At 63.7% G+C, this 228,022-nt stretch carries 214 protein-coding genes, 7 tRNA genes, 1 other RNA gene and 2 pseudogenes (2 of these 224 cut by a window edge); 81 read left to right on the top strand and 143 right to left on the bottom strand.

The genetic code is table 11. The features are described from left to right. A protein-coding gene (locus tag AC3IR3_RS09240) for a fumarate hydratase (protein ID WP_489196584.1) crosses the window boundary here: on the bottom strand, positions 1–555 show its beginning. 963 nt of this gene lie to the left of the window's left edge; only the first 555 of its 1,518 coding nucleotides appear in the window; it begins with the start codon at positions 553–555; its stop codon lies off the left edge, out of view. Positions 556–687: 132 nt separating this feature from the next. On the opposite strand from AC3IR3_RS09240, the gene AC3IR3_RS09235 reads away from it, so the two are divergent. From AC3IR3_RS09235 to AC3IR3_RS09215, 5 genes are all read left to right on the top strand, one after another. Beyond that, entirely contained in the window at positions 688–1,653 is a 966-nt protein-coding gene (locus AC3IR3_RS09235; protein ID WP_489196583.1) for a thioredoxin family protein, read from the top strand. A gap of 134 nt (positions 1,654–1,787) precedes the next feature. After that, positions 1,788–2,405, top strand: a complete 618-nt coding sequence (locus tag AC3IR3_RS09230; protein WP_132141636.1) for a PadR family transcriptional regulator — start codon at positions 1,788–1,790, stop codon at positions 2,403–2,405. Further along, complete coding sequence (locus tag AC3IR3_RS09225; protein ID WP_489196582.1) at positions 2,398–3,189, top strand: siderophore-interacting protein; 792 nt, start codon at positions 2,398–2,400, stop codon at positions 3,187–3,189. The genes AC3IR3_RS09230 and AC3IR3_RS09225 overlap by 8 nt, the downstream gene beginning before the upstream one ends. Positions 3,190–3,303: 114 nt before the next feature. Beyond that, the gene (locus AC3IR3_RS09220) at positions 3,304–5,460 is read left to right on the top strand and encodes an AsmA family protein (RefSeq protein WP_489196581.1); all 2,157 of its coding nucleotides are present in this window, start codon (positions 3,304–3,306) and stop codon (positions 5,458–5,460) included. Between the two features lie 296 nt (positions 5,461–5,756). Further along, positions 5,757–6,677, top strand: coding sequence for a DMT family transporter (locus AC3IR3_RS09215; RefSeq protein ID WP_489196580.1), 921 nt, complete (start codon positions 5,757–5,759; stop codon positions 6,675–6,677). A gap of 153 nt (positions 6,678–6,830) precedes the next feature. Here the strand turns inward: AC3IR3_RS09215 and AC3IR3_RS09210 are convergent, their stop codons facing one another. From AC3IR3_RS09210 to orn, 4 genes are all read right to left on the bottom strand, one after another. Then, positions 6,831–7,766, bottom strand: a complete 936-nt coding sequence (locus AC3IR3_RS09210) for an isopenicillin N synthase family dioxygenase (protein ID WP_489196579.1) — start codon at positions 7,764–7,766, stop codon at positions 6,831–6,833. A gap of 57 nt (positions 7,767–7,823) precedes the next feature. Then, complete coding sequence (glmM, locus tag AC3IR3_RS09205) at positions 7,824–9,182, bottom strand: phosphoglucosamine mutase (protein WP_489196578.1); 1,359 nt, start codon at positions 9,180–9,182, stop codon at positions 7,824–7,826. 62 nt (positions 9,183–9,244) lie between these two features. Continuing rightward, positions 9,245–10,150 carry a dihydropteroate synthase gene (gene folP, locus AC3IR3_RS09200; RefSeq protein ID WP_489196577.1) on the bottom strand — a complete coding sequence of 302 codons (906 nt, stop codon included), beginning with the start codon at positions 10,148–10,150 and terminating at the stop codon, positions 9,245–9,247. Positions 10,151–10,160: 10 nt separating this feature from the next. Further along, a complete protein-coding gene (gene orn, locus AC3IR3_RS09195; RefSeq protein ID WP_489196576.1) occupies positions 10,161–10,730 on the bottom strand; it encodes an oligoribonuclease in 570 nt (189 codons plus the stop codon). Positions 10,731–10,813: 83 nt separating this feature from the next. On the opposite strand from orn, the gene sbcB reads away from it, so the two are divergent. Further along, on the top strand, positions 10,814–12,238 hold the full coding sequence (gene sbcB, locus AC3IR3_RS09190; RefSeq protein ID WP_489196575.1) for an exodeoxyribonuclease I: 1,425 nt from the start codon (positions 10,814–10,816) through the stop codon (positions 12,236–12,238). A 17-nt stretch (positions 12,239–12,255) separates the two neighbouring features. Continuing rightward, a complete protein-coding gene (locus AC3IR3_RS09185) occupies positions 12,256–12,942 on the top strand; it encodes a DUF2461 domain-containing protein (RefSeq protein WP_489196574.1) in 687 nt (228 codons plus the stop codon). Between the two features lie 114 nt (positions 12,943–13,056). Here AC3IR3_RS09185 and AC3IR3_RS09180 read toward each other — a convergent pair whose 3' ends face one another. The 3 genes from AC3IR3_RS09180 to ligA all read right to left on the bottom strand — a co-directional run bounded on the left by AC3IR3_RS09180 (position 13,057) and on the right by ligA (position 17,897). Further along, entirely contained in the window at positions 13,057–14,364 is a 1,308-nt protein-coding gene (locus AC3IR3_RS09180; protein WP_489196573.1) for an MFS transporter, read from the bottom strand. A gap of 192 nt (positions 14,365–14,556) precedes the next feature. Then, entirely contained in the window at positions 14,557–15,507 is a 951-nt protein-coding gene (gene epmA / locus AC3IR3_RS09175; protein WP_489196572.1) for an EF-P lysine aminoacylase EpmA, read from the bottom strand. Then, complete coding sequence (ligA, locus tag AC3IR3_RS09170; protein WP_489196571.1) at positions 15,504–17,897, bottom strand: NAD-dependent DNA ligase LigA; 2,394 nt, start codon at positions 17,895–17,897, stop codon at positions 15,504–15,506. The genes epmA and ligA overlap by 4 nt, the downstream gene beginning before the upstream one ends. Positions 17,898–18,004: 107 nt before the next feature. Here ligA and AC3IR3_RS09165 point away from each other — a divergent pair, with 107 nt between their 5' ends. Further along, the gene (locus AC3IR3_RS09165; protein ID WP_132141625.1) at positions 18,005–19,444 is read left to right on the top strand and encodes an MFS transporter; all 1,440 of its coding nucleotides are present in this window, start codon (positions 18,005–18,007) and stop codon (positions 19,442–19,444) included. A gap of 56 nt (positions 19,445–19,500) precedes the next feature. Beyond that, a complete protein-coding gene (locus tag AC3IR3_RS09160; RefSeq protein WP_132141624.1) occupies positions 19,501–20,673 on the top strand; it encodes a cation:proton antiporter in 1,173 nt (390 codons plus the stop codon). Here AC3IR3_RS09160 and AC3IR3_RS09155 read toward each other — a convergent pair. Further along, a complete protein-coding gene (locus AC3IR3_RS09155; protein ID WP_489196570.1) occupies positions 20,670–22,076 on the bottom strand; it encodes a cryptochrome/photolyase family protein in 1,407 nt (468 codons plus the stop codon). The two genes, AC3IR3_RS09160 and AC3IR3_RS09155, sit on opposite strands and share 4 nt — an antisense overlap. A 117-nt stretch (positions 22,077–22,193) precedes the next feature. Between AC3IR3_RS09155 and AC3IR3_RS09150 the strand changes: the two genes are divergently transcribed. Further along, the gene (locus AC3IR3_RS09150; protein WP_489196569.1) at positions 22,194–22,643 is read left to right on the top strand and encodes a glycine zipper 2TM domain-containing protein; all 450 of its coding nucleotides are present in this window, start codon (positions 22,194–22,196) and stop codon (positions 22,641–22,643) included. Positions 22,644–23,333: 690 nt separating this feature from the next. Here the strand turns inward: AC3IR3_RS09150 and lpxK are convergent. From lpxK to AC3IR3_RS09075, 15 genes are all read right to left on the bottom strand, one after another. Then, positions 23,334–24,305 (bottom strand): tetraacyldisaccharide 4'-kinase, encoded by a 972-nt coding sequence (gene lpxK / locus AC3IR3_RS09145; RefSeq protein WP_489196568.1) that lies wholly within the window; start codon positions 24,303–24,305, stop codon positions 23,334–23,336. A 7-nt stretch (positions 24,306–24,312) separates the two neighbouring features. Next, positions 24,313–26,091 (bottom strand): lipid A export permease/ATP-binding protein MsbA, encoded by a 1,779-nt coding sequence (gene msbA / locus AC3IR3_RS09140; protein ID WP_489196567.1) that lies wholly within the window; start codon positions 26,089–26,091, stop codon positions 24,313–24,315. Continuing rightward, a complete protein-coding gene (locus tag AC3IR3_RS09135) occupies positions 26,088–26,516 on the bottom strand; it encodes an ExbD/TolR family protein (RefSeq protein WP_132141619.1) in 429 nt (142 codons plus the stop codon). The genes msbA and AC3IR3_RS09135 overlap by 4 nt, the downstream gene beginning before the upstream one ends. A gap of 4 nt (positions 26,517–26,520) precedes the next feature. Then, the gene (locus AC3IR3_RS09130) at positions 26,521–27,159 is read right to left on the bottom strand and encodes a MotA/TolQ/ExbB proton channel family protein (protein ID WP_132141880.1); all 639 of its coding nucleotides are present in this window, start codon (positions 27,157–27,159) and stop codon (positions 26,521–26,523) included. Positions 27,160–27,309: 150 nt separating this feature from the next. Next, positions 27,310–30,702, bottom strand: a complete 3,393-nt coding sequence (locus tag AC3IR3_RS09125) for a GH92 family glycosyl hydrolase (RefSeq protein WP_489196566.1) — start codon at positions 30,700–30,702, stop codon at positions 27,310–27,312. 82 nt (positions 30,703–30,784) lie between these two features. Next, complete coding sequence (locus AC3IR3_RS09120; protein ID WP_489196565.1) at positions 30,785–33,106, bottom strand: DNA internalization-related competence protein ComEC/Rec2; 2,322 nt, start codon at positions 33,104–33,106, stop codon at positions 30,785–30,787. A gap of 80 nt (positions 33,107–33,186) precedes the next feature. Further along, positions 33,187–33,894, bottom strand: coding sequence for a lipoprotein-releasing ABC transporter ATP-binding protein LolD (gene lolD, locus AC3IR3_RS09115; protein ID WP_489196564.1), 708 nt, complete (start codon positions 33,892–33,894; stop codon positions 33,187–33,189). Continuing rightward, on the bottom strand, positions 33,887–35,128 hold the full coding sequence (locus AC3IR3_RS09110; RefSeq protein WP_489196563.1) for a lipoprotein-releasing ABC transporter permease subunit: 1,242 nt from the start codon (positions 35,126–35,128) through the stop codon (positions 33,887–33,889). Before AC3IR3_RS09110 ends, lolD begins: the two co-directional genes overlap by 8 nt. A gap of 179 nt (positions 35,129–35,307) precedes the next feature. After that, positions 35,308–35,637, bottom strand: a complete 330-nt coding sequence (locus AC3IR3_RS09105; protein ID WP_489196562.1) for a hypothetical protein — start codon at positions 35,635–35,637, stop codon at positions 35,308–35,310. A 55-nt stretch (positions 35,638–35,692) separates the two neighbouring features. Beyond that, a complete protein-coding gene (locus tag AC3IR3_RS09100; protein WP_489196561.1) occupies positions 35,693–35,941 on the bottom strand; it encodes an FAD assembly factor SdhE in 249 nt (82 codons plus the stop codon). A gap of 92 nt (positions 35,942–36,033) precedes the next feature. Continuing rightward, positions 36,034–36,819, bottom strand: coding sequence for a succinate dehydrogenase iron-sulfur subunit (locus tag AC3IR3_RS09095; protein WP_132141613.1), 786 nt, complete (start codon positions 36,817–36,819; stop codon positions 36,034–36,036). A 21-nt stretch (positions 36,820–36,840) separates the two neighbouring features. After that, on the bottom strand, positions 36,841–38,628 hold the full coding sequence (gene sdhA, locus AC3IR3_RS09090) for a succinate dehydrogenase flavoprotein subunit (RefSeq protein WP_132141612.1): 1,788 nt from the start codon (positions 38,626–38,628) through the stop codon (positions 36,841–36,843). A gap of 3 nt (positions 38,629–38,631) precedes the next feature. Further along, the gene (sdhD, locus tag AC3IR3_RS09085; RefSeq protein ID WP_132141611.1) at positions 38,632–39,018 is read right to left on the bottom strand and encodes a succinate dehydrogenase, hydrophobic membrane anchor protein; all 387 of its coding nucleotides are present in this window, start codon (positions 39,016–39,018) and stop codon (positions 38,632–38,634) included. Beyond that, entirely contained in the window at positions 39,015–39,407 is a 393-nt protein-coding gene (sdhC, locus tag AC3IR3_RS09080; RefSeq protein WP_489196560.1) for a succinate dehydrogenase, cytochrome b556 subunit, read from the bottom strand. Before sdhC ends, sdhD begins: the two co-directional genes overlap by 4 nt. A gap of 79 nt (positions 39,408–39,486) precedes the next feature. After that, positions 39,487–39,654, bottom strand: coding sequence for a DUF1674 domain-containing protein (locus AC3IR3_RS09075; RefSeq protein WP_489196559.1), 168 nt, complete (start codon positions 39,652–39,654; stop codon positions 39,487–39,489). Positions 39,655–39,778: 124 nt separating this feature from the next. Here AC3IR3_RS09075 and ygfZ point away from each other — a divergent pair, with 124 nt between their 5' ends. Both ygfZ and AC3IR3_RS09065 read left to right on the top strand, forming a co-directional pair. After that, a complete protein-coding gene (gene ygfZ / locus AC3IR3_RS09070) occupies positions 39,779–40,573 on the top strand; it encodes a CAF17-like 4Fe-4S cluster assembly/insertion protein YgfZ (protein WP_489196558.1) in 795 nt (264 codons plus the stop codon). A gap of 456 nt (positions 40,574–41,029) precedes the next feature. Further along, a complete protein-coding gene (locus tag AC3IR3_RS09065) occupies positions 41,030–41,464 on the top strand; it encodes a cell wall hydrolase (protein WP_243649109.1) in 435 nt (144 codons plus the stop codon). Positions 41,465–41,553: 89 nt separating this feature from the next. Here AC3IR3_RS09065 and AC3IR3_RS09060 read toward each other — a convergent pair whose 3' ends face one another. Then, a complete protein-coding gene (locus AC3IR3_RS09060) occupies positions 41,554–42,033 on the bottom strand; it encodes an outer membrane lipoprotein (protein ID WP_489196557.1) in 480 nt (159 codons plus the stop codon). A 21-nt stretch (positions 42,034–42,054) separates the two neighbouring features. Next, on the bottom strand, positions 42,055–42,645 hold the full coding sequence (locus AC3IR3_RS09055) for a glycine zipper 2TM domain-containing protein (protein ID WP_132141606.1): 591 nt from the start codon (positions 42,643–42,645) through the stop codon (positions 42,055–42,057). Between the two features lie 135 nt (positions 42,646–42,780). Between AC3IR3_RS09055 and AC3IR3_RS09050 the strand changes: the two genes are divergently transcribed. The 19 genes from AC3IR3_RS09050 to AC3IR3_RS08960 all read left to right on the top strand — a co-directional run bounded on the left by AC3IR3_RS09050 (position 42,781) and on the right by AC3IR3_RS08960 (position 59,378). Then, a complete protein-coding gene (locus tag AC3IR3_RS09050) occupies positions 42,781–43,545 on the top strand; it encodes a TatD family hydrolase (RefSeq protein ID WP_489196556.1) in 765 nt (254 codons plus the stop codon). Between the two features lie 223 nt (positions 43,546–43,768). Then, positions 43,769–44,293: a MarR family winged helix-turn-helix transcriptional regulator gene (locus AC3IR3_RS09045; RefSeq protein ID WP_489196555.1), complete on the top strand. Its 525-nt coding sequence runs from the start codon at positions 43,769–43,771 to the stop codon at positions 44,291–44,293. Continuing rightward, positions 44,290–45,750: an efflux transporter outer membrane subunit gene (locus tag AC3IR3_RS09040; RefSeq protein WP_489196554.1), complete on the top strand. Its 1,461-nt coding sequence runs from the start codon at positions 44,290–44,292 to the stop codon at positions 45,748–45,750. The genes AC3IR3_RS09045 and AC3IR3_RS09040 overlap by 4 nt, the downstream gene beginning before the upstream one ends. Then, positions 45,747–46,943 carry an EmrA/EmrK family multidrug efflux transporter periplasmic adaptor subunit gene (locus tag AC3IR3_RS09035; protein WP_489196553.1) on the top strand — a complete coding sequence of 399 codons (1,197 nt, stop codon included), beginning with the start codon at positions 45,747–45,749 and terminating at the stop codon, positions 46,941–46,943. Before AC3IR3_RS09040 ends, AC3IR3_RS09035 begins: the two co-directional genes overlap by 4 nt. 48 nt (positions 46,944–46,991) lie before the next feature. Continuing rightward, positions 46,992–48,533, top strand: coding sequence for a DHA2 family efflux MFS transporter permease subunit (locus AC3IR3_RS09030; RefSeq protein WP_489196552.1), 1,542 nt, complete (start codon positions 46,992–46,994; stop codon positions 48,531–48,533). A gap of 156 nt (positions 48,534–48,689) precedes the next feature. Next, positions 48,690–49,199 (top strand): polyhydroxyalkanoate synthesis repressor PhaR, encoded by a 510-nt coding sequence (gene phaR, locus AC3IR3_RS09025; protein WP_132141600.1) that lies wholly within the window; start codon positions 48,690–48,692, stop codon positions 49,197–49,199. A 96-nt stretch (positions 49,200–49,295) separates the two neighbouring features. After that, a complete protein-coding gene (locus AC3IR3_RS09020) occupies positions 49,296–50,663 on the top strand; it encodes an FAD-dependent oxidoreductase (protein WP_489196551.1) in 1,368 nt (455 codons plus the stop codon). A 58-nt stretch (positions 50,664–50,721) separates the two neighbouring features. Next, a complete protein-coding gene (ccmA, locus tag AC3IR3_RS09015) occupies positions 50,722–51,357 on the top strand; it encodes a cytochrome c biogenesis heme-transporting ATPase CcmA (RefSeq protein ID WP_489196550.1) in 636 nt (211 codons plus the stop codon). Continuing rightward, positions 51,354–52,040, top strand: coding sequence for a heme exporter protein CcmB (ccmB, locus tag AC3IR3_RS09010; RefSeq protein ID WP_132141597.1), 687 nt, complete (start codon positions 51,354–51,356; stop codon positions 52,038–52,040). Before ccmA ends, ccmB begins: the two co-directional genes overlap by 4 nt. Positions 52,041–52,103: 63 nt before the next feature. Beyond that, a complete protein-coding gene (locus tag AC3IR3_RS09005; RefSeq protein ID WP_489196549.1) occupies positions 52,104–52,868 on the top strand; it encodes a heme ABC transporter permease in 765 nt (254 codons plus the stop codon). Further along, entirely contained in the window at positions 52,865–53,047 is a 183-nt protein-coding gene (gene ccmD, locus AC3IR3_RS09000; protein WP_132141595.1) for a heme exporter protein CcmD, read from the top strand. Before AC3IR3_RS09005 ends, ccmD begins: the two co-directional genes overlap by 4 nt. Beyond that, positions 53,044–53,511, top strand: a complete 468-nt coding sequence (gene ccmE, locus AC3IR3_RS08995) for a cytochrome c maturation protein CcmE (protein WP_132141594.1) — start codon at positions 53,044–53,046, stop codon at positions 53,509–53,511. The genes ccmD and ccmE overlap by 4 nt, the downstream gene beginning before the upstream one ends. Continuing rightward, on the top strand, positions 53,508–55,490 hold the full coding sequence (locus AC3IR3_RS08990) for a heme lyase CcmF/NrfE family subunit (RefSeq protein ID WP_489196548.1): 1,983 nt from the start codon (positions 53,508–53,510) through the stop codon (positions 55,488–55,490). The genes ccmE and AC3IR3_RS08990 overlap by 4 nt, the downstream gene beginning before the upstream one ends. Continuing rightward, positions 55,487–56,029 carry a DsbE family thiol:disulfide interchange protein gene (locus AC3IR3_RS08985; RefSeq protein ID WP_489196547.1) on the top strand — a complete coding sequence of 181 codons (543 nt, stop codon included), beginning with the start codon at positions 55,487–55,489 and terminating at the stop codon, positions 56,027–56,029. Before AC3IR3_RS08990 ends, AC3IR3_RS08985 begins: the two co-directional genes overlap by 4 nt. Continuing rightward, positions 56,029–56,472, top strand: a complete 444-nt coding sequence (locus tag AC3IR3_RS08980; RefSeq protein ID WP_489196546.1) for a cytochrome c-type biogenesis protein — start codon at positions 56,029–56,031, stop codon at positions 56,470–56,472. Before AC3IR3_RS08985 ends, AC3IR3_RS08980 begins: the two co-directional genes overlap by 1 nt. After that, on the top strand, positions 56,469–57,500 hold the full coding sequence (locus tag AC3IR3_RS08975; protein WP_489196545.1) for a tetratricopeptide repeat protein: 1,032 nt from the start codon (positions 56,469–56,471) through the stop codon (positions 57,498–57,500). Before AC3IR3_RS08980 ends, AC3IR3_RS08975 begins: the two co-directional genes overlap by 4 nt. Positions 57,501–57,508: 8 nt before the next feature. After that, positions 57,509–58,618, top strand: a complete 1,110-nt coding sequence (gene metX, locus AC3IR3_RS08970; protein WP_489196544.1) for a homoserine O-acetyltransferase MetX — start codon at positions 57,509–57,511, stop codon at positions 58,616–58,618. Between the two features lie 71 nt (positions 58,619–58,689). Continuing rightward, positions 58,690–59,268 (top strand): cysteine dioxygenase family protein, encoded by a 579-nt coding sequence (locus AC3IR3_RS08965; protein ID WP_489196543.1) that lies wholly within the window; start codon positions 58,690–58,692, stop codon positions 59,266–59,268. 23 nt (positions 59,269–59,291) lie between these two features. After that, positions 59,292–59,378 (top strand) — tRNA-Leu (locus tag AC3IR3_RS08960). 105 nt (positions 59,379–59,483) lie between these two features. On the opposite strand, the gene AC3IR3_RS08955 is transcribed toward AC3IR3_RS08960, so the two are convergent. The 4 genes from AC3IR3_RS08955 to AC3IR3_RS08940 all read right to left on the bottom strand — a co-directional run bounded on the left by AC3IR3_RS08955 (position 59,484) and on the right by AC3IR3_RS08940 (position 61,810). Next, the gene (locus AC3IR3_RS08955; protein ID WP_489196542.1) at positions 59,484–60,503 is read right to left on the bottom strand and encodes a hypothetical protein; all 1,020 of its coding nucleotides are present in this window, start codon (positions 60,501–60,503) and stop codon (positions 59,484–59,486) included. A 40-nt stretch (positions 60,504–60,543) separates the two neighbouring features. Next, positions 60,544–60,882: a hypothetical protein gene (locus tag AC3IR3_RS08950; RefSeq protein WP_489196541.1), complete on the bottom strand. Its 339-nt coding sequence runs from the start codon at positions 60,880–60,882 to the stop codon at positions 60,544–60,546. Between the two features lie 354 nt (positions 60,883–61,236). Further along, entirely contained in the window at positions 61,237–61,542 is a 306-nt protein-coding gene (locus AC3IR3_RS08945) for an addiction module antidote protein (protein WP_489196540.1), read from the bottom strand. A 34-nt stretch (positions 61,543–61,576) separates the two neighbouring features. After that, positions 61,577–61,810, bottom strand: a complete 234-nt coding sequence (locus AC3IR3_RS08940) for a type II toxin-antitoxin system RelE/ParE family toxin (RefSeq protein WP_489196539.1) — start codon at positions 61,808–61,810, stop codon at positions 61,577–61,579. Positions 61,811–61,978: 168 nt separating this feature from the next. On the opposite strand from AC3IR3_RS08940, the gene AC3IR3_RS08935 reads away from it, so the two are divergent. After that, positions 61,979–62,236, top strand: a complete 258-nt coding sequence (locus tag AC3IR3_RS08935; RefSeq protein ID WP_489196538.1) for a ubiquitin family protein — start codon at positions 61,979–61,981, stop codon at positions 62,234–62,236. Between the two features lie 18 nt (positions 62,237–62,254). Here the strand turns inward: AC3IR3_RS08935 and sorB are convergent, their stop codons facing one another. From sorB to AC3IR3_RS08920, 3 genes are all read right to left on the bottom strand, one after another. Further along, positions 62,255–62,629 (bottom strand): SorB family sulfite dehydrogenase c-type cytochrome subunit, encoded by a 375-nt coding sequence (gene sorB / locus AC3IR3_RS08930; protein ID WP_489196537.1) that lies wholly within the window; start codon positions 62,627–62,629, stop codon positions 62,255–62,257. Positions 62,630–62,638: 9 nt separating this feature from the next. Further along, positions 62,639–63,886 carry a SorA family sulfite dehydrogenase catalytic subunit gene (gene sorA / locus AC3IR3_RS08925; protein WP_489196536.1) on the bottom strand — a complete coding sequence of 416 codons (1,248 nt, stop codon included), beginning with the start codon at positions 63,884–63,886 and terminating at the stop codon, positions 62,639–62,641. A 90-nt stretch (positions 63,887–63,976) separates the two neighbouring features. Next, entirely contained in the window at positions 63,977–65,929 is a 1,953-nt protein-coding gene (locus AC3IR3_RS08920) for a formylglycine-generating enzyme family protein (protein ID WP_489196535.1), read from the bottom strand. A gap of 124 nt (positions 65,930–66,053) precedes the next feature. Between AC3IR3_RS08920 and AC3IR3_RS08915 the strand changes: the two genes are divergently transcribed. The 5 genes from AC3IR3_RS08915 to AC3IR3_RS08895 all read left to right on the top strand — a co-directional run bounded on the left by AC3IR3_RS08915 (position 66,054) and on the right by AC3IR3_RS08895 (position 70,273). Continuing rightward, positions 66,054–67,172, top strand: coding sequence for a ribonuclease D (locus AC3IR3_RS08915; RefSeq protein WP_489196534.1), 1,119 nt, complete (start codon positions 66,054–66,056; stop codon positions 67,170–67,172). 71 nt (positions 67,173–67,243) lie between these two features. After that, positions 67,244–67,319, top strand: a tRNA-Ala gene (locus tag AC3IR3_RS08910). A 186-nt stretch (positions 67,320–67,505) separates the two neighbouring features. Continuing rightward, entirely contained in the window at positions 67,506–68,372 is an 867-nt protein-coding gene (locus tag AC3IR3_RS08905) for a DUF2306 domain-containing protein (RefSeq protein ID WP_489196533.1), read from the top strand. A gap of 39 nt (positions 68,373–68,411) precedes the next feature. After that, on the top strand, positions 68,412–69,491 hold the full coding sequence (locus tag AC3IR3_RS08900) for a sensor histidine kinase (RefSeq protein ID WP_489196532.1): 1,080 nt from the start codon (positions 68,412–68,414) through the stop codon (positions 69,489–69,491). Further along, positions 69,491–70,273 carry a LytR/AlgR family response regulator transcription factor gene (locus AC3IR3_RS08895; RefSeq protein WP_489196531.1) on the top strand — a complete coding sequence of 261 codons (783 nt, stop codon included), beginning with the start codon at positions 69,491–69,493 and terminating at the stop codon, positions 70,271–70,273. The genes AC3IR3_RS08900 and AC3IR3_RS08895 overlap by 1 nt, the downstream gene beginning before the upstream one ends. 21 nt (positions 70,274–70,294) lie before the next feature. Here the strand turns inward: AC3IR3_RS08895 and AC3IR3_RS08890 are convergent, their stop codons facing one another. Then, positions 70,295–70,681, bottom strand: coding sequence for a nuclear transport factor 2 family protein (locus tag AC3IR3_RS08890; protein WP_489196530.1), 387 nt, complete (start codon positions 70,679–70,681; stop codon positions 70,295–70,297). 235 nt (positions 70,682–70,916) lie between these two features. On the opposite strand from AC3IR3_RS08890, the gene AC3IR3_RS08885 reads away from it, so the two are divergent. From AC3IR3_RS08885 to AC3IR3_RS08870, 4 genes are all read left to right on the top strand, one after another. After that, complete coding sequence (locus AC3IR3_RS08885) at positions 70,917–72,413, top strand: GGDEF domain-containing protein (RefSeq protein WP_489196529.1); 1,497 nt, start codon at positions 70,917–70,919, stop codon at positions 72,411–72,413. A 3-nt stretch (positions 72,414–72,416) separates the two neighbouring features. Continuing rightward, complete coding sequence (locus tag AC3IR3_RS08880; protein ID WP_489196528.1) at positions 72,417–73,013, top strand: IMPACT family protein; 597 nt, start codon at positions 72,417–72,419, stop codon at positions 73,011–73,013. A gap of 55 nt (positions 73,014–73,068) precedes the next feature. Continuing rightward, positions 73,069–74,847, top strand: coding sequence for an ABC transporter transmembrane domain-containing protein (locus AC3IR3_RS08875; protein WP_489196527.1), 1,779 nt, complete (start codon positions 73,069–73,071; stop codon positions 74,845–74,847). 290 nt (positions 74,848–75,137) lie between these two features. Beyond that, positions 75,138–77,732, top strand: a complete 2,595-nt coding sequence (locus tag AC3IR3_RS08870) for a S8 family serine peptidase (RefSeq protein WP_489196526.1) — start codon at positions 75,138–75,140, stop codon at positions 77,730–77,732. On the opposite strand, the gene AC3IR3_RS08865 is transcribed toward AC3IR3_RS08870, so the two are convergent. From AC3IR3_RS08865 to AC3IR3_RS08800, 14 genes are all read right to left on the bottom strand, one after another. After that, positions 77,720–78,466 (bottom strand): copper homeostasis protein CutC, encoded by a 747-nt coding sequence (locus AC3IR3_RS08865; protein WP_489196525.1) that lies wholly within the window; start codon positions 78,464–78,466, stop codon positions 77,720–77,722. The two genes, AC3IR3_RS08870 and AC3IR3_RS08865, sit on opposite strands and share 13 nt — an antisense overlap. Continuing rightward, positions 78,466–79,494: a glycosylasparaginase gene (locus AC3IR3_RS08860; protein ID WP_489196524.1), complete on the bottom strand. Its 1,029-nt coding sequence runs from the start codon at positions 79,492–79,494 to the stop codon at positions 78,466–78,468. The genes AC3IR3_RS08865 and AC3IR3_RS08860 overlap by 1 nt, the downstream gene beginning before the upstream one ends. 79 nt (positions 79,495–79,573) lie before the next feature. Further along, a complete protein-coding gene (locus AC3IR3_RS08855) occupies positions 79,574–80,008 on the bottom strand; it encodes a type IV pilin protein (protein WP_489196523.1) in 435 nt (144 codons plus the stop codon). Beyond that, complete coding sequence (locus AC3IR3_RS08850; RefSeq protein ID WP_489196522.1) at positions 80,005–80,184, bottom strand: hypothetical protein; 180 nt, start codon at positions 80,182–80,184, stop codon at positions 80,005–80,007. Before AC3IR3_RS08850 ends, AC3IR3_RS08855 begins: the two co-directional genes overlap by 4 nt. Continuing rightward, positions 80,181–80,825: a PilW family protein gene (locus AC3IR3_RS08845; RefSeq protein WP_489196521.1), complete on the bottom strand. Its 645-nt coding sequence runs from the start codon at positions 80,823–80,825 to the stop codon at positions 80,181–80,183. Before AC3IR3_RS08845 ends, AC3IR3_RS08850 begins: the two co-directional genes overlap by 4 nt. Then, on the bottom strand, positions 80,822–81,274 hold the full coding sequence (pilV, locus tag AC3IR3_RS08840; protein ID WP_489196520.1) for a type IV pilus modification protein PilV: 453 nt from the start codon (positions 81,272–81,274) through the stop codon (positions 80,822–80,824). The genes AC3IR3_RS08845 and pilV overlap by 4 nt, the downstream gene beginning before the upstream one ends. A 191-nt stretch (positions 81,275–81,465) precedes the next feature. Beyond that, positions 81,466–81,672 (bottom strand): cold-shock protein, encoded by a 207-nt coding sequence (locus tag AC3IR3_RS08835; protein WP_072320702.1) that lies wholly within the window; start codon positions 81,670–81,672, stop codon positions 81,466–81,468. Positions 81,673–81,801: 129 nt separating this feature from the next. Further along, complete coding sequence (locus AC3IR3_RS08830; RefSeq protein WP_489196519.1) at positions 81,802–82,548, bottom strand: S-methyl-5'-thioinosine phosphorylase; 747 nt, start codon at positions 82,546–82,548, stop codon at positions 81,802–81,804. 13 nt (positions 82,549–82,561) lie between these two features. Beyond that, positions 82,562–83,110: a hypoxanthine-guanine phosphoribosyltransferase gene (locus AC3IR3_RS08825; protein ID WP_489196518.1), complete on the bottom strand. Its 549-nt coding sequence runs from the start codon at positions 83,108–83,110 to the stop codon at positions 82,562–82,564. Between the two features lie 14 nt (positions 83,111–83,124). Then, positions 83,125–84,126 carry a beta-N-acetylhexosaminidase gene (nagZ, locus tag AC3IR3_RS08820; RefSeq protein ID WP_489196517.1) on the bottom strand — a complete coding sequence of 334 codons (1,002 nt, stop codon included), beginning with the start codon at positions 84,124–84,126 and terminating at the stop codon, positions 83,125–83,127. Next, positions 84,120–84,620 (bottom strand): CYTH domain-containing protein, encoded by a 501-nt coding sequence (locus tag AC3IR3_RS08815; RefSeq protein ID WP_489196516.1) that lies wholly within the window; start codon positions 84,618–84,620, stop codon positions 84,120–84,122. Before AC3IR3_RS08815 ends, nagZ begins: the two co-directional genes overlap by 7 nt. A 15-nt stretch (positions 84,621–84,635) precedes the next feature. Further along, positions 84,636–85,937, bottom strand: a complete 1,302-nt coding sequence (gene rlmD / locus AC3IR3_RS08810; protein ID WP_489196515.1) for a 23S rRNA (uracil(1939)-C(5))-methyltransferase RlmD — start codon at positions 85,935–85,937, stop codon at positions 84,636–84,638. A 253-nt stretch (positions 85,938–86,190) separates the two neighbouring features. Next, positions 86,191–86,808, bottom strand: a complete 618-nt coding sequence (locus AC3IR3_RS08805) for a YdbL family probable chaperone protein (protein WP_489196514.1) — start codon at positions 86,806–86,808, stop codon at positions 86,191–86,193. 39 nt (positions 86,809–86,847) lie between these two features. Then, the gene (locus AC3IR3_RS08800; RefSeq protein ID WP_489196513.1) at positions 86,848–88,878 is read right to left on the bottom strand and encodes a hypothetical protein; all 2,031 of its coding nucleotides are present in this window, start codon (positions 88,876–88,878) and stop codon (positions 86,848–86,850) included. A 44-nt stretch (positions 88,879–88,922) separates the two neighbouring features. Here AC3IR3_RS08800 and AC3IR3_RS08795 point away from each other — a divergent pair, with 44 nt between their 5' ends. Then, positions 88,923–89,678 (top strand): response regulator, encoded by a 756-nt coding sequence (locus AC3IR3_RS08795; RefSeq protein ID WP_489196512.1) that lies wholly within the window; start codon positions 88,923–88,925, stop codon positions 89,676–89,678. Positions 89,679–89,681: 3 nt separating this feature from the next. Here the strand turns inward: AC3IR3_RS08795 and recO are convergent, their stop codons facing one another. The 11 genes from recO to AC3IR3_RS08740 form a co-directional block, all read right to left on the bottom strand. Then, complete coding sequence (gene recO / locus AC3IR3_RS08790) at positions 89,682–90,392, bottom strand: DNA repair protein RecO (RefSeq protein WP_489196511.1); 711 nt, start codon at positions 90,390–90,392, stop codon at positions 89,682–89,684. Positions 90,393–90,476: 84 nt separating this feature from the next. Continuing rightward, on the bottom strand, positions 90,477–91,403 hold the full coding sequence (era, locus tag AC3IR3_RS08785; RefSeq protein ID WP_489196510.1) for a GTPase Era: 927 nt from the start codon (positions 91,401–91,403) through the stop codon (positions 90,477–90,479). Then, a complete protein-coding gene (gene rnc / locus AC3IR3_RS08780) occupies positions 91,400–92,053 on the bottom strand; it encodes a ribonuclease III (RefSeq protein WP_489196509.1) in 654 nt (217 codons plus the stop codon). Before rnc ends, era begins: the two co-directional genes overlap by 4 nt. A gap of 6 nt (positions 92,054–92,059) precedes the next feature. After that, positions 92,060–92,437, bottom strand: coding sequence for a DUF4845 domain-containing protein (locus AC3IR3_RS08775; RefSeq protein WP_489196508.1), 378 nt, complete (start codon positions 92,435–92,437; stop codon positions 92,060–92,062). A gap of 135 nt (positions 92,438–92,572) precedes the next feature. After that, positions 92,573–93,472: a signal peptidase I gene (gene lepB / locus AC3IR3_RS08770; protein ID WP_489196507.1), complete on the bottom strand. Its 900-nt coding sequence runs from the start codon at positions 93,470–93,472 to the stop codon at positions 92,573–92,575. 96 nt (positions 93,473–93,568) lie between these two features. Continuing rightward, positions 93,569–95,359, bottom strand: a complete 1,791-nt coding sequence (gene lepA / locus AC3IR3_RS08765; RefSeq protein ID WP_489196506.1) for a translation elongation factor 4 — start codon at positions 95,357–95,359, stop codon at positions 93,569–93,571. Between the two features lie 155 nt (positions 95,360–95,514). Then, complete coding sequence (locus AC3IR3_RS08760) at positions 95,515–96,930, bottom strand: Do family serine endopeptidase (protein WP_489196505.1); 1,416 nt, start codon at positions 96,928–96,930, stop codon at positions 95,515–95,517. A gap of 114 nt (positions 96,931–97,044) precedes the next feature. Next, positions 97,045–97,734 (bottom strand): sigma-E factor negative regulatory protein, encoded by a 690-nt coding sequence (locus AC3IR3_RS08755; protein WP_489196504.1) that lies wholly within the window; start codon positions 97,732–97,734, stop codon positions 97,045–97,047. Then, entirely contained in the window at positions 97,731–98,327 is a 597-nt protein-coding gene (gene rpoE / locus AC3IR3_RS08750) for an RNA polymerase sigma factor RpoE (protein WP_132141555.1), read from the bottom strand. Before rpoE ends, AC3IR3_RS08755 begins: the two co-directional genes overlap by 4 nt. Before the next feature lie 170 nt (positions 98,328–98,497). Next, a complete protein-coding gene (locus AC3IR3_RS08745; protein WP_489196503.1) occupies positions 98,498–101,095 on the bottom strand; it encodes a putative bifunctional diguanylate cyclase/phosphodiesterase in 2,598 nt (865 codons plus the stop codon). Further along, positions 101,092–101,574 (bottom strand): hypothetical protein, encoded by a 483-nt coding sequence (locus tag AC3IR3_RS08740; RefSeq protein WP_489196502.1) that lies wholly within the window; start codon positions 101,572–101,574, stop codon positions 101,092–101,094. Before AC3IR3_RS08740 ends, AC3IR3_RS08745 begins: the two co-directional genes overlap by 4 nt. Before the next feature lie 144 nt (positions 101,575–101,718). Between AC3IR3_RS08740 and AC3IR3_RS08735 the strand changes: the two genes are divergently transcribed. Continuing rightward, positions 101,719–103,776, top strand: coding sequence for a 3-hydroxyacyl-CoA dehydrogenase NAD-binding domain-containing protein (locus tag AC3IR3_RS08735; protein WP_489196501.1), 2,058 nt, complete (start codon positions 101,719–101,721; stop codon positions 103,774–103,776). Between the two features lie 517 nt (positions 103,777–104,293). On the opposite strand, the gene AC3IR3_RS08730 is transcribed toward AC3IR3_RS08735, so the two are convergent. The 5 genes from AC3IR3_RS08730 to AC3IR3_RS08710 all read right to left on the bottom strand — a co-directional run bounded on the left by AC3IR3_RS08730 (position 104,294) and on the right by AC3IR3_RS08710 (position 109,503). Further along, on the bottom strand, positions 104,294–104,947 hold the full coding sequence (locus tag AC3IR3_RS08730; RefSeq protein WP_489196500.1) for a DUF2058 family protein: 654 nt from the start codon (positions 104,945–104,947) through the stop codon (positions 104,294–104,296). A 16-nt stretch (positions 104,948–104,963) separates the two neighbouring features. Beyond that, positions 104,964–105,179 carry a SlyX family protein gene (locus AC3IR3_RS08725; protein WP_132141550.1) on the bottom strand — a complete coding sequence of 72 codons (216 nt, stop codon included), beginning with the start codon at positions 105,177–105,179 and terminating at the stop codon, positions 104,964–104,966. Then, on the bottom strand, positions 105,176–106,519 hold the full coding sequence (locus AC3IR3_RS08720) for a UDP-glucose dehydrogenase family protein (protein WP_489196499.1): 1,344 nt from the start codon (positions 106,517–106,519) through the stop codon (positions 105,176–105,178). The genes AC3IR3_RS08725 and AC3IR3_RS08720 overlap by 4 nt, the downstream gene beginning before the upstream one ends. A gap of 301 nt (positions 106,520–106,820) precedes the next feature. Next, on the bottom strand, positions 106,821–107,594 hold the full coding sequence (locus AC3IR3_RS08715; RefSeq protein WP_489196498.1) for an FKBP-type peptidyl-prolyl cis-trans isomerase: 774 nt from the start codon (positions 107,592–107,594) through the stop codon (positions 106,821–106,823). Positions 107,595–107,739: 145 nt separating this feature from the next. Beyond that, complete coding sequence (locus tag AC3IR3_RS08710; RefSeq protein WP_132141547.1) at positions 107,740–109,503, bottom strand: cation:proton antiporter; 1,764 nt, start codon at positions 109,501–109,503, stop codon at positions 107,740–107,742. A gap of 228 nt (positions 109,504–109,731) precedes the next feature. On the opposite strand from AC3IR3_RS08710, the gene AC3IR3_RS08705 reads away from it, so the two are divergent. From AC3IR3_RS08705 to AC3IR3_RS08695, 3 genes are all read left to right on the top strand, one after another. Then, positions 109,732–109,807: transfer RNA gene (locus AC3IR3_RS08705), tRNA-Ala, on the top strand. 9 nt (positions 109,808–109,816) lie between these two features. Further along, positions 109,817–109,892: transfer RNA gene (locus tag AC3IR3_RS08700), tRNA-Glu, on the top strand. Positions 109,893–109,961: 69 nt separating this feature from the next. After that, positions 109,962–110,038, top strand: a tRNA-Asp gene (locus AC3IR3_RS08695). Positions 110,039–110,128: 90 nt separating this feature from the next. On the opposite strand, the gene AC3IR3_RS08690 is transcribed toward AC3IR3_RS08695, so the two are convergent. Together AC3IR3_RS08690 and ppsR are read right to left on the bottom strand one after the other, a co-directional pair. Continuing rightward, positions 110,129–110,536 carry a DUF1249 domain-containing protein gene (locus tag AC3IR3_RS08690; protein WP_489196899.1) on the bottom strand — a complete coding sequence of 136 codons (408 nt, stop codon included), beginning with the start codon at positions 110,534–110,536 and terminating at the stop codon, positions 110,129–110,131. 82 nt (positions 110,537–110,618) lie between these two features. Further along, positions 110,619–111,434, bottom strand: a complete 816-nt coding sequence (gene ppsR / locus AC3IR3_RS08685) for a posphoenolpyruvate synthetase regulatory kinase/phosphorylase PpsR (RefSeq protein ID WP_132141546.1) — start codon at positions 111,432–111,434, stop codon at positions 110,619–110,621. 191 nt (positions 111,435–111,625) lie between these two features. Here ppsR and ppsA point away from each other — a divergent pair, with 191 nt between their 5' ends. Next, the gene (ppsA, locus tag AC3IR3_RS08680; RefSeq protein WP_489196497.1) at positions 111,626–113,998 is read left to right on the top strand and encodes a phosphoenolpyruvate synthase; all 2,373 of its coding nucleotides are present in this window, start codon (positions 111,626–111,628) and stop codon (positions 113,996–113,998) included. 310 nt (positions 113,999–114,308) lie between these two features. On the opposite strand, the gene AC3IR3_RS08675 is transcribed toward ppsA, so the two are convergent. The 3 genes from AC3IR3_RS08675 to AC3IR3_RS08665 are packed head-to-tail and all read right to left on the bottom strand — an operon-like array spanning position 114,309 to position 116,843. Next, a complete protein-coding gene (locus AC3IR3_RS08675) occupies positions 114,309–115,082 on the bottom strand; it encodes a DeoR/GlpR family DNA-binding transcription regulator (protein WP_489196496.1) in 774 nt (257 codons plus the stop codon). Continuing rightward, positions 115,079–115,705, bottom strand: a complete 627-nt coding sequence (locus tag AC3IR3_RS08670; protein ID WP_489196495.1) for an HAD family hydrolase — start codon at positions 115,703–115,705, stop codon at positions 115,079–115,081. Before AC3IR3_RS08670 ends, AC3IR3_RS08675 begins: the two co-directional genes overlap by 4 nt. Before the next feature lie 10 nt (positions 115,706–115,715). Next, complete coding sequence (locus AC3IR3_RS08665) at positions 115,716–116,843, bottom strand: MFS transporter (protein ID WP_489196494.1); 1,128 nt, start codon at positions 116,841–116,843, stop codon at positions 115,716–115,718. 119 nt (positions 116,844–116,962) lie between these two features. Here AC3IR3_RS08665 and lexA point away from each other — a divergent pair, with 119 nt between their 5' ends. The 5 genes from lexA (at position 116,963) to AC3IR3_RS08640 (ending at position 123,320) form a co-directional block, all read left to right on the top strand. Continuing rightward, complete coding sequence (lexA, locus tag AC3IR3_RS08660; RefSeq protein WP_489196493.1) at positions 116,963–117,586, top strand: transcriptional repressor LexA; 624 nt, start codon at positions 116,963–116,965, stop codon at positions 117,584–117,586. A gap of 2 nt (positions 117,587–117,588) precedes the next feature. After that, entirely contained in the window at positions 117,589–118,218 is a 630-nt protein-coding gene (gene imuA / locus AC3IR3_RS08655; RefSeq protein ID WP_489196492.1) for a translesion DNA synthesis-associated protein ImuA, read from the top strand. Between the two features lie 73 nt (positions 118,219–118,291). Next, the gene (locus tag AC3IR3_RS08650) at positions 118,292–119,701 is read left to right on the top strand and encodes a Y-family DNA polymerase (RefSeq protein ID WP_489196491.1); all 1,410 of its coding nucleotides are present in this window, start codon (positions 118,292–118,294) and stop codon (positions 119,699–119,701) included. Beyond that, positions 119,674–122,847, top strand: a complete 3,174-nt coding sequence (locus AC3IR3_RS08645; RefSeq protein ID WP_489196490.1) for an error-prone DNA polymerase — start codon at positions 119,674–119,676, stop codon at positions 122,845–122,847. The genes AC3IR3_RS08650 and AC3IR3_RS08645 overlap by 28 nt, the downstream gene beginning before the upstream one ends. A 191-nt stretch (positions 122,848–123,038) precedes the next feature. Further along, a complete protein-coding gene (locus AC3IR3_RS08640; protein ID WP_489196489.1) occupies positions 123,039–123,320 on the top strand; it encodes a hypothetical protein in 282 nt (93 codons plus the stop codon). Between the two features lie 98 nt (positions 123,321–123,418). On the opposite strand, the gene AC3IR3_RS08635 is transcribed toward AC3IR3_RS08640, so the two are convergent. Both AC3IR3_RS08635 and AC3IR3_RS08630 read right to left on the bottom strand, forming a co-directional pair. Beyond that, on the bottom strand, positions 123,419–123,643 hold the full coding sequence (locus AC3IR3_RS08635; protein ID WP_489196488.1) for an RNA-binding S4 domain-containing protein: 225 nt from the start codon (positions 123,641–123,643) through the stop codon (positions 123,419–123,421). Positions 123,644–123,693: 50 nt separating this feature from the next. Further along, the gene (locus AC3IR3_RS08630; protein WP_489196487.1) at positions 123,694–124,695 is read right to left on the bottom strand and encodes an MBL fold metallo-hydrolase; all 1,002 of its coding nucleotides are present in this window, start codon (positions 124,693–124,695) and stop codon (positions 123,694–123,696) included. Between the two features lie 135 nt (positions 124,696–124,830). On the opposite strand from AC3IR3_RS08630, the gene AC3IR3_RS08625 reads away from it, so the two are divergent. Beyond that, positions 124,831–125,517, top strand: a complete 687-nt coding sequence (locus AC3IR3_RS08625) for a glutathione S-transferase N-terminal domain-containing protein (RefSeq protein WP_489196486.1) — start codon at positions 124,831–124,833, stop codon at positions 125,515–125,517. 82 nt (positions 125,518–125,599) lie between these two features. Here the strand turns inward: AC3IR3_RS08625 and AC3IR3_RS08620 are convergent, their stop codons facing one another. Next, positions 125,600–126,016, bottom strand: a complete 417-nt coding sequence (locus AC3IR3_RS08620) for a ketosteroid isomerase-related protein (RefSeq protein ID WP_489196485.1) — start codon at positions 126,014–126,016, stop codon at positions 125,600–125,602. Between the two features lie 8 nt (positions 126,017–126,024). Continuing rightward, positions 126,025–127,137: an S-(hydroxymethyl)glutathione dehydrogenase/class III alcohol dehydrogenase gene (locus tag AC3IR3_RS08615; RefSeq protein ID WP_489196484.1), complete on the bottom strand. Its 1,113-nt coding sequence runs from the start codon at positions 127,135–127,137 to the stop codon at positions 126,025–126,027. 132 nt (positions 127,138–127,269) lie between these two features. Here AC3IR3_RS08615 and AC3IR3_RS08610 point away from each other — a divergent pair, with 132 nt between their 5' ends. The 3 genes from AC3IR3_RS08610 (at position 127,270) to AC3IR3_RS08600 (ending at position 129,444) form a co-directional block, all read left to right on the top strand. After that, positions 127,270–128,175 carry a LysR substrate-binding domain-containing protein gene (locus tag AC3IR3_RS08610; RefSeq protein ID WP_489196483.1) on the top strand — a complete coding sequence of 302 codons (906 nt, stop codon included), beginning with the start codon at positions 127,270–127,272 and terminating at the stop codon, positions 128,173–128,175. Positions 128,176–128,544: 369 nt separating this feature from the next. Beyond that, positions 128,545–128,718: a hypothetical protein gene (locus AC3IR3_RS08605; RefSeq protein ID WP_489196482.1), complete on the top strand. Its 174-nt coding sequence runs from the start codon at positions 128,545–128,547 to the stop codon at positions 128,716–128,718. Between the two features lie 63 nt (positions 128,719–128,781). Continuing rightward, positions 128,782–129,444, top strand: coding sequence for a sulfite oxidase-like oxidoreductase (locus tag AC3IR3_RS08600; RefSeq protein WP_489196481.1), 663 nt, complete (start codon positions 128,782–128,784; stop codon positions 129,442–129,444). Between the two features lie 26 nt (positions 129,445–129,470). On the opposite strand, the gene AC3IR3_RS08595 is transcribed toward AC3IR3_RS08600, so the two are convergent. The 5 genes from AC3IR3_RS08595 to AC3IR3_RS08575 form a co-directional block, all read right to left on the bottom strand. After that, positions 129,471–132,455 carry a glycoside hydrolase domain-containing protein gene (locus AC3IR3_RS08595; RefSeq protein ID WP_489196480.1) on the bottom strand — a complete coding sequence of 995 codons (2,985 nt, stop codon included), beginning with the start codon at positions 132,453–132,455 and terminating at the stop codon, positions 129,471–129,473. 130 nt (positions 132,456–132,585) lie between these two features. Beyond that, positions 132,586–135,588 (bottom strand): TonB-dependent receptor, encoded by a 3,003-nt coding sequence (locus tag AC3IR3_RS08590; protein WP_489196479.1) that lies wholly within the window; start codon positions 135,586–135,588, stop codon positions 132,586–132,588. Positions 135,589–135,672: 84 nt separating this feature from the next. After that, entirely contained in the window at positions 135,673–136,629 is a 957-nt protein-coding gene (locus AC3IR3_RS08585) for a 1-phosphofructokinase family hexose kinase (RefSeq protein ID WP_489196478.1), read from the bottom strand. After that, a complete protein-coding gene (locus tag AC3IR3_RS08580; RefSeq protein WP_489196477.1) occupies positions 136,626–137,549 on the bottom strand; it encodes a carbohydrate kinase family protein in 924 nt (307 codons plus the stop codon). Before AC3IR3_RS08580 ends, AC3IR3_RS08585 begins: the two co-directional genes overlap by 4 nt. Next, positions 137,546–138,727, bottom strand: coding sequence for an SIS domain-containing protein (locus AC3IR3_RS08575; RefSeq protein WP_489196476.1), 1,182 nt, complete (start codon positions 138,725–138,727; stop codon positions 137,546–137,548). The genes AC3IR3_RS08580 and AC3IR3_RS08575 overlap by 4 nt, the downstream gene beginning before the upstream one ends. Positions 138,728–138,790: 63 nt before the next feature. Between AC3IR3_RS08575 and AC3IR3_RS08570 the strand changes: the two genes are divergently transcribed. The 3 genes from AC3IR3_RS08570 (at position 138,791) to agaR (ending at position 141,783) form a co-directional block, all read left to right on the top strand. After that, complete coding sequence (locus AC3IR3_RS08570) at positions 138,791–139,708, top strand: class I fructose-bisphosphate aldolase (RefSeq protein ID WP_489196475.1); 918 nt, start codon at positions 138,791–138,793, stop codon at positions 139,706–139,708. A 96-nt stretch (positions 139,709–139,804) separates the two neighbouring features. Next, positions 139,805–140,986, top strand: a complete 1,182-nt coding sequence (locus AC3IR3_RS08565) for an amidohydrolase family protein (protein WP_489196474.1) — start codon at positions 139,805–139,807, stop codon at positions 140,984–140,986. Next, the gene (agaR, locus tag AC3IR3_RS08560) at positions 140,983–141,783 is read left to right on the top strand and encodes a transcriptional repressor AgaR (RefSeq protein WP_489196473.1); all 801 of its coding nucleotides are present in this window, start codon (positions 140,983–140,985) and stop codon (positions 141,781–141,783) included. The genes AC3IR3_RS08565 and agaR overlap by 4 nt, the downstream gene beginning before the upstream one ends. Positions 141,784–141,957: 174 nt before the next feature. Here agaR and cysK read toward each other — a convergent pair whose 3' ends face one another. After that, a complete protein-coding gene (gene cysK, locus AC3IR3_RS08555) occupies positions 141,958–142,899 on the bottom strand; it encodes a cysteine synthase A (RefSeq protein ID WP_489196472.1) in 942 nt (313 codons plus the stop codon). Between the two features lie 87 nt (positions 142,900–142,986). On the opposite strand from cysK, the gene AC3IR3_RS08550 reads away from it, so the two are divergent. The 8 genes from AC3IR3_RS08550 (at position 142,987) to pilH (ending at position 152,707) form a co-directional block, all read left to right on the top strand. Next, on the top strand, positions 142,987–144,180 hold the full coding sequence (locus AC3IR3_RS08550; RefSeq protein ID WP_489196471.1) for a JmjC domain-containing protein: 1,194 nt from the start codon (positions 142,987–142,989) through the stop codon (positions 144,178–144,180). Next, complete coding sequence (locus tag AC3IR3_RS08545; protein ID WP_489196470.1) at positions 144,177–144,671, top strand: DUF7931 domain-containing protein; 495 nt, start codon at positions 144,177–144,179, stop codon at positions 144,669–144,671. Before AC3IR3_RS08550 ends, AC3IR3_RS08545 begins: the two co-directional genes overlap by 4 nt. A gap of 118 nt (positions 144,672–144,789) precedes the next feature. Continuing rightward, on the top strand, positions 144,790–147,636 hold the full coding sequence (locus AC3IR3_RS08540) for a 2-oxoglutarate dehydrogenase E1 component (RefSeq protein WP_489196469.1): 2,847 nt from the start codon (positions 144,790–144,792) through the stop codon (positions 147,634–147,636). Positions 147,637–147,643: 7 nt separating this feature from the next. Beyond that, positions 147,644–148,849 (top strand): 2-oxoglutarate dehydrogenase complex dihydrolipoyllysine-residue succinyltransferase, encoded by a 1,206-nt coding sequence (gene odhB / locus AC3IR3_RS08535; protein ID WP_489196468.1) that lies wholly within the window; start codon positions 147,644–147,646, stop codon positions 148,847–148,849. 105 nt (positions 148,850–148,954) lie between these two features. After that, positions 148,955–150,394 (top strand): dihydrolipoyl dehydrogenase, encoded by a 1,440-nt coding sequence (gene lpdA, locus AC3IR3_RS08530; protein ID WP_489196467.1) that lies wholly within the window; start codon positions 148,955–148,957, stop codon positions 150,392–150,394. A gap of 70 nt (positions 150,395–150,464) precedes the next feature. After that, positions 150,465–151,061 carry an LOG family protein gene (locus AC3IR3_RS08525; protein ID WP_489196466.1) on the top strand — a complete coding sequence of 199 codons (597 nt, stop codon included), beginning with the start codon at positions 150,465–150,467 and terminating at the stop codon, positions 151,059–151,061. A 93-nt stretch (positions 151,062–151,154) separates the two neighbouring features. Then, a complete protein-coding gene (locus AC3IR3_RS08520) occupies positions 151,155–152,147 on the top strand; it encodes a YhdH/YhfP family quinone oxidoreductase (RefSeq protein WP_489196465.1) in 993 nt (330 codons plus the stop codon). A 194-nt stretch (positions 152,148–152,341) separates the two neighbouring features. Beyond that, positions 152,342–152,707, top strand: coding sequence for a twitching motility response regulator PilH (gene pilH / locus AC3IR3_RS08515; protein ID WP_132141516.1), 366 nt, complete (start codon positions 152,342–152,344; stop codon positions 152,705–152,707). A 49-nt stretch (positions 152,708–152,756) separates the two neighbouring features. Here the strand turns inward: pilH and AC3IR3_RS08510 are convergent, their stop codons facing one another. Further along, positions 152,757–153,680: a DnaJ C-terminal domain-containing protein gene (locus AC3IR3_RS08510; RefSeq protein ID WP_132141515.1), complete on the bottom strand. Its 924-nt coding sequence runs from the start codon at positions 153,678–153,680 to the stop codon at positions 152,757–152,759. A 93-nt stretch (positions 153,681–153,773) separates the two neighbouring features. Then, entirely contained in the window at positions 153,774–154,226 is a 453-nt protein-coding gene (locus AC3IR3_RS08505; protein WP_489196464.1) for an Hsp20/alpha crystallin family protein, read from the bottom strand. 167 nt (positions 154,227–154,393) lie between these two features. On the opposite strand from AC3IR3_RS08505, the gene AC3IR3_RS08500 reads away from it, so the two are divergent. Further along, positions 154,394–154,876: a peroxiredoxin gene (locus AC3IR3_RS08500; protein ID WP_489196463.1), complete on the top strand. Its 483-nt coding sequence runs from the start codon at positions 154,394–154,396 to the stop codon at positions 154,874–154,876. A gap of 231 nt (positions 154,877–155,107) precedes the next feature. Here the strand turns inward: AC3IR3_RS08500 and gyrA are convergent, their stop codons facing one another. The 14 genes and pseudogenes from gyrA to AC3IR3_RS08430 all read right to left on the bottom strand — a co-directional run bounded on the left by gyrA (position 155,108) and on the right by AC3IR3_RS08430 (position 171,288). Further along, positions 155,108–157,720, bottom strand: a complete 2,613-nt coding sequence (gyrA, locus tag AC3IR3_RS08495) for a DNA gyrase subunit A (RefSeq protein WP_489196462.1) — start codon at positions 157,718–157,720, stop codon at positions 155,108–155,110. 139 nt (positions 157,721–157,859) lie between these two features. Beyond that, positions 157,860–158,270, bottom strand: a complete 411-nt coding sequence (locus tag AC3IR3_RS08490) for a GtrA family protein (protein WP_489196461.1) — start codon at positions 158,268–158,270, stop codon at positions 157,860–157,862. Further along, complete coding sequence (mtnA, locus tag AC3IR3_RS08485; protein ID WP_489196460.1) at positions 158,270–159,283, bottom strand: S-methyl-5-thioribose-1-phosphate isomerase; 1,014 nt, start codon at positions 159,281–159,283, stop codon at positions 158,270–158,272. Before mtnA ends, AC3IR3_RS08490 begins: the two co-directional genes overlap by 1 nt. 101 nt (positions 159,284–159,384) lie before the next feature. Beyond that, complete coding sequence (locus AC3IR3_RS08480) at positions 159,385–160,452, bottom strand: class III poly(R)-hydroxyalkanoic acid synthase subunit PhaC (RefSeq protein ID WP_489196459.1); 1,068 nt, start codon at positions 160,450–160,452, stop codon at positions 159,385–159,387. Continuing rightward, a complete protein-coding gene (locus AC3IR3_RS08475) occupies positions 160,449–161,342 on the bottom strand; it encodes a poly(R)-hydroxyalkanoic acid synthase subunit PhaE (protein WP_489196458.1) in 894 nt (297 codons plus the stop codon). Before AC3IR3_RS08475 ends, AC3IR3_RS08480 begins: the two co-directional genes overlap by 4 nt. Positions 161,343–161,478: 136 nt before the next feature. Beyond that, a complete protein-coding gene (pnp, locus tag AC3IR3_RS08470) occupies positions 161,479–163,584 on the bottom strand; it encodes a polyribonucleotide nucleotidyltransferase (RefSeq protein ID WP_489196457.1) in 2,106 nt (701 codons plus the stop codon). 24 nt (positions 163,585–163,608) lie between these two features. After that, on the bottom strand, positions 163,609–163,878 hold the full coding sequence (rpsO, locus tag AC3IR3_RS08465) for a 30S ribosomal protein S15 (RefSeq protein WP_489196456.1): 270 nt from the start codon (positions 163,876–163,878) through the stop codon (positions 163,609–163,611). A 163-nt stretch (positions 163,879–164,041) separates the two neighbouring features. Beyond that, positions 164,042–164,998 carry a tRNA pseudouridine(55) synthase TruB gene (gene truB, locus AC3IR3_RS08460; RefSeq protein WP_489196455.1) on the bottom strand — a complete coding sequence of 319 codons (957 nt, stop codon included), beginning with the start codon at positions 164,996–164,998 and terminating at the stop codon, positions 164,042–164,044. A gap of 176 nt (positions 164,999–165,174) precedes the next feature. Continuing rightward, complete coding sequence (rbfA, locus tag AC3IR3_RS08455) at positions 165,175–165,549, bottom strand: 30S ribosome-binding factor RbfA (RefSeq protein WP_132141506.1); 375 nt, start codon at positions 165,547–165,549, stop codon at positions 165,175–165,177. 53 nt (positions 165,550–165,602) lie between these two features. Beyond that, positions 165,603–167,807: pseudogene (gene infB, locus AC3IR3_RS08450) on the bottom strand (translation initiation factor IF-2); the annotation flags it as partial. Positions 167,808–168,242: 435 nt separating this feature from the next. Next, positions 168,243–168,434, bottom strand: a pseudogene (locus AC3IR3_RS08445) (translation initiation factor IF-2 associated domain-containing protein); the annotation flags it as partial. Positions 168,435–168,651: 217 nt separating this feature from the next. Continuing rightward, complete coding sequence (gene nusA / locus AC3IR3_RS08440; protein ID WP_132141504.1) at positions 168,652–170,175, bottom strand: transcription termination factor NusA; 1,524 nt, start codon at positions 170,173–170,175, stop codon at positions 168,652–168,654. Between the two features lie 38 nt (positions 170,176–170,213). Further along, on the bottom strand, positions 170,214–170,723 hold the full coding sequence (rimP, locus tag AC3IR3_RS08435) for a ribosome maturation factor RimP (RefSeq protein WP_489196454.1): 510 nt from the start codon (positions 170,721–170,723) through the stop codon (positions 170,214–170,216). A gap of 313 nt (positions 170,724–171,036) precedes the next feature. Continuing rightward, positions 171,037–171,288, bottom strand: a complete 252-nt coding sequence (locus AC3IR3_RS08430; protein ID WP_489196453.1) for a hypothetical protein — start codon at positions 171,286–171,288, stop codon at positions 171,037–171,039. Here AC3IR3_RS08430 and AC3IR3_RS08425 point away from each other — a divergent pair. After that, positions 171,287–172,237, top strand: coding sequence for an AraC family transcriptional regulator (locus AC3IR3_RS08425; protein WP_489196452.1), 951 nt, complete (start codon positions 171,287–171,289; stop codon positions 172,235–172,237). The genes AC3IR3_RS08430 and AC3IR3_RS08425 overlap by 2 nt on opposite strands. On the opposite strand, the gene AC3IR3_RS08420 is transcribed toward AC3IR3_RS08425, so the two are convergent. Next, complete coding sequence (locus AC3IR3_RS08420; RefSeq protein WP_489196451.1) at positions 172,176–172,523, bottom strand: antibiotic biosynthesis monooxygenase family protein; 348 nt, start codon at positions 172,521–172,523, stop codon at positions 172,176–172,178. The genes AC3IR3_RS08425 and AC3IR3_RS08420 overlap by 62 nt on opposite strands. A 171-nt stretch (positions 172,524–172,694) precedes the next feature. On the opposite strand from AC3IR3_RS08420, the gene AC3IR3_RS08415 reads away from it, so the two are divergent. After that, complete coding sequence (locus AC3IR3_RS08415) at positions 172,695–172,889, top strand: hypothetical protein (RefSeq protein WP_489196450.1); 195 nt, start codon at positions 172,695–172,697, stop codon at positions 172,887–172,889. Next, entirely contained in the window at positions 172,876–173,760 is an 885-nt protein-coding gene (locus tag AC3IR3_RS08410; RefSeq protein WP_489196449.1) for a serine hydrolase domain-containing protein, read from the top strand. The genes AC3IR3_RS08415 and AC3IR3_RS08410 overlap by 14 nt, the downstream gene beginning before the upstream one ends. A 22-nt stretch (positions 173,761–173,782) precedes the next feature. On the opposite strand, the gene AC3IR3_RS08405 is transcribed toward AC3IR3_RS08410, so the two are convergent. From AC3IR3_RS08405 to AC3IR3_RS08395, 3 genes are all read right to left on the bottom strand, one after another. Then, complete coding sequence (locus AC3IR3_RS08405) at positions 173,783–175,219, bottom strand: serine hydrolase (RefSeq protein ID WP_489196448.1); 1,437 nt, start codon at positions 175,217–175,219, stop codon at positions 173,783–173,785. 205 nt (positions 175,220–175,424) lie between these two features. Next, positions 175,425–177,059: an NAD(P)/FAD-dependent oxidoreductase gene (locus AC3IR3_RS08400; RefSeq protein ID WP_489196447.1), complete on the bottom strand. Its 1,635-nt coding sequence runs from the start codon at positions 177,057–177,059 to the stop codon at positions 175,425–175,427. A 111-nt stretch (positions 177,060–177,170) separates the two neighbouring features. Then, entirely contained in the window at positions 177,171–177,605 is a 435-nt protein-coding gene (locus AC3IR3_RS08395; protein ID WP_489196446.1) for an antibiotic biosynthesis monooxygenase family protein, read from the bottom strand. Between the two features lie 252 nt (positions 177,606–177,857). Between AC3IR3_RS08395 and AC3IR3_RS08390 the strand changes: the two genes are divergently transcribed. Next, on the top strand, positions 177,858–178,844 hold the full coding sequence (locus AC3IR3_RS08390; protein WP_489196445.1) for a DUF2268 domain-containing putative Zn-dependent protease: 987 nt from the start codon (positions 177,858–177,860) through the stop codon (positions 178,842–178,844). A gap of 152 nt (positions 178,845–178,996) precedes the next feature. On the opposite strand, the gene AC3IR3_RS08385 is transcribed toward AC3IR3_RS08390, so the two are convergent. The 31 genes from AC3IR3_RS08385 to AC3IR3_RS08235 form a co-directional block, all read right to left on the bottom strand. Next, positions 178,997–179,587: a class I SAM-dependent methyltransferase gene (locus AC3IR3_RS08385; RefSeq protein WP_489196444.1), complete on the bottom strand. Its 591-nt coding sequence runs from the start codon at positions 179,585–179,587 to the stop codon at positions 178,997–178,999. Positions 179,588–179,639: 52 nt separating this feature from the next. After that, a complete protein-coding gene (locus AC3IR3_RS08380; RefSeq protein WP_489196443.1) occupies positions 179,640–179,972 on the bottom strand; it encodes a hypothetical protein in 333 nt (110 codons plus the stop codon). 419 nt (positions 179,973–180,391) lie between these two features. Further along, a tRNA-Met gene (locus AC3IR3_RS08375) sits at positions 180,392–180,468 on the bottom strand. Between the two features lie 145 nt (positions 180,469–180,613). After that, positions 180,614–182,077 carry an NADH-quinone oxidoreductase subunit NuoN gene (gene nuoN / locus AC3IR3_RS08370; RefSeq protein ID WP_489196442.1) on the bottom strand — a complete coding sequence of 488 codons (1,464 nt, stop codon included), beginning with the start codon at positions 182,075–182,077 and terminating at the stop codon, positions 180,614–180,616. Positions 182,078–182,090: 13 nt separating this feature from the next. Next, positions 182,091–183,599, bottom strand: a complete 1,509-nt coding sequence (locus AC3IR3_RS08365) for an NADH-quinone oxidoreductase subunit M (protein ID WP_489196441.1) — start codon at positions 183,597–183,599, stop codon at positions 182,091–182,093. Between the two features lie 14 nt (positions 183,600–183,613). Further along, the gene (gene nuoL / locus AC3IR3_RS08360; protein ID WP_132141489.1) at positions 183,614–185,647 is read right to left on the bottom strand and encodes an NADH-quinone oxidoreductase subunit L; all 2,034 of its coding nucleotides are present in this window, start codon (positions 185,645–185,647) and stop codon (positions 183,614–183,616) included. 4 nt (positions 185,648–185,651) lie between these two features. After that, positions 185,652–185,957 (bottom strand): NADH-quinone oxidoreductase subunit NuoK, encoded by a 306-nt coding sequence (gene nuoK / locus AC3IR3_RS08355; RefSeq protein ID WP_132141488.1) that lies wholly within the window; start codon positions 185,955–185,957, stop codon positions 185,652–185,654. Further along, entirely contained in the window at positions 185,954–186,607 is a 654-nt protein-coding gene (locus AC3IR3_RS08350; RefSeq protein ID WP_489196440.1) for an NADH-quinone oxidoreductase subunit J, read from the bottom strand. The genes nuoK and AC3IR3_RS08350 overlap by 4 nt, the downstream gene beginning before the upstream one ends. Positions 186,608–186,626: 19 nt before the next feature. Next, the gene (nuoI, locus tag AC3IR3_RS08345) at positions 186,627–187,118 is read right to left on the bottom strand and encodes an NADH-quinone oxidoreductase subunit NuoI (RefSeq protein WP_132141486.1); all 492 of its coding nucleotides are present in this window, start codon (positions 187,116–187,118) and stop codon (positions 186,627–186,629) included. Between the two features lie 7 nt (positions 187,119–187,125). Next, positions 187,126–188,154, bottom strand: coding sequence for an NADH-quinone oxidoreductase subunit NuoH (gene nuoH / locus AC3IR3_RS08340; protein ID WP_489196439.1), 1,029 nt, complete (start codon positions 188,152–188,154; stop codon positions 187,126–187,128). A 3-nt stretch (positions 188,155–188,157) separates the two neighbouring features. After that, on the bottom strand, positions 188,158–190,479 hold the full coding sequence (gene nuoG, locus AC3IR3_RS08335) for an NADH-quinone oxidoreductase subunit NuoG (protein ID WP_489196438.1): 2,322 nt from the start codon (positions 190,477–190,479) through the stop codon (positions 188,158–188,160). Continuing rightward, on the bottom strand, positions 190,476–191,816 hold the full coding sequence (gene nuoF / locus AC3IR3_RS08330) for an NADH-quinone oxidoreductase subunit NuoF (protein WP_489196437.1): 1,341 nt from the start codon (positions 191,814–191,816) through the stop codon (positions 190,476–190,478). The genes nuoG and nuoF overlap by 4 nt, the downstream gene beginning before the upstream one ends. Positions 191,817–191,826: 10 nt before the next feature. Continuing rightward, positions 191,827–192,354 carry an NADH-quinone oxidoreductase subunit NuoE gene (nuoE, locus tag AC3IR3_RS08325; protein WP_489196436.1) on the bottom strand — a complete coding sequence of 176 codons (528 nt, stop codon included), beginning with the start codon at positions 192,352–192,354 and terminating at the stop codon, positions 191,827–191,829. A gap of 19 nt (positions 192,355–192,373) precedes the next feature. Then, positions 192,374–193,603: an NADH-quinone oxidoreductase subunit D gene (locus AC3IR3_RS08320; RefSeq protein ID WP_489196898.1), complete on the bottom strand. Its 1,230-nt coding sequence runs from the start codon at positions 193,601–193,603 to the stop codon at positions 192,374–192,376. Between the two features lie 27 nt (positions 193,604–193,630). After that, positions 193,631–194,359, bottom strand: coding sequence for an NADH-quinone oxidoreductase subunit C (locus AC3IR3_RS08315; RefSeq protein ID WP_489196435.1), 729 nt, complete (start codon positions 194,357–194,359; stop codon positions 193,631–193,633). A 9-nt stretch (positions 194,360–194,368) separates the two neighbouring features. Then, complete coding sequence (locus AC3IR3_RS08310) at positions 194,369–194,923, bottom strand: NuoB/complex I 20 kDa subunit family protein (RefSeq protein WP_132141479.1); 555 nt, start codon at positions 194,921–194,923, stop codon at positions 194,369–194,371. Beyond that, positions 194,914–195,270 carry an NADH-quinone oxidoreductase subunit A gene (locus AC3IR3_RS08305; protein WP_132141478.1) on the bottom strand — a complete coding sequence of 119 codons (357 nt, stop codon included), beginning with the start codon at positions 195,268–195,270 and terminating at the stop codon, positions 194,914–194,916. The genes AC3IR3_RS08310 and AC3IR3_RS08305 overlap by 10 nt, the downstream gene beginning before the upstream one ends. 323 nt (positions 195,271–195,593) lie before the next feature. Then, positions 195,594–195,953, bottom strand: a complete 360-nt coding sequence (locus AC3IR3_RS08300) for a PilZ domain-containing protein (protein WP_132141477.1) — start codon at positions 195,951–195,953, stop codon at positions 195,594–195,596. Between the two features lie 235 nt (positions 195,954–196,188). Then, positions 196,189–197,106 (bottom strand): PIG-L deacetylase family protein, encoded by a 918-nt coding sequence (locus tag AC3IR3_RS08295; RefSeq protein ID WP_489196434.1) that lies wholly within the window; start codon positions 197,104–197,106, stop codon positions 196,189–196,191. A gap of 69 nt (positions 197,107–197,175) precedes the next feature. Continuing rightward, a complete protein-coding gene (gene holB / locus AC3IR3_RS08290) occupies positions 197,176–198,111 on the bottom strand; it encodes a DNA polymerase III subunit delta' (protein WP_489196433.1) in 936 nt (311 codons plus the stop codon). Continuing rightward, positions 198,108–198,749, bottom strand: a complete 642-nt coding sequence (gene tmk, locus AC3IR3_RS08285; RefSeq protein ID WP_489196432.1) for a dTMP kinase — start codon at positions 198,747–198,749, stop codon at positions 198,108–198,110. Before tmk ends, holB begins: the two co-directional genes overlap by 4 nt. An 8-nt stretch (positions 198,750–198,757) precedes the next feature. Beyond that, positions 198,758–199,786 carry an endolytic transglycosylase MltG gene (gene mltG, locus AC3IR3_RS08280; RefSeq protein WP_489196431.1) on the bottom strand — a complete coding sequence of 343 codons (1,029 nt, stop codon included), beginning with the start codon at positions 199,784–199,786 and terminating at the stop codon, positions 198,758–198,760. After that, positions 199,783–200,631 (bottom strand): aminodeoxychorismate lyase, encoded by an 849-nt coding sequence (gene pabC, locus AC3IR3_RS08275; protein WP_489196430.1) that lies wholly within the window; start codon positions 200,629–200,631, stop codon positions 199,783–199,785. Before pabC ends, mltG begins: the two co-directional genes overlap by 4 nt. Continuing rightward, entirely contained in the window at positions 200,628–201,977 is a 1,350-nt protein-coding gene (locus AC3IR3_RS08270; RefSeq protein ID WP_489196429.1) for an aminodeoxychorismate synthase component I, read from the bottom strand. The genes pabC and AC3IR3_RS08270 overlap by 4 nt, the downstream gene beginning before the upstream one ends. A gap of 7 nt (positions 201,978–201,984) precedes the next feature. After that, positions 201,985–203,274, bottom strand: coding sequence for a beta-ketoacyl-ACP synthase II (gene fabF / locus AC3IR3_RS08265; RefSeq protein WP_489196428.1), 1,290 nt, complete (start codon positions 203,272–203,274; stop codon positions 201,985–201,987). Positions 203,275–203,425: 151 nt separating this feature from the next. Continuing rightward, positions 203,426–203,665, bottom strand: a complete 240-nt coding sequence (acpP, locus tag AC3IR3_RS08260) for an acyl carrier protein (RefSeq protein ID WP_489196427.1) — start codon at positions 203,663–203,665, stop codon at positions 203,426–203,428. 207 nt (positions 203,666–203,872) lie between these two features. Further along, complete coding sequence (fabG, locus tag AC3IR3_RS08255) at positions 203,873–204,613, bottom strand: 3-oxoacyl-ACP reductase FabG (protein WP_489196426.1); 741 nt, start codon at positions 204,611–204,613, stop codon at positions 203,873–203,875. 31 nt (positions 204,614–204,644) lie between these two features. Next, entirely contained in the window at positions 204,645–205,595 is a 951-nt protein-coding gene (fabD, locus tag AC3IR3_RS08250) for an ACP S-malonyltransferase (RefSeq protein ID WP_489196425.1), read from the bottom strand. A gap of 212 nt (positions 205,596–205,807) precedes the next feature. Further along, entirely contained in the window at positions 205,808–206,776 is a 969-nt protein-coding gene (locus AC3IR3_RS08245) for a beta-ketoacyl-ACP synthase III (RefSeq protein WP_132141466.1), read from the bottom strand. A 140-nt stretch (positions 206,777–206,916) separates the two neighbouring features. Next, positions 206,917–207,111 (bottom strand): 50S ribosomal protein L32, encoded by a 195-nt coding sequence (rpmF, locus tag AC3IR3_RS08240; protein ID WP_132141465.1) that lies wholly within the window; start codon positions 207,109–207,111, stop codon positions 206,917–206,919. Between the two features lie 20 nt (positions 207,112–207,131). After that, complete coding sequence (locus AC3IR3_RS08235) at positions 207,132–207,650, bottom strand: YceD family protein (RefSeq protein ID WP_489196424.1); 519 nt, start codon at positions 207,648–207,650, stop codon at positions 207,132–207,134. A gap of 157 nt (positions 207,651–207,807) precedes the next feature. Between AC3IR3_RS08235 and AC3IR3_RS08230 the strand changes: the two genes are divergently transcribed. Both AC3IR3_RS08230 and AC3IR3_RS08225 read left to right on the top strand, forming a co-directional pair. Next, the gene (locus tag AC3IR3_RS08230; RefSeq protein WP_489196423.1) at positions 207,808–208,254 is read left to right on the top strand and encodes a hypothetical protein; all 447 of its coding nucleotides are present in this window, start codon (positions 207,808–207,810) and stop codon (positions 208,252–208,254) included. A 1-nt stretch (position 208,255) separates the two neighbouring features. After that, complete coding sequence (locus tag AC3IR3_RS08225) at positions 208,256–208,840, top strand: Maf family protein (RefSeq protein WP_489196422.1); 585 nt, start codon at positions 208,256–208,258, stop codon at positions 208,838–208,840. A 197-nt stretch (positions 208,841–209,037) separates the two neighbouring features. Here the strand turns inward: AC3IR3_RS08225 and AC3IR3_RS08220 are convergent, their stop codons facing one another. Continuing rightward, a complete protein-coding gene (locus AC3IR3_RS08220) occupies positions 209,038–210,630 on the bottom strand; it encodes an ArnT family glycosyltransferase (protein WP_489196421.1) in 1,593 nt (530 codons plus the stop codon). Between the two features lie 35 nt (positions 210,631–210,665). Between AC3IR3_RS08220 and AC3IR3_RS08215 the strand changes: the two genes are divergently transcribed. Genes AC3IR3_RS08215 through AC3IR3_RS08200 form a run of 4 tightly spaced genes read left to right on the top strand, consistent with a single transcriptional unit; the run spans position 210,666 to position 215,204 of the window. After that, positions 210,666–211,607, top strand: coding sequence for an AAA family ATPase (locus AC3IR3_RS08215; RefSeq protein ID WP_489196420.1), 942 nt, complete (start codon positions 210,666–210,668; stop codon positions 211,605–211,607). Further along, positions 211,607–212,569 (top strand): DUF58 domain-containing protein, encoded by a 963-nt coding sequence (locus tag AC3IR3_RS08210; protein WP_489196419.1) that lies wholly within the window; start codon positions 211,607–211,609, stop codon positions 212,567–212,569. Before AC3IR3_RS08215 ends, AC3IR3_RS08210 begins: the two co-directional genes overlap by 1 nt. Continuing rightward, positions 212,566–214,557: a transglutaminase TgpA family protein gene (locus tag AC3IR3_RS08205; RefSeq protein ID WP_489196418.1), complete on the top strand. Its 1,992-nt coding sequence runs from the start codon at positions 212,566–212,568 to the stop codon at positions 214,555–214,557. Before AC3IR3_RS08210 ends, AC3IR3_RS08205 begins: the two co-directional genes overlap by 4 nt. Before the next feature lie 47 nt (positions 214,558–214,604). After that, entirely contained in the window at positions 214,605–215,204 is a 600-nt protein-coding gene (locus AC3IR3_RS08200; RefSeq protein ID WP_132141459.1) for a Slp family lipoprotein, read from the top strand. 38 nt (positions 215,205–215,242) lie between these two features. Here AC3IR3_RS08200 and AC3IR3_RS08195 read toward each other — a convergent pair whose 3' ends face one another. The 8 genes from AC3IR3_RS08195 to AC3IR3_RS08160 form a co-directional block, all read right to left on the bottom strand. After that, positions 215,243–215,587: a histidine triad nucleotide-binding protein gene (locus AC3IR3_RS08195; protein ID WP_489196417.1), complete on the bottom strand. Its 345-nt coding sequence runs from the start codon at positions 215,585–215,587 to the stop codon at positions 215,243–215,245. Positions 215,588–215,608: 21 nt separating this feature from the next. Further along, a complete protein-coding gene (gene recR, locus AC3IR3_RS08190; protein ID WP_489196416.1) occupies positions 215,609–216,211 on the bottom strand; it encodes a recombination mediator RecR in 603 nt (200 codons plus the stop codon). A 7-nt stretch (positions 216,212–216,218) separates the two neighbouring features. Beyond that, positions 216,219–216,542, bottom strand: coding sequence for a YbaB/EbfC family nucleoid-associated protein (locus AC3IR3_RS08185; RefSeq protein ID WP_489196415.1), 324 nt, complete (start codon positions 216,540–216,542; stop codon positions 216,219–216,221). Further along, positions 216,539–218,233 (bottom strand): DNA polymerase III subunit gamma/tau, encoded by a 1,695-nt coding sequence (gene dnaX / locus AC3IR3_RS08180; protein WP_489196414.1) that lies wholly within the window; start codon positions 218,231–218,233, stop codon positions 216,539–216,541. The genes AC3IR3_RS08185 and dnaX overlap by 4 nt, the downstream gene beginning before the upstream one ends. A 112-nt stretch (positions 218,234–218,345) precedes the next feature. Beyond that, an RNA gene (gene ffs, locus AC3IR3_RS08175) (signal recognition particle sRNA small type) lies at positions 218,346–218,442 on the bottom strand. A gap of 80 nt (positions 218,443–218,522) precedes the next feature. Then, positions 218,523–218,612 (bottom strand) — tRNA-Ser (locus tag AC3IR3_RS08170). An 89-nt stretch (positions 218,613–218,701) separates the two neighbouring features. Further along, complete coding sequence (locus AC3IR3_RS08165; RefSeq protein WP_489196413.1) at positions 218,702–219,460, bottom strand: MBL fold metallo-hydrolase; 759 nt, start codon at positions 219,458–219,460, stop codon at positions 218,702–218,704. Then, a complete protein-coding gene (locus AC3IR3_RS08160) occupies positions 219,457–220,179 on the bottom strand; it encodes a 3-deoxy-D-manno-octulosonic acid kinase (RefSeq protein ID WP_489196412.1) in 723 nt (240 codons plus the stop codon). Before AC3IR3_RS08160 ends, AC3IR3_RS08165 begins: the two co-directional genes overlap by 4 nt. A 48-nt stretch (positions 220,180–220,227) precedes the next feature. Between AC3IR3_RS08160 and AC3IR3_RS08155 the strand changes: the two genes are divergently transcribed. Then, a complete protein-coding gene (locus tag AC3IR3_RS08155) occupies positions 220,228–221,307 on the top strand; it encodes a glycosyltransferase family 9 protein (protein WP_489196411.1) in 1,080 nt (359 codons plus the stop codon). Here AC3IR3_RS08155 and AC3IR3_RS08150 read toward each other — a convergent pair. Beyond that, positions 221,304–221,720 carry a DUF6165 family protein gene (locus AC3IR3_RS08150; RefSeq protein ID WP_489196410.1) on the bottom strand — a complete coding sequence of 139 codons (417 nt, stop codon included), beginning with the start codon at positions 221,718–221,720 and terminating at the stop codon, positions 221,304–221,306. The two genes, AC3IR3_RS08155 and AC3IR3_RS08150, sit on opposite strands and share 4 nt — an antisense overlap. A gap of 134 nt (positions 221,721–221,854) precedes the next feature. On the opposite strand from AC3IR3_RS08150, the gene AC3IR3_RS08145 reads away from it, so the two are divergent. Both AC3IR3_RS08145 and AC3IR3_RS08140 read left to right on the top strand, forming a co-directional pair. Beyond that, complete coding sequence (locus tag AC3IR3_RS08145) at positions 221,855–222,964, top strand: FAD-dependent oxidoreductase (RefSeq protein WP_489196409.1); 1,110 nt, start codon at positions 221,855–221,857, stop codon at positions 222,962–222,964. A gap of 39 nt (positions 222,965–223,003) precedes the next feature. Continuing rightward, positions 223,004–223,699 carry a pentapeptide repeat-containing protein gene (locus AC3IR3_RS08140; protein ID WP_489196408.1) on the top strand — a complete coding sequence of 232 codons (696 nt, stop codon included), beginning with the start codon at positions 223,004–223,006 and terminating at the stop codon, positions 223,697–223,699. A gap of 66 nt (positions 223,700–223,765) precedes the next feature. Here AC3IR3_RS08140 and AC3IR3_RS08135 read toward each other — a convergent pair whose 3' ends face one another. The 3 genes from AC3IR3_RS08135 to AC3IR3_RS08125 form a co-directional block, all read right to left on the bottom strand. Continuing rightward, complete coding sequence (locus AC3IR3_RS08135) at positions 223,766–225,685, bottom strand: DUF3300 domain-containing protein (RefSeq protein WP_489196407.1); 1,920 nt, start codon at positions 225,683–225,685, stop codon at positions 223,766–223,768. Between the two features lie 289 nt (positions 225,686–225,974). Beyond that, complete coding sequence (locus tag AC3IR3_RS08130; protein ID WP_489196406.1) at positions 225,975–227,003, bottom strand: alginate lyase family protein; 1,029 nt, start codon at positions 227,001–227,003, stop codon at positions 225,975–225,977. Next, positions 227,000–228,022: the 3' portion of a DUF2867 domain-containing protein gene (locus AC3IR3_RS08125; protein ID WP_489196405.1), read on the bottom strand. The gene runs 396 nt beyond the window's last position; only the last 1,023 of its 1,419 coding nucleotides appear in the window; its start codon lies off the right edge, out of view; it ends in the stop codon at positions 227,000–227,002. Before AC3IR3_RS08125 ends, AC3IR3_RS08130 begins: the two co-directional genes overlap by 4 nt.

The raw sequence follows: 228,022 nt of genomic DNA, 5'->3' as shown, positions 1-228,022 counted from the left end.
GCACCAGCCCGCGCCCATCGTCGGCACGGTCTTCAGTACCCAGTCGACGATGGAGTCGGACGGATTGAGCATCGCGAATTTCGACTTGGCTTCCGAACCGCCGCCCTTCGCCGCAACGATGACGTCGAGCTTGTCGCCCGGCACCACGGTGATGTTGACCACGGCAGGCGTGTTGTCGCGCGTGTTCGTGCGCTTGCCGGCCGGATCGGCCAGCACGGATGCGCGCAGCTTGTTGTCCGGATCGTTATAGGCGCGACGCACGCCTTCGTTCACCATGTCCTCGACACCCATCGTGGCGTCGTCCCAGCGCACGTTCATGCCGATCTTCAGGAACACGGTCACGATGCCGGTGTCCTGGCAGATCGGCCGGTGGCCCTCGGCGCACATGCGCGAATTGATGAGGATCTGCGCGATGGCGTCCTTTGCCGCTTCGGATTCTTCCCGCTCGTATGCTGCGGCGAGGCTCTTGATGTAGTCGACCGGGTGGTAATACGAGATGTACTGAAGAGCGTCGGCCACGCTCTGGATAAGGTCGTCCTGCTTGATCGAGGTCATGGCGCTTGGCTGGCTCGTGGGGCTGGCAAAGTGTCGATTTTAGCGCAGGCCGCCCCTTGTCGTCCGGGCCGCCTGTAATGTCCTAGCCCGACGCCCGGTCCACTGGGCAGGACACACGCTGACGGAGTACCCATGCGCCACTTTCTCAAGGCCTCTTTTTTCGCCCTCGCCCTGCTCGCCGCCGCCGTGGGCGCCCGCCCGGCGGCCGCCGCGCAGCAGGCGCCGGAATTCACCGGCATCGACACCTGGCTCAATGCCAAACCGCTGACCATGCAGGGCCTGCGCGGCAAGGTGGTACTGATCGATTTCTGGACCTATTCCTGCATCAACTGCCTGCGCACCCTGCCCCACGTCACCCGCTGGTACGACACGTATAAAGACAAGGGGCTGGTAGTGATCGGCGTGCACTCGCCGGAATTTCCGTTCGAACAGCAGACCGCCAACGTGAAGGACGCCATCGCGCGTTTCGGCATCCACTACCCCGTGGCGCAGGACAACGACCTGGCGACCTGGGATGCCTGGAGCAATCGTTTCTGGCCGGCCGAATATCTCGTGGACCAGCGCGGCAACGTCGTCGCGCACCACTACGGCGAAGGCAACTACGCGGAAATGGAAAATGCCATCCGTACGCTGTTGGGACTGCCTCGCCTGAAGGAAGCCACCGAAATGGACAAGGACGCTCCCGATTTTTCCGCGATCGGCTCGCAGGAAATGTACTTCGGCAGCGATCGCAGCGAGTTCAACGCCAGTCCCGAAGGCAGCAAGGCCGGTACCCGCGATTACACCGCGCCGTCGCAGCTGGAACCGAACAAGTTCGCGCTCGTGGGGCGTTGGGAGATCGGCCGACAGAACGCCAACCTGGTCAGCGGCACCGGCGAAATCCGTCTGCATTTCAAGGCGGCGAAAGTGCACATGGTCGCCAGCGCGATCGATGCGACGACGCTGGAAATCCTGGTGGACGGCAAACCGCAGCCGCCGGTCACCGTGCAGAAGAGCATGCTTTATACGCTGTTCGACAGTAAGGATTACCGCGAGCACGTGCTGACGATCCGCGTGCCGAAGGCGAACTTCCATGCGTTTACGTTTACGTTTGGCTAGGCATCCGGCAACGCGGCGCGGCGGGAGGCAGGAGCCCGCAAGCGGGCTCCTGCAGGGGATGGTTCGGCCTATTGCGCGATACACTCTCACGATATATCGTACGATCACTACGTACGATATATCGGAGTAATTCCATGCATCGATTTTTCCACAATTTCAACGGCTTCCGCGAACGTTTTGAAGCACTTCATACCATCGGTCGCGGCGGTCGCTTCGGCGGCGGTGCTCCCTTTGGCTTCGACGAACGCGACGGCATGCGCGGCGGCCGCGGTGGCGGACGGTTCGGCGGGCGCATGTTCGGCCACGGCGATCTGCGCCTGCTGCTGCTGGCCCTGATCGAAGAACAGCCCCGCCATGGTTACGAACTGATCCGTACCATCGAAGAGATGTTCGACGGGCAGTACAGCCCCAGCCCCGGCGCGATCTATCCCACCCTGACCATGCTCGAAGAACTCGGGTACGCACGGGTCGAAGCCGAGACCGGCGGCAAAAAACTCTATGCGATCACGGACGAGGGCAAACGCTTCCTCGACGAAAATCGCGACACGCTCGATGCACTGACCGAACGGCTGCAGGTCATGGCCCGCTCCATGAACCGCCTGTCGGTGCCGACGAAAATACGCGAGGCCATGCATACGCTGAAGCACCAGTTGGTAAGCCACCACCGCGCATGGGACGACGCCGAAACCGTTCGCGTCGCCGCGATTCTCGAAGCCGCCGCCAGAGCCGTTGCGGAGCGTCCCCATGGCTGAAGAGTCCGTCGCACTCCACGCATCGACCCGCGTTCGCCACGCCATCTGCATGCGCCGCCTCACGGTAAAACGGGTGACGCGGCTCACGCCGCATATGCTGCGCATTACGCTCGAAGGCGCCGATCTTGCCGGCTTCGTTTCCGCTGCACCGGACGATCACGTCAAACTGTTCTTCCCGGTGGCCGACGGTTCGCTCAACCCACCCGCCTTCACCCCGGGCGGCCCGGTGTATCCGGAAGGCGTCGAGCCATCGCCCTCACGCGACTACACACCTCGCCGTTATCACGAAGCAGCCGGGGAACTCGATATCGACTTCGTGTTGCACGGCGAAGGTCCCGCGTCGTCCTGGGCCGAACAGGCGAAGCCCGGCGATCCGCTCGGCGTCGGTGGCCCGCGCGGTTCGTTGATCGTCGCTTCCGACTTCGACACCTATGTCATGGTGGGCGACGAAACCGCTCTGCCCGCCATCGGCCGCTGGCTGGAGGAGTTGCCGGCATCGGCCCATGCCATCGTGCTTGCGGAAATCGCCGATGCCTCCGAACGTCAAACGTTTACATCGGCCGCCAACGTGGAAACGATGTGGATCGACCGCAGCGGTGCGGGCGCATCGATCGAGGCAGCGTTGCACGCATTGCCGACACCCGCCGGGGATACGTTCTGGTGGGTCGCTACGGAATCGAAACGTACCCGCGCGCTGCGACAGCATCTGGTTGAAGAGCGTGGCGTCGATAAGGAGTGGGTAAAGGCGACGGGCTACTGGCAGCTGGATAGCAGCGAAGATTGATCGCCGCAATGGCCACGCGTGAACGCATCTTAAGCCGCGGCACCGCGTGAACACATAATCTTTGCGGCTTTCACGTTACCTCTGTCCCCCGGAGATAGGGACGGAGGCAGGACGATGATGAAGCGCGGCAGCAAGATTCTGGCCTGGATAATCGGGATCGTCCTCGCGATGATCGTCATTGCGATTCTGATCGTCGCGTTCTTCGACTGGAACCGGCTGAAGCCCACGATCAACGACAAGGTATCCCAGGCCATCGGCCGGCCCTTCTCCATCAACGGCGATATCAGCGCGCAGTGGTCGCGCGAGCCCAGCGAAACGGGGCTGCGCAGCCTGATGCCCTGGCCGCATTTCGTCGCGAAGGACATTGTCGTCGCCAACCCCGACTGGGCGAAAACGAAACAGTTCGCGACGCTGGACGCTCTGGAATTCCGCCTTTCGCCGTTGCCTCTTATCGCCAGGCGCATCGTCATTCCGGACGTGCAGTTGCGCGCGCCGAAGATCGACCTCGAGCGCGTGGGCGATGGACGCGACAACTGGACGTTCAAGCTGCCGGAAAGCGCGGGTCCTTCGGAATGGACGCTGGAACTCAATGCCATCGGCTTCGACAAGGGCCATATCGATCTTTCCGACGCGGCAAGCAAGGTCGACCTCGGCGTGGACATCACGCCGCTGGAAAAAGCGATCCCCTTCGGCGAGATCATGGCGGGCCAGGAACGCGACTCGCGCGAGCAGGCCGGCAAGACGACCGGGGCCAGTACGAAGTCGATGAGTCGCGGCGATGCCGATGAAAAAGACCGCTCCGACCAGACCAAACAGAAACAGACTTATGCGTTCGCGTGGGTCGCGAAGGGGTCGTACAAAGGAACGACCATCGACGGCAAGGGCCACACGGGCGGCGTACTCGCGTTACGCGATGCCGCGCGCCCCTTTCCCGTGCAGGCGGACGTGCGCGTGGGCGAAACGCATGTCGCACTGGTCGGCACGCTGACCGATCCGGTGAATCTCGGCGCGCTGGATGTACGCCTGTGGTTCTCGGGCAAGAGCATGGCCAATCTCTACGCGATTACCGGAGTAACGCTGCCCGACACGCCGCCGTTCGCGACGGAAGGTCACCTGATCGCCACGCTGAAGAAAGATGCCAGCGTCTTCCGGTACGACAATTTCACCGGCCGCGTCGGCGGCAGCGATCTCGGCGGTACGCTTACCTACGATGCCGGTGGCGTGCGGCCGAGTCTCGTCGGCGCGCTGAAATCCAATGTGTTGCAGTTCAGCGATCTGGCGCCGCTTATCGGAGCCGACTCGAACGCACAGAAAAAGGATCGCGGCGACGGTACGGCGCAGCCCAACGACAAGGTGCTGCCGGTCGAACCGTTTCGTACCGAACGATGGAAGGCCATGGATGCCGATGTGCAGTTCACCGGCGCGAAGATCAGCCACGGCGAGAAGCTGCCCATCGACAAACTGTCGACCCATCTGATCATGAAGGAAGGCGTGCTTACGCTCGACCCGCTTAACTTCGGCGTGGCGGGCGGCACGATAGGCAGCAATATCCGCCTCGACGGATCGACCGCGCCGATGCGGGGCCGGATCAATCTGGGCGCGCGCCATCTTCAGCTGAAGCAGTTGTTTCCCGGCTTCGAGCCTATGAAGACCAGCTTCGGCGAAGTGAATGGCGATGCCGCGCTGTCGGCGACCGGCAACTCCGTCGCCGCCTTGCTCGGCACGTCCAATGGCGAGATCAAACTGCTGGTCAACGATGGCGCGATCAGCAAGACGCTGCTTGAAACCGCTGGACTCAACGTCGGCAATATCATCATTGGCCGTCTGTTCGGCGATAAGACGGTGAAGATCAACTGCGCGGCGGCCGACCTCGATGCGACCAATGGCCTGGTCGAGACGCGGCTGTTCGCCTTCGATACGGAAGACGCACTGATCAATATCGAAGGTACCGTCGACTTCAAGACGGAGAAGCTCGATCTGGACGTGAAACCGCATACGAAAGGTTTCCGCGTACTGTCGCTGCGTTCGCCGCTTTACGTGAAGGGCACGATGAAGAACCCCTCCGTCGGCGTGCAGCCGGGACCGCTGATCCTGCGCGGCGGCGGCGCGGTGGCGCTGGCGGTGTTCGCGGCGCCCGCCGCCGCTCTTGCCGCGCTGGTGGTGCCAACCAGTGGAAAGGGCGAGGACAACACCTGCCGTCCGTTGCTTGAAGAGCTGAAGAAGCATCCGGCGCAAGCGCCGGGCGTGCCGCGCAAGTCGACGAAATCGTGACATCGCCGAACCCTTGCAGATGCGCGTTAGAGCGCGATGGGTGCTCGCCGCAGTCATAAGTATGGCGACCGGGTGGGAGCGGACGTTGTCCGCGAAAACCAGATCGTCTCATGGCCGGGATCGCAAACCTGCTTTCGCGGACAAAGTCCGCTCCCACCATACTCCGCGAGAATGAGGTGCTGCCGCGCACGTCCATCGCGTTCAAGCGCTCGCCTACACGAGCTCTGCAAGAACCGGGGCTTTCGTCCCGGCGCCGAAACCTGCACTCTGTGCCGCTCCCCACCCCAAGCGTCCTCATGCAGCCCGTCACCAAAGCCCGCCTGCAGATTCACTTCTGCGTCATCCTGTGGGGATTCACCGCGATCCTCGGCAAGCTGATTACCCTGCCCGCGCTTCCGCTGGTGTGGTGGCGCATGCTGCTGGTCGTGGCGGCGCTGTTGCTGATGCCGCCAGTGTGGCGCGGACTGCGGGCTTTGCCGCGACGTCTGCTGTTTGGCTATGCGGGCATCGGCGTACTGGTTTCCCTGCACTGGTTGACCTTCTACGCGGCGATCAAACTGGCCAATGCCTCGGTGGCTGCCACGTGCATCGCGATGGGACCGGTTTTTCTTTCGGTGATCGAACCCCTGGTGGCCCGTCGCCGGTTCGAGCTTCGCGAGCTGTTGCTGGGAGCCGCCGTCGTGCCGGGTGTCGCGCTGGTGGCGGGAGGCGTACCGGCGAGCATGCATGCGGGTATTGCCGTGGGTATCGTGTCGGCGTTGCTGGTGGCCCTGTTCGGATCGTTCAATAAGCGCCTCGTCGATCACGCCGATCCCCTGACGGTGACCTGCGTCGAACTCGGCACAGGCACGCTCTTTCTGACGCTGCTGGCGCCCTTGCTCGCGGGAACGGCCCCGGCCTTCGTTCTTCCCGACTGGCACGACACCTGGCTGATGCTGGTGCTGTCCTTCGGCTGCACGCTGTTACCGTTCGCGCTGGCTCTCGTCGCACTGCGCCACATGACGGCGTTCGGCACCCAGATGGTGACGAATCTGGAACCGATCTACGCGATCGTGCTCGCTGTCCCGCTGCTGGGCGAGCAACACGAACTGGGGTGGACGTTCTATCTCGGCGTCGCGGTAATTCTGGCGGCGGTATTCGCCCATCCGCTGCTCCATCGCAGCCCGAAGGCGGCGGCAATCGAGCAGATGGGGACGAGTGAGGCGCATAACCAGTAAGAGCGGGGGTGGGAAGTGGGAAGTGGGGGCGCGTTTCCGGCGAGCGTCTCAGGGAGCTGGTATCGCCCGGCGGAAGCAACGTCCGCCGGGCGTTTGTCGTTCCCTCGAGCGTTCGCCGGAAACGCGCCCCCACTTCCCACCCCCCATCCCCGCTCAGATCAATTTGATCTCGCGCAGACGCTGCTGCAGGTACTCGTGCGCGGTGATCGGCTCGGCGTAACGACTGGGATTTTCGGCGCCGACGCACGAAGGCAGCACGTCCAGCACGACGTCGGGATTCGGATGCAGGAAGAACGGCACCGAATAGCGCGGCTTGCGGGCGTTGTCGTTCTGCGGATTGGTCACGCGGTGCGTCGTCGACGGATACACGTGATTGGTCAGGCGCTGCAACATGTCGCCGATGTTCACGACGATGGCATCGCCTTCCGTCGTGATGGGCAGCCATTCGCCCTCGCGCGTCAGCACTTCCAGGCCTTCGGCGCTGGCGCCGACCAGGAGCGTGATGAAGTTGATGTCTTCGTGCGCGCCGGCGCGGACGTTCGGAATGTTTTCCTGGGTCAGCGGCGGGTAGTGGATGGGACGCAGGATGGAATTGCCCACGTCCGTCTTGTCGTCGAAGAAATGCTCGGGCTCGCCGATATGCAGGGCCAGTGCGCGCAGCACGCGCGTGCCGAGCTGGTCCAGCGCTTCGTACAGGCCGTAACCGAATGCCTGGAAATCGGGAACCTCGGCGGGCCACACGTTCGGCGCCATCACGTCGGCGAACTTCGAATCGCGCGGAATCTCCCGGCCGACATGCCAGAACTCCTTGAGATCCGGATGCTGGCTGTCCTTGGCGGTTTCCACCTTGAACGGGGTGTAGCCGCGCGCACCGCCGCCACCGGGAACGTGATACTTCATCTTCGCTTCGGTCGGCAGGGCGAAGAAACGCAGGAAGGCGTCGTACGCGCCGTCGATGCGTTCGCGCGGAATGCCGTGACCGCTGATGCAGCAGAAACCGAACTCACGATAAGCGGCACCGAGTTCGGCGACGAAGGCGTCGCGGTCGGTGTCGTAACGGCGGATGTCGAGCGTGGGGACCTTTTTCATGGATGGCCTGCGGGCAAGAGCACGCCTGGTTCCCGAAGCAGACGTCGGGATAGGAAATCAGGCAATCGCTCTGGCTGCCGATTTTACGACGTCCGCAAGCCGTGTGGCTAACCGGTCGACTTCATCCGCGTCGACGGCCTCGATCGTGACCCGCACCAGCGGCTCCGTACCCGATGCCCGAAGGACCACCCGGCCACGGCCCTCCAGCTCGCTTTCCACCTGGGCCAACGCGCCGCGGACGGCGTCCGTGGCCAGCACCTCGCGTGCGCGGCCCTCGATCCGTACGTTCACCATCGTCTGGGGAAGCTTACTGAGGCCAGCGCGGGCCTCGGCGAAGGTTTCCCCCGCCTGGACCAGGGCTTCTAGCAGGGCCAGGGCCGCGACGATGCCGTCGCCGGTGGTGAAGCGGTCGAGGCAGAGGATATGGCCGGACGTCTCGCCACCGAGTACGCCGCCGTGTTCTTTCAGCTGCTGAAGCACGAAGCGATCGCCGACGTTCGCCCTGATCAATGGGATATCCATGTTCCGCAGCGCGCGCTGAAGGCCATAATTGCTCATCAGGGTACCGACCACCGGACCGCGCAGCATGCCGCGCGAGGCCCAGTTACGGGCCAGCACATACATCATGTCGTCGCCGTCCGTGACGCTGCCGTCGCGGTCGACAATGCGTACGCGATCGCCGTCGCCGTCGAAGGCGATACCGAGATCGGCGCCGCGTTCGACAACCGCTTTGGCCAGCGGTTCGGGATGCGTCGAACCCACGCCGCGGTTGATGTTGAGACCGTCGGGTTCCGCGCCGATGGCGAACACGTCGGCACCCAGTTCGGCGAACACTTTCGGGGCCACCTGGTAGGTGGCGCCATGCGCGCAGTCCAGGACCAGCTTCATGCCGCGCAGGCTGAATTCCTGCGGCACGGTCGCTTTGCAGAATTCCGCATACCGGGCCACGGCATCGCCGACGCGAGTGGCCTTGCCGAGGCTTTCCGATGCCACGGTCGCGAACGGTGCGTCCACTTCTTCTTCGATGGCGGCTTCCAGCTCGTCGGAGAGCTTTTCGCCCTGCGCCGAGAAGAACTTGATGCCGTTGTCGTAATGGGGATTGTGCGACGCGCTGATGACGATGCCGGCATCGGCGCGAAGCGATCGGGTGAGGAAGGCGACGGCGGGGGTGGGCATGGGGCCGAGCAGCCGGACATCGGCGCCCGCGGCGACCAGACCGGCTTCCAGGGCCGATTCGAACATGTAGCCGGAAACCCGGGTGTCCTTGCCGATCACCACGGTGACGCGGCGTCCCCGCTGACGGGCCAGTACGGCGCCAAGAGCACGGCCGAGCCGGAGGATGAAATCGGCGCTGATGGGCGACTGGCCTACCTGGCCGCGGATGCCGTCCGTCCCGAAATATTTGCGCTGGGTCATGGTGTTCGTCCTTTCATGACCGTGAATCATACCGCCGACGACCGGCTTCGGTCGCCAGTCTTTCAGTCGTCGTCGGGCCAGCGGGGCATCGCGGGGCGGTCCTCGCGGGGCGCGCGGTCGCCGGCCTTCACGGCCTGCCATACGGCCAGGGCGTCGACGGTGACGGCCACATCGTGAACGCGGACCAGGATGGCGCCGCGCTGGGCGGCGATGAGTGCCGCGGCCGCCGATCCGGAGGCGCGCGCCAGCGGGTCCTGGCGTCCGGTGATCGTCCCGATCATCGACTTGCGGGAGAGCCCGACATAGGCGCCGGCGCCCAGTTGCGCGAAACGCTCCATGGCGCGTAGCAGGTCCAGGTTGTTTTCCAGCGATTTGCCGAAGCCGAAGCCCGGATCGACCAGGACTTTTTTCCGGGGAATGCCTGCCAGTTCGCAGGCGAACAACCGGTCGGTGAGGAAACGGTGGACTTCGCCCACCACGTCGTCGTAGCCGGGAGCGTCCTGCATCGAACGCGGCTCGCCCTGCATGTGCATCAGGCAAACGGCCACGCCGAGTTCGGCGGCGGCGTCCAGCGCGCCTTCGCGGCGTAACGCATAGACGTCGTTGATCATGCCCGCGCCGGCGGCTACGGCCGCGCGCATCACCTCGGGCTTCGAGGTATCGATGGACAGCGGGACGGTGGTCGCGGCCACCAGACGCTCGATCAGCGGAACCACGCGACGGATTTCCTCGTCGGCGGGGACGTCCGAAGCACCGGGGCGCGTGGACTCGCCGCCGATGTCGAGCATGTCCGCCCCTTCCTCCACCAGCCGGAGCGCATGCTCGAAAGCCGCGTCCAGGGTGTCGTGGGCACCGCCATCGGAGAAGGAATCGGGCGTGACGTTGACGATGCCGACCACCCGCGGGCGGTCCAGCACCAGCGCCCTGCCCGCGCAATCGAGGATCGTGGCGAACGGATCGGTCGTCATGGGTGCCCCTTCAGGCGACGGGTTGCTGGCCGCCGAGGGCGCCCATGAAACGACGGTAGTAGCGCAGTTCGTCGATCGAGTCGCGGATGTCCGACAGCGCCGTATGCGCCGAATCCTTCGCGAATCCGCGGGAGATCTCGGGCGACCAGCGCCGCGACAGTTCCTTCAGCGTGGAGACGTCCAGGTTGCGGTAATGGAAATAGCGTTCCAGCCCCGGCATCTGGCGGTGCAGGAAACGCCGGTCCTGGCAGATGGAATTACCGCACATCGGCGACTTCCCCGTCGGCACCCATTCGCGCAGGAAGGCGATGGTCGCTTTCTCGGCCTCGCCGTGCGTGGCGTTCGAATCCACCACCTGCCCCCACAGACCCGACCGGGTGTGCTGGTTGCGGTTCCAGGCGTCCATTTCCTGCAGGCGGGATTCGTTGTGCGCGATCGCGAACACGGGACCTTCGGCCAGTACGTTCAGACCTTTGTCCGTGACGATGGTCGCGATCTCGAGAATGGAATCGTTATCCGTATCCAGACCCGTCATTTCGAGGTCGATCCAGATAAGGTTGTCTTCGTGTGCTGGCGTCATGCTTTCCTCCGGTGCGCGCAGTCTAGCGGTTCGTGCCGTGCATAGGAGGTCGAGCAGGTGCCGGGCATGCGATCATCGCCCGCATGGCCCAACCGACCTTCCTCTGGCACGACTACGAAACCTTCGGCGCCGACCCCCGGCGCGACCGCCCTTCCCAGTTCGCGGCGATCCGCACGACGGCCGATCTCGAACCCGTCGGCGAGCCGACGATGATCTACTGCAAGCCGCCGCGCGATATGCCGCCGCAGCCAGTCGCCTGCCTGATCACCGGCATCGAGCCGCAGCTGACCGAGCGCGAAGGTCTGAACGAAGCGTCCTTCGCAGCGGCCATCCACGAACAGATGGCCACACCGGGCACCTGCACGGTGGGCTACAACTCGCTGCGCTTCGACGACGAGTTCACCCGGCACCTTCTTTACCGGAACTTCTACGAGCCGTATGCGCGCGAATGGGAGAACGGCAACTCGCGCTGGGACCTGATCGACCTGGTGCGCATGTGCCAGGCGCTGCGGCCCGAAGGCATCGAATGGCCGCTGCGCGAGGACGGTACGCCGAGTTTCAAGCTTGAACACCTGGCCACGGCCAATCGCCTCAAGCAGGAGCGAGCGCATGACGCGCTGTCGGATGTCGAGGCGCTGATCGCGCTCGCCCGCCTGATCCGTGTCCGTCAACCCAAGCTCTGGGACTGGTACTTCGCCCTGCGGCGCAAGCAACGCGTGTTCGAGCTGCTGGACGTCGCGGCGATGACGCCGGTCGTCCACGTATCGTCGCGCTATCCGGCCAGCCGCCATTGCCTGACCGTCATTGCGCCGATCACGGCCCACCCGTCGCGGCCCGGCGAAATCATCGTCTATGACCTCACCGCCGACCCGACCGACCTGCTCTCGCTGGACGACGGCGACATCGCCGATCGCGTTTTCACGTCGCGGGCCGACTTGCCCGAAGGCGTCGAGCGCATCGCGCTGCGCACCGTGCGTGCGAACCATGCACCGGCTCTTGCGCCGATGTCGGTGCTGAAAGGGGCCGATCTTGGACGGCTCGGCCTGGACCTGGATAAGGTCAATGCGAACCGGGAGGCGCTGCTGGCCGCGCCGGATCTGGCCGAAAAGCTTCGCCGGGTCTATGGCCATGCCGCCGCGCTACCGCCTGCCGACGATCCCGAGCTGGCTCTGTACGGCGCCTTCCTTCCCGATGCGGACCGCAAACTGCTCGCGGACGTCCGGGCGACGCCGCCAGCACAGCTTGCGCTAAGGAACTTCCCCTTCCGCGACCCGCGTTATCCGGAGCTGCTTTTCCGTTATCGCGCCCGCAACTGGCCGGAAACGCTCAACGCCGAAGAAGCTGCCCGCTGGGAGGCTTTCCGTGTCGACCGGCTCACGCGCCGCAGTCCGCTGACCACGCTGACACTCGACGAATACCGCGCCGAACTCGCCGCGCTACGCGCGTTACCCGATACTCCGCATGCTTTCCTCGACAGACTGGAAGCATGGGGCCGCGAACTCATCTAGCCAGACATCCTTAAGCCATGTCCCACGCCTATTTCTCGCCCGCCACGTTCCGTTTCCTGAAGGCGCTCGTGCGCAATAATCGTCGCGAGTGGTTTCACGAACATAAAGACGATTACGAGCGCCACGTGCGCGATCCGTTCCTGCAACTGATTACCGACCTGCAGGCGCCACTGGCGAAGATCAGCGGGCACTATCGCGCCGATCCACGCAAAGCGGGCGGATCGCTGTTCCGCATTCATCGCGATACGCGCTTCGCGAACGATAAACAGCCGTACAAAGGCTGGGCCAGCGCGCGGTTCTTCCACGAACGACGCCACGAAATCCAGGCGCCCGCGTTCTATCTGCATATCCAGCCGGGCGAGTGTTTCGCGGGCGGCGGCCTATGGCATCCGGAGCCGGTGGCGCTGAAACAGATCCGTGCATTTCTTGCCGACAACCCCGAAGCGTGGAAGCGCGCGACGCGATCGAAGGCATTCGCGGATCGCTTCAGCTTCTGGGGCGAAAGCCTTACCCGTCCGCCGCGCGGCTTCGATCCGACGCACGAGCTGATCGACGATCTGAAGCGGAAGAATTTCGCGGCGGGCGAGAATTTCGATGAAGCGCTGGCTTGCTCCACCGAACTCCTTCCGCACGTGGTGTCGACGTTCAAGCGTCTGGCGCCGATGGTCGACTATTTGTGTGCGGCGCAGGAGCTGGAGTTTTAGGTTTCGTCGCTTCGCAGGCTATCGCGCGCGCACCGTTCCCACAGAGAGCGGTGCGTGGTGCTTTTGATTTCTGTGGGAGCGCGCCTGCGCGCGATAGCCTGCGAAGCGGCGGCACTACCGCTCGTAAAACGCCCGCCGCGTACGAACCAGATACGCACCCACTCCGATGCCGCACACGGCAGCCACGCCGACGTAATGCGCCGGCGCCATGCCACCCAATCGCTCAGCCATATACGACACCAGCGGTGGCGTTGCCGCCCCAAATACGGCGTATGCAAGATTGTACGAGAACGAAATTCCCGAGAACCGCACGGCCGGGGGGAACGCCGCGACCATCACGGCCGGCACGACGCCGACAACGCCGGCGCATAGTGCCGCCAGCGCGTACAGCGGAATGAAATGCACGGCACCGGACGCGAGGTCGACGTAAAGCGCATACGTCGTCGCCACCAACGCCACCGAGCCCAGCAGCAACGACCACGCGCGACCGATCCGGTCGACCAGTACGCCGGCGATGAGACACCCCACGGTCAGCGCCAGCGCCGCCGCGCTGCTTCCGGTGAACGCCCTCTCGCGGTCGACGTGAAAAACCGACTGCGCGAGCGTCGGCGTCATGAGGATGACCACGACAATCGCGGCGGTCAGCAACCAGGTCACCACCACCGAAAGGAAGACGCCCGGCAGGTGATCGCGAACCACGCGCTTAACGGGCAGTTCGTCCGCCAGTTCGCGGCGCTCGCGCATCTGTGCGAATACCGGCGTTTCGCGCAGCCAGCGACGCAGGTATACGGCGAGGAAACCGAATACGCCGCCCAGCAGGAACGGAATGCGCCACGCGTAATCGAGAATAGTCGACGCCGGATAGTGCGCATTGAGTCCGGCGGCGACCAGAGAGCCGATGAGGATGCCGGCGGTCAGACCCGAGGTAAGACTCGCGCAGGCGAACCCCACGCGATTCGTCGGCACGTGTTCGGCGACGAATACCCAGGCGCCGGGAATCTCGCCGCCGATGGCGATGCCCTGCACCACGCGCATCAGCAACAGCAGCAGCGGCGCCAGTACACCCACTTGCGCATAAACCGGCAGCAGGCCGATGCACAGTGTCGGCAGCGCCATCAGGAATACGCTGAGGGTAAACATGCGTTTGCGGCCGACTTTGTCGCCGAAATGAGCCATGACGATGCCACCCAGCGGCCGGGCGAGATAGCCCGCGGCGAAGATGCCGAAGACCTGTACCTGGGCCAGCCATTCGGGCATATGGGCGGGGAAGAACAATTGCCCCAGCACCTTCGTGAAGAAGACGAAGATGACGAAGTCGTAGAACTCAAGCGCCCCGCCCAGTGCCGATAGCACGAGCGTGCGGATGTCCTGGCGGTCGAGGCGGCGTTCGGTGGGGGGAAGTGCGCTGGATTCGTAGGGCATGGGGTTTGGGGTCGCTGGGATTCCGGAGTATGCCTTGAAGCGGGGGATGGGGGATGGGAAGTGGGGGCGCAGTCCCGGCGATCGCCTGAGGGAACGACAAGCACCACGCGGACGTTGCTTCCGCCGGAAGATGTCAGTTCCCTCAGGCGATCGCCGGAAGCGCGCCCCCACTTCCCATCCCCCATCCCCCCTTCACGCCTTCGCGAACGGAAACGCGAGTACGTCGGCGATAGCGTCGGTATCGCCCAGACACATCAGCAGGCGTTCGATGCCCATGGCCACGCCGGCGCAATCGGGCAGCGCGGCGAGTGCATCGAGCAGGTGCTCGTCGATCGGCAATGCCTCGTCGCCGCGCTCCAGACGACGTGCGTTGTCGCGCTCGAAGCGCTCGCGCTGCTCGACCGGATCGTTCAGCTCGTGGTACCCGTTGGCCAGTTCGTAAACGCCCAAATACACCTCGAAGCGTTCGGCCACCGGCGGGTCGCCCGCTCGGATGCGCGCCAGCGCGCACTGGCTGGCGGGGTAATCGTGGATGACGGTGATCTGGTCGCGATGGAAGCGCGGCTGGATGAGATGGGTCATCAGGAGATCGAGCCAGTCGTCCCGGCGCAGTCCGTCCGGATGGATTCCGAACATGGCCAGCGGCGCACGCAGGACGGATTCGTCGGCGGTCAACGGGTCGATCGACAAGGCGTACTGGAAGACATCGCGGTACGTCGTTTCCAGCACGTCGAGCTTGCGTCCCGCCTCTACGCCAAGACGCTCGATCAGGTCGACGACTTCCTTCGCCAGACGGCGATGATCGAAACCGGTCCGATACCATTCGAGCATAGTGAATTCGGGATTGTGCCGACCGCCGGCCTCGCCATTGCGGAATACGCGGCCCAGCTCGTAGCAGTCGCCGATGCCCGCGGCGAGCAGGCGTTTCAGTGGAAATTCCGGCGACGTGCGCAGCCAGCGCTCGCGCGGACCGGCATCCACGTGCCCGGAGAACCGCGTGGAAAAACTCTCGATATTCGGGTCGGTGTTGGCTGCCGCCGAAAGGATGGGCGTCTCTACCTCCAGCACATGGCGTTCGGCGAAGAACGCGCGGATCTGGTGGTAGACGGCGGCACGACGGCGATGTGCGCCGAAGTCGTTCACTGGCCCATTCCGTGTTCAGCCAGCAGCGCAAGAAGTTGTGCCTCGTCCCATACCGGCACGTCGAGCTCCTTTGCCTTGTCGAGCTTGGAGCCGGCCGCCTCGCCAGCGACGACGACACTGGTTTTCTTGGACACCGAGCCGGATACCTTGGCGCCCAGTGCTTCGAGCCGGTCTTTGGCTTCGTCGCGACCGAGCGATTCCATGCTGCCGGTGAGGACGAAGGTCTGGCCGTCCAGCGGAAGGATCGTGGTCTGGGCTTTAGTCGGAAGCGCATCGAGAATGTCGCGCATCGCTTTTTCGGCGCGACGCAGTTCGGCCATCTGGCGCGGATCGGCAAGGTAAAGCTGCAGATTCGTCGCCGCCGCCTGCGGCAGGCCCGCCACGATCCACTGCGCCTGTCCGGCGCGGATCAGGACATCGAGATCGCCATACAGTCCCGCGAGCAGTTTCGTACTCTTCGGGCCGAGCTTGGAGACCTTGGCCATATCCAGCAGAACGTCAAGACCGAGCTTGTCGCGCAGCTTCGCCGAAGGCGTCGTTTCATCGTCGAACACGATGCCTGCGGCCAACAGTTCGTCGACCACGCGCTGGTTGCCTTCCTGCTCGAAGAACGCCGCGATGGATGTCGCGACTTCATCTCCGATATCGGGCAGTACGCGCAGGACGGCGGCGGGCGTTTCGCGTACGAAGCGCAGCGAGCCCAGCCATATCGCAAGCGTTTTCGCCGTGCTTTCGCCGATATGCATGATGCCGAGTCCGAACAGGAAACGCGGCAGCGTGGATGCCTTGCTTGCAGCGATAGCCTCAACGAGGTTCTCGGCCCAGCGCGTGGCGACCTTGCCCTGTTTCACGGTTTCGGGCGTCGTGCCGTCGCGCTCGTCGGCGCGGCGCTTCATGTCGACGAAAGCGTCGACGGTAAGGTGGTAAAGATCGGCGGGTGTGTGCACCATGTCGAATTCGACCAGTGCGTCGACGAAGCGATCGCCCAGGCCGTCGATGTCCATGGCGCGTCGCGAGGCGAAGTGGATCAGGGCTTCCTTGCGCTGTGCCGCGCAGATAAGTCCGCCCGAACAGCGCCATGCCGCGGCGCCCTCTTCCCTCACCAGTTCCGAGCCGCAGACGGGACACGTCGCGGGCATGCTCCAGGGATGCGTATGCGCGGGACGCCGTTCGTCGACCACGCGCGCGACTTCGGGAATGACATCGCCCGCGCGGCGGACGATGACGGTGTCGCCAACGCGAACGTCGAGGCGCGCGACCTGGTCCGCGTTGTGCAGCGTGGCATTGGTGACGATCACGCCACCGACCTGCACCGGCGCCAGGCGCGCCACGGGCGTCGCGGCACCGGTGCGGCCGATCTGGATTTCGATGGCCTCGACCGTCGTCATCTGTTCCTGTGCGGGATATTTGTGCGCGATAGCCCAGCGCGGCGCGCGCGACACGAAGCCCATCTCGCGCTGGCCTTCGTAGTCGTCGAGCTTGTACACCACGCCGTCGATGTCGTACGGCAGGCTGTCGCGCTTCTCGCCGATGCGGCGGTAGTACGCGATCAGTCCATCGAAACCGCGCGCGGTGGACACTTCCGGCGACACCGGAAAGCCCCATGCACGAAGCTGTTGCAGCGTGGCCGAATGGGTGGAGGGAAGCTCGCCATCCTCGACATCGCCGACGGCATAGGCAAAGAAAGCGAGCGGCCGCTTCGCCGTGATCGCCGGATCGAGCTGACGCAACGAACCGGCCGCGCCGTTGCGCGGATTGGCCAGCGGCTTGTCGCCGGCGGCGCGCGCCCGTTCGTTGAAGGCTTCGAAGGCGGCGCGCGGCATGATGACTTCGCCGCGCACTTCCAGTACATGCGGCCAGCCTTCGCCGCGCAGCTTCAGCGGAATGGCCTTGACCGTACGCAGGTTCGCGGTGACGTCTTCGCCAGTCGCGCCGTCGCCGCGCGTGGCGCCCTGTACGAAGACGCCATCGACGTAGCGCAGGCTGATGGCCAGTCCGTCGAGTTTCGGTTCGACGGAGAACACCGGCTCGCGCCGGTGCAGGGTCTGCTCGATGCGCCGTTCGAAGTCCGCGACCTCGCGATAGCGTTCCCGATCGTTGTCGCCCTCGTCTTCGAAGGCATTACCGAGCGACAGCATGGGCACGACGTGCTTCACCTCGGCGAAACCGCCCTGGGCACGCGCGCCCACGCGGCGCGTGGGCGAATCGCCGGTGGCCAGATCGGGGTACTCGGCCTCCAGTGCTTCCAGCTCACGCATGAGGCGATCGTATTCGGCGTCGCTGATCGAGGGATCGTCGAGCACGTGATAGCGGTAATTGGCATCTTCGATGCTCGCGCGCAGGTCTTCAGCGCGCTTGCTGGCCTCGGCGGGAACGGTGGGTTGCGACATAGGACGGGTCCGTGGGGGCCGGGGGGTGCCAGACGATATGAAATCACGATAACTTTCGGTCCATTGCCCATGATTTGCAAGGAGATCGTTCGCTATAATGCGAGGCCATGCCACACGACGTCACCGTTCACCCCACCGTAGCCGACGTCCAGGCCTCGTCCCACGAGGCCACTTCCTCCCGAGAGCAGTTCCGTGGCCTGATCTGGCTGGTTTCCGCCGCTTTCTTCATGCAGGCACTGGATTCCACCATCGTGAACACGGCGGTGCCGGGCATCGCCAACGCGCTCGACGTGACGCCGCTCAGCATGCGCACGGCGCTGACGAGTTACGTCCTTACGCTGGCCATCTTCATCCCCACCAGCCCCTGGCTCTGCGACCGCTTCGGCACGCGACGCGTGTTCGGCGGCGCGATCGTCGTGTTCGCACTGGGATCGCTGCTATGCGGCATCGCGCAATCGCTGCCGCAACTGGTCGCCGCACGCGTCATGCAGGGGCTTGGCGGCGCCGCGCTGATGCCGGTGGGCCGTTACGTCCTGGTCCGGAGCATCGACCGTCGCGAATTCGTCAGCGCCATGACGACCGTCGCGACCTTCGGCCTGATGGGCTCGGTGCTCGGGCCGCTGCTGGGCGGCGCGCTGGTCGAATACACGTCGTGGCGCGTGATCTTCCTGATCAACGTCCCGGTCAGCATCCTCGGCGTCTGGCTCAACAGTCGCGAGATGCCCGTGTACCGGCTCGACCGCGCGCATCCTTTCGATATCTTCGGCTTCATATTATTCGGCGGAGCTTCCGCGCTGTATCTGATGGCTGCGGAAACCGCCGGCGACGGTCACTGGAAAAACGTATTCGGCTACGTCGCGATGGCGACCACGCTGGGATTGATTTACGTCTGGCACAGCCGCCGCACCGAACATCCGGTCAGCGACCTGAAACTGCTGCGCGTCCGCAGCGTCTGGGTATCGCTGGCGGGGAACCTGTTCACGCGCCTGGGTGTGTCGGGCATGTTCCTGTTGCTGGTGCTGTTCCTGCAGATCGGCTGCGGCTGGTCGCCGTTGTGGGCCGGCCTGATGATGGTGCCGCAGGCCATCGGCTCGATCTGTATCAAACCCTTCGTCCACCGTCTGCTGGCGTACTTCGGCTATCGCCGGCTGCTACTGGTCAACACGATCGCGATTTCAGTGGTGCTGTGCTGCTTTGCTTTCCTGTCGCCGTCGACGCCCATGTGGGCGATCGGTCTGTTCGTATTCGTCTACGGCTCGTTCATGTCGCTGCAATACACATCGATGAATACGCTGGCCTATGTCGATCTCGACGTAAGCCATGCCTCGATGGCGTCCTCGATGGCCTCGACCGCGCAATACCTCTCGATGAGTTTCGGCATTGCGCTCGCGTCGCTGCTGATGGCCGCTTTCATCGGCGACCGCACGCCTGAGCGATACATCTGGGCGTTCCGGTATTCCGTCGTTATCCTCGGCATGGTGACGCTGGCCGCCAGCTGGGTTTTCTCGCGTCTGCGGGAAACACGTCCGCACGAGACCGGGCGCTAACGGGTATAAAGGACACCGCGCCTTCCTCCGCGGCTTCGATCAAGGTCGATCAAACCATGCACGACGCAAGCGACATCCTGCTCACCCTCTTCATCATTTTCGTCGCCGCGCAAATCGGCGGCGAAATCGCCCAGCGCCTGCGCCTGCCCGCCGTGGTCGGCGAAATCGCCGCCGGCTGCGCCATCGGTCCTTCCGCGCTCGGCTGGCTGCATATTGATCAGATCGCCTCGGGCACACCAATCGACGTACTCGCGGAAATCGGCGTCATCCTGCTGCTGTTCTCGGTCGGTCTGGAAACGCGGCTGGACGATCTGAAAAAAGTCGGCCGCAGTGCGTTCATGGTCGGCGTTCTCGGCGTTGTGATTCCGTTCCTGATGGGGTCGCTCTGGGCCCACGGATCAGGTTTCGACTGGGTCAAGTCCATGTTCGTGGCCGCGGCCTTCGTCGCGACATCGGCGGGTATTACGGCGCGCGTGCTACAGGAACTGGGCGTGCTTCAGCGGCAGGAAGCCCGCATCATCCTGGGCGCCGCCGTGATCGACGATATCCTCGCCATGCTGCTGCTGGGCGTCGTGTCCTCGTTGCAGGACGGCGGCGCGCTGGACGTCAAATCCCTCGCATTTACCCTGCTTGGCGCGGTGGGCTTCATCGCCGTCATCGGCTGGGGCGGTACGAAGGTCATGCGTCGCGGCTCTGGGTGGCTCGACAAGCCCAGCAACCCGATGTCGCCGCTGGCGATCGTTCTCGCGCTGTGCCTCGGCCTTGCCTTCCTGTCCACCCGGTTCGGTCTGGCGGCGATCATCGGCGCGTTCCTGGCCGGCATGATCGCTTCGGAATCCCGCCAGCGCGACGACCTGGAGCATCAGACCGCGCCGCTGCTGGCCTTCCTGACACCCTTCTTCTTCGTGGTCACGGGCGCCAAGGTGAATCTCGAAGAGCTGGCCGACGGCAAGGCGTTACTGATGCTGCTGGTGGTGACCGTGATCGCCATCGTGTCGAAGCTGGCCGGCGGTTTCCTCGGCGCCCTGTCGCTGGGACGCCGCGGCGCCGCCATCGTGGGTTTCGGCATGGTGCCCCGTGGCGAGGTGGGCGTGGTCATTGCCTCACTCGGCCTGGCGGCCGGTGTGTTCAACGAGCAGATCTACGCGATCATCGTCGCGATGTCGCTGCTTACCGCGATGGTGACCCCACCGATTCTTTCGCTGCTATTGCGCAAAGACAAAGACTAGGCCTTCGTGCGCCGATACGCCGCCAGCGCGTCCTCGCGGGACGATTTCAGATCGACGAGCGGCGCCGGATAGCCCGTGCGCCGCAGGATGGTGGGATCTTCCCAGGGTGCATGGATGCTGCTGGCGGGTACGTCCGCAAGCTCCGGTATCCATCGGCGGATATAGGTGCCGTCGGGATCGAACTTCTCCGATTGCGTCACCGGATTGAAGATGCGGAAATACGGCGCCGCGTCCGCACCGCTTCCGGCCACCCACTGCCAGCCAAGCGAATTGTTCGCCAGATCGGCGTCGAGCAGCGTGTCCCAGAACCAGCGCGCGCCATGGCTCCAGTGTTGCCGGAGGTTCTTGGTCAGCAGGCTGGCAACCAGCATGCGTACACGGTTATGCATCCAGCCCGTGGCCCATAGCTCGCGCATCCCCGCGTCGACGATGGGGATACCGGTACGCCCTCGTTGCCAGCGTTTCAGGATGGCAGCGTCGCCGTCTTTCCAGCGAAACCCGTCGAAGCGCGGATTGAAATTTTCCGTGGGCGTTTTCGGAAAGTGGTAAAGCAGGTGATGCCCGAACTCGCGCCATCCGAGCTGGCGCAGATACGGTTCGATATCGACGTGACGCCGGGAGTCCGCGACCTGTGCGCGCAGACCCGCGGCTACCTGGCGCGGCGTCATCTCACCCCAGTGCAGATGTGGCGAAAGCCGGGACGTACCATGCCGCGCCGGCAGGTCGCGCGCTTCCGTATAGGCCGACACGGCATCGTCGCCGAAGAGTTCCAGCATCTCGGCCGCACCCGCTTCGCCGGGCGCCCACCCGGAGAACCCGGCTGCCCATTCGATACCGGGCAACAGGTCGAGGTCGCCCACGGAAAGGCCATCGGCCATCTGGACGCAACGCAACGACGACGGCACCGGAAGCGGCGCCGCGTCGTCGAGTTGCACGCGCAGGGAACGCCAGAAAGGGGTAAACACTTTGTACGGCTGATCCTGTCGGGTCATGACCTCCCAGGGCTCACGCCATAGCGACCCACGATGGACAGCCACGTCGATGCCCTCGGCGGTCAGCGCGCGCTCGATCGCGGCATCGCGGCGCAGCGCCTCCGGCTCGTAGAGGCGGCTCCAGTACACGGCGGACGCTCCCGTCGCGGCCACCATGTCCCGCAGGACCTCGAGGCTGGCGCCCCGCCGGATATGCAACCGGCCATGGAAACGCCCGAGTGCCCCGTCGAGTGCGGCCAGCGAATGGTGCAGCCACCACCGGGCCGCCGCACCGGGCGCCCATTCGCCTTCCTCTTCGGGGGCATCGATATACAGGGGTACGATGCGGTCGTAATCTTTGACCGCGGCCGTCAGGGCGGCATGATCCGCAAGACGGAGGTCGCGGCGAAACCATACGATGGCGGTGGTCATTGCCGGATTATCGTATGAATACTCTGAACTCCGTCGCGATTGGTTCAGGCGGAATGCTTAGACTGTGGGCTGAGTCGGCCCGCCCCGTAGCTATGGCCATCCACAAGGAGAGAGATCATGAAGCTGAAGTACGCATTAGGTATCGAGATGGCCGCCCTGCTCGCCCTCGCCGTAAGCGTTCCTGCCACTGCCGCCACGCTTACGCGTAGCGACGGCATCTACGTGCGTTGCGACCAGTGTGGCGTGGTCCAGAGCATCGAATTCAACCAGACCGCGGGCCGCGATCACGGCACCGCTGGCGCGGTCATCGGCGCCATCGCCGGTGGCGTCCTCGGCAACCAGGTCGGCCGTGGCAACGGTCGTACGCTTGCCACGGTCGCCGGCGCGGCGGGCGGCGGTTTCGCCGGTAACGCCATCGGCAAGGGCGGCGGCAGCCAGAGCTACACCCTGCGCATGAAGATGGGTAACGGCCAGATCGCCAACGTCACGGTCAAGGACGCCTCGGCCATCCGTCAGGGCGACATCGTCGTCGTCGACGATCAGGGCAACGTTTCGCGCGTGCAGTAACGCGCGGCGTTTCGTGACAAAAAACCGGCCTCAGGGCCGGTTTTTTTTTGTTCTTCATGTACTGCGGGGGCCGCCTCACGCTCGTGCGTTTGGGAAGCCGTGGCCGGGTTGGCCCTTGGGGCCTTCGGCGCCGTCCCTGCGGGAGCGGGCCGTAGCGCCGCTTTCGCTCCGTCAGTGGGGTATCGCGGCCCTCGGCTAAGGCGGCCCCAAGGGCCAACCCGGCCACGGCACCGTCGACTGCGGTTTGCTGGAGTAAGAGCACGAGCTAAGCAGGTGATCGGACCGGACCGGCGTGCGGTCACGTCTAGCCATGCGTCACGCGCTGCTTTCCCCCACGCGACCGCAGCATCCGGACGAGCCGTCGGCCACCTCCCTCGACGCGACTTGCGCAACCGAGCGCGGCGGGCGGAAAAGGCCCGCAGGGGGCGGACCCGGACGGTCCGCCGTTTTCGCTGAGGCATGGAGGCCGAATCGAAAACCCCCGCCCGCCGCGCGGGCGCGACGGGGCGCAGCCATAGAACACCAGCCGCGCAGCGGCTCTCACTTCCCGAGCGACGGTGGAGACGGAGCGTCGAGGGGGGTGGCCGACGGCTCTTCGCGAAGCATCCCAGCGCTACGGCAATAGCGATGGCAAGGCCGAACCTTCTCTCAGCAGTGCGCAAAGAACCAAAAGGGCGACGCAAAACTGAGCTATCGCAGACGTGCGGCCAAAGCGTCGTAAAAGCTTTCGGGCAACTCCGCCGCTACCGGCACGCGCCACCAGTTCGGCTGGGCGAACGGCAGGCACTTCACCGCATCCTTGTCGGTCATCAGCACCGGGCAACCATCCTCGAAGAGGAGGTCGCTCGCCGAAAACGCATGGTGATCCGCGAATGCATGGTCGCGTGAGTCGATGCCCTGCTCCCGCAGGCTACGGAAGAAACGCATGGGGTTTCCGATGCCCGCCACCGCGTGTACCGGACGGCCGACGAACTCCGACAGGGGCGCAACCTGGGAGGGGTCGGCCACATTGACGGCGAAGCCGCCGTGCAAGGTCATCGGAATTTCCAGGTCCGACACCCGGCCGCCGTTGTTGACGACGAAGTCCACGCGTTCGAGCCGCGCCAATGCTTCGCGCAAGGGGCCAGCGGGCAGCAGGTGCCCGTTGCCGAAGCGGCGCTCGCCGTCGATGACGCAGATCTCGATATCGCGCGCCAGACGGTAGTGCTGGAGGCCGTCGTCGGCCAGAACCACGTCGCAACCGGCGTCGACCAGCAACCGCGCCGCCTCGGGACGTTGACGGCCGATGGCTACCGGCACGCCGCTCTGGCGAATCAGGCAGGGCTCGTCGCCCACGCGCGCCGGGTCGGGCCGGTCGTCCAGCAACAGGGGGCCGCGTTCGGAACCGCCATAGCCGCGACTGACTACGCCGGGCTTACGGCCGCGTGCCCGCAGGGCTTCGGCCAGCGCAATGATGAGCGGTGTTTTTCCCGTGCCGCCGACGGTGATGTTGCCAACGACGACCACCGGCACGGGCAGGCGAACAGCGGCGCCGGGATCGCGCTCGTAGCGTTCGGCATTGCGGCGCACGGCACGGCGATACAACGCCTCCAGCGGCAGCGTCCACACGGGTGGCTTGCTACCGTCGTACCAGCGCCGTTGCAAGGCGTCGGCGATACTCACGGCGCGATCAGTCCGCCACGACCTGATCGTGGAACTGCATGCGATGCAGCGCGGCGTACTGGCCGCCCTGATCGATCAGGCCGCGATGCGTGCCGAGTTCGACGATGCGTCCCTGATCCATCACGGCGATCTGATCGGCGTGTTCGATGGTCGACAGCCGATGGGCGATGACCAGCGTCGTGCGATCGCGCATCAACCGCTGCAACGCATCCTGGATCAGGCGTTCGGATTCGGTATCCAGCGCACTGGTCGCTTCGTCGAGCACGAGGATCGGCGAGTTCTTCAGGATCGCCCGCGCAATGGCGATGCGCTGACGCTGACCGCCGGAAAGCGAATTGCCGCCCTGCCCGATCTGCGTCTGCAAGCCTTCAGGCATGCGTTCGATGAATTCCAGCGCGTTCGCGGCACGCGCAGCGGCGACAATGTCTTCTTCGGAAGCGCCCGCGAGTTCGCCGTAGGCGATGTTGGCGGCCACCGTGTCGTCGAACAGCACGACGTTCTGGCCTACCCACGCGATCTGCCGGCGCAGCGACGCGAGCGTGTATTCCTCGTAGTTCGCGCCGTCGAGCAGGATGCGTCCGCTCGTCGGCTCGTAGAATCGCGGCAGCAGGCTGACCAGACTGCTCTTGCCGCTACCGGAGCGGCCGACCAGCGCCGTGACGGTGCCGGGGCGGCAATGCAGGTCGACGCCGCGCAGCGCCACGTGATTGTTCTTCGGATAAACCAGATGGATGCCTTCGAAGCGGATATCGCCCTCGACCCTGGCGACCTCACGCGTACCGACATCGCGCTCGGGCGGCTCGTCGATGATGGCGAACAGGTCCTGGCATGCGGCCAGACCGCGCTGAAGGCTGGACTGCACGCTGGTCAGACGCTTCAGCGACGGCAGCATCGCACCCATGGCGGTCAGCACGGCGAAGAACACGCCGGGCGTGATGTGCTCCAGCGCACGCGGACGCGTGCCGAGATACACGAGCAACGCGAGGGCGAACGCACCGGTGGTCTGGATCGTCGCGCTGGACAGCGCGCTGGTCGATGAAATCTTGAGGTTCAGCGAACGTGCGCGATCGGCGACATCGTCGAAACGGCCCGCTTCGCGCGCCTGTCCGCCGTAAATACGTACTTCGCGATTGGCGCCGACCACTTCTTCGACGACGCTGGTCACCGAGCCCATATTGCCCTGCAAACGCTTGCTGATCTGACGATAGCGACGGCTGACCACCGTCACGATCAGCACCACGCAAGGCACCAGCACGAGCAGCGCCAGCGTGAGGTAGGCGCTTTGATAGAGCATGACTGTCAACATGCCGACGACCGTGAGGCCTTCGGTGACCGCCACCTTCAGGGCATCGGTCGACGCCTGCGCGACCTGCTCGCTGGTATAGGTGATGCGGGAAATCTGCTGACCGCTGGGCTCGCGACCGAAGAAGGTGGCGGGTAACCGCAGATAAGACGCGAAGACATCCTTGCGGATCGACTGCACGACGCCGCGGCCGATATAGGCGATGCCATAGTCGGTGGCGTACGACGACACGCCACGCACCAGGAAGATCGCCATGATCCAGATCGGCATCCAGAAAATCGTGTACGGATCTTTCAGCGTGAACAGGTCGTCGATCAGCGGCCGGATGAGATTGGTGAACAGCGACAGACACGCCGGATCGATGATCATGCCGATGATGGCGATGGTGCCGATCGACCAGTACCGGCGCGTGTAACCCAGCAGTCGCTTATAGGACTGCCAGCTCTCCGCGTCCCAGACGCTGCTTGCCTTGCCGGCACTCACTTGTCGGCCGCCGCCTCGGTCGGCGTGGTGGCGATCGACAGGTGGGTGAAGCCAAGCTGGCCGAGCGCGTCCATGGCGCGCACCACGTTCTGGTGCGCGGTAAGCGCGTCGGCGCGGATGACGACGAGGCGTTCGCGGTCGGTACCGGCCACGCGCTCGATGGACGTCTTCAGCGGGCCGATGCCCTCGCCGAGGACTTCGTCGCTACCGACCGAGTAGTGGCCGTCGCGGTCGATCACCACGGTCAGCGCCTGCGCCGTGGCGTCATGCGCCTCGGCGCCAGCCTTCGGCAGGTTGACCTGCATGCGCGAGTGCTCGATGAACGTCGTGCTGAGCACGAAGAACATCAGCAGCGTAAGCAACACGTCGATCAACGAGATCACGTTGATCTCGAAGTCGTCTTCTCTTCGTGAACCGATGCGCATGGGATCAGCCGGCGGTGGACACGCTGTCGGCCGCCGTGCGGCGACGCGCGACCGGACGCGGTGCGGACAGATCGTCCAGCAGCGCCGTGGCTTCTTTCTCCATCTCGACGACGTAGCCGCCGACCTTCGAACGGAAATAGCGATGCAGAACGTAGGCGGGAATCGAAACGACCAGACCGAAGGCCGTGCAGATCAATGCCTCGCCGATGCCGCCGGCCATCTTCATCGGATCGCCGATGCCGCCCATCATGACGCTGAGGAACATGCGGATCAGACCAATGACCGTGCCAAGCAGACCCAGCAACGGACCGATGAGCGCGATGGTGCCGAGCGTGTTGAGGTAACGCTCCATGCGATGGACGACGTGACGACCGGTATCTTCGATGCGTTCCTTGATGAGTTCGCGCGGACGGTCGCGGACGGCGAGCGCGCCGGCCAGCAGTTCGCCCAGCGGGGAGCCTTTTTCCAGCGCGGACAGATGCGCGGCGTCGAGGGTATTGGAGCGAGCCCACTGACGCACTTCCGCGCCCAGGCCCGGCGGCAGCACCGACGAGCGGCGCAGCGCCCAGAAACGTTCGAGGACGATCGCCAGCGCCAGCGCGGAACAGATCAGGATCGGCAGCAGGGCCCAGCCGCCTGCCATCAGGATATCGAGCACGTTAACCCCACCGGAAAGCCGGAAAGACAAGCGCGCATCATAGCAGGCCGCCCCGGACGATCTGAGGTGCCGGTAGCATTTGCCGCCAACACCCCGCAGCCCCTGTGTAGGAGCCCGCTTGCGGGCTCCTACCTCTTATGGCTGCGGCTGTCCTGAGAACTCGATCTCGGCCAGGCCGACACCCGCCTTTTTGTCAGCGGCATCGAGCCGGACCCGATACCACGCGTACGCCTTCGGGCTGGCCGCCACGAACGCACGCGTCTGCCGGCGCCAGGGGAACGTTTCGCCACGACGCGAATCGACCGTATCCCAATGCTTGCCGTCCACCGAGCCTTCCAGTCGCCAGCTCTTCGCGTCCGCCGCGACGGATGCCGAGGTCAGCGTATACATCGAGACCGTCACCGGGCGGTCGAAATGCCAGCCGATATCGGCTTTCGCGCCGGGTATCGTGGTTTCGGTATCGGAACGATTGTCGAACAGGCGAGCCAGACCGGCGGCATCCGCCGAGCCGAACGGACTGCCCGACGTGCCGCCGGTCAGGTCGACGAGCGGCGACGGCGCCGAACCTTCCGCCGTGATCGATGCCGGCACCGCATCGGTGCCCGTACCCCAGTGCGAGGGTTCCGGCCCCATCTCGAAATCGAGCGTGGCGCCCTTCGCCAGCAGAGCATGCGGCAGGCTGAGCCGCGTCCACGGCTGTCCGTTGACTTTCAGGCCCTGCACATAGCGATTGCGATCGCTGACGCCCGGCGCACGAATATCGACGGCCGCGCCGTTTTCCAGACGAATCGTCATATGCGGAAAATACGGCGCGCCGATGACGTACTCAGGCGAGCCCATGCGAAGCGGATAAAAACCCGCCGCGCCGAAGAGCCACCATGCCGACATCTCGCCGTTGTCCTCGTCGCCCGGATAACCCTGGCCGATATCGCTGCCGGCATACAGACGCGACATGGCATCGCGCAACTTGTCCTGGGTTTTCCACGGCTGCCCGGCCACGTCGTACATCCAGATGATGTGATGCGACGGCTGGTTGCTGTGTCCGTACTGGCCCATGCGCACGTCGCGCGCTTCCAGCATTTCGTGGATCACTTCCCCATAGCCGCCCACATTAAACGTGCCCGGCGTCGTGAAGAAAGCATCCAGTTTGTTCGCCAACGCGTCGCGTCCGCCGTAGAGCGAGGCGAGACCCGCGCCGTCCTGCGGTGCATGGAACGCCATATTCCATGCATTGGTTTCCGTGTAATCGTCGCCCCACCGCGTGGGATCGAATGCCGCGGTTTCATAGCGCCACTTGCCGTCCGCCGCACGACCGACGAAGAAACCGGCCGGCTTGTCGAACAGGTGTACGTAGCCCAGTGCACGCGAGCGGTAGTACGTCGCATCGTCGGTGTAGTGCTTGCGGTAGGGATCGCTGGCGGGTGCTTCGCCTGCGAGCGCGGTGGCGAGATTGCCGATAGCGAAATCGTTGATGTAACCGTCCATCGACCAGGACAGTCCCTCTTCGACGCCCGTGTCGGTATAGCCGTTGAACAGCGAACGCTCGATACCCTTGCGTCCGGCGCCGGGCACATCGCTGACCACCGACGCGTTCTTGATCGCGGACTGGTAGAAGCTGGCGACATCGAAGTTGCGCACGCCTTTCAGCCACGCATCGGCAAACGCGACATCGGAACTGGTGCCGACCATCAGATCGGCATAACCGGGCGAGGACCAGCGCGCGATCCAGCCACCGTCGCGGTACTGCTGGACGAAGCCGTCGATCATCTGTCCGGCTTCGGTCGGCGTCAGCAATACATACGCGGGCCACGCCGTGCGGTAGGTATCCCAGAAACCGTTGTTGACATAGATCTTGCCGTCCACGATGCGCGCGCCGGTCGCGGTCGGCGTGTCGGTGCCCGTCGCAGCCGAGAACGGGCTGGCGTAGCGATAAACCGGCTTTTCGGGCGTCCCCGTGTTCTCGTAGGCCTCGTTCGGGTAGAGGAACAGGCGATAGAGATTGGAGTAGAGGGTCGTCAGTTCGTTCTGGCTGGCGCCTTCCACGTGGACGATGTCGAGCTTATCGTCCCACGCACGGCGCGCGCGTTCGCGGACGGACTCGAAAGTATCGTTCGCGGCAATTTCCTGTGCGAGGTTTTTCTTCGCCTGATCCACGCCGATCAGCGACGTGGCGATGCGCATGGTGACCGCGCGTGCCGCCGCATCGCGCGTATCGAAACCGAACCAGGCGGCGACGTGGTCCCTGCCCTCGCCCGTCAGCTGTCCGCTTTCGGTCACGGGACGATCGAACGTGGCGTAGAAGAACAACCGGGTCGCACCGGTGGACAGGCGGCTCTTCACGTCCGACCAGCCCTGGATGGCGCCGTTCGCCGCGTCGAGCGACACGCCGCCGGTGTCCTCGCGGTTGTCGAACACCAGCTGCGAACGATTGCCCGCGAAGGTGAAGCGGAACATCGCCGCATGATCCGTCGGAGCGATTTCGGTGACGATGCCGTTGTCGAAGCGCACCCGGTAGTAGTCCGGCTGCGCGGTTTCCGCGTCGTGCCCGAACGAAAGCGCCCGCGTTTCGCGATGCAGCGGCGGCGCGCCCGTCGCGACAGCGGTGGGCATGATCTGGAAGGTCTGGCGATCGCCCATCCACGGACTGGGTTCGTGCGATAGCGAGAACGCCTCGATGCGCGGCCGGTTATCCGCGCCATTGCGCTCCTGGTACTGGTATATCCAGCTGGAACCGGCGTTGGTCGTCGGCGTCCAGAAGTTGAAACCATGCGGCACCGCGACCGCCGGGAAATTATTGCCGCGCGAGAACCGGCTGTTGGCGTTGGAGCCCCGGCGCGTGTCGACGTATTCCGAAGGATGGCTGTGCGTGGCGACATCCGCGCGCGCGATACGTACGTCGTCCAGCCAGCCTTCGTACGCTTTCCCCACAGGTGCATCGGTGCGGACGACGATCCGGCGCACATGCCGTCCTTTCGCCACGTCGCCCAGCGCGATGCGTACATTGTTCCACTGGTCGGGATGAGCCACGCGGCCATCGCCCTGACCTTTTGCCGTCGCCGGGACGCGGTACTGGTCGATCGCGCCCGATCCCGAAAGCGTGGAACCGTCGTCGAATTCCAGATCGACCGCCATGAAGTTCGCCGGGTTCGACAGGTCGCCGTCGACGGAGCGCGGGAAGAAGACGTAGGAGAGGACCATGCCTGGCGCGACGGCCACGTTCACGTCGAAGATCCGCGCCGAGACGGTCTTGCCCGTGCCGGTGCCGGCATAGCGCAGCGAATGGGTGCCGGTGAATCCGACATCGGCCCTGGCCGTCAGGGCCGCCTTCGCGGGCGGACCGCCGGCGACACCGACCGTGAGGTCGTTGCGGTTCGATGCTTTCGGGGGAGTTTCGCCCTTCTCGAAGGAACGTACGAAAACGTCATGAGTATCGGGAGCGATGCTCGCCGCCGCGCCTGTCGATACGCAGAGCAACGGCAACGCCGCGCTCAAGGTTGCCCTGCCCCACCACCGCTTCGCTGCTGTCACGCGCCTAACCCCCTTGGACCGGAATCCTCGATTTAAATCGTTCTAAATCGATGCTGTCAAACTGCGGCGCAGCATTTTTGGACTATTCGCGCCAATAGCGACGGCTCGATTGCCGCCACCGACGAGCCATACGTGGCGCAGCGTCCCTGGGAAACGTCAGCTCGATGGCGCCGTCGACCGCCGTCGAATGGAATGCCGACCCGACATCGCGATATCGCGCCACGATGGCGGCGTGCGGATGTCCGAAACGGTTACGCCAGCCCGCGGACGCAATCGCGATGACCGGGCTTACCGTGTCCACGAAACCTGCCGTCGACGAGTAACGGCTACCGTGGTGTGGCACGGTCAGGATGGTCGGACGGTCGGTCGCGAGTACATTGCGCAGGCTTCTCTCGACGCCGGCGCTTATGTCGCCGGTCAACAGCAACCGGCCGCCATGGCCCTCGATGGAAAGCACGCAGGAGCGATCGTTGCCTTTGCCCGCGTCATCGCCCGGGCCGGGATGGATAAAGCGAAACCTCACGCCATCCCATTCCCATGCGTGCCCGGCCACGCATGCCGCACCCTCGACGGCACTGCGCAATGGCTCGCCGAGATAACGCACGGCATCGGGATAGCGCGATGCGACGGAGGCAGCCCCACCGGCGTGATCGCTGTCGCCGTGGCTCACCACCAGCGCATCGACGTCGTGCGCGCCAAGCGCATCCAGCGACGGCAGCACGACGCCCATACCCAGGTCGAAGCCAGATGCGAACGATGCCCCGGTGTCGTAAACGAGGGTATGCCCGGCCGTGCGAACGACCACCGCGAGACCTTGCCCCACATCGAGAACCCAGGCCCGGAACGCGCCCGATTCGGGCACGTCGCGTGCGGGCAGTGCCAGCGGCAGGAAAGCGAATGCGCCAAACGCCCGCAGCGGCAGACCCTGTGGCGCGAACAGCCATGCGGCGCCCGCCGTGGCGAGCATCACGCGCCACACGCCGCTACCGGGTACCGATATCCGCGTGCCCGGCCACGTCGCCATATGCTCCAGCATCCACCACTGGGCGTTCATCGCGCTGGCGGCAAGCGCGAGCAAGGGCCCCGCCAGCGGTGCGGCGATCGCCATGCACAGGCAACCGGCCAACGTCAGCGGAACGACGATGAAGCTCACCAGCGGAGCCGCCACCAGATTGGCAAGCAGCCCGACCAGCGAGGCTGTTCCGAAGAACCAGAGCGATATCGGCAGCAACGCCACCGTCATCAACAGCTGTGCGCGCAAGAGTTCCGTCAGCCACGCGCGCACGCCGCGACCCGCGCGCGGCAGACAGAGCATCAGCAATCCCACACCCGAGAAGGACAGCCAGAATCCCGCCGAAAGCACGGACAGCGGATCGACGACGAGGACCGCAAGCAGCGCAAGAGCGAGCGCGGATGCACCGCCCGCCGGCCTTCGCGCGCAGGTCGCCAGAACGACGACGGCGATCATCAGCAGCGTGCGCACCGTGGGAAGACCCAGGCCCGCCAGCACACTGTATGCACCTGCGACGGCGAGTCCCGCGATCGCCTGTACCGGTCGCCGCGCGGACCGTAGGGCCAGGGCAGGAAACAGAGCGTATAGCGCCGCTACGAAGCCTGTGCCTGCGACGGCCGCCACGCCAACGTGGAAGCCCGAAATCGCGATCAGATGCGATACGCCATTGGCCCGCGCGATGTCCCAGTCGTCGAGCGTCAACCCGCGCACGTCGCCAACCGCCAGCGCCTTCAGGAGCCGCGCATCGTCCAGACCGACAAGCCGTTCGATGTGTCCGGCGATACGTTCGCGCCAGCGCGCCGCGCATGCGCCGGCGTGTCCGGCCATTTCGTTGCGCGGCCCCTCGCGGACGTAACCTGTCGCGACGATGCCTCGCTGCAATGCCACGCGTTCGGCATCGCTGCCTCCGGGATTGACCATGCCGCGCGGACGCCGCAGGCGCAGCGCTAGCCGCCAGCGCTCGCAGGCCCCCGGGACCACCGGTGCGCGGAACCACGAAAGGCGGATGTCTCCGTCGAGGTCGACCGTTTCGTCGCCGAGCCATGCCCTGCCCGGACGCAGAACGAAACTGGCGTCGGCTCCGCGCACTACCGGCAGGTCGACGATGCGGCCTTCCACCATGACGTCGACACCTTCCAGCGCGACCGGAAGACGCCGCTCCATGCCGACCGCTCCATGGATGGCGGCCCAGCACGCCGCTACGACGAAGATCGCCGCCAGACGCCAGGACGCGCGGCGCAGAAACATCGAACCGGCGGTTGCCGCAACGAGAAGCGCCGCGGACAGGCCGACGGATGGCAGCGTGGGCAAGTACTGCACCGACACCGTGCCGGCGAGGAAAACCCCGGCAAGGCGTGACAGCGACGGCCATCGGGCCGGCTCGGCATCCATGCGGGAATCACCTGCGCGTAGCGGGGACTCCCGAGGTTACCCGCGCCGCGCGAAGCACACGGCGCGTCGTGACGTGGGCGTCAGGCGCTTTCGCGCGTCCGCTCGTGCAGTTCGCCCGCCGAAAGTTCCAGCGTGCGATCCATGCGACCCGCCAGGCGCGAATCGTGCGTCACCAGCACGAAGCTGGTGCCGATTTCGCGGTTGAGTTCGAGCATCAGTTCGTACACGTGCGCGGCGTTGGCTTCGTCGAGATTGCCGGTGGGCTCGTCGCCGAGGACACAGGCCGGCCGCGTCACCAGGGCACGCGCGACGGCGCAGCGCTGGCGTTCGCCGCCGGACATTTCGGCCGGACGATGACGCAGGCGCGCGCCGAGGCCGACCCGCTCCAGCAAGGCTTTCGCTTCGCGCTCCGCCTGGGCGATGCCGGTGCCGCGAATCAGCAGCGGCATGCACACGTTCTCCAGCGCCGTGAACTCGGGCAGCAGGTGATGGAACTGATAGATGAAACCCAGCGAACGGTTACGTACGCGACCGCGCTCCGCATCGGAAAGATCGGACAGCACGCGACCATCGACTTCGACCTTGCCGGCCGAGAGCGTATCGAGGCCGCCGATGAGGTGCAGCAGCGTGCTCTTGCCCGAACCCGATGCGCCGACGATGGCCATGGTTTCGCCGCGGCGCAGTTCGAAGTTGACGTTGGACAGCACGTCCGTGCGCAGATCGCCCTCCTGGTAGATCTTCGCGACGCCGGTGGCGCGAAGGACGATCTCTTGCGTTGGATTATTCATAGCGGAGTGCCTGGGCCGGCTGCGTCCGTGAGGCGCGCCACGCGGGATAAAGCGTCGCGAGCAGTGCGAACAGGAACGTGACGACGACCACCCAGCCCACGTCGCTCCACATGAGCTGGCTGGGCAGTTCGCTGATGTAATAGACGTCGGGCGAGAGGAAGCTCTTGCCCGTGACCTGCTCGATACCCTTCACGATAACCGGCAGGTTGATCGACAGCACCGCACCGAGCAGCACGCCGAAGGCAATGCCCACGATCCCGACAAGCACGCCCTGCACCATGAACATGCCCATGATGCTGCGCGGCGTGGAACCCAAGGTTCGCAGGATGGCGATATCGGCCTGTTTGTCCGTAACCAGCATCATCAGCATCGAAATAAGATTGATCACCGCCACGAGGATGATCAGCGAGAGGATGATGAACATCACCCGCTTCTCCATCTCGATAGCGCTGAAGAAGTTCGAATGCGTGTCCATCCAGGTTTCGACGCGATACGCCTGGCCCAGCTGGTTGACGAGTGCGCGCGCGACAGGGAAAGCAAGACGCATATCGTCCAGCTTGAGGCGGATACCCGTCGGACCGTCGAGACCGTTCAGCCGCTGAGCGTCCTCCATCGACACCAATGCCAGATTGGCGTCGTATTCCTGCATGCCCAGTTCGAACACGCCGCTGACCGTGAAGCTGCGCAGCTTCGGCACGGCACCCATCGGCGTTGCCGTGAACTGCGGCACGACGACCGTCACCTTGTCGCCGACATCGACGCCCAGCGTAAGCGCAAGCTCGCGACCGAGCACGATCTTCCAGCTACGGTCGGTGAGGTCGGTCAGCTTGCCGGAGACCATATGCTTGTCGATGTCCGACACTTTCGGTTCCAGCGACGGCACGATGCCGCGGATCACCGCGCCGCTGGGGCGCCGGGCCTGCAGGAAGGCCTGCGTTTCGACGTAAGGCGCGGCACCCAGTACGTGACCGGTGCCTTCGGCGACTTTTACCGCGCGCGGCCAGTCCTGCACGGTTTCGCCAATGCCGGACACGGTGACGTGGGCAATGGCGCCGAGAATGCGCGTACGCAGTTCGCTGTCAAAACCATTCATCACCGACATCACGGTAATCAGCGCCGTGACGCTGATCGCGATGCAGACGATGGAGACGGTGGAAATGAAGGAGATGAACTGGTTGCGACGCTTGGCGCGCGTGTAGCGCAATCCGATGAAGAGCTCTAGGGGTCTGAACATACCTGTCGATCGCAGCTTTAGGGGGGCGGTGCCGAAAGGCATGCGCCGCGCCCGGCAGAGTGCCCGAACGGCGAGGCGGCGGCAAGCCGCCGCACAGCGGCGGCCACACGGACGTTCAGCCGCGCCGGATACCTACGAAGCATAATGCCGCGCTCCCACAGAGAGCGAAAGCCGCATCGTTAAAGCGAACCAGCCGTTGCCAGACGGATCCGCAGCGTGCGGCGCAGGTCGTCGTCCGCGTTGTCTTTGTAGAGGAGAACATGGCCCCGACCGGTGGCCCAGCGAAGCTCGAAAGCCAGCAGCTGGCCTGACGCCCTGCCCTTACCCAGTATGGCGGGCAGTTCGTCGGCACCGATCCGAACGGTCCAGTCGCCTTCGGACGACCACGCCACGCCCTCGATACACGGCGCCCGGAATTGCCGCATACGTGCATATCCGGACACGGCGATACCGACCACGAGAACGACCTTGATCCATGGAGAGAGTGCCGCGACGGCCACGGAAAACACGGCCAGAACCAGAACGCATGCCAATATCCGGGCTACGAACCCCGACGGACGGTATTCAAAGGCGATTCCTCGCGCGGATGTCATCGATGATGGCCTGCCAGTCGCCACGGGTCGGATGGGCGTAACCCATCACCCAGTCCCAGAGATCGGGATCCTGCGCTTCGAGCAGTTCGTCGAAAGCCATCCGGGTCGCCTCATCGGCGTCGGCGTAACACGTGTCGAGCCATCCGCCAAACAGCTTATCGAGCTCGCGCGTACCGCGACGGGCACGCCAGCGCAGGCGTTTCAGGCGAGAATCTTCCATCGGGATGGCGACCTGCTTTCTTGGCTCGGGATGGCTCGGCCATAGGCGACGGGGCCATCTTCGCCCTGTCGCCTATGGCCGGCTCCCACACGTCAGGCCGAACGGCGCTGGACGATGAGTTTCTTGATCTCGGCGATCGCCTTGGCGGGATTGAGTCCCTTCGGGCAGGTGCGCGCGCAGTTCATGATCGTGTGGCAACGGTAGAGCTTGAACGGATCTTCCAGGTCGTCCAGACGCGCACCAGTGTCCTCGTCGCGGCTGTCCACGATCCAGCGATAGGCCTGGAGCAGGATGGCCGGGCCGAGGTAACGATCGCCGTTCCACCAGTAGCTGGGGCAGGACGTCGAACAGCAGGCGCACAGGATGCACTCGTACAGACCATCGAGCTTCTTGCGGTCTTCCGGCGACTGCAGGCGCTCCTTGTCGGCCGGCGCCGGGCTCTGCGTACGCAGCCAGGGCTTGATCGACGCGAACTGGGCGTAGAAATGCGTCAGGTCGGGAACCAGGTCCTTGACCACCGGCATGTGCGGCAACGGATAGATGTTGACCGTGCCGCCGCCGCAGTCGGAAATCGCCTTCGTGCAGGCCAGCGTGTTCGTGCCATCGATATTCATGGCGCACGAACCGCAGATGCCTTCGCGGCAGGAACGACGCAGCGAAAGCGTCGGATCGATTTCGTTCTTGATCTTCAGCAGGGCGTCCAGAACCATCGGACCGCACGCGGCCAGATCGACCTCGTAGGTGTCCGTACGCGGGTTCTGACCGTCGTCGGGGGTCCAGCGATAGACCTTGAAGGTGCGCGACTTCTTCGCGTCCTTCGCCGGAAAATGCTTTCCGGTCTGGATCTTGGAATTTTTGGGTAGCGTGAACTCTGCCACGATTGCCTCTCCGGTCCGGTATCAGTAAACGCGCTTTTTCGGCGGCACAACCTCGACGTCATCCGTCAGGGTATACATGTGCACCGGGCGGAAATCGAAGCTGGATTTACCCTTTTCGTCGACCCACACGAGGGTGTGCTTCTGCCACTCGTGATCGTCGCGGTCCGGGAAATCCTCTCGGGCGTGGGCACCGCGGCTTTCGGGACGCTGTTCGGCCGAATGCATGGTCGCCACGGCCTGGGCCAACAGATTGGAAAGCTCCAGCGTCTCGATGAGGTCGGAGTTCCAGACCATCGAGCGGTCGCTGACCTTGACGTCCTTGAACGAGTCGTAGACGTCGGAGATTTTCGCCACGCCTTCCTTCAGCGTCTCGCCCGTGCGGAACACGGCGGCGTCGGACTGCATGGTCGTCTGCATCGAGGCGCGGATCTGCGCCGTCGGCGTGCCGCCGTCGGCATGGCGCAGGGCGTCGAAACGGCCCAGGGCCTTGTCGAGCGCGGTGGGAGCCAGATCCTTGTGCGGCGTGTCCGGCTTGATCAGCTCGGCGCAGCGATGCGACACGGCACGACCGAACACCACCAGGTCGAGCAGCGAGTTCGAACCCAGGCGGTTGGCGCCATGGACCGATACGCACGCCGCTTCGCCGATGGCGAACAGGCCCGGCACGATCGAATCCGGGTTGTCGTCACGCTTGGTGACCACTTCGCCGTGATAGTTCGTGGGGATGCCACCCATGTTGTAGTGGACGGTCGGCAGAACCGGAATCGGCTCCTTGGTAACGTCGACACCCGCGAAAATACGCGCGGACTCGGCGATACCCGGCAGACGTTCGTGGATCACTTCCGAACCCAGATGCATCAGGTTCAGGTGGATGTGATCCTTGTTCGGACCGACGCCGCGACCCTCGCGGATTTCGATCGTCATGGCGCGGCTGACCACATCGCGCGAAGCGAGATCCTTCGCGTTCGGCGCGTAGCGCTCCATGAAGCGTTCGCCGTTGGAGTTGGTGAGGAAGCCACCTTCGCCACGCACGCCTTCGGTGATGAGGCAACCCGCGCCGTAGATACCGGTCGGGTGGAACTGCACGAACTCCATGTCCTGCAGCGGCAGCCCGGCGCGCAGCACCATGCCGCCGCCGTCGCCCGTGCAGGTATGCGCCGAGGTGGCGCTGAAGTAGGCGCGGCCGTAACCGCCCGTCGCCATCACGACCGCGTGACCGCGGAAAACATGCAGCGTGCCTTCGTTCATGTCGAGCGCGAGCACGCCGCGGCAGACGCCTTCTTCGTCGAAGATGAGGTCGATGGCGAAGTATTCGATGAAGAACGTCGCGTCGTGCGCCAGCGCCTGCTGGTACAGCGTGTGCAGGATGGCGTGACCCGTACGATCGGCCGCGGCGCAGGTGCGTTGCGCGGTGCCCTTGCCGTAATGGGTGGTCATGCCGCCGAACGGACGCTGGTAGATCTTGCCTTCTTCGGTGCGCGAGAACGGCACGCCGTAGTGTTCGAGTTCGATGATGGCCGGAATGGCTTCGCGGCACATGTACTCGATCGCATCCTGGTCGCCGAGCCAGTCGGAACCCTTGATCGTGTCGTAGAAGTGGAAGCGCCAGTCGTCTTCGCCCATGTTGCCGAGCGCCGCGGAAATACCGCCCTGCGCCGCCACGGTGTGCGAACGGGTCGGGAAGACCTTGGTGATGCACGCGGCCTTGAGGCCCTTCTCGGCCAGACCGAACGTGGCACGCAGACCGGCGCCGCCGGCGCCGACCACGATCACGTCGTACTTGTGTTGTTGAACCTTGTAGGCTTCCATCGATCAGCTTCCCAGCGCAACGCGCAGCACGGCCAGCACGCCCGCGAGCGCGCCGAGTACGGCGAGGAACTTGATGAGTACCAGCGAGAGAAGCTCAAGCCAGCGGGTATGTACGTAGTCTTCGATCACGACCTGCAGGCCAAGTACGGCGTGCCAGAACATCGAGACGATGAGGGCGATCAGCAGCACCGCGTTCCAGGGCTTGCCCACCGTGGCGCGTGCCGTGGCGAAGTCCGCATGGACCAGGCCGAGCACCGTCACCAGGAAGTAAACCGTGAGGAACACCAGGGCCAGGGCCGTGATGCGCTGCGTCCACCAGTGGCCGACGCCATCTTTCGCCGAACCGAGGCCGCGTGCGCGGGCAAGCGGATTGCGCAGGTCCTGCTTCATGCCGCACCTCCCGTGAACAGGTACGCCCAGACGACCACGGTCAGCACGATGCTGAGGATGATCGAGGCCCAGCTCGTACGGACGAACTGCTGAATGGCGTAACCGGCACCGGTGTCCTGCACCAGATGACGAATGCCATTGCAGAGGTGGAAGAAGAAAGCCCAGGTCCAGCCGATCAGGACGATCAGGCCGAGGGCGCTACCGGCGCAGGCGCGGAAGCTGTCGAACGCGTCCTGGCCGGATGCCAGCGCGACGAGACCCCACAGGATGAGGATGCTTCCGATGGAGAGCACGATACCCGTGGCGCGATGCAGGATGGAGGTCGCCATCTGCACTTGCCACTTATAGACCTGAAGATGCGGAGAGAGTGGTCGTCCCGTTTGTGCCATGGCGGCTATCCTGATTGGAATCGCTTGACGCCCTAACCTCTTCCCATTCCGCACGAACGCCGCCCATGGGCGGCGGCCATCAGAAATCGATGCAGCGCCCGTTCTTTTCCCAGTCGCCGTAGCGAGTTGGGTCGAGGGGTGCCCGCTCGACCTGCTGCTTGCCGTCCACGGGGACGACAGGCACAACCACTTGCTCCGCCGGAACGGGGCTGTGCTGGCTGTCAGGTTGGGAGGAGGTGTCGGACATGGTTTTTTATAACAAAGCCGTAGAAGCGTAATACCTGTGAAACCCGAGTACAACCTTGACTAAGACTGGAATATCGCTAAGCGAGCCTCATATCTTACGCCTGTCTCATGCCAGGTCAGGTTCCATGCCCCCCGTTTCCGCCCAGACGCTAACCCTCGAAGGCCCCGACGCCATCGCCTTCGCGCAAGCCCAGTTCAGCAGCGACGTGGCGGCGCTGGCCGAAGGACACTGGCAATGGAGCGGCTGGCTCGACGCACAGGGGCGCATCCGCTCCTTCGTCCAGATCGCTCGTACGGGACATGACCGTCTGCTCGTCCTGTTGCGCGGAGGGAACGCCGGCGCACTCGCCGATGGATTGCGTCGCTTCGTCTTCCGCTCGAAGGTCGTCATGCATACCGACGACACGTCGGTCATCGCCGACGACCACGCACTCGACGCACATACGATCGACATCGCGGCGGATAAAAACATTCGCATCGGCATGGGCGATTACTCGCTACGCATCGGCGACGCGCGTGATGACGACACGCACGAATGGCGCGCGCACGACATCGCACGCGGATATCCATGGTTGCCCGATGCGGCACTCGATAAATTGCTTGCACCGGCCATCTCGATGGAACGGCTGCATGCCGTCGCATTCGACAAAGGTTGCTATCCGGGCCAGGAAATCGTGGCCCGTCTGCACTATCGCGGCGGTCACAAACGACACATGCATTGCGTCGAATCGCCGCAGGCACTGAACGCGGGCGACACATTGCGTGTCGAAGATCGTGAGAGTGGTGTCGTACTATCTTGCGTGCATAGTGCGAACGGCATGTATCGCGCACTCGTCGTACTGGACGATGGGCTTACGGCCGATGGTCGGGTTGAATTCGGCGATACGAGTCTGCATATTGTGCAGAGCTTCTCTACGTGAAGAACGTTTAGACAATAGTGAAGAACGCGTTCCATGTAGTGTGTGAGCATTACCTGAATAGTGCTGCGCGTGCACTTGCACAATCGACGTTACGCCACTAGGCTCCGTCGATCATTTTGTGTGGCGTTTTCGGAACGCCACATCACGCGACGATCCGTCGTTGAAGACGGTTCTGGCGCGGCCCGCCCACAAAGCGGAGAAAAAGACGCGCATCACCCGATGCGTATGTAGCTGCCGGAGCCGCCGCATGGCGTTGCCGCTCCCCATGCAGCACATCTCGACCGGCCTCGGACAGCCGGTCTTTGCAGCCACGCATTCGTGGCGCCCGCCGACCCACTTATCCGGTCATGCGGTCAATCCAGGTGGTAACGGCCTGCCCGCCCGTCCACCGCTCATACGCACCATGGCTTAGTTAAACAGCCTGTGGCGGAAAAGCTCGTTGGAGGCAGAAACACAATGAAACTTTCCATGCTGCTCTGGATGGCGTCCGTCCTTCCGAGCAACCTCGCCGACCAGACGTGCCTGGCGACGACGGTCTACCTCGAGGCACGTAGCGAGCCGACCATCGGGCAATATGCCGTGGCGGAAGTCGCCCTCCGTCGTCGCGATCGCGGCGTGTGGGGCGCAAATGTATGCGATGTCGTTTCGGCACCGCGACAGTTCGCTATCACCACGACACCGCAAAGCTTCGAGATCTCCGACCTGACCGCATGGACGAAGGCATGGAAGATCGCAGGCGACTCCATCAACAACTGGAGCCTGCCCAAGAGCGAACGCCTCGTCTACGTACCGCAGGCCGATCACTTCGCAACGGTTGCGGTATCACCCACATGGTCCGCACGTCGACCGGTCCGCACCATTGGCGATCACGCGTTTTATGCCGTGAACTGAGCCAAGAACGCAGGACAAAAAGAAGGCCCTCTGACGAGGGCCTTTTTTATGCTTGTTATTTTAAATAGACGTCTGGACGTCCAATACGATCAGCGACGATAAACATGGTCGCCACGTATTTCGACGTAATCTCCGCGACGAAGCTGCGGATCCTCGTTCTGCGTTACGGTGGCCCACTGGCCGTTATCCAGACGGATACGCACCTGATAGCCGACGTCCTCGCCGTTGCGCTTGCTGACCTGGTTACCCACCGCGCCGCCGGCGACCGCACCGATAACCGTCGCGGCGGTACGTCCGTCGCCACGACCGATCTGATTGCCCGCGACACCGCCGATCACGGCACCGAGAATGGTGCCCGCCGCCGAACCGCTCTGCTTCTGCACATACACCTGCTGGATATCGTCGACGACGCCGCACTGCCCGCAGCCGCGCGTAGCGCTGGAATAACCGCCGCCGTTGTTGTATCCACCGCCGTACGAAGGACGCCGCTGCTGCGTTTCGCAGCCGGCAAGCACCAGCGTGGCGGCTACAACGAGAACGAGAGCTGCCTTACCGAGAAACGTATGCATGGCGACTACCTCGATGAATGATTAGTGACGAGCGTCGGAAACCGCGATGACGCCTTCCTGGATTTCAACGCGATCGCCCGGGTCGTGATCCATGCGTACCGTGCGGGTAACGCCGTTGTATTCGTACTTCACGTCATAGGCGACGACACGCTGCTCGGTACTGCCCGGCACGTTCGTGCAGCGGCGGCGCGTGCTCGAGACGGTATTGTTTTCCTGGCGGTTTTGCTGAATCTCGTGACCGGCGTAGCCGCCACCGACCGCGCCGGCGACCGTGGCCAGCGTACGGCCCTTGCCGCCACCGATCTGGTTACCCAGAAGGCCACCGGCGACCGCACCGATCGCCGTACCGGCGATCTGGTGCTGATCCTTGACCGGGGCGCGGGTGGTGACGACTTCGTCATGACATTCCTGGCGCGGAGCGCTTGCGGCTTCGCGAATCGGGTCGACGGCCACAACACGGCCATACTTGGGGCCTGCGGCGGCGGCCGAGGTCGAACCCATCGAGCCACCGACGCCCGCATCGGCACTCGCTTCACGGTTGCAGGCCGAAAGGCCGAACACCATGGCGGCGCCAAGACCCACATTCAGCGCGGAAATCATCAACCTGCTCATACCCTTAACTCCTGACTGGCGACTTCGATGGCGCGATGGCGTCATCTCCCGGAAGTCGTACACAATCTATTTGACAGTCAATAAACTGAACGACGCCTTAGATTGTTCTCAACCCGCCTCCTGCCGCCGACCCCCATGCCTGAACTGATCGATACCCACGCCCATCTGGACGACGCGAGCTTCGATGCGGATCGCAACGATATGTTCAGCCGCTCGCGTGAAGCCGGCGTGCGCCGGCAGATCGTCCCCGGCATCGATCGCGCATCCTGGCCACGTATCGAAGCGCTCTGCGCGGACCAATCCGGCGTTTATCCGGCATACGGCCTCCACCCGCTTTTCCTCGACGCGCATCGCGATACGCACCTGGACGATCTGCCGGACTGGTTGCGTGAGCACAAAGCGGTCGCCGTCGGCGAAATCGGTCTGGATTTCTATGTGGAAGATCTCGACCCCGATCGCCAGCGACGTTTCTTTCGCGAACAACTGGAGATCGCTCGCGAAGTCGACCTGCCCGTCATCCTACATGCGCGCCGTGCGGTCGAAGAAGTCACCCAGGCCCTGAAGAAGGCAGGCGATCTTCGTGGCGTGGTTCACAGTTTTTCCGGCAGCGAAGAGCAGGCCCGGCATTTGTGGAAGCTGGGATTTCATCTGGGCATCGGCGGCCCGGTGACTTACGAACGCGCCCATCGCCTGCGCGGCATCGTCGCCAACATGCCGATCGAGCTTCTGCTGCTGGAAACCGACGCGCCGGATCAGCCGTGCGCGCATCGGCGCGGGCAGCGCAATGAGCCAGCGTTCTTGCTGGATGTTCTGGAGACTGTCGCCGGGTTGCGGGGCGAGACGGTCGAATATGTCGCCGAATGCACGACGGCGAATGCAATCCGTCTTTTCCAGCTGTAACGCGCTTCCTGCAGGAGCCCGCTTGCAGGTGAAAGCCAACGTAGCGGCGATGCTGTGCGTGACATCCGCAGCCCGTAGATCGGGCTCGCGGATGTGAGTGTCCGGCTTCCTCGCCCCGCTGGCTTTCGCCCGCAAGCGGGCTCCTACAACAAAGCGGGGCCTTGCCTGTCTTGCCGGATAGTTGTTAACCTAATAGTTCACCAGCTAACTATTCGTCGATGAAATGCCATCACTGAAGCCCTGCGTCGACGCTATCTACGAAGGTGTCGATCGCGTCTCCGAGAACATCCCCGGGTTGCCGCGCTGCGAGGTCACCCTTGCCCGCCTGCTGCTGCTCGTGGGAGGGGCCGTATTGCACAACCTCGAAGGGCAGCTGAAGCCGCACGGCATGAACGACAGCGATTTCCGTGCGCTGATGATGCTGTTCGCCAGCGCGGAAGGCAGTGCTACCCCAGGCGAACTCTGCGCGCTGGCCGAACAAAGCCCCACGAATATGACGCGCATCGCCAACGCGCTGGTGAAGCGCGAATTCATTACCCGCGCCCAGGCGGTGGAAGATCGCCGGCAGGTCGTACTACGCATCACGCCCACGGGACGGCGCTTCGTGAAGAAGCTGCTGCCGACCATGTTTCCGGCGGTCCTCCATGCCTTCTCATGCTTCAGCACGACCGAGCGCAAGACGCTGGAAACGTTGCTGAAGAAGCTGGCCCTGCACCTCGATCAGACGAACCCGGACGAGCGTTCATGAAACTTCTTTTCCCATCACGCACGCTGGTCGCGGTAGCGCTGGCGACCGCGCTCGCAGCCTGCTCCATTCCCGCGAAACTCGATCGCCCGGCGCTGCGCGACGAAGCCCCGCTGGCCGGCCTGCAAACGGCCAACCGGCCCGGCTGGCCTGCCGCCGACTGGTGGCGCGTCTACAACGATCCGCAACTGGACCAGCTGATCGAGCTTGCGCTACGCAGCTCTCCCGATCTTGCGCAGGCGAAATCGCGCGTGGATAGCGCGCAACAGAATATCCGCGTCGCCGCATCCCAGGCCGGTCTGCGCATCGACGGCAGCGCGCAGGTCGCGCGTCAGCGCATGAGCGAGAACGGACTCATTCCTTCGAAGTTCCTCGGCTTCACCTGGTACAACCAGTCCGATCTGGGCATCCAGGTCCAGTACGACTTCGACTGGTGGGGCAAGAAGCGCGGCGCGATCGAAGGCGCGATCGATCAGGCGCGCGCGGCCGAAGCCCAGCGCAGCGCCGCTTCGCTTGCCATTCAGAGCTCGGTGGCCGACACCTACTTCGGCTGGCTGGCCGATGAGGCCCGCGTCGGACTCGCCGATGAACTGGTGACGGCGCGCGAGCGCGCCCTGCGTATCGCCGAGCTGCGCGTGCGTCAGGGCGTGGACGTTCCCGATACGGTGCAGCAGGCGCAGGCCGAACTCGCGGGCGCACGCCAGCAGCGCGTCGCATTGCAGGGCTCGGCGAATATCCGCCATGCCGCGCTGGCCACGCTCGCAGGCGTAGCGCCGGCCGATCTTCCCGATCTCCAGCCACGAGCCCTCCCCGACGTGGCGCCCGGCCTGCCGGCGAACGTCGGTGTCGACCTGATCGCACGCCGTCCCGATATCGCCGCCAGCCGCTGGCAGATCGAGGCCGCGCTCAAGCAGACCGACGTGGCGCGCGCCCAGTACTTTCCCGATGTGAGCCTCACCGCCATGGCCGGTCTGTCGAGCATCGACATGGACAAGGTCTTCAGCGCCAGCAGCCGCACCTTCGGCCTCACGCCGGCCATCCACCTGCCGATTTTCGAAGGCGGTGCACTGGAAGCCAACTACGGCGTCAGCAAGGCCCAGCTGGATGCGGCCGTCGCGCAGTACAACGCCACCGTGGTCTCCGCCGCACGCGACGTCGCCACGCAGGCGCTTGGCGCCGAGCAGATCGCGGCACGTCGCGAGCAACAAGCCCATCAGGTCGGCGCGGTCCGCACGTTGCTGTCCAGCGCGAAAGCGCGTGCCGTGCAAGGCGTGCGCGACGATCGCGAACAGCTGGCCACGCAGGCGCAATTGCTCGACCAGCGCGATGCGGATGTCGAACTGCATGGGCAGGCCCTGTCCACCGATGTCAGCCTGATCAAATCGCTCGGCGGCGGTTATCGCAACGACGCCAACCTTCCCTCTTCCACGAATCGCACGAACGGAGCCACCACCCCATGAGCGCCACAGCTTCCGATAAGCCGCTCGACAACGACAGCGGCAATGCCCCCAAAGACACGGGTAAGCGTCGGCGCGCACTGGTCATCGCGCTACTGGTCTTTGTGCTTGCCGCGGTAACGTGGTTCCTGCTCTGGCTGTTCGTGTTTTCCACACGCGAAACCACCGACGACGCGTATGTCGGCGGCAACCAGGTCGGTATCTCGGCACAGGTTCCCGGCATCGTCACCGGCGTATTCGCCGACGACACCCAACTGGTGAAGGCCGGCCAATTGCTGGTGAAGCTCGACGCGACCGATGCCGACGTCGCGATGCGCCGCGCCAGCAGCGCACTGGCCCAGGCCGTGCGTCAGGTTCGTCAGCAGACCCAGTCGGCCGCCAGTGCCGATGCCGCGGTCTCCGCGCGCGCGCTCGATCTGAAACGCGCCGAGCAGGATCTGAAGCGCCGCATTCCGCTGCTGGCCGAAAAAGCCGTCGCGCCGGAAGAAGTGCAGCACGCCCGCGACGCGGTCGACAGCGCACGCTCGGCACTCGAAGCCGCGCAGCGTCAGGCCGACGCCGCCAGCGCCCTCATCGATGGCAGCGAAGTCGCCGACAATCCGGCGGTGGAGCAGGCTCGCGCCTCGTTCCGCCAGGCCTGGGTCGCCGCGCAGCGCAACGCCATCGTCGCGCCTGTCGACGGCTACGTCGCGCAGCGCAGCGTGCAGGTCGGCAACAGCGTGCAGCCGGGCCAGCAGCTGATGACCGTCGTACCGCTGCATAACCTGTGGGTCGATGCGAACTTCAAGGAAAGCCAGCTGCGTCACGTACGCATCGGCCAGCCGGCGAAGGTCGAAGCCGATATCTACGGCGGCGGCGTCGAATTCCACGGTCACGTCGTCGGCCTCGGCGCCGGCACGGGTAGCGCGTTCTCGCTGCTGCCCGCGCAGAACGCGACAGGCAACTGGATCAAGGTCGTGCAGCGCGTTCCCGTGCGCATCGCCATCGACAACGACGATCTGGACAAGCACCCGCTGCGCGTGGGCCTGTCGACCAACGTCACGGTGAATATCACGGACACCGCGGGCGAAGTACTGGCCCGTACGCCGAGCGACAAAGCCGTGGCACAGACCACCGTCTACGACGACGTCGCCGCGAAGGCCGACGCCGCCGCCGACGCCATCGTGAAAGCCAATCTCGGCGCGCCGAAGATCTAATCGCAGCATTTACGGAAGCCGCCCACCCCCATGGCCACCGAACCCGTCATGTCCGACGCACCGCCGCTCAAACCCCTGAGCGGCGCACCGCTCGTCCTGCTCACGATCGCCGTCGCTTTCTCCACGTTCATGGAGATTCTCGACATGACGATCGTGAACGTCGCCGTGCCGCACATCGCGGGCAGTCTCGGCGTCAGTTCCAGCGAAGGTACATGGGCGATCAGTTCGTACGCGCTGGCCAGCGCGATCATGCAGCCGCTGACCGGCTGGCTGGCCAAGCGTTTCGGCGAAGTGAAAACCTTCTGCTTCTCCGTCGCGCTGTTCGTCGGCTTCTCGATGCTGTGCGGACTGGCCACGAGCATGCCGATGCTGGTGATCTTCCGCCTGTTGCAGGGCGCGGGCTCGGGACCGATGGTGGCGTTGTCGCTGTCGCTGCTGCTGTCCAGTTATCCAAAGACCAAACAAGGCATCGCACTGGCCATGTGGGCGATGACCGTCGTGGTCGCGCCGATCTTCGGTCCGATTCTCGGCGGCTGGCTCACGGACAATTTCTCGTGGCCGTGGATTTTCTACATCAACGTGCCGGTCGGTGCGATCGCGGGTGTGATCACCTGGGGCATCCTCAAAAATCGCGAGACGAAGATCATCCGCGCCCCCATCGATACGGTCGGCCTGTTCCTGCTCATCGTCGGCGTGGGCTGCCTTCAGTTCATGCTGGACAACGGTAACGACCACGACTGGTTCTCCTCGCCGCTGATCCTCACCCTCGGCCTGATCGCACTGGTCGCACTCGTGTTCCTGATTATCTGGGAACTGACCGCGAAATATCCGGTGGTCGACCTTTCGCTGTTCAGCCGGCGCAATTTCTCCATCGGCGTCACCGCGCTGTCGCTGGGCATGCTGGCCTTCTTCGGCATCAACGTCGTCTTTCCGCTGTGGCTGCAGACGACGCTGGGCTATACCGCGACCTGGGCGGGTCTGGCGACCGCGCCGGTCGGCATCCTCGCGTTCGTCGTCTCGCCCTTCATCGGCAAGAACATCCAGCGGCTGGAACTGCGCGCAGTGGTGACTTTCGCCTTCATCGTGTTCGCGTTCACGTCGTTCTGGTTCGCCAGTTTCAATAGCCAGGCCTCGTTCGCCAGCCTCGTGCTGCCGCGCTTCATCATGGGCATCGCGATCGCCTGCTTCTTCATTCCGCTCAACCAGATCTTCCTGTCCGGGCTGCAACCCAATCAGATCGCGGGTGCGTCGGGGCTGGCCAATTTCTGCCGGACCCTCGCTTCGAGTATCTCGACCGCGCTGACCGTCACCCTCTGGCAGCACCGCAGCGAATACCACCACGCGGTGCTGACCGAGCACGTCTCGCCGGGCTCTCCGGCCGCCACCCAGTTCATCCAGCAGCTTCAGGGAATGGGAATCGGGGGCAAGCCCGGGCTGGCCGTGGTGGACCAGTTGGTGACCCGTGAGGCGATGACGCTGGCGGTCAACGACGTATTCTGGGGCTGCGCGATCCTGTTCCTGGCCCTGATTCCGATCCTGTGGTTCGCCCGCCCGCCCTTCGGCAACGCCGGCGGTGCCGCCGGGCACTAGGGGCGGAGCGGGGGGTGGGGGATGGGAAGTGGGGGCGCGCTTCTCCACACAACACCCGGTTGGATCGATTCAGGGACTGGTTCGCGCATTCCCGAAATAAATCCCGTGCCTTAGGACAACTGGTGCGGCGCAATACCTCGTGGTAGTTTCTGCCGCATGGCACAAACCCTTCGCATCATTAAGAAGTATCCGAACCGTCGTCTGTACGACACGGAGATCTCCAGCTACATCACGCTGGAAGAGGTCCGCCAGCTCGTGCTCGATGGAGAAACGTTCGAGGTTCGCGACGCCAAGTCGGGGGAGGACCTCACCCGCTCGGTGCTGTTGCAGATCATCGCGGAACACGAAGAGCACGGTCAGCCGATGCTCTCGCCGCAGCTGCTGTCGCACATCATCCGTTTCTACGGCGATTCGCTGCAGGGCTTCATGGGGCCCTATCTGGAGCGCAGCCTGCAGGTCTTCCTCGACCAGCAGCAGCAGTTCCGCAATCAGCTGAACAGCCTGATGGGCCAGACCCCCTGGTCGATGCTCAACGAGATGACCGAGCGCAATCTCGACGTCTGGAAGTCGATGCAGCGAGGCTTCCTCGACGCCGCGACCCAGAAGCCGGAGCCGGCGCCGGCCGCCGCACGTCCGGCGCCCAAGGGCGGCAAGAAGCAAGGTTGATCGACCCGGCCATCGCGGCTTTGCGGTCGCGATGGCGCTGCGGCGCACGATGCGCTGCCCTGCAATAATCCCGCCGACTTTCCAGGGTGCCGGTCCATGGCTCGTAAAGACATCGTCGTCGTCGGCGCCGGACTGGTCGGCTCCCTGATCGCTACCCTCCTATCGCAGCGCGGCTTCCGCGTTACGGTTTTCGAGAAGCGCCCCGACCCGCGCCGCGCGGGCTTCCAGGGCGGCCGCTCGATCAACCTGGCACTGGCCGAACGCGGGCTCCACGCCCTGCGCGCCACGGGCCTCGCCGACGATGTCCTGGCCCAGGCCGTGATGATGCGCGGCCGGATGGTGCATGACCGCGATGGCGGCGGCAGCAATCTCCAGCGCTACGGCGTCGACGACAGCGAAGTGATCTGGTCGGTCTCCCGGGGGGGACTGAATACGCTGATGCTCGACGCGGCCGAGGCCGCCGGTGCCACCGTGCATTTCGACCAGGGACTGGCCGATGCCGACTTCGACGCCGGACACATCGTCCTGCGCGATGGCAGCGGGAACGAACGCCGGGTGGATGCCGCGACGGTTATCGGCGCGGATGGTGCCGGTTCGGCGCTGCGCACGGCGATGCATGCGCATACGCCGCTGGGCGAACGCGTCGAAGAGCTGGGACATGGCTACAAGGAGCTGGAAATCCCTCCGGGCGCCGACGCCAGCCAACCTTTCGCGATCGAACCGCACGCCCTGCATATCTGGCCACGTGGCGGTTATATGTGCATCGCGCTGCCCAACCGCGAAGGCAGCTTTACCGTCACGCTCTTCCTGCCTAACGCGGGTGCCTATCCCAGCTTCGCGACGCTTCCGGATATCGCCGCGGCCGAAACACTATTCCGCACCGAGTTTCCCGACGCGCTGGCACTCATGCCGGACTTCGCGGCCGATTACGCGGCGCATCCCGTCGGCATGCTCGCCACGCTCTATCTCGACCGCTGGCACATCGGCGGCAAGGCGCTGCTGATCGGCGATGCCGCCCATGCCATCGTGCCGTTCCACGGTCAGGGCATGAACTGCGGTTTCGAAGATGCCGCCGAACTGGCGGACCTGTTCGCCGCCCAGCCGGACAATCCGGCCGACGTGTACGCCGAATTCCAGCGCCGCCGCAAACCCAATGCGGACGCCATCGCCGCGATGGCGCTCGAAAATTACATCGAGATGCGCGATTCCGTGGCCGACCCGTACTACCTGCGCAAGCGCGCATTGGGCGGGCTGCTGGCCGAGCGGGCGCCGGAGCACTACATGCCGCGCTATCGCATGGTCACGTTCACGCACCTGCCATACCTGTACGCCCTGGAGCGCGGCCGTGCGCAGGACATGCTGGTGGAGCAACTGCTGAAGGGACACGACGATGTGGCCGGCGTGAATCTCGACGACGCCGTGACGACGCTGCGCGCGACCTTGCCGCCGCTGCCGAAGCTCTGATTACCCGCGACGCGCGGTCGCATGGACAATACCCGTGCCGCCACGGACAATGCGCCGGATGCGCGCAGCCGAATCCGCCAACGCCCTTATCGAAGCCCGAGCGCTGACTTATTCGCGTCAGGACGAAGTGGTCTTCGGGCCAATCGACTTTGCGATTCATGCGGGCGATATCGCGCTGATCGAAGGCGATAACGGCAGTGGCAAGACCACGCTGATGCGCATCCTGACCGGCATGCTGCATACCGATGAAGGCGAACTGGTTTTCGAAGGCGCGCCGTATACGCGCGACACGACCGCGGGTGCCATCGTCTTCCTCGGCCATCACCTCGGACTGAAGCTCGATCTCTCGGCGCGCGAGAACCTGCATGTCGCGGAAGGCCTGTACGGCCGTCGCGACGGTGCGGACCCGCTGGGCGTCCTGGCGTCCGTGGGCCTCGCCGGTTATGAGGACGAACCCGTCCGGCGACTCTCGGCCGGTCAGAAAAAACGAGCGGCTCTCGCCCGCCTGCTGCTGGTTCCCGCACGCATCTGGCTGCTGGACGAGCCGTACGCCAACCTCGACCGCGACGGCATCGCGCTGGTCAATCGGCTGCTGGGCGAGCATGCCGTCCGTGGCGGCGCCGCGCTGGTGACCAGCCACGGCGCGGTCAGCTTCGCCGGCGACGAACCCCGCCGTATCCGGTTGCACGCGTGACGCCCGGCAGCACGTCCGCCGCCTGCGCCGCGCTGTTCCGGCGCGATCTCACGCTGGCCTGGCGTCGCCGGGGCGATATCGCCATGCCGGTGCTCTACGCCGTCATCGTGACCACGCTGTTTCCGTTCGCTCTGGGGCCGGAGGCCGCCTTGCTGGCGCGGATCTCCGGCGGCGTGGTGCTGGTGACCGTGCTGCTGGCGATCCTGCTGGCGCTGGACTCGCTGTTCCGCTCCGACATCGACGACGGTTCGCTGGAACAGCTGATGCTCGCGCCCCAGCCCCTGGCCCTGCTGCTTGGCGTGAAAATCCTCGCGCACTGGCTGACCGCGGCGGCTCCGCTCATCGTCGTCGCGCCGGTGCTGGCGAGCATGCTGCGAATGCCGGCCAACGTCATTCCCGCGCTGATTGCCGCACTGGTCCTGGCCACGCCGCTCCTGAGCCTGCTGGGCGCGGTGCTGGTGGCCCTGACGGCCGGAACAAGGCGCTCTGGTATGCTTCTGGCGCTTATGTTGCTGCCCTTGTGCGTGCCGGTGGTCATTTTCGCCGCCGGTGCCGTGGCAGCCGCACAGGAAGGATTGCCGTGGGTGGCGCCGATTGCCTGGCTGGGTGCCGCGCTGGCTCTCGCGCTGGTTCTGGCGCCCATGGCATGCGCGGCCGCCCTGCGCATCGCGATGGACGCATGACGTATTGGCGCCGTACGCACGCCGCGAGTGAATTCGCGAACGCACGAACTTTGACGAGAACACATGGCTAACTGGGTTCCCCTCTGGCTGCACAAGCTAGGCTCGCCACCGATTTTCTACCGCTTCGCGGGCGTCGTGCGCCCGTGGGCGCTTGCACTGGCCATCCTTGCCGCGCTGGCCGCGCTTTACGGCGGGCTGGTCCTTGCACCGGCCGATTACCAGCAGGGCGACGCGTACCGCATCATTTTCATCCACGTGCCCAGTGCATGGATGAGCCTGTTCATCTATGGCGCGATGGCCGTGGCCGCCTTCGTCGGACTGGTCTGGCGGATCAAGATCGCCGAGGTCGTCGCGATGGAGTCGGCGCCGATCGGTGCCGCGTTCACCTTCATCACCCTCGTCACCGGTTCCCTCTGGGGCAAACCGATGTGGGGGACGTGGTGGACCTGGGACGCCCGCCTCACGTCCGAGCTGGTGCTGCTGTTCCTGTACCTGGGCGTCATCGGCCTCTACCACTCGTTCGAGGATCGTCGCCAGGGCGCGCGCGCCGCATCGTTCCTTGCGCTGATCGGCATCGTCAACGTGCCCATCGTGCATTTCTCGGTGAACTGGTGGAACACGCTGCACCAGGGCTCCACCGTGCGCATCCTCGGCCCGTCGCATATCGAGATGAGCATGCTGTGGCCGCTGCTGACCATGATGCTGGCGACCAAGCTTTATTACATCGCGAGCCTGTTCGCGCGCGTGCGCGCCGACCTGATCGCTACCGAAAGCGGCAAGGACTGGGTGCGCGCCATCGCGCTCGCCAGGAACGGCGATCGCCCATGAGCCAGTTCTTCGCTATGGGCGGCTATGCGTTCTACGTGTGGGTGTCCTTCGCCGTCTTCTTCATCGTGCTGCTGGTGGACGCCCTGGCGCCGCTGGTACGCCGTCGCCGTAACCTGCGCGAACTACGCGCGCGCATGGCGCGCTCCGATGCGCGCCGCCGTCCCGGATCCAACGCATGAACCCGACCCGCAAACGCCGCATGACCATCGTGATTTCGGTGGTCGCCGCCGCTGTCGTGGCTGTAAGCCTTACGGTCTTCGCCCTGCAGCAGAACATGAACTACCTGTTTACCCCGAGCCAGGTGCAGGGCGGACAGGCCACCCAGTACCAGACTTTCCGCCTCGGCGGCATGGTCAAGTCCGGGTCGATCCAGCGATCCAGCGACAGCCTTAAAGTCAGTTTCATCGTCATCGACGCGGGCGGCGCCATGCCCGTGGAGTACACCGGCATCCTTCCGGACCTGTTCCGCGACAACCAGTCGGTGATCGCCAGCGGCCGCATGGACGGTGCGCGTTTCATCGCCAGCGAGGTCCTCGCCAAGCACGACGAGACCTATATGCCAAAGGAACTGAAGGACGCGATGGCGAAGGCGCACGAAAACAAGAAGATCGACGAAGCGGCCGCGAAGGACCCCGTCCAGTGATCCCCGAACTCGGCCAGTTCGCCCTCATCCTTGCGCTATTGCTCGCCATCGCGCAGGGCATCCTGCCGATCGTGGGCGCCTGGCGCGGCAACGCGGCGCTGATGGCCGTGGCCCGTCCCGCCGCCGCGGGTCAGGCGGTGTTCGTCACCGCGGCCATGGCCATCCTGATCTGGGCCTTCCTGAGTTTCGACTTCTCGGTCGCCTTTGTGGCCGACAATTCGAACCTTGCCCTGCCCTGGTATTACCGCGTCACAGCGGTATGGGGCGCGCACGAAGGCTCGATGCTGCTCTGGGTATTTATCCTGAACGTGTGGACGGTCGCGCTCGCCGCGCTGAGCCGCCACTTGCCGCAGCCGTTCGTCGCGCGCGTGCTCGGTGTGCTCGGCCTGCTCGGCGTCGGCTTCCTCGCCTTCATCGTGTTCACGTCGAATCCGTTCATGCGCGAACTGCCGATGCCCGCCGACGGCGGCGATCTGAATCCGGTACTGCAAGACCCGGGCATGACCTTCCATCCGCCCGTGCTGTACATGGGTTACGTCGGTTTCTCGGTCGCTTTTGCGTTCTCCATCGCCGCACTGCTCGGCGGCGAACTGGAACAGGCCTGGGTGCGCTGGGCCCGCCCGTGGACCAACGTGGCGTGGGCGTTCCTCACGGGCGGCATCGTCGCGGGTAGCTGGTGGGCTTACGCCGAACTCGGCTGGGGCGGCTGGTGGTTCTGGGACCCGGTCGAAAACGCGTCCTTCATGCCGTGGCTGGTCGGCGTCGCGCTGATCCATGCGCAGGCGATCACGGAGAAGCGTGGCTCGCTGCCCGCGTGGACGATCCTGCTTTCGCTGTTCGCGTTCTCGCTCTCGCTGCTCGGCACCTTCCTCGTGCGTTCGGGGGTGCTGACTTCCGTGCATGCCTTCGCGTCCGATCCGCGTCGCGGCCTGTACATCCTCGGTTTTCTGATCGTGGTGATCGGCGGTTCGCTGCTGCTCTACGCCATCCGTGCACCGAAGGTCGCCGGCGGCAAAGCGTTCGCGGTGGTCTCGCGCGAGACGGCGATCATGATCGCCAACCTGCTGTTCGCCACATCGGCCGCCATGGTGCTGCTCGGTACGCTGTTCCCGCTGATCGGCGACGCGCTGAATATCGGCAAGGTCTCCGTCGGGCCGCCCTACTTCGGCTTTCTTTTTGTGCTGCTGATGGCACCGGTGGTGCTGTTGCTACCGTTCGGACCGTATCTGCGCTGGGGTCGCGCCGACGGCACGTCGCTGGCCACCGTCGCGGCGCGTGCCGGTATTGCCGCCGTGATCTGCGCCGTGGCTGGCTGGTACTTCGCCGACGGCAAGCTGCGCGCGGTCGCCGGCGTCGCCGGAGCCGCGTGGGTGGCCGTGGGCACGTTGTCCTACGTCGCGAAACGCTGGCGCGAGATGCCGCGCGGCCGTCGCTTCCCGGCCGAAATGGCGGGCATGCTGTTCGCGCATTTCGGCGTGGCCGTGTTTCTGATGGGTGTGATGCTGTCCGAATCGCTGAGCGTCGAGCGCGATACGCGCCTCGCCCCGGGCCAGACCGAAACCATCGGCGGCTACGCGTTCCGCTTCGACGGCGTGCAGGAAACGACCGGACCGAACTGGCGCGGCGACCAGGGCATCGTCACCGTGATGCAGAACGGCGAAACGGTCCACGTGATGCATCCGCAGAAACGCATCTACACGCGTGGCCAGGTCCAGACCGAATCGTCCATCGACGCGGGACTTTTCCGCGACCTCTACGTGGCACTCGGCGAACCGATGGATGCCGCGAACGTCGAAGGCGCGTGGGCGCTGCGTGTCTATTACAAACCCTTTATCCGCTGGATCTGGCTGGGCGGTCTGCTCATGACGCTGGGCGGTTTCGTCACCGCGGGCGAACGTCGCTTCCGCGCGAAGCGCGTCGCCGCCGGCGAAACGCCGACCGAACCCGCGCCCGCCGTGGGGAAGGCTACCGTCGCATGAGCCGCTTGCTTCCGCTCCTGGCGTTTCTCCTGCTGGCCAGTCTGTTCGGCTTCGGTATCTGGTGGAACACGCAACACGACCAGCACGAGATCGTTTCGCCGCTGATCAACCAACCCGCACCGGACTTCCAGTTGCCTGTCCTCGGCGACGACGCGCGCAAGGTCGGCAAGGCCTCGCTGCTCGGCAAGCCCTACCTGCTGAATATCTTCGGCAGCTGGTGCATCGAATGCGTGCACGAGCATCCCGTGCTGATGACCGATGCGAAGACCCTGGGCATCGCGCTCGTCGGCTATAACTACAAGGACGAGCCGGACGCGGCCAATGCGTGGATCGCCGAACACGGGAATCCGTTCGACGTGATCGTGGCCGATCGCGACGGCAGGCAGGCGCTGGACTTTGGCGTCTATGGTGCTCCCGAGACCTTCCTGATCGATGCGAAAGGCTTCATTCGCTACAAGCACGTGGGTCCGCTCACGCCCGACGTGATGACGACGGAGCTGAAGCCCGCCGTCGATGCGCTGGCGAAGGAGTCGCCCTGATGCGCCGCCTGCTCGCCCTGCTGGTTTTCGCGTTGGCCATCGGCGCCTGCTTCGCGCAGGCCATCCAGCCACTGCCGTTCCGCGATCGCGCCGAGGAAGTCCGCTTCCAGAAGCTCAGCGCGGAACTGCGCTGCCCGATGTGTCAGAACGAAACGCTGGCTGATTCGAACGCGCCCATCGCGCACGATCTGCGCCGGCAGATTTTCGATCTGATGCAAGCCGGCAAGAGCGACGAGGAGATCAAGGCGTATCTGGTCCAGCGCTACTCCGACTTCGTGCTTTACCAACCGCCGGTGAAACCCGGCACATGGCTGCTGTGGTTCGGTCCGGGCATCGTCCTGCTCGCCGGTGCCGTCGTGGTCGCCCTGCAGGTGCGCCGCCGTAGCCGCAACGCGACGAACAACAACGTCGCGACGACCGCCGATAACGAGGACGACTGGTGAAGTTTGCTTTTTATGCCGCCGCGGCGGTCATGCTGATCATCGCACTCGCGCTGCTCCTCGTTCCGCTTATTCGTCAGGGTCGCCAGGGCGGTCGCTCTCGCGGCGTATTCGCGATCATGCTCTCCATCGCCTTCGTCGTGCCGCTTGGCGCGATCGGCATGTACGCGCTTGTCGGTACGCCCGCGACGCTGGGCGGTGTCGAGAAGCCCGCGCAGATCAGTATTCCCCAGGCTATCGCCGAGCTGCGCCAGCGTCTGGCCGAACAACCCGGCGACGTGCAGGGCTGGCTGCTGCTGGGCCAGACCTACGGCATGCTGAAGCAGTCATCGGATGCGCGCGATGCCTACGATGGCGCACTGAAGGCCGATGCGAACAACACGGTCGCCATGGTCGGCTGGGCCGAAGCCGATTCGCTGGTCCGCCCCGATCATCGTATCGACGGCCGCTCGCGCGAATTGCTCGAACGCGCCGTCGCCGCCGATTCGCAAAGCCAGCGCGCGCTCTGGCTGCTTGGCATCAGCGATTTCCAGATGGGTCGTTACACCGAAGCATCGGCCATCTGGAAGAAGCTGCAACCCATGCTCGATCCGGACTCGAGCGTGGCTCAGGCGGTTGCCGAGCAGATCGCACAGGCCGATGCCCGTGCCGGTGGCGCGACGGCACCGGCCGCCAGCACGTCTTCGCGCGCGCAGTTGCACGTCGAGGTCGCGCTTGCTCCCACCCTGAAAGCGAAGCTCGCGCCAGGCGACACGCTCTACGTTTTCGCCCGCGCGGAAAACGGACCGCCGATGCCGCTGGCCGTGGCGAAGCTCCCAGCAGCATCCCTGCCCGCTTCCGTCACGTTGACCGACGGTATGGGTATGACGCCGCAGTTCACGCTATCGTCCGCGCCGCGCGTTTTCGTCGCGGCACGGATCAGCCGTAGCGGACAAGCCATCGCACAAGCCGGCGATCTGGAAGGCGACGCGGGCGTGATCGACACGGCACGCACCGAACCGGTCAAGATCGTCATCGACCGCACACACTAAGGACGACCATGGGCGACGCGCGACGTTATCACCCCCTGTCTTCGCCTTTCCCGATGAAGCGCGGCGGAGAACTGCGCGGCGCGCAGGTGGCATACGAAACCTGGGGCGAACTCGATGCCGATCGCGCCAATGCCATCCTGATCCTTACCGGCCTGTCGCCTAGCGCGCATGCCGCTTCGAACGCCGAAGATCCCTCGCACGGTTGGTGGGAGGACATGATCGGTCCCGGCAGAGCGTTCGATACCGATCGGTTCCACGTCATCTGTATCAACTCGCTGGGCAGCGACAAGGGCTCCACCTGCCCCGCGTCGAACGATCCCGCGACCGGCGAACCGTACCGCCTGAGCTTTCCCGAACTCGCGCTGGAAGACGTTGCCAACGCGGCATATGAAACGATCGCGGGCATGGGCATCGAACGCCTTGCGTGTCTCGTCGGTTGCTCGATGGGCGGGATGAGCGCACTGGCTTACATGCTGCTGCACCCGACGAGTGTGCGCACGCATATCAGTGTCGATACGGCGCCGCAGGCGCAACCCTTCGCCATCGCCATCCGCTCGCTGCAACGCGAGGCCATCCGGCTCGATCCGCACTGGAACAACGGACAGTACGACGACGCGAACTATCCGGAACACGGGATGAGCATCGCGCGCAAACTCGGCGTGATTACCTACCGTTCCGCAATGGAGTGGAACGGACGGTTCGCACGCATCCGCCTCGAACCGGACCAGCGCGAAGAAAACGAACCGTTCGGCTTCGAGTTCCAGGTGGAGTCGTACCTGGAAGGTCACGCACGCCGTTTCAACCGCACCTTCGACCCCAACAGCTATCTGTACCTGTCCCGGGCCAGCGACTGGTTCGACATCGGCGAATACGGCGACGGGGACGTCCTGAAAGGTCTGGGTCGCATCCATGTCGAACAGGCGCTGGTCATCGGCGTCAGCACGGACATCCTGTTCCCCCTGGAGCAGCAGGAAACGATCGCCACCGGCCTGCGGGCTTCCGGCGCCCACGTGGACTTCGTCGCACTGGACTCACCACAGGGCCACGACGCCTTCCTGGTCGATATCGAGAATTACAGCCGCGCCATCGGCGGGTTTCTGGCCACCCTGAACCCATGAGGGCGGCCCACGCCGCCTGCTGATATGATGGCCGGTGTAGCGTCACCGCTCCGTCCCACGAGGTCCTCCCCATGATCACTCTCGATTTTCCGGGCAGCAATAAACTGATCGAAGCCATCGACGCATCGGTCGCCAAGGACAGTACTCCCGCCATCACCGACACCCTGCGCAACGCGCTGTGCCGCCTGATTCGCGAGAACGAAGTACAGCTTCCGGCCTGCGTCTTCGAATCCGCCGGCGACCACTACGCCCGCCGCGAGCTTTACCGCAGCGACGAGCACGGCTATAGCGTCGTGGCGATGACCTGGGGCCCCGGCCAGGGCACCCTGATTCACGACCATAGCGGCATGTGGTGCGTGGAAGGCGTCTGGAACGGCGCGCTCGAGATCGTCCAGTACGAGCTTCTGGACCACGACGACCAGCGCTACCACTTCCGCCCCGTCGGCTCGATCCAGGCCGGCCCCGGCTCGGCTGGCAGCCTGATTCCGCCGCACGAGTACCACACCATCCGCAATCCCAGCGACAACGCCATCGCGGTCAGCCTGCACATCTATTCGGGCCGCATGACGCAGTGCGCGGTGTTCAACCCGGAAGGCGACGACTGGTATCTGCGCGACGAACGTCAGCTGGGACTCGACCGCGTCCACTGATTGCCTCATAATCTGCAATCCGTGCCGAAATGGCGGAACTGGTAGACGCGACGGACTCAAAATCCGTTTCTGGCGACAGAGTGTCGGTTCGATTCCGACTTTCGGCACCAAAAGATTCAGGCCCGCTTTGCGGGCCTTTTTCTTTTCCGCTAGCTCTGCCTCACGGCGCGTTCTTGCGGTGATGGGTAGTGCGCTCGTCCTTGAGCGCCGGTTCCTCAGTTCAGAAGCAGGTTGAGGGCCGCACTGATGTCCGCGGACCCACTGCAGAATGCCTTGTCGGCCTGAGACCTTGCACACTGCGCGTTCCGGATGTTCAGGCCCTCCTGTGTGTAAGTCGCCCGAAGGTCGGGGAGGTCCCTGACCCCCTTGCAAGGGGGCGTCCCGCCGCCCCACATGAATGGCGCCAGCCAAACAACCGAAGGATCGGTATTCATCGCATTCACGAACGCGGTGTGATCGTTTTTTGTAACGTCGGGGCAGTTCTCTTGAGCACCAGGAACGATAATGTACTTTTTACCGGGTACCGCCGCCTTGAAAGAGGCAAATGCACTCTTCCACTGATCGTTGTTGTATGGGTAGTAATCGAAACCAACCCAGTCGAGCAACTTCGCGCCCTGTGAAAAGTTGTCGGCGTTGCGGCTCAATATCGACGCAATAGGCAGTGATGCAGTTCGTGGGTCCTGTCGGACCGCGTTCACGGCGTTGACGAAGCTCGGATTGGCGTGGCCATTGGTATCGGAAAGGCAAACATTCTCAATAGAATTGGGCTCGTCCACTATGTAGACGGCAACCACCGTGCTGCGCACCGGGTCCCCGGGAATGAGATAGCCCTGATCCACCATCGCCTGGGAAAGCGATGCCCATGAGGCGGCAGCTGTGGGGTCATTCTTCCAGCATGTGATCCTTCCTGTACTGTTGTCTCTCACAGCCTGGAAGACGAACGGGTGTGCCGGAACGATTGCGTGCACGTGCGCGGCCTTCGCCTCCGCCAGACGCGTGAGAACCCTATTCTGATTTTCGGCCCTGGCGTCCGGCGTGGTAAAGCCAGACCAGTTCTGGAGCGAATAGAGGTTGATGTGATCCTTCATCTCGGCGAATCCGGCCCCCACGTCCGTATTGGGCGCGGGGGGATAGTCGCCACCGAAGTATCCGAAGTATTTATCAGGAACAGATTGGGCACTTGCCGCGAAAGGCAGCAACATGAATGCGAGTAGCGAGATGCGCTTCTTCAGCACAAGACGATCTCCTTTTTATCAAGGCTTGTAGCGGAGGAGATCAAGGTCCGTCGACGCCGAAGTCGACGATCGTGCAAACACCGTTAATGACGTCGTAATTGACGATCATTTTGTCGCCAGTAGCCTTGGACGAGAGGATCATTGCCGTAAGAAGCTTGTGCTGATCCAGGGTCTCGTTATCTGGAAGGACAAGCTGACCGCTCGGGCAAGACGAGCCTGTGAACCAAAACACGACCTTCCCGCCGCCATAGGTCTGGATGCGCCAATTGGTTGCTGGTCCGGCCGGCAACGTTGTTGCGTTGACGGCACCGACAGTTAGAAAAGCGACAGCGGCGGCACAAACGATCAGCGCCTTGCGACGCATGGACTTCGTCTTCATTGGATTCCCCTTTCAGTCTTGCGCGGTGGACGATCCACGGCGGTCGTGATTTGGTCTGCGAGATCCTTGCTGGCTATCAATGCCGAAGGAGCGGACATAATCGCTACGATCTTCGCGAACACGGCTAAAACCGTATGTAGGTCCCGACCGACTTACCATGTAAGACTATCCCTACAAAAAGTGCAGCTTTTGAACTTGGGCTGCGAGCAGCGACTGCTATGCGCCGTCCGGCTTCGTCTCCTTGCTCCCTAAAACCACTGCAGTCCAATGCCGTTAAAATCCGACTTTCAACCCAAAAGAAAACGCCCCGCTGACCAGACGGGGCGTAGGGATTCGGAGACGAACGGAACGTTGTCAGACGTGAGCGTGACGTTCGTCGGACGCCTCGACTGAAATACGAAGACCTACGGCACCGAACACCTTGCTGATCGTTTCGAACTTCGGTTGAGCGCCCGGACGAAGCGCCTTGTAGAGGCTCTCCCGGCCGAGACCGGCATCCTTGGCAACTTGTGCCATGCCATGAGCTTTTGCGATGTAACCGATGGCGCGAAGCATTTCGTCCGTATCGCCATCCTCGAGCACCTGTCGAATGTATTCGATGGTCGCCTCTTTGCTGTCGAGGATATCGGACATATCAAATGGGATGAGCTTGGTATTCATAAATCTCTCCGGGAGTTCTCCCTGGACTGCAACGTCAACGATCTTTAGCCATTCCTTTGGCCTTCTTGATGTCACTTTGCTGTGTATTCTTATCGCCGCCGCACAAAAGAATCACCAATGCTTTCCCGCGCACGACGTAGTAAACGCGGTATCCCGCATCAACGCCTACGCGCATCTCCGAAACTCCTTCGCCAACGGGTTCCGAGTCGCCAAAGTTGCCATGTGAGGCACGTTCAATTCGGCGACCAATGGCGATGCGCGCCTTCATATCCTTCACGCCCTTATGCCAAGCGGCGAACGTCCTTGTTTGTTTGACGGCGAACTCCAGTCGCGGCGAGCTTGAACATGGGTGGAGTCGCGCCTACAACGCATGTCCTATTGAGCGTGCCGCCTGGCGGGAAGATGCTCGTCCCTGCGTATCGCGGGAGACAAGGGCATGAATCGCGATGATTCGGGGATATTTGGCGAGGCGGCCAAGGTCGCGGTCGACGGCGACACCGTCAGCGACGTGCTGGAAGCCATGTTCGAGGTCTATCCGGACCTGCGCCACGAGCTGTTTCACGCCGGCATGTTGCGCGAGAACGTTTCGATCTGCCTTAACGGCCAGGACACCTGCGAGCTTGCCGATGGTCTGAATACCCATGTCCATGCCGGCGACAACGTATCGACGCGGGAACGTCCAACGCGACAGTGATACCCGGCACGAGGCCGGTCAGGGTGAACGCTTCGTGGTCGATACATCCTGTGCGGGCTGCCCGGATGACGTGCCGCCATCCGTTCCTGTTTCCGATCCATAAGCAGCGGAAAGATAGGCACCGACCAGCTTGACGTCGTCGTCGCCGATCGGCGCGCCGTAGACTCGCTGCATCTTCGCCACCTCGGCAGTCCATTGCGCCGGGCTCATGCCGGGTGGCTGGTAAGCGATGTAGTCGAGCGAATGACAAATGCCGCACGTACGCGTGGCAATCGCGTAGCCGGGCAACGTCGATGCACGTAGCTTTGCCGTTTCGGCAGGAAGTTTGACCTCCATCGCCGCAGCCATGCCGGCAAACGAAAAGCAAAGTACGACTGTTGCAATGTTTCGCATACGCGATCCTCAAACGACGACGACGGACGTGGATTCGATCGCGTGACGCCGGTATCCGCCCGGGTTCCAGTCGGCGACGGCAGGCTGCACTTCGCCCTGCCGGTTGCTTGCGCGCACCATCAGCACTTTCGGTCCCTTGCTCGCGAAGCTGATCGGCAATCGCCATTCGCGAAAGGAATAGCGCCCCAGATCCTTTCCGAGTACGGCATCGCGCCAGCGCTTCCCACCGTCGATGGATATCTCCACTTTCTTGATACCCGCACCGCTGTCGAAAGCGATGCCCTTGAGTTCCACCGTGTGTCCCGCAGGTACGGTGGAACCGGACACCAGACTGGTAATGAAGCTGCGTACCGGCAATGTCGAGATCGGCCGGGTGCTGGCTGCGGCGGTTCCGGGCGCGACGCACAGGCAATCGTTGTCCGGCATGCGATATCCCTTCGTCATGTAAAACGCATCGTGACCGTCGAATGCGCGGTCGAGCACTTCGATCTCCGACAGGTGCTTGATCCAGTACGTACCGAAATAACCGGGAACGACGAGCTTCAGCGGATAGCCGTTGAGAAACGGTATGTCCTCGCCATTCATGCTCCAGGCCAGCAGCACTTCCGGACTGAGGGCATGTTCGATATCCAGTGCTTTGCGGAAGTCCGGCGTGCCGGGCAAGACCGGCGTATCGAGACCATTGAACGCGACCTGCACGGCGCCGGCGGCGACTCCCGCTTTTTCCAGCACGGTTTTCAACGGCACGCCGACCCAGCGGGCATTTCCCATGGCGCCGTTGGCGAGCTGCGCGCCGAATACGCGCGGTGAAGAGAAACCGCGGCTATTGCCCGAGCACTGATTGACGGCGACTAGTGACACCGGCTCGGCAAGCGCCTTCAGGTCCGCCAGCGACAACGCCAATGGCTTGCTGACAGCCCCCTTTACCGCGAGCCGGTAGGTGACCGGATCGATGGACCGCGGAATATTGGCGAGATGGTATCGAACGAAGAAAGCGTCGTTCGGTGTGATGGGGCCTTCGTTGAAGATGGCAAATGGCGTTTCGAGATGGGGCGGACGGGCTGTCACGCCGATCAGGGGACGCTTTTGCGGATACTTCACCAACTGACGGGGACCGTCCGCGAAACGGATGGGTTCTTCCACGCCCGATGCCCGTATCGCCGAATGGACCAACGGGGAGCCGACCAAGGCGGCGATACCCGCTTTTTTCAGGAATGCGCGCCGGGCGACGCGTAATTCGAGTTCTTTCTCAGCCACACGCGACTCCATGCCGGGCTTGCAATACGGCAGGCAATAATCGCCGGTTTGCCGGATGAAAAACGCACTTTTCCATTGCGCTTGGTACCATCAAAGCTCGCGAACCACCCTGAACCCGACGCGTGCGCTGCGTGTCTGCGCATCCGCGCCTTGCCTGTAGGCGGAACGCACCATGTCCGGCGCGCTGCCCCAGGACCCACCACGCACGACACGACGTCCACACCCCGGATTGACCCAGGCATCGGCGGTGCGCGGCGCGCGGACGTAGTTGTCGTGCCAGCAGTCGGCGACCCATTCCGATACGTTGCCGCCCATGTCGTACAGACCGAACGGATTGGCGGAGAAGCTCATCACCGGCGCCGGCCCCCAGAAACCGTCGCGATAGCCGGAGAAAGCATTGCTCCAGCGCCGGCCCGATGGCGAACGGTCGCCCGAGCCAGTGAGGTTTTCGACCCGCACCGCGGGAGTACCGTCGCCCCACCAGTAACGGGATGTGCTGCCGGCGCGCAGCGTGTATTCGAACTCGGCTTCGCTGACCAGGCGATAACGCTTGCCCGTGCGCCGGGACAGCCAGTCGGCATACGCGGCCGCGTCGTTCCACGACACGTTCACCACGGGCAGCTTGTCCTGTCCCGGGCGACCCGCGTAATCGTCCTGCCAGGTGGCCGCCGAATCGTCGCGCAAACCGCCGCTCTGTTCGTCGTAGATGCTACCGCCCTGCAACGATTGCGACTGCGGTACGTAACCGCTGGCACGGACGAAGTCTCGGAACTGTCCGATGGTGATCGCGCTGCGTGCCAGTGCGAATCCTTTGGCAACCTCGACATCGTGCAGCGGCGATTCGTTCGCGTCGTGCCCACGCTCGCCATCGGGCGAACCCATCAGGAACGTGCCGGTCGGCACCACGACCATGGCCGGTGCCTGCCCCGTGCTGTCGACGAAACGATCGGAGAAAACCTGCCCGGGCTTGTAGCTGGCATAGAGCTTCGCGTTGGTCATCCGCTCGTTGAATTCGTCGATGCCACCGAGATCCGGACTGACCTGCTGCGCTTTGCCGGCCAGTTGCTGCGCCAGTTCGATATTGCCGGCGTCGAGCGCGGAACGCGCCTGCGTAAGCATCGCCGCACCGCTTTGCCGGCGCATGCCTTCGATGCGGCCGCGCGTGTCCTGCAAGGCCTGCGAGTCCGGCTGGATGGCTGCCGCTTCGGCCAGTGCCGTATCGGCTGCCGTGAAATCGTTCTGCGCCACGGCCGCGAGCGCGCGATCGAGCACCGCACGCTGCACCTGGATCACGCCCTGCACCGCCACGGCGTTTTCCGGATCGAGGGTGAGGACCTGCCGGTAGACGTCCAGCGCGCTTTCACCCTGCGGCGCGTCCGCCTTGCCCTGTTGCAACAGCGTGGCCGCCTTACCCAGCAAGGGGCGCACGCGTTCGAGGATCGCCAGCTTCTGCTGCAGGGGAGCCATGTCCGTCGCACTGGATGGCAGCGGCTTCAGGGTCGCCAGCGAATCGCGTGCCGCGTCGGCGTCGCCCAGGGCGATGTCCTGCTCGATTTCGGCGACAAGACGGGCGCGGACCTCGTCCAGGCCCGCCGTGGCCCGCTGGCTGTCGCCATTGTCCTTGAGAGCCGCCACATAAAGCGACGCCGCGCTGTCCTTGCCGCCGACGAGACGATCGGCCGCCAGCGCCTTGTCCGCGCGATCCAGCAAGGCCGTCAGTTCGGGCGAATCGGGGGTCTTCTGGTCCGAAAGCGGCGTTTCGGGCGTTTTGTCCTTGCGGCGCGCGGCAATCACCGATGCCGGAGCCAGCATCAGCGGCGGCCCAGCATCCACTTCCGAGACCATCTGCGCACCGCTCTGGGGGCGCTGGTCGAAGCCCATCGTGGTGGTGGCGCCCCGCAGGGGCGCTCCCGTAACCTGCTGGTGCGGCTGGACATGCATCAGGCCGGGAAAGAAGTGATAGAACAGCGCAAACGCAAGCACAGCAACGCCTAGCGTACCGCCGATGGTGCGCTGTCGACGGACGGTCTCGGTACTGGGCATGGTGGGCTGTTCCGTGCGGGCCTGCTATCGTGCGACGCCCACCTTAGGCAATCGCGCAGCACAGGGCAACACATACGAGCCCGCCGCATCGCGATGCCACGCAAGAATCTGTAAGGACAACTGCATGTCTGCAAGCGACATCGTGCCCACGGCTCCCTGGATCGACCGACGCGAACCGCTCGACGAATGGCTGTCCTCCATCCCGCCCGGCGCCGTTGTGGGACTGGATACCGAGTTCATGCGGCGCAATACGTTCTATCCGCAGCTTGCACTGTTGCAGCTGGCGTTCGACGAACGTTACGCGCTGATCGATCCGGTGGCTTTTCCCCTTGGCGATTCCCTGAAGCGCGCGCTGGCCGACCAGCCTGTCGTCACAGTGATGCACAGCGCCGGCGAAGACCTGGAAGCGCTCTCGCCCGCACTGCCCGATGGCCCGCACACGCTTTTCGATACGCAGATCGCCGCCGCCTTTGTCGGCATGGGGCTGGGCATCAGCTATCGCGCCCTGGTCGCCGACCTGGTGGGCGACGAACTCGACAAGGGCGAAACGCGCTCCGACTGGTTGCAGCGCCCGCTTACCGAGTCCCAGAAACTCTACGCCACGCTGGATGTGGTTCATCTCCATCCGGTGCACGCCATCCTCGCCGAACGTCTGGCCGCGCGCGATCGCGCGGCGTGGCACGCGGAAGACTGTGCCCGTCTGAAAGCCCGGGCCAGCCATCGCGACGGCGATCCGCAGCCGCAGCGCGCCTTCAAGGGCTCCAGCGAATGGAGCCCCGACAAACAGGCGCTACTGCGCCGCGTGCTGCGCTGGCGCGACACCACCGCACGCGCGCTGGACCGGCCGCGTCCGTGGCTGGTGGAAGACGCGCAGGCCGCCCATCTTGTCTACGAGATGCCCCGCAATCTCGCCGACCTCGACGCGCGTACGCGCGGACAACGCTCCCTGCGGGCGCCGCAGCGCCAGGAACTGTTCGATCTGATCGTCCGTCCGGTCACGCCGGAGGAAATCGAAACCACCGCACCGATCCCGGGTCATCCGGTCGGCGAGGACAAACGTGCCCTCGCGGCAATGAAGCTGGTGATCGATACGCTGGCCACAAGCCTCGACCTGCCACCCGGCCTCCTCTGCGCCCGCCGCTCGATGGAGGAATACGTCGTCAGCCGGCAGTGGCCCGAATCGCTGGAAGGCTGGCGTCGCGGCGTACTCCACGAACGCCTGTCCGCCCTGCTTCCCGATTGATTGGGACATTGACCGGGACATTGCTCAGGGCTTGGCGAGTGGGGGGCCGACTGCTAATATTCGCCGTTCGTGGGGCGGTAGCTCAGCTGGGAGAGCGTCGCGTTCGCAATGCGAAGGTCGTGGGTTCGATCCCCATCCGCTCCACCATTCATTCCAGACAGAACAGCGCTTTACGCCTCACGGTGTGAAGCGCTGTTTTGCTTTGAGGGCATCGTAAGTCGTCGGCACCCGGCGTCGTTCGCCCCTTTCGCTACGCCATTCGTCGCGATGCCTCCTTTCAGAGGCCACGCTGCCCGCGAGACTGTGCCGGACAGTCATCGAGAGGCAAAGCCCATGAATGCGACTTCCCGTGCCGCCGCAGTCATCGTTGCGGATCGCAGCGGCCCGCCTTCCGGGACGATGCAGCGTCTCGCCGCGCCGGCATTGCGCATGGTGGCCACGTTCTGGTTCGGGATGGCGGTGCTGGGCCAGCTTCTGTTCGCGGCCTACGTTATGGGCTTCTATGGACGTGCGGCGGTGCATGGTCGACCGGATATCTGGGACCGGGTGATGCCGCACGGTTACGTAGCGGGCGATACTTTTTTCAACGCGGTTCTTGGTTTTCATCTGTTGTTCGCGGTGGTGCTGATTCTCGGTGGCGCCCTGCAACTGATACCGCGGGTTCGCCGCGACGCGCCGGGATTCCATCGCTGGAGCGGGCGCACTTATCTGCTGTTGGCCGCGGTCATGAGCGTCGGCGGCCTGAGCATGGTCTGGATTCGCGGCGGCGTGGTCGGCGATCTGTCGCAGCACATCGCGATCAGCCTCAACGCCCTGCTGATTCTGGGCTTCGCCGGCATCGCCTGGCGCCATGCCCGTGCGGGCCGGTTCGATGCGCATCGTCGCTGGGCGTTGCGACTCTTTCTCGCGGTAAGCGGGGTCTGGTTCTTCCGGGTTGGCCTGATGTTCTGGATCGTGGCGAACCAGGGGCCTGTCGGTTTCGATCCGGAATCCTTCACGGGGCCTTTTTTGAGCTTTCTGGGATTCGCGCAGTTCGCATTGCCTCTGGGTGTGCTGGAACTTTATTTCCGCGCACAGGATCGCCGCGATCCACGCGGTCAGCTGGCCATGGCGGCCGGTCTTGGCATCCTGACGTTGCTGATGACGGTCGGCATCGGTGCCGCCTTCCTCATCATGTGGCTACCGCACCTGCGAACTTAACGGGCCGCTGTAACGGCCTTTCTGGATTATTCTCACGCCATGTCTCTTTCCGCCGTTCCTGCAAAGCCGCATGGCCTGGCGTTGCTGCTGGGTTGGCGCCGCGTGGTATTCACGCTATCCGCATCGCTCGCTCTCGGCCTCCCCTTTGCTTTCAGCTGGCCAACGGGACCGCTGTCGCTGCTGGGCCTGACGGTCACGCTTGGCTTGCTTGCGCTGCTGGCGTTCGGATTGTTCGAGCAATGGCCGAAGCGGTTGCCCGCATGGCTCGCCCGCTGGACCTTGCAGGTATCCGCCGTGGCGCTCGCCATTCCCCTTGGCATCTATGCGCTCTACCTGCTCGTCAACGATGGTTCGCCACCGTTCTGGCAGGATCTGGAACGTCTGAACGGCTGCGTGATCATGGGCATCCTCGCCCTGTTGCTGACGCCATGGATAGCGTTGGCGGCGCTGGTACGGCAGAAGGATGCGCTGGCGCGGCACCAGGTCCTATCCTTCGATCTCGAACGCAGCGAACTCGAACGCCAGGCGCTGGATGCGCGCCTGCATCTGTTGCAGGCGCAGGTTGCGCCGCACTTCCTGTTCAACACGCTGGCTAACGTGCAGGCCCTGGTCGATACCGGATCGCCGCAAGCCTCCGCCGTGTTGGACAGCCTGATCGCCTATCTGCGTGCGGCCGTGCCGCGACTGCACGAGTCGACCACGACGTTCGGGCAGGAATTGCAGCTGGTCCAGGCATATCTCGAACTGATGCACATGCGCATGCCCGATCGTCTGACCTTCGCGCTGCACGTCGACGAGGCGGCCCTGGCGTTGCACTGTCCGCCGATGACGCTGTTGACCCTGGTGGAAAACGCGGTGGGTCACGGCATCGATCCCAGCGAAGAAGGCGGACACATCGATGTCCATGTGCAGCGGCGCGGCGATCGCTGCATGGTGCGGGTCAGCGATACTGGTGTCGGCTTGCAGCCATCCGGCATCGGACTGGGCACCGGCCTCGCGATGTTGCGCGAACGCATTCAACTGAGTTTCGGCGCCGCGGCGCAACTGCGCGTGAGCGCGCAGCTACCGTGCGGTGCATGTGCCGAACTGGATCTCCCGGCCCGGGGAATCGCCACCTGATGCACCCCCACCCGACCGCCCTGATTGCCGACGACGAGCCGCTGCTGCGCGATGCCCTGGCGCGCCAGCTGGGGCAGGTCTGGCCCGAACTGGACGTGATCGCGCGGGCGCGCAATGGCCGCGAAGCGATCGGCCAGTTCGAGGCACGACGTCCCGACATCTGTTTTCTCGACGTGCACATGCCAGGTTTGTCCGGTATGGAAGCCGCGCACCATATCGGTCGTCGCGCGCATCTGGTGTTCGTCACCGCCTACGATCACTACGCTGTGCAAGCCTTTGCCGAAGGGGTACTCGATTATCTGGTGAAGCCCGTGGAACCGGCGCGCCTGATCGAAACGGTGGCACGCCTCAAGGAACGCCTGCAGGCAAAGCAGCCGGCGCCGAACACCGAAGCGCTGCTGCAACAGCTCGCCGCGCAGTTGCAGCGAGGCGCGGCGCCAGCACCGCTACGCTGGATTCGTGCGCAGGTCGGACAGACCCTGCGCATGATCCCGGTGGACGATATCGACTACCTGCGCTCGGATGCGAAATACACATTGATCGCCTGGCGCGGCGAGACCCGTCAGCCCGAAGAAGCGGTGATCGGCACCGCACTGAAGGAACTGATCGGGCAGCTCGATCCGGCGCAGTTCGCGCAGGTGCACCGGTCGGTCGTGGTCAATCTCCGGGCCATCAGTCATGTCACCCGCGGCGACAACGAAACCGCCGGTATTCATCTGAAAGGCCGTCGTGAAATATTGCCTGTCAGCCGGAGCTACCTGCATCTGTTCCGGACGATGTGAGAGTGTTCCGCTCGACGGGCATCAGCGTCCGAACATCGCATTCCCGCTGCGGGTCTCGCCAGCCGGAACTTCCATCTGCATGACATCCCAGTGTTCGACGAGCACGCCATTCTCGACACGGAAGATGTCCACCGCGATCGTCGGCGTGGATTCCCAGCCGACGTATCGTCCGTGAACCATCACCAGATCGCCCTCGGCAATGCTCATTCCCATCTCATATGAAAATTCGGCAGGCAATGCGGCGACGAGTTTCGCGATGGCGTCCCTTCCGTCGGGGATGGCCGGATTGTGCTGAACGTAGGCCGGGCTGAACCAGCGATCGATGTGTGCCACGTCCCGCTCGACGAAAACCTTCCGCATGACGTCCGTCACTAACTTCCTGTTCGACTCCTGTTGAAGGATCGTCACGATGTGTATCTCCATGGATTGATTCGGTCGCTCGCATCGTTCGATGCGAGTGGAGCGCGAAATTTACGTTAGCGGTAATTAATCCGGAGTGACACGGTGAGCGCCTCTGAGACCGCATCTATGGAAGCCCGCAACGAGACAGCTATGCCCGCCTCCCCTGCCGCCGTACCATGACTCAACTTCGCGCTAACCCGGCCGATAAGGAGAATGCGTGGTCAGTCGATGGAGGGGCGCCATGAAAGCTGTCTTTGCCACGGCGGCCCTCGTCGTGGCCCACATCGTGGCAATGACCTTGTTCCCCGATGTCGGCATGGGCATTTCCTATACGGCGTTCTTTCTCGTAGCCAGCGTGGCCGTCGCTTCCTCGCTATACGCTTATCGCCGTTCGGGCACGCCCCCAGACCGGCGCTGGCTGTTGCTGGTGGGTAGCCTGCTGCTCTGGGGCATCGGCATGTCGCTCGGCGCACGCCAGAACTATGTGCTGGACAACACCAATCCCGCGCCTGGCGACAGCATGTTCTTTTACATCCTTTACGTATTGCCGGTGCTGATCGCCGTATCGTCGGCACCGGTCGCCGCCCGTAAAAAATGGGCACTGGCCATCGACCTTGTCCTGGCATCCCTGCTTGGCGTGCTGTTTTACGTGCATACGTTTTCCATCGTGTCGGTGGAGGGTGCGATAGGCCGGCAGGAAGTGGTTGCCATCGTGCGCATGCTGGATATCGAGAACGCCTGCCTGGGCCTCGCGGCCCTGCTGCGTTACATCGCCACCGATCGCGCCGACGATCATTATTTCTTTCGCGGAGTGGTCGCGTTTTTCGTGACCTACGCCTTCGTCGGTTTCTACTACAACCACTACGTAGCGCTGGGCGAGCATCCGGATTTCGGCTCGGCCTGGGATGCTCTGCTCGACCTGCCCTTCCTCGCCCTGACCGTCGCCGCCGTGAAACGGCCACCGCAGCGCCACTGGCATCCCCCTATCTACCTCGTCCGCTTTGTACAGAGCGCCAGCCCCACCTTCCTGGCCATGAGCGTGCTTGGACTGGGTCTGATGGTGATTCCGCACTACGCGCCGCTGGGTATCGGTGGCGCCATCGCCGCGGTGGTGGGCATCGGCATGCGCAGCACGCTCGCACAGGTCGACCTGGTGGAAGAAGAGCACCGGCTGTCGCAACGCCGCGACGCACTGGAAGGCCTGGTATTCACCGATAGCCTGACGGGCCTGGCAAATCGTCGCGCCCTGGACGAGCGGTTGTTGCGCGAATGGCATCGCCCGGGTCAGCGCGAACCCATCGGGCTACTGATGATCGATGTCGACTTCTTCAAGGAATACAACGACCGCTACGGACATCTTGCCGGCGACGATTGCCTTCGCGCCATCGCGGAAGCGCTGACCGCACGCGGACTGCGCGCAGGCGACTTTATCGCCCGCTACGGCGGCGAGGAATTCGCGGTCATTGCGCCGGCGACGCGCCTTTCCGAGGCCGTCGCGCTGGCCGACAATCTCCGCGCGCAGGTCGAAAGTAAACGCATCGCCCATCCGCTGAGCCCCTTTGGCGTGGTAACGGTCAGCGTCGGCGTGGCGACGCTTCAGCCGCACGCGACGGGAGGCCCGCTGGATCTGCTGAATGCCGCGGACCACGCACTGTACCGGGCGAAACATAGCGGCAGGAACCGGACGGGAGGTTTCGACGACGAGCGCTCCCGGGACACCGCGTCGTTCGATGTCTGATCGATGAGCGAACCGCTGAGCACCCTCGCCGGGCCATGCCGGTATGAGGAAGATATACGCAAGAGCCGTTTCCTCGCCCACGCCGCACCCGTGGACGATCCGGCCGAGGCCCTGGCCTTCGTTGCCCGCGTGGGCGATCCATCCGCGACGCACAACTGCTGGGGCTACCGCATCGGCGACGCGTACCGCTTCAACGACGACGGCGAGCCGGGCGGCACAGCCGGCAAGCCCATCCTGCAGGCCATCGACGGCCAGGCATGCGACCGGGTTGTCGTGGTGGTTACGCGCTGGTTCGGCGGCATCAAGCTCGGAGCGGGCGGTCTGATACGCGCTTATGGCGGATGTGCCGCCGAATGCCTGCGCCGCGCGGACCGCGTCGCCCTGATCGTCAGCGGGCAACTGGCGTTGCATTGCGAATTCGCCGAGCTGGCGATAGTGAAGGCTCGATTGCGCGATATGGGCGCCGACATCGAGGACGAATCGTTCGACGCCACGGGGGCGGAGCTGGTCGTTCGCGCCGAGGCGGGGCGCCTCGACGACATCGCCCAGCGCCTCACCGATCTGAGCCGTGGCCGCATCCAACCGCGCCGTCTCGATTGAATCGGCGGCAAAGCGGCCCCATTCCTCGACCGACCATCCATCACGGACCCACCGCATGAGCGACTCCAGCACCGACGCCGCACCGCCGACGCGTCGCATCGGCGCGCTACGCAGCCTCTGGCCTTATCTCAAACCGCATAAGGCCCTCGCGGTCGGCTGGCTCGTTTTCCTCGGGCTGTCCTCGGGTGCGTCGCTGGTGCTGCCGGTGGCGGTACGCCACATGATCGACAACGGTTTCGCCTCGTCGGACATGGCGACCATCAACGGCACGTTCCTCGCCCTGTTCGGCGTGGCCCTGGTCCTGGCCTTCGCCACGGCCGCCCGTTATTTCTGCGTCGCACTGCTCGGCGAACGTACGCTCGCCTCGCTGCGGCAAAGTCTTTATGCCCATGTCATCAAGCTCGACGTCAGTTTCTTCGAGCGCACGCGCGTCGGCGAGCTGACCTCGCGCCTCGGGACCGACACCGAAGTGGTGCAGACGCTGGTCGGCTCGGGCATCTCCGTGGCCTTGCGCAGCGCCGTGATGCTGGTCGGTGCTGCCGTCGCCATGGCCTGGACGAGTCCGCGTCTTGCCGGCCTTACCGCGCTGGTCATTCCCGCCGTGATGCTGCCTATCCTGGTGTTCGGCCGTCGCGTGCAGAAGCTGTCGCGCCACAGCCAGGATCGCATCGCGGATGCCGCGGCCGTCGCCAACGAAACACTCAACGCCGCGCCAGCGGTAAAAGCGTATGCACGCGAAGACATCGAAAGCGGACGTTACAGCCACGCCATTTCCCTGGCGCTGGCCACCGCGCGTCGTCGTATCGGCGTGCGCTCGATCCTTACCGCCGCCGTCATCGTGCTGGTATTCGGGGCCATTACCCTGGTCCTCTGGGCCGGCGCGCGCGACGTCATCGCGGGCAAGCTGCAACCGGGCGTACTCAGCCAGTTCGTGCTTTACGCCATTTTCGCCGCCGGTTCGGTAGCGGGACTTTCGGAAGTCTGGGGCGACGTCCTGCGCGCCGCAGGCGCCATGGAGCGCATCGGCGAACTCTTCGGCGAACACGCCGATATCGCCAATCCCGCCCAGCCGCTGGCGCTGCCGCGACCGGTCGCCGGTGGACTTCGCTTCGAACACGTCGAGTTCCATTACCCCTCGCGACCCGATGTGCGCGCACTGTACGACTTCAACCTCGATATCGCGCCGGGCGAAACCGTCGCGCTGGTCGGCCCCTCGGGTGCGGGCAAGAGCACCGTCTTCGGCCTGCTGCTGCGCTTTTACGATCCACAGTCGGGCACGATCCGCATGGACGGCGTCGACCTCAAGGCACTCGCGCTTCCCGAACTACGCGGCGCGATCGCTCTCGTTCCGCAGGAAACCGTGATCTTCGGCGGCAGTGCAGCCGACAATATCCGCTTCGGACGCGCCGACGCCGACGACGCCGAGGTCCGCGAAGCGGCACGCCTCGCCGAAGCCGATGGCTTCATATCCGCGCTCACCGACGGCTACGACGCCGCACTGGGCGAACGCGGCGTACGGCTATCCGGCGGCCAGCGCCAGCGCGTGGCCATCGCGCGCGCCATCCTGCGCGATGCGCCGTTCCTGCTTCTGGACGAAGCCACCTCGGCGCTCGACGCGCAGTCCGAAGCCGCAATCCAGCACGCGCTGGAACGGCTGGAACGCGGTCGTACGACACTCGTCATCGCCCACCGGCTGGCTACCGTGCTGCGCGCCGATCGCATCGTCGTCATGGACGGCGGCCGCATCGTGGCGCAGGGCACGCACGAACAGCTGCTTGCGCAAGGCGGCCTGTACGCGGAACTGGCGCGGCTGCAGTTCGGATTGCACGGTTGAGATAGCCGGAGGCTTTCATGTCGGCGAGGGCCTTACCCATCCCTGGCGCACGTTCAGGCTGACCGCGCGGGCGCGCCGTCCTCGCGAAACTTGTCCGCACCGTCGAACGGAGCGCGGACATGGATGTTGGACAGGGATGCGGTGAAACCCGGTTTCGGCGGCGGACGTTATATCTCGGGATACTCGCCTGCTTCGCCCTCGCCGGCTGCGGCGGCGGTTCCGGGACGGCGCGACGAAACGATACGCCACTTCCGCGAATCGATCCTCCGCCAACGATCGATCCACACCGGATGCATCTGGATGCGACCCGCGTACCAGCGGCACATGCAAAGCACTATGTCGGTGACGGCGTACGCGTCGGCCTGATCGATACCGGTACGGATCCCGCGCATCCCGTGCTCGAAGGCCGCATCGCGTGGAGCCGGAAATATCTCGGCGACGATGTCGCCACGCCCGACTCTGCCGATCCGTATGGCCACGGCACCGTCATGGCCCAGTTGATAGCGGGCCGTGCCACGAACGATTTCGCGGGCGGCGTGGCGCCGGGAGCCAGCATTTACAGTGCGCGTACCGGCCGCGACATCGACGGCAAAATGGGACCGCTCGCGATTGCGGCCGCTTACAGCGATCTGCTCCGTGCCGGCGTGCGGCTGTTCAACAATAGCTATGCCCATGCGTCCGCCGTCACCGACCACGAGGTCGCAGCGGATGCGGGCCGTTACAGACGGATATTCGCATCCGCTGTCACCGCTCACGATGCGCTTCTCGTCTTCGCCGCCGGCAATCGGGGTCGCGATCAGCCCTCGCTGGAAGCGGGTCTGCCCGCACTGTATCCGGAACTCGAACGGGGATGGCTGGCCGTTGTGAACGTCAGCGTCGATGCCTACGGAAATCCAGGAGCCTTGCATCCATCCTCTAACGCATGCGGCGTCGCCGCCGCGTGGTGTCTGGCCGCTCCTGGCGTCACCCGCGTCGCGCCGGTCGGAAACACGCGATTCACTACCGGCCAGACCAGCGGAACATCGTCATCCGCGGCGCTTGTCACGGGCGCGGCGGCCGTGGTGATGCAAGCGTTTCCTTACTTCACCGGCGACCAGGTGAGGCAGACACTGCTGTCGACGGCGAAACCCATCGGCGACCCGGCGCTCTTCGGCTACGGGCTGCTCGATGTCGGCCGTGCCGTGCGTGGTCCGGCACGCTTCGACTGGGGCGATTTCGCGGCGACCGTCACCACGGACAGCACCTGGTCGAACGACATCGTGGGCCAGGGTGGTCTGGTCAAACGGGGGCCTGCGACATTGACGATGTCCGGCGACAACCACTATCGCGGCGCCACCGATATCCATACGGGCATCCTCAACGTCGACGGCACCATCCGCTCGGCCGTGCGCATCCTTCCGGAAGGACAGCTTGGAGGCACCGGTGCCGTCCATGGCAACGTCGCGAACAAAGGGCGCCTTGCCCCCTCCGGCGGGACATTTGTCATTCATGGCGATTACCTTCCCGAGTCGTCAGGCGTACTGTCGATAGCACCGGGGCAAAAGCTCAAGGTCGACGGCTACGCCAGGCTTGCCGACAGTACGCTCTCTCTACGGCCGCCCGCCGTGAACTATGTACTTGCCGCACGCGAAACCTTGCTTGAGGCAACCCGTGGCGTCGAGGGCGTCTTCGGCGCACAACGCATGGAGGCTGGCGTGTTCTACGACGCGGAGCTGGAATATTCGAGCCATCGCGTGGATGCGCGTATAGCCCGACGGTCGATTCCCCATGCGGTCGCGGAGCATCGCGTACTGACACCCACGATGCAGTCCACCGCGAACGGCGTCGAAGGCGCGCTGACGTATGCGGATGGATGGGCCGCTTCCGATGCATTCGATCAACATGCCGTGTTTCTTTCCGGTGCCGCGAGTTTCCTGCGCTCGCCCGACATCGCCACGGCGCTGACGTCGCTGGATACCCTTTCCGCGGAAGCGCACGCATCGATTCTGGGCTTCCTGCTCGAACAGGGCGACATGGAAGCGCGAACTCTCGCCACACGCATGGACGCACTGGTCCAGGGGGACCTAAGTAGCGGAGTATGGAGCGACGTCACGGCCTCCAGCGGCAGGATCGCTCAGCACGGCGTCGCTTCCGGACAACACAACGGGGCGGGTATACGCGTCGGTGTGGACGCTCCCGTGGCCGACACGGGAGCACTGGGGCTGTCGCTCACATGGCACTGCGGACAGACCCGTTTCGATCGTTTCACAGGCAACGTGACGTCCCGCATCGACACGCTCGCCGTTTACGGCAGGGCGGGATCGGAGTCGTGGTACGTAGCCGCGAATGCGGCGGCCTCGATCGTCGCGAACGATGTCCGCCGCGATGTACATCTGGGAGGACAGCGTGCTGTCGTGACCGCCGGGCGTCGCGACACGAAGACATCCGTATACGTGGAGGCCGGCGTAACGCTCCGGAACGGAGGCTGGCGGGTCACACCTTTTGTCGCGGGCACTTTTGACGAAAGTCGCCGCGCGGCGTTTACGGAAGACGGTGCCAACGGCTTCGGTGTCGCCACCCGCGCGAACCGGCATCGTCGATCCACGGCCAGCCTGGGTAGCCGCGTCGCCTATCGATGGTCGGACGTCGTGCTCGAGGGATACGGCCTCTGGCAATGGACGATTCGCGGTCGCGACCCGGGCTTCGATGCCTCGTTCGTCGGGGCGCCCGCCTCGATGTGGCGGGTCCATGGCGCGTCGCTACCTGCCACAGCGATAGTAACGGGTCTTTCGATGGCTATGCCGCTTTCCAGCGCATGGCAGCTGCGACTGGGGCTGGACGTCCATTACGCGCAAGGGACCGCGACGGCGGCGACCGGCTCGCTGGGGCTACGTTATGACTTCTGATCGCGTCCGTTCCTCTCGTCCAGCGCCACGAGCAATCGACGAATGGTGGCGCCATCGCTTTCCGATGGAGAGCCACCCATGCCGAGATCGTCGGCGGGAAGGAATCGCGTGACCGGAGACTGCGTCTTGCGCGCCGACGCATGCACTTCCCTTACCCCCGTTTCGGCCACAAGAGCGGCGACGTTCGAAGGATCGACGCCCGCGCCGGCCATGATGGAAATACGCGTGTCCGCCTGGCGGACCAGCGCGGCGATGCGCTCTCTGCCCGCCCATGCGCTACGCATGCCGCCCGAGGTCAGCACGCGTTCGCAGCCCAGGCTCACGATCCGTTCGAGCGCCTCGCACTGGTCGCGCGCAACGTCGAACGCGCGATGGAAGGTGATACCCAGGCCACGTGCTTCCGCGATCAGTTCGCGGCAGGCGGACACATCGACATCGCCGTCCGCATCGAGCGCGCCGATAACGACACCGTCGCATCCGGCGCGCACGCAATGCCCGATGTCGGCGAGCATCGTATCGCGCTCCGCCCCATCGTAGAAAAAGTCGCCGGCTCGCGGGCGGATAAGCACGTAGAGCGGAATGCGCAGCGCGTCGCGTACCGTGGCAATCTGCCCGTACGAGGGCGTCACGCCGCCCGACTCCAGGCTGGCGCATAACTCGACCCGCGAGGCGCCGGCCTCCTGCGCCACCCGCGCGGAGGCCAGCGAGCCCGCCGCGACTTCCAGCGCGGTCATCAGTACGTGCTCTTGCCCGGAATCAGGGCGTCCTGCTTGCCGGCATCGCATACCGCGTAGGAGAAGCCTTTCTGGATCGCCCAGGCACCGACGCGGCCGCGCTTATCCATCGCGAGAAACCCTACCTGGATGTCCTTTCCACGCACGCTCTTGCGCTTGAGTATCCGCTCCACCGCCTCGCGACATGCGTCTTCCGGGGAACGCCCCTGACGCATCAGCTCGACGACAAGAAAACTGCCGACGTTGCGGATGACTTCCTCGCCGACCCCGGTCGAGGTAGCCGCACCCACTTCGTTGTCGACATAGAGGCCCGCACCGATGATGGGGCTGTCGCCCACGCGCCCGTGCAGCTTCCACGCCATGCCGCTCGTGGTGCAGGCACCGGAGAGATTGCCCTTCGCATCGATGGCAAGCATGCCGATCGTGTCGTGATTGCCCGCATCGCCGGGCTTGCCGCCACGAGGTCCGATACCGTAGTCGCGAACTTCGCTATTGGCGACGGGATGGTACTTCGCCGTCTTCAGCCATTCGCGCCAGGCCTGCTCCGACTCGGGCGTCAGCAGTTCTTCCCTGGGGAATCCCTGCTCCAGTGCGAACTGGAGCGCGCCATCGCCGACGAGCAGTACATGCGGCGTACGCTCCATCACCCGTCTTGCGACGGAGATCGGATGGGCGATGTGCTCGATAGCCGCGACGGCGCCGCAGTTGCCTTCCTCGTCCATGATGCTGGCATCCAGCGTGACCTTGCCGTCGCGGTCGGGATAGCCCGCGCGACCCACACTGTGATTGCGCAGATCCGCCTCAGGAATGCGCGCGCCGGCTTCCACGGCATCGAGGGAGCGGCCGCCGGCGGCGAGAACCTTCCATGCAGCCTGATTGGCGGCCACGCCGAAATCCCAGGTGGAACAAACCCGTGGAAGTACCGCTTCGGTGCCGCCACCGGCGAACGCCACATCGGCCACGCCCGGTTGTACGAGCAAGATACCCGAGGCAACGCTCGCGCCTTTAAGAAAATGCCTGCGATCCATTCGTGACTCCCACTTCGCTGGACGGCGCCCGGCGCGCCATCGCCCATGGTGTCACGCGGACCGGCGATGCTCCATCCCCCTACCAGCAATCGCCGTTCGTATGCTTCGGCCCATCGTCGCGCGAAGGCAGCATCACCCCCCGATGGTCGATCGTAAGTTCTCCACACGCGTCCTTCGCCTGCGCGCCCTGCGGTATGGCTCGCAGCAGGAACCCCCTGCCTGCGTCGTGGTCGGCGGCCATGTCCATTTCAAGCGCGTAGTGCGCATTCGCGCTTATCCGCCGGGCATTCAGTTCGTCATCCGACCCATACGCATAGCGCTGGCTCCGTGCATGAAAACGTTCCTGCGCATGGGATGCTTCCAGCAGCAAATGGCGACCTTCGAGACGGCGGACGCGGAACGTGTACTGGCGATACGAGGACGTGGCGAACACCGCAAGCAACGCGACCGCCGCAAGGATCAGCAGCAATTCGATGGCACTGAAGCCAGCATCGCGCACGCGTTGCCGGCTCACGGCGCCGCCGTACGTTCAGGCGCGGACCAGGCTGCGATCTGCGCTTCGCGCTGCGCGGCGGCCAGTGCCAGCTGCATCGTCGCCGACCGGAACATCGACGCTGCCACTCCCGAAAGAAGTACCAGAACCAGCAGTACCATCGGCAACACGACCCCGGACGATGCGACGCCCCTCATGCCCCACCTCGCGGCAGAGCGACGAACGTGCGGAACTCATGACGAATCGCGGAGGCCTCGTCTTCGCGATCGCGTTGTTCGATCCACAGGCGAATGTCCACGCCGACGACCGCATCCCACAGGGATTCTCCATCGACCTCCTCGGCATCGAGGTGGCGGACGCGTTGCTGTGCATCCCTGACCGCGTAAGTGAAATCGAGTCGATTCGGGCCCTGTGCGACGGATTGGCAGTTCGATCCCGACACGCAACGTCTCAACTCACGTTCGCCTGTAACCGGACCATTCCCGATGTACCAGGCAACGGACACGCAAGCATTCTCGTCATGGCGCGTGTCGACAATCAGCACGTTGGCTGCGCGTGCGCGCTCGGGCAGGCTTCTGTCCGTGGGCAGCGCAGGCGAGCATCGGATGCCGCTGCATTCGTATCCGCGAATCGCACCGCAACGGTCGGCAAGATCAGCTGCAAGACTGCCAAGTCCGAACCGTCCCTCTTCCTGCACGCGGACCAACTGCTGATGCAACCGATAGGCACGCGTCGAGGCCGCGAGCATGGCGAGTACAACCGAGGACAGGACCAGCCCGAGCGCCATCGCGACAAGAACCTCGATCAGCGAAAACCCGCGACGCCGGTCCGGCGTCACAGCCGCATGGCCCAGACCAGCTCCACGGGACGGCCATCGACGTCATGCCAGCCGATGGATAGATCGCACGTTTGCTGTGACGGGTGGCATGCGATATCCGCCCGGGCGCCGTTTCCGATTTGCCGAAATAGCATATCGATCCACAGCGCACGGTCGTGCCTCACGGTCGCGTTTTCGTCGCATGGCGACGTTGCAGCGCAGCCGGGACTCCCGAGCGCACCGGAGGAAAGGCTCCCGTTGTAAAGCCCGGCGCGCGCGGCACCCTGATTAATGCGTAGTCGCCCGGCCATGTCCGCCGCAATAAAATTCGCCTGCGTACGATGCATGGCATCGCGATTGGCGAGAGTGGCGAACCGGAAGCCCTGAAGCACGGCGGCGAGCCCCAGTCCCAGTACCACCGTGGCGACAAGAACTTCGATTAACGACAGGCCAGTCTGGGCATTATCCATAGGTCACGGCAGGTATTAAGGCGATAAGCGAAAGCGTGCCTCGCGATGCGGACTCCCGGCTAGGCTGTTTCGGTCTGGCGTGTATGTCATTCCTTACCGATAAAACATGAAAACGTTTTCATTCCAGCCATCCATAAAAAAACCCCCGCGCCGGAGCGCGGGGGTTTTGTCGACAGCAAAACCGCTTGTTATCAGGCTGCGATTTCTACACCCGAGGCCTGGGCGCCCTTGGGCCCCTGGGTTACCTCGAATTTGACGCGCTGGCCTTCCTGCAGGCTACGAAAGCCCTTGGAGTTGATTGCAGAAAAGTGGACGAATACGTCCTCCCCACCGTCCTCGGGTGCGATGAAACCGAAACCCTTGGCATCGTTGAACCACTTGACCGTACCAAAACGCATTGCGTGAACCTCTGGGCATGGACTGGAAAGCACCGAATGGGCAGGCGTTCCACTTCATCCCCTTCGCCTGCCCCTTGGCGCAGGCGAAGTATCAACATGTTTTATATCAAAGCGCAACTGGATCGGAACTCAGTTGGCACTAACGAGTTCGGCAAGAATGGGTGGCACGGAGGCGGTGGCGGCGGCCAGATGCGCGAATATCTCCTCGATGCTGATTTCCGCTTCGTCGCCACAACCCGCGGCGAAGTTGGCGACCAGTGCGAGACAGGCATATTCGATATCGAGTTCGCGCGCGAGCACTGCTTCGGGCATACCCGTCATGCCGACCAGATCGCATCCGTCGCGACGCATGCGAATGATTTCCGCACGGGTTTCCAGACGCGGTCCCTGCGTGGCGCCGTAGCAGCCGCCGTCGATGGCCGGCGTACCGGCACGTGTCGCGGCGGCAAGAAGCGCCACGCGCAGCGATGCGGTATACGGCTCGCTGAAATCGATGTGCTTTACCTCGGCACCTTCGACATCGCAGAAGCTGGTGAAGCGACCATGCGTGTAGTCGACGATCTGGTCGGGAACCACCATGACGCGGGGACCCATGTCGTCGCGAATACCGCCGACCGCGTTGACGCCGATGACCCGGCGTGCGCCCAGGTGATGCAAGGCCCACAGGTTGGCGCGGTAGTTCACGCGATGGGGCGGTAGCGTGTGGCTTTCGCCGTGGCGCGCGAGAAAAGCGATGCGGCGACCGTGGAAATCGCCACAGACGATGTCGCCCGACGCGGGACCGAATGGCGTATCGACGCTATGCCGTTCCGAATGTTCGAGACCGGGGAACTGATAAAGGCCGCTGCCGCCGATGACGGCCAGATCGATGGACATGGAATGGAAATCCTTAATCTTTGAGTGCGTAGATACCGGGAAGATTGCGCGCCTGTTCGTGGAAATCCATGCCGTAACCGAACACATAGCGATCGGGCAGATCGACGCCGTTGAAGTCCGCCTCGATACCCGGTGCGCGGCGGTCGTGGATTTTCGTGCACAGTGTCGTCACCAGCACGCGTTTGGCGCCCAGCGCCATACAGGCATCGCGAACGGCTTTCAGCGTATGCCCTTCGTCGAGGATGTCGTCGACCAGCAACACCGTGCGTCCTGCAAGCGACACCTGCGGACGGCGCAACCAGTGCAGTTCGCTGCCGTGCGTTTCGCCGCGGTAACGCGTGGCGTGCACGTAATCGAATTCCAGATCGGTGCGGATACCGAGGGCCAGCTGACCGGCGAAGATCAGCGCGCCATGCATGACGGTGAGAAAAACGGGAACCTCGCCAGCCAGCACGGCGTCGATTTCGTTCGCCATGCGTGCGATCTCGGTATCGATGGCTACGCGATCGAACAGGAGGTCGGCATGGGCGAGTGCGTCTTTCAGCGCAACGGAAGCAGTCATCGTCAGGGTAGTCCTTAGGAATCGAGAGCGGTAACGCGCGCGATGAATCGCTCGCGCTGCGGGTTATCGGAGAGGCCTTCCCACGTGGCACCGATCGCGCCACGCAACGGCGCGATGCGTTCGATCGCCGCCCGACGGCGACCGCGCACGGCAACGATAGCCTCGTCGACGACATCGGGGAAACAGGCAAGAACAATGTCGCAGCCCGCGTCCAGATGGGCTTCCACGCGCGCTGCGACGCCGCCCGCACTGGCTGCGGCGGCCATGCTGATGTCGTCGCTGATCACCGCGCCGCGGAAACCGAGTTCGCCGCGCAGGTGGTCGCCGATCCATACCGTGGAGAAACCTGCCGGCTGATCGTCCACCGAGGGATAGAGCACGTGCGCCATCATCACCGCTTCGACCGGGGTCTCGATGCCTGCGGCAAACGGGACCAGATCGGTCGCCACGATATCGGCGAGGCTACGTGCGTCCACGGCGACGGCGGTATGCGTGTCCGCCGCGACGGAGCCGTGCCCCGGAAAGTGTTTGAGTACCGCCGCCATGCCGCCCAGATGCATGCCGCGCACGTAAGCCTGGATCAACTCGCCGGCAATGAGCGGATCGGCATGGAATGCGCGGGTACCGATCGCGGCGCTGCCGCGATCCAGGTCGGCGACCGGCGCGAAACTGAAATCGACGCCCGTGGCGCGCAGTTCGCTGGCCATGATCCAGGCGTGTTCTTCGGCGAGGCGTATGGCCTCGTCGGGATCGCGATCGAATACTTTACCTATCGACGCCAGCGGCGGCAGGCGCGTGAACCCGTCGCGGAAGCGCTGAACGCGTCCACCTTCCTGGTCCACGCAGACCAGGAAGTCGTCGCCGGCCACGTCGCGAACCGCGTCGATCAGCGCCTGCACCTGCTCGCGCGATTCGACATTGCGGGAGAAGAGGATGGTGCCGATCACGCCGGGCGCAAGCAGGCGCGCATGTTCGTGCGCGAGCAACGTGGTGCTCTCCAGCCCTACGATCAGCATGACGCTTCCTCCCAGCGAGCGAACGGGTGCTCGATCAGATTGACATTGTAGTAGCGCGCATCGTCGCTCACTTCCCTGCCCAGCCACGACGGCCGGGGGAATGTGGCGTCGATCGACGGCAGCTCGACTTCCGCCACGATCAATCCGGCATTGGCACCGACGAATTCGTCGATTTCGAACAGCGTGCCGTCAACGACGACGTGATGGCGGACTTTCTCTAACGAACCATCGCAAAGATCGGCCAACAGCTGCAGGGCATCCGCCAACGGAATCGGGTATTCGTATTCCTGCCGCTCGATACCGAGCGTGACGGACTTGATATTCAACCATGCGGCGTCGCCGGAACGGCGCACGCGGACGGACGAACGTGCCGTGCCGGAACGGATGGCAGCCGCGCCTACGAGATAGCCCTGCGCGATGTGCTCGCTACGCTGAACGGCATCGCGCCAGCTGTCGTTGGCCAGGAGGAACTTGCGTTCGATTTCGACGCCCATGCAGAGCCTTTGACTTCAGTCGCGCTCGAAGAGCGCGATGGATTCGACGTGGGCGGTATGCGGGAACATGTCCATCACACCGGCGGAAACAAGACGGAAACCATGACGCTCGACGAGGATGCCGGCGTCACGCGCCAGCGAGCCTGGATGGCATGACACATACACCACGCGTCGCGTGCCTTTCCTGGGCAGATACTCGAGCAGTTTGTCGGCGCCCGCACGCGGGGGGTCGAGCAGCAGCTTGTCCCACGTCTGCGTGGCCCACGGCGCGTTACGCTGGTCCTCGAACAGATTGGCGACGCGGAACGATGCATTGGCCAGACCGTTGCGCAATGCGTTTTCGGCGGCACGTTCGACAAGACCGTGCTCGCCTTCCACACCGACTACTTCCGCGACATGGCGGGCAATCGGCAGCGTGAAATTGCCGAGGCCGCAGAACAGGTCCAGCACGCGGTCGGTAGGCTGCGGGTCCAGTAGCTCCATCGTGCGTGCCAGCATCCGCTGATTCATGCCCGCGTTGACCTGCACGAAATCCAGCGGATGGAATTCCAGTTCCACGTTATCGGCGGGAATCGCAAAGGCCAGGCGCGGGTTTTCCGGCCATAACGGGTGGACGGTGGATATGCCGCCGGGCTGCAGGTAAATAGCCAGGCCATGTTCGCGCCCGAAGGCGATCAGCGTGTCCTTGTCGCGTGCGGACAATGGCGACACATGCCGGAACACCAGCGCCACGGTGTCGTCGCCTGCGGCGAATTCGATCTGTGGGATTTCGCGCGCCGCATCGAGCCCGCCGATCATGTCCGCAAGCAACCCGACCTTGGGTCCGATCGCGGGATGGATGACCTCGCAATGCGTTATATCGGCGACCAGGCGGGGATTGGACTCTTCGCGGAAACCGACGAATACGCGCTCCTTCTTCGGAACGTAGCGCACCGAAAATCGCCCCTTGCGACGATAGGACCACGGCTGATCGCTCAACGCGGGCAGCCAGGTTTCCGGCCGGACCTTCCCGATGCGTTCGAAGTTCTCCGCGAGCACGTTCTGTTTGGCCGCGATCTGGGCCTCGGGGTCCATGTGCTGCAACGAGCAACCGCTGCACTCGCCGAAATGGCGGCAACGCGGTTCGACGCGATGTTCCGAGCGGGAAAGCAGCTGGATCAGGTCGGCTTCGTCGTAATTGCGATGACGCTTGCTCAACGTCACCCGCACATGTTCGCCCGGCAGCGCTCCGGTGACGAAGACGGCCTTGTTGTCGATGCGGGCAACGCCCCGGCCGTCATGGGTGAGGCCGGTGATGGTGGTTTCGAGTTCGGTCATCTTCTGGAAAGTAATCGCAAACGTGCGGGGGAGATAAAAAGCGGGGATGGGGGGTGGGAAGTGGGGGCGCGCTTCCGGCGACCGGTTGAGGGGACGACAAACGCCAAGCGGACGCTACTTCCGCCGGGCGATACCCATCCCCTCAGCCGATCGCCGGATCGACGCCCCCACTTCCCGTCCCCCATCCCCGCTTTTCCTATCCGCGAAGAATCAAAACGGGCCCAGGCAATACCAGTAAAAACAGAACCGCATGCTACTTGCGCTTCCAGGCGCCCGAGGCGTCCTGATAATACCAGCCCGGGGGCGCCCGCTCGATCCAGCCGGAGGCGAAGGTGCCGCGGATGCGGCTTTCCCATTCCGGATGACCGTTCGCATTGGCCACTTCGCGATAAAGGGCCGCGCGATCGCGATTTTCGTCGGCGACCACCGCATTCACGTTCGAGCGATCCGCCAGCGGCAGCTGCGAGGCGTCGCGTACGGCGACCATGCCGTCGGCGGTAAAGCCGACCGCGCCCTGATCGAAATAACCTTTCAGGCTGCCGCGGAAGCGCTGTTTCATGCGTTCGCGGATCGCTTCGGTCGCCGGGGTCTGGATCCGTACGTCGGGACTTTCGGCGGCATATGCCGTGGGCACGATCAGGTCGAGCAGCGATGCCGAGGGCTGCTGACCGCTGGCGGGCTTGGCTGCCGGCGGCGCGGCGGGCTTGACGCCCTTCGCGGCGGGCGCGACGCCGCTATCGTCCAGCACGTTGCCGATGAACTGGTCGGCCGCCTTCTGCGCGGCGGCTTCGGGAAAATAGACGTTGATCGTGACGCAACCGACCAGCGCGACGAACGCGCTGGCCAACAGGCCGGTATAGAACTGACGCATGCTGCTCTCCTTGTGATGCCATGCCTTACGAATGCCGTTTTACTGGACGATTGGCGCACTGCCCTCGGTGGCCGCCTTCAACCGGCGTACCAGGGTGGGCCAGTCGACGTCGTGCTGGTGTCCGATCACCGAGAGGCGCGGTAGTCCGCTTCCTTCGACGATAGTGTATCCGTCGCGCGCATCGCCCAGACCGCCCATCGCGCAGACGTCCGCGCGTAACGTGCAGCTGAGTCCGATGCGTTTGTACCCGAAGGTCTTGAAGAGTTTCAGCACCGCGCCCTGCAGTCCGGCAGCCACGCCGCCACCGCCCACCGAGGTCAGGTTGTTGACCGCCTGCTGGCTGATCCGGCCACCCTCGAGTGCGGTGAGCTGGGCCTTGAAGGCGACGGGGGTCCAGCTGACCAGACGCAGATCGGCGATGGACCCGCCCATGCGTCCGGTGATGTTGCCGAAGTCGAATACCCCCGTGACCAGCGCGAGGTCGAGTTTGTTCAGTGCGATGTTCGCCGTGAGGACGGGAACGTCGCTGAAGGGTTTCTGGAGCGTAAGGCCGGTGACGTCGACGAACCCGTCGAAGATGTTCAGCGACAGACCGCCCGCGAGTTCCAGGCGATCGTCCACGTAACGCAGCGACGGAACCGCGCCGCCGATCGTGCCGCCGAATTCCGGCCAGCCGAATGCTTTGGACAACGCCGCCATGTTCACCTGGGTCAGTACCAGGGAAGTCTGCAGACGCTCGCCACGGGACGCGCCCGGATCGAAGGCCAGACTCTGGATGCGCAGCTGACCGTCCAGCACGGGAACGGACATCGGCTTCTGCAACGTCAGCTTGCCCGCGTCGCTGCGCCACGATGCCTCGGCCGCGCCGTTCGGGATATTGAGCACCTGGAGGGAGCGCCAGCCCAGCTTCGTCGCCGGCCGGGATTCCTTCGCGCTCCAGTCCAGTCCGCCGCGCAGTCCGCGTACGCCCAGTCGACCTGCGGCGTCCTGGAGGTCGAGGCCGTCCGTGTTGAACGCAAACGACGTAAGGCCGCCGGCCTCCATGGACACATGGCCGGTCATGGCGCCGGAAGCCTGGAGCCCGGGTATACCGAGCGCCGTAAGCCAGCCCTTGCCGTACCGATCGTAGGCGGCGGGGAAACGGACATCCAGACGCGAAAGATCGAGATGGCTCAATGTTCCGTCCGGGTCGAAGGTCAGCTCGCCTTCGACAGCCAGCGCATCCGGATCGCCGACGCGAAGCCGACGGATGGCCAGCGTGCCCTTCTGCGAACGGGCGCCAAGCGATAACTGCACGGGATGGGCAGGCAGACGGGCGTAAAGCGGGCCCAGCAGCAGTTCGCCGCCACGCAGCGAGGCGTCCAGGTCGATCGACGCCCCGGCGGCATCGGACGTGTCGATACCCAGACGCCCGGCGCCGGAAACTTTGCTGCCCGCGAGATTACCGGCCTTGGTATCGAAGCCCACGTCGGAAAGCGAGAACTGACCCGTGGTCTGGATGCCGCGATCCAGGATGTCCAGCGCCAGTTCCGCATCGACCTTGCCCGAGGTGGTGCGGCCGGACCATACGGTCGACAGGAGACCCTGCAGCCAGCCCGCGGGAAGGTTCTTGAGCGTGATCTGGGCATGGGTGGGCTGGTCGATGGGCATGGCGACCGACGCGCTCGTCCGGTCCTGCACGAGGTCGATCTGCAGCGTATTGGCCGCGTCGTCGGCGAGGATACGGACCCGTGCGCCGCTCAGCGCATTGCCCGGCGTGCCACGAAGACGCAGCACACCCTCGAACAGCCAGCGCCCCTGCTCGTCCCGGTCGAGGCCACCCTCGACCGCCAGACCGATCCGGTGCCAGCCCATCGAGGGAATGTCGGCCCAGGCGGCGGCGAGCTTCAGGGTAAGCCCCTTTCCATCCGCCGCCTGATCGATCGATGCCTCCATCGTCTTCAGTTGGACACCGGGCACATCGAGGGCGTCGGCAGCCACCGTCACCCCCGCGTGCACCCCGAACGTACAGGCCAGGGCGGCGAGGAAAACGAGCAGACAGCTAAGTTGGCGGCTTGATACCGGAGGCATGTGCGGTCATTCTGCCAAAACCAGATGAACGACATGGAACGTTGATGACACCTGCCTGCCCGAACCCGGCCGAATTGCCCCTTCCCTCCGCCCACGGAAAGACCCGTGTACTCGTTGCCGACGACGACGACACCACCCGGCAATTCCTCGGGGAAGCGTTGCGCGGCATGGGTTACGAGGTCACGACCTGCACCGACGGCCGGGCTGCGGCATCGCTCGCGGCCACCGAATTTTTCGATGCGTTGATTCTCGATTGCCGCATGCCGCACGCGGGCGCGATCAGCGTGATCACGGTTCTGCGTGCCGATGCCGCCGCCCGATCCTGCCGCAGCGTCGCCATCGCGACCAGTGCGGACATTCCCGACGAACTGAAGGTCGAGCTCCATTCGGCGGGATTCGCGGCGGTGCTGGAGAAACCATGCCAGCTGGCCGAACTGCAGCGGGTGCTGACCGACACGCTCGGCACGCGCGCGGCCGTGGCCGTGCTGGACGATCGCGAAGCCCTTGCGGCAACCGGCGACCCGAATACGATGCGGGCCCTGCGTTCGCTGCTGCACGAAGAGCTGCTGCAACTGGACGACGAGCTGGACGCGCTGTCCATCTCGCCGGACGACTTCGCCGAACGGCTGCACCGCCTGCGTTCGGCATGCGGGTTTTGCGGCGCGACGCGCCTGGGCGCCCAGGCGAGAGCACTGCACATTGGCCTGGTAGCGTCCGCATCGGCACCCGATGCGGACAGCGTCGACACCTTCAGGGCCAACCTGCGGGCCACCATCGACGCCTTGCGCGTTCCCGTCTGATCGTCAGCGGCGGGTCATCGCGGCGCCCAGCACCCGCCAGGCGCGCAGCTCGCCGCCGCCCAGATGAAAGGCGATGACCTGCCGCATCAGTCGCCGCAAGGCGACCAGTCCGGCCGTGTCCGGGCACCGGTCGGCCGCGAAGGCCAGCAGATCGCCGCCGCGAATGGCTTCGCGATCGCCCGGCCGGGCGGCGATGGAACCCGTTCCGGGCGCATAGCGATAGGAGGTTTCCGGATCGATCGGCTCACCCTGCTCCGCATCGATGTCCAGCTGGAGTGCATAGCCGATGCTGTCGAGCATGTCCCGTTCGAAACGACGCAACGACCAGGCAAGCGGCTCACCCGCTGAAAGACGCGACAACGTCCCCGCATAAAGGTCGAACAGCTCGGGGTTCGGATCCTGCCGGCCGGTCAGCCGTACGATCAGTTCGTTGAGATAGAGTCCCGCCAGTCCCGCGTCGCCGGTCAGCCGGGTGGCTGGCCCCGCGAACTCCGCACCACGCAGCGTGGCAAGTTCGCCTTTCAGGACGAGATCCAGCGACAGGTGCTGGAACGGTTCCAGTTGGGCGCGTTGCAGCCGCGCACGCTCGCGACGCACGCCACGGGCGACCACGCCGATACGGCCGTGGTCGCGGGTCAGGCATTCGACCAGCATCGACGTCTCGCGATACGGACGGGCATGCAGGACGTACGCAGACTGTTGTTCGATGCGCATAAGGCTCCGCGACAGGCAAGCGGGACGGACCGATGACTCATGGACGACGACCGGTCATGCAACGCGCCGGCCGTCCGCCGGGGATCACTCGTAACCGAAACGCTTCAGCAGGTTCTCGTCATCGGCCCAGCCTTCGCGCACCTTCACCCAGAGCTTCAGGAACACTTTGCGTTCGAACATGCTTTCCATGTTCTTGCGGGCGGACGTGCCGATCGCCTTGAGTTGCGCGCCGCCGTCGCCGATCACAATAGCCTTCTGACCGTCGCGCTCCACCCAGATGACCGCATGCACTTCGGCAATGCCATCGGGGCGGTCGCTGAACTGTTCGATCTCGACGGTGGTGGCGTACGGCAGTTCCTGGTCCAGACGAAGCATCAGCTGTTCGCGCACCATTTCCGCCGCGATGAAACGTTCGCTGCGATCGGTGATCTCGTCCTCGCCGTAGATCGCCGCCTGCTTCGGCAGGCGCTTCAGGATGCCCTTCTCCAGACCCGACAGGCCCTTGGACTTGAGCGCGCTGAGGTAATAGACCTCGTCGAACGGATGCTTCGCCATCAGGTCGGCCGCGAACGGCAGCAAGACAGTCTTATCTTTCTGCAGGTCGACCTTGTTGATGGCGAGCAGGCGCGGCACGTCCTGTTCGGCCAGCGCCGCATAGACCGCGGCGTCTTCGTCCGTCCAGCGCCCGGCCTCGATGACCTGGACTGCCACGTCGACTTCGGACATGGCCGCGCGCGCGGCGCGATTAATGCTGCGATTCATGGCGCGCTTCGCACCACGATGCATACCCGGAGTATCGACGTAGAGAATCTGCCCTTCGGGCTTGGTCGAGATACCGAGAATGCGATGCCGCGTGGTCTGCGGACGATGGCTGACGATGGATAGCCGGACGCCGATCAGCGAATTGAGCAGCGTCGACTTGCCGACGTTGGGGCGCCCGGAAAGGGCGACGTAACCGCAGCGGAAATCGTCGCCGTCGGTCGTATCTGGGGTGTGGGTCGTGTCGGTCATGCTTTGGGTTCCAGTAGGCGGCGGAGAACCGCTTCGGCGGCGTCCTGCTCGGCGGCGCGCCGGCTGCCTCCGCGTCCTTCGACGCTGATGGCGACCGGTTCGTCGATGGTGCAGCTGACGTCGAATAGCTTTGCGTGGTCTTCGCCGTAACTGTCTTTCAGGTCATACGTAGGCAGGGGAAGCCCCTTGCCTTGCAGCCACTCCTGCAGCTTGGTCTTGGCATCCTTGCTGGAGCGTTTCAACGCGGCCACGCGGGGCGTGAAAAGCTCGCGGACGACGGTGCGGCAGGCATCGTAGCCCGCGTCGAGATAGACGGCGGCGATCAGCGCCTCGAAGGCATCGGCCAGGATCGAATCGCGACGGAAACCGCCGCTCTTGAGTTCGCCCGGTCCGAGTTTCAGGTCGTCGCCCAGTTCGAGCTCGCGGCCGATCACCGCGAGCGCCTGACCGTTTACCAGTTGGGCACGCAGGCGCGAAAGTTCGCCTTCGCTGGCATGGGGATGCGCTTCGAATAACAGCTCGGCCACGAGGACGCCCAGCAACGCATCGCCGAGGAACTCCATCCGCTCGTTGTTCGGCCGCCCGGCGCTGCGATGGGTGAGCGCCAGGGTGGCAAGGTTCGGATCACGAAATCGGTAGGAGAATTCCACGGTACCTCATTGGAGCACGTTGCCCTTCAGCTGCACGGACTTTTCGAAATGCAGCAGGAAAGCGATGTTATAGATGAACGGTATTTGCTTATCGTACGCCACCGTCAGCTGGGCGCCATTGTTGGCCCGCGACACGGTGATGTTCGCCGGCTTGATCGTGGCGTCGTCCACGTACTGGAAACTCAGCTTGTAGAGGAGATCGCGACGCAGCGCATCCAGCGTCATGCCATCGCCACTCTGGGTTTCCTGGTTCATCGCTTTCACGACGCCCATGTATTCGATGTACGACGGCACCAGTTTCATGCCCATGAAGGCAAAGAAACCAAGTACGAACAGCACCACGACAAAACCGATGAGCGTGATGCCCGACTGCTTAGACTTCATAATCCCCGTCCCGCCGCTGAAGAGCGGCTCCCCTGTGGTTGACGCCAACGAACGGGGCCGCGCAACGCGCGGCCCCGAGCGGAGATTACCTTGTCTGGGACGGCAGGCAAGCGCAAAGGCGTGCCGCACGTCGCATTAATGAATGACCTTGCCCATCTTCGACCAGTCGAAGAACCCGTTGGACGGACCGCGCCACGCCAGCCAGACGAAGAACGCCTTGCCCACCAGATTCTGCTCGGGCATGCAGCCCCACCAGCGGCTGTCGGTGCTGTTGTTACGGTTGTCACCCATGACGATATAGCAACCCTTCGGCACCTCGGACGGCACGGCGGCGTTCGGGATATCCATGGGCGGGCTATAAGCCGGCATCTGCGCCATCAGATGGTTCACGCTACCCAGGTGCTCGGTATATATCTTCGCGCCATAGGTCAGCATCAGACGATCCTCGGGACGATTCGGGCTGCCCTTGTATAGCCCGATTTCGTCGGCGCCGACGCGTTCGCCATTGATGTAGAGCTCGCTGCCACGGGTTTCGATGCGGTCGCCCGGCAGGCCGATCACACGCTTGATCCAGTTCTGGCCGGGGACGGGCGCGTGCGGATCCTGGCAGGTCATGTCGGCACTACGCACCGCCTTGCCATTCTCGTCGGCGCAGACATAGCCCGGAAAACGGAAGACGACCACGTCGCCACGCTTCGGCTCGCCCATATCGAGCAGCTTGTTGTTGAACGCCGGCATCCTGAGACCGTAGGAAAACTTATTGACCAGAATGAAGTCGCCCACATCCAGCGTCGGCATCATCGAGCCGGACGGGATGCGAAAAGGTTCGGCCACGAACGAACGCAACAGCAGGACCACGAGGATCACAGGAAACAGCGAACGTGCCCAGTCGACCGGCCAGGGTTCGGGCTGTTCGGCGCCGCTCGATTCGGCCCGCGCTTTGCGCGCCTTGTAGAAAAACAGGCGGTCCAGCAGCCAGACGACACCGAACAGTACCGTCAGACCAAGAAGGATCGCTGAAAAATCGAAGTCCATGCCAGCTCCATCACTACGTTGACGGGTTTTCCCCGCTATTTCCGGCGCGGTGTATGTCCGGCCAGTCCTTAGCCAACGCGCTGATCCCTCGCGCGCTTACTTGTCCACTTTCAGTACGGCCAGGAAGGCTTCCTGTGGAATTTCCACATTGCCGACCTGCTTCATGCGCTTTTTGCCTTCTTTCTGCTTCTCGAGCAGTTTCTTCTTGCGCGAGACGTCGCCGCCGTAGCACTTTGCCAGAACGTTCTTACGCAAGGCTTTCACCGTGGAACGCGCGATCACCGCCGCGCCGATGGCGGCCTGGATCGCCACGTCGAACTGCTGACGGGGAATCAGTTCCTTCATCCGCTCGACCAGATCGCGGCCGCGGCGGTCGGCATGCGACCGGTGCACGATCAGGCTGAGCGCATCGACGCGATCGCCATTGATGAGGATGTCCACGCGGACGAACGGGCCCGCGTCGAAACGCTCCAGGTGATAGTCCATCGACGCGTAACCGCGCGACACCGACTTCAGGCGGTCGAAAAAGTCGAGCACGACTTCGGCCAGCGGCAGTTCGTAACTGACCTGCACCTGGGTGGCCAGGTACTGGATGGAACGCTGCACGCCTCGCTTTTCTTCGCACAGCGTAATGATGTTGCCGACATAGGCGCTGGGCGTGAGGATGGTCGCGACGATGATCGGCTCGCGAATCTCCTGGATCTGCGGAATCGGCGGCAGCTTCGCGGGGTTGTCCAGCGAGAGAATGCTGCCGTCGGTCTTCAGCACTTCGTACACGACGGTCGGTGCCGTGGTGATGAGGTTGAGGTCGTACTCGCGTTCCAGACGCTCCTGCACGATTTCCATGTGCAGCATGCCGAGGAAGCCGCAGCGGAAACCGAAACCCATCGCTTCGGAGCTTTCCGGTTCGAAGAACATGGCGGCGTCGTTCAGACGCAGCTTTTCGAGCGCTTCGCGCAACGCCGGATAATCGTCGGCCGACACCGGAAACAGGCCCGCGAACACGCGCGGCTGCATGGTCTGGAAACCGGGAAGCGGCTTGTCGGCGGGCTTGCTGGCAAGCGTGAGCGTGTCGCCCACCGGCGCGCCATGCACGTCCTTGATCGACGCGTTGACCCAGCCCACTTCGCCCGCCCCCAGGGTCGGGAGCTTCTTCAGCTTGGGCGTGAACACGCCGACGGCATCGACGAGGTGCGTACGCCCTGTCGACATGACGAGAATTTTGTCGCCGGGCTTGATCTCGCCCTGCATTACGCGCACGAGCGACACGACGCCCAGGTAGTTGTCGAACCAGGAGTCGATGATCAGCGCCTGCAGACGATCGGTATCGCGCGGCTTCGGCGGCGGAATGCGGTGAATGATCGCTTCCAGCACTTCGATCACGTTCTCGCCGGTTTTGGCGCTGACCGCGATGGCTTCGCTGGCGTCGATACCGATGACCGCCTCGATTTCGGCCTTCGCCTTCTCCGGGTCGGCCGTGGGCAGGTCGATCTTATTCAGCACCGGCACGACCTCGAGACCCTGCTCGATGGCGGTATAGCAGTTGGCGACCGACTGGGCTTCGACACCCTGTGCCGCGTCGACCACCAGCAGCGCGCCTTCGCAGGCGGCCAGCGAGCGGCTGACTTCGTACGAAAAGTCGACGTGACCCGGGGTATCGATGAAATTGAGCTGGTAGGTCTTGCCGTCGCGCGCCGTATACGGCAGCGAGACCGACTGGGCCTTGATGGTGATGCCACGCTCGCGCTCGATCGGGTTGTTGTCCAGGACCTGCGCTTCCATTTCGCGCTCGGTCAAGCCACCGCAGATCTGGATGATGCGATCGGCCAGCGTCGACTTGCCATGGTCGATGTGGGCAATGATGGAGAAGTTGCGGATGAGTTCCATTGAGCGCCGTTATTACGTTCACCGTCGTCCGCGGCGCGAACGACGTCGCGCCGCCCTAAGGCAGCGCGAATCGGGGGATTATCGCATGGAAGGCACGATTCCGCCGCCGAAAGCATCCGCGGGCGAAACAATCGCCCGCGGATGGACCACGATCGTCAACGGAGCGCGGGGACCGTCAGCGCCATGAACCGGGTCGCATCGTCCCGGCGCACGAGCAGCATGGCGGTATCGCCCGGCTTGACGCCCTTTGCGGCCTCGCGGAAGTCGGATGCGCTCCCGATACGCTTCTGATTGACCATCAGCACGATGTCGCCCGGCTGCAAGCCCGAGGCCGCCGCCACGCGCCCCTCGGCCCGGCTGATCACGACACCCTCGCCCGCTTTGAGTCCCAGCTCGCTCCGGGTCGCCGGATCGATGTCCTGTACGGCAAGGCCCAGGCCCGCAACAGTGTTCGCCGTAGCCTTGCCACCCGCGCCCGCATGGGCGCCGGCGGTCTTGTCGCGCGGCATTTCACCGACTTTCACGTCCAGCGACTGTTTTTTGCCATCGCGCAGGATATCGACTTTCGCCGTCGTGCCCGGCCGGGTGATGCCAACGAGCGGCGGAAGATCGGCCGCCTGGGTAATGGCCTGCCCATTGAAAGCAAGAATGACGTCGCCCTGCCGCAGCCCGGCCTTCGCCGCACCACTATCCGCCGTGACCTCCGCGACAAGCGCGCCGCTGGCATTGGGCAGGTCCAGGTTCTTCACGAACTGGTCGACCGGCTGCACCCTGACCCCGAGCATGCCGCGCGACACATAGCCCTTGTCCTTGATCTGCTGGACGACATTCATCGCCACGTCGATCGGAATGGAGAACGCCACACCCTGATAGCCACCGGTACTCGAATAGATCTGCGAGTTCACACCCACGACCTGCCCTTGCAGGTTGAACAGGGGACCGCCCGAGTTGCCGCGATTGATCGGTACGTCGGTCTGGATGAACGAGGTATAGGGCTGATCGCCACTACCGAGATTGCGTCCCACGGCACTGACGATGCCCTGCGTCACGGAGTAGTCGAAACCGAAGGGCGACCCGATCGCGAGAACCCACTGGCCCGCTTTGAGCTGTCGCGAATCGCCGATGGAAACCGCCGGCAGCGAACCGGCGTCGACCTTCAGCAAGGCAATGTCGTACTGGGGATCGGTGCCGACGACTTTCGCGGTGAGCGTGCGGCGATCCTGCAGGCGCACCTGCACTTCGTCCGCGTCGTCCACGACGTGGCTATTGGTCAATACGTAACCATCGGAGGAAATGATGAACCCCGAACCGAGCGAGGTGCGTTCCTGTGGCGTGGGGACCATCGGCATACCGAAGAACCGGCGAAAAATCTCGGCCTGATCGTCCGGCATATCCTGCGCGCCGCTGCGTGGCGTGGTGCGGGTACCGCTCGACTTAGCCTCGACATGCACGACCGCTGACGCATTCTTTTCGACAATACCGGTGAAATCCGGCAGGGACTGCGCGTTCGCGCCGGCCGCGACAATCAACAGCGCGGCGGCCAACGCCGGGCGCGTACTCCAGTGGCTCATTGCGTACCTCCTCTTTTCCATAGAGCCCGTGCGGCAAAGCCGCACGATTTAAGATACCGGGGTGAAAAAGGACGCGGCAACACCTGCCGCGTCCAGGCGGATCGCGGGTCGGCCCTAGCGGGCTTCGACCTGCGGTTCCGCGAGCGGCTGCACGTAACGGCTGCCGTCGGGACGAACGAGAAGAATGTAGTTGCTGCCAGAAGCCTCGACCGCACGGGTCCCATGGATCTGGTACGGCATGACCCGCGTCAGATAAGAGGAGTCGCTCTCGGAACCGCTACCGAACGCTGCTTTCTGGGTGAACTGCGAGACCGAGGTGCCGCCACTCAACCACTGCGGTACGGCGGGGGCGCCAGCGGGCTGCGCAACATGGCCGGCATCGGCGATGGCGTTGCCCGAAACGGTGCCGGCTTGTGTCCCTGCCTGTGCCACGCCCGTCGTTACACCGCGCTCGGCCGGCTGTGTGAACATCAGGGCCGCGACGGCAACGCTTGCCGCGATAGCACCGCCAGCGGACCACTGCAGCCAGCGACGACGCGGCTCCATGCGCGCGACGGTGCGAGCCGGTGCCGTGGCAACGACGATGTCCTCGGCGTCGATGGCCGCCATCACACGACTGGCGAAATCGGCGGAAACGGAGGGTTCGAGCTGTCCACGCAGACCATCGCGAGCAACGTGATAACGAGACCACGCCTGGACCAGCGTCTGGTCGCTATCCAGCCGCCGCAGAAGAAAACGGATTTCCTCGCGCGAGAGTTCTCCGTCCATACCGGCGGAGAGAATGTCCCGATTGGCTTCACTCATGGCTTGTGATCCTCGCGGTCGGACAGTAGCGGCCGCAGTTTTTCGTCGATGGCTTCGCGAGCCCTGAAAATACGCGATCGGACGGTCCCAATGGGGCAGTCCATGATGGCGGCGATTTCCTCATAACTTTTGCCGTCCACCTCGCGCAACGTGATCGCGGCCCGAAGTTCCTCGGGCAAGGCTTGGACAGTGGCAAACACGGTTTGTTCCACTTGTTCCCGCATCATTTCCCGCTCCGGCGTGGCGCCCTCGTGAAGACGGGTGGCTCCCGGGACGTAAACGGCGTCCTCGATGTCGATATCGCCTGTCGGAGGCCGGCGGCCCATCGCAACGAGATGATTTTTCGCGGTATTTACCGCGATTTTGTATAGCCAGGTATAGAACGCGCTTTCGCCACGGAACGAGGCGATCGCCCGCCAGGCGCGCACGAACGCTTCCTGGGCAATGTCCTCGCACTCCGATCTGTCGTGTACGTACCGGGAAATCAGTGCCACCACCTTGTGCTGGTACTTGCGTACCAGAAGGTCGAACGCCCGTTTGTCTCCGCTCTGCACGCGCTCGACGAGTGCCTGGTCCAGTTCGTTTTCGCCCATCCGGGCTTTTCTCCTTAGCGCTGTGCCATGGGCCATGGGTACGGGCGGTGTTCAGACAAGCATCCACTCGCCAAGTTCATTGTCGCCGTACCGGTCCCGCGACAATCACGGGGTCGAAGGCCATCGACCATCCTACTACCCCAGCGGGATGGGGCTCTGCCGACGACGTATCAAGCACTGCCCACCGGGGACAGTCCTTCGGCAAGCAGACGCTGGCGTTCCGCGAGCAATTTCTCGAAAGCCGCCGTGGGAAGCGGGCGGCAGAACAGATAGCCCTGGAGTTCGTCGCAGCCGTTAGCACGCAGGAAATTCAGGTGCTGCTCGATCTCGACGCCTTCGGCGACCACGCCGCGCTTCAGGCGATGGGCCATGTCGATCGTCGCCCGGACGATAGCCTCGTCGTCCGGATCGACGCCGATGTTGCGCACGAAGCTCTGGTCGATCTTGATGCGATCCGCAGGCAACCGGCGCAAATAGTCCAGCGATGCGGCACCGGTGCCGAAGTCGTCGATGGCGATCCGGCATCCCATGGCGTGCAGCGCGTCGAGGCTTTCGACCAGATGCGGCACCGTCTTCACGCTGATGCTTTCGGTGACCTCGAGTTCGAGGCACGACGGATCGAGTCCCGTATCGGTGAGCGCGTTGGCCACGGTCGCGACGAGGTTCGGCTGCATCAATTGAACCGCCGAAAGGTTTACGCCCAGACGGAGATGCAAGCCGAACATTTTTTCCCATACATGCGCCTGGGCGCAGGCCGTGCGCATCACCCACTCGCCGATCGACACGATCAGTCCGCTCGCTTCCGCCAGCGGAATGAAAAACGCCGGCGAGATGGTGCCCAGTTCCGGATGCTCCCAACGCACCAGTGCCTCCATGCCCACGATGTCTTCGGTGAGCGTATCGACCTGCGGCTGGTAGAACACGCGCAGCTCGCCATTGCGTTCGGCATGGCGAAGTTTCGCCTTCAGCGCGACGTGTTGCTGCTGCGAAAGGTCGGCGCTTGGCGCATAAATCTGGAAGTTGTTCCGGCCGAGACTCTTGGCGCCATACATGGCTTCGTCGGCGTGACGCAGAAGCGTCTCGCCGTCCGCGGCATCGTCCGGGAAGAACGCCACGCCGATCGACACCGTGATCTGCAATTCCGAACCGTCGTCGAGCGGCAACGGCGTTTCCATCACCTGCACGATTTTTTCGGCGATGCGCAGCACGTCGTCGCGCTTGATGATGTGCCTGAGGATCAAGGTGAATTCGTCGCCCGCGTAACGGGCCACCGTGTCGGACGCACGTACGCTGGCACGAAGCCTTCTGGCCACGGCAGCCAGCACCTGGTCGCCGACGCTGTGGCCGAGCGTATCGTTGATGCTCTTGAAGCGATCCAGGTCGACGAACAGCGCGGCGAAGCACTCGCCAGTGCGCTGCGCTTCGCGGATGGTGGTGTCGAGACGGTCGTTGAACAGCAGGCGATTGGGCAATCCGGTCAGACCGTCCAGCAACCCCTTCGCCCGCCCCTGCTCCCGCGTGCGGCGCAACTCCAGCGAGGATGCGAAACGGGAAGATGCGGCACGCAAGGCGGGCTCCAGCACGCGCGCATCGTCCAGCGCGCGGCGCCGGCCTACGAAGATCGCACCGAGTACCGCCCTGCGTTCGTCGTTAAGCGGAAGGAACGCGAACGATTGCAGGCCCAGCGCCTCGATAAGCGGATCGGATACCCGCCCTGTTTCGCCCGGGTGCAGACGCACAACGGCTTCGCCGGCCAGACATGTTTTCAGCAACGACAGGCTATCCTCGTCCGGCCACGCGACCGTGCCGGGCCCGTTCCAGAGACGGATAAGCGGCGGTGCGGGCGCATCGCCCTCGGTCACTCCCGCCCAGATCGCCACGACGTCGAGGTCCAGCGCATCGGCAAGCATGGCTGCCGCCTCGCCCATGCCTTCGTCGTCGCTGGACGAGGCGTCCAGCAGCGAAAGCAGCGACAGCGCGCGCTCGGCCATTTCACTCGTGCGGAAATCGCGAAACGCCACGGCGATCCGATGCTCGCCACCGTGCACGATACGGCGAATATCGAGCTCGCCGGTGATATCGGCGCCGTCCGGACGACGAACCGCGCAGGCGATGCCATCGGCGTCCCGCTGTGGCCAGGTCACGCCGCTGGCAAGCCGGAACAAATCGGAAAGTGCCAGATCGCCAAGAAGGAAGGTCGCATCGCCAAACAGCCGTGCGAACGCTTCGCCCACCTCCACGATGCGGCCGGTGCCGGCGGCCGCCATCACCCAGGCGCAGCCCGAATCGAAAGCGAAACGATAGTCCGAACCATCCGTCGTCGCCTGCACCATTGCCGGTGTGGCCGGCGTGGGCGCAACGGTGCGAACGCTTTTCTGCGCGGGCGCGGAGGCCATGGCCCGCAGCGCGCGCGGCAGGAGTTCATCGGACAGCGCCGCCGTCCGGACCCAGTCGGCGGCGTCCGCGGGCATGGACGAAAGCGCCAGCCCCTCATCCACCACGCAGATCAACGGCAATCCGGCATAAGCCGTCGCGGCACGCAGGTGCCCGATGGCATCGAAGGCATCCTGGCTACCGTCGAGGGCCACGACCATCAGCGACAGCGCCGGATGGTCCGCCAGCAGACTACGCAGATGCACGGTATCGCGGGCGCTCAGCAGCAGGAAATCGCCACCGGCGTCCAGAGCGTCGAACATCGCACGCCGCAGGTCGCGTCGTGGGGTGAAAATGACGATCCCTTTCGGGTCGTTTTGCGGTTTCGCGCTCATACGACCCAGCGGCCGTCGCGAAGGCGCGGCCGGATCACGCGCATGCGCCAGTCGGCATCGATACGGACGACCACGTTGTCCAGCGCGCCCAGCACCGTGGCGTTCACGCCCAGCAAGACCACACGGCGGACATGTTCCGTCTGCGCCCTGGCCAACTGCCGCAGGAGCGCGCTGTCGGTCGCACTGAGAGCCGTATCGGGCATCTCCAGCAGATAGACGCCGAAATGCAGGCTCTGCAGGATGTAGCGCAACGCGTCGCCCAGACGTACGCAGCCCGGCACGCGCGCCTGGGCATCGCGCAGGCTGCACAGCCCTTCACCCTGCCGCCACAGATAAACGGCCTGTCCCGTCCGGCGGGCTACCAGGCGGAACTGGTCCACCAACACCGCGGAATCGCCCGTCTCCAACGCGACCAGTGGCCCGGCGGCGGACAGGATATGTTCGAAAACCTCGGTTCCCGTGTGCGCGTCGGTATGCATGATTCGTAAGGCTGCTGCGATTTCACAAGTATTGTGCCAATTCAGGTGCGCGCGCCAGATGGCGTTGCCGTTTTTGGGCGCCGTCTCGCATTCGGGGCGGCACAACGGTAAGGTGGCGCGATCACTCGCTATCGTCAGACCGCCATGTTCGAAGGACTGCGTTTCAAACACTGGAAAACCAGCGAGGACGAGAACGGCATCGTCGTCCTCACGCTCGACCGCGAGGGCAGCAGCGTCAACGCGCTTTCCCGCGAGGTGCTGGGCGAACTCGACGAGATTGTCGAGCGCCTGGCCATCGAGAATCCCCCGGGCGTCGTCATCCATTCGGCCAAGGTTTCCGGCTTCGCCGCCGGCGCCGACATCAAGGAATTCGTCGAATACGCCAAGGACGGCAGCGTCCTGGAAAGTATCGAGAACGGGCAGCGCATCTTCGAAAACCTGGCGCGCCTGCCCTGCCCGACCGTCGCCGCGATCCACGGCGCGTGCATGGGTGGCGGCACCGAACTGGCGCTGGCCTGCCGGCTGCGCATCGCCGTGGACGACGAGAATACGAAGATCGGGCTTCCCGAAGTCATGCTGGGCATCCACCCCGGCTGGGGTGGTACGGCACGCCTGCCGCGTCTCATTGGCGCGCCGGACGCATTGCCGGCCATGCTTACCGGCAAGCCGTTCAATGCACGCCGCGCCCGCGCGGTCGGCCTGGTCGACCGCGTCGCCCGTCCGGACGAACTGCTGGCCGAGGCGAAGCATTTGCTGAAGCGTCCCGGCAAGAAGCCGTTCGCGTTGCGCGCGAAGGCCTGGGGCACGAATACCTGGATCGCACGGCAGATCCTGGCGCCCATCGTGCTGAAGCAGACCGCCGCAAAGGTCCGCAAGGAACACTATCCCGCACCGTTCGCCCTGATCGACGTCTGGCGTCGTGGCGGCAGCAACATTCAGCAGCGCCTGAAGCTGGAAGCGAAATCCGTTGCCAGGCTGGCCGAAACCCCCACTGCCCGCAATCTGATCCGCATTTTCTTCCTGCAGGAACGCCTGAAGGGCCTCGGCGGCGGCGCGGAACACGGGATCAAGCACGTGCACGTGGTCGGTGCTGGCGTCATGGGGGGCGACATCGCCGCCTGGGCCGCGCTCAGGGGTTTCGAGGTCACACTGCAGGATCGCGAACTGAAGTTCATCGAGCCCGCGCTGAAGCGCGCCCGTGCGATGTACGAAAAGAAGCTGAAGGCACCCGCCAAGGTAGAGGCCGCCTCGAAGCGACTGCGCGCCGATGTCGAAGGCAAAGGTATCGCCGAAGCCGACCTGGCCATCGAAGCGATCTTCGAAAATGCCGAAGCGAAACACGAGCTGTACGCGAAGATCGAACCGCAGTTCCAGGCGGACGAAATCCTCGCCACCAATACGTCCAGCATTCCGCTCGACGAACTGCGGCAAGGCCTGAAGGCGCCGCAGCGATTCCTCGGCCTGCACTTCTTCAATCCCGTCGCGCAGATGCCGCTCGTCGAAGTCGTGCGCCACGACGGGCTCGACCCGGCCATCGAGAAACGCGCACTGGCCTTCTGCAAGGCTATCGGCAAACTACCGGTGCCCGTGAAGGGCACTCCGGGCTTCCTGGTCAACCGCATTCTCATGCCATATCTGATGGAATCGATGCGCCTGTACAACGAGGGCGTACCGGGACCGGTACTCGACCGCGAAGCGAAGAAATTCGGTATGCCCATGGGGCCGATCGAACTGGCCGACACCGTCGGTCTCGACGTCTGCGCGTCGGTGGGCAAGGAACTGGCCCCCTTCCTCGGACTGGACGTGCCGCAAGGCCTGCAAGAAAAATTGCAGGCGAACAAACGCGGCAAGAAAGACGGCGAAGGCCTCTATGTCTGGACGGATGGCAAGCCGGTGAAACCCGAAGTCGATCCGAACTACGTACCACCGGCGGACATCCAGGACCGCATGATCCTGCCCATGGTCAACGAAGCGGTTGCCTGTCTGGCCGAGGGCGTGGTCGACGACGCCGACCTGCTCGATGCGGGCGTCATTTTCGGTACGGGTTTCGCGCCGTTCCGCGGCGGTCCGATTCAATACGTGCGTAGCGAAGGTCTCGCCGCCGTACGGGCACGCCTCGACAAGCTGACCGATCGTCACGGCGTCAGATTCAAGCCGAAGGAAGGTTGGGACAACCCGGTGCTTTCCCAGCCGGTGGCCTGAAAAAAAGCGCGCCCCGGCGCGCTTTTTTTGGTTCTTCACGCACTACTGGGACGATCGCGCGCGGCTCGTCGCTCTTTGGGTAAGGACAGCCGCTGGGTGGCTTGTGTTATTCGTAACTTGGCCGCCTCACGCTCGTGCGTCGGGGAGGCCGCGACCGGGTTGGCCCTTGGGGCCTTCGGCGCCGTCCCTGCGGGAGCGGGCCGTAGCGCCGCATTCGCTCCGTCAGTGGGGTATCGCGGCCCTCGGCTAAGGCGGCCCCAAGGGCCAACCCGGCCACGGCACTGTCGACTGCGGTTTGCTGGGGGCAGAGCGCGAGCCGAGCACGTAATGGGACCGGACCGGATGCGGTCATCACGGGTCCTGCGTCACGCGATGCTTTCCCCCACGTAACCGCAGCAGCCGGAAGAGCCGTCGGCCACCCCTGTGACGTCCGAGCCCTCCCCGGGAATGCGTGAAGAACTTTTTTCAGGCGTCTCGCACGTTTTCTGTAGAAACGATCACGACGAAGTGCGGGCAATCACCACATCAGATCGTCGGGCACGCCGTCGTCGGCTTCCACGACCGCGTTGGGATCGACCACCAGTGCGATCTGTTCCGGCGCGAACTCGCGAATCTGTTCCACCACCGAACGATCCAGCAGCAGGTAACGGCCGCCATGCTGCACGACGCCCAACTCTCCCGCATTGAGCGCGACCAGTTGAGCCTCGTCGACATGCACGCGACGAATTTTGTCGCCATACGGGAAGTGGCGAACCTTATCCACGTCGGGTTTGTTCAGAGCCTTGCCGTTGAGCACCTGCTCCAGCTTGCGTTTACGCTCCTTGCGCAGCCGCGCCAGTTCGGCCGCTTCCTGCTCCGTACGCTTGCGTTCCGCCGCTTCGGTCTGCGACCGGATGGCATAGGCTTTCGCCAGATCGATTTCGCCATCCTTGCGCGGAGCAGCCGTCTGCTGGGGTCGCTGCGGCTTGCCGCCTTGCCCGCTCTTCGCATGCGATGCGCCGCCCTGCCATTTCTTGGGGCCGGGACCGCCACCTTGCGTTTTCCTGTTCGCAGGCGCGTTCTTGTTTGCAGGCGAACCGGTTTGCTGACGCGGTGCCGGCGCACGCTTTTCTTCGCGGACCGGGGCGACGAAGCCTGCTTTCAGCAGTTGGTCGCGTAGGGAATCTGCCATGTCTGTACTCTTTCGTTCAGTAGTGCGGCGGCGGCGGTTCGGAGTGCGGATCGTTACCGAGCCCCGCGCGCATGTTGGACAGGTCGGAACGCAGATCGCGCATCGCACGCTCCAGCGCAGCCAATCGTTGGGAGATTTCAACATCGGCCGACGACAATCCGTTGACGGTGTCGTCGACGAAGGCCAGCTTGACCTCCAGTTCGGTGATGCGGCTTTCCAGTTCTGTACTCATGTCGCGTCACGCAGGCTGCGGCCACGCCCGATACCGTAATAAGCCAGTCCGGCATCCTCGACCGCCACGGGATCGTAGAGATTGCGTCCGTCGAAAATGGCCGGCGTCTTCAGCAGACCGCGCACACGGGCGAAATCCGGACTGCGGAAAGCCTTCCACTCCGTGACGATCGCAAGCACGTCGGCACCTTCCAGCGCCTCGTACGGACGGTCGCACAGAACCAGGTCCGCACGGTCGCCGTAGATGCGGCGCGTTTCGTCGGCAGCTTCCGGATCGCAGGCGCGTACCGTCGCCCCCGCATTCCACAGCTGTTCCATCAGACGCCGGCTGGATGCCTCGCGCATGTCGTCGGTATTTGGCTTGAACGCCAGGCCCCAGACCGCGACGGTCTTGCCGTTAAGGTCGCCGCCGAAATGCCGGGAAATCAGTTCGAAGAGCTTGGATTTCTGCGCATCGTTGACCGCCTCGACCGCATTGAGCAGCACCGCGTCGTAACCGTTCGCATGAGCGGTGCGACCCAGCGCCTGAACGTCCTTCGGAAAACACGATCCGCCATACCCCGCACCGGGGTAGATGAAGTGATAGCCAATACGCGGGTCCGAACCGATACCCTGCCGGACCAGCTCGACGTCCGCGCCCACGCGCTCGGCGATGTTCGCGATCTCGTTCATGAAGCTGATCTTGGTCGCAAGCATGGCGTTGGCCGCGTACTTCGTCAGCTCCGCCGAACGCTCGTCCATCACCACCATGCGGTCGTGATTGCGGTTGAACGGCGCGTAGAGCTTGCGCAGCAGCGCGACAGCCCGCGGGCTGGACGCACCGACGATGATGCGGTCGGGACGCAGGCAGTCTTCGACCGCGTCGCCTTCCTTCAGGAATTCGGGATTGGACACCACGTCGAACTCGACCCGGGAGTCGCGCGCCTTCAGACGCGCCGCGACCGCCGCGCGAACGCGATCCGCCGTACCGACGGGTACCGTCGACTTATTCACCACGATGGCATAACGATCGAGGTTGTCGCCGATCGTATGGGCGACGGCGAGCACATACTTGAGGTCCGCACTGCCGTCCTCGTCCGGAGGCGTGCCCACGGCGATGAAAAGAATGTCGCCGTGCGCGATAGCCGGCGCGGCGTCGGTGGTGAAATCCAGACGCCCTTCTTCGCGATTGCGCTTCACCATCGGCTCGAGGCCAGGCTCGTAGATCGGCACGTCCCCCTGTTTCAGGCGTTCGACCTTGCCGGCATCGATATCCACGCAGACGACGTGGTTACCCATTTCCGCGAGACACGCGCCCGTGACTAGGCCCACGTATCCGGTTCCGAAAATCGTGACTTTCATGACATTCCCTGGCGCCGGGAAAGCGCCGCGATGGAACGGCGCATTGTAGAAGACGTACGGGTGAGGTGCGAGCGGCGAAGAGCGGGGATTGGGGGTGGGAAGTGGGGGCGCGTTTCCGGCGATCGATTGAGGGAACGACAGACGTTAGGCGGACGCCACGTCCACCGGGCGACACCAGCACCCTCGAGCGATCGCCGGATCAACGCCCCCACTTCCCACCCCCAATCCCCGCTCTTCCCCTTTCCACAAAAAGAAAAGGGCGCGGAGTGATCCGCGCCCTCTCTTCAAACCACTACGAAACTTACTTGCCCGCGGCGCCAGGCTGCGGACCCTGACCCGCCGGGGTCGGACCCGTCTTGACCAGTTCCACGTCGAAAATGATCGTCGCGTTCGGCGGGAAGCCGTTTTCCGGCTTGGCGCCGTAAGCGATGTTCGACGGGATGAACAGCTTGTACTTACCGCCGGTCTGCATCAGCTGCAGGCCTTCGCGGAAGCCCGGGATCACCGCGGCGAGCGGAATCTGGGCAGCAGCAGCGCCCGGATGATCGGCCGACGAATCGAACTTCTCGCCGTTCACGAACGTACCGGTGTAGTTGATCGTGACGGTGTCGTTCGGGCCCGGACGCTGACCGGTACCGGCCTGGACGACCTGGTACTGCAGGCCAGACGAGGTGACCTTCACGCCAGCAGCGGACTTGTTCTTCGCGAGGAACGCGTCGCCTTCGGTCTTGTTCTGGGCGGCAACCTTGTTGTACTCGGCTTCGGCCTTGACCTTCAGCTGAGCCACGAAGGCTTCACGAACCTGCTTGGCTTCGGCTTCCGACATGGTCGGCTTCTGGCCCGAGAGGGCCGACTGCAGCGCCTTGGCGACGGTGGCAGCATCCACTTCCTTCGCGACGAGCGGCGGCAGCGAGCTGGCAAGATCCCAACCCACGACGTAGCTGGCCTTGGTTTTGTCGACCGCGCCTGCCGGAGCAGCGGCCGGCTTGGCGGCCTGGGCGTATGCGCCCGCGGTCATGCCCAGCGCAACAGCCAGCGCGGCGGCCGTCATCGTGGGACGCAAAAAGTGCTTCATTCGATACTCCCTCATTCTTGAAAGATTCGGCGACGCCGGTACACCTCCTTGTGGAGGCAGAACGCCATTGTGCGGTGGTTCGCGCCCAGCTTGCAATGACGGTGGGTGGGACAAGGTTCACAGGAAATAGTTCATCGCGGGCTGCTTATTCCTCCGGAGCGTGCCCGGGTTTGTCCAGCGTGTCCCGCAGCGCCGCCTGAAGCCGTGCGTGAACCTGAACAAGTACGCGCCATAACAGCCATGTCAGGCCGATGCCGATGGCCACGATAACGAGCGCCACTTCGCGCGGCGGAAGGATCGTGGAGGCAAGCGCTGCCACCAGCAGGCCAAGGATCAACATAACCATCACGGGAATGATCCGGGCGAGCATGCTGCGGATCGCAAAATTTCGCGCCCCGCCCACCCGCTCGGGAATACCTAGCTCCGCCAGGAGCATGCCCAGTGCGCCCGCTTTTCGATAGGCAGCGACAATCATCGGCAATGACAGCAGTGCCGCGAGCGACCAGGCCAGGCTGCGCTTGACGGTCGGCTGACCGGCCAGCAAATCCAGGTGCAGGAATCCGCGCCGATAGGCGAAAGCGACGATGATGAATACGGCGATCACCAGCATCATGTTGATGATCACGTGCCATACGAGACGACGAATCATCTTCATGACGATGGCGCCCTGCCCCGACAGCCCCAGATTGCCCATCCAGTCCGTATAGGCATTGGCCACACCCGTCACTCGCCCCGGCAGGTGCCGCGACAGGAAGCCCGCCAGCGGGTCCGATCCACGGATCAGGTACGGCGTAAGGAAGGTCGTGAGAGCCGACACGGCGACCGCGACCGGATAAAGGAAGTTGCTGGTGACCTTGAGCGTGAGACCCAGCGACGCGATGACGAACGAGAATTCGCCGATCTGTGCCAGCCCCATGCCGACCCGCAGCGATGTCCGGCCGTCGTTGCCGGCGACGAAGCTGCCAAAGCTGCAGGTCACCACCTTTCCGACCACGACCGCGATGGTGACGATGAAGATCGGCCATGCGTATTCCATCAGCAATGCCGGGTCGATCAGCATGCCGATGGCGACAAAGAAGATGGCGCTGAACATGTCGCGCACCGGCATGATGATGCGCTCGACGCGCGCCACGCTTTCGGATTCGGCCACGATCGCGCCGATCATGAAAGCGCCCAGCGCGACGCTGTAACCCAGCTCGGTCACCAGCAGGCAGAAGCCGAAGCAAATGCCCAGTACGGCGACCAGCAGCACGTCGTTGCGGCTGACGCGCGCGATATAGTCGACCACGCGCGGCACCAGCAGCAGGCCGACCACCAGCGACACCGCCATGAACAGCCCCAACCGGCCGACGGCGGCGAAAGCGTCGGCGGCTTCCACGCCGCCGGTACTGGCGATACCGGTAAGCAGCGCCATCAGGACGATGGCGAGCAGGTCTTCGACGATCAGGATGCCGAACATCAGCTGGGCGAAACGCTCGCGCTTCAGTCCCAGGTCCTCCAGCGCCTTCATGATGATGGTGGTCGAGGAAATCGACAGCATCGCACCCAGGAACAGCGAGTCCATCGCCGACCAGGCGAAGAACCGGCCGATCTCGTAACCGATCCACACCATCAGCACGATTTCCGCGAACGCCGCGACCAGGGCGGCGCCACCGACCGCGCGGAGTTTCTTCAGGCTGAACTCGAGGCCCAGCGCGAACAGCAGCAGGATCATGCCGAGTTCGGACAACGTGCGGATCGTCTGCTCTTCATGGATGAAGATGACCGGCAGCGTGTGCGGCCCGATCAACAGGCCCGCGATGATGTAGCCGAGCACGACCGGCTGACGGAGACGCTGGAACAAAACGGTGGTGAGCCCGGCGACAAGCATCACCGTGGCGAGATCCTGGATGAAAACGAGTTCGTGCATGCGCATCCCTTATTGCGAAGGGACAGGTTAACAATTGCATTCGCATTGCGGACGCACCTGGGCCCGGTACGTCATTAAAAATTTCTCGCCACATCGACGCGAGGTGCGCGAACCTAAATACGCGCCACGATTGATCATTCCTATTTGTGTGAAATTTTTTCGAAAAAAAGTGTAACGAATGCTTGACGAAGACCAGGCCCCGCCCTATTCTTTGCGGCTTCCAGCGGCGGGGCCATAGCTCAGCTGGGAGAGCGCCTGCATGGCATGCAGGAGGTCGCCGGTTCGATCCCGGCTGGCTCCACCAACTCTATACGTCCCCATCGTCTAGAGGCCTAGGACATCACCCTTTCACGGTGGCGACCGGGGTTCGAATCCCCGTGGGGACGCCACTTCTTCGGAACAGCGAAGACGTGTGATGTAGAGAGTTGGTTTGTACGCTGGAAGATGGAAGTAAATGCGGAGCGGTAGTTCAGTCGGTTAGAATGCTGGCCTGTCACGCCGGAGGTCGCGGGTTCGAGTCCCGTCCGCTCCGCCACTTACTTTTCGATGAAAAGCCCGCCCTCTAGCGGGTTTTTTTTCGTCTGTCGTTTTTGCTGTGCCCCTCCAGCAGGAGGGGCACGAACGCTTACGGGTCCAGCCGCTCCAGCGTCCCGATCGAATGCCCCTGCTCCGCCAGGTATTCCAGCCAGCGACTCAGGAACCCGTTCATCCGCAGCCGGTGCTGAAACACCGTATCCGCCGCCGGAAAGGGACCCAGCACCTGCCACAACCGGCGCCCCGGATGGCAATGCAGCGCTTCCGCTACATGGGCGTCCGTGTACATGCGCAACTGCGCCGAAGGCGAAGGCTGACCGGTCTGCTCATCGACAAAGTCGTAGGTCAGCTCCAGTTCCAGCGTATACGGATGCCTTTCCTGGATCTGCAGCCGGACCTTGAGCCCATCGTCCACATCGGACACATACGTGCCCTGCGCCAGCCGCTGCGGTGCGAACAGCCGTGCCAGCCGGTGGTAATTCTCCGCGTACAGCCCCATCAGGAAACCGAAGCGTCCCGGGAGCAACGACGAAGAAGGGCGTTCGATGACTTCGGTCACAAGGACTCCTGTTGCCTCTTTACTAGTACATATGGCGTTCGATGCCGAGGTATTCAAAGATCTTGCTGGAGATCTCCTCGATGGACGTATGTGTCGTATTCAGTACGGGAATGTTCTCCCTGCGCATCAGCTTGTCGGCCTGTTCCAGTTCCCAGCGACACTGCTTCAGCGTGGCGTAGCGGCTGCCCGGGCGGCGCTGCTCGCGAATCTGCGCCAGACGGTTCGGGTCGATGGTCAGACCGAACAGCCGGCTGCGATAAGGGCGCAGACGCATCGGCAGTTCCAGCTTGTCGAGGTCATCGTCCGTGAGCGGATAATTGGCGGCACAGACACCGTAATGCAAGGCCATGTAAAGACAGGTCGGCGTCTTTCCCGAGCGCGAAACGCCGATCAGGACGAGGTCGGACTCGTTGTAATCCACATCCAGACCGTCGTCATGGGCCAGTGCATAGTTGGTGGCATTGATGCGCGCCTCGTAGCGCTCGAAATCCACCAGGCCATGCGAACGGTTCACCGCGCCGGAGCGCTTGGCGCCCAGCTCCTCTTCCAGGGGGTCGATAAAAGGGGCGAAAACGTCCAGCATCAGCGCGCCGCTACCCCCGACGATGTCGCACAGCGAGCGCGAGGTCATCGTATTGACCACGATCGGTCGCTGGCCGTCCTGGGCATATTTGGTCTTGATACGCAGCGCGGCCGCTTCCGCCTTCTGCGGATTGTCGATAAAGGGCAGCCGATGGGTATCGAACTGCACCCCTTCGAACTGGGCCAGCATGCTGTTTCCGATGGTTTCGGCGGTAATGCCGGTAGAGTCGGAAATGAAGAAAACGGTTCTGCGCATCGGGAACGATCCGGATCGGGCCTCTGTGATGGCACCTTAGCGCGTAAACGTTTAGCCGCACAGCGGCTGAACGTTTGTGCATCGCGCCTTGTTTCGCGGGCTCCCGGCCCCCGACAATAGAGGACTTTATTCGCGCGGCCCGTACGCCGGCCTTTCGACAAACCCTTTGACGACCCTTTGAGGAACTTCCTTTGAGCGACCTGGTGCTTTGGCTCGACGCGTTGCGCATGACCGACCTCGGCAAGGTAGGCGGCAAAAACGCCTCCCTTGGCGAAATGATCGGCAATCTGGCGAAACTTGGGGTTTCCGTGCCGGGCGGCTTCGCCACCACGGCCGACGCTTTCCAGACCTACCTCGAAAAGAGCGGTCTGGCGAAACGCATCCAGGAGCGTCTGGCGACGCTCGACGTCGACAACGTCGACGAGCTGGTGAAGGGCGGCAAGGAAATCCGCGGCTGGATCGTGGACACCGCGCTGCCCGCCGATCTGGAACAGGCGATCCGCGACGCCTATATCAAACTCTGCAAGGACGCCGGCAGCGACGACATCGCCGTCGCCGTGCGCTCCTCCGCCACGGCGGAAGACCTGCCGGACGCCTCCTTCGCCGGTCAGCAGGAAACCTTCCTCAACGTGGTCGGCATCGACGACGTGCTGCACAAGGTGAAGGAAGTCTTCGCCTCGCTCTATAACGATCGCGCCATCGCCTATCGCGTCCACCAGGGCTTCAAGCACGAGGACGTCTTCCTGTCCGCCGGCGTGCAGCTGATGATCCGTTCCGACGTCGGCGCCTCAGGCGTGCTCTTCACGCTGGATACCGAATCGGGCTTCCGCGACGTCGTCTTCGTCACCGGCTCGTACGGCCTGGGCGAGATGGTCGTGCAGGGCGCCGTCAATCCGGACGAGTTCTACGTCTTCAAGCCCACGCTCAACCAGGGCAAGCCGGCCGTCCTGCGCCGCAGCCTCGGCGCCAAGCAGCAGCGCATGGTCTATTCCGACCAGCCCGGCGAGCGCGTGCGCATCGAGGAAACGCCGGCCGCCGACCGCCACCGCTTCTGCATCGACGATGCCGACGTGCAGGAACTGGCGAAGCAGTCGCTCGTCATCGAAAAGCACTACGGCCGCCCGATGGACATCGAGTGGGCGAAGGACGGCCACACCGGCAAGCTGTACATCGTGCAGGCCCGCCCGGAAACCGTGAAATCGCGCTCCACCACGACCACGCTCGAGCGCTTCCAGCTCAACGAGCGCAGCAAGATCCTCACCGAGGGTCGCGCCATCGGCCAGAAGATCGGTGCCGGCAAAGCGCGCGTCATCCGCTCGCTGGCCGACATGAACAAGGTACAGCCCGGCGACGTGCTGGTAGCCGACATGACCGACCCCGACTGGGAGCCAGTGATGAAGCGCGCCGCCGCGATCGTCACCAACCGCGGCGGCCGCACCTGCCACGCGGCGATCATCGCGCGCGAACTCGGCGTACCCGCCGTCGTGGGTTGCGGTAACGCGCTGGAAACCATTCCCGACGGTGCGGACGTTACCGTGTCCTGCGCCGAAGGCGACACCGGAACGATCTACGAAGGCATCCTGAAGTTCGACCGCATCACGGCCGATCTGGGTCACATGCCCGAAGCGCCGCTGAAGATCATGATGAATGTGGCCAACCCGGAACGCGCCTTCGACTTCGGCATGCTGCCGAACGCGGGCATCGGCCTGGCCCGTCTGGAAATGATCATCGCCAGCCACATCGGCGTGCATCCGAAGGCGTTGCTCGAATACGCGAAGCAGGACGCCGAAATCAAGGCACGCATCGACGCGCGCATCGCCGGCTACGCCGATCCGGTCACGTTCTATGTCGACCGCCTCGCGGAAGGCATCTCCACCATCGCCGCCTCGGTCTATCCGAAGCCGGTCATCGTGCGCCTGTCCGACTTCAAGTCGAACGAATATGCCGGCCTGCTTGGCGGCTCGCGCTACGAACCGCACGAAGAGAACCCGATGATCGGCTACCGCGGCGCCAGCCGTTACGTCGATCCCGGCTTCGCCGATTCGTTCGCGCTGGAATGCCGTGCGGCGAAATACGTGCGCGAAGAAATGGGCTTCACCAACGTGTGGATCATGATTCCGTTCGTGCGCACGCTGGACGAAGGCCGCAAGGTCATCGAAGTGCTGAAGAAGAACGGCCTGACCCAGGGCGAGAACGACCTGAAGGTCATCATGATGTGCGAGGTGCCGTCGAACGCACTGCTCGCCGACGAATTCCTCGACATCTTCGACGGCTTCTCGATCGGCTCGAACGACCTCACACAGCTGACCCTCGGTCTCGACCGCGATTCGAGCATCGTCGCCAACCTCTTCGACGAGCGCGATCCGGCCGTCAAGAAGCTGCTGTCGATGGCCATCCAGTCGGCCCGTGCCAAGGGCAAGTACATCGGCATCTGCGGCCAGGGCCCGTCCGATCATCCGGATCTGGCCGAATGGTTGATGGAACAGGGTATCGAGTCGGTGTCGCTGAACCCGGATACGGTGGTGGATACATGGCTGCGACTGGCCAAGAAAAAGGCTGGCTAAAAAAAGCTACTGAGAGCGACACGAAAACGGCGGGCTCGAAGCCCGCCGTTTTTTTGTGCTCGATTCAGGAGGGACGCGGTGAGCACGACGACCGTCAACCCTTTATTGTCGCTCCTGCGTAGGTGTATGGACCGGGGACATAGGTAACAGGTGTGCGGGGACATGGGTTACACCTTGGGCGGACTTTTTCGCTCAAGAGGTGCCCATCCCGTGACCTGGAAGGAAGCAACCCCTATGTCCCAACGTACCGAGCACGCAGGCAGGAGTGACGATGAGGGATAGATGAAACGTTACGACCTCGATGGCGCGACTATGCCAGATGCACCGACACCCCGGCCGCCCGGTACGCCTCGACCGCAACGGCATCCGTACCGCTCGCCACCACCAGATGCGCGATCGCCCCCACCGGGGCCGTGAAATGCGTCGCCGCGGCAATCAGCTTGTCCGGGGTAGCCACCGCGATCGTCTCGCCGCTGGCTTCGATCAGCGCCTGCTTTAGCACCACCTCTTCGGTGTCGTACGTCCACAAGCCATGTACCGGATCGATCGAACAGATCCCGGGGAAACACAGGTCGGCACGAATACCCTGAGCCTGACGTACCGTCAGCGATCCGATGGCACCACCGATCTTGGGATGTATCCGCCCTCCAAGCAGCAAGACCTCGAAGCCGGGACGTCCGAGCACGGCGGCAGCCACGTCCGGCGCATTCGTGACCACGGTCAGATCGCGATGCTCGGGCAGTGCCGAAGCGATCGCGGTATTCGTCGAACCGGCGTCGATGAAGATGATCTGTCCGCTGCCGACGAGTCCGGCAGCGATCTGCGCAAGCGCGCGCTTGAGCTCCGCGTTTTCGGTATGCCGTACGCTGAGGGGCGCGACCTGCCCCATCAGCAACGCACCGCCATATACACGCTTGCACAGCCCCTGCGCCGAGAGTTCGCGCAGGTCGCGCCGGATCGAATCTTCCGACACGCGAAACTCGACGGCGAGGTCGGCCGCGATCACCCTGCCCTCGCGATTCAGACGATCGACGATCGACCGCTGGCGCTCGCCCGGCAACGCAACATCGACAGGCATATTCATTTCGGCAGGAATCCGAGGCCAACCAGTTCCGCGCGCAACTGCGCCGGCGTATGGAAATGGATACCGTGGATGCCGAAGGTTTCGGCGGCCTCCACATTCCGCGCGTTGTCGTCGATGAAGACGGCACGCGCGGGATCGATGTCGTAGCGCTCCAGCAGGGTGCGATAAATCCGCTCGTCGGGCTTGATCAGCTTTTCCTCGCCCGATACGACGATGCCGTCGAACCATTCGAGGAAATCGAAACGCTCGCGAGCGATGGGAAACGTTTCCTGCGACCAGTTGGTCAGGCCGTAAAGCGGATGCCCCGCATCTTTCAGTTCGCGCAGGATATGCAGACTATCGTCGATGGGCCCACGCAGGGTTTCTTCCCAGCGGTGCTGGAACGCGGCGATCAGTTCGCCATGCGTCGGATGGATCGCGGTAAGCGCCTCGACCGCTTCGTCCCACGGACGGCCGGCATCCTGGGCGAGGTTCCATTCGGTCGTGGTCACCTCGGCAAGGAAGCGCTCCATGCCAGCCTCGTCGTCGCCGAACAGCTTGCGGTACAGATAACGCGGATTCCAGTCGATCAGCACGCCGCCGAAATCGAAGATCACCACATCGCGTTTATGGTTGGAATGCATGGGAATCTCCTTAGCGGCGCGCGATGTTCGCGCTCAGGGTAACAAGCAGAAGCAGTGCGCCGATGCCGAAGAGCGCGATGGGCAGACTGCTGGCGTGGGCGGCGAAACCGATGGCGGCCGGACCGGCCAGCATGCCGGCGTAACCCAGCGACGTGACGGTCGCGATGGCGATACCCGCCGATGTACCCGGCTGACGTCCCGCGGCGCTGAAAAGTATCGGCACGATATTGGAAGCCCCGATACCCACCAGCACGAAGCCCAGCAGACCCGCGTAGCCCCAAGGCAGCGTCGTCGCCACGATGAAGCCGATGGCGGCGATCAGGCTACCGATGCGCACGATCGTCACCGGTCCGATGGCGGCGGTAACCCGGTCGCCCAACAAACGTCCCGTCGCCATCGCCACGGAAAATGCGGCGTAACCGATACCTGCGGTCGATACGTCGAAGCCACGCGAGAAACGCAGGAAGACGGCACTCCAGTCGAGCATCGCGCCTTCGGCCAGGAACACGATCAGGCACAGGAAACCCAGCAGCAGGACAGCAGCCGACGGCATGCGGAAAATCGTGTGCCCCTGCGTTGCGTCGTCGTCGATATGCGCGAGCAGGTGCTTCCATTGAGTAGCGACGATCGCCAGCAGCAGGACGGACACCGCGACAGCGCAACCACCCAGTGGCGCACCCGCGCGCAGCAGTGCCGCCATGCCCGCCGAACCGACCAGACCGCCCACGCTGAACAGCCCATGGAAACCCGACATCAGCGGACGCCCGGCATGTTTCTCGACATCGACGGCATGCGCATTCATGGCCACGTCGACGACACCCAGCGATCCGCCGAAAAACACCAGCGCGACGCCGAGCCACACCGCCGACGAGGCGACGGTCAGAAGCGGCAGCGCGATGCAGAGCAGCAAGGCGCTGATCCCGATGACATGGCGATTGCCATAGCGATGGGTGAGGAATCCGGCCAGCGGCATGGCAGCCGTCGCACCGCAGCCCATACACAGCAGGACCAGTCCAAGGTTCGCATCGTCCAGTCCAAGGCGCGCCTTGGCGTAGGGAACCATCGGGGCCCAACTGGCCATGCCGATGCCGGAGAGCAGGAAGATAAGCCGGGTAGCGCGTGCGGCGGGGGCAATCATGGGAAGACTCGCGGAGACGAATGCGCATCAATGTACGCAATCATGCAAAAACGTGCAATAGAAAAATGCATCGAAATGGCCTATTGCATCGCCCCCGCCATGTACGTACATTTGTACACATGGCCACACCCACCCTTACCGACCGTCAGCAAAAGACCCTCGCCTTCCTTCAGGAATACCTGCAATCGCAGGGACTGCCGCCCACGCTGCGCGAGATCGCCGATGCCCTCGGTTTTCCCAGCCACAGTTCGGCACAGGCCTGCGTGGAGTCGCTGGTCCGCAAGGGCGTCATCGAACGTTCGCCCCAGCACCGCGGTCTGCGCCTGCCCGCCAGCCTGACGATGTCCCCGCGCATGCCGGGCAACGCATTGCCGCTGATCGGTCGCGTCGCCGCGGGCTCGCCGATCCTCGCCGAAGAAAACATCGAGTCGCAGCTGGAGATCGATCCGGCCATGTTCCGGCCCCGCGCCGATTATCTGCTTCGCGTCGTGGGCATGAGCATGCGCGACGTCGGCATCCTCGACGGCGATTTCCTCGCCGTGCATCGCACGCCCACCGCCAGCGACGGCCAGATCGTCGTTGCCCGGCTGGACGACGAAGTCACGGTGAAGCGCCTGAAACACGAACGGGGCAAGTTGCTTCTGATGCCCGCCAATCCCGATTTCGAGCCGATCGAAGTCGACCCCCGTCGCCACGCGTTCGCCATCGAAGGGCGTTACGTCGGCATCATTCGCAGGACCTGACCATGAACGCCATCGCCGCACCGACTCTCGCCCAGGTTCTAGACCATCCAGGTATCTGGCGCCGTTCCGCCGAGCGGCAGCCGCGCGTCCGCGCGCTGCCCACCGGTTGGGAATCGCTCGATGCGAAGCTGCCCGGCGGTGGCTGGCCGCAGGGCGCACTCAGCGAAATCCTGTTCGAACACGACGGGCTGGGCGAACTCGATCTGGTGATGCCCGCCCTCGCGGCGCTGACCCAGGAACATCGCCGCGTCATCTTCGTCGCGCCGCCCTACCTGCCCTACGCACCTGCCCTCGTGGCCGCCGGCGTCGACCTGCGATTCCTGCACGAAATCCACGCCGGCTCCACCGAAGCCGCCTGGAGCATGGAGCAATGCCTGCGTTCGGGCTGCTGCGGCGCCGTGGTCGGCTGGTTGCCCGATATCGACTACCGCAGTCTGCGCCGACTGCAACTGGCCGCCGAAAGCGGCGATGCCTGCGCGATGATTTTCCGCCCGGCGCAACATGCCGCGCACAACAGCCCCGCGGCACTACGCCTGAAGGTCAGCAACAGCGACGAGGCCACGTATGTGGATGTCCTCAAGTCGCGCGGTCTGCTGACCACCACCGCTCCGTTACTGCGCATGCGTGCCTGATGAATCCGGTCATGACGCTTACGTTTCGTAGTCGTCGTGACGCCGGGTTCTTCGACACCAGGACAACGCGGTCATGCTTTGGGCCTGCCTCCGGTTTCCCGGCCTGGCGTTCTCCGCCGCCTTCGCCGCGACACCGGAGGCAGGCCCCTCCGCTTTACTGGATAACCGGGCGCGCAAACGCGTCATCGCCGCCGTCAGTCCCGAAGCCGCCGACGCAGGTGTAAAGCGGGGACAAAGTCTCGCCGCCGCGCGTGCACTCTGCCCCTCTCTTGCCGTGCGTCCGCGCGATCGCGCTGCCGAAGCGCGCCTGCTCGCCGAACTGGCCGCATGGTGTTATCAGTTCAGCGGACACGTTAGCCTGGTTTCCCCGAATGCCCTGCTGATAGAAGCGGGCGCCAGCCTGCGCCTGTTCGACGGTTGGCCCGTTCTGGCCGCACGGTTGAAGGAAGGGCTTGCGGCACAGGGCCATGTCTATACCATCGCGGCCGCGCCTTTCGCCGCAGCCGCCTGGGTTTTCGCGGCCACCTCCGACGGCATGGTGTTGCCGCAGCCCGAAGGCGTCGTTCGTATGCTCGGCACGCTGACGCTCGCCCAGAGCGGCCTGCCTTCGTCCACGGTCAAGGCGCTGTCGTCGATGGGCTTCCGGCGCATGGACGAGGTATTCCGCCTGCCACGCCCCGAGCTCACGCGACGCATTGGACGGGATGGCATCGAATGGCTCGATCGCCTGCGCGGCCAAACCTCCCATGTACTGCCCGCGTGGCAACCTCCGGCCGATTTTCGCCAGCGCATCGAGTTCGACAGCGAGCTGGATGGCAGCCAGCCCCTGCTCTTTCCGCTGCGCCGTCTGACACGTTCGCTGGCCAATCTGCTCGCCGCACGCGATGGGGGCGTGCAGCGCTTCGTTCTTACCCTCGAGCATGCCCGTGGCGAAGCAACCCACGTCACGGTCGCCATGGCGGCACCGCAGCGCGATGCGGAACGCCTGTTCGAACTGGCGCGCACGCGCCTGGAACGCACGACGCTTCCGGCGCCGGCCCGCGGCATGGAACTGCATGCCGAACAATTACCCATGTTCCGGCCGCCCGTACGCGATCTGTTCGAACCGGTGCATGGCGATGGCCTCGACTGGCCCACGCTGGACGAACGTCTGCGCGCACGTCTTGGCGATGCCGCGCTACGGCAGATCGCCCTCATCGCGGACCATCGCCCCGAGCGCGCGTCGCGTTACGGCATGCCCACCACGCTGGTCCTTCCCGAAGGCCGACGACGGCCGCTATGGCTGCTGCCTCGCCCGTTGATCATGCGTCCCGACCCCGTCGCGGTACTGGCGGGACCCGAACGTATCGAAAGCGGTTGGTGGGATGGCCACGACACGCGCAGGGACTATTACATTGTGCGTACCGCGCACGGTCAACGCGCGTGGGCTTATCTGCCTTCCGGCACGCTGGACGGATGGATGCTGCATGGCTGGTTCGCCTGATGTTTCCCCTGGACCTGCCTCCCGCCAACGACGACGTATCCGAACTGCCCGGTTACGTCGAGCTGCATGCGCTCAGCGATTTCAGTTTCCAGCGCGGCGCATCCTGCGCGCGCGAACTGTTCGAACGCGCGCGCGACATCGGCTACGAAGCGCTGGCCATCACTGACGAATGTTCGCTGTCGGGCATTGTGCGCGGCCTGGAAGCTTCGTTGGCCACCGGCATCGACCTCATCGTCGGAAGCGAGCTGCGCCTGACCGACGGTCCCGTCGTCGTGCTTCTGGTCGAAAACCATGCCGGCTATACCGAGCTGTGCCGGTTGATCACACTGGGCCGGCGTCGCGCGCCCAAAGGGCACTACGAACTTCACCGCGCCGATCTGGAAAACCTTGCCGATGGACTGTGCGTACTCTGGATACCCGGCCCGCTGGCTGCGGTCCGCGCCAGCCGGAACGACGAGTACGCGACATGGGTGGCGCGATACTTTTCCAGCCGCGCATGGATGGCCGTCGAACTGCATCGCGGTCAGCACGACGACGCCGAACTGGCCGCGCTGCTCGCGCTATCCGGACGTCACGGCATCCCCTGCGTTGCCGCCGGCGACGTCCATATGCATACACGACGGCGCCGTGTGCTGCAGGATGTCATGACCGCCATTCGCCTGAATGTCCCCGTGGCCGACGCCGGCTATGCGCTATTTCCCAATGGCGAACGCCACCTGCGCAAGCGCAAGGTACTGGCCCGCATCTATCCCCGCGAACTGCTCGACGAGACGCTACGTGTCGCCGCGCGCTGTCGCGGGTTCGATATTCGCAAGATCAACTACGTGTATCCGCGCGAACTCGTACCCGAAGGGCTCGAGGCGCCGGATTATCTGCGCCGGCTCGTCGAGGAAGGCGCGCAACGCCGATGGCCCCAAGGACCCGGCAAGTCATACCTCGACCTGATCGAGAAAGAACTCGCGCTCATCGCGAAACTGAAGTACGAAGCTTTCTTCCTCACCGTCTATGACATCGTACGTTTCGCGCGCAGCCGGAACATTCTTTGCCAGGGCCGGGGATCGGCAGCCAATTCGATCGTCTGCTTCTGTCTCGGCATCACCGAGGTCAGCCCCAAACGGACGGCCATGCTCTTCGAGCGGTTCATTTCCGAACAACGCGACGAACCGCCCGACATCGACGTTGACTTCGAACACGAGCGCCGCGAGGAAGTACTGCAATACGTCTTCGAGAAGTACGGCCGCGAACGTGCCGCACTGGCCGCCACCGTCATCACATACGGGCACAAGAGCGCCTCGCGCGATATCGGCCGCGCACTGGGGTTGTCGGAAGACCAACTGGATCAGCTGAGCCAGGCCTATTCCCATGCACATGGCGACGTGTCCATCTCCGAGCGCCTGAGCGAACGGGGATTCGACCTTGGCAGCCGCACAATTCGCTTGTTGATCCCTCTGGTGGAACTGCTTCATGGCATGCCGCGGCATCTTTCCCAGCATGTAGGAGGTTTCGTCATTTCCGACACGCCGCTCCACTCGCTGGTACCGATCGAGAATGCAGCCATGGACAACCGCACCATCATCCAGTGGGACAGGGACGATCTGGAGACGATGAAGCTGCTGAAGGTAGATTGTCTCGCGCTGGGCATGCTCACCTGCCTGCGCAAGGCAATGGACATGTTGCGCGAACATCGCGATGTCGATTATCCGCAGTTGGCGGACATCCCCGAGAACGACGACCGTACCTACGAAATGATCCAGCGCGCCGATACCGTTGGCGTCTTCCAGATCGAATCGCGTGCGCAAATGTCGATGCTGCCCAGGCTAAAGCCCGCAAATTATTACGACCTGGTCATCCAGGTCGCGATCGTGCGTCCCGGCCCCATCCAGGGCGGCATGGTTCACCCTTTCCTGCAACGGCGAAAGCTTCCACCCGAGAGCATCGTCTACGAGAAAAATGTGCGCCCCGTACTCGAACGCACGCTCGGCATACCTATTTTTCAGGAGCAGGTCATGCGGCTGCTTCAGGTGGTAGCCAAGTTCTCACCTTCCGACTCCGACGACCTGCGCCGGTCGATGGCAGCGTGGAAGCGCCGTGGCGGCGTGGGGAAATTCGAACCGCGCATCCGTCGCGAAATGGCGGAAAACGAATATCCCGACGAATTCATCCAGCAAATCATCAACCAGATAAAGGGTTTCGGCAGCTATGGCTTCCCGGAATCGCACGCGGCGGGTTTCGCCTTGCTCGCTTACGCGTCCTCTTACATCAAGTGTCATTACCCGGCGATCTTTACCTGCGCGCTGCTGAACAGTCAGCCGATGGGTTTCTACGCTCCGGCCCAGCTCGTTCAGGACCTGCGCCAGCAAGGCGTCGAAGTGCGTCCGCCCGATGTCACCGCCAGCGACTGGGACTGCACTCTCGAACGTACGTCGCGATCCGACCATCCGCATGCGCTCCGTCTTGGCCTGCGCATGATCGCGGGCTTGTCCCAGCCATTGGGCGAACGCATCGCCAGCACGCGACGCCAGGCGCCTTTCCAGAGTCTGGCGGACCTCAGCCAGCGCGCCGCGCTGAGCCGCTTCGAGCGCGAGCGTCTTGCGGACGCCGGCGCTCTTCAGGTATTAAGCGGCCATCGCCATCGCGCGCGCTGGGAAAGTTCGGGTATCGAGCGCGCTCTGCCCCTGCTCGACAGCAGCCACGCGTCCGAAGCACGGCCGACGCTGCGGCCGCCCTCCCTCGCCGAAAACGTTTTCGCGGACTACGCCACGCACGGCCTGTCCCTGCAGGCGCATCCGGTCGGACTGATTCGCCATCGGCTGGACAGTCGACGCGTGCGCAAAGCGCGCGATCTGATCAACGTCCGTCACAGCGCATGGGTCCGTCATGCCGGACTGGTCACGGTGCGGCAACGACCCCAGACCGCCAGCGGTATCACCTTCGTGACGTTGGAGGACGAAACCGGGCAAGTGAATGTCGTCGTTCGCCCAAAGGTCGCCGAGGCCTGTCGCCATGCATTGCTCGATGCCGTACTGCTCGCCGTCGACGGCCAGTGGCAATCGATCGAGGGCGTGCGTCACCTGGTGGCCCGCACGCTGCACGATTACAGCGATTTGTTGCCGGTCATGGGCTCGGTTTCGCGCGACTTCCACTGACGGTAGGGCAATGTTCACGGTTGCGCCGTCACCTGAACGAATACCTTCGAAATTGCTGCCATGCAACAGCAAACACCGTAAGAAAAAGGTAGCGTCAGCATCCGACGCATTCCCCGGTCTTTGCTTATGCGATGCTCTTACGCGCCGCGCATCGCTTCAACCAAGGCGCCATAGTTCTTTAGGAGATAGTCATGCGCAACACCAATAAACTGATGCTTTCGATGGTGCTCGGCTGTATGACCCTGAGCGGTGCAGCCATCGCTCAGGATTCCATGGCCGCTAAGCCAGCCGCGGCCGGTACCTCGGCCATGGCGCACGATTCCATGTCGAAAGACAGCATGTCGAAAGATTCCATGTCCAGCGACAAGCCGATGAAGCACGCGAAACATAAGAAAGCCGATTCCATGAAGAAGGATGCGACCGATTCCAGCGGCGCGATGGCCCCGGCGGCAACGTCGACCTCGGGCAAGTAAACCGCGCCCATGCGAAAAGCCCGGCGCATGCGCCGGGCTTTTTTTGTTCTTCGCGAATTTGCTTTTGTGCGGGAACGCGCTCCCTCACAACAACGGGATCAGTCGATTTCGGGAAGAACGCTGATCTCCACGTCGCCCAGGGTAACCAGTTGCCCGGCGCGCACTTTGAACGTCTTGCGCAGCTCGACCGCGCCGTCGACCGATACCAGACCTTCGGCGACCAGCCGCTTGCCCGCGCCGCCGCTGTCGCATACGCCGACCAGCTTCAGTAACAGATTAAGTTCGACATAATCGCCTTCGAGGCGAAGTTCCAGAAGCTGCATGACGATTCCGCGTTCAGACCAGAGCGGCCGCCATTAGAACGCAAACCACGTCATCTGTCCGTTTCGCGTAGCGCCAGCCGCTCGCCAATGCGCAGGGCACGGAAATCGTCCTGCCCGATTCCTTCGGCCAGCAGCGCCTCGGCCAGCAGCTCGGGCGGCTCGTCCAGGGACTCGTCGGCCAGTTCGAAGACACCCCAGTGGATCGCCATCGACCGGACGCAGCCAAGCTCGCGATGCAGTCTGACGGCCTGTGCGGGATCGACATGCTGACCGCCCATGAACCAGCGCGGCGCATACGCGCCGATCGGGATAGCCGCCAGATCGATGGTCCCCAGGCGCGAGGCGATCTCCGCCAGCTTCTCGGAATAACCCGTATCTCCCGCGAACCAGAAGCGAAAGCCTTCGTGCTCCATCACCCAGCCGCCCCACAAGGTGCGGTTCGTGTCCCAGGGTGTACGCGCGCTCCAGTGCCTTGCCGGTACCAGCGTGAACGTCGCGCCCGCCACGGTCGTACTTTCCCACCAGTCGAGTTCGCGCACATTGCCTATGCCGGCCTGCGCGAACCAGCGCCCCAGGCCAAGCGGCACGACAAACACCACATCCGGGAAACGCTTTACCAGCGCACGTACCGTCGTGCCGTCGAGATGGTCGTAATGATTGTGCGACAGCATCACCACGTCGATGCGGGGCAGATCCGCGACCGTGGCCGGCGTGGGCGTACGCCGCTCAGGCCCCGCGAAAGACAGCGGCGACGCGCGTCGCGACAGCACCGGATCGGTAACGACATGCAATCCGCCCCGGCGAACCAGCACGGTCGCATGCCCCAGCCACCAGGCCGCATCGCCGGCGGTCGCGAAATCTGCCGGTTGCCACCAGCGCGTGACGAAGTCTTCGTAACCTTTCTCCGGTGCTTTCGGCAGCCCGGCTTCGCGACGTTCGCGCCGCCAGCGCTTCAGGTCGCCGGACACGCGGGTGTCCGGCTCCAGATTGCGAAAACCGGTGGGCGTGTGATGCGGACGGGAAGGATCGTAGAAAGGATTCGTATAAGGCATGGGCTGAGTGGCGAACGGCTGTGCTTCCCTTACTGAGGCTGCCGAGGCGGTGGTTCAAGGCTTTCGCCCGGAACTGGTTCCCCTCGAAAAAACCAAAGTCGGCACAATGTCGACGCAAACCCAAAGGAGCCACCTATGATCGATCTGCATTACTGGGGCACACCCAACGGACTCAAGGCCCGGCTGTGTCTCGAGGAAGCCGGGCTGGACTATCGCATCGTGCCGGTCGATATCGGCAAGGGCGAACAGTTCGAACCCGATTTCCTGAAGATCTCGCCGAACAACCGCATTCCGGCCATCGTGGACCACGCGCCCACGAACGGCGGCCCGCCTATATCGATTTTCGAGTCCGGCGCGATCCTGCTTTATATCGCCGAAAAAACCGGCAGCCTGCTGCCTGCCGACACGCGCGGCAGGTTCGATGCACTGCAGTGGCTGTTCTGGCAGGTGGGCGGCCTCGGGCCGATGGCGGGACAGGCCGGCCATTTCCGCGTCTACGCACCCGAGCCCGTGCCGTATGGCATCGATCGTTACACGCGTGAAGTCACGCGCCTGTACGGCGTCATGGACAAGCGGCTGGCCGATCGCGAATTCCTGGCCGGCACCTATTCGATCGCCGATATCGCCAGCTATCCCTGGATTGTCCCGCACGCGGCGCACGGACAGGACCTGGATGCGCATCCGCATCTGCGTCGATGGTTCGAGACCATCGCGGCACGCGAGGCCACGAAGCGTGCTTACGTGGACAGCCGCGATACGTACTCGGCCAAACCGCAGATGAGCGACGAAGAGCGGGCGGTGTTGTTCGGAAAGACGAAGTAAAGGTTCGACGAGCGCCCGACGTACCTGTGGGAGCGCGCCTGCGCGCTCCCACAAGGGGCACGAAGACTGGTTGGCCCAGGCCTCAATCGACGTCGATGCGCCTTACCTGCCCCAGCCATTCTTCCAGGTTGTAGTAGTTGCTGATGCGCGCGATCTTGCCGTCGACCACATCGAAGAACGCACCGCCCGGCAATACATAAGACTGGCCTTGCGCCAGCGGCAAGCCATCGTCCGTTGCCTTGTACACACCGTGCACGACGTACTCGGCCGCGGCGCGGGTACCCGTCGCGTCGGCCATGATGACGACGTTCTTAAGCTGTTCGCTGTAACTCGTATTCATGCGTTCGAGGAAGCGCGCGAACGTGTCGCGTCCCGTTTCCCGCCCGCTCTGATTGATGTCGTGCGCGACGTGGTCGGTAAGCAAGCCGAGCATGGCGGGCCAGTCGGCCCGATTGAACGCATCGTAATAGCGGCGGATCAGTTCGATCGTTTCGTTCATCGGGGGACTCAGTAGACGATAACGGAGCGGATGGACTTGCCTTCGTGCATCAGGTCGAAGGCCTTGTTGATGTCCTCGAGCCCCATCGTATACGTGATCATGGGATCGATCTTGATTTCGCCGCCCATATAACGCTCGACATAGCCGGGCAACTGGCTGCGGCCCTTCACGCCACCGAATGCCGAACCGCGCCAGACGCGACCGGTCACAAGTTGGAACGGACGGGTGCGGATTTCCTGACCCGCACCGGCGACACCGATGATGATCGATTCGCCCCAGCCCTTGTGGCAGCACTCCAGCGCGGCACGCATGACGTCGACGCTGCCGATGCACTCGAAGGAATAGTCCACGCCGCCATCCGTCAGGTCGACAATCACCTGCTGGATCGGGGTATCCGGATAGTCGCGCGGATTCACGCAATCGGTGGCGCCGAGCATCTTCGCCATCTCGAACTTCGACGGATTGGTATCGACCACGACGATGCGCCCCGCCTTCGCCATCACCGCACCCTGCACCACCGAAAGACCGATACCGCCCAGGCCGAAGACGGCAACGGACGCGCCGGGTTCCACTTTGGCGGTATTCAGCACCGCGCCGATGCCGGTAGTGACGCCGCAGCCGAGCAGGCAGACCTTGTCGAGCGGCGCATTCTTATTGATTTTCGCCAGGGAGATTTCCGGGACAACGGTGTATTCGCTGAACGTACTGGTCCCCATGTAGTGCAGCAGCGGCTTGCCGCCCAGCGAAAAGCGCGAGGTGCCGTCGGGCATCAGGCCCTTGCCCTGGGTCACGCGGATCTTCTGGCAGAGGTTGGTCTTGCCGGAGAGGCAGAATTTGCACTCGCCACATTCGGGCGTATAGAGAGGAATGACGTGGTCGCCCGGCTTCAGCGTCGTGACGCCCTCGCCCACCTCTTCGACCACGCCACCGCCCTCGTGCCCGAGGACGACCGGAAACATGCCTTCCGGATCGTCGCCGGAGAGCGTGAAGGCATCCGTATGGCAGACACCGGTAGCCACGATGCGAACCAGCACCTCTCCCGCCCTCGGGCCGGCGACGTCGATTTCCTCGATGGAGAGGGGCTTTCCAGCTTCCCAGGCAACGGCGGCGCGAGATTTCATCGGTGGCTATCCTTTTACAATGATCGGTCGAAGGCCCTGCTGACACTGGCCGAATCGTGAATTCTAGCCATCCTGGAGCAGGACGATTAGTCGTCCCCCGGGTGAATCATCTTTACAGGAGAGCAAAGATCGATGCGTGCATGGGATGGGATGGACGCCTTCGTCGAGGTCGTCAGGCTGGGGAGTTTCTCCGCCGCGGCGCGCAGCCTCGGCCTCTCCACCGCTTTTGTCAGCCGTGCGGTACGCGGGCTGGAGCAACGACTGGGAACCCAACTGCTTCATCGCACCACGCGGAAGCTGCGCCTGACCGATGCCGGCAGTCTTTATTACGAACACGCCCGCCATCTGCTGGAAGGCTTCGATACGGCCGAACAGGCCATCGTAGATTTTCAGGAAGGTTTACGCGGTAACTTGCGGATAAGTCTCGCAACCACCTATGGCGAGCGCTATGTCGCACCGCTGGTGAACGAGTTCCTGGGCCTGCACCCGCAGATCGGCGTCGACATGGATTTCTCGAATCGCAATGCCGATCTCATCGAGGAAGGCTATGACCTGGCTATCCGTACAGGGCTGCTCGCCGACTCCAATCTCATCGCGCGCCGCCTTGGCGAACGCCGCCTGTTCGTCGTCGGCTCCCCCGCCTACCTGGCCGGCATACCGGCCCCCAGCGACCCCGACGGACTGGATCGACACGCTTGCCTCCTCGGTTCCAGCGCCCACTGGATATTCGCCGAGCACGACCAGCCCATGCAGCGCCCCGTCCGCGGGCGTTACCGCGCCACATCGGGCCACGCATTGCTCGATGCCGCCGAACGCGGGCTCGGACTGGCGCAGTTGCCCGACTTCTATGTCGAGGAGCCGCTTCGCGCCGGACGACTGATTTCGGTCCTGGATGCATGGCGTTATGAACATGGAGCGGTTTGGCTTGTCTATCCCCGGAGTCGCCATCTGGCCCCCAAGGTCCGCCAGCTGGCCGACTTCCTCGTCCAGCGCCTTCAGTCTCCTCCGTGGAGGGGGCTCGACTCCGCAGCCAACTGAGGGTACTGTTCGCCGCCGTGAACGAAAGGCTAGTGGAAGGTGCCGATAGGCACCCCCAATGGGTCCGATAGACAATACCCAGTGAACCTTTTACTTACAGTCCTGTCCAAGAATTATCTGTGCCGGACCCTTGTAATTGCTCAGAGAAGACATATAAAAGCGCAAGTGGGACACGAGACCGTACGCCTGCGTAGCCAAAACTGGCAAAACGAAAGAATAACGAATCGATTGTTCACAAAATAGAACAGACTTACCGCTTGCAGGGCATATATCGGCCCGAACACGCGGCGTATCGTCCGCAACACGCCAGAGACCGGAGGCGTGCCGCAGCTTCCTCCAACCGGTCGCCCGAACAACGAGGCTCTGACCATGTCACTTCATAACGATTCCCAGCACGCCACTTCGACCTTCGAAGATTCGAATGGCTACCGTCACTTCAGCGCTGGCAGCAGCGGCGTCGACCTGTTCGAAGGCGAACTCGACGGTTACGACTGGCTGAGCGAAGTCGCCAGCCGCCTGCACGACCACCCGGCGTCGGTCTGATCCGACGCTTGCCGGCTGGGTCGTCCCGGCGCATCTTCGTGTCTTGTCTCCGAGAATGCCGCCATGTCGTCGAACGACCCGCAGGAAAGGCCGGATTCCAAGCTCACCCGCAGCAAACAGGCATGGGCACGCGAGGGTAAATTCCTCACGGGTCGCCACGCGCGACCCGATAGCGAACGCCTTCCGCCCGGACAGCATCTCGTCCAGAACTGGCCCGTGCTCGACCTGGGTGTTCAACCCGACGTTCCACTGAACGTCTGGCACCTCGAAATCGACGGCGCGGTAGAAGAGGAAGCCTGCTGGAACTGGGCTTCGTTCAGTCGCCAACCGCAAACCGATCTGACGTCGGATATCCACTGCGTCACGACCTGGTCCCGTTACGACAATCACTGGCAGGGCGTCGCCACCCGCGACTTCCTCGAGACCGTGCGGCCGCGCGACGAGGCGCGACACGTCGTGCTGCATTCCTACGATGGCTACACGACCAACATCGCCATGGAAGACTTCGCCGCCGAAGGCGCATTACTGGCGCATAGCTGGGAAGGCAAACCTCTCAGCCGCGAACACGGCGGCCCCGTGCGCCTGATCATTCCGCATCTCTATCTGTGGAAAAGCGCGAAGTGGTTGAGGCGCGTCGAATTCCGCGTGGACGACGAGCCGGGATTCTGGGAGGTGCGCGGTTACAACAACCATGCCGATCCGTGGCTGGAAGAACGTTACTCGTAACCGCGCGCGACGCTTTTCGCTTCACTTCACTTCACGACGATCAGCCAGCCCTTACCCGGCGCTATCTCGATCGCGTCGCCCGGCCGCCACTCCCTGCCCGCCTGGAACTTGTCTATCGCGGGCGCGACAAACGCTGCCTTGCTTCCATCGATACCGAGCGCTTTCCAGTCGATCGACAGATGTACCTCGACCGGTGTTTTCGCCCACGACGCGATAGCGATCATCGTCTGTCCATCGCGGACATAACTCGTCGCCAGCACATCGTCGCGACCGGTACGAACCGGCGTGTCGTGCACCCACCAGCCAATCATCTCGGCCTTCTCGATACCGAACGCATCCCAGGCTTTCCACAACGGACGCGGATCGCTGCCATCGGACCAGCCAAGCCGGTTGGTCATGCCGAACACCATGCCGCGCCATGGATTGCCGTCGTGCTGCAGCATCTCGCCCATCAGGCCATAGGGAATACCGGACAGTTCGGTCAGCCAGTAATTGGGCGATGTTCCCTCATAGTCGAATTCCTCGCCGAACCACAGGCGATCGATGTACGGGAACAGCTCCATGTAGAGCAGCGCGCTATTGATATAACCATCGCGAGGGTTGTACTGATTGGCCGAATGCAGGTCGATCAGCGCATGCGGACGGCGCGCGTCCAGCACCTTGCGCACCCGCTTCATCGTCGTGCGGTCGTAAGCGACATCGTCCAGATACAGGCCATCGATGCCGACGTTACGGGCAACCCAGTCCAGCCCTTCGATGTAGTAATTGTGCCAACGGCTCTGGCCCGCGTTGATAACCGCGGCATCGCGGATTTCCGGAACGTACCAGGCGGGAATGTAATCGCCATCCAGATGCTCTTGCAGCCACGAGGCACCGCCGCCCTTGCCTGCGCTGATCACCTCGTGCCCGAGGCTTTCGAGCATCGGCAGCTCGGGAGAACGGTTGGATAGTTCGCGCACGGTGTCGTAGATCTTCACCCGCATGTTGCGCCGATGCGCCTCGTCGACATAAGCGCGCATGGCGTCGGGCGTCAGGAAGGGGTAGTTGATCCACGGATTGATCGGCGTCGCGTGGTGGATGTTCACCACATTGGCTCCCTGCGCCTGGATATCCGCAAGCGGGCCGTATTTATGGAAGAAACGCTCCGCGAAATGAGCTGCCGGATCGATCGTCTTGAACGGCGTGACACGCATGACGATGTCGTAACGCAGCGTCTCGCCCGCCCGCATATGCCGCGGTCCGCTGAACGCGACGACGCGATACGCATCGCTATCCTGCCGCAACCGGATGCCGCCTTTCCCGCCGTTGTCCCAGGAACCCGGCATCACCAGCGGCTTCTGATGATAGAAGTTCGTATTCAGGGGGCGGCTGTAGTGTTCGTCCCGCAGATGCAGTTCGAGACCGGCGTTCACGTCGCCGATCCAGAGACCGTCCTGGTTGTGCTCGACGTTCCACTGCCAGTCGAACTGCTTCGGCACCGCGTCGCCCGTGCGGCCGAGACCCAGCATATAGCGCGCCGCATCGCGCTTGAGCGGCACCTCAAAACGGATATCGCTCAGATCGACGGCCCGTGGCGAGGTCAGGGCTATCTGGTACGAAAGCGTGCCATCCGCTTCCAGCGTCGCATCGACGGTTTGTTGCAAGTCTCCCGCCCGTCCCTCGGTATGCCATTGCAATTTACCGGGGTCACGCTGGGCGAACGCCATTCGGCCGGATGCCTTCATGTCGCGCGCACCGCCCGGACCTTCGACGATCAGCCGCATCGGTGCCGCGAGCAAGGCGCGGGACGTATCGTCCAGACGCGTCATGCGCTCGTCGAAATAACTACCGATGCGTGCCGGCATGCCGCCGGAATCCAGCTCGATGTCGCGGCCGAGAATGGAGAGTTTGTCGTTGCGTCTCGTCACCGGCTTAAGAGGACGCGTCACCGAATCGTCCTGGGCCAGTCGCGAATTCAGCCAGCGCAGACGCGTCAGATTCGCCGGCTCGTCGTCGCCATGGTCTTTCACGGGAGTACCCGTAACGGTCAACGACACCGGCACATCGTATGCGGGAAGCCCCGCGGCACTCACCGCCACAGTTCCGCGATAGACGCCTGCCGGTAGCGCGGCATCGAGATCCGCACCCATCCACAATGCCTGCACCTTGCCTGCCGGCACATCCACGCGGCTGACGAAGGGCTTGCCGGCATAGTCGGTGCCACCGTTGCTGAAGGAGGTCCACGCCGTAGCCGGAATCACGGCACCCGACGGACCGGTCAGGTCGCCGAAGCGCACTGCAACGTCCTGCAAAGGCGCATTCGCGGCCCAGACACCGAGCTGCGCGCTGACGAAACCGGCCGGTGCGCTTTCCATCGTCAACGTGCCGCCAGGCCCGCGCTCGGCCCAGCGCTGCGGGATCGCGTCGAACATGCGGATGACGTGCGACCGGTCTTCGGGAAAGACCTGCATTGCATTCGCCTGCAGACCCGCACGAAGTGTCTGCATGGCGGCCGGGTCGGCCACACGCTCCATGTCCGTATAGGCATCGAAGTCGTCGACCGCCTCATAGCCGACGACACCCGCGTCGGGAATATGCGTGCGCTTCGCCACGGCGGCCTGCCAGGCGGCGTCGACTTCGGCAGGCTTCCGGTACTTCACCGTCGGATAGTTCGATCGCCCGTCCTGATCGTACGGCTGATAGTAGACAGCGTATGTCCCGGCTTTCGCGGCGGCGAAGACCAGCGTGCCGCTTGCCTGCGTTATCTCCTGTCGCCAGACGTGCTCGACGCGTTTGCCGTCCGGGCCGACGACGATCGTCTCGACGTTCTCGGGATGGGCATCGCGGCGGCGCCACGGCAACGTGACGCGAACCGCATCGGCAGCCTTCGCGACAGAGACAAGATAACGATGATTACCGTACACCGCGGCATTCCAGCGCTGCTCCGGAGGGTTGACGTCGCTGCCGGTAGCCATGACGGAAGCAAAAGTCGCCGCCAATCCGATCGCCGCGTTTCGAAAAACTGACTGCATGTTGTTGTCCTGTCGGGGCGCCGCCGGGTGTGCGGCGCCGGTTCTACGTTGGGCATCCGGCGGGACGCCCGTATGAAAGTGTCGCGCAATCGGCGTCGATCCAGGCCGATGCGATGCGTCCGCGATTCCGTCAGCGGAAGGTATACCGAAGAATCAGCGAGGTCGTGCGCGGCGCCTGCCAGGACGGCGAGCCGTAGGCCGGATTGTGGACGGAGTCGCCCTGCGCGGTGAAAACACCTTCGTCGTAGGTTTGTTCACGGTTGACGATGCCCTGCCGGTTCGTCACGTTCTGCATCTGGACATCGACACTGAGCGCGTTCTCTTTATCGATCTGCCAGTCGTAGCCGACCGAAAGATTCAGCGCCCAGAAGAACGGCAACCGTTTCGCATGCCCCAGCGGCGATAGCTTGCTGTCGCAGAAGTGACTCGACGGACCGTACTGGTAGGCCGGATCGCTCTGATCGGGATAGGTGCCGAAGCAATTCAGCGGCGAGCCGGTATGCATGTTGAGGATACCGCCGACGCGTACGCCACCGGGGAAATAGTAGATGCCCGACGCTGTCACGGCGTTCCGGATATCGCCGGTCAAATTGCCCGTGCCGCCGACCATCAGGCCCGGATAGTCGAACAGCACCTGCTCGCCCGCCGCGCCGTTTACCCGGTGACCCAGGTCGATGTAGCCATCCGTATTGCCGTACAGATGAGCCCAGGTGTAGCTCAGATCGAGGAAGTACGGCGCATCGGGGGTGGACGCATGGGTCAGTTCCAGCGTCATGTGGTAATAACGGCGCTTCGCCGCCGGCATGCCGAATTCGCTGCCGGGAATGGTCAGCGACTCCGTGTTGCCATCGCCCCTGAAATCGCGCTTCAGCTGAACGTCGCTGCCCGGATTGAGCAGGAAACACGCATTTTTCTCGGTGTAATCCGGATAACCATGGCTGCGTGCATACGCATTGATGCTGTCCAGGTAACAGGTGTCGTCGATCGTCTTCTTCAGGTTCGTGTATCCGATCTCGGCCTGGGCGGCCCACGCGCTGCCCAGCTGCTTCTGGACGTAGACCTGGAACTCGTACTGGTAAGGAGCCGTGATGTTCGACGTACTGATCTGTTCGGGCGTGGGGGCCAGTCCGTTGAACAGATAATTCGTGTCGCCGATCTGCGTGAGTCCCGTGGGCGCCTTGGTGACCGGGTCCATCCCGGTATAGGTGTAGTACTTCGTATAACGGGTCACTGCGGTCGCGGCGCCGTTATTCACTGTCGACGGAATGGGAATCGTGTATTTGCCCGCGTTCGCGCCGACCTTCAGCGAGCTGTCGCCTTCCACGTCCCAAGCGATGCCGAGGCGCGGCGACGTCAGCGGCAACCGGAGGAAGTTATTGCCGTTGACGTCTTTGTTGATGAAGACGTCGAACCGGGCGCCGCCGTACAGGACGACGTTGTCGCTGACCTGCCAGTTGTCGTCGATATAAGCGGCTTTGTTGACCGTATAGAACGATCCGCCATTGCTGTTGTAGTACTGGGATACGTAACGCCCGTCCGCCGGAGACGGCGACCCGTTGTCCAGGATGACTCCCGGCTGATTGTAGTACGTGTAGTACCCGCCTTCCGTGGTTTCCATGCGCTGGTTGATGAAGTGCTTGTAATGCTCCGCGCCCGCCGTGATCCGGTGATCGCCAAGCTGCCAGGTAAAGTCGCCCTTGAATCCGCGGCGCCAGTACTCGAACGGCAGGAGCTGACCGGTCGCATTGCCGGCACCGATGTTGCGATTGATCTTGGTGACGGGATCCTGCTCCTGCACGTAGGGCAGGCCGCTTCCCGAACTGGACGTCGGCTGCAGCTGGCTCTGGCTGAGATAGCCGCCCATCAGGCGAAAACTGAGATCGTCGGTCAGCTGCGCGTGGTAATTGCCGATCAGGAACTGGTTCTTGGTCTGTACCGCCGCCCATCCGTAATAACTTCCACGCGATGCCGGCTCGTAATCCGAATCGAGCGTGTACTGGTTATCGAACTGGTTCGTCCAGTCGCGATAGCCGACGACGTTGACCGATTGATTGCTGGTGATGTTCCAGGTGAGATTCACCAGCGCGTTCTTGTCGCGCGTGCTGCGGTCGGTCTCGAGATTCTGTTTATAGCTCGTCGCCGTCGACGCGGGACTATTGCCCAGCATCACGAAATAAAAGACCTTGTCGCGCACTGCCGCGCCGGATGCCCACAGGTACTGATCCGTCACCTGCCCGCCGTGATGGTTGGCCCGGTTGAACTTGTAGTAGTCGCCGTCGCGGGTCAGCGAGTCGTGATCGCGCGGGTTGAGCAACCGCGACGTCGGAGGCTCGAAGTACAGCGAATAGCCCGCCTTGAAATCGTTCGTACCCTGACGCACCGTGGCGGCGGTGATGCCGCCCGTGGTGCTCGTCCAGGACGTACCGAAGTTGCCCGTGATCACCTGCGTCGAGCTGATCGCCTCCGGCGGAAGACGCGAAGCGCCCAGTCCGCTGAAATCGTAAGTCGTATCGAATTCGTTGTAGTAGTAACGATTCTCGCCGGGGCTGGCGCCACCCATCTGCACGAGATTTGTGGTCTGGTCGTCGTAGCGCACGCTGGATTTGAGCAGGGCAATACTTTCCATGCTGCGGCCGGTGGGCAGCTGGTTGACCAGCTTCATGCTGTAGTTGGTGGCCAGTTCCGGCGTGCTGACGTCGATCGGATTGACTGTCGTCGTGACCATCGAGCTTACGTTCACCGCGTCGAGCGTTCGCGCATCGGCAGCGCCGGGCGGCGCCCCGGCCGTTGTTTCCACGGCGGATACGGCGGTCAGGCTATTGGCGACGACGTTGACCGTGCGGCTGCCGACGGCCTGGCCACCGTGCACGATAGTGACTTCATACGTACCGGGATTGAGGCCGGACATTGCGTACTTGCCGTCCTTGTCCGCGACGAGATCGCGCCGGAATCCGGTACTCGCATTGCTGACCTGTACGGTCACGCCGCCGGTTTCGCGGCCATACAGGCCACCGGTGATGGACTGCGCTTGCGCACTGTTCGCCAGAGCGATGGCCAACGCCATGGCAAGAAGACATCGACGCCCGGTACTGGCGACCGGACGGTTCCAGACAGATTTACCCTCGACAGACATGCCCTGCTCCCCGTTGCTGTTTAACGCACCGTGCCGGCCTCTCCCCGGCCCGCACAGGCGTGTGGTCCCACCGCTGAGTTCCGATCAGTCCGGTGGGATGGAATGCTCCGAAGCGACGCGTTCGACCCGCACGCGCGCATGCCAGTGCGCAATGTCGTCGGCGCTGGCGTAACCCGTTTCGTCGTTCATGGCATTGGCGGCACCGCAGGCCGCGCCCAGTTGCAGGACATCGCGCAGCGCCATGCCACGCACGAGGCCGACCGCAAGACCGGCCATCAGGCAATCGCCCGAGCCGACAGCGTTGACCGCACGCCGACCCAGCGCGGCGCGCGCATGCCAGGCACCGGATGCATCGATGCCGATCACGCCCAGTTCGCCCAGCGAGACCACGGGCATCGTCACACCCGACCGCAGCAACGACGCCGCGGCGCGCACGCCATCGGCCACGGTCGACAGCGCTACGCCCGACAGGGCAGCCGCTTCATCGCGATTGGGTTTGACCAGAAATGGCCGCACGGCGACGGCATGCGCCAGCGCCTGCCCGCTCGTGTCGACAAGGCAGCGCTTACCGGCCGAGCCAATATGCAACGCGAGTTCCGCATAGGTATGCGCGTCGAAACCGCGCGGCAGGCTTCCGGACAGCACGACGGTGTCACTATCGGTCAGCGCCGTGAGAAGCGCCTGAATCAACGCGCTGCGCTGTGCTTTCGGCACCTCGTTCCCACCGTCGAGAATTTCGGTGATATGACCGTTTGCGTCGCGGATACTGAGGCACGAGCGCAGATCGCCCTCGATCTCGACCGCATGGAACAACACGCCGCGTTCGCTCATGAGACGCGTAGCTTCGTTGCGTGTAGCCGCATCGATCAGGCCGACCAGTTGCACACGCTCGCCGAGCGCGGCCACCGTCTGTGCCACATGCACGCCCTTGCCACCCAGAAAGGTTCTGACTTCGCTTGCGCGATTGACTTCGCCGACAACCAACCGATCCAGCGTGATGAGCCGGTCGATCGCGGTGTTGAAGCCAGCGACCGCGATCACGCGGCCCTGTCCAGCAGGTGCGCTACCTCGGCGACATCCGGCTGCGCCGGCGTGCCGCCGACACCACGGGTCGACAGACTTCCGCAAGCGTTGCCCCAACGCAGGCACTGCGCCGGGGGCAATCCGCGCAGGTACGCGTGCAGGAATCCCGCGACGAACGAATCGCCCGCACCGGTCGTATCGACGACCGGAACGGTATAGGCGGGCTCGGCGAGCAGACCGCCGCCAAGCCAGGTGGCGGCACCATCGGCACCGCGCTTCACGACGACCGCGGCCCGTCGTCCGGAAAGGGATGCCAGCGCACCGGATACATCGTCGCTGCCGGTAATCGCAAGCAGCTCCCGCTCGTTCGGCAGAAAGACGTCGACCGTATCGAGCAGCGCGGCGATGCCGTCATCCCAGCGCTGCTCGGGATCGAAACCGGGGTCGAGGGAAATCGTCAGACCGGCGGTTCGTGCGCGCTCGAAGAGCTCCGGGCATCCCGGGCGCAGACCGCGCTGCAGGTAGTACGACGAAACATGCAGATGGTCGGCGCCGCGCAGCAGCGCGTCGTCGATATCCCCGGCCTTCAACGACCCGATGCCGCCGACAAACGTCACCAGCGCGCGGTCGCCTCCCGTGGACAACGAAGCTGTCACGCCCGTGGCCATGCTGGCGTCGCGTCTTACCGCCGACACATCGATGCCGCGCGAGCGCATGGCATCGATACAGAAATCTCCCAGCGGATCGCCGCCCGCGACACCGGCGAAAATCACCGGGTTGCCGAGCCGTGCCAACCCCATTGCGCAGATCATCGAGGAGCTGCCCGGCGTCTGTTCGAAACCGCCGCTGAGTACTTCGTTACCCGGCGCAGGAAAAGCCGTCAGATCGCGAAACACGAAGTCGACGTTGATTTCGCCCGCGACGAGGATGCGTTTCATGGCGCGTCCTCGCCATGCATGACGAACTCGCCCACGACACGGGTGAGAACGCCCTGCGACGGCGTATCGGGAGCGAATCCCAGCGCGAGGCAGCGGAAGAAAGCGAGCAGCTGACCGACGACCACGGCGGGAAGCAGCGCCAGCGTATCGCCAACGTCGCGCAACGTCGGCAGTTCGATGGCCACATCGTCGCTGTCGCCGGCCATGGCGGGCACATCGGCACCCACCACGATGCGCGCCATGCCCAGACCTTTCGCGGCAAGCTCGGCGAGCAGATCGGTCTCGTAAGCCCGCACGACGGGATCACCGGACAGGAACGCGACAATCAGCGTATGCGCATCGACACTCGCCATCGGTCCGTGGCGCAGGCCAAGGAAGCTTTCCGCCATGGTGGTGACGCGACCGCCCGTCATCTCCAGCATCTTCAGCGCGCACTCGCGCGCCGCACCGACACCGCCGCCACTTCCGAGATACAGAACGCGACGCACATCGCCGCGGGCAAGACGGGCGATATCGTCGGCGTGTTCGCCGAAGACCGTTTCGGCAGCGCTTGCGATCGACTCGACGGCGTCCGCGCCAATCGTCGCGTCCGCAAGCAACGCCCCGGCCAGCATCAGATTGGTGAAGCTGCTGGTCATCACCAGACTGCGATCGTTGGTGCGTTCGGCCAGAACGACCGCCGCGACACGCTCGTCGTCGCGATAGCGCGTGACCAGCTGCCCCTGCGCATTGCAGGTAAGCACGACGTGCCGGACGTCGGGCCGGTGTGTCAGAAGACGACTGACCGCGCCACAGCTTTCCGGGCTGTCGCCGGAACGCGCGATGGAAACCAGGACGCCCTTATCCGCCGGCAGCACCTCGCGCCAATGGGTAAGCAAGGTGCCCGCCGGGATGGCCAGCGTCGGAACCCCCGTACTCCGCTGCAACGCCGGCGCGATCGCTTCCCCCGCGTAGACCGAGCTACCCGAGCCGGTGAGCACGATGCTGCCGGCGCCGCCTTGCAGCGCTTCGCCGAGCACGTCGCTTCCGGCAAGGGCTCTGGCGGTTTCCCGCCATGTCGAGGGCTGCTGGAGGATCTCGGCAAGAGTATGGGCGTAGCCCGCCGTCCACTGGGCTTCCAGGGGTGCGGCCGACAGCGCGTCGAGTTCCGTTTGTGCTGCATTTTGTTTGACAGGCATGCGTATTTGCTTAAATATGCTATCGAACGAAAGTATTCGAAGCTTCAAACAAGGGTATTCGAAATGAAACGAAATGCACAACCCCTGGGACACGCGCCATCCCTCCTGAGCGGTCTTTCGCTTTCCCACGGCAAGCGCACCCGCCTGCACCGGATGCTTTACCTGCACGGGCCGGCGAACGGCACGCTGTTGGTACTGCCTCTCGATCAGGGGCTGGAACACGGTCCGACGGACTTTTTCCCGAACCCGCCCGCGCTGGACCCGGACTACCAGTTCCGCCTCGCCGAGGCCGGTGGCTTCTCCGCGATCGCGCTCGGTGTCGGTCTGGCCGAGAAGTACATGGGCGAGTACTGCGGGCGCGTGCCGCTGATCCTCAAGCTCAACGGCAAGACCAATATTCCCGACGACGGCGACGCGACTTCGCCGCTGTTCGCGTCCGTCGAAGACGCCGTGCGCCTCGGGGCCGACGCTGCCGGTTACACGTTCTACGTCGGCTCGCCGCGCCAGCACGACGAACTGCGCCAGTTCGAAAAAGTGCGCCAGGACTGCGAACGCTTTGGCATGCCGCTGGTCGTGTGGTCCTACCCGCGCGGCGCGGGCATCGACGCCAAGGGCGGCAAGAACACATTGTTCGCGCAGGACTATGCCGCGCGCGTCGCACTGGAACTGGGCGCCGATCTGGTCAAACTGCACGAGCCGGACGACAGCGTCGCCGGCGTACCCGCCCCGTACCATTCGCTGAAAGAAGATGCCGCGACGCGTAGCGCACGGGTGGTTCGTTCGGCGGGTCGCACCATGGTGCTGTTCTCGGGCGGCGTAAAGGACGACGACGACGCGGCGGTGCTGCGCAAGGTCGAGTTCTATATGCAGGCTGGCGCCACCGGCGTGATGTTCGGACGAAACATGTGGCTTCGGCCGTTCGATCAGGCCGTCGCGCTCACCCGCGCGGTTCACGAGATCATGGCGCGCTATCCGCGCTGAACGCAGGGCATGCACGAGGCAGGTCGAGGTAAGCCAATGATCCATACGCGCCGGCGCGAACCGCACGCAAAGCCTCCGCGACTGCGCGGATGTCACATGGCCGGATTCTGTTGCGCGCCGCCTCCCGGCGCGCCACGCAGAAACCAGCTCAGTACCGCGCCCGATACGGAAAAAGCGTCATTGCCGCTGAGCGACTTCCGGCCGCGCAGCATGTTGCACCTGCCGGCGACACGCGTGGAACGCCCGCGCTTCCCCGTCATCGACATGCACACGCATCTGACCTGGACGCGCGACGTGCGCAACGGCGTATCGGTCGGCGAAGACATCGACGTGTTCGCCACGCCCGATGTCTTACTTCCGGTCATGGACCGCAAGGGCGTGAAAACCCTGGTCAACCTGACCGGTGGCACCGGAGCGGGACTGGAATCGGCGATAGCGCAGTTCGACCGTGCCGCGCCCGACCGCTTCCTGACATTGACTGAGCCGTCGTTCGGCCTCTTCGCCGAGCCGGACTATCCGCAGCGCCAGGCCGACGCGATCACGCACGCGCATCGTGTCGGTGCGCGTGGACTGAAACTACTGAAAACTTTAGGCCTCTATCTTCGGGAAGGCGTCGACGAAGGCGAACTGGTGACGGTGGACGACGCTCGCTTCGATCCCATGTGGGAAGCCTGCGCGGGATACGACATGCCGGTCTTCCTGCATATATCCGACCCCGAGGCGTTCTTTCTTCCCGCCGACGCGACCAACGAACGCTACGAAGAACTTGCGCAGCATCCCGACTGGTCGTTCTACGGACCGCAGTTCCCGGGCAATGCCGAACTGCTGGCGGCGCGCGATCGCATGATCGCGCGCCATCCACGCACCACCTTCGCGCTGATGCACGTGGGCAACCACGCGGAACATCTTGCCGAAGTGGCGCGCACGCTGGACCGTTTCCCCAACACCATGGTCGACATCAGTGCCCGTATCGGCGAACTCGGCCGCCAGCCCCGTGCGGCGCAGGCGTTCTTCGACCGCTACCAGGACCGGATCATGTTCGGCACGGACGCCGTGCCGGCGCCGTGGGGCAACGAGGTGCCGCAGCAGCTTTTCTGCGACGAGCTTTATGAGATCTACTATCGCTTTCTGGAAACCGACGACGAATACTTCGACTACGCGCCGGCCGACGTACCGCCGCAGGGCCGCTGGTCGATCTACGGACTGAAGCTTTCCGATACGATACTGCGCAAGATCTATCACGATAACGCCGCACGCCTGCTGGGGATCGCCACATGAATCGGACGGCCGGGATAGCCGGGCAAAAATTGCTGGTCGAGGAACGACGCCGGCTGATCGTGGATTTCGTCGAGCAGTACGGTCGCGGCACGGTGGAAGAACTCGCCAGCCGCTTCGGCATCTCCTCGGTGACCATCCGCAACGATCTCGAAGCGCTGTCGCGTACCGGCAGTCTCGTGCGCTCGCATGGCGGCGCTATTCCGGCCTCGGCGCTGTCCGTGGATATTCCGCTCAATATCAAGGAAACCCGCCACCTCGCGCAGAAGCAACGCATCGGCCAGGCGGCGGCGAAACTGATCGGCGACGGCGAGACGATCATCCTGGATTCGGGTACGACGACGGTGGAGATCGCGCGCTGCATCCGGCACATGAAATTCGAGTCGCTGACTGTCGTGACCAACGCGCTCAATATCGCCCTCGAACTGTCCGGCTTGCCGAACGTGCGCGTGATGATGCTGGGTGGCCTGTTGCGCCCGACGTCGTACTCGCTGGTCGGCCCCGACGCGGAACAGGCCTTGTCGCGACTGTCCGCCGACAAGCTATTTCTCGGCGTGGACGGCCTCGACCCGGAGGTCGGCGTCACCACGCCCGATCCGCTCGAAGCGTCCCTCAATGCTCTGATGATCCGTATTTCGCGGGTCACGATTGCCGTGCTGGACGCATCGAAGCTGGGTCAACGCAGTCTGTCGGTCATTGCGCCGCTCGCGCAGATCGACATGGTGATTACCGATAGCAGCGTCGGGGCGGATATGCGCGAGGCGTTGCAGGCGGGTGGGCCGGAGTTGGTGGTGGTCTGACGACGTCGCGAAAACCCTGCGCATCGCACTGGGCGCCTGCGCGACGGTGAAGGGCAGGAGTGACAAAGCACATCGACGCGTGGTAACCAATGCTCCCACCTTATGTCGTCGCCCCTGCGCAGACAGGAGCCCAGGGCGGCGCGCCCGACAGGACGACACCGCCCGGTCACGCTCTCACTCGATTTCGTCGGACCCCTCGTTCACCCCCTCGAACAGGAACGTCGACAGATACCGCTCCCCCGTATCGGGCAACATCGCCAGCAACACAGCCCCCTGCTCCGCCGTCTTCGCGACCTCCAGCGCCGCGGCCAGCGTCGCGCCCGCCGAAATACCCACGAAGATGCCTTCCTTCTGCGCCAGCGCACGCGCCGTATCGCGAGCTGTCACGTCGTCGACCGGAACGATCTTATCGGCGATATCGCGATTGAGCACGGCGGGAACGAAGTCTGGCGTCCAGCCCTGGATCTTGTGCGGCTGCCACTCGGCCCCCGAAAGCAACGCGGCACCGGCCGGCTCGCTGGCGATGATCTTCACCTCGGGACGGGCGACCTTCAACACCTCGCCCACACCGGTCAACGTGCCGCCCGTGCCCCAACCCGTCACGAAGTAATCGAGCCGGCGGCCGGCGAAATCGCGAAGAATTTCCGGCGCCGTCGTATTGCGGTGATAGGCGGGATTGGCCGGATTCTCGAACTGCCGCGCCAGGAACCAGCCGTGCTTTTCCGACAGCTCCAGCGCCTTTTTCACCATGCCCGAGCCACGGGCCGCCGCCGGCGTCAGCACGACCTTGCCGCCATACCCACGGATCAGCTTGCGACGTTCGATCGAGAAGGTTTCGCTCATCACCGCCACGAACGGATAGCCGCGCGCCGCGCACACGGCAGCCAGGGCCACGCCGGTATTGCCCGACGTAGCTTCGACGACGGTCTGTCCGGGTTTCAGCGTGCCGCGCTGTTCGGCATCCAGGATGATCGCCAGCGCCAGCCGGTCCTTGACCGATCCGGCCGGATTGAACGCTTCGACCTTTACATAGATATGAATGCCCTTGGGGGCCAGCCGGTGCAGGCGGACCACGGGCGTATTGCCGATGGTGTCGAGAATGCTGTCGTAGATCATGGCGGGAAACTCCGGACGGCCGTATGGACGGCCCATGATGCACCGCAACGGTGAGGATGACGACCGCTTCGGAGGCTACAATAGGGAATGGCCATTTCTCATCCCTCCCGCAAGTCCCTCCCCATCGAAGTACGCGGTACCGCGAAGCAGCCGCTGGGCATGAGCCCGACGCAGTTCCTGCGCGACTATTGGCAGAAACGCCCGCTACTTATCCGCAATGCTTTCCCCGATTTCGAGCCGCCGATCGAACCAAACGATCTGGCCGGCCTGGCTTGCGAGGAAGCCGCACTGGCCCGGCTGATCTTTCACGACGAAAAGCGCGATCGCTGGACGGTGAAGACGGGACCGTTCGCTGAAGAGGAATTCGGCAAGACCCCGAAAAGCAACTGGACCCTGCTGGTCCAGGACGTCGACAAGTGGGACGCCGACGTGGCCGCGCTGCTGGGCACATTCGACTTCCTGCCGAGCTGGCGCGTCGACGACATCATGGTTTCTTATGCCGAAGACGGCGGCGGCGTGGGCGCCCATGTCGACCAGTACGACGTATTTCTGTTGCAGGGCATCGGGCAGCGTCACTGGGCCATCAGCGACGACCCGGACGCCCCGCTGGATTTCCGTACCGACGTCGAACTGAAACAGCTTCAGGTCTTCGAGCCCACGCACGAATGGCTGCTGGAACCGGGCGACATGCTTTACATCCCGCCGGGCGTCCCCCACGACGGCGTGGCGATCGGCAACTGCATGACACTGTCGGTCGGCATGCGCGCACCGTCGCAGGCCGAACTGACCGGCGATCTGGCCGACTTCCTCGCCGAGCGTATGCCCGAGGAACTGCGCTATACGGACCCGGACCTCAGCCCCGCGAAGCATGCCGGCGAAATCGACGTGGCGGCGATCAACTGCCTCCGCCAGGCGCTGCCCTTCGCTGCGGCGCTGGACCGCGACCTGCTGGCGGACTGGTTCGCCCGGTTCATTACCCGCTACCGCAATGCCCAGAACGCCTCGGCACCGCCGAAGGCGTCGACCCGGGCGGCATTCGACAAGGCGCTGGATGCCGGCGCACGTGTGCTGCGGCATCCCTGGGCCCGCCTCGCATGGGTACGCCAGCGCAAGGGCGCCACGCTATATGTAAGTGGCCACGCCTACCCTTGCTCGTCCGACCTGGCCGAGCGGCTGTGCCGCGAGCGAAGCCTCGACCACGTCGGGGCGGCGGATCGCGAGCTGGTCCTGACCCTGATCAACGATGGCCACCTCGCCATACAGAAGGGTCGCCGTCGGTGAGCCTCGCGGACGATGCCGTGCTGGCGGCCGGGGATCGGGCGAGTCTCGACCTCGCCCACCAGCGGCTTCTGGACCGGACCCGGCATCGTCTGTGTATTTATCTGCCCGTACTCGAGGACGGTGTGCTCGAAAGCGAGGCCGTCCTGACCTCGATACGCCGGATCGCCACCAGCGGTCGACGGGCATCCATCCGCATTCTGACCCATGACGCCGTGCGCGCCCTGCGCGAATCGCACCGGCTGATCCTGCTCGCCCAGCGCCTTCCTTCGGCCATCGCCATCCGGGTGCCGACCGAGGAAGCCGATCTGCGCTACCCGTCCGCCTTCGTCACCGACAACGCCAGTGGCTTTCTGTTCAGGCCACTGGCCTCCCGCTACGAAGCCCGCGGACACCTCGACGCCCTCGGAGAAGCCTCGCGTTTGCAGGGTTATTTCGACGAAGTGTGGGAGCGCTCGGAAGCCGCGTGGGAAATAAGACCACTTGGTATCTAGGAACGAGATAGAAGTTGGCGCGACGCAGCAACGGGGAGCTATAATTAACGGATTCTTTGCCGTCATCCGTGTGCCTCGATGGTCGGCGAGCCATTTCCCCGTGTGTGCCGGTGGTGACGTGAGCGCAAATTTGATCCGCGAGTTTTCCGAATCCTCCCAGCTCGCCGGCGGTAACGCCGACTACGTCGAGCAGATTTACGAGTCCTGGCTGGCAGATGCCGCCTCGGTCCCCACCGAATGGAACTCGTATTTCAAATCGTTCAAGGGCCGCGAGGCCGGCGACGTCCCCCACTCGGATGCCATCGCCCGTATTGAAGCCGCGCAGCGCCAGCGCCGTACGGCGACCGTCGTCGCCGCTCCCGGCAACGACGCATACGCCCAGAAACAGGCCGGCGTGCTGCGCCTGCTCACCGCTTATCGCTCGCGCGGCCATCTCGCCGCCGACCTCGATCCCCTCGGCCTGACCGTTCCTTCGGTCGACGCCCCGGATCTGGGTCTCGCGTTCCATGGCCTCGGCGAAGCGGATTTCGACACCGAATTCGACGCCGGCACCTTCGCCGGTGGCGGTCAGCGCATGAAGCTGCGCGACCTGCTCACCCGCCTGAAAAAGATCTATACCGGCACCGTCGGCGCCGAGTTCATGTATATCAGCGACCACGACCAGCGCCGCTGGATCTACTCGCGCCTCGAGAAAGCCAGCGGCAACCCGGGTCTCGACACGAAAGAAAAGGTCCGCGTCCTCGAAGCGCTGACCGCGGCCGAAGGCCTCGAGCGCTACCTGCATACCAAGTACGTCGGCCAGAAGCGCTTCTCGCTGGAAGGCGGCGACAGCCTGATTCCCATGGTCGACGACATCGTCCGTGCGGGCGGCGACAACGGCGTCAAGGAACTCGTGATCGGCATGGCCCATCGTGGCCGCCTGAACGTACTGGTGAACATCCTCGGCAAGCCGCCGGGCCAGCTGTTCAACGAGTTCGAAGGCAAGTTCGAGCACGTCGACGACGCCATCCACTCGGGCGACGTGAAGTACCACATGGGCTTCTCGGCCGACGTCAAGACGCCCAACGGCGGCGTGCACGTCGCGCTGGCGTTCAATCCGTCGCATCTGGAAATCGTCAATCCGGTGGTCGCGGGCTCGGTGCATGCGCGCCAGTGCCGTCGCGGCGACACCGCGCACGACCAGTCCATCGCCATCCTCATCCACGGCGACGCGGCTTTCGCGGGTCAGGGCGTCGGCATGGAACTGATGCAGATGTCGCAGGCACGCGGTTTCGCCATCGGCGGCACGCTGCACCTCGTCGTCAACAACCAGGTCGGATTCACGACGTCCAAGCGCGACGACGCGCGGTCGACGCTGTACTGCACCGATCTGGCGAAGATGGTCAACGCGCCGGTCTTCCACGTGAACGGCGACGATCCGGAAGCCGTCATCCAGGTCACGCGTCTGGCCTATGAATTCCGCAAGGAATTCAAGAAAGACGTCGTGGTCGACCTCGTCTGCTACCGCCGCCACGGCCATAACGAAGCCGACGAGCCGGCGGCAACGCAGCCGCTGATGTACCAGATCATCCGCAAGCGTCCGACCACCCGCGACCTCTATGCCCAGCGTCTGGTCAAGGAATCGGCCATCGGTGCCGACGACGGCCAGAAGATGCTCGACGATTACCGCGCACGCCTCGAAAAGGGCGAACCGCTGATCGCGATCAATCCGAATCCAACGCGCGACATCCCGGTCGACTGGACGCGCTTCCAGAAGAACAAGCTGTCGATGGTCGTCGACACGGGTGTGCCCCGTGCGGAACTGTCGAAGCTGCTCGACGTCATCCTCGATGTGCCGTCCGACGTCACGCTGCATCCGCGCGTCGCGAAAATCTACGACGACCGTCGCAAGATGGCCGCCGGCGAACTGCCGGGCGACTGGGGCTTCGCCGAGAACCTCGCATACGCCACGCTGCTGAAGGAAGGCAACGACCTGCGTCTGGTCGGCCAGGACTCCGGCCGCGGCACGTTCTTCCATCGCCACGCCGTCCTGCACGACCAGAACACCGACAACACGTACATGCCGCTGTCGAAGGTCCGTCCGGATGCGCGCGTCGAAATCGTCGACTCGCTGCTCAGCGAAGAAGCCGTCATGGCGTTCGAGTACGGCGAATCCACGACCTCGCCCGACCAGCTCAACATCTGGGAAGGCCAGTTCGGCGACTTCGCCAACGGTGCCCAGGTCGTCATCGACCAGTTCATCAGCTCCGGCGAAGCCAAGTGGGATCGCCTCTGCGGTCTGACGCTGTTCCTGCCGCACGGCTACGAAGGCCAGGGTCCCGAGCATTCCTCGGCGCGCCTCGAGCGCTTCCTCCAGTTGTGCGCGGTCGACAACATGCAGGTCTGCGTACCGACCACGCCGGCGCAGGCTTTCCACATGATCCGTCGTCAGCAGGTGCGCCCGGTGCGCAAACCGCTGATCGTCATGACGCCAAAGTCGCTGCTGCGTCACAAGATGGCGGTGTCCTCGCTGGACGAACTGGCCAAGGGCCGGTTCCAGTTGGTCATCCCCGAGCATCGCGAACTGGCCGCCAAGAAGGTCAAGCGCGTCGTGTTCTGTTCGGGCAAGGTCTATTACGACCTGCTCGAGGAAGCGACGAAGCGCGGAATCAACGACGTCGCCATCGTGCGTGTCGAACAGCTGTATCCGTTCCCGCGCGACGAAGTCACGGCCGAACTGGACAAGTACACCTCCTCCAAGGAAGTGATCTGGTGCCAGGAAGAACCGATGAACCAGGGCGCATGGTTCCAGATCCGTCACCACCTGCAGGCCTGCATCGGCGCCAAGCACAGCCTCTCGTACGCGGGACGCGCGCGCTCCGCCGCACCGGCCGCAGGTCATCTCAATTCCCATGTCGCCGAACAGGCGGCGCTCGTCGAGCAGGCGCTCGCGGCGCCCGTCGGCACCGATCACGCAGCGGAGTAAGACAAGCATGTCCATCGAAGTCAAAGTCCCGGTCTTGCCCGAGTCCGTCTCCGACGCTCTTATCGCCACGTGGCACAAGAAAGCCGGCGACGCGGTCAAGCGCGACGAGAACCTCCTCGACCTCGAGACCGATAAGGTCGTGCTCGAAGTACCCTCGCCCGTCGACGGCGTGCTGAAGGAAATCAAGTTCGCCGAAGGCTCCACCGTCACCAGCGCGCAGGTCATCGCGGTGATCGAGGAAGGTGCCGTTGCCGCCGCTCCGGCCGCGGCGGAAGCCAAGCCGGCCGCAGCCGCCGCGCCGAAGGCCGACGCCAAGTCCGCTCCGGCAGGCGTCGACGAACTGTCCCCGGCCGGCCGTCGCGTCGCCACCGAGGAAGGCATCGACCCGTCGAAGGTCGCCGGCACGGGCCGCGATGGCCGCGTGACCAAGGAAGACCTCGTCAATTACGGCAAGACCGGTGGCGCCGCCGCCCCAGCCGCCACCGCTCCGGCCGCCAAGCCGACGCCGGGCTCGCGTCCGGAAGAGCGCGTGCCGATGACACGTATCCGTACGCGCATCGCCGAGCGCCTGATGCAGTCGAAGAACTCGATCGCGATGCTGACCTCGTTCAACGAGGTGAACCTCGCCGAAGTCGTCAAGCTCCGCAAGAGCCTCGGCGAGCAGTTCGAAAAGGCCAACGGCGTGAAGCTCGGCTTCATGAGCTTCTTCGTGAAGGCCGCTACCGAAGCGCTGAAGCGCTACCCGGTGGTGAACGCCTCGGTCGACGGCAGCGACATCATCTATCACGGCTACCAGGACATCTCGATCGCCGTGTCGACCGAAAAGGGTCTGGTGACGCCGGTGCTGCGCGACGTACAGGACATGAGCTTCGCCGATGTCGAGAAGGGCATCATCGGTTACGCCAAGAAGGCCCGTGACGGCAAGCTCGGCCTGGACGATCTCCAGGGTGGCACGTTCACCATCACCAACGGCGGCACCTTCGGTTCGCTGCTCTCCACGCCCATCGTGAACCCGCCGCAGAGCGCCATCCTCGGCATGCACACGATCAAAGAGCGCCCGGTGGTCGAAAACGGCCAGATCGTCGCCGCGCCGATGATGTACATCGCGCTCAGCTACGACCACCGCATCATCGACGGCCGCGACGCCGTGCTGTTCCTGGTGGACATCAAGAACCAGCTGGAAAACCCGCAGCGGATGCTCCTGGGCCTGTAAGGCTCCCGGCAGCCCCGAAACGGGAGTCGACAACGACTCCCGTTTTGGTATCCCGACCCCATATATCCCGGTATTCCCCCATACCGCGCTTCATTCGGAGTGATCATGAGCGACACATTCGACGTCATCGTCATCGGTGCGGGCCCCGCGGGCTACGTGGCAGCGATCCGCGCCGCGCAGCTGGGCCTCAAGACCGCCGTGGTCGACGCCTTTGTCGGCAAGGACGGCAAGCAGGCACTTGGCGGCACCTGCCTCAACATCGGCTGCATTCCGTCCAAGGCGCTGCTGGATTCGTCCAAGCAGTTCCACAACCTGACGCACAACTTCGCGGCGCACGGCATCACCGCCGAGAACCCGAAGATCGACATCCCGACCTTCGTGGGACGCAAGGACAAGATCGTCAAGCAGTTCACCGGCGGTGTCTCGCTGCTGTTCAAGGCGAACAAGGTCACCTCGTTCTTCGGCAAGGGCAAGCTGCTTAAGGCCAAGCCGTCGAGTGCACATGAGGTCGAGATCACCGGTAACGACGGCACGAAGCAGATCATCGCCGCGACCAACGTCATCCTGGCTTCCGGCTCCGTACCCATCGAACTGCCGTTCGCGAAGTTCGACGGCAAGCACATCGTCGACAACGCCGGCGCGCTCGATTTCACCGATGTTCCGAAGCGCCTCGGCGTGATCGGCGCGGGCGTGATCGGTCTCGAACTCGGCAGCGTCTGGAAGCGCCTGGGTTCGGACGTCACCATCATCGAAGCGCTGCCGGAATTCCTGGCGGTCGCCGATGCCGACGTCGCCAAGGCCGCCGCACGCGAGTTCGCCAAGCAGGGCCTGACCATTAAGCTCAACGCCAAGCTCAGCAAGGCCGAGGTCAAGGGCGACGAAGTCCACCTCACGTATAACGACAAGGACGGCGACCATAACCTCGTCGTCGACAAGCTGCTGGTCGCCGTGGGCCGCCGTGCCTACACCGACGGCCTGCTGGCCGCCGATACGGCCGTGAAGATCGACGAGCGCGGCCGCATCGTAGTCGACGAGCATTGCCACACGGGCGTCGACGGGGTCTGGGCGATCGGCGATGCCGTACGCGGCCCGATGCTCGCGCACAAGGGTTCCGAGGAAGGCGTGGCGGTTGCCGAGCTCATCGCCGGCAAGCCGGGGCACGTCAATCTCGACCTCGTTCCCTGGGTCATCTACACCGAGCCGGAAATCTCCTGGGTCGGCAAGACCGAGAAGCAGCTCAAGGACGAAGGCGTGCCGTACAAGACGGGTTCCTTCCCGTTCGCCGCCAACGGCCGTGCCGTCGCGATGAACGAAGGCGTCGGCCTGGTGAAGATCATTGCCCATGCCGAAACGGATCGCATCCTCGGCGTGCACATGGTCGGTCCGGTCGTTTCCGAACTGATCCACGAAGCCGTCGTCGCAATGGAATTCAAGGGCTCGTCGGAAGACCTCGCACGCATCGTCCATGCGCATCCGGCCCTGTCGGAAGTCGTGCACGAGGCCGCACTCGCGGTCGACAAGCGCGCCATCCACAAGAGCAACTGATAGCAGCGTTCGCGATACCGAGCCCGCTCATGCCCTGCATGGGCGGGCTCTTCTTTTTACGGAGTTACCTATGCGCGAGATAAAATCCCTGTGCGTGTACTGCGGTTCGAACAGCGGTACGCATCCCGAGTACGCCGAGAAAGCAGCCGCCTTCGGCAAGCGTCTTGCCGATGAGGGTATTGCGCTCGTGTATGGCGGGGGCAAGGTCGGCCTCATGGGTATCGTCGCCGACTCGGTGCTCGCCGCGGGTGGTCGCGTCATCGGCGTGATTCCCCGGCAACTCGTCGAGAAGGAAGTCGCGCACAAAGGACTTTCCGAGCTGCACGTGGTCGAGACGATGCACCAGCGCAAGACGCGCATGTACGAGCTGTCCCAGGCCTTCGTCGCCCTGCCCGGCGGCTTCGGCACGATGGACGAGATGTTCGAGATGCTCACCTGGGCGCAACTCGGCCTGCATGCTTATCCTTGCGCGTTCCTCGACGTGCGCGGTTTCTATTCGAAGCTGTCCGCCAGCATGGATCACATGGTGGCCGAAGGCTTCGTGCGCGCGGAACAGCGCGACGGCGTGTGGTTCGGCCAGGACATCGATACGCTGTTCGACTGGATGAAACACTACGAGTCGGGCTATACGCCGAAGTGGATCAACGAGAAAACCGTAGAAGCGTGATTGCTTCCTGTTTGCGGGCTGTACCAGCGGGTTGTAGGAGCCCGCTCGCGGGCTCCTACAAGTTTCGCCATGACCCAGCATGAGGATTTGTCCATGACCTCCTTCAACGCCTTCCGCATCCACCAGGACGACACCGGCTACCGCAGCGGGCTCGAAACCATGGACACCGACGCGCTCAGTTCCGGCGAAGTGCTGGTCAAGGTCGAATGGTCGTCGGTAAATTACAAGGATGCACTCGCGGGCACCGGCAAGGGCAAAATCCTCCGGCGCTTTCCGCTCAACGGCGGCATCGACGTCGCGGGTACGGTCGTAGCCTCGACGGCGGCCAGCGTTCGCGAAGGCGACAAGGTCCTGTGCACCGGCAGCGGTTTGTCCGAGACGCGCGACGGCGGCTATGGCGAATACGTCCGGCTGCCGGCCGAATGGACGATTCCCCTGCCCGCCGGCCTCACCGCACGCGAAGCCATGATTCTCGGTACGGCTGGCTTCACGGCCGCCCTGTCGCTGCTGCGCATGCTCGATAACAGGCAGTCGCCCGGGCACGGCCCGATCGCCGTCACGGGCGCCACGGGTGGCGTGGGCATGCTGGCGGTCGATATCTTCACCCGCGCCGGCTTCACCGTGCATGCGATCAGCGGCAAAGCCGATCGTTTCGATACATTGCGCACCGTGGGTGCCGCCGAATGCATCGACCGTCACTCCCTCGGCTTCAGCGGCAAACCGATGGACTCGGCGCGGTTCGGCGGCGCGCTCGACAATGTCGGCGGCGGCATGCTCGCTGGGCTGCTGCCTCTGATCGCGCCTTATGGCAACGTCGCCATCTGCGGTCTGGCGGGAAGTCCGGAGCTGCCGACCACCGTCATGCCCTTCATCATTCGCGGAGTGAGTCTGCTCGGCATCGCTTCGGCGGGAACGTCGCGGGATCTGCGCGACGAGATCTGGCGCAGGCTCGCCAGCGACTGGAAACCTGCGCATCTGGCGACGATATGCACGCGCGAAATCGATCTGCCCACGCTTCCGTCCGTCTTCGATACGATGCTGAAGGGCGAATCGTTCGGTCGCACGGTCGTACGCATCGCCGATTGAGGCACGCAAGTACTTGCCTGTGCACGCATTCGACGCTTAACCATTGATGTACGAGCATGTAACAGTAGAATGACCGTTCGCAGGGGTGCCGCTCCCCGTCGGGACGTCACGTTCCGGGGAATGGCACTGCAGAAGACGTCACCGATCTCGGGTGGCGTCAGAGAATAACTAACGGGTTCACCCCGGGGGAAAGTATGGCGCGTATCCTGATCGTCGACGATTCGCCGTCGCAGCTACTTGGAATCAAGCGCATCGTCGAGAAACTGGGACATGAGGCCGTTACGGCCGAAGACGGCGCCGCAGGTGTCGAAGCGGCAAAACGCGAGCTTCCCGACCTGATCCTGATGGACGTGGTGATGCCGAACTTGAACGGCTTCCAGGCCACCCGCACGATCAGCAAGGAACCCACCACCGCGCACATCCCCATCGTACTGGTCACCACGAAGGATCAGGATACCGACAAGGTCTGGGGGCTCCGTCAGGGAGCCAAAGCGTATGTCGTGAAGCCCATCAAGGAAGAAGAGCTGATTCGTACGCTCAAGGAACTGCTGCCCGCCTGACCGGGGCAGCGACGGGAGCCGGCCATCCGGCCAGGCTCCCGTTCCCGCGTCAACGACGCGGATCGAAGTCGGGAAACGCGTCCTTCAGCTCTTCGAACGCCGCTTTCTCTTCATGCGTGTCGGCCACCGGCACGCGGATTTCCAGCACCACGATCTGATCGCCCGGCTCCGAACCCGGCATACCGCGCCCCTTCAGACGCAGTTTGCGACCCGACTGCGAGCCCGCCGGAATACGCAGGTCGACATGCCCGCCCAACGTCGGCACGGGCACCGAGGCGCCCAGCGCCGCTTCCCAGGGCGAGATCGGCAGCGTATGCAGCACCGTCCGGCCTTCCAGACGGAAGCGTGCGTCGTCGCGGATACCCACTTCCAGCAGCAGATCGCCCGAAGGGCCGCCACCGGAACCGGCATGCCCCTGGCCGGCCAGACGAATCACCTGCCCGGCCTGAATACCCGCGGGAATCTTCACCTCGAGCACGCGCTCGCCGCCGGCCGAATCGTTCAGCACAAGGCGGGTCTTGCCGCCGTGATAAGCGGTATGCAGGTCCGTATCGATACGGGCCTGGATGTCCCGGCCACGACGGGCATGGGACTGCGCCTGTCCACGCGCGCCAGCGGCGCGACCGCCGAACAGGCTTTCGAAGAAATCGCTGAAATCCCCACCGCCCCCGCCACCCCCCATATTGCCGAAATCGAAACCCTGGCCCTGCTGCTGGCCCCAGCCCGGCGGCGGCCGGAACTGCTCGCCGGAACGATAGCCGCCGGCGCGGACCTGATCGTAGGCGCTACGCTTCTCGGGGTCCTTCAGAACCTCGTTCGCCTCGTTGATCGTCTTGAACTTTTCTTCCGCCCCGGCTTCCTTGTTCTTGTCGGGGTGATATTTGCGCGCAAGCTTGCGGTAGGCCGCCTTGATCTCGGCGTCCGTCGCCTCGGGCTTTACCCCCAGCGCATCGTAATAATCCTTGAACTCCACAGGCTCTCCCGGGCTTGTGTCACAACCATGGAAACAGAAATACCCGCGGCGAACTCGCATTCGCCGCGGGTCAGGTCATCCAAGATAAGGCATTCAGCCCGCGGCGTTAATGGAAATCCGACGCGGCGTGGTTTCGGCCCTCTTGGGAATGACGATTTCGAGCACGCCATGCTTGCCCGTGGCGGTGATTCCGTCGGCATCGGCGCTGTCCGGCAGCGCGAAACGACGATGGAACGGGCCATGCGCACGCTCGGCGCGGCTGTACTTGCCGGCATCCGCCTCAGTGGCGACCTTACGCTCGCCCTTGATGGTGAGGACACCCTTGTCCATCTGGATTTCGATATCGGACGGATCGACGCCAGGGATATCGGCCAGGATAAGGAAGCGCTGGGCCTCTTCACGAATGTCGACGCGTGGCACCCACTGGCTGTTCGTCGTGCTCGCCGGTGCCTTCTCCTCCTGTCCGAAGAAGCGATCGAACACCTGGCGAATATCGCCCGGCAGGACCTGAGCGTGGCGCCATGAAGTCGAATGAAGCTGGCTCATCGTATTGTCTCCAAAAGGTTTTCGGTCCCATGACCGTCTGGGAAAGAAGATTGGAGCGGCGTGCCGCGATTCAAGGGCCGCCCTCGCGGGAGACGGAGCCGGTTGTCTTTCCTTCAGTCACATAGCGCGCCTACACTGCCCGCTATCCCTCATCCGAGCATCCCACCATGACGATCCAGACTGGCGACCGTATTCCCGACGCTGTGCTCAATACGTTCGACGACGGCGTGAAGCCGGTTTCGACGAAAGAGCTTTTCGAGGGCCGCAAGGTGGTTCTGTTCGCGGTACCCGGCGCGTTCACGCCCACGTGTTCCAACAAGCATTTGCCCGGCTATGTAAACCACATCGAAGACTTCCGCGCACTTGGCGTCGACGTGCTTTGTTTTTCGGTCAACGATGCATTCGTGATGCACGCGTGGGGCGAATCCCAGGGCGTACCGGCGGATCTGAAGATGCTCGCCGACGGCAATGCCGAATTCACCCGGGCACTTGGCCTCGAGCTCGATGGCAGCGCGCATGGCATGGGCATTCGTGCGAAGCGCTTCGCGCTTTATGCCGAAGATGGCGTAGTGAAGGTATTGCACGTCGAAGCACCGGGCGAATTTCGCGTATCTACCGCCAAGGCGATGCTGGAAGCGATCAACGCCTGATCGCGCCACGTTCCCTGTAGGAGCTCGCTTGCGAGCGAAAGCCAACGGAGCGGGAAAGCCGTGGGTGGCGTTCGCAGCCAGAAGATCGCGCTAGCGCCGCAATGCAGACGCTTCACCGCTCCGTTGGCTTTCGCTCGCAAGCGAGCTCCTACAAAAAAAGAGTGCATAACGAAAGGCCCGGCATTTTCATGCCGGGCCCCTGTTTCGTACGTATAACGCTTGAGAGCGTTTTTATTCCTGAGGCTCGTCGCCCACCGGACCGCTTTCCTGCGGCGGCATGTCGACCGTGCCTTCGTCGCCAGCCACTTCCACGTCGACTTCCTCGTCCGCTTCCAGACGCACGATGCTTACCAGCGTCTCGTCCTTCGGCAGACGGATCAGCGTCACGCCCTGCGTGTTGCGGCCCAGCTGCGATATCTCGGCGACACGCGTCCGTACCAGCGTGCCCTGATCGGAAATCAGCATCACTTCCTGTGTTTCGCTGACCTGCGCCGCGGCGACAAGCTTGCCGTTGCGCTCGGAGCACTGGATGGCCTTGACGCCCTGTGTACCGCGACCCTTCTTCGGGAATTCCTCGAGTACCGTGCGCTTACCGTAACCGCGTGCCGTCGCCGTAAGGATGTCGCCCTCGGCGGCCACGATCAACGAGACCACCTCGGCATCTTCACCCAGACGCATACCGCGCACGCCGGTGGCCGTACGGCCCATCGAACGGACGGTGTCTTCGTCGAAGCGAACCGACTTGCCGTTCGATGCGAACAGCAGCACGTCGCTCTTGCCGTCGGTCAGCGCCACATTGACCAGCGCATCGCCATCGTCGAGGTTGATGGCGATCTTGCCCTTCTGCAGTTGGAACGCGAACTCCGTCAGCGGCGTCTTTTTCACCGTACCGCGGCGCGTCGCGAAGAACACGAAGTTGTCCGCGGTGTACTCGCGTACCGGCAGCACCGCCTGTACCTTCTCGCCCTCGGTCAGCGGCAACAGGTTGACGATGGGCTTGCCACGCGCACCCGGACCGGCTTCGGGCATCTGGTAGACCTTCAGCCAGTACACACGGCCGGTGCTGGTGAACGTGAGCAGCGTGTCGTGCGTATTCACGACCCAAAGCTGTTCGACAACGTCTTCGTCCTTCAGTGCCGATGCCGAACGACCCTTGCCGCCACGCTTCTGCGCGCGATAAAGGCTGGCCGGCTGACGCTTGATGTAACCCGTATGCGACAGCGTGACCACGACGTCTTCCGGCGCGATCAGGTCGAGTACGTTGAGATCTTCCTGCGAATGCTGGATCTCGGTGCGACGCGCATCGCCGTAGTCGGTGCGGATCTGTTCCAGTTCCTCGCGGATCACTTCCAGCAGACGCGAAGGATTCTCCAGGATATCGATCAGGCCGCGAATCGTCTCGAGGATCTGGCGGTATTCGTCGGAAAGACGATCCTGCTCCAGACCGGTGAGGCGATGCAGGCGCATGGCGAGGATTTCGAGCGCCTGCACTTCGGAAAGCTGATAGCCGTCCGGATGCAAACCGTCACGCGGGTCCATCTCTTCCGGACGCGACGATTCCGCGCCCGTAGCCGACAGCAACGCACTGACCAGACCCGGATCCCAGCGACGCTGCGTCATGCGCTCGCGCGCTTCCGCCGGCGATGCCGAGGTCTTGATCAATTCGATCATCTCGTCGATGTTCGCGAGCGCGACGGTCAGACCTTCGAGGATATGCGCACGCGCACGCGCCTTGCGCAGTTCGAAGATCGTGCGACGCGTGACCACTTCGCGACGATGGCGAATGAACGCCGTAAGGATGTCCTTCAGGTTCAGCAGACGCGGCTGGCCGTCGAGCAACGCCACCATGTTGATGCCGAAGGTGACCTGTAACTGGGTCTGCTGGAACAGGTTGTTCAGTACGACATCGCCCATCGAATCGCGACGGATCTCGATGACGACTCGCATACCGTCCTTGTCGGACTCGTCGCGCAGTTCGCTGATGCCTTCGAGCTTCTTTTCCTTCACCAGCTCGGCGATCTTTTCGATCAGGCGAGCCTTGTTCACCTGGTACGGCAGCTCATGGACGATGATCGTCTCGCGGCCGTTCGCTTCGGTTTCGATCTCGGCGCGCGCACGGACCAGGATGCGTCCGCGACCGGTGCGATAGGCTTCGATGATGCCCGATGAGCCGTTGATGATGCCGGCGGTCGGGAAATCCGGACCCGGGATATGGGTCATGAGTTCGTCGACGCCCAGCGTCGGCTCGTCGATGAGCGCGAGCGTGGCGTTGATGACCTCGGTCATATTGTGCGGCGGAATGTTCGTCGCCATGCCGACCGCGATACCGGCCGAGCCGTTGACGAGCAGGTTCGGCACACGGGTGGGCAGCACCAGCGGCTCGTGCTCGCTTTCGTCGTAGTTGGGGCCGAAGTCGACGGTTTCCTTGTCGATATCCGCCATCAGCTCGTGCGTAAGGCGCGCCATGCGCACCTCGGTGTATCGCATCGCGGCGGCGTTATCGCCATCGACCGAACCGAAGTTACCCTGACCGTCGACCAGCATATAGCGCAACGAGAACGGCTGGGCCATACGGACGATGGTGTCGTAAACGGAGGCGTCGCCATGCGGATGGTATTTACCGATGACGTCACCGACGACGCGCGCCGATTTCTTGTATGGCTTGTTCCAGGCGTTGCCGAGCTCGCTCATCGCGAACAACACGCGCCGATGTACCGGCTTCAGACCGTCGCGCACATCGGGTAGTGCGCGTCCCACGATCACGCTCATGGCGTAGTCGAGGTAGCTCTGGCGCATCTCATCTTCGATGTTGACGCGGATGATTTCTTTGGCGAGTTCTGCCATCAATCGGCTTCCCTTAAGTCCATGAATGACCCCCCGGGCCACGCGGATCGCGTGATCTGTCGGACGGGTCCACGCAAGCGTTCGATAGTACCACAAAGACGTCGCAAATGACAGTCTTTAGTACTTTAAAAACAATGAGTTACGCGACAGTTTTGGCGTTCCGGAAAAGCAGCGTCCGGGCGAGGCCGTAATTGGCCGCGGCGCCCGCCAGCGACCCTACCGCGACGGCCACCGCGGGCCACGGTTTCAGGCTGGGAATCAGCTCCAGAACGGCTACGTAAGCGCCGTTATTGAACAGCGCGCCGACCGCCATCAACCCCATCCAGTGCAGCCATTCCGCGCGGGGACTGATGCCGCTGTCGCGCCCTTTGAACGTATGCCGGCTGTTCCACCACCACGTCACCGTGGCGGCGGACAGGAAGGACACGACGCGCGCCGCATAGACGTTCCAGTGAGCCAGGCCGACCAACGACTGCGCGATACCCGCGTCGACGACGAAACCGATCGCGCCGCCGACGGCGAAAAGAACGATCTCGCGACCCAGGCGCATCAGCCGAAGACCGCCTGCATCTGCGATTCGTCCGGGCGCAGGATGACGCCACGCTCGGTGACGATGGCATCGATCAGATCGGCCGGCGTCACGTCGAACACGGGATTCCATGCATCGGCACCGTCGATCACGGTGCGTTTGCCGCCTATCGACAACAGCTCGGTCGCTTCGCGCAGTTCGATCTCGATATCGTCGCCGTTCGCCGTCGCCATATCGACCGTGGTCGACGGTGCCACGACCATGAACTTCACGCCGTGATGGCGCGCGGCGATGGCCAGCTGGTACGTACCGATCTTGTTCGCGGTGTCGCCGTTGGCCGCGATGCGATCGGCACCCACGATGACCCATTTCACTTCGCCATGCTTCATCAGATGCGATGCCGCCGAGTCGGCGACCAGCTTCGCGGGAATGCCGTCGCGAACCAGTTCCCACATCGTCAGGCGCGCTCCCTGCAACCAGGGGCGCGTCTCGCCCGCATAGACCTGCGTGATACGGCCCGCTTCGACACCCGCGCGAATAACACCCAGCGCGGTGCCGTAACCCGCCGTGGCCAGCGACCCGGTGTTGCAGTGGGTAAGCACGTGGGAGCCCGGTTCGATCAGCGCGGCGCCGAGCTCGCCCATAAGGCGATTGGCCGCCAGGTCTTCGTCCTGGATAGCCTGGGCTTCGCGCTCGAGCGCGTCGGCATCGGCACCCGCATCGATGCGCGAACGCATGCGATCCAGCGCCCACATCAGATTCACAGCGGTAGGCCGGGCGGCGCGCAGTGTCGTCAGGACGGGCTCGAGGGGCACACCCGATTTCGCGGCAAGCACCACGCCCCACGCCGCCGCGATACCGATAGCCGGCGCACCGCGCACGGCCAGCACGCGAATAGCGTCGGTAACCTCGTCGGCGGTCCGGCAGTCGAACCAGATTTCTTCGCCCGGAAGGTGACGCTGGTCGAGCAACGCGAGGCGATCGCCGTGCCATTGCACGGCGCGAATGGTGTCATGGGAAGCATTTGCGTTCATTGCGCCATTATCGCACCACTGCAAGCTAAAGCCAGAAAGGCGGACCGCCCAGCCGTGCATATGTAAGAGCCCGCTTGCGGGCTCCTACAAACACCGGCGGGTCAGCGCCTGGCCAGCCACTCATGAATCGCCGGCGGCACCTCGCGCTGCGCGCGGCTGGACACGTAAATACCGATATGGCCGCCCTTGAACGCGATGGCCGTGTAATCGTCGCTGCCGACCAGGTCGCCCAGCGGCTTCGACGCGGCGGGCGGGACAAGGTGATCCTGCTCCGCGAAAATATTGAGTACCGGCTGGTGAATCGCACCGAGATCGACCACACGCTCGCCGATCTTCGCCTCGCCGCTCATGAGGCGGTTTTCCTGAAAGAAGTCTTTCGCGAACTGGCGGAACGCCTCGCCCGCCTGATCGGGCGAGTCGAAAATCCACTTCTCCATCCGCAGGAAGTTTTCCACTTCTTTCGGGTTGTCGAGGATATCGACCAGTCCGACATATTTCTGCTGGTTCAGCCGCACGGGCTTCAGCGTGAGGTATGCCCAATTCATCAGATCGGCTGGCACGTTGCCTACCGTATCGACGAACAGGTCGATGTCCACGCCACGCGTCCAGTGCGAAAGCATGTTGTCCGGCGTATGGAAGTCCACCGGCGTCACCATGGTGACGAGATTGCGCACCTTATCGCCATGCAGCGCGGTATAACAAAGCGAGAACACGCCACCCTGGCAGATGCCGAGCAGGTTGATCGCATCGAGTTCGTGTCGACGTCGCACAACATCGACACAGCGATCCAGATAGCCGTCTATATAATCTTCGAGGGTCAGCCAGCGATCGGCACCGTCGGGATAACCCCAATCGATAAGGTATACGTCCTCGCCCTGCTCCAGCAGATTGCGCACCATGGAACGATCGGCCTGAAGGTCGACCATCCACGGCGTATTCACCAGCGCATAGCAGATCAGGATCGGCACTTTGGCCGCTGGCTTCTTCTCGCCGACAAAGTGCCAGAGTGTCAGCTTGTCTTCGCGATACACCGCCTCGCGCGGCGTCGATCCGAGCTCGATCGGTCCAACGTTGCGCAGGGTTTCCATGCCCGCTTCGAGCTTGCGACGAAACGCTTCCACTTCGTCTCTCGCGCGCTGCGGATCGATATTGAACGGGTTCTGCGTCATCGCGATGTTTTCTTCGTCGTCGCCCGTTTCGTCGTCGACACGGTTTTCTTCGTCGCCGTTTTCGTGGTGGAAGCTGCTTTCTTCGCCGGACCGGCCGTCGCACCGCGCATGGCATTCACTTCGGCGCGCAACGATTCGACCTCGGCCGCAAGACCCGTCATATGCCGAAGCTCGCGACGTACAGCCTGCAAACGTTCGCCGAGACTGTCGACTTCCTTGCGCGTCGGCATACCGAGCTGCACGGCCAGACGCTCGACCTGATGCTGCTGCAATACGCGAAGGCGCATCTGCGCATTCACCACCGAGGCATAGACCTCGCGGAATTCGTCCGAAAGGGCCGCCTCGCCATAGGCCTGCTCGGCAAGATTGACCCAACGATCATAGAGGGCACGCAGCGATTCCGGATCAGTCGGCGTACCGACGGCACCCTGCGTCTTCAACGCCTCGACGGCACGATCGTGAACCCGGCCGAGCAACGACTGGTAACGGCTGACATGCTGGGCGTAATCGAGTGCCGCCCGCAGCAGCGCCTGCTGCTCTTCGTGTTGTTCGCGACCGATACCGAGTCCGGGCATGCCCAGCGCCTCGCGCGCCGTGGACAACCACTCCTCGAAACGGCGCGTCATGACCTCAGGCGACTCGCCCGTCAACGGCGCACTGAAGGGAGGAATGCCGCCGATGCCCATGGGCATCGCGCCCATGTCGCCCCCCGCCGCCATCGACTTCAGCCACTCGCCGTAGCCGTCCAACCCACCGAACAGGCGCCCCATGGCTTCACTGCCGGGCAGTTCGGCGCCGGGCCCCTGCTCCATCTGGCGCGACCATGCGTCCCAGCCCTCGCGTACGAAGTGCTGGTACTGGTCGATGAAATCGTGGCCCTTTTCCGGCATCTAACGTATCCACTGCCTGTGCATTGCTTTTGATCCTACACGGCCCCTGCGTTGCAATCACGCAAGACTCCATAAAAACGCGAAGCCCGGCATCTCGCGATGCCGGGCTTCGGGGCTACCGGATGATCGCGAAGGATCAGCTGGCAGCGTTTTCTTCTTCGGTGACGGCCTTCATCGACAGACGGATACGACCCTGCTTGTCGACTTCCAGCACTTTCACCTTGACGATGTCGCCTTCCTTGAGCTTGTCGGAAACCTTCTCGACGCGCTCGCTGGAGATCTGCGACACGTGAACCAGACCGTCCTTGCCCGGCATGATCGTCACGAACGCACCGAAGTCCATCAGCTTGGCGACCTTGCCTTCGTAGATGCGACCCGGCTCGACGTCGGACACGATCTGCTCGATGCGCTTGCGCGCGGCTTCGGCGGCTTCGCGGTTGACCGAGGCGATAACGACGTTGCCGTCGTCCGTGATGTCGATCGTGGTGCCGGTCTCTTCCGTGATCGAACGGATAGTGGCGCCACCCTTACCGATCACTTCGCGGATCTTGTCCGGATGGATCTTGATCGTGAGCAGGCGCGGTGCGAATTCGCTCATTTCCGAGCGGGCTTCGGTGATGCACTTGGCCATTTCGCCGAGGATGTGCAGGCGACCGCGCTTGGCCTGGGCCAGAGCCGTACGCATGATCTCTTCGGTGATGCCGTCGATCTTGATGTCCATCTGCAGCGCGGAAACGCCATCGGCGGTGCCGGCTACCTTGAAGTCCATGTCGCCGAGGTGATCTTCGTCACCGAGGATGTCGGACAGGACGACGAAATCGCTGCCTTCCTTGACCAGACCCATGGCGATACCGGCAACCGGCGACTTCAGCGGAACGCCCGCGTCCATCATGGCCAACGACGAACCGCAGACCGAAGCCATCGACGAGGAACCGTTCGACTCGGTAATTTCCGAGACGACGCGGACGACGTACGGGAATGCTTCGATCGTCGGCTTCACAGCCTGCACGCCGCGCTTGGCGAGACGGCCGTGGCCGATTTCGCGACGCTTCGGGCTACCGACGCGACCGGTTTCACCGACCGAGAACGGGGGGAAGTTGTAATGGAAGAGGAACGTGTCCTTCCACTCGCCTTCCGGCGCGTCGATGATCTGCGAGTCACGCGTGGTACCGAGCGTGGCAACGACCAGCGCCTGCGTTTCGCCGCGGGTGAACAGCGCCGAACCGTGCGTGCGCGGCAGGACGCCGACGCGGACGGTGATCGGACGCACGTCGTCGAGGTTACGACCGTCGATGCGGACCTTGGTGGTCAGCACGCCGTCGCGCAGGGTGCGGTATTCGACTTCGCCGAATGCCGCGCCGATGTCGCCATCGGTCCAGCCATTGGCTTCGGCCTGAGCGGCGATCGCCGTCTTGACCTCGGTCTTCAGCGCGCCGACAACGTCGCGGCGAGCCAGCTTGTCGCGGATCTGGAAGGCTTCGACGAAGCGGTTGCCAACAGCGGCCTTGACCGCGTCGTACAACGCCGTCTTGGCGACAGGAGCTTCCCACTTGAAGGTCTTCTGGCCAGCTTCGGCGACGAAAGCGTTGATCGTGTCGATCGCGGCCTGCATCTGCTGGTGACCGAACATCACCGCGCCGAGCATGACATCTTCGCTGAGCAGCTTGGCTTCCGACTCGACCATCAGCACGGCACCGGACGTGCCGGCGACGACGAGGTCGAGGTCGGAGGTCTTAAGCTGCGTGGCGGTCGGGTTCAGGATGTACTGACCACCCGCGTAACCGACGCGGTTCGCGCCGATCGGGCCCTTGAACGGGACGCCGGCCAGAGCCATGGCGGCCGAAGCACCGAGGAGCGCCGGGATGTCGCCGTCGACTTCCGGGTTCAGCGACATGACCGTCGCGATGACCTGGATTTCGTTACGGAACTCTTCCGGGAACAGCGGGCGAAGCGGACGATCGATCAGACGCGAGGTGAGCGTTTCCTTCTCGGTCGGACGGCCTTCGCGCTTGAAGAAGCCACCCGGGATACGACCGGCGGAGTAGAACTTCTCCTGGTAGTCGACCGTGAGCGGGAAGAAGTCCTGGCCCTCGCGCGCCTTCGGCGCTGCGACGACTGTGACCAGGACGACAGTGCCGCCCATGCTGACCATCACGGCACCGGACGCCTGGCGGGCAATTTCGCCCGTCTCCAGCTTGACTTCGTGACTACCGTACTGGAATGACTTGGTTACTTTCGCCACTTTAGATTTCCTCGGTTCTGTTGCTTAGCGGCGCAGGCCGAGGCGTTCGATCACGGTCTGATAACGACCCAGGTCGTTTTTCTTCAGGTACGCAAGAAGCTTCTTACGGGTGTTGACCATCTTAAGCAGACCACGACGTGAATGGTTGTCCTGCTTGTGTTCTGCAAAGTGGGTCTGCAGATGTCCGATGTTGGCAGTCAACAGGGCGACCTGGACTTCCGGGGAGCCGGTGTCATTGGGTACGCGACCGAAGTCTGCGATGATTTTGCCGGTCTGTTCAGCGGTGAGCGCCATGTGTATCGATTCCTTAAAAGCGGATGCGAAGCTTGCGCAACCTCATCGTATAGCTGAAGTTGCGCAAGCTTCGCTTTAGAGTGAAAAGCAGGTAACGAGCGCACTATTGTAGCTGTGTGACAGCCGCGACAACAAGCCCGGTAAGACAGGAGGTTACGTCCGCTCAATCGGCCGGGAGATTGAATCCCCTCAGCACCCTGAGCACGCCCTCGTCGGAGACCTCGGCCAGGGCCATCAATCGTCCGTCCGCCCCCCAGGCGGTGCAGCGTCCGCGCAACGTCGTCCCCTTCAGAGGGATGGGTTGCCCGAACCCCATGACACGGGTCTGTTCGGCGTCCATATCCACCCGGGGAATATGGTCCAGACCGGCGGAAACCGGCAGCACGAAGGCCTCGGGCGCGTCGGAAGACTGTTCCGCCAGGGTCGACAGCTGTTCCAGCGTGACCATCTCGGGCTTCATGAACGGCTCGACCCACAGCCGGCGAAGCCCCGTCAGATGGGCACCGCACCCCAGGTGCTCGCCCAGATCGACCGCAAGGCTGCGCACGTAGGTGCCGGAACCGCATTCGACGTGAAGACGAACGGTATCGCCATCGCGAGCAATAACTTCCAGGCGGTAAACATCGACTTCGCGCGCCGGGACATCCACTTCCTCGCCGCGCCGGGCAAGCACGTAAAGCGGCACGCCGTCCTTCTTGATCGCCGAGTAAGCGGGCGGAACCTGAACGATGTGCCCACGAAGAAGGGCCAGCGCCGCTTCCAGCGTCGTGTCGTCCATAGCGGGCACGGGTCGGGTCTGGACGATCTCGCCTTCCAGGTCGGCCGTGGTCGTCGTGATACCCAGACGCACCTCGGCCTCGTAGGCCTTGCGGGAGCCGAGCAGCCAGCCGGCGATCTTGGTCGCCTCGCCGAAGCAAAGCGGCAGAAGACCGGTGGCGAGCGGATCGAGGCTGCCGGTATGGCCACCCTTGGCCGCGCCCACCAGACGCCTTGCCGCCTGCAACGCCTGATTCGAACTCAGACCCAGCGGCTTATCGAGCAGCACAATGCCGTGGATGTCGCGAAATGTTCGACGGGACATGGATACCTGAAAGAACGTGGTGCCGGGCACGACACTCATGGGTGCCAACCGCGGCGTTCTGTGGGAGCACGCCTGCGCGCGATTCCTGCGGAGCAATAACTCATTTAGAACCGATGGACGGTCGGTACAGGGCGTGCAACGGCCGATCGTTCGCGCCCGGTACTCAGGGATCGCGCGCAGGCGCGCTCCCACAGAGGCGAACGACCCGGCGTCCCTTACTGTTCTTCGTCGTCCTGCTTGATGACCGGACCGCCCTCGCGCAGCAAGGACTCGATCCGTTCGCCCTTGTCGACCGAATCGTCGTACTTGAAGCGAAGTTCGGGCACGCGGCGCATCCGCATCATCTTCGACAGCGCGTGGCGGAATTCCGGACCAAGCAGCTTCAGGCCCTTTACGGCCTCGGCGGATCGTTCCGGCTGCAGCGCCGTGATCCACACGGTCGCCCAATCCAGCTCACGGGTAACTTCGACGTCGGACACACTGACCGACGGCAGGTGATGGTCGCGCACGGCGGCATGCACCAGGAGACCGATCTCGCGGCGGAGTTCCGCCGAAACGCGATCGGTACGTTTGAAATCGCGGGATGGCATAGAGCCTCCTCAAAAGTGACGCCGCCCCGCGATCGGGGCGGCGTCTGTCGCTGTTACAGCGTGCGGGCGAATTCGATGCGCTCGAAGCACTCGATCTGATCGCCAGCCTTCACGTCGTTGTACTGCTTCACGGCGATACCGCATTCCATACCGTTGCGGACTTCGTCGACAAGCTCCTTGAAGCGGCGCAGCGATTCCAGTTCGCCCTGGAAGACCACGACGTTGTCGCGGAGCACACGGATCGGCTTGCTGCGCTTGACGATGCCTTCGATGACCATGCAACCCGCGACCGCACCGAACTTGGAGCTGCGGAACACTTCGCGGACCTGGGCGACACCGATAATCTCTTCGCGCACTTCCATGCCCAGAAGACCCGACGCCGCCTGCTTCACCTGATCGATGACGTCGTAGATGATCGAGAAGTAGCGTACATCGAGGCCGCTCGTATCGATGACCTTGCGGGCCGAAGCATCCGCACGGACGTTGAAGCCGATGATCAGTGCCTTGGAGGCCGATGCCAGCGTGGCTTCGGACTCGGTGATACCGCCGACGCCGGAGGCGATGACGTTCACCCTGACCAGATCGTTGCCGATCTGGGTCAGCGAGTCGCGCAGCGCTTCCACCGAGCCCTGGACGTCGGCCTTGACCACGATGTTGAGGGTCTGCTGGCCTTCGCCCTGACCCATCTGGGCCATGATGTCTTCGAGACGGTTCGTCTTGCTGACCATGCGCGTTTCGCGACGCTTCTGCTGACGCTCCTGCGCCACCTGGCGAGCCAGACGCTCGTCCTCGACGGCCACGAAGTCGTCACCCGACTCCGGCACACCGGAAAGACCCAGCACCTGCACCGGAATGGACGGGCCGGCTTCGTTGACCTGCTTGCCGGTTTCGTCGATCAGCGCGCGCATGCGGCCGTACTCGATACCGCACACCACGAAGTCGCCCTTCTTGAGGGTGCCCTGCTGCACGAGGACCGTGGCAACCGGACCGCGACCGCGATCGAGGCTGGACTCGATGACCACGCCCGAAGCGCGGCCGTCGGCGACAGCCTTGAGTTCCATGACTTCGGCCTGGACCGAGATCGCGTCGAGCAGTGCGTCGATACCGTCGCCCGTCTTCGCGGACACCGGCACGAACTGCGTGTCGCCACCCCAGTCTTCCGGCACGACTTCAAGCTGCACGAGGCCCTGCTTGACGTTGTCGGGATTGGCGTCGGGCTTGTCCATCTTGTTGACCGCGACGATCAGCGGCACCTTCGCGGCACGCGCATGCTGCACGGCCTCGATGGTCTGCGGCATGACGCCGTCGTCCGCCGCCACCACGAGCACCACGATGTCCGTCGACTGCGCACCGCGGGCGCGCATGGACGTGAACGCCGCATGGCCTGGGGTGTCGAGGAACGTGATGACGCCCTTCGGCGTTTCGACGTGATACGCCCCGATGTGCTGGGTAATGCCGCCGGCTTCGCCCGACGCGACCTTGGCGCGGCGGATGTAGTCGAGCAGCGAGGTCTTGCCGTGATCGACGTGACCCATGATCGTAACGACCGGCGGACGCGTGACCTTCTCGCCCTCGAGCTCGGCGGTCTGGGTCTGCGATGCCAGCGTCGCTTCCGCGTCGTCGGCCGCGGCGCGAACCGCGTTGTGACCCAGCTCTTCCACGACCAGCGCGGCCGTGTCGAAATCGATGACCTGGTTGATCGTGGCCATCACGCCCATCTTGAAGAGCGTCTTGACGACCTCGGCACCCTTCACGGCCATCTTCTGGGCCAGATCGGCGATGACGTTGTTATCGCCCACCACGACATCGCGCACGACAGGAGCCGTGGGACGCGAGAAGCCGTGCGGACCGGCCGACGAGGCGCCGCCACGCGGCGATTCCATACGGCCGCGGACCTTGCCACCGCCACGACGGTTGTTGCTGGAACGACGCGCGCGATCGGCATCGGACAGATGCAGTTCGCCACCGGCGAAACGCTTGCCACCGGATTCGCGATCATTGCGGCCACCGGCGTTGTTGCCGGTACCGCCACCGCCACCACCGCCATGCTTCGGACGCGCGTTGCCGCGGCTGTCGTTGGCGGCAGCGACCGCACCCGGAGCCGGACGCGAGGCAGGAGCCGCCGGACGCGCAGCGGCGGGAGCCGGTGCGGGAACGGGAACGGGAGCCGGCGGCGGCGGAGGGGCCGGAGCCGGTACGGGTTTGGCGATAATCTTTTCGCGCTTGCGCGGCTCGTGAATCGTCGGCAGGATCATGCCGAGCTTGCGCGTATCGAGCTTGCCCGTGGCATGACCCGGGCCGTCGTCCGTGGAGGCAGCGGCGGATACGGGAGCCGGCGCGGCAGGCGTCGGAACAGCGGGCGCGGCCGGAGCCCCGCCTGTGGATTCGGAGGCAGCGGCGGCGGCGCGAGCCTGTGCGGCAGCAGCTTCGGCTTCCGCCTGACGGCGGGCTTCCGCAGCGGCGGCTTCCTGGCGACGTGCCTCTTCCTCCGCTTCGCGGCGGGCCTGTTCGGCCTGGCGCTGTTCGGCTTCTTCGCGGCGTGCGGCTTCCTCGCGCTCGCGCAGTTCCTGCGACTCGGCGAGCTTGCGGGCGGCTTCTTCGCGCTCGGTATCCGGAGCGGCGTCGTCAGCCATGGTGCCGCGCTTCACGTAGGTGCGCTTCGTGCGTACTTCCACGTTCACCGTCTTCGCCGCGCCAGCGCCACGTCCTGTGCCCGAGCTGACTTTCAGCTCGCCCACGGTACGGCGCTTCAGCGTGATCTGGCGCGGACTGGAGTCGTCCGTTTCGGGAGCGGCCTCGCCCTTTCCGTGCGTGCGGCGAAGGAAGCCCAGCAATTTCACCTTTTCGGTGCTGCTGATGACCTGACCTTCGTCGGAAAATTTCATTCCGGCCTCGCCAAGCTGCGAAAGCAGCTTATCGACCGGCATGCCCAGAACCTGGGCGAGTTGTTTGATTGTGACGTCCGACATCTGTTTGTTTCTCCGCCGTTCCCGCGCGTAACCTTACGTGCCGACGATGACCCGTACGGCTGCCTCCATCCGTGGCGGGAAACCTGACGGCTTCCCTCGGGGCGTCCATCCAGGACGCCGCCGCCTACCGCGGTTAGCCGCCCTTCTCCAGCCGGGCGATCATCGGGGCGCGCGCGGCCATGATCAGCTGCGCAGCGCGTTCTTCATTCATGCCATCGATATCGATCATTTCGTCGACCGCGAGGTCGCCGAGGTCATCGAGCGTGACCACGCCGCGTTCCGCCAGAGCGAATGCGGTGGCCTCGTCCATGCCGTCGAGAGCAAGCATCTCTTCGGACGGACGGTGTTCTTCAATCACTTCCTCGGCGGCCAGCGCTTCGGTAAGCAGTGCGTCGCGGGCACGGGCGCGAAGTTCCTCGACGATGTCTTCGTCGAAGCCTTCGACAGCCAGCAGTTCCGCGCTGGGCACGTAAGCAATTTCCTCGACGCTGGAGAAACCTTCCTGCACGAGGATGTTCGCGATTTCCTGGTCGACTTCGAGGCGATCCATGAACAGCTTCAGCGCGGCTTCCTGCTCGGCTTCGCTCTTCGCGGTGACCTGGTCCTGCGTCATCACATTGAGCTGCCAGCCGGTGAGCTTGCTGGCCAGGCGCACGTTCTGGCCGCCGCGGCCGATGGCCTGCGAAAGCTTGTCTTCGGCAACGGCGATGTCCATCGAGTGCTTCTCTTCGTCCATGATGATGGACTGCACTTCGGCGGGCGCCATGGCGTTGATGACGTACTGGGCCTGGTTCTCGTGCCACAGGATGATGTCGACGCGCTCGCCGTTGAGCTCGTTGGACACAGCCTGCACACGCGAACCGCGCATACCGATACACGCACCGATGGGATCGGTACGGCTGTCGTGTGCGACGACGGCGATCTTGGCGCGATCGCCCGGATCGCGCGCGCAACCCTTGATCTCGACGAGACCCTGGCCGACTTCCGGCACTTCGAGCTTAAACAGTTCGATCATGAATTCCGGCGCGCTGCGCGAAACGAACAGCTGCGGACCGCGGATTTCGGATTTCACTTCATACAGGTAACCACGCACGCGGTCGCCGACGCGGGCCGATTCGCGGGGAATCGTCTTGTCGCGCGGAATGAACGCTTCGGCGTTGCTGCCGAGGTCGAGATAGACGTTGCCGCGCTCGACGCGCTTGACGATACCGGTGACCAGTTCGCCGACACGGTCCTGGAATGCATTGACCACCAGCTCGCGCTCCGCTTCGCGGACGCGCTGCACGATGACCTGCTTCGCGGCCTGCGCGGCGATGCGGCCGAACTCGGCGTTGTCGATCTGGGTTTCCATGAAACCGCCGACCTCGGGCTTGCCTTCGAGACCCTTCTCTTCGGCCTCGTCCAGGGCGTCCATCAGACGCACCTGGAAATACGGCGACTCCATCTCGGCGTCGTCCGCGATGATCTCGTAGCTACGGAACGTCTCGTAATCGCCCGTCTTGCGGTCGATCTCGACACGAATCTCCGGATCTTCGTCCGGGTAGCGCTTCTTGGCAGCCGAGGCCAGCGCAGCTTCCAGTGCTTCGAAAATGACTTCGTGCGGCACGCCCTTTTCGTTGGCGACCGCTTCGACTACCAGCAACAGTTCTTTGCTCATTGCCGCTACTCCGGGGGCGCTCACTGCGCCCTTTCGTTTCATTGTTTTGGTTTCTTTTCGCCGCCACGCTTGGGTTGCGGGGCATAGCCCAGCGCCACCCAGTCGGGCACCACACGGGCGCTTTCGACGTCCGCATGTTCGAATTCGAATCGACCCACCTCACCGTCGAGAACGATCTTCTCGCCGGCGACCTCGACGACGTTGCCCTTAAGGCGACGACGTCCCTCGACCGGTGCCTTGAGCAGCACCTTGACCACCTGGCCGCTCACACGTGCGAACTGCTCCGCGGTGAACAGCGGGCGATCGATACCGGGAGAGGATACTTCCAGTACATAGTTGCCGGGGATCGGATCTTCAACGTCCAGCATGGCGGACAGCTCGCGGCTAGCCGCCTCGCAGTCCTCCACGGTGACTTCGCGCCCTTCGACATTCAGGTACACGCGCAGCGTGTTCTGACCCTCGGACGGGCCATATTCCAGACCAAGAACTTCCAGACCGGTATCGGCCAGAATCTCGGAGAATCGTTTTGCGAGTGCTTGGGTATCCACGGTGCCTTTCTTTTCCGGTCGCCAGAAACAAAAAATGGGCTCCAGCGGCCCATTCCCTTTCGTCGCCGATGTATCCCGACACTTTCCCGCCGTGGCCCACCCCGTGCCGTGACGGCAGTCGGAAGAAATACCACGTGACGCATCCTTGCGCCCAACAAAAAAGCCTCACGAGGAGGCTTTCTTGTGAAAGAAAGATCTGGGTAACGGACTTGCCCGGTGACACTGGGCGAAGCGAGTTTCCGTTACAGAAGATTCGCTGATTATAGCGACGAATATGCTGCTAACGCAAGGCTACGGAGCGCTAAACGACTGTTCACAAAGCCTGCACGAACTTGCGCAGACGGTCGTCGCGTAGGGCCAGCATATCGAACAGGCCCAGCGCACGCAGCGCCGGCAGCACTTCGCGGATGTCGCGCTCCGCTTCGTTCCGGGCGGCATCGGTGGATACCGGATCGCACCATATCCGGGCATTTCCCAGAAATGCCGCGACGCTGCCCTTGCGGACCACCACGCCGTTCACAGTCGCTTCGTTCGTCTGATCGGGAAGGATGTCTTCGGCTCGCATGAGGCATTTCCTTGAATGGCATGGGGTGAAAAACAACTTAGCAACCCATGATTGGCGTTGTTCCTGTATTTTAGCCATTCGATACCGTAGAACCGCCATGTCGACGCCTCTCATCCCCCCTTCTCGCCTCGCCGCCGATAACTCCCCGATCATCGCGGTCGAGCTGGACGAAGCCGCGGTTCGGTCCACGCCCGCGCATCGGCACGAACGCGGCCAGCTGATCGGAGCCCGGAGCGGGCTGCTTTCCATCGGAACGGCGCAGGGTCGGTGGGTCGCGCCGGCCACCCATGCGGTCTGGATACCGCCGGGCGAGCCGCATTCCGTGACGTCGCACGGACCCTTTTCAGGATGGAGCGTCTACGTGGCAGGCCACGCATGCGTCTCGCTACCGGCCGAGCCCACGGCGTTACGCATGTCCGGATTGCTCCGCGAAGCCATTCACCGGGCAGCGGGATGGCCTGGCGACACCCTCGACGGCCCACGACTGCATATAGCCAACGTCATCCTGGATGAAATGCACTCCCTGCCCCGCGAAACCGTCGGCCTGCCCTATCCCCGCGATCCGCGACTGGTGCGGATCGCACAGGCGCTTTCGGACGACCCCGCCAATCCGCGAGGAGTCGAAGCGTGGGCGGCATGGACCGGCATATCGGCGCGATCCCTGATGCGCCGGTTTCCCGTCGAGACGGGATTCACCTTTACAGCCTGGCGCCAGCGCGTGCGCTTGCTGCGGGCTATCGAATGGTTGGCGGACGGCAAGTCCATCACCGTTATTGCGCTCGATCTGGGCTACGAGAACGTCAGCGCGTTCATCGCGATGTTCCGGCGGGTGTTCGGGGTGACCCCGGGTCGCTATCCAGAAAAAACCCGCTCTCCTACAAAAATGGTCACATCCCGATCAGGCGGTGGTACGTACCCAGATCCGCCGTCACACCCAGTTCGGTCATGAAAGCTACCGGGTCGAAACCGACCTCATCGTACGTCCGTCGCATGACCGCCCGGGCTTCGACGAACGCATCCTGGTCCGCCCATTCGACGACGGTCATGACGCCGTACGCCCCCGCGACCTCGGGCTGCGTCAGTACGAGGTTCTGCAGGCAGCCAGGGAGCAGGTCCAGCGCCTGCTGGGTCTGGCGAAGCCGGGCCACGAATCTCCCCAGAGCCTTTTCGGGGACAGTGAAGCGGTCGATGCGGAATACCGACAATGCAGGGCTTACGGACAGGACGGTGGTCATCGGATGGACTCTCGGATTCGCGCCGGCAGCGGCAGCTGCGCAACTTTACGACCTCAAGTTAACTTTAGGTCAAGAGATATTTCATCGCCAGCCGGGACAACTGTTGTCCGACATGGAGGGCGAACTACTATGAGCGCCAGGCTCCGCTCCTTTTCGTCGACAGATACCCTCATGCTGTGCAAAGACTGCAAATCCGGATACAACGCACCTTACGATCGCTTCGAACGTCTTGGCGTGAAAACCGATGGTCCGTCGTTCCTTATGAAATGCAGGCAATGCGGTGCCCTGTGGAACGAAACGCCACGCGCGGCCACGCGAGTGCACAAGGCCGATGCGCAAACGTTGTATCCCGATGCGAGGTTCTAGGACGGTGCAGATCGCGGCATGGATAACGGGCGACGAGGTACGAGCCGACAGTCGTGTCTCCATGCCGTGGTGGAGTTTTACGAAGATCGTGTTGTCCGCGGCGGCATTGGCCCTGGTCGACCAGTCCCGTCTCCGTCTGGACACGCCCCTCGCAGGCAAACCGTTCTCTTTGCGTCACCTGCTTCAACACCGCGCCGGCCTTACCGATTACGGTTATCTGTCGGACTACCACGATGATGTAGCGGCTGGTCGCGCGCCCTGGACCGCCGCCGAAGTGTTGCAACGCAGCCATGCCGACAGGCTGATATTCGAACCCGGCAAAAGCTGGGCGTACTCGAATATCGGTTACCTCTATGTCCGCGCGCTTATCGAGGACACTACGCAGCAATCCCTCGGCCCCGCTCTGAACTCCCTTGTGCTGAAACCGCTCGGCATCGCGGATGCCAGTATGGCGCTGTCGCCCGGGGACCTGGAAGCCACGGCCTGGGGCAACCCGCGCGCATATCACCCGGGATGGGTTTATCACGGACTGATGATCGGCCCCGCAACCAGCGCCGCACTGCTGCTCCAACGGTTGCTCGAAGGCCAGCTACTGTCGTCGCAAAGTCTGGCGGCCATGCTGGACATGCATGAATTCGATGTCCCTCCTTCCTCCCGACCGTGGTCGCGAGTAGGAAGCGGACTAGGCATCATGAGCGGCACGGCTAATGGAAAAGTCTACGTCGGTCATACGGGTGCGGGGCCGGGTAGCACATGCGCGATCTATACGTCGCTGGACGGCGCACAACGGCGCACTGCCGCGACATTCGCGCCGGTCGACGAACCGGGCGAAGTCGAATATCGGGCGCTGACACTCATCGACGGAGCCTGATGGCCTTCCATCGACAGCACGCTTATTTCCCTGCCCCCTTTAGTCCCTGAAGTTGCCGTACCGCATGGCTGTTTTTCGGGTCGAGTTCCAACGACCGCTTGTAGTTGGCAACGGCCAGATCCGTCTTCCCGATGACCTCGTAGCCTTCGGCCAGACTGTCGTACGCATTGCCGCTAGCGGGATACAGCGCTACCGCAAGCTTGAAGACGTCGACGGCCTGCGCTGGCTTGCCGCTGCGTAGCATGCGGTAGGCCCAATTATTGAGAGCGTCTTCGTTCACGCTGAAGCCGGTGTCTTTGCGACGTAGCTCGTCGTAAACCGCTTTCGTCGAGGAAAAATCCTTGCCGCGTAATTCGGAGCGCATGCGTGCAACGCCGTTCAGATGCATGCCTGGAATGTAAAGCGCGGCGATCTCATCGATGAACTCTTCGGGATAGCCACCGGAAAGATTCGTCAGAACCACGACGGCCGTATCGTCTTCGGGATACACGTAGAATGCCGAACGGCCGCCACCGGTACCACCCACGGCAGGATGGTCCGCACGCGGCACGGTAACCCAACCCTGTGCCCATTCCGCAGGGCGTCCGTCGTTGAAGGTGCCCGGCTTCCAGAGTTCGGCGAGGGTCTTGCGACTGACGAAACGTCCGGCTTGCACGGCGATGAGCCATTGCGCCATGTCCGCTGCGGTGCTGTTGATGCCCGCACCCGTGCGTAGCATCGGCGGAAAGGTCTCGTAGACCGTCGTGAGTTCGCCCTGCCCCAACGGGTCCGGGTAGACATAACGATACGACGGCGCCTTGTGCGGGATGACGTCGCGCGAATCGCCGAATCCCGTTTGCGTCATCGATGCCGGCTTGAACTGCCGTTCCTCGAGTACCTGGCGGAAAGGCTTCCCGCTGAGCCTTTCGATCATCTTGCCGAGCAATACGTAGTTGGTCTGGTTATAACTGAAGCGTTCGCCGGGCGCGAAATCCATGGGGCGATGCCGTACCGCCTTCCATGCGTCATCTTCGGTCGTGCCGCGCAACGCGCCTGTTTCGTCATCGATGATGTTCGGCACGCCAGACATATGCGTGGCGAGCTGTCGCACCGTTATCGGACGCCATGCCTCCGGGAGATCCGGCAGATAACGGGACACGGGATCGTCCAGGTTCAGCCGACCAGCCTCGACCAGTTGCATCAGCGCTACGCCAGTGAAAGCTTTCGTGGCGGAGTTGATCGAGAAGACCGTATTGCTGGTAACCGGAACGCTATCGGGCAGATTCGCCGTACCGTAGTTCCGCTGGGTAATGACGCGGCCGTGCTGCACGACAGCCAGTTGCAACCCGGGAATGCGACGGTCGCGCATCTCCTGGCGGACGATGGCGTCCAGCGAGTGGTCGACATCCTGAGCAGCGACGGTCGACACGCCGGAAGTGACGAGGATACAAGCGGCAAGCAAGGAGCGGTGGGCGGCCATAACGGCTACTCGCGGCGAAGATGGTCTCAAGTAAACGACGAGTCGACCTCGCACGAGGAGTGTCTATCGTCACGAATGACTCGTGACCAATGGCGGTGACGACAGGATCATGCCTACAGAAAAAAAACATCGCTTTCCGGTAGCCAGTCCAGCCTGAACCGTCGATGCTTACGCAGCCCGAAGTTGAATGACGCCCAGCGCCGGCTCAGGTGCTCGCGTTGATCTGCAACGCCACAGCTTCGGCGACACGAATACCGTCCACAGCAGCGGAAAGAATGCCGCCGGCATAACCGGCGCCTTCGCCCGCAGGGTACAGACCGCGCGTATTCAGGCTCTGAAAGCGCTCATTGCGTTTGATACGCAGTGGCGACGAGGTGCGCGTTTCCACGCCGGTAAATATGGCATCGTGCATCGCGAAACCCTTGATCTGACGATCGAATGCCGGCAGCGCTTCGCGAATCGCGTGGATGGCGTAGTCCGGTAATGCGCTGGCCAGATCGCCCAACCGAACGCCGGGTTTGTAAGACGGCTGCACACTGCCAAACTCATGCGACGGTCTGTTCGCAAGAAAATCGCCCACCAATTGGGCCGGCGCCTCGTACGTACCTCCACCAAGCTCGAACGCACGCGATTCCCAATGCCGTTGCAGTGCGATGCCGGCAAGCGGGCTGCCGCTGTTGTCGTAAGGCGCGAAATCGGAAGGCTCGATACCGACCACTACGGCCGCATTCGCGTTGCGTTCGTTGCGTGAATACTGGCTCATCCCATTGGTCACCACGCGTCCCGGTTCGGACGTTGCCGCCACCACCGTGCCGCCAGGGCACATGCAAAAGCTATACACGGAGCGACCGTTCTTGCCGTGATGAACCAGCTTGTAATCCGCCGCGCCGAGCAGCGGATGCCCGGCCTGCGGACCAAAGCGCGCCCGGTCGATGATCGACTGCGGATGCTCCACCCGGAAGCCGATCGAGAACGGCTTCGCCTCCATGTACACACCGCGCTCATGCAGCATTTCAAAGGTATCGCGCGCGCTGTGGCCAATCGCCAGCACGACGTGATCGGCACGGAGTTGCTCGCCGCTAGCCAGCGTCACGCCACGCACATGGCGCTCGCCATCCGCATCGGTTTCCACCAGCACGTCGTCGACACGGCTCGTAAAGCGGATCTCGCCACCAAGCGACTCGATCGTCGCACGCATGTTCTCCACCATCGTCACCAGACGGAACGTGCCGATATGCGGCTTGCTGACGTAGAGAATCTCGTCCGGCGCACCGGCTTTCACGAACTCGACAAGCACCTTGCGGCCGTGATGCAACGGATCGGAAATCTGGCTATACAGCTTGCCGTCCGAAAACGTACCCGCTCCGCCTTCGCCGAACTGCACGTTCGACTCCGGATTCAGGTCGCGCTTGCGCCACAGGCCCCAGGTATCCACCGTGCGCTCGCGCACCGCCTTGCCGCGATCGAGGATGATCGGGCGATACCCCATCTGCGCCAGCAGCAGCCCGGCAAACAAGCCACAAGGACCCGTACCAACCACGATCGGGCGATGCTCCAGCGCATCGGGAGCCTGCGCCACAAAGCGGTAGCCCGTATCCGGCGTCGGCTGTACATGCTTGTCCTCGGCGTGGCGTGCCAGCAGGGCCGCTTCGTCCACGACGTCCACATCCAGCGTATAGATCAGCTTGATCGCGCCCTTCTTTCGCGCGTCATAGCCGCGCCGGAACACCGTATAACCGCGCAGCGACGGCGCCCCGATGCCAAGTTTCGCGCAGATCGCCGACCCGATCGCATCATCGGCGTGATCGAGCGGCAGCTGGATATCGGTTAGTCGCAGCATAGGGTCAGGGTATTCAGAGGGTGCGGACGTGGATTTTCGCACGCTCCGCCGGTTGTGAGGGAAATAGCCCCGGAATGCGATGCGCGGCAAATGCCGCGCATCGCGATTTCGCTATCGCTCTACTGTGAATGCAACATCGTAAATCCCAGGATGTGCCTCTCCAAAAGCCGCATTTCGCTGGATAAACCCCCTGGTCTGAAGGTGCTCGAAAACCTGTCGCATCGCCTTCTCGTTTTCAGCCTGCGCATAGTTCACCACACGCGTGCCATCCAGACTTCTGTGAAGACTGGCCGACATCCAGCCAGGCACCGAACGGCAGCTGGTTGCGGCTTCACGTAGCAACTCGATGAGCGATGCCTGCGCCTCCGGCGAGGGCACAACAAACGTATTGATCTGGGTGATGACACCCATTTGCGCTTGGATAATCGGCATAGTCTTTCTCCGATAGCGCTTGGCGATAAGAGCGTCGACCGACACTGAGAACACGCCAAGCCGAGGCGTGAAGTACGCCTCCGACTTGCCGTGGGTTATCGCATAACGCGACAACGGAGCCTCCTCAAGAGGAAGGGGTCGGACTTACCGATTGCCGGCCCAGGTCCTTTTCGACGGACCGAAAATAACATCCCGAAATAGACGTGACAATGCGCCTGGAACAATCGCATGGAACCTGCGACAGGTATTGATCGGACCGCCTTAACGCGAGCGGCCTCACGAATCCTGCTTAAACCAAATCGACATGGCCAGCATCAACTCCCGTGGCCACGATTACGTGCCCGTGGCTGTCTATTCGAAGGGCTCATGATGATTCTGAGAAAGATACTCGCTACTTCCTCCGCTCTCTTGCTGTCGTTTTTTTGCGTTGCCTCAACAAGCATTGCGCGAGATGGGGTTATCGACCCCGTGGTGTCATCGGCGGACCTCGACCGGTTCTGGAAAGCTTACGATGCGGCGGTAAAGCTCGAAGACCCGGTTCAGCAGGAAGCCGTCATTCAAAAGCTCTATATCGACCCTGGCACCCATGCCCTCCATGCTTTCATGCAAGGACGCGGCTATAACGCCCACCTGTACATGGAAGCCATCCGCGCCTATCCGCGCTTCTGGACCACCATCCGGCCGCGGACATTGTTGGCGGGCTCGACCATTGCGACCCTGAAACCGCAGCTCCTCAAACTCCAGACGCTTTACCCTGAGATGAGGCAGGCAAGCATCAACTTCGAGATCGGCACCTTCAAATCTGGCGGCACGACGCAGGACGACATGGTGCTAATCGGCACGGAGCTGGCTATGGGCGACAGTAGTGTCGACGTATCCGAGATGCCCGAGAGAATGCGCGCATGGATAAAACCCTACTTCGACAGCAACCCCTCCGACACCATGGACGTGCTTCTCATCCATGAGTTCGTGCACACACAGCAAAGCGTACGTGGCAAGACGCTGCTTCAAAGGGCTATGCAAGAGGGCGTCGCCGACTTCGTTGCTGAACTGGTGACGGGTCGCAAATCGGGATCGAAGTATGTCGAGTACGGCACGAAACACGATGCGATCATCAAACCCGCGTTTCGTGAAGTCATGAACGGAGATTCTTACGGCCCCTGGCTATATAGCGGAGTAGACAACGAGTACGGCACAGCCGACCTTGGCTACTACATAGGCTCAGAGATTTGTCGCGCTTACTACAAGCGATCCTCCAATAAGCAGGCTGCAATAAAGCACATGATCGAGCTGGAGTTTGCCAATGCGGAATCCGTGAAGGAATTCGTCCGATCGTCACGGTACTTCGACTGAGTGTGAGCCCAATGGAAACTGGCGCGCCGGTGACCGAACCTCACGGACACCGTAATTCCAGATGTGGCCCCGTAAGAGCCGTCTGGATACCGCGCCAATCGACCATAGCTCAAACCCCGCCGCCTGTATGACAACAGGCCGATACTCAGTTCCTAGTCGGCTTTTCGCACGACGATCCGCCTGACTGTCTTACGGGACGAAATGCTCTCGATCTGCTCATCCAGAAGAATCTCTGCCGAAGCCAACGATTTCAGTACCAGAGAAGGATCGAACGCCGCGTAGAGGCGCCCATGCTCGTCTCTTCGGTCCGCGTCCTCCGTCACACGCCAGCTGAGATACAGGATGCCACCGGGGACAAGAAGCGACAGCAGTCTATCGACCGAAGGAGCAATGCTCCCAGGCTCGAGATGCATGATGACCGTCTCGCAGAAAACGTTTGCGAAACTATCGTCAGGCACGGCCAGAAGCTCAGGCAGCGCCGCATGTTCGAAGCGCAGATGCGGATGCCGATTCCTCGCCTCGACCAGAAGTCCTTCAGAAGCGTCATACCCGCGCGCGGGATAACCCTGGGCATCGAGCCACGCCGTATCGCGACCGCTCCCACACCCGATATCCGCTGTCGGACCGGGAATAAAGAAACGTCGGACCAGAGCATAAATATCGGTGGGCGGCGACTGCGCTTCCCATTCGTCAGCAAAGGCCGCCGCATCGCGGTCGTAGGCGTCAAGCGTAGCTCGATCCATCCTGCTGTCCTTTCCTGAGTGTCGGGCACGTTTCACTAAGAACTACCGTGAACTACGAAACGTCGTCACGAGGGTTCATCCCAAGCAACGACTGTATTTTTTCAATAGTGTTCGGATGATTTATCTCTGGATTGGCCAAGCTAAACAGAATGTCATTGATCACTCTGGACTCGACGTCGGGAACCCTGATGCTCTCATTCATCTCAAGGAACTCTGCCCAGTGTAGAAGGAAGTCGGCGGACAATTGACCATTCACGTAGGCACGAAGTATTGCCTTGAGTGTCGCCAGATCCAAGAAAAGACCGTCAGGATGGCGCGACAGCGCGATCCGCAGATCGGCTGCGGTTTCCGCGCCGCGAATGACGTATGAAGCGCTGTTATTCATCGAAATAACTCGCTATTGAAACGACATGATCTTGTCTATTGCATGGAGCAAACAAGCCAAAGTGAATAACTCGTCACCCCGCGCGAAAGCACCGTCATTTTGCACTCTCCTCCCATCCGCTGCACAGCTGGTGGCCCCATCCGGCACCCTTGCCGTGCCCGGTAGGAGCGCGCGTGAAGTCGGAAGTGCGATGCAGCGATTGCGCGACGTGGGCACGGCGAGGGTGCCGGATGGGGCCTTGCCTCGACGCTTCGATGTATCCGCCAGAGTGAAGAGCTGATCGGGCGCTATCGCGGTAACGGAGTGCACCGTACTGGGTTCCCGCCTGCGCGGGAACGACGGTCTGAAGGTGACTCAGTGCCGGCAAAAAGCGCCCAAAGAAAAAGGCGCAAACCAGAGGTTTGCGCCTTTTAGAAAACTGGTAGCGGGGGCAGGATTCGAACCTGCGACCTTCGGGTTATGAGCCCGACGAGCTGCCAGACTGCTCCACCCCGCATCAGATTCAGCAATTATAGGGATGTGGCTCGATTGTTGCAAGTCGTTTGTTGCGATTGCACGCAACTTTTTTTGCGGAACGTTGACGGCGCAGGCGGGCGAACAAATATCGCTCAGAAAAAGGGCGCCCCAGGCGCCCTTTCTTCTTAACCGAATGCCTTCTGACACCAGGCGAACAACGGTCCCCAAGTGAAGCCAAGGACCAGCAGCGCGAGCGCGTTGATCGACAACACCCAACGCATCGGCAAATCCGACTGTGCACGTACGTCGGTGCCTTCGACCGGCTGGTCGAAGTACATGACCTTCACCACGCGCAGGTAGTAGTACAGACCGATGATCGCGGCGACCGCGCCAACGATGGCGAGCCACAACATGCCCGCACTGATGGCGGCCTGCAGAACAAGCAACTTACCGAAGAAGCCGAACAGCGGCGGCACGCCGGCCAGCGAGAACATCACCAGCAGCATCAGGAACGCGAACCACGGCGAACGCTGATTGAGGCCCTTCAGGTCGTCGATCTCTTCGCATTCGAAGCCCGAGCGGGCCAGCACCAGAATCACACCGAACGCCGCGGCGCTGGTGAGTGCGTAGCTGATCGCATAGAACATCGACGCCGAATAGCCTTCCGGCGTAGCGTTGACCAGACCGATCAGCAAGTAACCCATGTGCGAAATCGTGGAGTACGCCAGCAGACGCTTCAGGTTCGTCTGCACGATCGCGACGAGATTACCGATAGCCAGCGACAGCACCGCCAGCACCGCGATCATGATCTGCCACTGGTGTACCAGCACGTCGCTACCGCCGACGGCACCGGCGCTACCCATGCCCGTGGCGAGCAGGCGGTAAGCCATACCGAATGCCGCCAGCTTCTGGGCCGAACCGATGAAGATCGTCACCGCGGTCGGCGCGCCCTGATAGACGTCCGGAATCCACATGTGGAACGGTGCCGCGCCCAGCTTGAAGCCGATGCCCACGATCATGAAGATCAGACCGAAGGTCAGCAGCTGCGGCCATTCCGTGCCGGCAACCGCGGCATGGATAGCGGCGAGGTCGAGGCTGTGCGTCGCACCGTAGACCATCGACATACCGTACAGCAGCGAACCGGAAGCCAGCGCGCCGAGGACGAAGTACTTGATGGCCGCTTCGGACGACAGACCCGAATCGCGGTTAAGCGCGACCAGCGCATACGAAGACAGCGTCAGCAGTTCGAGACCGAGATAAACCGTGACGAGGCTACCGGCGGACACCAGGAACATGATGCCCACGGAAGCGAAGATCGTCAGCGTATAGAACTCGCCCATCGGAATGGAACGGTCACGCAGGTAAGGACGCGCGTAGACGAAGATGACCGCGGTGACCAGCAGCGAGAACACCTTCAGTATTTCGGCGACGCCATCGCGGACGAACATGCCGCTGAAGGCGGTGACCGTCTGCGCCGGCTGACCGTCGTACACCAGCCACGCCGCAACGACGAGGACGATGATGGAAAGCCAGTGAATCACGCCCTTCTGGGCGGGTTTCAGAAACGCGTCGAGGAGTAGCAGCACGCAGGCCGCCACCACGAGATATATCTCGGGGAGCAGGATCAGGATGTCGTTGACGTTCGGCATGGATACTTCCTGCTCAGACTTTGGTCAGCGCCAGCTGCTCGACGATTCGAGCGACGGACGCGTCCATCAGGTGCACGAGGGGCTGCGGCCAGATGCCGAACAGCAGGACGGCAGCGGCGAAAGCGGACAGCACGAAGATCTCGCGCCCGTTGATATCCTTCATTTCGGCGACGTGCGGATTGGTGATGTCGCCCCAGAGGACACGCTTCACCATCCACAGCGTGTAAGCCGCGCCGATGATCAGCGTGAACGCGGCGAACAGCGCGATCCACGGGTTGGCGCTGAAGGCGGCCAGGATAACCATGAACTCGCCGACGAAACCGCTGGTACCCGGCAGGCCGCTGTTGGCCATGGCGAACAGTACGTAGAACAGGGCGAACCAGGGCATGACGTTGATCACGCCGCCGTAGTCCTTGATCTGACGTGTATGCATGCGGTCGTACAGGACACCGATACAGGTAAACATCGCGCCGGAAATGAAGCCGTGCGAGATCATCTGCACCATCGCGCCCTGCATGCCGAGGCGTGCGGCCTCGGTGTTACCGGTTTCGCGGACCAGCAGGAAGGCGATGAAGATACCCAGCGTGACGAAGCCCATGTGCGCGATGGACGAATACGCCACCAGCTTCTTCATATCGCCCTGCACCAGCGCGACGTAGCCGATGTAAACGACGGCGAGCAGGCTGAGGACGATGATCAGCCACGCGTAGGCTTCCGATGCATCCGGCACGATGGGCAGCGTGAAGCGCAGGAAGCCGTAGCCACCGATCTTCAGCATAATCGCCGCCAGCACCACGGAACCGCCAGTCGGCGCTTCCACGTGCGCATCGGGCAGCCAGGTGTGCACCGGCACCATCGGCACCTTGACCGCGAAGGCGATCAGGAACGCGAAGAACAACCAGCTCTGCTCGGTCATGCTGAGCTTGAGATGGGCCAGGTCGGACAGCGCGAAGCTACCGCCGGATTTGTGATACAGGTAAATCAGGCCGACCAGCATGAAGATCGAGCCGAAGAACGTGTAGATGAAGAACTTCAGCGTCGCATACACGCGCCGCGGGCCGCCCCAGACACCGATGATGATGAACATCGGGATCAGCATGGCTTCGAAGAACACGTAGAACAGCAGCGCATCGGTGGCGCAGAACACGCCGATCATCAGGCCTTCGAGCACCAGCATGGCAGCCATGTACTGGTGGGTCTTGGTCTGGATGATTTCCCATGCGCCGACGATCACCAGGATCGTGACGAAGCTGGTCAGCACGATCAGCGCGACGGAAATACCGTCGACGGCGAGCGCATAGTGGATACCGAGCGTCGGAATCCAGCTGGCGTTTTCCGCCAGCTGCATCGTGCCGGTGGCGGCGTCGTACCCGGGCAGCAAGGCCAGGCTGGCGGCGAACGTAGCCACCGCGACCAGCAGCGCGACCCAGCGCGCGGCGGACGGTCGGTCGGAGCCGCATAGCAGGACCGGCACGGCGCCGAGCACCGGGAGCCAGATCAGCAGGCTGAGCAAATGATTCATAAAGCTCGTTTCCCTTATTGCCCGATCAGCCAGAACCCGCCGAGAAGCAGGATGAGACCGAGGATCATGGCGAACGCATAGTGGAAGAGGAATCCGGATTGCAGCCGGCGAACACCGCCGGCGATGCGCTGCACCAGGCTTGCCGAACCGTTGACGATGGCACCGTCGATGATGAGGCCGTCGCCAACCTTCGCCAGACCGTTACCCAGGGCGACACCGCCCTTGGCGAAGACGGCGAAGTAGAGCTCGTCGATCCAGTACTTGTGATTGAGCAGTTCGTAGACCGGCCGCAAGCCGTTCTTGATCTTGCCGGCAAGCGCGACATTGAACAGATAGATATACGTCGCGACCGCGAAGCCCGCGAACGCCAGCCAGAACGGCAGTGCCGTGAAGCCGTGGATACCCATCTCGAACGCACTATGGAACTCGTGGCCCACTTCGGCGAGGACGTTGTTCGCTTCGTTCACATGGATGGCCTTGCCGAACCAGTCGCCGAACAGCATCGGACCGACGGTAAGGAAGCCGATCGCGATGGACGGGATGGCGAGCAGGATCAGCGGCAGCGTAACGACCCACGGCGATTCGTGCGGCGCGTGTTCGAGGACGCCCGGCGTGTGATGGCCATGATCGTCGTCGTGGTGAGCGTCATGCCCATGGGCATGCTTGTGCTCGACCTTGAAGCGCTCCTTGCCGTGGAAGGTCATGTACAGCAAACGGAAGCTGTACAGCGAGGTGACGAACACGCCCGCCAGCACGCAGAAGTGCGCGTAACCGGCACCCCAGCGATGCGACTCGCCGACGGCCTCGATGATCGCGTCCTTCGAGTAGAAGCCCGCGAAGAACGGCGTACCGGCAAGTGCCAGCGAACCGATCCACATCGTGATCCAGGTGATCGGCATGTACTTGCGCAGACCCCCCATGTAACGCATGTCCTGCTCGTGGTGCATGCCGATGATGACTGAGCCGGCGCCGAGGAACAGCAGCGCCTTGAAGAAGGCATGGGTCATCAGGTGGAACACCGCTCCGCTATAGGCGGACACGCCGAGCGCGACCGTCATGTAGCCCAGCTGCGACAGCGTCGAGTACGCGATGACACGCTTGATGTCGTTCTGCACGATGCCGATCAGGCCTGTGAACAGCGCGGTGGTGGCACCGATGACCATGACGAAGCTGAGCGCGGAATCGGACAGTTCGAAGATGGGCGACATGCGCGCCACCATGAAGATACCGGCCGTGACCATCGTCGCCGCATGGATCAGCGCGGAGATCGGCGTCGGGCCTTCCATCGAGTCCGGCAGCCACACGTGCAGTGGAACCTGGGCCGACTTGCCCATCGCACCGATGAACAGCAGGATGCCGATGACCGTGGCGGCGTCCCACGCGTGGTTCTGCGTGATCTGCAGCGTCTTGCCCACCAGCGTCGGCGCAGCGTCGAACGCGGTCTGGTAGTCCAGCGTGTTCAGGAAATACAGGATCGCGGCGATACCCAGCAGGAAGCCGAAGTCGCCCACGCGATTGACCAGGAACGCCTTCATGTTCGCGAAGATCGCGGTCGGGCGCTTGTACCAGAAGCCGATCAGCAGGTACGAAACGAGGCCCACCGCTTCCCAGCCAAAGAACAGCTGCATGAAGTTGTTGCTCATGACGAGCATCAACATCGAGAAGGTGAACAGCGAGATGTAGCTGAAGAAGCGCTGGTAGCCCGGGTCGTCGCTCATGTAGCCGATCGTGTACACGTGCACGAGCAGCGACACGAAGGTGACCACCACCATCATCATGGCGGTCAGGCGGTCGACCATGAAGCCCACGCTGACGTGAAGCTTGCCGATCTCGAACCAGGTGTAGACGTCCTGGTTGAAGTTAACGGCGCCGCCCCAGACCAGTTGGTAAAGCACGTACATCGACAGGCCGCAGGAAATGGCCACACCGAGAATGGTGACGGTGTGTGACCCTGCCCTGCCGATCACACGGCCGAGCAGGCCCGCGAGCACGGCGCCGACAAGCGGCGCGAGCGCGATGATCAGAAGGATCGAAAGCGAGAGACTCATCGGTTCAACCCTTCATGCTGTCGATTTCGGCGACATTGATCGTGCTGCGATTGCGGAACAGCAGGACCAGGATCGCCAGGCCGATAGCGGATTCCGCCGCGGCTACGGTAAGGATGAAGAACACGAACACCTGGCCGCCGACGTCGCCGAAGAAGCGCGAGAAGGCAACGAAGTTCGTATTCACCGCAAGAAGCATCAGTTCGATCGCCATCAGCAGCACGATCACGTTCTTGCGATTGATGAAGATGCCGGCCACCGCGATGCAGAACAGCACCGCGCCGAGCACGATGTAATGGGAAAGCGTAATCACGGTGCGTTCTCCTGCGGCGGTTCGACGACCGGGGCCGGCGAGACGGATGCCGGATGCTCGACGGCCATTTTCACGACACGGACACGGTCGCTGGCGTTGACGGCCACCTGCTGCGCGGCGGTCTGGTGACGGACACCCGCACGCTGGCGCAGCGTCAGCGCAACAGCGGCGACGATACCCACGGTGAGGATGAGCGCGGCGATTTCGAAGGGCAGCAGGAACTGCGTGTAAAGCGCCTGGCCCAGCCATGCGACGTTCGACTCGCCGGCCGGATTGGGGCCGAGCGTGTGCGTGCTCATGGCGCGCACGCCGATCATCGCCAGCATCTCGACCAGCATGACCACCGCGACGACGATGCCCACCGGCAGGTAGCGGATGAAGCCCTCGCGGACCGCCTCCTGCTTGATGTCGAGCATCATCACCACGAACAGGAACAGCACCATCACCGCGCCGACATAAACGACGACAAGGGCGATGGCGAGGAACTCCGCTTCGGCCAGCAGCCACACGCAGGCCATGCTGAAAAAGGCCAGCACCAGCGAGAGCACGGCATGCACCGAGTTCTTCAGCGTGATGACCATCAGCGCGGCAATAACGGCCACGCCACCGAAGAGATAGAAACACAGGAGTTGCAGGAGGTCGGAATTCATCGGCAGTTATCCTCGGCGCTCAGCGGTAAGCCGCGTCTTGAGCGCGGGCGGCTGCGATGTCCTGCTCGAAACGATCGCCGATGGCCAGTAGCTGCGCCTTGGTGACTACGTTCTCGCCACGGTGTTCGAAGTGGTACTCGTGCACATGCGTTTCGACGATCGAGTCCACCGGGCAGCTCTCTTCGCAGAAGCCGCAGAAGATGCACTTGAACAGATCGATGTCGTAACGCGTGGTACGGCGCTGACCGTCCGACGGGCGCGGGGCCGAATCGATGGTGATCGCCAGGGCCGGGCACACGGCTTCGCACAGCTTGCACGCGATGCAGCGCTCTTCGCCGTTAGCATAACGACGCAGCGCATGCAGACCGCGGAAGCGGTTCGACTTGGGAATGTGCTCCATCGGGTAGCGCACGGTGTACTTGGGCTTGAACATGTAACCCATGGTCAGGCCCATGCCCTTGAACAGCTCGATGAGCAGCAGGCTTTTAAAGTAATTGGTTACGCGGGACATGGCTTAATCAGGCTCCCGTGCCGATGGTGACCCAGCCGAAATACTTCATGCAGCCGGCGACGAGGACCCAGACGATGGTGATGGGAATGAAGACCTTCCAGCCCAGACGCATGATCTGGTCGTAGCGGTAACGCGGGAAGCTGGCGCGGAACCACAGGAACATGAACGCGAACAGGAAGGCCTTGATGAACAGCCAGTGGAAACCGCCGTGGCCGACGAACGCCCACGAGGCCGGGAACGGCGAGAGCCAGCCGCCCATGAACAGGATCGCGGCGAGGAAGCTCACCAGGATCATGTTCGCGTACTCGGCCAGGAAGAACAGTGCGAACGCCGAACCGGAATACTCCACGTGGAAACCGGCGACGATTTCCGACTCGCCTTCCGCGACGTCGAACGGCGCGCGGTTCGTTTCGGCGACGCCGGAAACGAAGTAGATGATGAAAACCGGGAGCAGCGGGATGAAGAACCAGTCGAGGATTCCTTTCGAACCGGCCTGCGCATCGACGATGGCGGTGAGATTCAGGCTACCGGTCAGCACCAGCACGCAGACGATGGACATGCCCATCGCCAGTTCGTACGAGATGACCTGTGCCGTCGCACGCATCGCGCCGAGCAGCGCGTAACGCGAGTTGGACGCCCAGCCGGCCAGGATGATGCCGTACACGCCCATCGAGGTCATCGCGAGCAGGTAGAGCACGCCGGCATTCACGTTCGCCAGCACGACCTGCGGGCTGAACGGGATCACGGCCCACGCCGCAAGGGCGGGAACCAGGGCCAGCATCGGCGCCAGGTAGTACAGGAACTTGTTCGCGTTGGTCGGAAGGATCACTTCCTTGATCAGCAGTTTGACGACGTCCGCGAAAGCCTGCAAAAGGCCGAGGGGACCGATTTTGTTCGGCCCCATGCGCACGTGCATCCAGCCGATGACCTTGCGCTCCCAGTACACGAACATCGCCACGCCGATAACCAGCGGCAGAACGATGGCCAGGATGTACAGGATCGGGATCAGTACGTGGTCGTAGAGTTGCTCGGCCATGGATTACGCCTTGCTCAAAGTGATGGCCGCACCGTACGGGGGCAGCATCGCGGTTTCGTTGTGTGCGCTTTCCAGCCAGATCGCACCGGCCGGCACGGCCGTATCGATGACGACCGGCAGAACGACGTTGTCGCCTACGCGGGCCTGACCGCCATCGACCAGACCGAGACGCTGCGCGTCGTCCGCATTGACGCGGGCGGCGGCGGCACGGTTCAGCGGATGCGAGTTCAGTGCGCCCGCGCGACGCAGGACGGCGTCGGCACGGTAGATCGGCATCGTGGCCAGACGCGAGAACGCGACATCGGCCGTCTGGCGCGAAGCCAGTTCCTGACGTGCCAGGGTCGGACGCTCGACGAAGCCGTCGCGAAGACCGGCAAGGTCTTCGAACTCGAAGCCGGCAACGCCGAGGATGCCACCAAGCGCGCGCAGCACCTTCCAGCCCGGACGCGCGTCGCCCGGTGCCTTCGCACCCGCGAGGACGACCTGGGCCGTGCCTTCCACGTTGACCAGCGTCGCGTCGATTTCCGGCGTGAGGCCGATGGGCAGGATGACGTCCGCCGAATCTTTCAGCGCATCGCTGGCATAAGCGGCGAAGGCTACGACCGTCTGCGCCGAATGCATCGCCTGCAGCGCGAGTGCGCCATCGGCGAAGTCGTGCGGCGGCTCGACGTTGAACAGCACATAACCCTTGCGCGCCTGCGTCAGCATGGCGCGCGCATCGAGACCGCCGGCGGTCGGCAGCACACCGACAGAAGCCAGGCCGATCGCGTTGGCGCCGACCGGAATCTCGTTGAATGCCGCGCCGCTCGCCGTCGCGATGAAGCGGGCGATGGCGCGCAGCCAGGACGCTTCCGGATGCGTGGCGGCGGCATGGCCGAACAGCACCACGGTGCTCTCGCCCTGCAACGCCTTGAACGCGTCGCGGTGATCGTCGGTGGTTTCCACGCCGGCGAACGCCGGAGCGATGGCGTCCGGCACCGTGTTACCGGCTTCGACGGCAGCCTTCGCCAGCAGGATCAGCTCGCGAACGAGGGCGTGCGGTGCGGCGACGGATTCGCCGGCCAACGGGTAATTGAAGTTGAAGTGAGCCGGATTGACCGCGAAGACCTTCGCACCCTTCTTCACGGCCTGACGCAGGCGGTGGTTAAGAAGCGGTACTTCGTGGCGCAGGTCGGAGCCGACCAGCAGCGCGGCCTTGACCTTGTCCAGCTGGGCCACCGGCATCGCGAACGGACGCGCGAAGGCGTTGTCGGCGAAGTCGAGCTGACGCAGGCGATGATCGACGTGCGCGCTGCCGAGGCCGCGGGCCAGACGAACCAGCAATTCGCCCTCTTCGTTCGACGTGGCGCCGTGCACCAGGAAACCGAGGTCGGAACCGGCGACGCTACGCAGCGCTTCTGCGGCGACGCTCAACGCGTCGTCCCACGTGGTCGTGGACCACGTACCGTTGCGCTTGACCATCGGCGCCGTGACGCGATCGGCCGAGTACAGACCCTGATGGCTGTAACGGTCGCGGTCGGACAGCCAGCATTCGTTGATGCTTTCGTTGTCGCGCGGCACCGTGCGCAGCACTTCGCCGCGGCGTGTGTGCATCCACAGGTTCGAACCCAGCGCATCGTGGTAGCCAATGCCCGGGCGTGCAATGAGTTCCCAGGCACGGGCCTGGAACTGGAACGGCTTGTTGGTCAGTGCGCCGACCGGGCAGACGTCGATGATGTTGCCCGACAGTTCGCTTTCGATCGTCTTGCCAATGTACGTGCCGATCTCGAGGTTTTCGCCGCGGCTCATGCCGCCGAGTTCGTACGTACCGGCGATTTCGCTGGTGAAACGGACGCAGCGCGTGCACTGGATACAGCGGGTCATTTCCGTGGAGATCAGCGGCCCGAGATTCTCGTCCGCCACCGAGCGTTTGCGCTCGTTGTAACGGGAAACCGAACGGCCGTAACCGAGCGACACGTCCTGCAGTTCGCATTCGCCGCCCTGATCGCAGATCGGGCAGTCAAGCGGATGGTTGATGAGCAGGAATTCCATCACATTGCGCTGGGACTTCAGCGCCTTGTCGCTACGCGTGAAGACCTTCATGCCCTCGCCTACCGGCGTGGCGCAGGCCGGTGCCGGCTTGGGCATCTTCTCTATTTCCACCAGGCACATGCGGCAGTTGGCGGCGATCGGAAGCTTACGGTGATAGCAGAAACGCGGAATGGCGATGCCGACCGCGTCGGCGGCCTGAATGATCATCGATCCCTTGGCGACCTGCACGGGGACGCCATCGATCTCGATGTTGACCAGATCCGGCGCGGTATGGGCTACGGGCTGCGCACTCATGCAGCGACTCCACGGTTGACTTCGGCGGGCGCGTCCACGATCGAGTGGCCGTGTTCGATGTAGTACTCGAACTCGCTCCAGAACTTGGCAAGCATGCCCTGCACCGGCCACGCGGCGGCTTCGCCGAATGCGCAGATGGTGTGGCCTTCGATCTGGCCGGCAATGGCTTTCAGGCGATGCAGGTCTTCCTGCGTGCCGCGACCTTCGACGATGCCGGTCAGCACGCGGTACATCCAGCCGGTACCTTCGCGGCACGGGGTGCACTGTCCGCAGGACTCGGCCTTATAGAAGCGCGCGATGCGCTGCGTGGCGCGAACCATGCAGGTGCTGTCGTCCATCACGATCACGGCGCCGGAGCCCAGACCCGAACCCGCCTTCTGCAGCGAGTCGTAGTCCATGGTGCAGGCCATGATTTCGTCGGCCGTGAGCACCTTCATCGACGAACCGCCGGGGATGCATGCCTTCAGCTTGCGACCCGGACGGAGTCCGCCGGCCAGGGCCAGCAGATCGGAGAACGATGTGCCGAGGCGGATTTCGAAATTGCCCGGGTTGGCGACGTGACCGGAGACCGAGAAGATCTTCGGGCCGCCGTTGTTCGGCTTGCCGAGATTGAGGAACCACTCCGCGCCGTTGCGCAGGATGGCCGGCACCGACGCATAGGTTTCGGTGTTGTTGATCGTGGTCGGACGGCCATACAGACCGAAGCCGGCCGGGAACGGCGGCTTGAAGCGCGGCTGGCCCTTCTTGCCTTCCAGCGATTCCATCAGCGCGGTTTCTTCGCCGCAGATGTATGCACCGGCACCCAGCGCGCCATACACGTCGACGTCGATATCGGTACCGCCGATGCCCTTGCCGAGCAGACCCGCCTCGTAGGCTTCCTTCAGCGCTTCTTCGAAATGCTCGAACGGTTCGTGGTGGAACTCGCCGCGAAGGTAGTTGTAGGCAACCGTGGAACCCGTGCAGTAACACGCGATGGCAAGACCTTCGATCACCGCATGCGGGTTGAAGCGCAGGATGTCGCGGTCCTTGCAGGTGCCCGGCTCCGATTCGTCCGAGTTGCAGAGGATGTACTTCTGGCCCGGCGCGGTGCGCGGCATGAACGACCATTTCAGGCCGGTCGGGAAGCCAGCGCCGCCGCGTCCACGCAGCGCGCTCTTCTTGATTTCCTCGATCAGCGCGGCCGGATCGGGCTTCTCGGCGAGGATCTTGCGCCACGCCTTATAGCCGTCCACCTTGAGATAGCTCTCGAGGGACCAGGGCTTGTCGAAATGCAGGGTCGTATAAACGACCTGGTGTTCCTGCGGTGCGGGACCGACGGGGCCGGTTGTCGTTGCCATTACCGTAACCTCACTTCAGACCGTCGAGGATCTCGTCGACCTTATCGGCCGTGAGACGCTCGTGGTAATGACCGTTGACGACCATCATCGGCGCGCCGCAGCACGCCGCCAGGCATTCTTCTTCCTGCTTGAGGTAGATGCGCCCGTCGGCGGTACTCTCGCCCGTCTTGATGCCGAGTTTGCCTTCGCAATGACGCACCAGGCCTTCCGCACCGTTCAGCCAGCACGAGATGTTCGTGCAGATGGCGACGTTGTTGCGGCCGACCGGCTTCGTCTCGAACATGGAATAGAAGCTGGCAACCTCGTACGCCCAGATCGCGGGCAGTTCGAGGTACTTCGCGACGGCGGTGATCAGCGCGTCGTCGAGGTATCCGTTGTTCTGTTCCTGCGCCGCCATCAGCGACTGGATCAGCGCGGAGCGCCTGCGATCCGGCGGGAACTTGGTCACCCAGTGGTCGATGTGCTGACGGGTGTGGTCGTTGAGCACGGCGTACGGATCGACGTCCTTGACCTGCTCGTAATGTCCGGTGGCTTTCATAGTCTTTTACTCCATCGCCTTAGCGATCGACTTCGCCGAAGACGAGGTCGTAGGTACCGATCATGGCGACCACGTCGGCCAGCATGTGGCCCCTGACGACGGCATCCATCGATGACAGATGCGCGAAGCCCGGCGCGCGCAGATGCACGCGGAAAGGCTTGTTCGCACCATCGGAGACGAGATAGCAGCCGAACTCGCCTTTGGGCGCTTCGACAGCGGCGTAGATTTCGCCCGCAGGCACGCCATACCCTTCGGTGAAGAGTTTGAAGTGATGGATCAGCGCTTCCATGTCGCTCTTCATCTCTTCGCGGCTGGGCGGCGCGACCTTGTAGTTCTGCACCATCACCGGGCCCGGGTTGGCTTTGAGCCACGCGATGCACTGCTTGACGATGTTGTTCGACTGGCGCATTTCTTCCATGCGGACCAGGTAACGGTCGTAGCAGTCGCCGTTGACGCCCAGCGGGATATCGAAATCCATCGCGGCGTAAGCGGCATACGGCTGCTTCTTGCGCAGATCCCATTCAATACCCGAACCGCGCAGCATGGCGCCGGTCATGCCCCAGGCCTTGGCTTTCTCGGGAGGAATGACGCCGATACCGACCGTACGCTGTTTCCAGATACGGTTGTTGGTCAGCAGGCTTTCGTATTCGTCGACGCGTGCCGGGAAATCGTTCGTGAACTCCGTGAGGTAGTCCAGCATCGAACCTTCGCGCCATGCGTTAAGACGCTTGAGGTCCGTACCCTTGTGCCACGGCGATTCGCGGTACTTCGACATCTGGTCCGGCAGGTCGCGGTAGACACCGCCCGGACGGTAGTACGTGGCATGCATGCGCGCGCCCGACACCGCCTCGTAGACGTCCATCAGCTCTTCGCGTTCGCGGAACGCGTAGAGGAACACGGCCATGGCGCCAAGATCGAGCGCGTTCGAACCCACCCACATGAGGTGATTCAGGATGCGCGTGATCTCGTCGAACATCGTGCGGATGTACTGCGCGCGGATCGGCGCTTCGACGCCCATGAGGCCTTCGATGGCGCGGACATACGCGTGCTCGTTGCACATCATCGACACGTAATCGAGGCGATCCATGTAGCCGATCGACTGATTGAACGGCTTGGATTCGGCGAGCTTTTCCGTACCGCGATGCAGAAGTCCCACATGCGGATCGGCGCGCACAACGGTCTCGCCATCCATCTCCAGCACCAGGCGCAGCACGCCGTGGGCCGCGGGATGCTGCGGACCGAAGTTCATCGTGTAATTGCGGATCTCTTGCACGGCTCAGTTCTCCCGCCAGCGGTCGGCGGCTTCCGCCCTGGCCTGATCGAGGTCGGCGTCGTTGCGGATCGTGCGCGGGACAAGCACGCGCGGCTCGATCGATACCGGTTCGTAGATAACGCGCTTCTGTTCGGGGTCGTAACGCACTTCGACGTTTCCGATGAGCGGAAAGTCCTTGCGGAACGGATGACCGACGAAACCGTAATCGGTGAGGATGCGGCGAAGATCGGGATGACCTTCGAAGATGATGCCGTACATGTCGAACGCTTCGCGTTCGAACCAGTCCGCACCGGGCCAGATCGGAGTGATCGACGGCACGACCGGGAACGCGTCGTCCTCGCAGAACACGCGCAGGCGGATGCGTTGGTTTTTCTCGAGCGACAGCAAATGGATGACGGCGGCGAAGCGACGCGGCTGCTCGACGTTGCGCGGACGTTCCGCCCAGGTGAAGCGGCCCATGGCCTGGCCTTCGACGCCACGCGAAAAGCTGTCGCCCTGCGAGGTATCGGTTTCCCATTCGGTCTGGCCGTAGCCGAGATAGTCGACACCGCACACGTCGATGATGACGCTGAAACGGAAATCGGCTTCGTCGCGCAGCGCGGTGGCGACGGCCGTGAGATCGGCCGCGGCAAGCTCGGCGGTGACTTCGTTGCGGGCAACGATCACGGAAAGCATGTCGCCGAAGCGCGCGGCAAGCCGTTCGACCAGCGAGGTCTGTGGAATAGCACTCATGACAGCCCTTTATCGCGCGATCGTGTGGGTGCGACGGATCTTTTTCTGCAACTGCAGGATGCCGTGGATCAGGGCTTCGGCCGTGGGCGGACAGCCCGGCACGTAGATGTCCACCGGCACGATGCGGTCGCAGCCGCGAACCACGGAATAGGAATAGTGGTAGTAACCGCCACCGTTGGCGCACGAACCCATGGAGATAACCCATTTCGGCTCGGGCATCTGGTCGTAGACCTTGCGCAGCGCCGGAGCCATCTTGTTCACCAGCGTGCCGGCGACAATCATCACGTCGGACTGGCGCGGGCTGGGACGGAAGATGACGCCGTAACGGTCGAGATCGAGGCGCGCGGCACCCGCGTGCATCATCTCGACGGCGCAACAGGCCAGACCGAAGGTCATCGGCCACATGGAACCGGTACGCGCCCAGTTCATCAGGGCATCGATGCTGGTCGTACCGAAACCGCGCTGGACAACGGGACTGTCGCCACCCGGACGAAGGATATCGTCGACGAGGTTGAGCGGCTCCGGGTTATGCATCACCCGGTCGATGCTGGACATCACTCCCATTCGAGCGCTCCCTTCTTCCAGACGTAAGCGAAACCGACCACCAGGAGGGCGAGGAATAGCGCCATTTCAATCAGGGCTATCGCGCCGATCTTGTCGAAAACCACCGCCCACGGGAAAAGGAACGCGATTTCGAGATCGAAGATGATGAAGAGGATGGCGATGAGGTAATAGCGCACGTCGAACTTCATGCGCGCATCCTCGAAGGCTTCGAAGCCGCACTCGTACGGTGCGAGCTTTTCGGAGTCGGGTCGACTCGGGCCGGCGAGCATGCCGATCAGAAGCAGGACGATGCCCAGGCCGACGGCAACGGCGATGAACAACAGAACGGGCCAGTATTGGGCAAGCACGATGCAGCGTACCTCCGCGCCATGCGGGCGCATCAGTGACCGTCGGCGGGGGACGAGCGGTCCGGCTAGGGGCGCCAGAGTCGTCCGATCGAATCGATCCAAAAACGTATCGATCCGGTCACGCGCCTTGAGTGCGCTGACGGCTCCAGATATCCACAATCAAAGTTGGGAACCGATCTATTGTACCAGTCCGTGCAGGTATTCCGACAAGCCTTTAACGGGCAAAAAGCGGATCCATCTGGTGCAAAGACGCACATCGTCCGGTCAGAGGGCGCTGGTATCGTAAGCAACCCCTGTTACACCGCGCCGCGTGACGGCGACGATCACATCGTCTGCGTCGGTCGTTCCGAGGAGAGCGTGCCGGCCAGCAAGGCCTCGATACGGGCGCGTGCCGCCTCGCCATCGCCCGTTTCATTGAACTGCACGCCGATGCCGGCGGTGCGATTGCCCTGGGCGCCGATGGGCGTGATCCAGACCACGCGACCGGCGACGGACAGCCGCTCGTTCTCGTCGATGAGCGTCACCAGCAATACCACTTCATCGCCAAGGTTGTAGCGCTGCGCGGTGGGCGCGAACAGGCCACCGCCCTTCAGGAAGGGCATATAGGCGATGTAGAGGGCGTTCACGTCCTTGACCTTGAGGGACATGATGCCCTGACGTGGGGAGGTAGCTGTGGTTGTCATGCGATGGCGTCCCCGGGGTGGAGTCCATCGTAGCCATGGGGTGGGTGTGGCTACAAGAGCGTGTAGGCACGACAGGGCGAAAACCGACTACCTCGCCCTGGGCCCCTGCCTGCGCAGGGGCGACGTTGAGGTTTACTTAGGCGTTTCCGCGAGACTCGCCGTCGCCCCTGCGCAGGCAGGGGCCCAGGGCGAGGTAATCGGTTATAGCAAGGTGCGACCTACAGCTCTTCGCCCCTCAAGCAGCCACCCACCCCCACCTGTCGAAAATCCACAACGTATCCAGATCCGCGGTCATCTTCACGAAGGACGGTCCCGGCGCATCGCGCAGCAACAGGACCCAGTCCCGCCCTTCCCGCTCCAGCGGCGCGTCGTTCCAGGCCATGTCCATCACGCCGCGATCGTCGGCCGCGACCAGCCGCAGGCGCCTTTGCAGCCATGGCGCGGGCCGCCACGGCAGCGCCAGGCGCCGCTCGGTTCCGGCCGTCGCGATGCCTCCGAAACATTCGGGCCGATCCGCGATCCCGAGCATACGGCCGCGACTCAGGGCCACTTGAGTCCCATGGGCCAGCACGGCCTCGCGCTTGACCGCCTGCATGACCGGATCGACAGGTAACGTAACCTTGTCCGCCTCGGTCTTCTTGCCGTGGACCAGATACGTAAGAACCTCAGCCGGCAGGCCGCTGCGCGCGAGCGCCAGCCGCGACAGGACGTGGGCGGCACTGTGATCGGGATGACGATCGCCCAGTGCGGGCATGACGACCAGGGTGGGCGAAACCGAGTTCAGGACCGCTCCGATGGCTTCGATCACTTTGCCGTGCCGGCGACGAAGCTCCGTGGTCACCGCCATATCGTGCCAGCCGAGGGCATGCAGCCGGTCGGCCGCCACACCGAGTCGCGCGAGCGCCGATGCGACTTCGCCCCGCCGCCGCGTCCCCCAGCGCCTGCGCGCCGCGTTGTCGATAACGATCCGGCGTTCCAGCCAGCGCTGTGGCCAGGGATTGTCGTCGCCATCGGTCAGCAGCAACACATCCACGCGGCCGCCGGCCGTCAATACCCGCTGGATCAGACCGCCCGTCGCAAGCGATTCGTCGTCCGGATGAGGCGAAACGACGAGAAGGCGCGTGGAAGCGTCGAGGACGAACCCGGTCGTCAAGCTTGACTCCTTATGCGGCGGCAACGCCGCGTTCGGACGATTAGAACGGTACGACCCGGCAAATGGACGTCAACGCCAGGCCGCAAGCAGTTCGAGCAGGACAAGATCGGCACGCAGGGGACCGCGCAGCGAGTCCCGCGCGCGATTGGCCTGACCGTACCAGGCATCCAGCGCCTCGTCGTCGAGGGTACTTTCCAGTGGCGACTTCGTGCCTTCGGCCCGTGCGCGCAGTTCGTCGGTCGCGGCCTGGGCCGCGAACCAGAGGTATCGCGACGGATCGGTAGTCTGCCAGCGCTTGGCCATCTCGACCGCGTCGCCACGCCCGGTAGCCAGAGCAAGCAGGTCGCCGCGTACTTCGGAGCGCTGCTTCAGGGCGCCATCGGTTGCCCAGTCGCGCGCCATGCCCGGATTTCCTCCCGCCGCGAGCAACGCCGCCGCGGGATCCTTCACCCCTTCGGCGGTCAGCCATGCCAACGATTCGTCGCGCGAAGGCACGGCGAAATCGATCCGCTGGCAACGGCTGCGAATGGTCGCGGGAAGGCGCGACGGCGCATCGGCCACCAGGATCAGCATGGTCGCCTGCGATGGCTCTTCCAGCGTTTTAAGCAAAGCATTGGCCGCCGGCGCATTCATCGCATCGGCCGGATCGATCGTCGCGACCTGCCAGCCGCCGAACTGGCTGGACATGGACAACCGCTGGGACAGATCGCGGATCTGGTCGACCACGATTTCACTTCGCTGCACGCCGTCCTTGCGCAGACCGAAGCTCAGTTGCACGACATCCGGATGCGTACCCGCGACAAAGAAATGGCAGCTGCGGCAGGTGCCGCAAGGCACGCCGTCGGCAGGCTGCTGGCATAGCAGGCCCTGGGCGAAAGTATGCAAAAAGTCGCGCTTGCCCAGACCGGCGGCGCCGGCAAGCAGCAGCGCATGAGGTAACGCACCGCGTTCGCGACGCGCCTGCAGGCGCTGCCATGCTTCCGCGTGCCACAGACGCAACGTCACGACGTCACTCCGTCGAACAGCGGCGCAAGCGCCGCACCGGCCTGCGCCAGCACGGCGTCGGGCGTCGCACTGGCGTCGATCAGGCGGAAGCGGCCGGGCTCGGCGGCAGCACGGGCGCGATACGCATCCCGGATGCGCTCGAAGAATGCGTCGGCTTCGACCTCGATCCGGTCGGCTTCGCCACGACCCGCGGCACGTGCGCGGCCGGTGCTTACCGGCAGGTCGAGCAGCAGCGTGATATCGGGCACGACACCGGCCACGGCCCAGTTCTCGAGTTCGGCGATGCGCTCGACAGGCTGTCCACGACCGCCTCCCTGATAGGCGTAGCTGGCGTCGGTGAAACGATCGCACAGCACCCAGCGGCCGGCGGCCAGCGCCGGCGCGATGACTTCGCGTACCAATTGCGCCCGCGAAGCGAACATCAGCAATAGTTCGGCCTCGGGACACAATTCGCTGCGCGAGGCATCCAGCACGACCGCGCGAACGGCTTCGCCCACGGGCGTACCACCGGGCTCGCGCGTCATCAGGGGATCGATGCCATGGGCGCGCAGCAACTCGCGCAGGCCCGAGAGCAGCGTGCTCTTGCCGGCACCCTCGCCACCTTCGAGGGTGATGAGACGACCGCGTGTGATTGGCATGGATTCGCTCACTGGCAACGCTTCAGCTGGAAACAGGCGACCGCCCGATTGTGCTCGTCGAGCGTCGATGAGAACACATGACTGCCATCGCCGCGCGCGACGAAATAAAGTTCGGTGCCGTCGACGGGGTGCAGCGCCGCCTCGATGGCGGCCCGGCCCGGCAAAGCGATCGGCGTCGGCGGAAGGCCGAAGCGCGTATAGGTGTTGTAGGGCGTATCGGTGGTCAGGTCGCGTTTGCGCACATTGCCCTCGTACGCGGCACCCATGCCGTAGATCACCGTCGGATCGGTCTGCAGCATCATATGCAGGCGAAGCCGGCGCATGAAGACGCCGGCGATGCGCGGACGCTCGTCCGCCCGTCCCGTTTCCTTCTCGACGATGGATGCCATGATCAGCGCCTCGTAGGACGTGGCCAGCGGCAGATCCGGCGCCCGCTTTTCCCATGCACTGTCGAGGGTCTTCGTCATCGCGGCATAAGCCCGCTTGAAGATGCCGGACTCCGTGTCGCCTTTCACGTAAGCATAGGTTTCGGGAAGGAAGCGGCCTTCCGGCTGCTCTCCTTCGGCGCCCACCAGCTTCATGACCGCGTCGTCGTCGAGACCGGCCGTGTCGTGCGCGATCGTGTCCACGGTGGCGAGCATGCGACGCATGTCCGCGAACGTCCAGCCATCGACGATCGTGACGTTACGCTGCATGACCTTGCCCGTCGCCATGTTCGACAGGAGGTCGCGCGGCGTCATGCCCGGCACCAGCGCGAATTCGCCCGCGTGCAACCGGCCGGAGACGTGCATCTGGAACGACAGCAGGCGCCAGTACAGCGGCGAGGCATCCGAGACGTCGCGCTGCCTCAGCTGCCGGACGATGTCCTTGAAGGAAGCGCCGCGCGCCACGTCGATACTCTGACCCTGCGCCGCAATGGACAGAGGCGCACCCGCGAAGCGATGCCAGTCGTAACCGATCCAGGTGCCGACAGCCACCATGCCCAACACGACCACCACGATGAGGACACGCCAGACGGCGATGCCACGTACTTTCATTCGTTCGATTCCTGCGTTACACCCGGCAACGGCAGGCCAAGATCGCACCAGTGCGCCTGCAATCGACGCGTGATGGGTCCGGTCCGCCACTCGCGGGCATCTGAAACCCGGACGGGGAGAATGCCCCGAACAGCCGACGTGAGGAAGACCTCATCGGCCTCATGCAGTCGAGCCGGGTTCAGATGGGACACGGTTGCGCCCGTCAGCGCGAGGATTTCCGCGCGCGCGACGCCGGCCACGCCGCAGGCATCGACCGGCGGCGTCATCAGCTCGCCATCGAAAACGGCGAACAGGTTTGCCGCCGTCGCACAGACGACATGCCCTTCCGTATCGAGCATCAGACCTTCGCCCCATGTGTCGCCGGCCCATTCGGATCGCGCAAGCACCTGTTCCAGGCGATTGAGATGTTTCATGCCGGCAAGTGCCGGCTGCAAGGCCAGCCGGGTTTCGCACAACCGGACCGCGATGCCGTCGCGATAGTCCGCGGCGGACGGTAACGCCGACCGCTGCGCGCTCATCGCGACAGTGGGATGCGGGAGTTCGGGTATGGCATAACCGCGAGCACTCTCGCCGCGGCTCAACGTCAGGCGCAACGTGGCGTCGTCCCAGTCATCGATAAGCTCATGTATCCAGCCAAGCAGATGACTGGCGTCGGGCGCCGGTATGCGTAACCGTGCGCAACCCTCGGTCAGCCGATGCACATGACGCGCCCATAGCGGAACACGCCCGCCGACGATGCGCAGCGTTTCAAACAGACCGTCGCCGTACAGGAAGCCGCGATCGCGTGCGGATACCGTATCGACCGCACGGCCGTCGACCGACAGACGCGGCGCGTCGTCGCTCATGCCGTTCCGCCGAACACGCGAAGCAGGCCGCGCGCCTTGGCGCGTGTTTCGGCCAGTTCGCGCTCCGGCACCGAATCCGTCACGATGCCGGCGCCCGCGCGCCAGGACACGCGATCGCCTTCGACCGTAAAAGTGCGGATCAGGATATTGAGATCCATGTCGCCGTTCCGGTCGAGATATCCCAGTGCGCCAGTATAGGCACCGCGCGGTACGCCCTCGATGGCGCCGATGATCTCCATGCAGCGCACCTTGGGACAACCGGTGATGGTGCCGCCGGGGAACGTCGCCGCGACGACCTGCCCGGGTGTGACGTCCGCGCGTGCCCTGCCCCGCACGTTCGACACGATGTGGTGAACGTGCGCGTAGCTTTCCACAACCATCAACTCGTCGACCTCCACGGTGCCCGGCACGCAGACGCGCCCGAGATCGTTGCGCTCGAGATCGATCAGCATGACGTGCTCGGCACGCTCCTTGGGATGCGCGGTGAGTTCGCGGATACGCGCATCGTGATCGTCGCCGTCGACGCGAGGACGCGTTCCCGCGATGGGCCGCGTCTGCAGCATGCCGCGTCGCGATTCGACCAGCCGTTCGGGCGACGAACTGACGACGGACCAGCCCGCGCCTTGCAGCATGCCGGCGAACGGCGCCGGATTGGCGGCACGCAGGGCCATCATCAGGGAAGACGGCGAGGGATCGCCTGCGAACGATGCCGTCCACTGCCGGGACAGGTTCACCTGGAAAACATCGCCCGCACGCAGGTGTTCGTGAATGCGCAGCACGCCGTCGAGGAAAGCATCCGGCGCGTCTTCGTCGATCTGTTCTGGAACGCCAAGCGGCGCCGGCAAGCTGGCGACCGAGAGGTCGGCTTCCATCCGGTCGAGCCATACCTCCTGTCCCTCTTCGGCCACCAGCATCGTCGTTTCGCTGACGTGGTCGACCAGGATCGCGGCGGGACAGCGCAGTGCAAGCGCCACCGGCAACTTGCCACGGGCAACGGGGAGCTTCAGCGAAGGCTCGATCTGACCCACAAGTTCATAGGCAAGATAAATCGCCCAGCCGCCATGGAATGGCAAATCGTCATCCGTGGGCGCGGTGCGCTCGTCGCGCCATGCACGATCCAGCGCATCGAGAAACGTGCCGTCGACCGTGGCGTCGTGCTCGTCGTACAACCGTCCATCGCTGGCCAGGGTCAGCGATGCGCCGGCATGCGCAAGCAGCATGTCGTAGCGCGCTTGCTTCGTGCCACGCGTCGCGCTGGCGAGCAGGCAGGGATAGCGTTCCGGATATGACGCGGCCGGCGCGAGGAGATCGCGCCGGCCGGTCAGTACTCGCGCGATGAAACTCAAGCGTCGATCAGACGCGCTTGAACGCGAGCGTTCCGTTGGTGCCGCCGAAACCGAACGAGTTCGATACGACGACGTCGAGCTTCGCCTGCCGCGCTTCGTTGGGCACCAGATCGAGGCCGAGCACCGCCACTTCGGGATCGACGTCGACGAGGTTCATCGTCGGCGGAATCACGCCGTCGCGCAGAGCCATCACCGAGAAGATCGCCTCGACGCCACCCGCCGCACCGAGCAGGTGCCCCGTGACCGACTTGGTCGAGCTGACCTTGAGACCATCTTTTGTCTTGGCGTGATCGCCGAAGACATGGGCGATCGCGCGCGCTTCGCCACGATCGCCGACCGGCGTGGACGTGCCGTGGGCGTTCACATACTGCACGCCGGACGCATCGAGATGCGCATCGTGCAGGGCGTTACGCATGGCCAGTTCCGCACCGTCGCCGCTCGGAGCGGTGATGTGATACGCGTCGCCGCTCATACCGAAGCCGATGATCTCGGCGAGGATGTTGGCACCGCGTGCCTTGGCGAACTCATATTCTTCGAGCATGAGCATGCCGGCGCCGTTGGACAGCAGGAAACCGTCGCGGCCGGTATCCCACGGACGGCTGGCATGCTTGGGATCGTCGTTGCGCGTCGACATCGCCTTGGCCGAGCAGAAGCCCGCCATTGCCGTCGGCGTGGTCGCGAATTCGGCACCGCCCGCGAGCATCGCATCGGCGTCGCCGTACTGGATCAGACGCATAGCCATGCCGATGTTGTGCGCGGCCGTGGTGCATGCCGAGACGAGTGCGATGTTCGGCCCCTTCATCCCGTGATAAATCGACAGGTTGCCGGCGATCATGTTGATGATCGAACTCGGCACATAGAACGGCGAAACCTTGCGCGGGCCCTTTTCGGCCAGCTCGATCGCCGTGGCTTCGATGGTGTGCAGGCCGCCGATACCGGCGCCCGCGGCCACACCGATGCGACCGGCGTTCTCGTCCGTCACCACCAGACCCGACTGACGGAACGCATGCGTACCCGCGACGATGCCGTAATGGATGAATGGATCCATCCGCTTGAAATCTTTGCCAATCGAGCGCTGCTCATCCTCGGGAGCGTTCACGCCCTGAAAATAAGCTGTCACGGGATCGAATCCCTGTACCTCGCCCGCAATGCGGGTAGCGTACGCGCTGGCGTCGAAAGCGGTGACAGGGCCGATGCCACTGACGCCATTGACGACGTTCTTCCAGGCGGTGGCGACATCGTTGCCGACCGGCGACACGATACCCATGCCGGTCACTACCACACGTCGTTTGCTCATGCGTCTAAATCCTTCCTAGTCACTCGGTAACCATACGCGAGCGCAGGTTACAGTTTGCAGAAACGAAAACTGCGCCTTATGGCGCAGCTTCCGTGTCGCTGAGGAATCGAAACCGGCCACGCCAGTCCGATTCCCAGGAGGGCATCAGCCCTTAGGCCTTGACGTGAGCCTTGACGTAATCGACGGCCTGCTGGACCGTGGTGATCTTCTCGGCTTCTTCATCCGGGATTTCGCATTCGAACTCTTCCTCGAGCGCCATGACCAGCTCGACGGTGTCCAGCGAATCTGCGCCCAGATCGTCCACGAACGATGCGTTCGTCGTGACCTCTTCATCCTTGACGCCCAGCTGCTCGACGACGATTTTCTTGACGCGTTCTTCGATGGTGCTCATGTTGCAAATACCTCCCGAGGGGAAAAGCCGGCGGCATTGTAGTGGCTAACCGTAAAGGCCGCCAACGCCACCGATCCAAAGTAACCGCCCCGACCATCGGGTCGACGCGAAATGACGATTGTCTCCTAAAACCGGGCGGCTGGCGACTACCCCCGGCAAACCTGAACGAACCTGTCGTCCGGCCCACCCGGCGCCAACCCACGGCTTTTACGGCATGTACATGCCGCCGTTCACGTGCATTGTCTCGCCCGTGATGTACTTGGCCGCCGGCGACGCCAGGAAGGCCACCGCCTCGGCAATATCCTGCGCCTCACCCAATGTGCCAAGGGCAATCTGGCCCAGCAGCGCCGCGCGCTGCTCTTCGGGCAGCGCACGGGTCATGTCGGTATCGATGAAGCCCGGGGCCACCACGTTGACGGTGATGTTGCGCGAGCCGATTTCGCGGGCCAGCGATTTGGAGAAGGCAATGATGCCCGCCTTCGCGGCGGCGTAGTTCGCCTGCCCCGGATTGCCGATCAGGCCGACGACCGACGCAATGGAGATGATCCGGCCCTTGCGCGCCTTCATCATGCCGCGCATCACCGCTTTGGACGTACGGAAGACCGAGGTCAGGTTCGTCTCGATGATCGCGTTCCAGTCGTCTTCCTTCATGCGCATCAGCAACTGGTCGCGCGTAATGCCCGCGTTGTTGACCAGGATCGACACGCTGCCGAACTCTTTCGCGATACCGTCGATCAGTGCCTCGATCGCAGCGGAGTCGGTCACGTCGAGCACGCGGCCGTGACCGCCGTTCGCCGCGAGACGCTCGCCGATGGCGGCGGCACCGTTTTCGGTGGTCGCCGTACCGATCACCGTGGCGCCCTGCGCCGCGAGCGTTTCCGCGATGGCCGCGCCGATGCCGCGACTGGCGCCCGTAACGAGCGCGATTTCACCCTTGAGAGAGCTCATGTGTCTTCCTGATTAATTGAGAAGGACGCGCTCAGGCGGCCCATTCGGAACGAGCGGCGTCGAGTTCCGCCGGCGATCCGACCGGCCGCGCGTCGACGGACTTGTCGATGCGCTTGATCAGACCCGACAAGACCTTCCCCGGACCACATTCGGCGGCACGGGTAATGCCAGCCGCGGCCAGCGCCTGTACGCACTCGGTCCAGCGAACCGGAAGATAGAGCTGACGCTGCAACGCGGAGCGAATGTCGTCCACGCTGCCGTATATACGTGCTTCGGCATTCTGCACGACGGGAATCGAAGGCAGCTGCCAGGCGATGGAGCGCATGCGCTCGCCGAGCTCGTCGGACGCATCGCGCATCAATGCGCAGTGCGACGGCACGGAGACGGCGAGCTTGACGGCTTTCTTCACACCCAGCTCGGCAAGACGTGCGAGCGCGCGATCCACCGCGTCGACATCGCCGGCGATGACCAGCTGACCCGGTGAATTGTAGTTGGCGGGAGCCACGACCTGCCCCTGCGCCACTTCCGCGCAAACCTCTGCAATCTGGGCATCGTCGCCGCCAAGAATGGCCGCCATCGCACCCATGCCCGGGGGCACCGCGGCCTGCATCAGGCGGCCGCGCGCCGCCACGAGCGCGGCGGCATCGTGCAGCGAGAGCGCATCGGCACAGACCAACGCGCTGTACTCACCAAGGCTATGCCCGGAAAGGAGGGCTGGACGCGCACCGCCCGTCGCCATCCAGACGCGCCATACGGCGACGCTGGCGGCAAGCAAGGCCGGCTGCGTGTTCTCGGTGCTGTTGAGCGAGGCCTCGGGACCTTCCTGACTCATCGACCACAGGTCGACACCCGCGCCCTTCGAGGCCTCGTCGAACGTGGCGCGAACCACATCGTGGGCCGCGGCGAGATCGGCAAGCATGCCGACCGACTGCGAACCCTGGCCGGGAAATACGAAGGCAAGCGAGGAAACGGATGAGGTCATTAGGCAGTCGCTGGAGAGCGGAAACCGCGAATGGTGCCAGCATGGTGGCGCGTCGTCACCATTCGTGAGCGTGTGGTGGATGTTTACGGATACCCCGAACAACCCTCACCGTCGCCCCTGCGCAGGCAGGGGCCCAGAGCGGCGTAGTGAGTTTTCGCGATAGCACCGCGATGCGGCATGAGACGGTTATGACGCCGTCTCGTCGTACATATTTAGTAACGCAGAAGCGCCGAGGCCCACGTGAATCCGCCGCCGAATGCTTCCAGCAGCAGGTTCTGGCCACGCTGCACCTTGCCCGAACGCACGGCGTAATCCAGCGCCAGCGGCACCGAACCGGCGGACGTGTTGGCATGCTTGTCGACGGTGACGATGACGCGATCCATCGACATGTTCAGACGCTTGGCCGTCGCCTCGATGATGCGCAGGTTGGCCTGATGCGGAATGAGCCAGTCGATTTCCGACTCCTGCATACCCGCGGCCGCAAGCGTCTCTTCCACGAGGGAGTCCAGCGTCTTCACAGCGACCTTGAACACTTCGCGACCGCTCATGTTGATGCGGACGCCATGGTTCGGCTCGTCCTTGAAACCGGCCGACACACCCACCGGATTGAACAGCAGGTGTTTGAACCCGCCATCGGCATGCAGGCGCGTTGCCAGGATGCCCGGCTCGTCGGAGGCTTCGAGCACCACCGCACCGGCGCCATCGCCGAACAGGACGCAGGTCTCGCGCTCGGTCCAGTCGACCATGCGCGTCAGCGTTTCGGCACCGACGACCAGCGCCTTCTTCGACTGCCCGCTACGGATGAAGCTGTTGGCGACACCCAGTGCGTAGACAAAGCCGGAGCAGGCGGCATTGACGTCGAACGCCGCGCAGCCGTTGGCACCCAGGCGATGCTGGATAAGGCAGGCGGTGGACGGAAAAATGATATCGGGAGTGGTCGTACCGAGGACGATCAGGTCGATCTCGGACGCCTTGACGCCAGCGGCTTCAAGTGCGCGTTGCGCGGCCAGAAACGCCAGATCGCCGGTGGTTTCGCCTTCGGCGGCGATATGCCGCTCCCGGATACCGGTGCGCGTACGGATCCACTCGTCGCTCGTGTCGACGAACTTTTCGAGGTCGGCATTGGTGACGACGCGCTCGGGGAGCGCACTGCCGGTGCCGATGATGCGGGCGTATTTCAGAACCGTTTCCCCCTGAATGGGCGGAATGCCTGCACCGCGGACGCAAAGGACGGCGACGCAGGGCCTAAAGCTTCAATCCCTCAAACGCAAAACGGCGCGTTACCGCGCCGCCTGCGTATCCGATCGTCGCAGGCTCGCGATCAATCCTCGACTTCAACCGCACCGCGGGTGTCGATGACCTTCTTACCACGGTAATAGCCATCCTTCGTCACGTGGTGACGCAGGTGGACTTCACCGCTGGTCGGATCGGTCGACAGCTGCACGGTTTGCAGCGCGTCGTGCGAACGACGCATGCCGCGGGTGGACGGGGTTTTGCGGCTCTTGGCAACTGCCATGACTCAATCTCCAGCGAAATCTAACGATTCTTGAGTTCGCGCAGAATCGCGAACGGGTTTGGGCGCGTATCCGACGGAGCCAGTTCGGCCTCGTCGGTTCCATCGATGTCGTCGGGCAGCTCGGCGTCCGGGTTAATCGGAACCAGGGGCAGCACCAACAGCAATTCATCCTCGATCACGGTAACCGGATCGAGCTTTCCGTCTTCCTCGACGAGCAATGGCTCGTAACCAGGTGGAAGGCCGGATTCTTCATTTTCATTGACGATCAGTCCGAGACGCGTGTCGACATTGACGGTCATCACGAACGGCTCGAGCGAGCGCTGACAGATCAACGTCAACGGCGCCTCGATACGGACGGCGACATAACGGACGTTGAACTCGTCGCGACCGAATTCCAGCTCGTACTTAACATCGCCTTCCGGAGACGCAATCACCTCACCGAGACGGGGGAAACCCGAGACGGGAAGGATTCCGGAAAACGAACGCCGCGCCGAAACCATGCGCCAAGCGTCCACGGACGATGGCAGTGTCACGGACATAATCGTGAAATGGTAGGCATGAACATCCCTGAAGTCAACTTGTTAGGGCCGTTCGAAGGGCTCGGGAAGCCTCTTTGCCTGAACCGATCCCTTTCGGGCAGACTGGCACGCTATCAGCGAGTGTGCGGCATCGTGCCTGCCGAGGGAAGTCACCCGAGTGTTTTCATATGCGATTTATGCACTTGCGGTGCTCGTGGCCTTCGCTGTCGGCCTGGTCGCCTGGCTGGCCGCCCATCACCGCTCGCGACGCCGGCACGGGGCCCTGCAGGATCTGCTCGATCACGCCGACCGCCTGGAAATCGATCTCAAGGACTGCAGAGAGCGACTCCAGCGGGCCCATGCGGTGATGTCGGTCAGTCCCGACTTGCCCGCCGCGGGCGAGGTCGAAGCCCAGCACGCGCTGGATTCCGGGCTGCGCGCCCTGCTTCAGCAGCGCCTGTGGATTCGCGACAAGGCCCCGGATGCCAGCCAGCGCGAACTCGACGATGCGGTGGACGCCCTCGCCCGCGCCCGCCAGCAACTGGAACCGCGTCTGCGGGCACTGGACGACGCCCAGCACGCCCTCGACGTCGCCGTGCGCGAACACATTCACCGGGATTTCTAGCATGACCGCTACCCCGCGGGTGCTCCTTGCATCCACGTCGCGCTACCGCGCCGAGCTGCTGCATCGCATCCTTCCCGAGTTCATCCAGGCCGCGCCGGGCACCGACGAATCGCCGCTACCCGACGAAATGCCGCGCGAACGCGCCCGGCGTCTGGCGCTGGCCAAGGCGAAGGCGGCGGCCGCCATCCATCCCGACGCCATTGTCATCGGCTCGGATCAGGTGGCCGATCTCGATGGACGCGTGCTGGATAAACCAGGAACCGCCGAACGGGCCGTCGAGCAGTTGCGGGCCAGTTCGGGACGCGAGGTCGTGTTCCATACGGCGGTCTGCGTTCTCGGCCCCGCCGGATATGCCGGAACCGCCGTCGACGACACCCGGGTGGTCTTCCGGCATCTGTCGGACAGCGATATCGCGCGCTATGTCGAACGCGAGCGCCCGCTGGATTGTGCGGGCAGCTTCAAGTGCGAAGGTCTTGGCATCACGCTTTTCGAGCGTATCGAGAACGTCGATCCGACGGCGCTGATCGGATTGCCGCTTATCGCGACGGCGAGGTTGCTGCGCGAAGCCGGTGTCGTGCTGCCCTGACCGGCAAGTTCCACCAACGCCCCACCTGTGGGAGCGCGCCTGCGCGCGAAAGCCCACGGAGCTAAGAAGCCCGATACTCACATCGCAAGCCCAAAATCCAGGCTGCGGATGCCACCCACGGATTCCCCGCTCCGTGGGCTTTCGCGCGCAAGCGCGCTCCCACAGGCCAACAGTAAAGCCGAAGGTATCTGGCGCCTTCAGTCCGACATCCCCGCTCGCCACGCAGTCATCCACACGACGCAACCGTCGGCTGCCATAGGCGGCAGGGCCCTAGACGGCACCGTCGCATCGTAGAACGCGAAACGTCGCCGCCCCTCGAACAGATCCAGCCGCGCCACCAGAACTGGCGAGGCCACGCGCGAACACAGCGAACCCAACCAATCGCGCCTCGCACCTTCACGCATCGAGGTTTCATCCACGGCCAACAGAACGTGGCGCCCGGGCGCATCCGCCAGCAAGGCCGCTTCGTCCCTTCGCCAGATGGCGAGTTGCGGCGCACGGCCATGCTTGTCGTTGAACGGACTGTCCAGTACGTAGACGACCCGCTGCGCGCCAAGCGCGAAACGCAGCTCGGCGCCCAGCATGAAATTGTCGGCGACCAGCAATGCATCCGGCCGTACCGCGAGCAGCTTTCCGGCTTCGACGCCGCTCTCGCGCCAGCCCGTGAAATTGGACGGAAACGCCTTATAACCGGCCAATACGCGCGGACCTTCGGTCGACGCAGCCAGCCCGAGATAACCGAGTCCCGCCGCAAGACCCAGGCCCGCAACAAAGAAAGCGGCGGCGATAACGCGCCGCCATGTACGCGACATCGACCCGGCCAGCATCGGCAGCGCGGCAATCAGCACCAGGTATCCCGGCAGCGGCCAGTGCGCGCGGAATCGCACATCGTCGGCGAATAGCCCAAGTACGAAATAAGCGACGATGAAGGTGACGCCAACAACTCCCAGCACGTCCCACCCGGCGTGCGAACGACGGCGCCAGCCCTGCCAGGCCGCCCAGAGCAACACGACGTAAGCCAGCGGGGTACAGGCCATCGCCTGTTCCAGCGGCTGCATGAGCGCACCCGGCTGGAAGCTCCACGGATTGCGATCCACCACCTGAAAACCGATCCCGACACCATGCTGGATGGTGTTGAACACGATGATCGGCAACAGTCCGATCGAAGCGACCAGCAGCGCTCCCCACAGACCGGGCTTGCGCCATTGCGCCCTGCCGCGCGGCGTGGCGCAGAGCATGATCAATCCCGCGAGCATCGGCATCGCGGCGCGATAGTGAGTGGCCCAGCACAACGCGAGACCGATACCCAACAGCAGCCAGTCGCGGGCGCGATCGCGGTCCATCGCCGCGCAAAGACCCTGCATGGCGAGCAGGATGCCGAAGGTCAGCGGCACATCGGGCAGCGCCAGCACGCCAAGGCTGCCCGCCAGCGGAAGCAGCAGCGCGCCAAGCGCCGCCTGCCATCCCTGTTCCTGCCCGGCGTAACGAAGCGCAAGCGCACGCACCTGCCAGGGAATCGCGGCACCGATAAGCAGAAACGGCAAACGCATACCGAAAAGATGGTGTCCGGCAAGCATCTCCCCGAGATGGATCAGCCATGCCGTCAAGGGCGGAAGGTCGCTATAGCCCCATGCGGGGGCAAGACTTTCCTGCCAGTAAAACGCCTCGTCGCCGAACGGTGACAGGCGGCACGCTATGGCGATCTTCGCGAGCGATACCAGAACGAACAGAACGAGGAACGCACCTCGCCACACTCGCACGGCCGCCGCTACACTGGACCGATCACGCATTGTTGTATCCAGGCCAGGGGGCGCACGCATCGATCATGTCCGCAACGACTCCACTTCGCGATGAAACATTGCACCACCGACTGGAAAGCGCGCTGGCGCAGGTCAATGGCGTCCTTCTGGGCAAACCGCGGCAGGTCAAGCTCGCCTTCACCTGCCTGATCGCCGGCGGTCATCTGCTGCTGGAAGACGTGCCCGGCGTCGGCAAGACCACGCTGGCGCATGCGCTCGCGGCAACCTTCGACCTCGAATTCCAGCGGATTCAGTTCACCAGCGACCTGTTGCCGTCGGACATTATCGGGGTCAGCGTATACGAGCGCGAGACGGGACAGTTCCGCTTCCACCCCGGCCCCATCTTCACCAGCCTCCTGCTGGCCGACGAAATCAATCGCGCCACGCCCAAGACCCAGAGCGCCCTGCTCGAAGCCATGGCCGAAGGCCAGACGACCGTGGATGGCCAGACCCACGATCTGCCACGACCGTTTTTCGTGGTGGCCACCCAGAACCCTCTCGATCTTGCCGGTACGTTTCCGCTACCGGATTCGCAACTGGATCGCTTCATGTTGCGGCTGTCCCTCGACTACCCCGATCCCGCCGCCGAACGCGCCCTGCTGACCGGCGCCGATCGACGGGATCTGATGGCGACGCTTGAACCGCGCCTGGATATCGCATCCATTGCCGCGCTGCACGCCGCCGCGCAGGCGGTGAAGGCCAGCAGCACCCTGCTCGACTATCTGCAGGCGTTGCTCACCGCCAGCCGCAAACACAGCGATGTACGCGTGGGGCTATCGCCGCGCGCAGGCCTTGCCTTGCTAGCGGCGGCCCGCGCCTGGGCGCTGGTCAGCGGCCGCGACTACGTCATTCCCGAAGACATCCAGACCGTCTTCGTATGCGTCGCCGCACATCGCCTGGTTCCCGGCAAGGGCAGTCATCGCGAAGCCATTGCCCGCGCTCTCCTCGCCGAGGTGCCGGTGCCCTGATGACGCTGGCCAGTCACTGGCGACACGTTGTCGCATTGGCCGAGAAGCGCCTGCCTTCGCTGACGCGCATGCGTCAGCGCGAGCCCCTGCCCATCCTGCTCAATCGCCGACGCATCTATATCGTCCCGACCGGGTTCGGCCTGGGCTTTGCCGTGTTGTTGTGCGTGATGCTGGTCGGTGCGCTCAACTATGCGAACAACGCCGCGCTGATCCTCACCTGCCTGCTGGGCGCCGCCAGCGCCGGAAGCATGCTCGTCGCCTTTCGCGTGCTCAATGGCCTGACCATCGGAACATTGCGCGCGGACAGCGCGGTGGCCGGTTCGTCCATTCGCGTGTCGCTGGATATCTCCACGAACGACGAGGCAAGGACCGGTGTGCACCTGGACGTGCACGAACAGCAGCTCGCACTGCAGGTACCGGCGCATGGCGCCGCAACAGCCGAATTCGAACTTCTTACGGAGATGCGTGGCTGGCTCGCGCTGCCACGCATGCGCATTTATACGACCTGGCCGTTAGGCATGTTCCGCGCATGGAGCTGGCTGAACCCCGATCGTCAGGTATTGGTTTATCCGCGTCCCGAAGCGTTTGGCCCCCCACCGTTCGAACCTCAGGGCGATGCCGACCGGGGTCGCCCCCGCGTGGGCGACGAGCTGGCCTCGCTGCGCGACTACCGGCCCGGCGATCCGCGCAGGCAGATCGCATGGAAACTCAGCGCCCGGCATCACGATCTGCTGGTGAAAGACATGGAGCAGCCTGCGCCCAAGGAAGACTGGCGGCTGGACTGGGACAACATACACGGGCTCGATGCCGAATCGCGCATTTCGCGACTGGCACGCTGGATCGACGAAGGCCATCAGGGCGGGCGTCGCTGGAGCCTGCAATTGCCCGATCGTTACTTCGACATCGCCCAGGGCGACGAGCATTACCATCGCTGCATGACCGCGCTGGCGTTGCAGCCATGACACGTTCGCGATTCTCGCTGCGTCGCGTCTCGCCCTCCGATCCACCCATTGGCGGACGTTCGTTCGATCTCCTGTGCGCGACGATGGCGGCGGTCGTGGCGGTCCATGCACTGCACCTGCCCTGGTGGCTGACCGTTTCGTTGCTGGCGATACTCGCGATGCGCTGGCGCCAGCGCAGGACGCACACGCGCAATGTATCCGCATGGCTGAAGATCCCACTGATCGCCCTGCTGCTCGCCTCGATCGTCGCGACGTACGGATCGATTTTCGGACGCGAGCCGGGAAGCGCATTCGCCGTCGGCCTGCTCGTACTGAAACTGCTGGAGAGCGAACACCGCCGCGATGCGCGCGTGGGCGTGACGTTCGCCTGCTTCGCACTGATGAGCGCCCTGCTGTTCGACCAGGGCATGTTCGCGACCGCCTTCGTCGCGCTGGCGTTGCTGCCCGCCCTGGCCACGCTCCGTTCGCTGGAGGATGCACGTCCCGAACCGGCGCGTCTGACAGGCGAGTTCCCTGCGCCGCTGTTGATGCTGGCGCTTTCCATTCCGCTGGCGTTGTTCGCCTTTCTGTTCGTGCCTCGTCTTTCGTCGCCGTTGTGGGGCGCGCCAACGAACAACCAGGCCCGCACGGGCCTGTCCAGCCGCATGTCCCCCGGCGATATGACCGAACTGCTTACCGACGACGCGCCCGCTATGCGCGTGACCTTCGACGGCGGCAGGATGCCAGATCGTCCGGCTCGCTATTTCAGGGCTTACGTTCTGTGGATGTTCGACGGCAAGGAGTGGCGCGCGGGCGGCGGAGCGTACCGGCGTGCGCCTTCGACCCTGGTCCCGGGCGATAACGTCACGTATGAAATTGCGCTCGAGGCAACGCACGAATTCGCCATGCCCGCCCTCGACGCGCCTGTTGCGCCACCGGAAAAGTCCCGCATGCTGCCGGATCGTACGGTGACGGCGGACAATCGCATCGACGAGGTCGTTCGTTACCGCGTCGCCTCGACCACCAGCTACCACTTCGAACCCGAGCTGGACGAGTCGGTAAGGCGTATGGCTCTGCAATTGCCCGATGACGTCGGACCGAAAGCGCGCGCGCTGGCAGCCGGGTGGCGAGAACGTTTCGGCGAAGACGATGGCTCGATCGCCCTCGCGGCGCTCGGACTTTTCCGGGACGGCGGTTTCAGTTACACGCTCGCCCCGCCTCCGCTGGGCCGTGATCGCATCGACGACTTCCTGTTCGATACCCACCAGGGCTACTGCGAGCACTACGCGTCCGCCTTTACCTTCCTGATGCGCGCCGCGGGCATTCCCGCGCGCGTCGTCACCGGTTACCAGGGCGGTTACTGGAATACGCTTGGCAACTACCTGCTCGTTCGTCAGTCCGATGCACACGCATGGAGCGAAATCTGGCTGGCCGGACGCGGATGGGTACGCTACGACCCTACCGGAGCGGTGCGGCCGGAGCGCGTCAGCCAGCTGGGCGCAGCCGCCTCGCAACCCGGCGAAAACTCCCTGAGCGGCCAATGGCTGCGCGAATTCCGCAACCGCATGGACATCGTCAACCAGTGGTGGGGTCGTGGCGTTATCGGGTTCGACGCGCTACGCCAGCAAGGCTTGCTGCGCCCCTTTGGCATCGCGCGCGCCGACGTGGGCAAGCTCTCGCTGATACTGGTGGTAGGTTGCGCATTGCTGGTGGTCGTCGCACTGACCTGGGCGCTGTTCCGGCCACGCGAAGGCGACGCATTGGATGCGTGGATGCGCCGTCTCGAGGCAAAACTCGCCCGGGCTGGCGTTGCACGACGGAGTAACGAAGGCCCGCGTCATTATTTTGCGCGGGCCGCGAGGGCCCTGCCAGGCGACCGGGCGTCCCTGGAGGCGCTTGCCGGACTGTATATACGGTTACGCTATGCCTTTGACGAACCGCCGCCTGAACCGCTACGCGAATTTGGCGGTAAGGTGAGGGAATTCAAACCGCGTCGCGTGGTCAAATAGATCGAAGTGCCGGTAATGTCCGGTGCGGTTCCGCTGGGAGAAATCACATGTCGATGTACAAACCGTTGGCCATTGTTGCGGCGACCATGGCTCTTGGCGCATGCGCTACGGTGCCGCAGCCGCTGCAGGGCCAGTTCAACGACGTTTCCACGGCGGGCGCCCAGCAGGGTGGCGCGCCGGGTGCGAAGGTGCGCTGGGGTGGCGAAATCATCAAGACCGAACCGGGTCCGCAGCAGACCTGCTTCTTCGTCCTGTCCGAACCGCTGGACAGCGAAGCGCGTCCGACCGCCAGCAAGTCCGATAGCCAGGGCCGCTTCGTGGCCTGCCGCGACGGCTTCTACGATCCGGAAGTGTTTACCCGCGGTCGCGAAATCACCGTCACGGGTACGGTGCATGGCGCGGTGTCGCAGAAAGTCGGCGATTTCGACTATGCCTATCCGCGCGTCGAAGCCGATGTCGTCTACCTGTGGCCCAAGCGCGTACCGGTGACCCGCTACCCGCCAGGTTTTTACGACCCGTTCTGGGGTCCGGGCTTCGGTCCGTCGTGGGGCGGCTACGGCTATGGTCCGTGGGGCGATCCGTTCTGGTACCGTCCACGCGTGATCGTCGTGCCGCGTCCGGTGGCTCCGCCACCGCGTCCACGCTGATAGAAAAAACGCCGGCTCACGCCGGCGTTTTTTTCGCTTCAGCCCGGCGGCCAGTGCATCTGGCGACCCGCGAGAAGATGCACGTGCAAATGGAAGACCGTCTGCCCGCCGTGCTCGTTACAATTGACGACCGTGCGGTAGCCATCCTTCGCATAGCCTTCGTCTCGCGCATACGCCGCTGCCGCAAGCAGCAGCTTGCCGAGCAGTGTCGCATCCGCCGGTGTCGCGTCGTCCAGCGTGGCGATGGCGCGCTTCGGAATGAAAAGTACGTGTACCGGCGCCTGCGGATTGAGATCCCGGAATGCCAGGACGTCATCGTCCTCGTAAACGATATCGGCCGGAATCTCGCGCCGGACGATCTTCGCGAAGATGGTGTCGCTCATCGGTAACTCCTTCGATGATGGTCAGCCCAGCGATTGCCGGCTGCCAAAGGCATGGGCGAGCGTGCCACGGTCGACGAATTCGAGTTCGCCACCTAGCGGCACGCCATGGGCCAACCGTGTGGCGCGAATACCCGCGGCGCGCGCGAGCTGCCCCACGTAGTGGGCTGTCGCCTCGCCTTCCACGGTCGGGTTCGTCGCGATGATCATTTCCTCGATCTCGCCCTCGCCCAGTCGCTCGGCAAGTAACGGCAGACCGAGTTCGTCGGGACCCAGGCCGTCCAGAGGCGAAAGCCGGCCCAGCAGAACGAAGTAATGGCCGCGAAATCCCGTGGCCTGTTCGATCGCCGCAAGATCGGATGCCGACTCGACCACGCACAGCACCTGCTTGTCGCGACTGGGACTGGCGCACAACGAACACACCGGCGTCTCGCTGAAATTGCGGCAGCGCGTGCAGTTGCCCACATCGCGCATCGCGGATTCCAGCGCCGAGGCCAGGCGCAGGCCACCTTCCCGCTCGCGTTCGAGCAGGTGGAAGGCCATGCGCTGCGCACTCTTCGCACCCACGCCCGGAAGGCAGCGCAATGCGTCGATGAGTTCGCCGAGAAGTCGGGAGCCAGTCGTCATGGACTGATCAGAACGGCATCTTGAAACCGGGCGGCAGGTTCAGACCGGAGGTCACGCCACCCAGCCGGTTCTTGCTGACTTCCGAAATCTTGTTGACCGCATCGTTCACCGCGGCGGCGACGAGGTCTTCGGCCATCTCCGGATCGTCCGCGAAAAGCTGGCGATCGATACTGACCTTGCGCACCTCGTGGCCGCCGGACATCGTCACGGTAACGGCACCGCCGCCGGCGCTGCCGATGACTTCGAGCTTCGCGATTTCTTCCTGCGCACGCTTCATTTCATCCTGCATGCGCTGGGCCTGCTGCATCAGCTGACCGATCTGACCTTTCACGTTCTTGGCTCCACGGGTTTGACGGATTGCGGAATGACACGCGCATCGAGCTCGCGTACCAGGGTCTGCACGATCGGGTCGTTCTCGATGGCCGCCTCGGCGGCGGCCTGCGCATCGCTGCGCGCCTGCGCCATGCGATGGGCCGGGGTTTCGAGATTACCGTGATCGGCGATGAAACGCAGACGGACGCGACGTCCGAGTGCGACGGTGAGTTTTTCTTCCATCTGACTGGTCAACGGCTCGACCGCCAGATGCAGATGCGACGGCTTCAGCGCCAGCGTCATGCTTTCGCCGTCCAGTTCGCGCAACGACGAATTCTGCGCCAGCTGACCGATGGGGCCGCGAAGACCGGCGCGCTCCACGAGTTCGGCCCAGTCCGGCATGCCATTGGCATCCAGGACGAGAGGCGCGGACGGGCGCGGAGCCGGAGCGGGTGCCGGAGGTTCGACCGGAGCCGCCGCGCGCACGGGTGCGGGCGCAGCGGGCCGGGCGACCTGAGCCGGGGCGACGGGAGCGGTGCTTCGAACCGGTGCGGCCGAAGGTGCTTGCCCCGTCGGCGCAGGAGTGGCCGAACGCGCCGACGGCGGGGCCGGGGATGCGGACGAACCGCCGTCCGTCGGACGGAACGCCAGCATGCGCAGCAAGGCCATCTCGAAACCGATCCGCGCATCCGGCGCCTGCGGCAGCTCGCGACGCCCGCTGGTGGCGATCTGGTAATAGAGCTGCACGTCTTCCGGCACGATGCGTTCGGCGAGCGCGGCAAGACCTTCGTCGCTTTCCTCGCCCCGATATCCCGGGACAAGCTGCATCAGCTGGACGCGGTGAAGCACGGTCGCCAGGTCGTCGAGCACGCCACCGAAGTCCGGCGAGAACGAAGCGATACGATCGCACTCGGCCATCAGCCCCGGACCGTCGCCCGATGCCAGCGCGTCGAGCAGGCCAAGGACCTGACCACGCTCGACGCTGCCGAGCATGGCGCGCACGTCCGATGCGCGAAGCGCGCCGCCGCCATAGGCGATGGCCTGGTCGAGCAACGACAGCGCATCGCGCAGCGAACCGTCCGCCGCATGCGCAAGCTCGCCGATGGCCTCGCCTTCGAATTCGATGCCTTCCGCACCGAGGATGTGGCGCATCTGTCCGGATATCTGCTCGGGCAGCAGGCGCTTGAGGTTGAACTTCAGGCAACGCGACAGCACCGTGACCGGCAGCTTCTGCGGATCGGTGGTCGCCAGCAGGAACTTCACATGCGGCGGCGGCTCCTCCAGCGTCTTCAGCAACGCGTTGAACGCCGGCTTGGACAGCATGTGCACCTCATCGACGAGGTAGACCTTGAAGCGTCCGCGCGAGGGTGCGTACTGCGCATTCTCGATCACTTCGCGCACGTCGTCGACGCCCGTGTTGCTTGCCGCATCGATTTCCAGCAGATCGACGAAGCGCCCGGCGTCGACGGCCGTGCACACGGCGCATTCACCGCACGGATCGGCCGACTCGCCACGCTCGCAATTGAGCGACTTGGCGAAGATGCGCGCGATGGTGGTCTTGCCGACACCGCGCGTACCCGTGAACAGGTAGGCGTGATGCATGCGACCGGATTCGAGCGCATTGGTAAGTGCGCGGACGACATGTTCCTGGCCCACGAGTTCGGCGAACTTGCGAGGGCGCCACTTTCGTGCGAGGACCTGATAGGACATGCGTGGATACCTTGGGGCGACAGGGGATTGTGCCAAGGTGCGCCGGGTCGCGGTAGCTTGCGTTTCCGGCGGCGAGGTGATCCGCCGTTCCGGACCCCGGAAAAAGTGGCGGCCCTGCCAGCCACACCCCGGCACCCGAGTCGTCTACTACCGTTGCTTCCTTCCGGACCTGGCGGAGTTTGCAGACTATCGTCGCGGGGGGACCGACAGGGCCACCATAAGACGTGATTCTTTCTGAACGGCTGTTTTGCTGCGCATCGCGGACATTACAGGTCGCGGACTGCAAAACTGGCGGAGAGAGCGGGATTCGAACCCGCGATACGTTTTACCGTATACACACTTTCCAGGCGTGCTCCTTCAACCACTCGGACACCTCTCCACACCGGTACTACCTTCTTCACCGGCATCCTGGTCCGGCAAAGAAGCGGAAGGATAACGTCAGCGCGACATTCAGACAAGCGGCGAGGATCAACCTGCGCCGGGACGCGGGGGTGCGGGCGGCGGCAAAGCGATGCGTTCGCCGGTATGGGCCACGCGATAGCCACGGGCCGCCAGCTCCCGGCCATCGGCCTCGCTGCCGTAGTGGTAAAGAACCATGCGGTCGCGGAACGCCTGCGCGTACTCGCGTTCCAGATCGTCCACGCCGGTGTGAGACGGATTACCGGTCAGTCCGCAATCGTGCGCGATGACCTCGCTGCCGGCGCCGTACAACGCCAGGGCCTCGGGTACCGGACGGGTATCGCCCGTATAGACGAGGCTGCCGCCGAGCGCGAGACCGTACGACGTGCCCTGCACATGATGGCGCGTGGCGAAGACGTCGAACCAGACCTCGTCGTGCCAGAAACCCCGCGTGCAGGGAATCAGCCGGAAGGCTTCCCAATAGTTCACGCCGCCCTCGGCCAGGACGCCGGGATAGTCGGCCACCCTGCCCTGCAGCCAGGGCACGAGTGCGGCATGCACATAGACGCGCGTCTTGCCGCGAAGGTTTTCGTCGAACCACAGCCGGAAAAACAGCCGCTCCATACCCGCCACGTGATCCATGTGGATATGTGTGATGTACAGCGCACGGGGCGGTTCGCCGTAGGCGGCGATGTAACGGTCCAGCGTGTCCGGCCCGCAGTCGATCAGCAGCGACGGTTTGCCATCGCGCTCGACGACCGCGGCGGACGAGCCCAGCTCGACCGCATGCGCTGCCCCGGTGCCGAGAAAATGCAGATGCCAGTTCATGCCGCGTATGCCTGTTCATAATGATCGACAAGGGCGGGCCAGAGTTTGCCCTCGAACGAGGCCAGCTTACCCGCGCCCAGCTTCAGCAGCGATCGATGCAGGCGCGAGAGGTTCGCTCGCCGCCAGCCTTCCGCGGGCGCCCTCAGCCGTCCGCGATCGAAATCGATCAGGTACAGGCCTGCTTCGTTGATAAGGATATTGTGGGCGTTCAGATCGGCATGCCAGGCACCCTGGCGATGGAATCGCGCCACCAGCTCGCCCACCCGCGACGCCAGGGCAACATCGAAATCTCCCGACGCCAGGCGTTCGGCCAGCGTCGTCGCGGCGGGAATCGTCAGCGTGATCAGGTCCGCGGTATAGCGCAGGCCATGCCGGACATACCGCGAGGCCAGCGGCGGCGACACGGGGAGGCCCCGACGCAGCAGCTCGGCCAGAAGGCGGAATTCGCGGACACTGCGACTTCTGTCACGGCCCGTCCACAGATAACGGTCGCCAAATAGTTTCGCGACCAGCCCGCCGCGCCGATAATGGCGCAGGGCGGCCTCGCCGGCCGGCGTGTCGATGAACGCCACGCCGCCACGGCCGCCGGACTGCATGCGCAATCCACCGCGCGCGCGCCAGTAATCGGCCAGGAACCATTGGCCGTCGACTTGTGGGGCGAGGGCCCCGTCGAACAGAATCGTTCCGGCGGAGTCCTCGTGGATTCGTTCGTCTGTCATCGCTTTCGGTCGCCCTTCGCGGCCATTCCACCGGGTATCCATCAAATCGTGAGCAGTCTACCAAGCCGTCCGCTTCCTTCGGGCGAATCCAGTATCTGCATCCTGCGGACCTCCGCCATCGGCGATGTCACGCATGTGGTGCCGCTGATACGCACGCTTAAGGAAAAGGCACCCCGCGTGTCCATTACGTGGATCGTCGGGAAGCTGGAACAACGGCTGGTGGGCGACCTGCCCGGCGTCGAGTTCGTCATGTTCGACAAAGGCAAAGGTCACGAAGGCATGCGAGCGGTGCGCCAGGCACTGGCCGGCCGCCGGTTCGACGCCTTGCTGCATATGCAGGTAGCCCTGCGCTCGAACCTGCTGAGCCTGGCGGTCAGCGCCGACCGTCGCATCGGTTACGACCGTGCCCGCTCCAAAGATCTGCACGGCCTGTTCGTCAACGAACGGATTCCCGCACGCAGCGGCGAACACGTACTGGACGCCTTCGGCAGCTTCATCGAACCGCTGGGCATGCGTCAGACAGACGTTGTCTGGGATATTCCCGTTTCCGAGGACGCCCACGCCTGGGCGCACGAACACTTGCCGGGCGATGCGCCCACCCTGCTCGTCAGCCCCACATCCAGCCACGAACTGCGCAACTGGCGGCCAGAACGCTATGCGGCGGTGATCGATCATGCGATGGCGCGCGGTCTGCGCGTGGCGCTGGTCGGCGGCCCGTCCTCCGGCGAACGCGCCATGGCGGACGCCGTGCTCGCAGCGACCACGTCGACGCCGATGGATCTGACCGGCAAGGACACCCTGAAGCGTTTCATGGCCCTGCTGGGCCGCACCGCCATGATTCTGACACCCGATTCGGGACCGATGCACATGGCCAACGCCGCGGGAGTGAAGGTGCTGGGCCTGCACGCGGCCAGCAACCCGCATCGCTCGGGGCCGTATTCGGACCGGCGCTGGTGCGTGAACAAATACGACGAGGCCTCGCGCCGCTTCCTGGGCAAGCCGGCGGCGGATATCGCGTGGGGAACGAAGATCGAGAAACCCGGCGTCATGGACCTGATCGCCGTGGACGAGGTGATCGACCGGCTCGAAGCCTGCACCGATCACCTCGGCTTGTCGCTGAGCGGTTAGACGCTCGGCGCGCTGCCGTTCGACCGGTAGTCCTGATAGGACTTCTCTTCGACCAGTTGCGAACCCAGCGCAAGATTGATCTCGCGTTTCACGGCGGCGCGCACGTCGTTTTCGAAGTAGACCGCTCGGGCCAGCTCGATGAATTCCTTGTCGAATGCCTGCGCACGCTCCTTCAGGCGGATCCGGTCCTCGATATCCCAAAGACGCTCGTTGACTTCGCGCAGGCGCTTCCATTCGTCGGTGATATCCGTGTCCGACGCACGGTCGTTCGCCCATGTGGCGTTCAGCAGTTCGAGTTCGTTGCGCACGTTGGCGAGCTTCGCCTCGTCCTTGATCTGGACGGACTTGATCTCGAGGATCGTGATCTTGTCGATGAGTTCCCCGTAGGACACGGGAACCTGGATGAGACTCATGGTTTTATCTCCGGAACGGTCAGCCGCGCGAGGTTAGCAGGTTGACCGTTGCGCGACGATCCGGTCCGGCTCCTACACATCGGCGCAACATCCCGCGGTGGAGGCTGTGCGCCAACCACGACGGAGGTGCGCCCGTGTCCGACCCTTCATTCCTGATCGCCGGCGCCGGCCCCACCGGACTCGCCGCCGCCCTTTTCCTCAAACGGCGCGGCATCGAGGCACGGCTTGTCGACAAAGCGGCCCAACCGGCGGCGCACTCCCGCGCCCTGGTCGTCAACCCGCGCACACTGGACATGCTCAAAAGCTCAGGCGTTACCGACCGGATGCTTGCCGAGGGCCGACCGGTTTCGGGCCTGACCTTCTACGACCACTGGAAACGAATTGCATCGTTCGACGCCAGCGCCATTCATCCGCGCTACCAACTCAACGTGATTTCGCAGGAGCGCAGCGAAGCATTGCTGGCCGAGGCACTGGCGGCGTATGGCATCCAGGCCGAACGTTCCACGACGGCGTCGGTCAAGGGACAGGACGAACGCGTCCATGTCGAACTCACGCATGGCGACGGGCGGACGGAGCAGATCGATGTCGATGGCCTGTTCGCCGCCGACGGCGCGCGCAGCACGATACGCGAAAACCTCGGCATTCCGTTTCCGGGCACGTCGTTCCCCGAAGCATGGCCCCTGTTCGACATCGAAATGGAAACGTCGCTCGCACTCGACCGTGCACACGTATGCTTCCTCCCCGAAGGTCTTATTTTCATGCTCGCGCTGGATGCGCGGATATGGCGTGTCATCGCCAGCTTTCCCAACCCACTCGATCACCTGCCAAACGGATCGCACGCAGGTAACACCGTATGGTCCTCATCGTTCCACATCGCCCATCGCATCGCGGAAGCCTGCGCTGTCGGACGCGTTGCACTTGGCGGCGATGCCGCGCACATCCACTCGCCCATCGGCGCGCGCGGCATGAATCTCGGCATCGAGGACGGCTATGCCTTCGCACTGCGCATGGCCGATACGTCTCTCGATCTTCCCGCGCGATTCGCGCGCTACGGCACCGAACGTCATGCCATACATGTCGATGTCGTACGTCGCGTGCGCATGGTCACGACGCTGGCGCGCGGCGGCACGGGCGCGCTACGCCTGATCCGTCGCTACGGCATTCCCCTGATTGTCGAAATCGCCCCCATGAGACACCTTCTGCTGGGTATGGCAGCGGGACTGGATCATCCCCAGCCGGTCTGAGACGGGACGGGATGTGTCCATCGCGATATCCTGCCCGGCATGCACGATCAGACCGATTTCCAGATCATCGAAACACCGACCCCGACGCGACCGGACGTGGAAGCCGCCATTCGCCACCGGAAGAAACCCTTGTGGTTCGTGGGCGCGGATTTCTCGCACGCCGATCTTTCGGGCCTGGATCTGTCGGGCAGCCATTTCGAACGATGCCTGCTGGCGGAAACCAGCTTCAAGGCAGCCCTGCTCGAATCGACGACCTGGAAAGGCTGTCGCGGCGGGAAAGCCATATTCCGCGCGGCCAAGATCAACGAAAGCCGTTTCGTTTCCTGCGATTTCAACAACAGCCTCTGGCAGGGAAGCCGTCTCGGATTCGCAACGTTCAGCGGCTGCAAGCTGACCGGCGCCAACTTCAGTGGCGCCTCGACACTGGGCACGACCTTCAGCGATACGTTACTGATAAGCGCGTTTCTCAACGGATTTTCGTTTCGCAAATGCGAACTCGACAACCTCGATTTCTCCGATGCCGATCTCACGGACGCCGATTTTCGAGAGGCCATTTTTTCAGGCGGCAGCCTGAGCAACGCGCGCCTGCATGGTGCACGTTTCGACGGCGCGGACCTTCGCGAGGCAAGTCTGCACGGACTGACATTGCAGGATGCCAAGCCGTTCAGAGGTGCGACCATTTCGCGCGAACAGGCGTCGATGCTTCTTTCGAGCCTGGGACTGACGGTGGCGTGACGGATCGGTCGATACGGAAAGCCGTATGCCCGGACAGGTAGTTGAACGGGCATCGCCTCGTTTTACTTATCCCTTATCGTCCTTGTGCTCATCCTTCTTCGGCGGCGGCGCCTCGCGATGGGGAGGCTGCGCTCGCGGAGCCGGCTGTTCGCGCTGCTGCTGTTGAGGCGGCGGCGCCTGTCGAACCTGCTGCGGCTGCGGACGTGGCATGACTTCGCGTGGTTGCTGCGGCGGCTGGGGACGCGGCGGCGCTTCGCGTTGCTGCGGCTCGGGACGTGGCATCGCCTGACGTTGCTGGAATTCCTGGCGCGGCGCCTCTACCCGCTGTTGCTGCTCCGGACGAGGTTGCTGCTCCGGACGAGGTTTCTGCTGCTCCGGGCGCTGTACCTGTACCTGCCGTGGTTGTTCGACGGGCCGGGCTTGCTGGACGGGGCGCGGCGGCTGTTGTGCGATGGCCGGTTGCTGTGTGGCCGGACGCGGTTCCTGACGCGGTGCATCCACGCGCCTCATGTCCGGATTTGCGCGCTGCGCTTCGTTTGGAACGCGAGCGGGCTGCGCTTGCCCTTGCGCTTGCCCTTGCGGCATCGGATGAAGCGACTCGCGCGTGACAGGCAAAGGCACTCTGTCGCGCTGCGTGAACTCGTTCGGATTGCTGCGATTCCGCTCGGCCGGAGGCACCAACGGCTGCGGATGTCCCGGTTGCGCGGCGGGCACCGGTTGGTTCGGACGCGTCATCTGCTCGGTGAAATTGGGCCGCTGCATATGCGCGAAATCGGGCGCCGGACGTCCCTGCCCCGGTTGTGCCGCAAGCGCGGGGCGCTGGACGTTCTGCGGTGCGGCACCAGGCGCCTGTTCCGGCCGCCGATCGACGGCGACATTGCGATTGCCGCTGTTGACGTTACTTATATTGTTGACGTTGCCGTTATTGACGTTGCCATTATTGAAATTGTGACGATTGTCGATCTGCGTCACGTTGCGATTGATCGTGGTGTTGTTGGTGACGCGGTTAATGACCGTCGTGGAATGCGACACGTAGGGACGGTTGTTGTAAACCACCTCCGGACGTCCCGGGCCGTCGCCGCGACCGCCGCCGCCCCAGTTCATATTCCACGCATGCCAGCCCCAGTCGCGACGATCGCGGTCGTCGTGATGACTGAACGCCTCGCCGATCAGCACGCCGACACCGAACGAGATCACACCCGTCGCAACCATGTCGCCAGTGCTGTAACGAGGCGGCGGACGATAGTCGTAACCGCGATACACCTCGACCTCGTCGCCATAGACCACGCCCGGGTCGTATGCCGGGACGTACACGACGTCGCTCTGTTCCGGCTCGATGACAATCGTGCGTTCGGGGGCCTGCACGACGGAAGGCCCCTCGTAAACCACCGGCGCGTCGCCGCTATCGACCACATCCGGCTCGCTATAGCTGGTGCGATCGACCACCGCGACCTTCTGCTGCGGCGTGCTGCGCAGGTTGCCGTGTGCCTGCGCGCGTTGGCGCATGACCTGGATGGCATTCAGAACATCGTTCGGATCGTTGACATAGGCATCGCCCAGCGAGGTCGTCCAGTCGATATTCCTTGCCAGCTGATCGATGACGCTGGGAAAGGCGGTAAGCGATTTGACGCTGGGGTCCCAGGGCTGGGCATTCGCGGCATCGATCAAGGCAGCGGGCTTGAGGCCCCGATTCTGCTGCATCCATGCATCCGCCGCCGTCACCTGGTCGGGATACGCGGACGCTGCAAGCGTTTGCGCGACCAGCTTGTCGGGGAATAGCGCGATGGGGGCGACGAGCTGGTAAAGCTGATCGGCCGTCGGCGGGACATAGGCCTGAGCGTTCGTTCCGGGCTGGGCGGCGGTACTAGCCGCAGCGGGCTGTACCGCGGGCGTATCGGGCGCCTTCTGACATGCCGCGATCGAGAGTGTGCCCAGGCACAACGCAACACCGGGAAGCCAACGATTGCCTTGCCGACCAGTTTTCATTCGTCACGCCTTTCAGGGTAGCCAGACCGTCGTCGGGATGACGACTTCGATGCAAGATTGCCCCCGCGAAAATGACTGAATCCTTGCTGGAAACGGGTTTGTCCTATCGTCGTGAAAACCCGTTCAGGAATGTCTGCGGCGCGCAAGAAAATGCGCTTAACGACGTTTCGTTTTAGATGCAACGAAATCGTTGGATTGCGCAACAGGTGGTCATACAACGCCTTCACGACCGTCTTTTCTTGCGATTTGTCCGTTCAGCGTGCGGACCGCGAAACGCGGCACGAACCGCTCAATCTTTCGCCTCGCATACGTACCTGTCCGTCGGAGGCTGCAAACGCAGGCGTTGCGCCAGCGCCAGATACGCCGGGTCGAATTCGCTGGCCATCCAGTACACGTTCGCAGCGGTCTTCGGATCGAAAGGGCCGGCATAGCCCTTGGCGCCGATGGCAGCGCGCTTCGCATCGAAGGCGACGGTAGAGTGGACAAATTCCTCGTGCTGTTTCTCGCCCGCGGCATAGGGCCGAAGCCATCGAACGGATGTTTCCAGCGAAGCGCCGTGCACGTCGGCGGCATACCAGTTCTCACCGCGGGTACGAGCCGCGAGCGCGGCCCGCAGGAGAGGCTCCAGATCGTAGACCACGTAATGCAAGGCATCGCGCTCGGCGAAATCGATGGGCTCGCCATCCGGACGCAGGTTCTGCGCTACCTGTTCTCGGTAAAACTCACGGGCTTCGGCAAAAAGCTGCGCGTCATCCAGGGCAACGGCGATCAGCGTCACCAGCTTTACGCGATGACTTTGCCAGTTGTTCTGCCAGCTTCCGCGATGGTCCCGTACGTTTCGCGCATCGTGCATCCGCTCGACATAGCCCTTTGCCCACCCCCGCAGAAACTGCGACGCCCGCGCCTTGTTCGCCGGCGGCATCGCTTGCTGGATCAGCGTATAGGTGTCGACGAGGGTATCGAAATTCGTCTCGTCGATCGGATTGAAATCGGGGTGGTACGTCGTCACCCACGCGTCGAGATAACGCGTGGCCATTTTCAGGTAGGCATCCCCTGCCCCCGTCCGCCATGCCAGTGCGGCATCCCGCATGAGTGGCAGCTCGCGCTCGACCTCGATACTTTCGTCCCGAATACCCTCATGGGGTAACAGCCCTTCCGTATGCACCCGCACTGACGGATGGGGCGTGCTGTCCAGGAGTGGCGATACGTGCCCGATGAGGTAAGCACGCATGGATGGATCGAGCGGCGGCTGACCGGCACAGGGGTGTGGATCAGCCATCGCGGGAAGTGCGATCGCCAACAGGACGGCAAGCATCATGCGTGCACCGCCCCCGGCAACACGATGTCCACGGCAGGCTGCGGCGCAAACGCATGTTCGGCAGCTTTTCGCAGCATCGCCGGACTGACGTAGCGACGGTGCACGCGGTCGATAAGACGGATATACACATGGCCAAACAGGTTCTTGCAGCGCACACGCGTACCCAGCGTCACGTCGACCCGGCCATCGACCACGCGCAGGCCGACGCAGGAACGGAACATCAGGTGTTTATCGTCCGCGCCGAGGATGACCTGCGCGTATGTATCGTCCTTGTCGACCCGTTGATCGAGTACCGGGAAGCGGCCAGCGAATACGTGGCGATCCGGCTTGGCAAGTAACGACGATACCGGGCAACCCAAGGGCGACGTACGCAGTCCAAGCGGACGAACGAGGATGTTCCTCAACGTCATCATGCGCGATACGCCGACCGGGGGATTGTGCAGAAATCCATCCAGAAGCGAGGCGAGAAGTACCGATGCTTTCGGCCCCTTCGGCTGATTTTCCTCGAGTGTCAGGAGAAACGAATCCTGATGGTGAAAGCGGTCGACGAACTGTTCGTGCAGCATCGAGTCGGCGGCAGGTACGTTCATTTCAATGACGGTCTGATGGCCTTCGCTTTCGCGCATGAAGCCACCCGCACGACGAAGCCGGGCCAACGCGCTCCGGGCCACTCCGAAAAAACGGCGCGCGAAATCGCACATCGTTCCCTGCATCGATCCGGGCGCGGCTTCCAGCGTCAGCGCCACGGTGGGCACGTGCAGACGATCGGCAGGCGTGCCTTCGATAAGGGCGAGAACGTTTTCCGGCAACAGTTCGGTCAGCGAAGGAATCGTCGCTTCGTTCGCCATCACCCGACGACGCAACGACTCGGGCAGATCGCCACCCAGTTCATTTGTATGGCACGACAGGGCGAAGAAAGCGGGATGGCCGGAATGCGCGCGCAGCGGACTGAACTGATGCCACGTACCGCCGCCGAAGCGCACGGTGAACAGCGAGTCGGGCGGAATATCGATGTAGCG

Source organism: Luteibacter sp. GL_149 (genome assembly GCF_057834065.1).
The sequence above is the reverse complement of the archived record's forward strand: the minus strand, read 5'-3'. Positions and strand labels throughout refer to the sequence as shown.

What these genes read in the sequence shown, in the direction of transcription:
- AC3IR3_RS09235 (WP_489196583.1), top strand. Translation starts at nt 688, where the DNA reads ATGCGCCACTTTCTCAAGGCCTCTTTTTTCGCCCTCGCCCTGCTCGCC.
- AC3IR3_RS09230 (WP_132141636.1), top strand. Translation starts at nt 1,788, where the DNA reads ATGCATCGATTTTTCCACAATTTCAACGGCTTCCGCGAACGTTTTGAA.
- AC3IR3_RS09225 (WP_489196582.1), top strand. Translation starts at nt 2,398, where the DNA reads ATGGCTGAAGAGTCCGTCGCACTCCACGCATCGACCCGCGTTCGCCAC.
- AC3IR3_RS09220 (WP_489196581.1), top strand. Translation starts at nt 3,304, where the DNA reads ATGATGAAGCGCGGCAGCAAGATTCTGGCCTGGATAATCGGGATCGTC.
- AC3IR3_RS09215 (WP_489196580.1), top strand. Translation starts at nt 5,757, where the DNA reads ATGCAGCCCGTCACCAAAGCCCGCCTGCAGATTCACTTCTGCGTCATC.
- AC3IR3_RS09210 (WP_489196579.1), bottom strand. Translation starts at nt 7,766, where the DNA reads ATGAAAAAGGTCCCCACGCTCGACATCCGCCGTTACGACACCGACCGC.
- glmM (WP_489196578.1), bottom strand. Translation starts at nt 9,182, where the DNA reads ATGACCCAGCGCAAATATTTCGGGACGGACGGCATCCGCGGCCAGGTA.
- folP (WP_489196577.1), bottom strand. Translation starts at nt 10,150, where the DNA reads ATGACGACCGATCCGTTCGCCACGATCCTCGATTGCGCGGGCAGGGCG.
- orn (WP_489196576.1), bottom strand. Translation starts at nt 10,730, where the DNA reads ATGACGCCAGCACACGAAGACAACCTTATCTGGATCGACCTCGAAATG.
- sbcB (WP_489196575.1), top strand. Translation starts at nt 10,814, where the DNA reads ATGGCCCAACCGACCTTCCTCTGGCACGACTACGAAACCTTCGGCGCC.
- AC3IR3_RS09185 (WP_489196574.1), top strand. Translation starts at nt 12,256, where the DNA reads ATGTCCCACGCCTATTTCTCGCCCGCCACGTTCCGTTTCCTGAAGGCG.
- AC3IR3_RS09180 (WP_489196573.1), bottom strand. Translation starts at nt 14,364, where the DNA reads ATGCCCTACGAATCCAGCGCACTTCCCCCCACCGAACGCCGCCTCGAC.
- ligA (WP_489196571.1), bottom strand. Translation starts at nt 17,897, where the DNA reads ATGTCGCAACCCACCGTTCCCGCCGAGGCCAGCAAGCGCGCTGAAGAC.
- AC3IR3_RS09165 (WP_132141625.1), top strand. Translation starts at nt 18,005, where the DNA reads ATGCCACACGACGTCACCGTTCACCCCACCGTAGCCGACGTCCAGGCC.
- AC3IR3_RS09160 (WP_132141624.1), top strand. Translation starts at nt 19,501, where the DNA reads ATGCACGACGCAAGCGACATCCTGCTCACCCTCTTCATCATTTTCGTC.
- AC3IR3_RS09155 (WP_489196570.1), bottom strand. Translation starts at nt 22,076, where the DNA reads ATGACCACCGCCATCGTATGGTTTCGCCGCGACCTCCGTCTTGCGGAT.
- AC3IR3_RS09150 (WP_489196569.1), top strand. Translation starts at nt 22,194, where the DNA reads ATGAAGCTGAAGTACGCATTAGGTATCGAGATGGCCGCCCTGCTCGCC.
- AC3IR3_RS09135 (WP_132141619.1), bottom strand. Translation starts at nt 26,516, where the DNA reads ATGCGCATCGGTTCACGAAGAGAAGACGACTTCGAGATCAACGTGATC.
- AC3IR3_RS09130 (WP_132141880.1), bottom strand. Translation starts at nt 27,159, where the DNA reads ATGGCAGGCGGCTGGGCCCTGCTGCCGATCCTGATCTGTTCCGCGCTG.
- AC3IR3_RS09120 (WP_489196565.1), bottom strand. Translation starts at nt 33,106, where the DNA reads ATGGATGCCGAGCCGGCCCGATGGCCGTCGCTGTCACGCCTTGCCGGG.
- lolD (WP_489196564.1), bottom strand. Translation starts at nt 33,894, where the DNA reads ATGAATAATCCAACGCAAGAGATCGTCCTTCGCGCCACCGGCGTCGCG.
- AC3IR3_RS09110 (WP_489196563.1), bottom strand. Translation starts at nt 35,128, where the DNA reads ATGTTCAGACCCCTAGAGCTCTTCATCGGATTGCGCTACACGCGCGCC.
- AC3IR3_RS09100 (WP_489196561.1), bottom strand. Translation starts at nt 35,941, where the DNA reads ATGGAAGATTCTCGCCTGAAACGCCTGCGCTGGCGTGCCCGTCGCGGT.
- sdhA (WP_132141612.1), bottom strand. Translation starts at nt 38,628, where the DNA reads ATGGAAGCCTACAAGGTTCAACAACACAAGTACGACGTGATCGTGGTC.
- sdhD (WP_132141611.1), bottom strand. Translation starts at nt 39,018, where the DNA reads ATGAAGCAGGACCTGCGCAATCCGCTTGCCCGCGCACGCGGCCTCGGT.
- sdhC (WP_489196560.1), bottom strand. Translation starts at nt 39,407, where the DNA reads ATGGCACAAACGGGACGACCACTCTCTCCGCATCTTCAGGTCTATAAG.
- AC3IR3_RS09075 (WP_489196559.1), bottom strand. Translation starts at nt 39,654, where the DNA reads ATGTCCGACACCTCCTCCCAACCTGACAGCCAGCACAGCCCCGTTCCG.
- ygfZ (WP_489196558.1), top strand. Translation starts at nt 39,779, where the DNA reads ATGCCCCCCGTTTCCGCCCAGACGCTAACCCTCGAAGGCCCCGACGCC.
- AC3IR3_RS09065 (WP_243649109.1), top strand. Translation starts at nt 41,030, where the DNA reads ATGAAACTTTCCATGCTGCTCTGGATGGCGTCCGTCCTTCCGAGCAAC.
- AC3IR3_RS09060 (WP_489196557.1), bottom strand. Translation starts at nt 42,033, where the DNA reads ATGCATACGTTTCTCGGTAAGGCAGCTCTCGTTCTCGTTGTAGCCGCC.
- AC3IR3_RS09055 (WP_132141606.1), bottom strand. Translation starts at nt 42,645, where the DNA reads ATGAGCAGGTTGATGATTTCCGCGCTGAATGTGGGTCTTGGCGCCGCC.
- AC3IR3_RS09050 (WP_489196556.1), top strand. Translation starts at nt 42,781, where the DNA reads ATGCCTGAACTGATCGATACCCACGCCCATCTGGACGACGCGAGCTTC.
- AC3IR3_RS09045 (WP_489196555.1), top strand. Translation starts at nt 43,769, where the DNA reads ATGCCATCACTGAAGCCCTGCGTCGACGCTATCTACGAAGGTGTCGAT.
- AC3IR3_RS09040 (WP_489196554.1), top strand. Translation starts at nt 44,290, where the DNA reads ATGAAACTTCTTTTCCCATCACGCACGCTGGTCGCGGTAGCGCTGGCG.
- AC3IR3_RS09035 (WP_489196553.1), top strand. Translation starts at nt 45,747, where the DNA reads ATGAGCGCCACAGCTTCCGATAAGCCGCTCGACAACGACAGCGGCAAT.
- AC3IR3_RS09030 (WP_489196552.1), top strand. Translation starts at nt 46,992, where the DNA reads ATGTCCGACGCACCGCCGCTCAAACCCCTGAGCGGCGCACCGCTCGTC.
- phaR (WP_132141600.1), top strand. Translation starts at nt 48,690, where the DNA reads ATGGCACAAACCCTTCGCATCATTAAGAAGTATCCGAACCGTCGTCTG.
- AC3IR3_RS09020 (WP_489196551.1), top strand. Translation starts at nt 49,296, where the DNA reads ATGGCTCGTAAAGACATCGTCGTCGTCGGCGCCGGACTGGTCGGCTCC.
- ccmA (WP_489196550.1), top strand. Translation starts at nt 50,722, where the DNA reads ATGCGCGCAGCCGAATCCGCCAACGCCCTTATCGAAGCCCGAGCGCTG.
- AC3IR3_RS09005 (WP_489196549.1), top strand. Translation starts at nt 52,104, where the DNA reads ATGGCTAACTGGGTTCCCCTCTGGCTGCACAAGCTAGGCTCGCCACCG.
- ccmD (WP_132141595.1), top strand. Translation starts at nt 52,865, where the DNA reads ATGAGCCAGTTCTTCGCTATGGGCGGCTATGCGTTCTACGTGTGGGTG.
- ccmE (WP_132141594.1), top strand. Translation starts at nt 53,044, where the DNA reads ATGAACCCGACCCGCAAACGCCGCATGACCATCGTGATTTCGGTGGTC.
- AC3IR3_RS08985 (WP_489196547.1), top strand. Translation starts at nt 55,487, where the DNA reads ATGAGCCGCTTGCTTCCGCTCCTGGCGTTTCTCCTGCTGGCCAGTCTG.
- AC3IR3_RS08980 (WP_489196546.1), top strand. Translation starts at nt 56,029, where the DNA reads ATGCGCCGCCTGCTCGCCCTGCTGGTTTTCGCGTTGGCCATCGGCGCC.
- metX (WP_489196544.1), top strand. Translation starts at nt 57,509, where the DNA reads ATGGGCGACGCGCGACGTTATCACCCCCTGTCTTCGCCTTTCCCGATG.
- AC3IR3_RS08965 (WP_489196543.1), top strand. Translation starts at nt 58,690, where the DNA reads ATGATCACTCTCGATTTTCCGGGCAGCAATAAACTGATCGAAGCCATC.
- AC3IR3_RS08950 (WP_489196541.1), bottom strand. Translation starts at nt 60,882, where the DNA reads ATGAAGACGAAGTCCATGCGTCGCAAGGCGCTGATCGTTTGTGCCGCC.
- AC3IR3_RS08945 (WP_489196540.1), bottom strand. Translation starts at nt 61,542, where the DNA reads ATGAATACCAAGCTCATCCCATTTGATATGTCCGATATCCTCGACAGC.
- AC3IR3_RS08940 (WP_489196539.1), bottom strand. Translation starts at nt 61,810, where the DNA reads ATGAAGGCGCGCATCGCCATTGGTCGCCGAATTGAACGTGCCTCACAT.
- AC3IR3_RS08935 (WP_489196538.1), top strand. Translation starts at nt 61,979, where the DNA reads ATGAATCGCGATGATTCGGGGATATTTGGCGAGGCGGCCAAGGTCGCG.
- sorB (WP_489196537.1), bottom strand. Translation starts at nt 62,629, where the DNA reads ATGCGAAACATTGCAACAGTCGTACTTTGCTTTTCGTTTGCCGGCATG.
- AC3IR3_RS08920 (WP_489196535.1), bottom strand. Translation starts at nt 65,929, where the DNA reads ATGCCCAGTACCGAGACCGTCCGTCGACAGCGCACCATCGGCGGTACG.
- AC3IR3_RS08915 (WP_489196534.1), top strand. Translation starts at nt 66,054, where the DNA reads ATGTCTGCAAGCGACATCGTGCCCACGGCTCCCTGGATCGACCGACGC.
- AC3IR3_RS08905 (WP_489196533.1), top strand. Translation starts at nt 67,506, where the DNA reads ATGAATGCGACTTCCCGTGCCGCCGCAGTCATCGTTGCGGATCGCAGC.
- AC3IR3_RS08900 (WP_489196532.1), top strand. Translation starts at nt 68,412, where the DNA reads ATGTCTCTTTCCGCCGTTCCTGCAAAGCCGCATGGCCTGGCGTTGCTG.
- AC3IR3_RS08895 (WP_489196531.1), top strand. Translation starts at nt 69,491, where the DNA reads ATGCACCCCCACCCGACCGCCCTGATTGCCGACGACGAGCCGCTGCTG.
- AC3IR3_RS08885 (WP_489196529.1), top strand. Translation starts at nt 70,917, where the DNA reads ATGAAAGCTGTCTTTGCCACGGCGGCCCTCGTCGTGGCCCACATCGTG.
- AC3IR3_RS08880 (WP_489196528.1), top strand. Translation starts at nt 72,417, where the DNA reads ATGAGCGAACCGCTGAGCACCCTCGCCGGGCCATGCCGGTATGAGGAA.
- AC3IR3_RS08875 (WP_489196527.1), top strand. Translation starts at nt 73,069, where the DNA reads ATGAGCGACTCCAGCACCGACGCCGCACCGCCGACGCGTCGCATCGGC.
- AC3IR3_RS08870 (WP_489196526.1), top strand. Translation starts at nt 75,138, where the DNA reads ATGCATCTGGATGCGACCCGCGTACCAGCGGCACATGCAAAGCACTAT.
- AC3IR3_RS08865 (WP_489196525.1), bottom strand. Translation starts at nt 78,466, where the DNA reads ATGACCGCGCTGGAAGTCGCGGCGGGCTCGCTGGCCTCCGCGCGGGTG.
- AC3IR3_RS08860 (WP_489196524.1), bottom strand. Translation starts at nt 79,494, where the DNA reads ATGGATCGCAGGCATTTTCTTAAAGGCGCGAGCGTTGCCTCGGGTATC.
- AC3IR3_RS08850 (WP_489196522.1), bottom strand. Translation starts at nt 80,184, where the DNA reads ATGAGGGGCGTCGCATCGTCCGGGGTCGTGTTGCCGATGGTACTGCTG.
- pilV (WP_489196520.1), bottom strand. Translation starts at nt 81,274, where the DNA reads ATGGATAATGCCCAGACTGGCCTGTCGTTAATCGAAGTTCTTGTCGCC.
- AC3IR3_RS08835 (WP_072320702.1), bottom strand. Translation starts at nt 81,672, where the DNA reads ATGCGTTTTGGTACGGTCAAGTGGTTCAACGATGCCAAGGGTTTCGGT.
- AC3IR3_RS08830 (WP_489196519.1), bottom strand. Translation starts at nt 82,548, where the DNA reads ATGTCCATCGATCTGGCCGTCATCGGCGGCAGCGGCCTTTATCAGTTC.
- AC3IR3_RS08825 (WP_489196518.1), bottom strand. Translation starts at nt 83,110, where the DNA reads ATGACTGCTTCCGTTGCGCTGAAAGACGCACTCGCCCATGCCGACCTC.
- nagZ (WP_489196517.1), bottom strand. Translation starts at nt 84,126, where the DNA reads ATGCTGATCGTAGGGCTGGAGAGCACCACGTTGCTCGCGCACGAACAT.
- AC3IR3_RS08815 (WP_489196516.1), bottom strand. Translation starts at nt 84,620, where the DNA reads ATGGGCGTCGAAATCGAACGCAAGTTCCTCCTGGCCAACGACAGCTGG.
- rlmD (WP_489196515.1), bottom strand. Translation starts at nt 85,937, where the DNA reads ATGACCGAACTCGAAACCACCATCACCGGCCTCACCCATGACGGCCGG.
- AC3IR3_RS08805 (WP_489196514.1), bottom strand. Translation starts at nt 86,808, where the DNA reads ATGCGTCAGTTCTATACCGGCCTGTTGGCCAGCGCGTTCGTCGCGCTG.
- AC3IR3_RS08800 (WP_489196513.1), bottom strand. Translation starts at nt 88,878, where the DNA reads ATGCCTCCGGTATCAAGCCGCCAACTTAGCTGTCTGCTCGTTTTCCTC.
- AC3IR3_RS08795 (WP_489196512.1), top strand. Translation starts at nt 88,923, where the DNA reads ATGACACCTGCCTGCCCGAACCCGGCCGAATTGCCCCTTCCCTCCGCC.
- recO (WP_489196511.1), bottom strand. Translation starts at nt 90,392, where the DNA reads ATGCGCATCGAACAACAGTCTGCGTACGTCCTGCATGCCCGTCCGTAT.
- era (WP_489196510.1), bottom strand. Translation starts at nt 91,403, where the DNA reads ATGACCGACACGACCCACACCCCAGATACGACCGACGGCGACGATTTC.
- AC3IR3_RS08775 (WP_489196508.1), bottom strand. Translation starts at nt 92,437, where the DNA reads ATGAAGTCTAAGCAGTCGGGCATCACGCTCATCGGTTTTGTCGTGGTG.
- lepB (WP_489196507.1), bottom strand. Translation starts at nt 93,472, where the DNA reads ATGGACTTCGATTTTTCAGCGATCCTTCTTGGTCTGACGGTACTGTTC.
- lepA (WP_489196506.1), bottom strand. Translation starts at nt 95,359, where the DNA reads ATGGAACTCATCCGCAACTTCTCCATCATTGCCCACATCGACCATGGC.
- AC3IR3_RS08760 (WP_489196505.1), bottom strand. Translation starts at nt 96,930, where the DNA reads ATGAGCCACTGGAGTACGCGCCCGGCGTTGGCCGCCGCGCTGTTGATT.
- AC3IR3_RS08755 (WP_489196504.1), bottom strand. Translation starts at nt 97,734, where the DNA reads ATGAGTGAAGCCAATCGGGACATTCTCTCCGCCGGTATGGACGGAGAA.
- rpoE (WP_132141555.1), bottom strand. Translation starts at nt 98,327, where the DNA reads ATGGGCGAAAACGAACTGGACCAGGCACTCGTCGAGCGCGTGCAGAGC.
- AC3IR3_RS08745 (WP_489196503.1), bottom strand. Translation starts at nt 101,095, where the DNA reads ATGAGCGCGAAACCGCAAAACGACCCGAAAGGGATCGTCATTTTCACC.
- AC3IR3_RS08740 (WP_489196502.1), bottom strand. Translation starts at nt 101,574, where the DNA reads ATGCATACCGACGCGCACACGGGAACCGAGGTTTTCGAACATATCCTG.
- AC3IR3_RS08735 (WP_489196501.1), top strand. Translation starts at nt 101,719, where the DNA reads ATGTTCGAAGGACTGCGTTTCAAACACTGGAAAACCAGCGAGGACGAG.
- AC3IR3_RS08730 (WP_489196500.1), bottom strand. Translation starts at nt 104,947, where the DNA reads ATGGCAGATTCCCTACGCGACCAACTGCTGAAAGCAGGCTTCGTCGCC.
- AC3IR3_RS08725 (WP_132141550.1), bottom strand. Translation starts at nt 105,179, where the DNA reads ATGAGTACAGAACTGGAAAGCCGCATCACCGAACTGGAGGTCAAGCTG.
- AC3IR3_RS08720 (WP_489196499.1), bottom strand. Translation starts at nt 106,519, where the DNA reads ATGAAAGTCACGATTTTCGGAACCGGATACGTGGGCCTAGTCACGGGC.
- AC3IR3_RS08715 (WP_489196498.1), bottom strand. Translation starts at nt 107,594, where the DNA reads ATGAAGCACTTTTTGCGTCCCACGATGACGGCCGCCGCGCTGGCTGTT.
- AC3IR3_RS08710 (WP_132141547.1), bottom strand. Translation starts at nt 109,503, where the DNA reads ATGCACGAACTCGTTTTCATCCAGGATCTCGCCACGGTGATGCTTGTC.
- AC3IR3_RS08690 (WP_489196899.1), bottom strand. Translation starts at nt 110,536, where the DNA reads ATGGGGCTGTACGCGGAGAATTACCACCGGCTGGCACGGCTGTTCGCA.
- ppsR (WP_132141546.1), bottom strand. Translation starts at nt 111,434, where the DNA reads ATGCGCAGAACCGTTTTCTTCATTTCCGACTCTACCGGCATTACCGCC.
- AC3IR3_RS08675 (WP_489196496.1), bottom strand. Translation starts at nt 115,082, where the DNA reads ATGAATATGCCTGTCGATGTTGCGTTGCCGGGCGAGCGCCAGCGGTCG.
- AC3IR3_RS08670 (WP_489196495.1), bottom strand. Translation starts at nt 115,705, where the DNA reads ATGCATTCCAACCATAAACGCGATGTGGTGATCTTCGATTTCGGCGGC.
- AC3IR3_RS08665 (WP_489196494.1), bottom strand. Translation starts at nt 116,843, where the DNA reads ATGATTGCCCCCGCCGCACGCGCTACCCGGCTTATCTTCCTGCTCTCC.
- lexA (WP_489196493.1), top strand. Translation starts at nt 116,963, where the DNA reads ATGGCCACACCCACCCTTACCGACCGTCAGCAAAAGACCCTCGCCTTC.
- imuA (WP_489196492.1), top strand. Translation starts at nt 117,589, where the DNA reads ATGAACGCCATCGCCGCACCGACTCTCGCCCAGGTTCTAGACCATCCA.
- AC3IR3_RS08650 (WP_489196491.1), top strand. Translation starts at nt 118,292, where the DNA reads ATGCTTTGGGCCTGCCTCCGGTTTCCCGGCCTGGCGTTCTCCGCCGCC.
- AC3IR3_RS08645 (WP_489196490.1), top strand. Translation starts at nt 119,674, where the DNA reads ATGGATGCTGCATGGCTGGTTCGCCTGATGTTTCCCCTGGACCTGCCT.
- AC3IR3_RS08640 (WP_489196489.1), top strand. Translation starts at nt 123,039, where the DNA reads ATGCGCAACACCAATAAACTGATGCTTTCGATGGTGCTCGGCTGTATG.
- AC3IR3_RS08635 (WP_489196488.1), bottom strand. Translation starts at nt 123,643, where the DNA reads ATGCAGCTTCTGGAACTTCGCCTCGAAGGCGATTATGTCGAACTTAAT.
- AC3IR3_RS08630 (WP_489196487.1), bottom strand. Translation starts at nt 124,695, where the DNA reads ATGCCTTATACGAATCCTTTCTACGATCCTTCCCGTCCGCATCACACG.
- AC3IR3_RS08625 (WP_489196486.1), top strand. Translation starts at nt 124,831, where the DNA reads ATGATCGATCTGCATTACTGGGGCACACCCAACGGACTCAAGGCCCGG.
- AC3IR3_RS08620 (WP_489196485.1), bottom strand. Translation starts at nt 126,016, where the DNA reads ATGAACGAAACGATCGAACTGATCCGCCGCTATTACGATGCGTTCAAT.
- AC3IR3_RS08615 (WP_489196484.1), bottom strand. Translation starts at nt 127,137, where the DNA reads ATGAAATCTCGCGCCGCCGTTGCCTGGGAAGCTGGAAAGCCCCTCTCC.
- AC3IR3_RS08610 (WP_489196483.1), top strand. Translation starts at nt 127,270, where the DNA reads ATGCGTGCATGGGATGGGATGGACGCCTTCGTCGAGGTCGTCAGGCTG.
- AC3IR3_RS08605 (WP_489196482.1), top strand. Translation starts at nt 128,545, where the DNA reads ATGTCACTTCATAACGATTCCCAGCACGCCACTTCGACCTTCGAAGAT.
- AC3IR3_RS08600 (WP_489196481.1), top strand. Translation starts at nt 128,782, where the DNA reads ATGTCGTCGAACGACCCGCAGGAAAGGCCGGATTCCAAGCTCACCCGC.
- AC3IR3_RS08595 (WP_489196480.1), bottom strand. Translation starts at nt 132,455, where the DNA reads ATGCAGTCAGTTTTTCGAAACGCGGCGATCGGATTGGCGGCGACTTTT.
- AC3IR3_RS08590 (WP_489196479.1), bottom strand. Translation starts at nt 135,588, where the DNA reads ATGTCTGTCGAGGGTAAATCTGTCTGGAACCGTCCGGTCGCCAGTACC.
- AC3IR3_RS08580 (WP_489196477.1), bottom strand. Translation starts at nt 137,549, where the DNA reads ATGAAACGCATCCTCGTCGCGGGCGAAATCAACGTCGACTTCGTGTTT.
- AC3IR3_RS08575 (WP_489196476.1), bottom strand. Translation starts at nt 138,727, where the DNA reads ATGCCTGTCAAACAAAATGCAGCACAAACGGAACTCGACGCGCTGTCG.
- AC3IR3_RS08570 (WP_489196475.1), top strand. Translation starts at nt 138,791, where the DNA reads ATGAAACGAAATGCACAACCCCTGGGACACGCGCCATCCCTCCTGAGC.
- AC3IR3_RS08565 (WP_489196474.1), top strand. Translation starts at nt 139,805, where the DNA reads ATGGCCGGATTCTGTTGCGCGCCGCCTCCCGGCGCGCCACGCAGAAAC.
- agaR (WP_489196473.1), top strand. Translation starts at nt 140,983, where the DNA reads ATGAATCGGACGGCCGGGATAGCCGGGCAAAAATTGCTGGTCGAGGAA.
- cysK (WP_489196472.1), bottom strand. Translation starts at nt 142,899, where the DNA reads ATGATCTACGACAGCATTCTCGACACCATCGGCAATACGCCCGTGGTC.
- AC3IR3_RS08550 (WP_489196471.1), top strand. Translation starts at nt 142,987, where the DNA reads ATGGCCATTTCTCATCCCTCCCGCAAGTCCCTCCCCATCGAAGTACGC.
- odhB (WP_489196468.1), top strand. Translation starts at nt 147,644, where the DNA reads ATGTCCATCGAAGTCAAAGTCCCGGTCTTGCCCGAGTCCGTCTCCGAC.
- lpdA (WP_489196467.1), top strand. Translation starts at nt 148,955, where the DNA reads ATGAGCGACACATTCGACGTCATCGTCATCGGTGCGGGCCCCGCGGGC.
- AC3IR3_RS08525 (WP_489196466.1), top strand. Translation starts at nt 150,465, where the DNA reads ATGCGCGAGATAAAATCCCTGTGCGTGTACTGCGGTTCGAACAGCGGT.
- AC3IR3_RS08520 (WP_489196465.1), top strand. Translation starts at nt 151,155, where the DNA reads ATGACCTCCTTCAACGCCTTCCGCATCCACCAGGACGACACCGGCTAC.
- pilH (WP_132141516.1), top strand. Translation starts at nt 152,342, where the DNA reads ATGGCGCGTATCCTGATCGTCGACGATTCGCCGTCGCAGCTACTTGGA.
- AC3IR3_RS08505 (WP_489196464.1), bottom strand. Translation starts at nt 154,226, where the DNA reads ATGAGCCAGCTTCATTCGACTTCATGGCGCCACGCTCAGGTCCTGCCG.
- AC3IR3_RS08500 (WP_489196463.1), top strand. Translation starts at nt 154,394, where the DNA reads ATGACGATCCAGACTGGCGACCGTATTCCCGACGCTGTGCTCAATACG.
- gyrA (WP_489196462.1), bottom strand. Translation starts at nt 157,720, where the DNA reads ATGGCAGAACTCGCCAAAGAAATCATCCGCGTCAACATCGAAGATGAG.
- AC3IR3_RS08490 (WP_489196461.1), bottom strand. Translation starts at nt 158,270, where the DNA reads ATGCGCCTGGGTCGCGAGATCGTTCTTTTCGCCGTCGGCGGCGCGATC.
- mtnA (WP_489196460.1), bottom strand. Translation starts at nt 159,283, where the DNA reads ATGAACGCAAATGCTTCCCATGACACCATTCGCGCCGTGCAATGGCAC.
- AC3IR3_RS08480 (WP_489196459.1), bottom strand. Translation starts at nt 160,452, where the DNA reads ATGACGCAGAACCCGTTCAATATCGATCCGCAGCGCGCGAGAGACGAA.
- AC3IR3_RS08475 (WP_489196458.1), bottom strand. Translation starts at nt 161,342, where the DNA reads ATGCCGGAAAAGGGCCACGATTTCATCGACCAGTACCAGCACTTCGTA.
- rpsO (WP_489196456.1), bottom strand. Translation starts at nt 163,878, where the DNA reads ATGGCGCTCACCGCTGAACAGACCGGCAAAATCATCGCAGACTTCGGT.
- truB (WP_489196455.1), bottom strand. Translation starts at nt 164,998, where the DNA reads ATGAGTGTCGTGCCCGGCACCACGTTCTTTCAGGTATCCATGTCCCGT.
- rbfA (WP_132141506.1), bottom strand. Translation starts at nt 165,549, where the DNA reads ATGCCATCCCGCGATTTCAAACGTACCGATCGCGTTTCGGCGGAACTC.
- nusA (WP_132141504.1), bottom strand. Translation starts at nt 170,175, where the DNA reads ATGAGCAAAGAACTGTTGCTGGTAGTCGAAGCGGTCGCCAACGAAAAG.
- AC3IR3_RS08425 (WP_489196452.1), top strand. Translation starts at nt 171,287, where the DNA reads ATGAGGCATTTCCTTGAATGGCATGGGGTGAAAAACAACTTAGCAACC.
- AC3IR3_RS08430 (WP_489196453.1), bottom strand. Translation starts at nt 171,288, where the DNA reads ATGCGAGCCGAAGACATCCTTCCCGATCAGACGAACGAAGCGACTGTG.
- AC3IR3_RS08420 (WP_489196451.1), bottom strand. Translation starts at nt 172,523, where the DNA reads ATGACCACCGTCCTGTCCGTAAGCCCTGCATTGTCGGTATTCCGCATC.
- AC3IR3_RS08415 (WP_489196450.1), top strand. Translation starts at nt 172,695, where the DNA reads ATGCTGTGCAAAGACTGCAAATCCGGATACAACGCACCTTACGATCGC.
- AC3IR3_RS08410 (WP_489196449.1), top strand. Translation starts at nt 172,876, where the DNA reads ATGCGAGGTTCTAGGACGGTGCAGATCGCGGCATGGATAACGGGCGAC.
- AC3IR3_RS08405 (WP_489196448.1), bottom strand. Translation starts at nt 175,219, where the DNA reads ATGGCCGCCCACCGCTCCTTGCTTGCCGCTTGTATCCTCGTCACTTCC.
- AC3IR3_RS08400 (WP_489196447.1), bottom strand. Translation starts at nt 177,059, where the DNA reads ATGCTGCGACTAACCGATATCCAGCTGCCGCTCGATCACGCCGATGAT.
- AC3IR3_RS08390 (WP_489196445.1), top strand. Translation starts at nt 177,858, where the DNA reads ATGATGATTCTGAGAAAGATACTCGCTACTTCCTCCGCTCTCTTGCTG.
- AC3IR3_RS08385 (WP_489196444.1), bottom strand. Translation starts at nt 179,587, where the DNA reads ATGGATCGAGCTACGCTTGACGCCTACGACCGCGATGCGGCGGCCTTT.
- AC3IR3_RS08380 (WP_489196443.1), bottom strand. Translation starts at nt 179,972, where the DNA reads ATGAATAACAGCGCTTCATACGTCATTCGCGGCGCGGAAACCGCAGCC.
- nuoN (WP_489196442.1), bottom strand. Translation starts at nt 182,077, where the DNA reads ATGCCGAACGTCAACGACATCCTGATCCTGCTCCCCGAGATATATCTC.
- AC3IR3_RS08365 (WP_489196441.1), bottom strand. Translation starts at nt 183,599, where the DNA reads ATGAATCATTTGCTCAGCCTGCTGATCTGGCTCCCGGTGCTCGGCGCC.
- nuoL (WP_132141489.1), bottom strand. Translation starts at nt 185,647, where the DNA reads ATGAGTCTCTCGCTTTCGATCCTTCTGATCATCGCGCTCGCGCCGCTT.
- AC3IR3_RS08350 (WP_489196440.1), bottom strand. Translation starts at nt 186,607, where the DNA reads ATGAATTCCGACCTCCTGCAACTCCTGTGTTTCTATCTCTTCGGTGGC.
- nuoI (WP_132141486.1), bottom strand. Translation starts at nt 187,118, where the DNA reads ATGTCCCGCGTAACCAATTACTTTAAAAGCCTGCTGCTCATCGAGCTG.
- nuoH (WP_489196439.1), bottom strand. Translation starts at nt 188,154, where the DNA reads ATGGCCGAGCAACTCTACGACCACGTACTGATCCCGATCCTGTACATC.
- nuoG (WP_489196438.1), bottom strand. Translation starts at nt 190,479, where the DNA reads ATGAGTGCGCAGCCCGTAGCCCATACCGCGCCGGATCTGGTCAACATC.
- nuoF (WP_489196437.1), bottom strand. Translation starts at nt 191,816, where the DNA reads ATGGCAACGACAACCGGCCCCGTCGGTCCCGCACCGCAGGAACACCAG.
- nuoE (WP_489196436.1), bottom strand. Translation starts at nt 192,354, where the DNA reads ATGAAAGCCACCGGACATTACGAGCAGGTCAAGGACGTCGATCCGTAC.
- AC3IR3_RS08320 (WP_489196898.1), bottom strand. Translation starts at nt 193,603, where the DNA reads ATGAACTTCGGTCCGCAGCATCCCGCGGCCCACGGCGTGCTGCGCCTG.
- AC3IR3_RS08315 (WP_489196435.1), bottom strand. Translation starts at nt 194,359, where the DNA reads ATGAGTGCTATTCCACAGACCTCGCTGGTCGAACGGCTTGCCGCGCGC.
- AC3IR3_RS08310 (WP_132141479.1), bottom strand. Translation starts at nt 194,923, where the DNA reads ATGGGAGTGATGTCCAGCATCGACCGGGTGATGCATAACCCGGAGCCG.
- AC3IR3_RS08300 (WP_132141477.1), bottom strand. Translation starts at nt 195,953, where the DNA reads ATGACAACCACAGCTACCTCCCCACGTCAGGGCATCATGTCCCTCAAG.
- tmk (WP_489196432.1), bottom strand. Translation starts at nt 198,749, where the DNA reads ATGCCAATCACACGCGGTCGTCTCATCACCCTCGAAGGTGGCGAGGGT.
- mltG (WP_489196431.1), bottom strand. Translation starts at nt 199,786, where the DNA reads ATGAAAGTACGTGGCATCGCCGTCTGGCGTGTCCTCATCGTGGTGGTC.
- pabC (WP_489196430.1), bottom strand. Translation starts at nt 200,631, where the DNA reads ATGAGCGACGACGCGCCGCGTCTGTCGGTCGACGGCCGTGCGGTCGAT.
- fabF (WP_489196428.1), bottom strand. Translation starts at nt 203,274, where the DNA reads ATGAGCAAACGACGTGTGGTAGTGACCGGCATGGGTATCGTGTCGCCG.
- acpP (WP_489196427.1), bottom strand. Translation starts at nt 203,665, where the DNA reads ATGAGCACCATCGAAGAACGCGTCAAGAAAATCGTCGTCGAGCAGCTG.
- fabG (WP_489196426.1), bottom strand. Translation starts at nt 204,613, where the DNA reads ATGAGCTCTCTCAAGGGTGAAATCGCGCTCGTTACGGGCGCCAGTCGC.
- fabD (WP_489196425.1), bottom strand. Translation starts at nt 205,595, where the DNA reads ATGACCTCATCCGTTTCCTCGCTTGCCTTCGTATTTCCCGGCCAGGGT.
- rpmF (WP_132141465.1), bottom strand. Translation starts at nt 207,111, where the DNA reads ATGGCAGTTGCCAAGAGCCGCAAAACCCCGTCCACCCGCGGCATGCGT.
- AC3IR3_RS08235 (WP_489196424.1), bottom strand. Translation starts at nt 207,650, where the DNA reads ATGTCCGTGACACTGCCATCGTCCGTGGACGCTTGGCGCATGGTTTCG.
- AC3IR3_RS08225 (WP_489196422.1), top strand. Translation starts at nt 208,256, where the DNA reads ATGACCGCTACCCCGCGGGTGCTCCTTGCATCCACGTCGCGCTACCGC.
- AC3IR3_RS08220 (WP_489196421.1), bottom strand. Translation starts at nt 210,630, where the DNA reads ATGCGTGATCGGTCCAGTGTAGCGGCGGCCGTGCGAGTGTGGCGAGGT.
- AC3IR3_RS08215 (WP_489196420.1), top strand. Translation starts at nt 210,666, where the DNA reads ATGTCCGCAACGACTCCACTTCGCGATGAAACATTGCACCACCGACTG.
- AC3IR3_RS08210 (WP_489196419.1), top strand. Translation starts at nt 211,607, where the DNA reads ATGACGCTGGCCAGTCACTGGCGACACGTTGTCGCATTGGCCGAGAAG.
- AC3IR3_RS08205 (WP_489196418.1), top strand. Translation starts at nt 212,566, where the DNA reads ATGACACGTTCGCGATTCTCGCTGCGTCGCGTCTCGCCCTCCGATCCA.
- AC3IR3_RS08200 (WP_132141459.1), top strand. Translation starts at nt 214,605, where the DNA reads ATGTCGATGTACAAACCGTTGGCCATTGTTGCGGCGACCATGGCTCTT.
- AC3IR3_RS08195 (WP_489196417.1), bottom strand. Translation starts at nt 215,587, where the DNA reads ATGAGCGACACCATCTTCGCGAAGATCGTCCGGCGCGAGATTCCGGCC.
- recR (WP_489196416.1), bottom strand. Translation starts at nt 216,211, where the DNA reads ATGACGACTGGCTCCCGACTTCTCGGCGAACTCATCGACGCATTGCGC.
- dnaX (WP_489196414.1), bottom strand. Translation starts at nt 218,233, where the DNA reads ATGTCCTATCAGGTCCTCGCACGAAAGTGGCGCCCTCGCAAGTTCGCC.
- AC3IR3_RS08165 (WP_489196413.1), bottom strand. Translation starts at nt 219,460, where the DNA reads ATGAACTGGCATCTGCATTTTCTCGGCACCGGGGCAGCGCATGCGGTC.
- AC3IR3_RS08160 (WP_489196412.1), bottom strand. Translation starts at nt 220,179, where the DNA reads ATGACAGACGAACGAATCCACGAGGACTCCGCCGGAACGATTCTGTTC.
- AC3IR3_RS08150 (WP_489196410.1), bottom strand. Translation starts at nt 221,720, where the DNA reads ATGAGTCTCATCCAGGTTCCCGTGTCCTACGGGGAACTCATCGACAAG.
- AC3IR3_RS08140 (WP_489196408.1), top strand. Translation starts at nt 223,004, where the DNA reads ATGCACGATCAGACCGATTTCCAGATCATCGAAACACCGACCCCGACG.
- AC3IR3_RS08135 (WP_489196407.1), bottom strand. Translation starts at nt 225,685, where the DNA reads ATGAAAACTGGTCGGCAAGGCAATCGTTGGCTTCCCGGTGTTGCGTTG.
- AC3IR3_RS08130 (WP_489196406.1), bottom strand. Translation starts at nt 227,003, where the DNA reads ATGATGCTTGCCGTCCTGTTGGCGATCGCACTTCCCGCGATGGCTGAT.